The organism is Clostridioides sp. ES-W-0018-02 (genome assembly GCF_020658175.1).
GTDB lineage: Bacteria > Bacillota > Clostridia > Peptostreptococcales > Peptostreptococcaceae > Clostridioides.
Window position 1 is genome coordinate 230,687 of record NZ_JACVVY010000003.1, and the last position, 230,686, is coordinate 461,372.

Below are 230,686 nucleotides of genomic sequence, written 5' to 3' on the forward strand. Positions count from 1 at the left end.
AATGTCAATATGTGTAGCATTATTATGTATATCATCATACATATATATACCATTACCATTTACACCAGCAGGAGTAACAGCACAAACAATAATGATAAATCTAATAGCTTTAATATTAACACCAAGACAAGCATTTAGTACAGTTGGTGTATACATAATGATAGGTTTAATTGGAATACCTGTATTTGGAGGAGGAGCATCTGGAATTGGTAAATTACTAAGTCCAACAGGTGGTTTTTATTTTGGATTTTTATTTGCAGCACTAATTATTAGCTTATTAAAAGGTAAAAATAATGATATTAAGAGATATATACCAATAACAATTTTTGTTGGTATGCCTATTATATATTTTATGGGAACAGTATTTATGTGTTACTTTAATCAAATGACGGTAGAAGCAGCACTTTTTGCAGCTGTTGTACCATTTTTAATTGGAGATACAATAAAAGCAATTATTGCATCTTTTTTAGGTGTTAAATTAAATAACGTACTAAAAAGAAATCTATGATGAAGAGAGGATATAATGTATGGAAGATGTTTTTATATTAGGAGGATTAAGAAGTCATATTGGTCTAAAAAATGGAATTTTTCAATGTGTTCAACCAGAATTACTAGGAGCAAAGGTTTTAAAACACCTAATTGAAAAGTATGAGATTGATAAGATTGATGAGATTATATGTGGAAATGCAGTTGGTACAGGAGGAAATATCACAAGATTAATGACTTTAACAGCGGGAATAGAAAGTGAAGTTCCTGCTTTTACTGTAGATATGCAATGTGCTTCTGCTATGATGAGCTTAGATATAGCATTTTCAAAGATTAAATCTGGGCAATGCGATTTAATTATTGCAGGAGGTTTTGAGAGTAGTTCTCTACAACCAATGCGTACATATCATAAAAACGATAGGAGATATAATATTAATAATCCAAGCTATGCAGTTGCTCAATTTTCTCCAGATAATAATAGTGAGAATAGTATGCTTGAAGGTGCAGAAAGAGTGGCAAAGTTATATAAAATTGAGAAAGCAGAATTAGATTATTGGGTGAAAGAAAGTCATAGAAGAGCAAAAAACACAAGAGAAGAAAAATTTCTTGAAGATATTATATTTCCTATAGATAGCAATACATATGATGAAGGTATACGTGATAAAATGAGCCAAAGATTATTAGATAGGATACCTTCAATTTTAGGAAAGGGAAGTATTACAAATGCAGCAAATGCATGTCTTATTAATGATGGGGCTTCATTTCTTATTCTGTGTTCTAAAAAATATTTAGAGAATACAAAAAAGAATCCAAAGGCTAAAGTTATCAATTCTTGTACAATAGGAACAGAGCCACAATTAAGTCCAACATCTGCTATAAAAGCTATGGAGAGGCTTTTGGATATAGAAAAGCTTAACTATATGGACATATCTGCTATTGAATTTAATGAAGCATTTGCAGTTATAGATGTTTTATTTCAAAGAAAATATCCAGAATTAATTGATAGATATAATATATTTGGAGGGGCTTTAGCATATGGTCATCCATATGGTGCTTCTGGTGCAATTATTGCGTTACATCTTTTAAAAGCACTTGAAAAGACTAATGGGAAGTATGGAATTTGCTCTATAGCAGCTGCTGGAGGATTGGGTTCTGCTTTATTGATTGAAAGGGTGTAGATTATGAATTACTATGAACTTTTAAAAGTAAAAAGAAACAACTATAAAGATAAAGATTTTTTGATTATAGATGGAGAAAAGTATACTTATGACAATATATTAAGAGATAGTGAGGAGATTGGGAGACAGATTTCTATAGGTGAAAATATTCCTGTTTTAATTTATTCTAAAAATATAAAGTTCCAATTAGTAAGTTTTTTAGGTGTTAACTATTCAAATAATGTTCCTATCATTTGTCATTATAATCTTTCTAAAATAGTATTAAGTGATATTTTAATAAAGAATAATATTTCAATTGTTATATCAGATGAGAATATAGATATAAATTATTTATCTAATGGTAGTTGCAATAGAATATTAAAGGTAGCTAATTCTTCTACAGAACATTATAGTATAAATGTATATCAATATAATAATATTTTAAACTATTTAGATAAAGAGATTTGTATGGGAGCTTTATCTTCAGGCTCTACAAATGTACCAAAAGTATTATATAGAACATATGAAAGCTGGGCTGGATTTTTTCCTATACAAAATGAAATTTTCCATATTTCTGAGGACTCTATTTTATTTATCAATGGAACACTTAGTTTTACAGGAAATCTAAATTCTATAATGTCAGTACTATATGAAGGTGGTAGTGTTGTAATAAATTCAGGTTTAAATTGTAAAACATGGATAAATGTAATAAAACAATATAATATAACTAATATATATATTATACCTACAAAGCTTCAGTTACTGGTTAAATATTTAAGTGAGATAATAGTTAAAGTTAGAAGTGTTTTTACAGGTTCTCAATTGTTGTTTGAGGATACAGCAATAAAAATAAAAAAATATATGCCAGATTCTGAAATCATTTTATATTATGGAGCAAGTGAATTAAACTACATTACATATTTGTGTTATGATGAATTGATTGAGAAAGCACTAAGTGTAGGTAAACCATTTCCAAAAATAGATGTATATATTAAGGATGGAATAATTTTTGTAAATACCAAATATGCAGTATATAATGCATCAGAGCCTTATTCTGTCAATGACATTGGATATTTTGATGATGATGGATATTTGATATTTGAAGGAAGAAGTGATGATGTTGTAAACATTGGTGGATTTAAAGTCAGTTCTATCAAACTTGAAAATATAGTAAAAAGAATTCCTCAAGTTGAAGATGCAGTTGCATTACCTTATTTAGATACTATAAGGGGAAGTCAAATTGCATTATTTGTAACAACCATAGGTAAGATTACAAAAAAGGATTTATTGATTAAGATTAGAAATTATTTAATTAGAAATGAAATTCCAAGAAAAATTATTTTTTTAGATTCATTACCATATACATCTTCTGAAAAGATAGATAGATTGGCACTATTAGAAATGTTAGAAGTATAATATTTAATAATTTTAGTGAACCAATATATTGATAAAAACATATTGTATATAGTAAAGGAGGCTTACAATATGTCAAATCAATACGATATAACTGTTATAGGCGGAGACCTGCGACAAGTGTACATGGTAAAAAAACTAATTAATAAAGGATATTCTGTAGTTATATATGGAATAGCAAATGAAATTATAAATGGAATCGCTGGAAAAGCAACTTCACTAGCTGAAGCACTATCCAAAAGTTCCATTATTTTATGTCCAATTCCATTTACAAAAAATCAATTTAGTATTGAAAATACTGATGGTTGTCTCGATGCTACTATTGATAACTTGTTAGTTAACTTATCTCCTAATCAAATACTATTTGGAGGAAACATACCAACTAAAGTTTACAAATTTTGTGAGCAACACTCTATTCAGGTTTATGATTTTATGAAGATGAATGATGTTGCTATTTTAAATGCAGTTGCTACAGCTGAAGGAGCTATAGCAGAAGCGATTAAAAGAAGTCTAATCAATATGCACCAAAGTAACTGTCTAGTACTAGGCTTTGGAAGGTGTGCACAAATAATTGCTAAAAAATTATATGCTTTAGATGCAAATATATGTGTTGGAGCAAGAAATAATGATGCAAGGAGTACGGCTAATGCATTTGGGTATTCTAGTATTTCTTTAAATCAACTTGATGAAAATCTTTCAAAGTTTGATTATATTTTTAATACCATACCAGAATGTATTTTAACAAAAGAAAAATTAGAAAAAGTATCAAGAGAAGTAACTATTATAGATATAGCTTCTTCTCCTGGTGGATTAGATTATTCTGTTACACAAAATTTAGGTATTAATGCAAATCTTTGTCTTGGGCTTCCTGGTAAATACTCACCAAAGACATCTGGTGAAATTCTTGTTAACGCTATAGAAAATATTATAAATGAAAGAAGGGATTAGAGATGAGACTTGAAGGACTTACAATTGGAGTAGGATTTACTGGTTCGTTTTGTACTTATGATAAAATATTTATAGAGTTAGAGAATTTGGTAAAAGCAGGAGCAAATGTACACACTATATTTTCAGATGTATCACAAAATATAGATTGTAGATTTGGAAATTCTGAGGAATTTATGAAAAAAGCATATGAACTGACAGGAAATAAACCTATTGTTACAATTGAAGAAGCAGAACCATTTGGGCCTAAAGGAATTGCTGATATTATAATAATAGCCCCTTGTACTGGAAATACTGCTGCTAAGCTAGCAAATGGCATTACAGACTCTCCAGTATTGATGGCAGCAAAAGGTCATCTTCGCAATGATAAACCACTTGTAGTATCAATATCAACTAATGATGCTCTAAGTTTTAATTTCAAAAACATTGGAACTCTTCTTAACTCTAAAAACATATATTTTGTACCTTTTGGTCAAGATAATTGTAATGCAAAGCCTAATTCTATGATTGCACATACAGAGTTAATAATTCCAACAATAGAGCTTGCTCTTGATAATAAACAGTTACAACCTGTTATAAAAAGTCCACATCAATAGATTAATGATGTAATCTGATATACATGTATATTTAGTAATATTAACAAAGTCCAGCAATCTTATTTGCTGGACTTTAACTTGTAATATATTAAGTATATTTTATTTCACAGTATATAAAAATTATCAGTGTGTATATCTCTAATTATAATACATATTATAACTGTTTGTATATCTCAGAGTATTTAATTTACTCTTTAAGTCTTTATTTTCTTCTTAATGTATTTTTTTTTATAACTTTTATACAATACTATACTTGAAAAAAATCTTTTGATTTTTTCATTAAAAAAATGAAAAGATAAGTGTTAAAATAATAACGTTATCCTTAAGTATTGAGATGAATTTATTCACGATTTATATAAAAAATAAAGTAACATATAATTAATCTAGATATTTGTAAAGTATATTATTATTAATATAAATAATATAATACTAAACAAAAAATAAAATGTTAAAAAAATAACTTGAAAATGTAAAGATAACATGCTATACTGTTAATAAATTAACAGAAAAAGAAGATTATACTATTCTAGGAGGGCATTGAAATGGCTAATAAAGAACAGACTATAATAGAAAATAAAAGGGGAGAAGAAGCTATGGCAGATAATGCATGCGTTGTAAATAATGTTGAAAATTTAGTTAAAAAATTAGCAAAAATTAGAGAAGCTCAAAGAATCTTTGCTACATACACTCAAGAGCAAGTAGATAAGATTTTTTTAGCAGCATCTTTAGCAGCTAATAAGCAAAGAGTTCCTCTAGCTATAATGGCACAAAAAGAAACTGGTATGGGAATTGCTGAGGATAAAGTTATAAAGAATCACTATGCATCAGAATATATATACAATGCATATAAAGAAACTAAAACTTGTGGTGTTATAGAGAGAGATGAAGCCTTTGGTATGACTAAAATAGCTGAGCCAATAGGAGTTGTTGCAGCAGTTATACCTACAACTAATCCAACTTCTACTGCTATATTTAAATCACTTTTAGCTCTAAAAACTAGAAATGGAATAATATTTTCTCCACATCCAAGAGCAAAAAATTCTACTATAGAGGCAGCAAAGGTAGTTCTTGAAGCTGCTGTTCTGGCTGGAGCTCCTGAAGGTATAATCGGATGGATTGATGAGCCATCTTTGGAATTAACTACGACTGTTATGAAGGAAGTTGACTTAACTCTTGCTACAGGAGGTCCTGGAATGGTTAAATCAGCATATTCATCTGGAAAACCAGCTATTGGAGTCGGTGCAGGTAATACACCAGCAATAATTGATGACAGCGCAGATATAAAAACTGCTGTAAATTCAATTCTTGTATCTAAGACATTCGATAATGGTATGATATGTGCTTCTGAACAATCAGTTATAGTATTGGAAAATATATATAATGAAGTTAAAAAAGAATTTAAAGAGCGTGGTGCTTACTTATTAAATAAAGAAGAAACAGAAAAATTAAGAAATGTAATTTTAGTAAATGGGGGATTAAACTCTAAAATCGTTGGTCAAACAGCTTGCACAATAGCAACATTAGCAGGTTTTGAAGTTCCAGTTGATGCTAAAGTTTTAATAGGTGAGGTTGAATCAGTTGAAATAGAAGAAGCTTTTGCTCATGAAAAACTTTCACCAGTACTTGCAATGTATAAAGCAAACAACTTTGATGATGCAGTTAGTAAAGCAGAAAAATTGGTAGAAGATGGAGGGTTTGGTCATACATCTTCATTATATATTGATGATGTAAATCAGAGAGAAAAGCTTGATAAATTTACTAAAGCTATGAAAACTTGTAGAATTTTAATTAATACTCCTTCTTCTCAAGGGGGTATAGGTGATTTATATAATTTTAAACTAGCTCCTTCTCTTACTTTAGGATGTGGTTCTTGGGGAGGAAATTCAGTATCTGAAAATGTAGGAGTTAAGCACTTACTTAATATTAAGACAGTAGCTGAGAGGAGAGAAAATATGCTTTGGTTTAGAGCACCAGAAAAAGTTTATTTTAAAAAAGGTTGTTTAGGAGTGGCGTTAAAAGAACTTAAAGATGTAATGAATAAAAAGAGAGCTTTTATTGTAACAGATACATTCCTTTACAATAATGGATATACTAAGACAGTTACTGACTTATTAGATGAAATGAACATCAAGCATACTACTTTCTTTGAAGTTGAACCAGACCCAACTTTAGAATGTGCTAAGATAGGTGCTAAAGCTATGAGAGAGTTTAATCCAGATGTAATAATATCTATAGGTGGAGGAAGTGCAATGGATGCAGGTAAGATAATGTGGACATTATATGAGCATCCAGAAGTAGATTTCCAAGACCTAGCAATGAGATTTATGGATATAAGAAAAAGAGTGTATACGTTCCCTAAAATGGGTGAAAAAGCTAGTTTTGTAGCTATACCAACATCAGCAGGGACTGGTTCAGAAGTAACTCCATTTGCAGTTATAACTGACCAAGATACAGGTGTTAAATATCCATTAGCTGATTATGAGTTGATGCCAAATATGGCTATAGTTGATGCGGATATGATGATGAATATGCCAAAAGGATTAACTTCTGCTTCTGGTATTGATGCTTTGACTCATGCATTAGAAGCATATGTATCTATGCTTGCAACTGACTATACAAATGGTCTAGCTTTACAAGCTATTAAGAGCATATTTGAATATCTTCCACGTGCATACGATAATGGAGCAAAAGACTCAGAAGCAAGAGAAAAAATGGCAAATGCTTCTACAATGGCAGGAATGGCTTTTGCAAATGCATTTTTAGGTGTTTGTCACTCTATGGCTCACAAGTTAGGTGCTTTCCATCATGTACCACATGGTGTTGCAAATGCTCTTTTAATAACAGATGTTATGAAATTTAATTCTTCTAATGCACCAAAGAAAATGGGAGCTTTCTCTCAATATAAGTATCCAGAGGCATTAAAGAGATACGCTGAAATAGCTTCATTCTTGGGATTAAAAGGAAATTCTGATGAAGAAAAATTCCAAAGTTTATTGATAGCTATTGAAGATTTAAAGAGTAAAGTTGGTATTCCTAAAACTATAAAAGAATTTGGTGTTGAGGAATCTAAATTTATAGATTCACTAGATGAAATGGTGATTCAAGCCTTTGATGACCAATGTACAGGTGCGAATCCAAGATATCCTCTTATGAATGAAATAAAAGAAATGTATTTAAATTCATATTATGGAAAATAAATTTACTATAAAACTTACTATAAAATAAATAAACTAAAATCCTGTATACATTAGATATATAATATCATTGTATATGGGATTTTTCGTTTAAAAAAACATAAATAGTTTTGAAACTTTAATTCAAAATTCAATTAAATAATGTTATTATAATAATTAGAATGAATCTATATGTAATATTTGGGTATATTTGTATGTAAGATAAGTAATAAATTTGTATTAATAAAGATATAAATAGGGATATAAAGTGTTGACTAATTAAGGGAGGGGTAAGATGACTAAAAGAAATAAAAGTGTTACATTAATTATAATTCTTTTAATGGCATCATTATTTCTGATATTAGGATATCTATATATAGAAGATACAAGAAAACTTCTTATATCAGAGGCAGAAGTACATATAAAAGAAGTTGCGATACAAGGTTCTCAGTTAGCACAAAGACAAATTGAAAAAGATTTAGATATTTTAAATATTTTTTCAAGTTATTATACTTCAAATCCTAACATGTCTAATGAAGAAAAAATAAAAAAGCTTTTAGATGAAATGGAAAACCAAAAATTTTATACTATGGCAATTGTTGATATAAATGGGAATGCAGAAAATACTAAGGGTAATAAGTTTTCTGTTAAGGATAGAGAATTCTTCAAAAATTCAATTAATGGTAAAAAGTATGTTTCAAGCCCATATATTGATGAAGTAAATAAGTCTGTAAAAAAGATTACTATCTCAGTACCAATATTAAATAATGATAAAGTAGTTGGAGTTTTGTATTGTACTTATGATGTCAATACTCTAATGAAACTTATAAATGTATCTTTTTATGAAAATAATAGTATATCTTATGTTGTAAAAAATAATGGGACAGTTATACTTCATCCTCAACAAGATAGATTATCAAGAAATATTTATGAATTGTTAAAGCAGGATAATGATATTAAAGATGTAAATCAATTAAAAAAACAATTAGAAGAAAATAAAACAGGTGCTGCAATCTTAAATATGTCAGGAGAAAGACGATACCTAGGATATGCTACTATGGATAATGGAAAGAAAAAAGATAATTATATAAAGGATTGGAACTTGATTTTTTCAATTCCAGAAAATGTTATATTCCGTAATTCTGAGCAAATTATTAAGAGAGCTGTATATGCAGTATTATTGATTATATTTGTGTTTATTGCAATTATTTTCTATATAATGTACATAAAAAAATCTAATGAAAAAGAAATATTAAGTTTAGCATATGAAGATAGAGTTACACATATAGGAAATCAAAATAAATTTTATAGAGAATGTAGTAAGTATCTTTTAAATAAACCATCTTTAAATTATATTATAGTATATTTTGATATTGATAATTTTAAAATGATTAATGATACTTTTGGATATGAATTTGGTGATAATCTATTAATTACTATAGCAAGTGCTTTAAAAGAGGAACTAACAGAAGGTGAAATATATGCACGACTTTCAAGTGACTATTTTGCTATTTTTTGTGAATATAAAAATGGAAGAAATAAAATTATAAAAAAAATTGATAGTATACGAAGTAATATTGAAAATAATCTAAATACAGTATTTGAAATTTCTCTTTGTGTGGGTATTTACTTCGTAGAAGAAGGAGAAGTAGATGCTCAAAAGGCTGTAAATAAAGCTAATATGGCAAGGTCTATTGCCAAAGGTAAAAATATAAACTATGCTATTTATAATGAAGATGTTAGAAATAAGCTTAGTGAGGAATCTATAATTTTAGATGATATAAAGACAGCATTAGTAAAGAATCAATTTGAAGTTTATTATCAACCTAAGTTTTCACTTGTAAATGGTGAGATGATAGGAAGTGAAGCACTGATAAGATGGAATCATCCTGAACATGGGTTTATAAGTCCAGCTATATTTATTCCAATAGCAGAAAAAAGTCAATTGATTTTAAAAATAGGTAGATTTGTATTTGAAAGAGTTTGTAGCGATTTATCTAAATGGGAAAAACAAGGGAAAAAATTAGTACCAGTTTCAGTAAACCTATCTAGAGTTGAGTTATATCAACCAGATATTGTAAAATTTATCAATAGTACTATCCAAACATATAACATACATTCAAATTTAATTGAATTAGAGATAACAGAAACTGTAGTTATTAATGAATTAAATATACTAAAAAGTGTTTTAAATGAATTAAGGAAGCATGGATTTTCAATTTCTATGGATGATTTTGGAACAGGTTATTCTTCTATTAGTTGTCTAAGGGACATGCCAATTGATGTATTAAAATTAGATAAGTCTTTTCTTAATGGTCTTGAAAATGATGAGAAAAGTCGTAATATAGCAAAGTCTATAGTATCTCTAGCAAAATCATTAGATTTAATTGTAATTATAGAAGGCGTTGAGAGTAAGAAACAGGCTGAGTTAATGAAGCAATTTGGATGTGATTTAGTTCAGGGGTTTTATTTTGCAAGACCAATGCCAGTTCAAAATTTTATGAAATTACTTTAAAAATAAAATTTATTTTTTCATATAAAACACTATTATATATGCTTGGATTTAATAAATGCTTGCTAGATAATTAGTGTTTTTATTTTGTAAGATTCAGATATGAGGAAAGTAATTATCTTTTATAAAAATCTGTTAAAAATAAATTATTTTGGACATAAATATGTTATTAACAAAAGAATAGTACTATAATGTATAGATGATAAAAAACTTAAATAAAAATTTAATGATAGGAGTTGTTTGAGTATGATAGATATAAGCATTGATAAAAAACTTAAGGACAAATGGCCTGATGCAAAATTAGGATGTATCCAAGCAAAAGTAGTAGTAAATAAAAGCTCAGAAAAGTTAATAAATGGGATAAATGAGTTTTGTGATATTTTGAATCAAAAGCTAGAAATTGAAGATATTACGAAATTGGATAAGATTAAAGATGCAAGAGATGCATATAAAGAACTTGGTAAAAATCCAAGTAGATATAGAACGTCTTCAGAAGCATTAGTTAGAAGAATTGTTCAAGGTAAGGGTCTATATACAATAAATAATATAGTTGAAATAAATAATCTAATATCTATAAAATCATTATATCCAGTTGGTACATATAATGTAAGTAAACTACATCCACCAATATGTTTTACTGTAGGTGATGAAGGCGAGCAGTATAAAGGTATTGGAAAAGAGTTGATAAATATAGAAAATCTACCTATATTATCTGATTCATTAGGTAAATTTGGAAGCCCAACTAGTGATTCCGAGAGAGCTATGATAACAACAGATGCAATTGAAATACTAATTTGTATATTTTCATTTAGTTCGGAATCAGATATTGAAGAGTACTTTGGATACGCTAAGGATTTACTTAAAGAGTATGCAGATGGAAAGGATATAGAAACTAAAATAATTAAATAATAATTATATAAAATGTATATAACAACGTTATGTTAAGTTGGATACCAATATATAAGAACGAATCAAAAAAGGAAACTAACAAGATATTAGTTTCTTTTTTTGGAAATAGTAGTTTAATGTAACAAAAATAGACAGATAGCCACACTGATGCTTAAAAGTATGGTAATATATTATTATAGCAGAGGTTATATTTAAGGGATTTTGAAAGGGGGAATTGACAATAATCATTTTATCTGAAATATAAATTGATATCATGTAAATAACTCTATCTTTAAAAATATAAATTAATAATATAATAGTTTGGGTATATAGAAGAAATAAGGTTTTTTAAAACTAGTAAAGTACATAGGTAATTATAATGAAGAAAGGATTTAGTTATGATTGAAGGAAAAGAGGCAAAACAAGAAAGTGGGCAAAAAAATCTAAAAGTTAAGATAGCTATAGTAGTAGGTGTTTTGATTGTAGCTTATATAGGGATGGCAATCTTTTTTAGAAATCATTTTTACTTTGGTACAACTATTAATGGTGTGAAAGCTTCAGGAAAGACAGTTGAACAAGTAAATGATTTATTAGCATCAAGTACTAATTCTTATACTTTAAGTCTAGAGGAAAGAAACAATAAAAAAGAACAAATAAAAGCAAAAGATATAGATTTAAAGTTTACACCAGATGATAAGGTTCAAAAAATAAAAGATAGCCAAAGTGCGTTTGGATGGATTGGTGGAATATTTAAATCTAAAGAGTATAATAATATGGTAACTCTTTCATATGATAAAGATTTACTAGAAAAAGGGTTTAATGCTTTATCTTGTTTTGATAGTAAAAATGTTGTAGAGCCTAAGAGTGCATACCCTAAGTATGATAGCAGTAAAAATGCTTATGTTATAGTACCAGAAGTACTTGGAAACAAAGTAAAAAAAGATGATTTTTATAAATTAGTAAAAAAATCAATTAATTCTGGTGTTACTTCTGTTTCTTTAGAGGAGAGTAAATTATATGAAGTTCCAAACAATACAAAGGATTCAGAAAAGTTAAAAGAGGCTATTAAGACATTAGATAAATATGTCAGTGTAGTTGTTACATATGATTTTAGTGACCGTAAGGAAACTTTAGATGGTTCTGAGATTAATAAGTGGTTAAAGGTAGACTCAGAAAAAAATTATGACATAACTTTCGATAATGATGTGATGGTAGAGTATACAAGAGGATTAAGCAAAAAATATAGTACTTTTGGAGATTCAAGACCATTTAAAACTGCAACTGGCAAAGAGATTACTATTTCAGGTGGAATTTATGGATGGTTGATAGATAAAAAGAAAGAAGCAGAAGCTTTAGTTGATGTTGTAAAAGCTGGAAAAAATGTTACAAGAGAACCTATCTACATACAAAAAGCTGTATCTCGTAATAAAGATGATATTGGTAATACATATGTTGAGATTAGTCTTTCTGACCAACACATGTGGTTCTTTAAGAATGGAGAAATGCTTGTATCAACAGATGTTGTAACAGGCGATTTAGGTAGAGGATTTGCTACCCCATCAGGGATATATCCTCTTAACTATAAAGCTAGAAATGTTTCTTTAACTGGTCAAGGCTATAGTTCACCTGTAAGTTATTGGCTTCCATTTAATGGAAATATAGGAATTCATGATGCTACTTGGAGAGGTTCTTTTGGTGGAGGTATATATAGATCTTCAGGTTCACATGGATGTGTAAACACACCTTTTTCTAAGGCAAAGAAAATCTATGAAAATATAGAACCAGGTACACCAATTATTTTATACTAGTAAAAATATTGTTTATAACGATTAAGTGAAGTCATCTTAGTTTTTTTAGATGGCTTCTTTTTTATATAGAAAGGAATGTATATAATGAATGAAAAATTAATTAAAATTTTAGATGAAGCAAAGAACGATTCAGAGTTTAAGAAAGAGATTATGGAAACAAGAAAACAACGTGATGTTATGGATTCATTTTGTAAAGTAGTTACATCTAGAGGATATGATATAACGATAGGTGAACTTTTTTCTATAGGAGAAGAATATACATCCAATCTTTTAAAAAGCGTAAATGGAGGAGCTGCATATCCTATTGAAGATTGGAGTGATTGGTTCGAGGATTTTTTCATCATGTTGGCGAATATATAATATATAAACTAATTAGTGGTATTACTTATTTAAAGTTAAGATAATGATTGAGGGACTAAAGTATTTAAAAATAAGTGTAAATTTTATCAATCTTAAAAAAGGATTAACTTATATCTAATAAATTTAGAAAAAATTAAACTAAAATAAGCTGACAAAAATCGATATGAGCTGATGATTTATAAAAGTTAGATGAAAAAATATAAGATATTTCTAAAAATTCAAAAAAAACAATAAGTTTTATCATTCTATGTGTTGAAAAAAAAGATAAAAATAATTTATATGGAATAAATAAAGTTATATGTAAAAAAAAATTGAAATAAAAATTGAAAATGTCGATAAACCGTTAATTTCAAAACAAAATAACGCTATTGACAAACCATATTGCTTTAAATTATAATTATTGAAAATAATGATATTTAAAAATCATACTCATGTCATAGTCTAAAAGTAAGTCAAAAAAGAATGTAAGTCTAAGCAAGTACTACTCTAAAATATGTTTTATTAAAAAATAAATGTTGAAAAAAATTAATTATTATATAAAAATGCTGTTTATACTTTAACAATGAGGTAGTAATCTAATTAGAATAAAAAACTCTAATTAGTTATATACATAGTAAAAAGGTAAGAGAGGTGATTTGGATGGCTTTTGAAATAATAAAAAGCATTGTTGAGGCAGAGCAGACAGCAGACAGTATTAAAGTAAAAGCTGTTACTGATGCAGAGTCTATCAGAGCTGATGCTGTAAACGAATGTGAAAGCATCTTGACTGATGTAAAAAAGCAAGCAAAGCTTATGGAAGAAACTCTTGTTGAGAAGGCAGTCACCGACAGTAAAGCAGAGGTTGATAAAATCTTGGCAGATGCTAAAAGTGAATGTCTGAAAATTGAAAAAACTGCGACAGAAAGACGAAGTAAGGCAATCGAAGCGGTTATTGGAAAGGTAGTGAGATAATATGGCAATAGTTAATATGAACAAGATATCTATTGTTGGCTTAGAAGCTCAAAAAAGCCAAATTTTAAAGCTACTTATGAACCGTGGATTTGTTCAGATTGATGATAGTGCCTTTCTTACTGAAATGGATGAGTTAAAAAATCATCTTACAAAAGATGGTGAGGAGTCAGAGGTTATAATGCTAGAACAGAAGATGGCACATGTGAATCAAGCGATTGACATTGTTTCTTCACTAGTGAAACAAAAGAAAGCTATGTTTGCACCAAAAAGAGAATTTAACAAAATTGACAGTGAAAAAGAAGATGAAATTTATGCTGAAGTTTTGGAGTTAAATAATCTAAATAAAGAGATAGGTACAATAAGGAGTAACATAAATTTATTAAATAATAATAAAAGTATGTTAGAGCCATGGGTAAACTTTGATGTTCCTTTTGAAAAGATGGAAACTAAGTATACAAAAACTATTCTAGGAACTATACCCACAAATGCAAATATTGATGCTTTAAGAGTTAGACTAGAGGATGAAGTGCCAGAAAGTGTTCTTGGAATTATTGATTCTGACAAGTTAATGAACTATGTTTATTTAATTACTTTAAAAGAAACTTTTGATAATGCTACAGAAGTTCTTAAAGAATTTAATTTTACAATAGTTACATTACCAAGTGAGGAAGGTACACCATCACAAGCTATCAAGAAATACAATGAAATGATAATTAGACAGGAAAACGTTTCTAAAGATAAGACAGAAGAAATCAAAAATCATGGAAATAATATACACATGCTTGAAAATCTATATGACTTTTACACTATAGAAAGAGACCAGAAAAAGATTATAGAGAGACTTGTAAAAACAAAAACAACATTCTGTCTTAATGGTTGGTTACCAAGTAAAAGTGCAAGCGACCTAATTAGTGAAATCACAGAAAAGTTTGATTGTTGTGTTCAAACAGAGGAAGGAAACAAAGAAGAAGGTTTCCCGATTCTACTTGAAAACAATAAACTTGTAACACCTTTTGAAAGTGTAACAAACATGTACAGTTGTCCAAGCACAAAAGATATTGACCCAAATACGATTATGACTTTTTTCTATGTTGTATTCTTTGGAATGATGCTAAGTGATGCTGCATATGGGATAATAATTGCCCTAGCTTGTGGATTTATTGTATACAAATCAAAAATGAAAAAGGGTGAAGGAAATTTAATTAAACTTATTGGTATTTGTGGAGTTTCAACTACTATATGGGGTCTTATATTCGGGGGTATTTTGGGGGATTTAGTTCCTATAAAAGCTTTAATTAATCCTTTAGAGGATGTTATGGTACTTATGGGGATGTCATTACTGTTCGGTATTATCCATATATATGTAGGTTTGGGAATTAAAGCATATACATTAATAAGAGATGGAAAGGTAATAGATGCAATTTTTGATATAGGGTTTTGGTATTTATGTATAACAGGGGTATGTCTACTTATAATACCTTTTGTTGCAGGAGATATTGGCGTATTTTCTGAAGTAGGAAAATATTTAGCAATTATAGGTGCTATAGGTCTTATCCTTACTCAAGGAAGAAGCTTTAAAGGTGTTCCTGTTAAGCTTTTTAAAGGATTTTCAAGTCTTTATGGTATAACAAGTTATTTTGCTGATATATTATCTTATACAAGAATTATGGCTCTTTGTCTAACAACAGGAGTTATAGGGCAGGTTATCAATCTTTTAGGGGCTATAGCTGGTCCAATATTTGCAGTTGTAATTGGTGTTGTAGGACACACAATAAACCTTCTTATAAATGCACTAGGTGCATATGTTCATACAAGTAGGTTACAGTATGTAGAATTTTTCAATAAGTTTTATGAAGGCGGAGGAGTTCCTTTTGTTCCGTTTAAGTATAAAACAAAATATACAAGCATTAATAAAAAGGAGATGTAAATATGGAATTTTTAAACGCGTTAGGAAATGGTCAATTTTTGGCAATATCAGGAGCTGCTATAGCAGCGTTATTTGCAGGTATGGGTTCTGCTAAAGGTACTTCAATAGCAGGTCAAGCCGCAGCAGGTGTTGTAACAGAAGACCCTAGTAAATTCGGTCAACTTCTAGTTTTGCAACTTCTTCCTGGTACACAAGGTCTATATGGATTTATCATAGCTTTCCTTATTTTATCAAAAGCAGGAATTATTGGTGGAGATGCGATACCAACATCAGCTCAAGGTTTACAACTTCTTATGGCAGGACTTCCAATTGGTCTAGTTGGCTTAGTATCAGGTATTGCACAAGGTAAGGCAGCAGCAGCAGGGGTTGGAATAGTTGCTAAAAGACCTGAAGAACTTGGTAAAGCTATAACATTTGCAGCGATAGTTGAAACATATGCTCTTTTAGGACTACTTGTTTCTTTCTTAGCTTACAATGGAATTGCAGTTGGTTAATTATAGAATATAATTCATAAGTAAAAAAAATGAAAAGGAGGAAGCACTCCTATGGGTAATGAACAAAAAATGATTGACAGAATTATAGCTGATGCCAAACAAGAGGCACAAGAAATATTGGATAAAGCTAAAAGTGAAGCAGATTTAAAGATAAGTTCAGCTAATGAAAAAGCTGAAAAGGAAATGGCTTCCTATACAAAGCTTGCAGAGGCAGAAGCAGAGAAAGCAGCTTCTAAGGAAATATCAGGAGCTTATATGGAGGCTAAGAAACAAATATTATCAAAGAAACAACAGATTTTAGAAGCAGTAATTTTAGAAGCTAAAAATAAACTTCTAAATCTTAAAGATAGTGAATATGAACAAATTATATTAAATATGATTGAAAAAGCGAATTGTACAGATGGATCTGAGATAGTATTATCTAAAAAAGATAGAAAAACATTAAAAGATGTATTATCTAAAAAAGGCATTAAAGTATCTGATGAAACTAGAGATATTACTGGAGGTTTCATAGTTAAAAAAGGTGACATTGAGTATAATTATTCGTTTGAAGCTATAATTGCAGTAGAGCATGAAGATATTGAGCAAATTGCAGCAGAAATTTTGTTTAATTAAGGAGGGGGGTTAAAAGATGGCAGAAGAAAAAACTTATCCCTATGCCGTGGCACGAATAAGAGTGCTTGAAAAACAGCTTCTTAACAGACAAATGTTTATTCAAATGGCAGAAGCTAAAAGCCCTGAAGACTCTTTAAGAATTATAGCAGAAGCGGGTTATACGGATTCGTCAAATAATAATGTTCACAATTTTGAGAATGTTTTGACTCAAGAATTATCTAAAACATATGAAATTCTTAAAGGTCTAGCCCCTGAAGAAAAATTTGTTGATGTATTCCTTTATAAAAATGATTATCATAACTTAAAAGTTTTGATTAAAGAAGAAATTTCTGGTGTAGATGGTGAAAAGTACTTAATTGATGGAGGTACAATTTCACTTGCGAAGCTTAAAGAATCTTTAGCAAATCGTAGTTTTAGTGATTTACCTAAGATAATGGCAGGAGCAATAATAGATGCATTTGATATTTATAGTAAAACACAAAATGGTCAGATGGTTGATATTGTTTTAGATAAAGCAACTTTTTCAAGTATGAAAGAGACAGCTACAGAAAGTCAAAATAAATTTGTAATAGATTATGTTATGAAAGTTTGTGATTTAACAAATCTAAAGAGTTTTATAAGAGTTAAAAACATGAAGAAAGATTTTGATATGTTTATGAATGTGTTTGTTTCAGGTGGCTCACTTGATAAAGAAAAATTCTTAGAAGCTTTTTCTTCAGACACTCCAGCATCATGTTTTAAATCCACTTCTTACTCTGATGTCTGTAAAAATGGCATGGATAGTGGATTTACTGTCTTTGAAAAACTTTGTGATGATTATCTTATGGAATATGTTAGAGATGCAAAATTTAAACCTCTTACACTAGAACCGCTAATTGCATATTTATATGCTAAAGAATCAGAAATAAAAACAATTAGGATTATTATGACTAGTAAGCTTAATAATATAGACGCAGATACTATAAAAGAAAGGCTAAGGGATGCTTATGTATAAGGTAGGAGTAGTTGGAGATAAAGATAGCATCATGGGATTTTTAGCTCTTGGAATAGATATCTTCCCAGCCTATGATAGTGACGAAATTAAAAAAAGTATACATAAGTTGGTTGAAGATGAATATGCGATAATTTATATTACAGAACAGGCGTCATTGCTTGCAAAAGAATCAATAGCAAAATACAAAGACTATCAACTTCCTGCTATTATAGTTATTCCAGGTATTGGAGGAAGTATGGGATTAGGTATGAATGAAGTAAGAGAATCTAGTAAACGTGCTATAGGTGCAGATATATTATTTAAAGAATAGATGCAAATTGAATAAGAGACAATCTCAAATTTTGTTAATGCTAAAAAATGTATTGATAAAATATAGGAGGGAATATTTAAATTTTGATAAAGTATATGATTGCAGGTGAGAGAATATGAAAACAGGCACAATTGTAAAGGTGTCAGGACCGCTTGTTGTAGCGGAGGGCATGAGAGATGCGAATATGTTTGACGTCGTAAGAGTTTCTGATAAACATCTTATAGGCGAGATTATTGAAATGCATGGAGATAAGGCTTCTATACAGGTTTATGAGGAAACTTCTGGTCTAGGACCAGGAGAAGAAGTGGTTTCTCTTGGAATGCCTATGAGTGTTGAACTTGGGCCAGGTCTTATTTCAACTATTTATGATGGTATTCAACGTCCACTTGAAAAAATGTATGAAATTTCAGGTACTAATATAACTAAAGGTGTTGAAGTATCTTCACTTGATAGAACCATTAAATGGGAATTCAAACCTAAAAAATCTGCTGGTGATAAAGTCGTAGCAGGAGATATAATTGGGGTAGTTCAAGAAACTGCTGTAGTGGAATGTAAGATTATGGTTCCTTATGGCGTAAAAGGTACTATAAAAGAAATATATTCTGGAGAATTTACTGTTGAGGATACAGTTTGTGTTATCACAGACGAAAAAGGTAATGATATAGCTGTAACTATGATGCAAAAATGGCCAGTTAGAAAAGAAAGACCATATAGGGAAAAGAAAACACCAGATTCACTTCTTGTTACAGGTCAAAGAGTTATAGATACATTTTTCCCAATTACAAAAGGTGGGGTAGCAGCTATTCCAGGACCTTTTGGAAGTGGAAAAACTGTTACACAGCATCAGCTTGCTAAATGGGCAGATGCAGATATAGTTGTATATATAGGATGTGGAGAACGTGGAAATGAAATGACAGATGTTCTTCTTGAATTCCCTGAACTAAAAGACCCGAGAACAGGTGAGTCACTTATGCAAAGAACAGTACTTATAGCTAATACATCAGATATGCCAGTTGCTGCGCGTGAGGCCTCTATATACACTGGTATTACAATAGCTGAATATTTTAGAGATATGGGATACAGTGTTGCACTTATGGCAGATTCTACATCAAGATGGGCAGAGGCTCTTAGAGAGATGAGTGGTCGTTTGGAAGAGATGCCAGGTGAAGAAGGTTACCCAGCGTATTTAGGTTCGCGTCTTGCTCAATTCTATGAGAGAGCAGGAAAAGTAAACTGTCTAGGTATGGATGATAGAGAAGGAACTCTTACAGCAATTGGTGCTGTTTCTCCTCCTGGTGGTGATACATCAGAACCTGTTAGCCAAGCAACACTTCGTATAGTAAAAGTATTCTGGGGACTTGATGCTTCATTAGCATATAAACGTCACTTCCCAGCAATTAACTGGTTAACAAGTTATTCACTTTATCAGGAGAAAGTTGATGTATGGGCAGATAAAAATGTAAATGATAATTTCTCAGCTCAAAGAGCTCAAGCTATGAAACTTTTGCAAGTTGAATCTGAGCTTCAAGAGATAGTTCAATTGGTTGGTGTTGACTCACTTTCAGATGGAGATAGATTGATACTAGAAGTCACTCGTTCTATAAGAGAGGACTTCCTTCATCAAAACTCTTTCCATGAAGTTGATACTTATACATCACTTCACAAACAGTATAGAATGATGGGGCTTATTCTAAAATTCTATAAGTCAGCACAAGATGCTATTAAGCAAAATGTTACTATAAATGATATTATCAAGCTTTCAGTTCTTGAAAAGATTGGTCGTGCTAAGTATGTAGAAGAAGATAAACTAGATGCTGCTTACGATGCAATTGAAGATGAAATAGACAACGAGCTTGCTGACCTTATTAAAAAGAGGGGGGCTGAAGAACTATGATAAAGGAATATAAGTCAATACAAGAGGTAGCTGGTCCTCTTATGTTAATAAACGGCGTAGAAGGTGTAAAATTTGATGAACTTGGAGAAATTGAGCTTTCAAGTGGAGAAATTCGTCGTTGTAAAGTTCTAGAAGTAAATGAAGATACTGCACTTGTTCAACTTTTTGAAAGTTCAACAGGTATAAACCTTGCTGAAAGTAAAGTACGTTTTTTAGGAAAGAGTCTTGATTTTGGAGTTTCACCAGACATATTAGGTCGTGTTTTTAGTGGGATGGGTAAACCTATTGATGGTGGACCAGAAATTATACCAGATAAAAGACTTGATATAAATGGTGCACCTATAAATCCAGCAGCACGTGATTATCCAGCTGAGTTTATACAGACTGGTGTTTCTGCTATAGACGGGCTTAATACCTTGGTTAGAGGGCAAAAACTTCCTATATTCTCAGGTTCTGGTTTGCCACATGCTAATCTTGCAGTTCAAATTGCAAGACAGGCAAAAGTTCGTGGAACTGACTCTAAGTTTGCCGTTGTATTTGCAGCTGTTGGTATAACTTTTGAAGATGCAGATTTCTTCATAAGTGATTTTAAAGCAACAGGAGCAATTGACCGTTCTGTGGTATTTGTAAACCTTGCAAATGACCCAGCAGTAGAGCGTGTATCTACACCTAGAATGGCACTTACAGCAGCAGAATACCTTGCTTTTGAGCAAGATATGCATGTACTTGTTATAATAACAGATATTACAAACTATGCAGAAGCATTACGTGAAGTTTCCGCAGCCAAAAAAGAAGTTCCAGGACGTCGTGGATATCCAGGTTATCTTTATACTGACCTTGCTACAATGTATGAAAGAGCAGGAAAAATGAAAGGACATGAAGGGTCTATAACAATGATTCCAATACTTACAATGCCTGAGGATGATAAAACACATCCAATTCCTGACCTTACAGGATACATTACAGAAGGACAAATTATACTTAACCGTGAACTTTATAAAAAAGATATACAACCTCCTATAGATGTTTTACCATCACTTTCTCGTCTTAAAGATAAGGGGATTGGTAAAGGTAAGACTCGTGAGGACCACGCAGATACAATGAACCAGCTTTTTGCAGCATATTCAAGAGGTAAAGATGCAAAAGAACTTATGGCAATATTGGGTGAATCTGCACTTTCTGAAATTGATTTAATGTATGCAAAATTTGCAGATGAATTTGAGAAAGAATACGTTTCACAAGGATTTAGAACTGACAGAACTATTGAGCAAACATTAGAAATTGGATGGAAGCTTCTTAGTATGTTACCAAAAAGTGAACTTAAACGTATTCGTGATGAATATTTTGAAAAATATATGCCTAAGGAGTGATATCTGTGGCTAGATTAAATATAAATCCAACACGTATGGAAATGACTAGACTTAAGAAACTCCTTAAAACTGCGACAAGAGGTCATAAGCTTCTTAAAGATAAGCTTGATGAACTTATGAAACAATTTCTTGAAATTGTAAGAGAAAATAAGCGATTACGTGAAGAAGCAGAAAATGCTCTCGATGTTGCTTATAAAAATTTTATAATTGCAAGGGCAGTTATGAGTCAGGAGTATCTAGGTTCAGCACTTATGATGCCAAAACAATCTGTTTCTGTAGGTGTTTCTACAAGAAACATAATGAGTGTTGATGTTCCTGTGTTTGACTTTAAAACTGAAAACAATCAAAGTGATATTTATCCTTATGGTCTTGCTTTTACATCAGGTGAATTAGATTCTGCTATGGAAGCATTTTCAGATGCAATGGAACCACTTTTAAGACTTGCAGAAAGTGAAAAAAGTGCACAGCTTCTTGCACAAGAGATAGAAAAGACACGTAGACGTGTTAATGCTCTTGAAAATGTAATGATACCAAATTACATTGAAACTATTAAGTATATTGCTATGAAGCTTGAAGAAAATGAGAGAGCAAGTACTACTAGACTTATGAAGGTTAAGGATATGGTGCTTAAAAAAGCACTTGAAGAAAAAAAGAAAAATGATTTGGTTGGATAATTAAATACTTATAAAAATAAGCCTAACATCCTAGTTTATAGGAGTTAGGCTTTTTAGTGCAAGTAAGCACATATTCGGAATTGGCGGTATCAATTAATTACCTATTAATCTCTCAATATTCATTTCAATACTCCAGATGTAAAAGTTATGTATATTCTACCTTGTATATAAAAAAGCTCAAATAAAATCATACTCATATGGGTAAAAGGGTGTTTTTTATAAGAATTTTTATGAAGATATAATGGTCTATATGCCTAGAACTTTGTAAAAAAATAATAAATTTAACAAAAATTTCTAAAAATTAACGAACTGTTAATTTACACTTAACTTCGTATTAACAAATTAGGTGTATTATATAAACATAAGCAAAAACAATAAAAAACAATTAAAAAAAGACAAAAACACAAAAAGGGGGAAGATATGAAAGAATTTATATTTACTTGTCTGTGTATTGTAGTAATTGCATTTATGACAAGTTGCATATCAACAACACCACAAACTACTCAAGGAAAAGGAAATAATAAACTTACAATATATGCAGCATTAGAAGAAGAGCAAATAGCTTACTATATGGAAGGATTTAGAGAAGAGTATCCTAATATTGATGTAGAAATAGTTATGGATTCTCATGGTGTAATAGCTTCAAAATTATTAGCAGAAAAGGATAATCCACAAGCAGATGTTATATGGGGATTATCAGCAATGAATATGATAGAACTAAAAGAAGATGGGGCACTTGAAGCATATAAGCCTAAAAATTATGACAAGGTAGATAAGAGATTTAAGGATACTGGAAAAGATGTATCATGGGTAGGTATGAGTGTACCAGAGACAGCAATAGTAGTTAATTACAAAGAACTTGAAAAATTAGGCCTAGATGTTCCAAAAGGATATAATGATTTAATAAAACCAGAGTACAAAGGTCTTATAACAATGCCAAATCCAGCATCATCTGGTACAGGTTATCTTACAGTATCAGGACTTATTCAAATGATGGGTGAAAAAGAAGCTTATAATTACATGGATAAACTACATAAGAATATAGCTACATATACACATTCAGGTTCGAAACCTGCAAAACTAGCTGGTTCAGGAGAATACCCAATAGGCATTACACTTGGATATAGAGCTACACAGCAATTGTCTAGTGGAGAACCTATAGAAGTAGTATTTCCAAAAGAAGGTTCAGGTTGGGATTTAGAAGCAAATGCTTTGGTTAAGAAAGATAATATAAAAAAAGAAGCAAAATTGTTTTTAGATTGGGCAATAAGTGATTCAGCTATGGACAGATATGCACATGAAGTAGCAGTGACTTCTATAAAGACAGATAATCCTGTACCAAAAGGTTACTCTAAACGTCCATTAGAACAGCTGATTAAAGAAGTTGATTTAAACTCTGCATCAAAAAATAGAAGTGCAGTGTTAAAAACTTGGGAATCAAAGTATGGTTCAAAATCTGAAAGTAAGTAAAAGTTAAATGGATTTTTTAATAGAAATAGAGAAAAGAAATTTATAAGAAAAATTAAAATATAAAATTAAAAAAACAAATATAATTGTATAAGGGGAGATTAGATATGAGTTACTTAAAAATAAATAATGTGTTCAAGAGTTATGACCAAAAAAGAGTGTTAAACAATATTAGTTTAGATATTGAAGAAGGTGAGTTTCTATGTTTACTTGGACCTAGTGGATGTGGAAAAACTACATTACTTAGAATAATAGCAGGGCTTGAAGATGTAAATAGTGGAGCTATAATTCTTCAAGATAAAGATATAACAGAGTTAGAGCCATCAAAGAGAGGTTTTGGGATAGTATTTCAATCATATGCATTATTTCCAAATATGACAGCATATAATAATATAGCTTTTCCGCTTAAAGAAAGAAAGGTACCAAAAGAAAAGATAGATAAGAAGGTTAGAGAAGTGCTTGAAACAGTTGGATTGAGTAATGAAGCTCATAAGTATCCTAAAGCATTGTCAGGAGGTCAACAGCAGAGAATTGCAATAGCAAGAGCATTAGCACTTGAGCCAAAGTTTTTACTTTTAGATGAGCCAATGTCTGCACTTGATGCAAAAGTTAGACACAAACTTAGAATGGATATTAAAAAACTACAGAAAGAATTAAATATAACAACAATAATGGTAACACATGACCAGGAAGAAGCTATAACTATGGCAGACAAAATTGCAATCTTAAATGGCGGTGACATAATGCAAATAGGGACTCCAGAAGAAATATATCAAAATCCTCAAAACCTATTTACAGCTCAATTTATAGGAGATACAAACTGTTTTGATAGAGGAGATTCTATATTAACTGTAAGACCAGAATATGTTCAAATAGAAAAGTCAACAAAAGAAAATTGTCATGGAACAATATCTAATATAGAATTTAGAGGGAATCTATTGAGAGTAGAAATAAAAGATAAATTAAATGAAAATTTTATAATAAGTGATGTTTCTATAAAAGAATGGGTTAATTTAAATTTAGTAGAGGGTGACTTTGTAAGTGTAAGTATAGATGAAAAATACTATTTAAAGTATCCAAAAGTTAAAGGAGCATAAATATATGAATAATAATGCTATAAGTTCTAAAAGTTTAAATATTAAATCTAAAATGAATTTAGATATAAAAAAATGTATGCTTACAGTATTAGTTATGTCTTTGGTAATATTTTTATTGGCGCCCATAATCTATCTGTTTGTACAAGCATTTTTAGATAAAGATGGAGTTTTTGTTGGATTACAAAATTTTAAAGAGTATTTAGCTTCTGAAGCACTGTTAAATTCTCTGAAAAATACAATATTTGTATCTGTTATATCAACTGTAATATCTTTAACTCTCGCACTAGTGTATGCATATGCACTAACAAGAACAAAGATTAAGTTTAAAGGACTTCTTAAATCTATAGCGATGTTTCCTATGTTTGCCCCTACAATGATGCATGCTATAGGGTTGGTATATTTATTTGGAAATCAAGGGGTAGTGACTAATTTACTTGGAATAAATATTCCGATATATGGTTCAATTGGAATAGTATTAGCACAAATTATATATGTATTTCCTCAATCATTTCAGATACTTTATATATCACTAAATTCAACTGATTATAGATTATATGAAGCTAGCAATGCTATGGGAATAAGCAAGATAAGAGAGTTTTTAAGTATAACGATACCTAGCATTAAGTACTCTTTAATAAGTTCAGCATTTGTATCATTCACATTGTGCTTTACAGACTTTGGAGCTCCAAAAGTTATTGGAGGAGATTTCAATGTATTATCAATAGATGTATACAAGCAAATTATAGGGCAGCAAAATATGCCTATGGGAGCAACTGTATCAATATTACTTTTGATACCTGCAATAATATCTTTTATAGTAACTAAAAAAATCGAAAAAAATCAAAATTCATATATAAATTCAAAATCAATCCCATATAAGGTTAAATTTAATAAGTTAAGAGACAGTATATTTGGAGTCATTGTAGGAATTATTGCATTTGGAATAATAGCTGTAATGTTGACTGTAATCTTATCTTCACTAATATCTGTTTGGCCATATGATTTAAGACTCACACTTGAACACTTTTCTATGAAAAGTAGTATTGATGGAATTAAGCCATTTATAAATTCAATAGAAATGTCATTACTGACAGCTATTCTTGGGACAAGTTTTGTTTTCTTATTTGCATATCTAAACGAAAAAACAGAAAAAGCTCCATATTTAAAATCATTTGGATATTTTTTAAGTACATTGCCTATGGCATTACCAGGGTTAGTGTTAGGTATAGCTTATGTACTATTCTTTAATAAATTAGAGTTTAATCTAATGGATACAATATACATTAAGAACTTGTTTAATGGATTGTACGGAACATTATTTATTATGGTTATATGCAATGTGGTACATTTTTTCTCAGTAGCTTTTATAACTGCAACTACAGCTATTAAGAAAGTGGACAAAGAATTAGACATGGTGGCAAAATCAATGGGAATAAATAGTGCATCAATTCTTAAGAATGTAACAATACCACTTTGTTTACCAGCAGTTTTAGAAAACTTTATGTATTTTTTCTTAAATTCTATGGTAACAATATCAGCACTAGTATTTATATATACAGCAAGTTCAAAGGTAGCAGCTATATCAATTGTACAGTTAGATGATAAGGGAAGTACAGCACAAGCAGCAGCACTAGCTGTATTGATATTAATTACAAATGTACTAGTTAAGGTAATACATGAATTTATAAAAAATCGTTTGGAAAAAAGAGCAAATTTTAACTAAAGAAGTTATTGTATAAAAATACACATATTAAAGAAGTCTATTCTTATAATTTATTGTTTATAGAATAGACTTTTTTATATAAATTTAAAATAAATATTAATCGTTTTTATTAATTTTTCTTTTGTTACAATACATTTCAGAATCTGCACGATGGTATGTATCAAATAAAGAGTTGTCTAAGTTTTCATCGAAAACTGCATATCCAATAGACATGGATAAATTTAATTCATTAGTAGCGTTTTCTTCAATTATTTTTAAATTAATCTTATTGACAATACTATCTATTTCTTCATGATAGGAATCTTTTAAAATAATTATATACTCATCTCCACCAACGCGATAAACTATATGTTTTTTATTTATTACATCTTGTATAATTTTACTTGCATTTTTAATGTATAAATCTCCTGTTTGATGGCCAAATTTATCATTGATTTTTTTAAGGCCATCTAAATCTATTGACATTATAGAAATTGGTTGTTTAAGATTTGAATTGTTTAAGTTATTCATATCTATTTCAAAAGCGTTTCTATTTTTTAATCCTGTTAGATAATCAGTATTGGCAAAATCAGTATATGTAGGATTAGATATACGTTTAAACAGGATTACTGCTACTAATGCTGATATTAAACAGGTTAATAAAGCTATAAAAGGAGTAACTATACTTATAAATCTAAAGGTATTGTATTGATGTTTTGCTTCAAATTCAATTCCCATTACTCCAACGACTTTACCAACATCATTATGGATGGGAAAGTACGATATAAATATATGTCCCCAAGATGTTTTTTTTATTTTTTTAGGTAGCAATATATTATTATCTAGTGCTTTGTTAAGGTCACCCCAAATCTCTTTTTCTATCAAATCACCAGCATTTCTAAAATCGCTTCTAGATGAATCTAAACCATCAACAACATATACTAATGAGCCATCTTTTGTTTTTTTTGCAGTGTATAAGTACATAACTCCAGTAGTATTCTTTACAGATTCCAATAGCACTTTAGCACTTTTATAAGACTCTTTTGAGTGGTCTTTTTCAGAATTAATTTCAATAAAGGTATCTTTATCAAGATTTTTTTCTACATACTTATATATATGTCTTGACCTCTCACTTAAAGTATAAATCATATCATTATAAGTGAGTACATAATTAAAAAAATAAACACATGAAGAAGAAATTATTACAATAATTGCAGTAAGTATTGAAACTTGCATATCAACTCTATTGAATTTTTTATTTATTTCCATATCCCAAATTTTTTGTAAAAAAATATTTCACAAAATCTCCCCATAATTAATGTATATCTATAAATATTACCATAATATACATCTATATTATCAAAATCATCTAAAAATTACAATCTATAATTTAGCTTAAAAGATTCAAATACAAGGCTTTTTAAAATTACACTATACTTTAATAAATAAACATTATAATATCTTAATAGTATTTATATTATAATTATTTTATTTATTAATACCTGCTAATATATCACATACTATGTCAATTCTTTTAAATGGTGTAATAATATAATAACCATCTACATAAGGTTCAATTTCTTTTGCTATTTGAGTTGATATATTGATAGCAAGTTTAGTAGATTGTTCTTTTGAAGCATCTTTGTACATGTCTATAATGTCTTGTGAAACAGTAATTCCTGAAATTTCATTATTCATAAAACAAGCATTTTTGTAACTTACTACAGGTATAATTCCACCTAGTATCTTTGCAGGAAGTATTTCCTTAGCTTTTTTTAAGTTTAATAAAGCTTGCTCTGTTAAAACTGGTTGAGTTAAAAACATAGTAACCCCATTTTCTATTTTAATCTTAGCGTGCTTAAGTTGAGAATCAAAGTTTGTTGCATTTATATTTAAAGCTCCAAATATATTAAATGGAGTATTAAAGGTATCTTTATTTAAAGTTTTTATGTAATTTGCTAGTATAGAAGAGTTAAAACTGAACATGGCCTTTATTTCATCTCTTTCAGCAGAAGGTATAGGGTCTCCAGTTACTACTAACACGTTGTTTATGTTTTCAATATTTAATCCTAAAAGAAGAGCTTTTGTAGCATTAATATTTCTATCTCTACATGTCATATGTGGAATAGGAGTGATGTCTAACTCTCTCTTTATTTTACAAGCTAATAAACTACTATCAACTCTTGCTCTTGCTATAGGGCAGTCAGCAATTGTTATTGCATCAACTCCGTAGTTTTTTAGTTTTTCAGCACTATTCATAAAAAATTCAATATCTGTATCAATAGGAGGGTCTAATTCAACTGCTATAATTTTTTTACCTCCATCAAGCTTTTCTAAGAGTTCGTTTTTTGCCACAGATTTAATTTTTTCTTTTGGAGAAATATCATTTTTTATGGCAACATTGCCTTTGTATAAAGAATTTATTATTTCAACAGTTTTTTTGATAAATTCAGGTGTTGTACCACAGCATCCACCTAGTATATGAACCCCTTGATTTAATATTTCTAGCATCTGTTCTGAAAAATAGTCTGAGTTATCTTCAAAAAATGTACGATTATTGATAATAGTTGGATAGCCTGCATTAGGCATAATAGAAACTATATTGTCATTAATATCAAGTGTCTTTATAAAATGTAATAAATGGTGTGGGCCAGAGATACAATTAAATCCTAATGCATCAATATTTTTGTCCTTGGAAATAGATTTAAAGATGTTAGTTCCACTTTTTCCAAGTCTAGTAAAGCCCTCTGGATTAACTGCAAATTCTGTTAAGATAAATGCATTTGGTTGTTTTTCTTTTATATAACTTGAGATTTCTGGTAAATATTCATCACTACTAAATGTTTCAAATAGAAAATTAGTTGCTCCAATTTCTAAAAATACATCTACTATTTTCTTATAGTCAGGTAACAAATTTCTATCATTTAGAGCAGGTATTGGACCAATATCAGCAAATATAAATACATCTGTATTTCTTGTTGCCTCTAATGCAATTTCATACCCACTTTTTATAATATCTTTGACAGTTTTAAAATCACACTCTAGAAGTGTTTCATTTGCTGCAAAAGTATTTGTCTTAATAGCCATACATCCAGCTTTTATATATTCCTCGTGGATAGACAATATTGTAGATGCATCATTTATATTGGCTATTTCACAATTGAAAGGACTATTTTTTAGTTTGGAATAGTATGTACCCATTGCACCATCAAAAACTAAAACAGAGTCTTTGATATATTCATTTATGTTCATTGCTTCACCTCATACGAATTTAAAATATTTTAAGTATTAGTATATCAACCCCAAAAAAACTTGTCAATCTTTGGAAAATATAGTGGAATATATTGGCCTATATAACAAGTTTGTTGGTGATTTTGATATATTTACTTAATGGTATTAAAATAAGAACCATAGTGGTGAGATAGTGATATAATTATATCTATTGCTGAAAATCAATGATAAACATTACCATATTTTATTATAGTTAACACAATTTGAAACTACATAGACAGGTAATATATATTAAATAATCTAAAAATACTATATTATAAGTAAATTCTTGTAAATGGGGTATATTGTACAGAGTAGAATTTGTATTAATGACTGGGAAGAATAATATAGATATTCAAGGTGTTAAATGTACTGTTATAGAGAAATAATATATGGTAGATTAGAAAAGTAGAAGCTAAAAATCATTTTAAATTAGTAACTTTATTTCAACTTATTGAGTTTAAATATAATAAATTTATTTATGATGGTAAATTTACTTAAATAAACATAGTAGTTGATTTAAGTGTACAATTAAAGGGCTTTTTAATTTTATAATTATAATATAAAAGAGGTGGAAAATGAAAAATAGACTTGATTTAACAGAAGGAAGTATTACTGAAAAGTTACTTAAACTATCACTCCCAATAATGGGGACTTCATTTATACAAATGGGATATAACATGATAGACATGATATGGGTTGGTAAAGCTGGAAGTAAAGCAGTAGCTGCAGTTGGGACAGCGGGATTTTTTCCATGGCTTGCAATGGCATTTATTATGATTTCAAAAGTAGGTGGTGAAGTAAAGGTAGCACAAAGTATAGGAGAAAATAATATAAGCACTACTAAATCATATATAAAATCAGCAGTAGAAATAAACCTTATGTTGGCAATAATATATACTATGGTTTTGATAGTACTCAATAAACAACTAATAGGTTTTTTCAGATTGGGAGATTTAGAAGTTATATCTATGTCCAGACAATATTTAATAATAGTAGCTTTAGGTATGGTATTTTATTTTATCAATCCAGTATTTACTGCAATTTTCAATGGACTTGGGAATAGTAGAACACCTTTTTGCATCAATACAATAGGGCTAATAACTAATATTATACTTGACCCTGTTCTAATTTTTGGATGGGGACCTGCTCCAAAACTTGGAGTTGCAGGGGCTGCTATTGCTACTGTATTTGCACAAATAGTAGTTACTACATGTTTTCTATATATAATACTTAAGAGTAAAGAGGAGTATTTTAAGATAAAAATCTTCAGAAAAATAGAACTTAAATACTATAAAGTGTTATATAAGTTAGGTTTTCCTGTAGCTATACAAAGTGGAATGTTTACAATATTTTCAATGTTGCTTGGTGTAATAGTGGCTTCATGGGGGCCTGTTGCAGTTGCAGTGCAAAAAGTAGGGTCACAAATAGAAGCAATATCATGGATGACTGCTGAAGGATTAGCTGTTGCATTAGGAAGCTTTGTTGGACAAAATTATGGAGCCAAAAAGTATTCTAGAATAAATAAAGGATGTAAAATAGCTATAATTGTATCTTCTATACTTGGAATAATGACAACCTTAGTATTGATATTTGCAGGTGGAAGTATTTTTTCTGTTTTTATAGATGAAAGTGAAGCAATAGAAAAAGGAGCTATGTATCTTAAAATATTAGGATACTCTCAATTTTTTATGTGTCTAGAAATAATAACAACAGGAGCTTTTAAAGGATTAGGTAGAACCTATATACCTTCTATAATAGTTACTGTATTGACTGGTGCAAGAGTACCACTAGCTTACTTTATATCTAGACCAGAAATATTAGGATTAAATGGTGTTTGGTGGAGTATAACACTATCAAGTATATTAAAGGGAATATTAATGATAAGTTTATTTATATATTTGCTTAAACTTGGGAAATTATATAAGGTATCTAAATAAAATTTAATTTATATTAAATGTATAGACATTTTGTTTATTTGTATATAAAATTAACTTATCATATAAAAGTTCGAATTGATGAGGAGTGAATTAAATGAAAGAACCAATTTATAAAGTTATAGAAAATCATGTAAGAGAACTAATAAATTCAGATAGTTTGAAAGAAGGGGATTTAATCCCATCTGAAAAGCAATTAAGTGAAGAATTTAATGTGACTAGAATGACTGTAAGGTCAGCATTAAATAATCTAGTTAAGGAAGGTTATATAACTAGGCAAAGAGGTGTAGGAAGTATAGTACTCGCAAATAAAATATATGATAATATATCTTCTGTAAGTGGATTTACTAAGGAGATGGAAAGTAAAGGCTATAAAGTATCTAATATATTGGTATCTCTTGAAATAGTTCAAGCAGACGAAGAATTATCAAGTAAATTGAATATTAGCTTAGGAGAAAATGTATGGGAGATAAAAAGAGTAAGATTGGCAGATGAAACGAGGGTTTCATATATGATTACATATATGCCAGTTAAGTTATTTCCAAATTTAAATAAAATTCATTGTGAAAATTCACTTTATAATTTTGTGGAAGAAGTATGTGGATATAAAATAGCTATGTCAGAGAGAGAAGTACAAGCTGTAATATCAAATGAGGAATGTATGACTAATTTAGAAATTGAAGAACCAGAAGCACTTTTATATATAAATCAAGTTTGTAAGTTACAAAATAGTGAGGTTTTTGAATACTCACACACATATCATCATGGATATACTTTAACTTTAAGTGCTGTTGTCGAATAAAAATTAAGAAAAAATGAAAAAGTTTTCTTGAAATGTATATACATTTGATATATAATAATATCAAGAAATAAATGTATATACATTTAAAAATAAAATATATACATTAAAATAAAAATTAATAAATAAGGACACTTTAAATGTATAGTTTAAAGATATTATGACTTAAAAAGATACTTAATAAATTCTAATTTGGAGGTAAGAAAATGATAAAAATAATGTTAGCTTGTTCAGCAGGGATGTCAACTAGTTTATTGGTTACAAAAATGGAGAATGCCGCGAAGGAAAACGGTATAGAAGCAAAAATATGGGCTATATCAGAAGTGAACTTAAAAAATGAAATAGAAAATTGTGATGTCTTACTTTTAGGACCTCAAGTTAGATATGTATTAGGAAAAGCAACTGAAATGGCAAAACCATATAATATTCCAGTAGAAGTTATAAATATGATGGATTATGGAAGATGTAATGGGAAAGCTGTCTTAGATAGAGCAGTGGAATTAAATAATTCAAAATAAAGTTGTACTGGAGGATGTAAAATGGAAAAATTCATGTCATTTATGGATAAATATATAGTGCCTGTAGCTGCAAAGGTAGGAGCTCAAAGGCACTTAGTAGCAGTAAGGGATGCATTTATAGCAATGATACCTATAACTATGGTAGGTGCATTGGGAACATTGATAAACAACTTGCCATTAGAAGCATATAAAAATCTGATGGCAAGTATATTTGGAGAAAATTGGACTATGTTTGGAGGAGACCTTTGGTGGGGAGCTATAGGTACGATGGCAGTATTTTTAGTAATAGGTGTTGCCTATTTCCTAGCAAAGTCTTATGAAAGTGATGGATTACAAGCTGGTCTTATAGCACTATCTATCTTTTTTATAATGGCTCCACAAATTGGTAAGATAGTTCCAGAAGGTGGTACTAGCGCAGTTGAAGGATGGGGAATGATACAACAGACTTACTTAGGAACAGCAGCACTATTTTCTTCTATATTAATAGGGTTGTTGTCTGCTGAGATATTTGTAAGATTATCTAAAGTAAAGAAATTAACTATAAAAATGCCAGATGGAGTTCCACCAGCAGTTTCAAGATCATTTGCAAAGTTAATACCAGGAATGTTGACTATAATGATATTTACTGTAATAGGAATATTTATAAAAATGCTTTCAGATGGAAATTTCTTAACAGATATTTTGAATACTTACTTAGGAGCACCACTATCAAATGTAGCTGATAGTTTAGGTTCTACAATGCTTATTGCATTTATAATTCATATACTTTGGACTGTTGGTCTTCATGGCGCAAATATAGCACTTCCTTTTACAGAAACAATACTTATGAAATTAGGTGGAGAAAACGCTGCCTTAGCTCAAGCAGGTGCAACTGAAGGCTATCATGTACTTGCAGGTTCATTCTTTGATGCATTTGTGTATTTAGGTGGTTCAGGAATGGTATTAGGATTAATTGTAGCTTTATTAATAGCAGGAAGAAGACGTAAAGAGATGATATTGTTAGGGGGACCTCCAGCAATATTTAACATAGGAGAACCATTAATATTTGGGCTTCCAATAGTTTTAAATCCTATTTTTATGATTCCATTTGTACTTGCACCAGTAGTATGTAGTGCTGTATCATATTTAGCAATAGATTTTGGATTAGTAGCACCAGTAATTTTACCTAAAATACCTTGGGTAACACCTCCTATATTAGGTGGGGCAATGGCTACAGGTGATTGGACTGGAGGAGCTTTAGCACTATTTAATTTAATATTGTCAATATTAATATATATTCCGTTTGTTATAGCATCTGAAAAAATGGAAGCTAAAAAATTAACAAAAATTGACAACTAGGTAATTTTATTCGACAATAAACAGATAAAGTTCTGTAATATATACTAAATTATAAGTAAGGATGGTATAATGAGATGAAAAATGGGCTAAAAATAGTTACAATTGGGGGAGGTTCAAGTTATACTCCTGAACTTGTAGAAGGTTTTATAAATAGATATAAGGAGTTACCTGTAAAGGAGTTATGGCTTGTAGATATAGAAGATGGAAAAGAAAAACTAGAGATAGTAGGAAATCTAGCTAAAAGAATGGTAAAAAAAGCTGGAATAGATATGAAAATAAATCTTACTTTAGATAGAAGAGAAGCTTTAAAAGACGCAGATTTTGTAACAACACAACTCAGAGTAGGTCTTTTAGATGCAAGAATTAAAGATGAAACTATTCCTTTATCTCATGGAGTTATGGGACAGGAAACTAATGGTGCAGGTGGGTTGTTTAAAGCTCTTCGTACAATACCAGTTATATTTGATATAATAAAAGATGTGGAAGAATTATGTCCAAATGCATGGATGGTGAACTTTACAAATCCAACAGGAATAATAACAGAAGCTGTATTCAAATACACTAACTTTAAAAAATATATAGGTCTATGCAATGTACCAATTCATTTAAAAAATGATGTAGCTAAACTATTCAATGTAGAAAGTGATAGAATAAGTATGGATTTTGCAGGTCTTAATCATATGGTTTATGGTCTTAATGTAGCTTTAGACGGAGAAGATGTTACAAAAGAAGCAATAGATAAATTTGTTAAAGCAGATATAAGTATGCAAAATATAAAGGCAATTGATTTTAATGCTGATTTTATAAAATCTCTAGGTGCTATACCTTGCCCATATCATAGATATTATTATAAAACTAAAGAAATGCTTGAAGATGAGTTAATAGAGTTTAAAGAGGGAAAAGCTAGAGGTCAAGTGGTTAAAGAATTAGAAGAACAATTATTTGAACTATATAAAGATGAAAAGCTAGATATAAAACCACCTCAACTTGAAAAAAGAGGAGGAGCTTATTATAGTGATGCTGCTTGTAATCTAATAAGTTCTATCTACAATGATAAAAAAGACATCCAAGTAGTTAATACATTAAATAATGGCGCTATAAGAGACTTTAAAGATGAGCAGGCGGTAGAAGTAAGTAGTGTAATAACAAAAAATGGACCAAGACCATTAAGTATAGGCTATTTACCAGATTCTGTACATGGGTTAGTAAGTCAAATTAAGTCATTTGAAGTTTTAGCAGCCAAAGCAGCTGTATATGGAGATTATGAATCTGCTTTATTGGCACTTTGTATAAATCCATTGATTCCATCGGATGATTTGGCAAAAACTATATTAGATGAAATGTTAGAAGCTCATAAAGATTATCTTCCTAGATTTAATAGATAGTTTATAGAAAGTAGGTTATGGTATGACTAAAATTATAATAAATGCAGATGACTTTGGATATTGCGAAGCTGTGAATTATGGTATAATATCAGCTCATAATAATGGAATAGTTAAGTCCACATCTATGATGGCAAATATGCCTGGTGTAGAACATGGAGTAAAGCTACTTAAAGAAAATAGAGATTTAAATTGTGGAGTTCATATGACTTTAAGTTGTGGTAGACCATTATTGTCTAACTTAAAAACTATTGTTGATAAAGAAGGTTTTTTTATTAGAAGAATTACAGACGAAATTATTAAAAAAATGGATTATGATGAGATTTATGAAGAACTTTGTGCTCAAATAGAGAGAGTAAAAGAACTTGGAATAGACATATCTCATTTAGATAGTCATCATCATATTCATACTTTAGTAAATTTAAAACCAGTAATAGAGAAAATTGTAAATAAGTATAATCTTCCAATAAGAGGAGGGTTTGAATACGATTTAGAGTATTCAAAAATAGTTCCATTAATAGATAGCTTTTATAAAGAAAATGTGAGTGAAGAGTATTTTACAAAAAATATAGAAGAAATAATGAAGTATGATGTAGTGGATATTATGTCTCACCCAGCTTTTTTAGACGATTATATTTTAAATTCTACATCTTATGCAATTGATAGAACAAAAGAGCATAAAATACTTACATCTAAAAAAGTCAAAGAGTTTTTGAGAGAAAATGGATTAGTCATATCAAGCTATAGAGATATTTAGGAGGTATACAGATGGATGAGAAGATGATAGAAATATCTTTTGGAATAATTGGATTTGCAGGCGATGCAAAAGGTCTAGCTTTTGAAGCTATAAAAGAAGCAAAGAACGGAAATATAGATGAAGCTAGAGAGTGTATTGAAAAGTCAAAAGAGTCAATTCATAAAGCACATAAGTTCCAAACAGAGTTAATACAAAATGAAGCTAGTGGTAATAAAACTGAAATGAGTGTTATATTAGTTCATGCACAAGACCATTTAATGACATCTATGAACTTTCAACAACTAGCAGAAGAATTTGTAGATTTGTATGAAAGATTGGAAAGCAAGTAGTCTAATTTAACTATTATGAAAGAGTGTTTTTAATAATTTCTATAATTATTAAAAACACTCTTTTTTATTAAAATATGTTAAAAAGTTATAACTTAGCAATTTATTATTCTTTTATTAATGTTCTAAAATTTAGATTTCTCGTAATTGTAAGGTATACTAGTACCTACAACTACATCTTCAATTTTTTCAATAATAAGCCAATCATCCATATTTCCTTGATGGTCGAAATCAAGAGGTGTTATTTCTTGAACATTTTCAAATTCAACTAAGCATAAGCATTTTTTATGCCAACGAACTTTTTGCTTATCAGATAAATTTAGTTTTGGTTGATTTTCATCTAGAACTTTACAAATTTCGTCTTCTGTTAATTTAATATAGTTGTCTACTTTTTTAACAGTAGCTTTTGCAGAAATTCTTGAAGTTCCTTTTTCCATAAAATAAAGTAACTCTCCTTGAAATACTCTGCTATGTGGTATTTTTCTACCAGCAGCACCTCTAATTACCATTGTCTTCGTTCCAGCTAAAATTTTATCTAATACCTTTTCTCCTTTTTTACCTGCATTATCACAATATACTAAATGTACCACGCTTTAAATCCTCCTTACTAAATTACTATTCTGTATCTTGCATTTTATCATTGTTTAACTGAAAAGTCATTCTATTTATTATATTTACATAAAGAACAGATATAAAATTTATTGTTCAATGAAAGAAAACCTTATCTATAGTATATTTAATTAAGATTAATTAGGAATTTTTATCCTTTTGCAAAATAATATTGACTAAAACTAGAAAAATGCTATAATAAATATGTGCTTATGATAATCAATATCATGTAAGTATAATAAACAAGTAGGAGAAATAATCATGAAAAAAATAAAATCATTAGCAATATTTATATCTATTATAACTACGTTAGTACTTGTTACGGCATGTTCAGATAGTAACACAGATAATAAAGAAAAATCAGATACAAGAGTTGTACAATCTGTTAAGGGAGAGGTGAAGATACCATCAAATCCTAAAAAAATAGTTGATATATCAGGAAGTAGTGAGGAATTGTTAATAGCTGGTCATAAACCTATTGCAACGGCAAATGTAGACTCATATGAAACTGATAAATTGCCAAGTTACATAAGAGAAGAACTTAAAGATGTAAAGATAGTAGGTCACTCTATGATGGATACTATGGATATGGAAGCTATATTAGAAGCAAATCCAGATTTAATAATAATGAGTCAAAGACAAGAAAAAATCTATGACCAATTAAAAGAAATAGCTCCTGTAGTCATGATGAAAGATTATGCAAATGACTGGAGAAGTAAGTTAACTGATGTTTCAAAAATATTTGATAAAGAAGAGAAAGCTAAGGATTGGTTACAAAAGTATGATGAAAAAGCTACAAAACTAGGTAAAGAAGTTGTAGAAAAAAATGGAGAAAAAACTTATTTACCAGTATTAGCAAGTTCGGGACAATTTATGGTGTTTAGTGATGGAGGAATTGGAACTTTAATTAATGATGATATGAAATTAGCTAGACCTAAAAATATGCCAAAGCAAGATGGAATAACATTGCCAATGGTAAGTATGGAGGGTCTTACAGATATAGATGCAGACCATATAATTGTGATAGCTACAGAATCAGATAAAAAAGATTTAGAAAATAGTGCTATATGGGCTCAAATGAGAGCAGTAAAAGATGGAAATGTAACAATACTTGATGCAGCTCCATTTTTCAGCCAATCATATAATCCAATTGGAAAAGAGTTGTTATTAGAATCAGTTAAAAATGAATTAACAAAGTAATTCTTAACTTATTAGGTGTGAGATAATGATGTTCATTTTTCACACCTATTTTTAATAAGTTTAAAATCATAAAATACTTAATAAATATATTACTGCACTGGAATTAAAAGGGAAAAGGAGGTAGGATAATTGACTACACTTAGTAAAAAAAATCTGACTTATTCGTTGATATTAATAAGTATAGTTGCACTTGTATTTGGAATTGTATTATCCATAACTATTGGGGCTAAAGATATGAATCTATCGACTGTTATAAGTAGTTTAATAAATATGGAAGATGGAATAAATATGAGAATAGTGAAGGATGTTAGACTTCCAAGGGCAATAGCAGCAGCACTTGTTGGAGGATTTTTAGCAGTTTCAGGTGCTATAATGCAAGGAATAACAAGAAATCCTATAGCTGAACCTTCTGTTATAGGAATTACACAGGGAGCTACATTTGCTATTGCAATATCATTAGTACTTCAACAAAAATTTCCTAAACTTATACATGGTAACTTTAGTGTAATGATATTTGCATTTATTGGAGCAAGTATAAGTGGTTTATTTATATATTTTGTAAGTTCAAAATCAAGAGGAAGAGTTAATAATGTAAAATTAGCTCTCGCAGGGGTAGCTCTTGGTACATTGTTAATTTCTTTGGCCTCTGCAATATCTATGTACTTTAATCTATCTCAGCAATTAAGTTTTTGGATATCAGGAGGACTTGTAGGCGTAACGTGGGAAGGTATAAAGCTATTATTTATAGTTGGAGGTATTGGATTTATCCTATCTATGATTATGGCCCCAAGAATAACTATCCTAAGTCTTGGAGAAGAAGTGGCAATAGGGTTAGGGCAAAAAACTGACATTGTTAGATTTATATGTATAGTTTTAGTAATATTAATGACTGGAGCATCTGTTTCAGTATCAGGTAATATTATTTTTATAGGTCTTATAGTTCCTCAGATAGCTAAAGGAATAGTAGGCTCAGATTATAAGTATATAATACCAAGTTCTTTGGTTCTAGGAGCTGTGCTACTTGTATATACGGATATATTAAGTAGAATGATAAATCCTCCATATGAGACTCCAGTGGGCTCTATAACAGCTCTTATAGGAGTTCCAATATTTATATATCTTGTTAGAAAGGGGAATAAATAGGTGCTATGAAAAATATTATAAAAACAAATTCTAAAACTTTACTTGTTATTTCAATTTTAATGGTACTTATTTTTATTGCTTTTCTAGTTAGTTTAAATTTAGGTTCATTTTCTATAGAACCAATGGATGTCATAAAGACTTTTATAGGACAAGGTCAACGTAATCATGAAATTGCAATATTTAAACTGAGATTGCCAAGGATAATAATAGCTTTATTGGTTGGTTCAGCATTATCAACAGCAGGTGTAATACTTCAAGGAGTTACAAAGAATGATTTGGCTGACTCTGGAATTTTGGGTATAAATTCAGGAGCAGCATTATTTGTAGTAGTTTATATATATCTTATGAATGGTAATGTTTATGAAGGTATGAGTAATCTCACTGTATTTACAATGCCAGTTGTTGCACTTGTAGGAGCTTTGTTTGGAGCATTTTTGATATATTCTCTTGCATGGAAAGGTGGAATAAATTCATCAAGGTTACTACTGATTGGTATAGGTGTAAATATAGCTTTTACTTCAATTTTGACGATATTTCAATTGAAATTTACAACACAAGAATTTAATAGAGTTATGGTATGGACATCAGGTAGCATTTGGGGAACTAGTTGGAAATATGTAATAGCTGTACTCCCATTTATAGTGATTTTTATGGGAATAACTATGTATAAGGCTAAGTATATTGATGTCTTGAACTTAGGTGATGAAGTGTCTACAAGTCTTGGTGTAGATGTGGAGAAGCAAAGAAGAAGACTCATAATATATGCAGTAATTTTATCTGGTGTATCAACATCAGTAGCAGGTAGTATTTCGTTTTTAGGTTTAATAGCACCACACATAGGAAGAAAGATAATAGGTCCGAGACATAAAAGACTAATACCAGTATCAGCACTGATAGGTACATTATTACTTTTGGTGGCAGATACTATATCTAGAAATATTCTTGCTCCTATAGAAATACCAGTAGGTATAGTTGTATCCATAATAGGAGTACCATACTTTATTTATTTAATGTTGTCAAATGATTAGGAAAGGGTGTTACTATGAATTGTATAAATACTAAAAATCTAAATGTATCATATGGAAATACAGATATTATAAAAGATTTAAATTTAAATATACCAAAAGGAAAAATAACTACTATAATAGGGGCTAATGGTTGTGGAAAGTCTACAATACTTAAAACAATAGGGAGAATTATTAGTCCTAAAAATGGAAGTATATATATAAATGGAGAAGATATATATAAGAAAAAATCTAAGGAGATAGCGAAAAGTATGGCTGTACTTCCACAAAGCCCTCAAGCTCCTAGCGGGCTTACTGTTTCAGAGCTAATTTCATATGGAAGATTCCCTCATAAAAGTGGATTTGGAAATTCTAGTAGAGAAGACAGAGATATTGTAAATTGGAGCTTAGAAGTTACTGGAATTTCAGAATTTAAGGATAGAAATATGGAAGATTTGTCAGGCGGACAAAGACAAAGAGCATGGATAGCTATGGCTTTGGCACAAGAGACTGATATACTTTTGTTAGATGAGCCTACAACATATTTAGATTTAGCTCATCAATTAGAAATACTAAAATTATTAGAGGAATTAAACAAAAAACAAGGAAGAACTATTGTCATGGTAATACATGAACTTAATAACGCAGCACGATTTGCTGACCACATGATAGGTATTAAGAAAGGTAAGATAGTTTGTCAAGGTAATGCATACGATGTTATGACAAAAGACAATCTGAAGGAGTTGTTTAATATCGATGCAGAGATAGCTACAGACCCAAGGACAAATAAACCAATTTGTATAACTTATGACATGGTATAAATGGTGACAACATGGAAAATCAAGAAGCATTAAGACATGAAAAAATATGGATTTTATTATTTAGATACTCAATACCTGCAATAATAGCTATGATGGTAACATCGCTTTACAATGTAGTAGATAGAGCCTTTATTGGTTCTATGGAAGGAGTTGGGTCTATAGCTATTGCAGGACTTGGTGTAACTATGCCAGTGTTTACACTGATAATAGCTTTTGGAATGTTAGTATCAGTAGGTGCTAGTACAAGCTTGTCTATAAAACTAGGAGAAAGAAATAAAAAAGAAGCAGAAAAAATATTGGGTAATGCCCTTACACTATCTATAATTATTTCTATAATTATAACTGTATTAGGATTAGTTTTTTTAGAAGACATACTTTTTCTTTTGGGAGCAAGCAAAGATTCAATATCTTATGCAAAAGATTATATGAGTGTTATATTGCTTGGAACTCCATTTAATCTAATTGCATTTTCTTTAAATAATGCAATTAGAGCAGAGGGAAATCCTAAGTTAGCAGCTAGAACAATGATAGTAGGTTGTATACTAAATTTGATATTAGACCCAATATTCATATTTGTGTTTAACTTAGGTATAAAAGGAGCAGCTATAGCAACTGTACTCTGTCAAGTAGTGGTGTTTACTTGGGTAGCACATTATTTTATAAGAGGAAAATCTAATTTAAAATTAAAAAAATACAATTTAAAATTAGATACAAATATAATAAAAAAAATATTTGCAATAGGTATGACACCATTTGCAATGGAAGTAGCTATAAGTATAACTCATGTATTTACTAATAACTCTCTAAAGGCTTATGGTGGAGATTTAGCTATTGGAGCTATGACAGCTCTTACATCTATTTTATTGATGTTTATGATGCCAGTATTTGGTCTAAATCAAGGTATGCAAACTATAATATCATATAATTATGGAGCAAAGCAATTTGAACGTGCAAAGAAAACCTTAATATTGTCTATCATAGTATCTATAGTTATATTATCTTTTGGATTTTTAGTAGTGCAGGTATACCCTGAAGTATTTGTTGGCATATTCAATAAAGATTCAAATCTAATGGAAATAGCTGTAAGAGGTATAAATATAAATTTAATCACCTTACCTATAATGGGGATTTCTATTGTTGGGCCTGTGTATTTTCAATGTGTGAGTAAAGTTAAACATTCTATGTTTTTGACTCTTTTGAGACAGTTTATCTTATTTATACCATTAATTATTGTACTTCCAATTCGATTTAATTTAGATGGAGTTTGGTTAGCACAGCCAATTGCAGATTTTATTGCTATGATAATTGTATTATTGTTCTTAAGACGAGAATTTAAGATGAATCAAGCATAAAATGTTGAAAAATAAAAAGTCCTGTCTCAAAATGATTAAAATCATTTTATAGAGACAGGATATTATTTTACAGCATCGTTTGTATTGACTTCATCTAGTGTTTTTCCAAAAGTCATTTTTTCAAATATTTCTTGAGGTATAGGTTTAGAAAAAACATATCCTTGTATCATATCACAATTAATTTTCTTTAGATATTCCATCTGTAAGATTGTTTCAACACCCTCTGATACACTATTCATATTTAATTTTTTTGCTAGCTCAACTACAGATTCTATTACATAATTTTCAGATACATTATCTGCGTTGGGAGAACTAAAAAATGCTCGGTCAAGTTTTAGAGTATCAACTTTTATTTCTTTTAGCATGTTAAGTGAAGAATATCCACTTCCAAAATCATCTAGTGAACATTGAAAACCTTCCTCATGGATTTGGTCTATTACATTGAGTAACATTTGTAAGTTATCAAAGATGAGTGTCTCAGTTAATTCGATTTCCAAAAGTTTAGCAGGGACATCGTATTTATCACGAATTGTTTTGTATTTTTCTAAAAAATCTTTATTATTTAAATGAGCACGTGAAAAATTAACTGAAATAGGTATTGGAGTTTCCCCATTATCTATCCATTTTCGTATCATGGCACACGATTTTTCAAACACATAATGGTCAAGTTTGATGATGAAGCCATTTTTTTCAAAAAAAGGAATAAAATCATTTGGTGGAATAAGACCTCTATCTGGGTCTTGCCATCGCACTAATGCTTCTGCACCTACAATATTATTGTTTTTAAGGTTTACTTTAGGTTGGAGATAGACTACAAATTCATTATTATCTAATGCTTCTTCCATTCTATTTTCCATTTCTTTTTCTTTAAGCATTCTCAAACGTTCTAAATCACTATAAAATACACATGTGTAAAGTGGATGAGTTACAGTATTTCCTTTAATGTTTTTTCGTGCTACATTTGCACGGTCTTGAATTGATACTAGTGGTATATTTGGGTCATCAATTTTATAGACACCTATGGAAAGAGCTATAAAATATTTACATTCTTTATCTTTGTTGAAACTGTTAATATCATTTGTAATATTTTCTATGTACTTAAGAATTTCTTTTTGTGAAATAGTTTTAATAAGAATATTAAACTGGTCATTAGAAACTCTACAAAGTAATTCTTCTCGTTCCAAATAATTAGCAATTACATCATGTATATATTTTAATGTTTTATCTCCAGCATCACTACCAAAAGAATCATTAATAAGTTTGAATTTATTAATATTTATAGATACTAATGAATAGGTCCCTGCTGAAGTTGATTCTATGATTGCTTTAGCTTCCATATCAAAACGTGCCTTACTATAGCCTTTAGTTACAGGGTCTACATAGGCGATTTTTATAAGTTGCTCTCTATTTTTGCGATTTATAAATATAATCAACATGATAAGTAATAAAAATAATATAATAATTAAAATGTTGATAAAGACTGCTTTTTTTAGAAGTAAATCAAACTGTGCATTTGCTACCTTTACTGGAACAATTGAAAGTAGATATAGGTTTTCCTCTTCCAGAGGAACATAGTGCATAGCTTTATAAATACCATCATCCAATGTAAAGTACATAGAACCTTTTTTGTTCTCTTTTAAATTTGTCTTCATTTCTCTAAGAGTATCTTTACCAGTATAGCTTCCATGTTTTTTAATTGTGTCAAAAAAGTTTACAACATTTTTTGGTGCGTTTTTGTTGTCTGAACTTACAATGAAATTCCCATTTTTGTCAATGATTTGAGAAAATCCTTCACCCCCAAAACTCTCCACGCTTAGTAACGTTCTCATAGTATCAAGAGTATTCCAAGCAGTAATAGCTCCAGTTATTTTATCATCTTTATAAAGTGGTACAGAATATAAAATTCCATATATACCAGATTGAGATTTGATTGGAGTAATTGTCTCTTCACCTTGAAGAGCTTTTCTATAAAAATACTGCCCTCTAACATTACCTGTACTTTCATCAGTTCCTATAAAATTCCCACTAGAATCAGCAACACCTAACCAATCAAACTTCAGTAATTTTGATTTTTTAGATAAATATTCAGTGACATTTTTATTGTTATCACTAAACTGAAAGTAAGTATCTCCTATAGAGTATAATATTTTAAATATACTTTTACATTTTTCATTAATTGTAGTGGAGACACTCTCTGAGATTTCTGTAAGATACCGCTCTGTTTCACGATGAGTTACTTTACGCAGTGTCATAACAAAAGAAACACAAACTAAGGACACAATTATAAGGAGTGTTAGTAATAAGGTAATTATTATTTTTTTATTTTGTACGCTTTTAGTATACATTTTTTATGTTCCATCCTCCATCCTTTATTGGCTTACAAAGAAGACTCCTCTCAGACATATTATACCAAATATTTCTATCTGTGAAGGTACTAAATTTTATCTTTACGTCTATTCTTATGTAAATTATTTTAAAAAGTAGAGAAGCTATTCTTATAATTTATACTGGAATTTAATTAAATAATATTGTTATGAATTAGAATATTTTATAAATAAAAAAAGAACTGTTTTCAAAATTATTTTAACTATTTTGATACAGTCCTTTTTGAGGTTGAAAAAACATTTATAAAAGATTTTTAATTTATAGTATATGTATAAATATTGAATTCATAAAACAATACCTTATATTTATTACAAACTAGAAAGTAGATGCAATTCTGTAAATACCAAATTCTCTATGGCCAAGGCTTTCAGCTTTAGTGTGTTTACCATTACATACTTCCACTATTTCATCGAATATTTCCTTACCTATATCTTTAATTTTAGCGCCCTCTGTTATAATTCTACCTGCATTTATATCGATATTATCTATCATTTTATTGTATGTATCACTGTTTCCAGTAATTTTAATAACTGGCGAAATTGGGCTTCCTGTTGGAGTACCTCTACCAGTTGAGAAGATTACAATCTGTGCACCACCTGCCACCATACCAGTGATAGAATCTATATCTTGACCTGGAGTATCCATAAAATATAAACCTTTTTTATCTGAAGGTAAAATTTCAGCATATTCAAGAGCACCCTTGAATGGTTTGTTCCCTGCTTTATACATACAGCCAAGTGATTTTTCTTCAATTGTTGATAATCCACCAGCTTTATTACCTGGAGTAGGTTGACCACTACGTAAATCTTCTCCCATAGTAATTGCTCTTTTTTCTACATCATTTACAAATTTAAGAAATTTTTCTTTCATGTTTTCATCTTCAAAGCGAGTAGCCAATAAATGTTCTGCACCAATTACTTCTGTAGTCTCACTTAATATACTACTGCCACCCTCATCTATAAGAAGATTTGATGCAATTCCTATTGAAGGGTTTGATGCAATTCCACTTGTTGGGTCAGAGCCACCACATTCAAGTGCCAATGTAATTTCGCTCATATCAAATTCAACTCTTACTTCTTTTGATATTTCACGAGCCATCTGACTTGCTATTTCAGCACCTTTAGCTATTGCTTTTAGTGTTCCACCACATTCTTGTATAACAACATAGTCGACTTTTTTTCCTGTTGTAGATATTTCAGATGCTAAATCTTTTGCTTGAATACCATCACATCCAAGTCCAACTACTAAAACAGCAGCTACATTAGGGTTTTTACCAAATCCTATCAATGTTTTTTCTGTAAGCTCTATATCAGAGCCAATTTGACAACATCCATGTTGGTGTGGGATAGCTATTGCTCCAGGAACAAGTGCTGCAACTCTTGTAGCGGTCTCACTTGAACAGACAGATGTTGGAATAACTAAAATATGATTACGAATACCATATTGTCCATTTTCTCTTAAATAACCCATTAATTTCATTTTTATTACCTCCTATTTTTTATCTCCGCGACCACGCGTACTTTCAATATTATGTACATGAACATAGTCACCAGTTTTTATGTCAACTGTTGCAATTCCTATAATCTCTCCATATTTATAAACAACATCACCTTTTTTCACATCTTCTGTAGCCATTTTATGAAAAACAGGAATATTATCATTTACTATATAAGATTTTCCATCAATTGAAACTTTTTCACCTTTAACTAAAGGTCTAACACATGTAACTAGATTGTCTTTTTCATTTGCATGAATAATTGCATTCATATTTTTACCTCCTAAAAATATTAGTTTACTTCTATGTTTTTATTTGTTTTAAAAATAGCTTTTTTTCTTTTTTCTCTTTTATCCAAATAGGAGACGAGCATTGGACAGCATATTGCTGTAACAATGATAGCTGCAGCAACTTGTACTGTTGAAACAGCCGCAATTGTAGCAAGTGTAGGGTCAATAGCGGCTAAAGCTTCAGGAGTACCAGCCGCATTACCTGCTGTCGTACCAGTAGCTGCACCTACTGCTGGATGTTCTGCACGTATAAGTTTCATTACAAAATATCCACCCATACCTGTTATTAGAGTTACAGCAAGACCTAGTATAACTCCAGGGAATCCAGCAGTTATAATTTGGTTAAAGTTTAATGCAGCTCCTAAAGGAAAAGCAAAGAAAGGTATTAACAATGTTGTACCAGGTGCAAGAAATTCTCGTATATCTTCATCGAGATTACCAAGTATAAATCCAAGTAATATTGGTATGAGTGCTGCAAATAAAGCTACTATAGGCACATTTGCAAGTCCAGTTACTCCAAAGGCAAGCATCGTAAAAAATGGACCATCATTTAGAGATAAGATAGATATCGCACCAACATCTGTAGAATCTCCATATTCACCAGCAAGAGCAGCAAAGAGACCTCCATTTGAATTAGTCATAGTAGCAACTATAGCAAGAGGTGTAATACCAATTATGCCTTTAGGCCCAATGAATTTACTAACAATAATACCTAGTACTGCACCAATTACAAATTTTGTTGCCGTGAGTACTATGCCCTTAGTCAAAGGTTTGCCTGCTTGTCTTATGTTGATTTGAGCGCCATTACATAGACAAAATAGAGCAAGTATACTCATTGCACCAGTTTTAAATAAGGAAGTTGTAAATCCTCCAATTTCAAGAGCCTGTGGACATACTGTATTAAATAGTGCTCCCAATAGCAGGGGACAGACCATAAGTCCTCCTGGTATCTTTTTCACCGATTTTAAGATATGCATCTAGTATCACTCCTTTTAATTTTTATATAAGTACTTAAAAGCAATTACTATGCCAATAGAGGTGTTATATAGTTTTTATTTTTATAAGTATTTTTAATATTCGTATAAAATACTGTAGATTGCTTAGATTAAAAAAATTATATAGAAAAATGTAGCGAAAAAAATAATCTATTTATTATGTAGTAGAATTTTAAATAGAAATAAAGAAACGTTTTATGTATTAAAATTAAACATAAAACGTTTCGATATATTATATATGTATTATTTTTAAACATCACTTTCAATTTCTTTTAACTTTCTCCATAGGGTAGAGCGAGTGATTTTTAGTATTTCACAAGTTTTTGTAGTGTTTCTATTATTTTCATTATAGACTTTATAGATATATTTCTTTTCTAGTGTTTTCAAGTCTAAGTTATTACATTTAAAATCAGCCTTATCTGTATCATTTATAGTATTTGCATATTCACTATTGTATTTTTCTGATAAAATTGAATCAAATGATTCTATAATAACAGCTCTCTCGATTATTCCTTCTAATTCTCTTATATTTCCTTCATATTCTTTTTCAAGAAGAGCTTGTCTGATATTTGGAGTGATAATTAAAGGTATCTTATTGTATTTAGCTGAATATTTTTTTATGAAAAATTCTGATAATTTTATGATGTCTTCTTTTCTCTCCTTGAGTGAAGGAAGATACAATGTTAATATATTTATTCTAAAGTAAAGGTCTCGTCTAAATAAACCGTCACGCATCATATCTTTTAAGTCTTTATTTGAAGCACAAATTATTTTTACATCTATGGGAATAACTTTATCACCACCAATTCTCATAACTTGCTTTTCTTGCAAGACTCTTAATAATCTTCCTTGAAGTTCAATTGGAATTTCACTTATTTCATCGAGAAAGATTGTTCCTTCATGTGCCAATTCAAATACACCTGTTTTTCCTTTTTTTCTTGCTCCTGTGAATGAGCCCTCCTCATATCCAAAGAACTCACTTTCTATTAAAGATGGAGGTATTGCAGCACAATTTACAGCAACAAAAGGAGCATTTTTACGTTTGCTATAATTATGAATACTTTGACAAAATAACTCTTTACCAACACCAGATTCCCCTGTAATAATCATTGGAGTATCATAGCAAGCATATTTTTTTGCAACTTCTATACAGTCTTTTGTTTTTTCACTTGCATAGATTATATCATCAAATGTGTATTTAGCAGATAGACCTTTGTTTAATAGACTTCTTCTTATTGTATGTTCAAATGAACTTATTTCCTTACTGTCTTGAAATGTAGAAACTGCTCCTTGAATTTGACCATCAACGATAATTGGAACTCTATTTGTAATGATTTTTGTACTTCCTATATTCTGTATTTCACCAATTTGTGGTTCCATGGTTTCAACTACTTGAGGTAAAACTGTGTTTGGAATAACATCTATAACATTATGATAAAGTGCATTTTCTTTTTTTATACCAAATATTTTTTCAGCACTCTTATTAAATAATGTGATTTTAAAATTTTTATCAACTGTTATTATTCCATCATGTACAAAATCTGTCATAGCTTCTATCTGTAATCTTCTTTTTTGCTCATCTTTAGTTGCGTCAAGTATTTGTTCAGCTTGTTGAATGGCTCTAAGTATGTTTTCTTCTCTAGATTCAATTAATATTCCCTTACAATTAAGTCTTTCAACAATATGTGCAACAGTAGTATCACCTATATATGTATTGATGCCTTTTTTTCTATATTTTTCTATAGCATCATAAATTTCTTCTTCCTTTTCAATTTCAATCATCGTTATTTTCTTATTCAATATTTCTTCTATAATATCAAAGCCATATATAACATTATTAAATCCAATTATCCCAAATGGTTCATTTGAATTTTTAACTTCCTTATAGCTTTCTATAATATCATAAGCATCTACTTTAATCTCAACTATAGGTATGTTATATGTTTCTTTTAACATATTGTAAGTTCCACCTCTACTTATGATAATTCTAGTACCATGGTTAATACTTTTTTCGGCGAGTGGTATTCCTTCTTTTAAATTACCAAATACAACATCAATGTTTGTATACTTATATTTTTTTACTATGTGAATCGATTTTTCATAGGTTCCTTTAGTAGGAGCAATAACAAGTATTTCTTTCATAATAATTCCTCCATATTTCATCAAATAAACTTAAAGATTATTATCATAACTAAATTTTATCAGTGATATTTTAATATTTTACTTTATATTTAATTCTAAATAAAGTATTTTTAAATAAATTATTATAAAAGACTGCCTAAAAATAAGATTTTAGAATTCTAAAGTTTTTTAGTACAGTCTTTTAATATATAATAACATCTATTTGTCAAATCTATTTACCTTAAATAATCTCATATTTTTATCTTCTTCTCCAAGGTATAGCTTACTAAGCATTATACCTCCTAATATTGCAAAAAGTATTCCATTAGCTCCATAGCCTAAACAGTACCATAAGTTATGGTTTTTGTTATCAGGTCCAATAAAACCTAAGTTATCTAAAGTAGAAGCAAAGCAACCACAATACTTGTACTCAATTTGTATATCTTTTATATCCTTAAACATGCCCTTTAGCCTTTGTTCTAAAATATCATATTTTTTATTTGCTAAAGCCTCATCTTCTATATCACTAAAGTCTACATCTTCGCCACCTATAATCAATCTATTATCTTTAGTGGTTCTTAGATAATTATATGGGTCACAATTGTCTCTAATCAGAATATTGTCTTTCCAAGAATCAATATCTTTAAGTGGTTTTGTAGCTATATTAAAGGAATTAGATTTAGTTGCAAAATTTCTATTTGTAAATAAACTTGTATTATATCCTGTAGCCACAATTAGTTTTTTGCCATAAACTTTATAACCATAAGACACTTCAGCTGTTACTTTATCATTTGAAAAGTCTATTTTTTTTACTTCTGTATTTTCATATACTTCAAGACCTTTTTTTAGACTTACATCAATGAGATGCTGACTATATTTATATGGGTCTAGTTCTCGTCCACCATTTTTTGCTATCAATCCTGACTTTAAATCAAAACCAAAAGGATTTGTAGATTCATCAATATACTCAACATCAAATCCATTTTCTTTTCTTAAATCATATTCTTCTTTTATAGCTTTTATTTCAAGTTTATTGGCAGTGTAAAGTAAAGTATCTCTTTTTGCATAATCACACTTATTTCCATGCAATTCTATAAATTTATCTAACTCTTCAAGTGCTGATACACAAAGATTATAAGCTTTTAAGGCATCAGTTAGAGTCATTACTTCTGTCAAATCTATCAAATTGTCATCCAATTCATACTGTAAAAGTGATGTGGTTACACTAGTACTTCCATGCGCAATCCTTCCTTTTTCAAGGATAACTGATTTTATATTATTTTTAGCTAAATAGTATGCACAAATACATCCTGTTACGCCGCCTCCAACGATTATAACATCTGTATCAATATCATCAGTAAGGTATGGAAATTGTCTTGGAATTTTATTTATACTGGTAAAAATAGGTTTACCTTTTACATATTCTTGATTCATATATTTCACTCCTAAAATTTATTATGTATGAGTGTATTATTTTCTATAGTAAATAATATTATACATTTTAATTTCTTATATAAATGGGTATGTATAAATAAAAATGTGATAACATTTTAGTGTAAAACATATGTATAATATATTCATAAGCAATTTGGTATATAATGATGATTAACAAGTAAAAAAGATTGAATAAAAGTTAAATAAAAATTTAAAATAGGAGGTAAATTTATGCTTTCAAAAGATATTGCTTCAAAGGTATTAGAAAAGTGTCTAGTTACTGGAGGAGATTTTGCTGAGATTTTTGAAGAAGACACTATAAATAATTCTATTGGCTTAATAGATAATAAAGTAGAAAATGCAATAGGTGGAAGAACCTATGGTATAGGAATAAGAATATTTAAAGGGTTAAAGAGTATATATGCTTATACAAGTGACAATTCATTAAATAGTTTGTTGGATGTAGCGTATAAAGCTGCTGTTGCATTAGGTAAATTGGAAGATGGAAAAAGTGTAATATTAAATGACAGTATTAAAATAAATAACATACATAATATAAAAATTTATCCAAATTCAATAGGTAATAGAGATAAAGTAAATGTTATGAAGGTTGCATATAAGAGTGCAAAAGAATTTAGTAGTGATATATCTCAAGTAAGTGTTAGCTATTCAGATAAAGACCAAAAAATATTAATTGCAAACACTGAAGGTATATATGTTGAAGATAGAAGAATAAGAACCAGACTGGGAATAAGTTCAATTGCATCTAAAGGTAATGAAAATCAAACTGGATTTGAAGGACCTGGAGGTTGTAAAGGATTTGAAATATTTGAAGATATAGACCCAGAATACTATGCAAAAGAATCAGCTAGAGTAGCACATACTATGTTGCATGCTAAAAATTGTCCAGCAGGTAATATGATGGTAGCAATAGATAATGGCTTTGGTGGAGTAATATTTCATGAAGCTTGTGGACATTCTTTAGAAGCTACATCAGTTGCAAAGGGAAACTCCGTATTTGCAGATAAATTAGGTCAGCAAATTGCATCTACGAAGATTACAGCTATAGATGATGGTACAATACCAAATTACTGGGGCTCTATGAATATAGATGATGAGGGAAATCCAGCTCAAAAAAATATACTGATTGAAAATGGGATTTTGAAGTCTTATATGATAGACAAACTTAATGGTAGACGAATGGGAATGAATCCTACAGGAAGTTCTCGTAGACAGAATTATAAATTTGCTCCTACTTCGAGAATGACTAATACTTATATTGCTGCTGGAGAAGATAAACCAGAAGACATTATAAAGTCAATACCAGATGGACTTTATGCTAAAAAAATGGGTGGTGGGTCTGTAAACCCTGTAACAGGAGAGTTTAATTTTGCAGTTTCAGAAGGTTACTTGATAAAAAATGGAGAAATACAAGAGCCAGTTAGAGGTGCTAGTTTAATTGGAAAAGGTAGTGATGTACTTATGAATATAGATATGGTTGGTGATAACTTAAAACAAGCTCAGGGTATGTGTGGTTCATCATCAGGAAGTATACCAACTAATGTAGGTCAACCTATGATAAGGGTAAAAGAAATTACTGTAGGTGGAAGATAGGAGGGATAATTGTGGAACTTAAAAGTTTTAAGGATATATTATTTAAAAAAGCTCTAAGTGAAGGATTTGAAGAATGTGAAGTGTATTATTCCACAGGGGAAAATTTAAGTATAAATATATATGAAGGAGAAGTTGAGAAATACAATCTTGATAAGTCTTTTGGTTTATCTTTTAGAGGTAAGGTAAATGGAAAGGTAGGTTATTCTTATACAGAAATTTTAGATGATAAAGCTGTTGATATGTTGATAAAAAATGTAAAAGATGGGGTAAGAGCTATCGAAAATGAAGATGTACAATTTATATATGAAGGCGATAAGCACTATAATGATGTAAAGACTTATTCTAAAGAGTTAGAAAATTTAGAAGCAGATAAGTTGATTGATTTAGCTCTAGAAATGGAAAGAGAGACTAAAGCTTATTCAGATAAGGTAGTAAATTTATCTAGATGCACTATATCTTATTCTGTATCAAGTAATGGTATACATAATACTAAAGGTCTTGATTTAAGTAATAAAACTAATATGCTTATAGGGTTTGTAGTTCCTATCATAGAAGACAATGGACAAAAGTATGATGGAGTGGGATATAATATAGCAAATTCTATTGAAGAAATAAAGCCTTGTGAGATAGCAAAGCTTGGAGTTGAAAATGCTTTATCTAAAATAGGTGGAAAGAGTATACCATCAGGCAAATATAAAACTATATTGTTTAATGAAGCAATGGTATCTTTACTTAGTACATTTTCTGGAATATTTAATGCTGATTCAGCCCAAAAAGGATTATCTTTGTTGAAAGATAGAGAGGGAGATATGATAGCATCTCCTATAGTTACAATAGTTGATGACCCACTTTTAGAAAATGGTATGGCATCTACTCCTTTCGATGATGAGGGAGTAGCTACATTTAAAAAAGAAGTTGTTTCAAATGGAAAGCTTATAACTTTACTTCATAACTTAAAGACAGCCAATAAGGCAAATATAAAGACTACAGGAAATGGAATAAAATCTTCATATTCATCACCTATAAGCATATATCCCACTAATTTTTATATAGAGAAAGGAGATAAATCTCTAGATGAAATTATGAAGGATATAGGTGAAGGATTGATGGTTACTAGTTTTGCAGGTCTTCATTCAGGGGCAAATTCAGTAACAGGAGATTTTTCTTTAGCAGCTAAAGGTTTTTATATTAAAGATGGTAAAAAAGCATTTCCAGTAGAGCAAATTACAGTAGCTGGTAATTACTTCGATTTATTAAAAGATATTGAAGTTATAGGAGACGATTTAGAATTTCCAATGAGTAGTATAGGTTCACCTTCAGTTGTTATTAAAGAGTTATCAGTAGCAGGAAAAGATGAATAGATACAGAAAATAATTGCACAAATATAAAGGTAAATATAAATCCATGTTAATTTTTATTAGCATGGATTTTTTATTAATTTAAGTTATTTATTAAACCCTAACTATCCTAATAAAGTTATATGTCAAAGCTTTGATGAATACAATTAATATCATATGCTAATTTTAAAGGAGGATGTATTATGAGTGATGCACATTACGATATGCACAAGAGAAAGGGCTACTCAAGTGATGAGCCGTATCCAGAAATAAAAGTTTTAGGGCCGAATAAGTATTATGCAGAGCTATTAATGGATGATTATTCTGGTGTAGCGAGTGAATTTACAAGTGTAACCCAGTACTTATACCATGACTTTGATTTAGATGAAAATTATAGAGAACTGAGTGAAATGTGGATAAATATATCTATAACAGAAATGTTACATATGGAGATATTAGCAAAGACTATAAGATTATTGGGTGGAAATCCTATATATAGAGGTTCGACAAGTTCTTGTGGTGCATATTGGAATGGTGGTTTTGTATTTTATGGAGATTCTATTTGTAGTAGATTAAAATCGGATTTAAATTTAGAGTATGTGGCTATTGAGAATTATTACAAGGATATAAGTATTATTGAAGACCCTTATATAAAAGCTATATTAAATAGAATAATTTTAGATGAAAAGGTCCATGTAGGTTTGTTTAAAGAAGCAATAGAAAAGTATTGCAAATAAACTCGAAAGTTTAGTTATTCATCATTTTATTCATATATATAAAATGACTATCATACATTTTCTTGAAGGGAGTTGCTATTGATATGTATTATGTATATGTAAATGATATAAATATAGCAGTTTATGATTTAAATCCGAGTGCTAAAAAAACAGTACTTTTTATACATGGCTGGCCATTAGGACATAAGATATTTGAATATCAAACAAATATATTACCAAAACTCGGATATAGAACCGTTTCAATTGATTTAAGAGGGTTTGGTAAGTCTGCTGCAACATCAGGAGGGTATAATTATAGCCAATTAGCAGATGATATTTATAAGGTGGTACATGCCATTGGATTAAGAGATTTTACCCTTGTTGGTTTTTCAATGGGAGGAGCAATTGTACTTAGATATATGAGTCTGTTTCATGGCTATGGAGTATCAAAATTAGCATTACTTGCTGCTGCTGCACCATCGTTTGTACAAAGACCTCCAGAGTTTCCATATGGTATGACACGTGAGGATGTTAATAAACTGATAGCTCAGGCATGTACTGATAGACCAGAAATGGTAAGTAATTTTGGAGAAAAAGTATTTGCATCGAATCCATCAGAAAGCTTTAGAAGGTGGTTTAACGACATTGGTTTTAGTGCATCAGGTATTGGAACTATTGGAACAGCTGTATCTTTAAGAGATGAAAAATTGTTTAATGATTTAAAATGTGTAAGAGTGCCTACTGGTATATTTCATGGGAAATTAGACCAAGTATGCCCATATGAATTTGCAGTTTTTATGAATGAAAAAATAGAGGATTCAACTTTATATACTTTTGAGTATAGCGGTCATGCAATATTCTATGATGAACTTAAACTATTTAATCAAGAATTCTTGCAGTTTTTAGAGGAATAGAAATATCTTATTAATAATTAAAAATATGGTGATATTATATAAAATGGTATAGATTAAATTCTATACCATTTTATTTTTGAGTAGAAAATATTACCAAATAGTATAAAATATGATTTTTAAGATTTAAAATTTTTTTAAAAAGTGCTACAATAGACCAAATTATTAGTTTCTATATTAACTAAACAGGAGGTGATGGTATGAAAAAACATAATATTTTATTTGTATCAACTGATGACAAAATAAATATAGATATCTCAAAACAATTAGAAAATATATTTGGAGAATTTTGTAATATAGATAATTTAGTCTATATAGATAGCATAAATATTGAACTATTAAAGTATGAACTTATAGTGTGTTCAGATAATGAGATAAAAGAGCATATACACAATAATATCGATAAAAATATACCTATTGTAATAGTACATCGTACAATAAATATTGAAAATATAAACCAGATAATAAGTATAGAAAATGATTCTGAAGTTATGGTTATAGATGATTATAAAGAGTCAGCAGATGAAACAGCCAAGATAATTAGAAAATTAGGATTAATTCATATTAATTTAATACCATATTATCCAGGATGTGATAAGTCTAAATGTGAGATTGGAATTATTACAGGAAGTAGAAATAGAGTACCACAGAACTTAAAGCAAATAATAGATATAGGTGCTAAAATAATAGATATAAATACAGTTATAGAAATATTTACAAAACTTAATATATCTATAGATAAATTACATATTATCAAAGAAAAATATAATGAAGACACAGTAAGTGGATATAGATACTATACAACTATGAATAAAACTATGAAGAGTTTTTTGGAGATTATCGATGAAGGGATTGCTTCTATTGATAAATTAGGGAAGTTTATATATTGCAATAAAGTATTTTCTAATCTAGTTGGAGTAGACCAAAATCAGATTATATCTAATAATTTTATGGATTTATTTAGTGATAAAATTATCAAAAAAATATTTTTTCAAGAGGATGAAGTCAGTGATGAAGTAGTAAGCCTAAATAACAAAAAACTCATAATTAATAAAGTAAATGTGTATGAAAATAATGAGCGAATAAAAAGTATTATAAGCATTAAAGATATAAGTGCAATTCAGATGCTTGAGGATAAGATTCAAAATAAATTTCATACAAAGGGATTTGTATCAAAGTACACATTTGAGAATGTTGTAGGTGAGACTAAAATAATAAAAGAAAAAATTAATATCGCAAGAAAGATAGCATCTACAGATTTTTCTGTGTTGATACTTGGAGAAAATGGAACAGGAAAGGAAATATTTGCTCAGGCAATACATAATGAATCTCTAAGAAAAGACAAGCCATTTGTTGCAGTTAATCTATCTTCTTTGTCAGATACACTTATTGAAAGTGAGCTTTTTGGCTATGAAGAAGGAAGTTTCACAGGTGCGATAAAAGGCGGAAAAATAGGGATATTTGAAAGAGCGCATACAGGAACAATTTTTTTAGATGAGATAGGTGATATATCTCTAGAGGTACAGCAAAGATTGTTGAGAGTCTTACAAGAAAAAGAAGTTATGAGAATGGGTGGAAGTAAAATTATACCAGTAGATGTTAGGATTATAGCTGCTACAAATAAGGATTTAAAGAAAAAAATTAAAGAAGGTTCTTTTAGGGAAGATTTGTATTATAGGATTAATGTATTACATATAGAAATACCAAGGCTTAGAGAGCGTAAGGAAGATATACCTCTTATAAGTAAGTATTTTTTGGATGAAATAAATAGTAATAAATGTTTTACAGAAAAATCAATGCAAGTATTAAAATTGTATGAGTGGCCAGGTAATGTAAGGGAGCTTAAGAATTTGATTTATTATATTGACACTATAGTGGAGGAAGATAGAGTAGACTATGAGCATTTGCCGGAACAATTTAAATTTGAAAATAACAATACTTTAGTTAATGAAAACTTTGATTCAATTATATTGGATTTCAAACAATCAAATTTCTTTAATGAAAGTATTTGTATATTGATGAGTATAGAAACTTGGAATAATAAAAATATATCATTAGGAAGAAATAAATTACAAGAAATCTTAAAAGAAAAAAGTATGACATTAAGTGTAGACCAAATTAGAAAAAGAATAGATAAATTAAAAAATCATGGATTGCTGTCATCTGGAGTAAAAAAACAAGGGAGTTTTATAACTGATGAAGGAAAGAATTTTATATCATATATAAAATTTAAGGGGGAAATATAGGGGTATATAAATGTAAAATCCCCTAAAAACTCCCTATAATAATCTTAAATAATTAAAATTATTTTAAATATTGAGATAATTTTAAAAATATTAAATTAAAAATAAAAAATATTATTTCTAATAAACAGTAGTAAATCATCACTTTACTACTGTTTTTATTTTTGAAAGATTTAGTATGCAATTAAAATTTATATTTTGGCATATCAATTGCTACATAGTGAAAATATAAAAAACTGTAGAATTTGGAGGATATTGTTATGAAGTCAGCTTATAAAGGCTATGAAGCTTATAGTTATTTAGAAAAGGGAAAAGATATCTCATCTATTGAGATGTGTAAAGGAGATAAGAGAGTAAAAGAATACCTTATCGAGTTAGATGATATTCAAGAAGCTAAGGTTAAAAATATAGTGGATGACAAAATATTTATATCACTACATGAACATCCAGTTTTATTTCCAGAACACTTAGAAAGAGATATATTTGAATACAATAGAGAGGGTAAACAAAGATGTGCTTATGAAGCATTATCAAGAGGATATTACGATGCTATATTTGATAATTTAATGGATGGTGTATGTACAATAACATCAAGCTCAGGATGGAAGTGGGATGATATATTAATAGATTTAGGTATGAGATTATGTGACTTAGCACACCAAGATTTTGTTATAAAGTGTGAAAAAGTAGAAGATATATACAGAGCAAAAAAAGAAGGAAAAGTGGCCTTGATACCTACTTTAGAAGGAGCTGCACCAATAGAAAATGAACTTGATAGAATAGATATTTTGTATGGATTTGGCATAAGGTTAATGGGTATAACATATAGTGAATCTAATGCATTGGGTTCAGGATTGAAAGAAGAAAAAGATGGTGGACTTACGAATTTTGGTAGAAAAGCTGTTGAAAGAATGAATAAGATTGGAATGGCAATAGATTGCTCTCATGTTGGAGTTCAAACGACACTTGATGTTATAGAACACAGTAAGGACCCAATAATATTGAGTCATGTTGGGGCAAGAAGTCTGTGGAACACAAAGAGATTAACGCCAGATGAAGTACTAATAGCATGTGCGAAAAAGGGTGGGGTTATAGGTGTAGAAGCAGCACCACATACTACAATAACTGAAAAAAACAAAGAACATTCAATAGAGTCATTTATGGAACATTTTGAGTATATTAAAAATCTAGTAGGGATAGACCATGTGGCTTTTGGACCAGATACAGTATACGGTGACCATGTTAAATTACATTCAGTGTTAGCTGCTAAATTTGATATTAAAAAAATAACTGGGACAAAGGAGCATCCTAAAGTAGAGTATGTAAAAGGTCTTGAAAATCCAACTGAAACTTCAAAAAATATTGTCAGATATTTAGTAAAACATGGATATAGTGATGAGGAAATAGAAAAGGTGTTGGGTGGAAACATACTTAGAGTATTGAATAAGGTTTGGAAATAAGGCTTAAATGTTTTAATAAAATTTGAGGATTTATAGGGAGGTTTTTTGCAATGGATTATTTAAAATTAGCCAATCATCCACTTTTGTGGATAGCAAGTACAGTAGCTGTATCAATAGTAGTAGTACAATCTCTTGTATTTGCTATAAAATCTTGTAAAGTTGGGAAGACGATGGGAATAACTGATAAGCAAATAAAATCAGCTATTAAGAGTAGTGCTATTTCAGCTATAGGCCCATCAATGACTATATTTGCTGGGATGGTTTCACTTATAGTAACTATGGGTGGACCTATAGCATGGATGAGATTATCATTTATAGGTTCTGTAATTTTTGAATCTATGTCAGCTGGGTTTGGAACAGATGCTTTAGGGATAACTTTAGGTTCTCCTGAGATGACAAAAGTAGCATTTACAAATGCAGTTTGGACTATGATATTAGGTTCTTTAGGGTGGATAATATTTACATTATTGTTTGGGCATAAGTTAGATAAAATAACGAATGTTATTTCTAGTGGTAAGAAATCATTTATACCAATAATATCTGTAGGAGCAATGTTAGGTTCATTTGCATACCTAAATGCTGATAGAGTGTTGCGTTTTGACAATGGAACAATTGCATGTATAAGTGGAATGATAATAATGGTAATACTTTGTATGATTGAAAAAAAGAAAAATATAAAATGGCTGAGAGAGTGGGGTCTTACAATATCAATGTTTAGTGGGATGATAATAGGTTCAATAATATAAGGGGGGAGTTTTATGAGTAAAGTAAAATCTATATACAATGAAGAGTACTTACCTTTTATGATAAGGTATGGTAGATTGACATTATCTTTAGGTATTATAGCAGCATTAGTTCCTGGAATAATTTTAAGTTTTGGATTTGGTCTTATGCCTCCAATATCAGCATTATTAGCAAGTACAATGGCAATAGTTAGTATGAGCGCACCAAACTACATAATAGAGCCAGTTTCTTATTCACCAATTTTAGGGATACCAGGAACTTATATGAGTTTTCTTTCTGGAAATATATCTAATATGAGACTGCCATGTTCAATAGCAGCTCAAAAAGCAGCAGAAGTTGAATCAGGAACAGAAGAAGGTTCAATAATATCTACTATAGGAATAGCTGTATCTATTCTAGTAAATATAAGTATTTTGACTTTTGGAGTAATTTTAGGAGGAAGTGTGTTGTCTAAAATACCACCTGAAGTAGTAGAAAAATTGAATTTAATCTTACCAGCTCTATTTGGGTCAGTGTTTGGACAAGTTTTTTTACAAGATAAAAAACTAGGATTAGTAGCAATTGTAATAGCTGTATTGACGATTATATTATCAAAGCAAGGTATAATACCACAATCTTTAGTAGTTCTTATATGTGTATTTGGTACTATATTGATTGCAAGAGTTATGCATAAAGATAAACTTAGAGACTAGTAAAAAAGGATAAACTTAGAGGCTAGTAAAATTAAAGAAGTAAAAAGTTTAAAATATAAAGAATTATAGTAAAGGCTACTGCAATAAAATTATATTTTAAGGGGTGAATAATGTGGCATATGATTTAGTTTTAAAAAATGGATTTATAATAGATGGGACTGGAGAAAGTGGTTTTTATGGAGATATAGCTATAAAAAATAATTTAATAGTAAGAATAGATTCTGAGATAAATGATGATACAAATAAAATGATAGATTGTCATAAAAAAGTTGTAACACCTGGATTTATTGACCCTCATGTTCATGAAGAAATAGTAGCAATACTAGATGGTAAATTTGAAAAATTCCTAAAACAAGGTGTTACAACAACTATAAATGGTAATTGTGGTCATTCTATAACACCATATTCTTCTGAAAATATATATGAATATATGTATAAAAATGGTCTATTACTTGAAGAAGAAAAAAAGTATCTTATAGATAAAAATAAGCATTGGGATAGTTTTATAGAATATTGTGACCTTATATCTAAGAGTGGAATAGCTATTAATATGGGATTTTTATTGGGTCATGGGACTATAAGATGGAGTGTTATGGGAGGGTCTAAAGATAGACCTCCTACAAAAAAAGAAAAAAATGAAATTACAGATATAATAAATGATGGCATGAAAAGTGGTGCTTTTGGAATATCTACTGGATTGGCATATATACCAAGTAAGTATGCTGATATTGATGAACTTGTTGATATTGCAAAGTTAATTAAGGAACATGATGGTATATATACATCTCATATTAGAGATTACATAGGAAGATATAATGCAGTAAAAGAGACTATAGAGGTAGGTCAAAAAAGTGGTGCTAGAGTCCAAGTATCACATTTAAGTCCAGTTGAAATAGAAGCCTTTGATGAGATATTAAAAGCTAGATACAATGGTGTTGATATAATGGTTGATACAGTACCAAGAAGTTCTGGTCATTGTATGAAGAAAAAAAGAGTACTTCAATTTATTATGGCAATATCATCTAGTTTGTTTGAATTAGGTATGGATGGAGTTATGGATGCTCTTAGTAATGAAGAAGGAAGAGCTTTGATATTAAAAGAGGCATTTATACTTGGAGATAGAGGAAGTATAATACTTCTAAATACCAATGATATTGATATGGAAAAGAAATCAATACGTGAAATAGCTATGCAAAAAGGTATAGATGAAAATAAGCTATTACTAGATTTACTTTTATATGGAGATGAAGAACTTATATTTTGCCTAGGAGGAATGTACAGGGGAGATTTTCCTGATAAATTACATGATAAAAAGATAATAAATAATCCATTTGTTATGGTTGGTTCAGATTGTTTGTTTAGTGTAGGTGGAGATATGTCATGGTTTGAGCTTCAAAGAAGAGGGGCATTTCCAATTTTCTTTGATATGTATAAAAAATCAGGTGTAAGATTGGAAGAAGTAGTAAGAAGGGTAACTTCATTACCAGCTAACCAGTTTAAAATAAAGGATAGAGGTATACTTAAAGAGGGTAAAATAGCTGATATAGCAGTTATTGATATGGAAAACTACAGCTATCCTAGGTCTGAAGAGATTGACTTCTCAAATCCACAGTTATTAGCCAAAGGTGTTGAATATGTAATTGTAAATGGAAAAATTGCATTAGAAGAAGGTAAAGTTACTAAAAATCCATGTGGTGAAGTATTAAAAAGATAGATTATTAAAAAGATAAAGTATTAAAAAATAATAGAAATTTAGAAATTAAATAAATAGCTAGTAAGAAAAAACGAAGTTTGAATATTATTTAAATAAAAATCACTCTTCGTTTTTTTTCGTAATAGTAATAGATATTAATTTATAGCAATAATAAAAAGCATGAGTAATAAGAAATGTACAAAAAATAATTTACTTTTATAATAAAAAATTAAGATTTTTATTTATTGAAATATGTAGAAAAATTGGGAAAATAAATGGTTATAATTTTGAAAAATAAATTTTTTGTAAGTATGTAAAGATAAACTTTTTATAAAAAAATGTTAAAAAAATATCTAATAGAAGAGAATTTAAATATCAGAGAATGAGAAAATAATAAAAAATAATTATTTTTTTTATATATATTAAAATAATATTGTATTATAAAATATATATACTATGTCTGATTTAATTAAATAAACAATAAAATATTTATATTTATCCAATAATTAAAATTTTTATGATTATTATATATATCTTTATTTATTATATTTACTGAAATAGTGTTATATGGCTAAAATAAGAAGTTGTATATATTTTATAGAAATAAATATTAAACTGAATTTCGATAATAAAATAACAAAAATTTGAAAATTAAAGTATTTTAATACTGATTTTATTCTACAAATTGATTATTATTTTTACTTTAATAATTCTAAATAAAACTAAAATTAAATTGTCAGAATAATCTTGACAGTATAAAATCGTGACTGTATAATACAATTAAAAATCGGATTAATTACCTAGCTTACAAAAAATAAAAATGATGCTAAAAGCAAACGTTTTATTTTTTTAGTAACTAATCCTCCGCCACTCCTTAAATTAGAGCTTTTCTAATTTCAAAATGTATTACTAAAACTTCATAATGTAACTGTGCAATATTTATTAGGCTCTAACTTTTAAGGTTACTAATAATTTATTACATAGCTCCATACATTTGGCGGCAATGGCGGGAGCGATAAGGGGTAAGATATGGAAAATTACAAGTATGGATTTAATGACAAGCCAAAGCTTCTAACAGCAATACCGCTTAGTATGCAACATGTTTTTTCTGCTTTTGCAGGTACTATGTCAGGTGCTATTTTAGTAGCTGTGGGCATGGGTCTCTCACTAAGTGAGACTGCATTTTTGATTCAATGTTCGATGTTGATTGCAGGAGTGAGCACCATACTGCAATCTATGGGAATTGGACCAATAGGGTCACGGTTGCCAATTGTTACTGGTGGAAGTTTCACCTTTGTAGCACCATTAATTGCCTTAAGTACAAATAATGATGTTGGTATTGCTGGAGCTTTTGGAGCAGTACTTGTAGGAAGTCTAGTTTTAACTTTAGTAGGACCTCTTGCAGTAAAATATTTACATAAATATTTTACACCTACTGTTACAGGAAGTGTTGTTTTGGCAGTAGGGTTATCACTTATGAGTTCTTCATTTGACTACGCAGTATCTTTTGATGCTCATGGACCTAATGTAGTTGCTAATTTTTCTTTAGCTATATTCACATTATTATTAACACTCATTTTAAATCAATTTGGAAAAGGTTTTCTAAAAGTAGCATCCATAATAATTTCAATAGTAATAGGGTATGTAGTAGCAATAATATTTGGTATGGTTGACTTTTCTAGTATGGCACAAGCAAATTGGTTTGCAATGCCAAAACCTATATACTGGGGATTGGAGTTCAACTTGGGCGCTATTATAACCATATGTACAATTCATATTGTTACAGTTATGGAAATAATAGGAGATACGACAGGTGTTGTCAGTTCTGTTGAAAACCGTCTACCTACACAAAAAGAATTGATGAGAGCTGTGAGAGCAGATGGAGTTGGAAGTTGTTTTGCAGCCTTGTTTAATGGGCTTCCAGTTATATCAGGTAGTCCAAACATAGGAATAATTTGTATGACAGGAGTTACAAGTAGGTACATAGTAGCACTTGGAGGAGTAATGTTAGGCGTATTAGCATTTTTCCCAAAGTTTGCCCAGATATTAGCTTTAACACCAGACCCAGTTATTGGAGGAACATTAGTTATGATGTTTGGAACAATTGCATCATCAGGTATTAAGGTTATTGGAATGGGAAAGATGACAAATCGTAATATAACAATTTTAGCAGTCTCATTGGGCATTGGTATGGGTGGTTATTTTAATCAAGCTGCATTAGCATTTTTACCAAGCATTGTAGTCACTTTAATGACTGGTATATCTGGAACAGCTTTATTATCTTTAATACTAAATATTGTATTGCCTAAGGAAAAAGAAGATGTAGTGGAAAGTAAAGTAAGTTGTAAAGCTTAGAGAATGTAATTCTAAAGGATATCCAAGAAGGAGCGCCTTGCTTCTATTTTTTTTACCAAAAATAGAATTGAACTTTGAAGGAAACCTAATAGCTTGCATTTGAGCAGAATATAATCTGAAAGGATATCCAAGAAGGAGCGCCTTGCTTCTATTTTTTTTACCCAAAAACCTTAAAAAACTAAATAATCAAAAGATATGATACTCATTTTAATAAAAGCATAATCTGAAAGGATATCCAGGAGGAGCGCCTTGCCCCTCCTTTTTTAACAGTAATTATGGATTTTACTTGTCAAAGGAGAGTAAATAACTTGGATAAATTAATCAAAGATTAAATTTCATAGAAAATATTAAAATTTAAATTATGTGGGGAGAAGGTGGAGATTATAGATGTTATTGAATTTGATATAAATGGCAGATTGAGAAAGGTGAGTATAAAAAAAAGCTGGACTTTACTTTATGTTTTAAGAGAAGTGTTTAATTTAACTGGAAGTAAGTGTGGATGTAGTACTGGTGATTGTGGAGCTTGTAAAATAATTTTAGATGGAGAAGCAGTTAATTCATGTCTGATTCTAGCAAGAAACGCAGTTGGGAAAAAGATATTGACAATTGAAGGGTTGTCAGATGGAATCAATATACATCCAATTCAACAAGCATTTATTGATTGTGGAGCTGTTCAATGTGGATATTGCACTCCAGGGATGATAATGTCGGCAAAAGCCTTACTAGACAAAAATCCAAATCCTTCTGAGGTAGATGTTAGAAAGTCTATAGATGACAATCTTTGCAGATGTACAGGATATGTAAAAATTGTTGAGGCTATACTTTTATCAGCAAAAAGGATGGGGGGTATAACCTGTGAGTAATAAATTTAAAATTATTGGTGAGAGAGTCCCAATAAGAGATGCTGTACTTAAAGCTACTGGCCAACTTAAATATACTGCGGATATGAAAATTCCAAATATGCTTTATGCTAAGGTTTTATTCAGCCCTATAGCGCATGCAAAAATTAAAAAAATAGACACATCAAAAGCTGAAAAATTAGAAGGTGTAAAAGCCATAGCCACTTATAAAAACTCACCTCAAAAAGCCTTTAATAGTGCCATGAGATTTTATGAACATGAGTTGCCAGAGGTTGAATATATCTTTGATGATACTGTTCGTTTTGTTGGTGATAAAGTTGCAGCTGTTGCAGCTGAAGATTTACAAACTGCTGAAAAAGCATTGAAGCTTATTGAGGTTGAATACGAAGAATTACCATCAGTATTTAATCCAGAAGAAGCAATACAAGAGGGTGCATATCCAATCCATAAAGGTGGAAACAAGCTTGCAGTAAGTGTACAACAGTGTGGAAATATTGAAGAAGCTATGAAAAAAGCTGATTATATTTTTGAAGATAAGTATACACTTCCAGCTATACATCATGGTGCAATAGAAACTCATGTGGCTATTGTGCAGATTATGATTACAGTGGAAAACTTACTGTTTATAGTCCTAATCAAAATACTTTTGGCTTTAGGATAATCTTATCTAAGTTATTTGAAGTACCAATGAATAAAATTAGACTAGTAAGTCCAGCTATTGGAGGAGCTTTTGGAGGTAAATTAGAGATTACAATTGAGCCAATTGTAGCATTATTAGCAAAACTATCAGGTAGGCCAGTCAAACTAGAACTTAACAGGAGAGAAACTATTGCTTCAACAAGAACTAGACATGGTGCAGTTGTATATCTAAAAACAGGTGTTATGAAAGATGGTCAAATTGTAGCACAAGATATGAAAGTTCTAACAAATACAGGAGCATATGCATCAAGTGCTTTAAATGTAATTGGAGCAATGAGTCATAAAGTATTTAAAGCATATAAGATTGAAAATATGAGATATACAGGAATACCAGTGTATACAAACACACCAATTGCAGGAGCAATGAGAGGATATGGTTCTCCACAAGCTTTTTTTGCACAACAATCCCAACTAAATAAAATTGCAAAAAAACTAAATATGGATATTTTAAATTTACAGCTTAAGAACTTAGTTGAACCAGATGGAATAGACCAACGATTTAAAAGTCCTCATGGTAATCCAAGACCAATAGACTGTATAAAAAAAGGTGCTGAAATATTTGACTGGAAAAAACAAATAAGACAGCAAAATGAATCAAATGGTAGGTTTTTAATTGGTGTAGGTATGGCAGTTGGTTCACATGGAAATGGATGCTTTGGGGCACATAGAGATATAACAGCCTTAATGTTGAAAATGAATGAAGATGGTTCAGCTGTATTATATACAGGTACTCATGATATGGGAAATGCATCTGTAAGTGTCCAGGTGCAAATTATATCTGAAGTACTTGGAATAAGCCAGGAAAAAATAGAATGTATACAGGCAGATACAGAAGCATCACCATGGAATTTAGGAGATTACGCAAGTAGAGGAGTTTTTGTATCCGGAAATGCAGCTTTAAAAGTAGCAAACTCAGTAAAAAAAGAACTTTTAAAAGAAGCATCCCAACTCTTAAAAGAGGATGAAGAATATATAGAATTTAAGGACGATAGAGTTTATTCTATCAAAAATAACAACAAACAAGCCACTTTATGCGATGTCATGATACATGCTCAAAGGGTAAGTTTAAGAGAGATTATAGGAGCTGAAACTTTTGCATCTCAAACTGGAGCGAGTTCATATGGTGTACATTTTGCTAAAGTTGAGGTTGATACTAAACTGGCAAGTGTAAGAGTTTTAGAATATGTTGCAGTACATGATGTGGGTAAAGCTTTGAACCCAATGTCTGTAGAAGGTCAGATTGAAGGAGCAATTCAAATGGGAATAGGATATGCGTTAACTGAAGCGCTTGAGTTTGATAATAGAGGAAGAATAAAAGCTAATTCATTTCGCTCGTATCATATGATAAAGGCTAGTGAAATGCCACAAATAAAAGTTGGAATGATAGAATGTGGAGAACCTGGAGGTCCATTTGGAGCTAAGAGTATAGGTGAATGTTCTGTTGTACCATCAGCACCAGCAGTAGCAAATGCAGTAGCAAATGCGTTAAACTGTGATTTTTATAGTTTGCCATTAAAGAAAAATATTTTAATGGATAATATAAATATTTAATGTTGTTTTATACAAAAGAAATTAGTTATACAAAGTAAAAAGATATTTATTTAAAATACTTTAGATATTGTAATGTAAGATATTTTTCTAAATATAAGTTTGAATTATAAGAATATAGAGGATGTGATGGATTGTGAATTTAAGATTTAAAGATAAGGTTGTTGTGATAACAGGAGGAGGGCAAGGATTAGGAGCAGGATTTGCTTTAGATTTTGCTATTGAAGGAGCAACAGTAGTCTTAATTGGTAGAACTAAAAGTAAATTGGATAATGTTGCAGAAAGAATCATTAAATCTGGTGGTAAAGCCTTTGTTTCAGTTTGTGATGTAAGCAAACCAGAAGAAGTAGAAGTTTGTTTTAGTGAAGTAATAGATAAATTTGAGCGTGTAGATGTATTGATTAATAATGTAGCTCTCCATAAATCAGCTCCAGTAGTTGATACTACAATTGAAGATTGGGATGTTCAGATAAAGACTAATTTAAGTGGAACTTTTTATTGTACTAAGGCTGTTCTTAGAACAATGATTGATAAAAAGTATGGAAAAATAATAAATATTAGTTCTACAGCAGCAAAACATTTTTTTCCGGGTTTTGGGGCATATGCTGCTTCTAAAGGTGGGATGGTAAGTTTTACTCAAACTTTATCAGAAGAAGTAAAAGAGTATGGAATCAATGTAAATGCAATATATTTAGGTATGACTAATACTGAATATACAAGAAAAAGATTTGACTATGATGATGCAGTTACGATACCACTTGAAGAAATGTTGCAAGTGGAAGAAGTATCAAAAGTTGTAACTTTCTTAGCATCTGATGAAGCAAGTCCAATAATGGGAGCTGCAATTGATGTATGTGGGAAGAAGGCATAAATAAAATATATATTGAGAGGTATAAAGATGATAAGTTTAAACAAGAAAGCTATGGTGGTAGTAAGAGAGATACTGGAAGATGCAGAAGCATTAGGGTGTGAAGTTGTTAAGATGGATTGTGGAGCAACTATAATTGATATGGGATTAAATTGTAGTGGAAGCTGGAAAGCAGGCGTTTTATTTACTAGGGCTTCTATAGGCGACCTAGGAACAGTATCATTAGGAGATTTTAAATTAAATGATGAATATTCTTTCTCAGCAGTTGAAGTATTTATAGATAAACCATTGATTGCATGTATGGGTTCACAGATTGCTGGATGGAAACTTGGAGAAGGTGAATTTGCAACTATTGGGTCAGGACCAGCAAGAGCTTTAGCAAGAGTTAAATCAGACTGGTATTTTGAAATGACTCCATATAAAGACACTTATCATGAGGCAGTCCTATGTATCCAAGATATAAAATATCCTAATGATGAAACGGTCTTAGAGGTTGCAAATGCTTGTAAAGTAAAACCAGAAGACACATATATATTAATTTCACCAAGTACATGTATTGTAGCATCAATGCAAGTGTCAGCAAGAATTATTGAGCAAGTATGCCATAAGATGTTTGAAAAAAACTTTGATGCAGGTCAAATTGTACTTGCTAGAGGAAAAGCACCAATCGCACCTGTATTAAAAGATGAACTTAAGACTATGGGAAGAATAAATGATGCATTGATTTATGGTAGTGAAACTGAGTTTTGGGTGGATTCGACTGATACTGCTATTGCAAAAACTATACACCAGTTGGCAGGGAAAACTTCGTCTCCAAATTATGGAGAGTTGTTTGAAGATGTATTTGAGAAGGCAGGAAGAGACTTTTTCTATGTAGACCATGATGTACACTCAATAGGCAAAATACAGATACATAATATAAATACTGGGAAATCATTTTCGGCAGGAGAAATAAATTACTCAGTACTTGAAAAAAGTTTCTTAAAATAAACAACTTAAAAATTTATTGATTCAGGGGGAGATAAGATGGCATTAGGTAAGTTAAGATTAGAAAAATTATACCGTGACATGGTTATGATTCGCAGATTTGAAGAAGTAATAGAAGTATATGCTGCCAATGGAACAATACCAGGATTTGTTCATTTAAGTATAGGGCAAGAAGCTTGTCAAGCAGGCATAGTTGATGCACTTAGAAAAACAGATTATAAATTTCCAGACCATAGAGGTCATGGAACTATAGCACTTTGTGGTACTGACCCAAAACTTGTAATGGCAGAAATTTTTGCTAGGGCTACAGGAATAAATGGTGGTAGAGGCGGTTCAATGCATATAAATGATATTGAATGTAGAAATATGGGGTTTAATGGAATACAGGGTTCAACTATGGTAACTTGTCTTGGTACAGCTTTTGCATCTGTGTATAAAGAAACAGATGATGTTACAGCAGTATTTCTAGGAGATGGAACTTTAGGAGAAGGAACTTGCCACGAAAGTCTTAATATGGCAGCAACATGGAAACTTCCTATAATATATTGCCTACTTAATAATCAATATGCTATATCTACACACTATACAGATTCACATCCTCAAAAAGAATTAAAAACTTGGGGCGAGGGGTATGAGATTCCAAGTTATAGGGTAGATGGAAATGATGTAGAAGCAGTAATTGAGATAGTGGAAATAGCAGCAGATAGGGCAAGAAAAGGTGAAGGACCAACTTTAATAGAATTTCTCACTTATCGCTGGCAAGGTCATTTTGCAGGAGACCCAGCAGCATATAGACCTGAAGAAGAAGTTAAGTATTGGAAAGATAGAGACCCAATCAAGTTAACTAGAAAGATACTTATTGAAAGAGAAGGTATGTCAGATGAATCACTTAAGCAAATAGAAGAAGAAATAGAGGCTGATGTTCAAGAAATGCTGAGATTCTCATTGGAGAGTCCATCACCAGATATTAAAGATGCAGTTACACACACATATGTTGATAGAGAGGTGGAGATAAGATAATGGGAAGAAAACTTTCATATGGAATGGCAATAAATGAAGCACTTCATCAAGCTATGGAAAATGATGATAGAGTTTTTATACTAGGTGAAGATGTAGCTAAAATGGGTGGAGATTTTGGGATTACTAAAGGAATAATGGCTAAGTGGCCAAATAGAATAAAAGATACAGCTTTATCAGAATCAGCTATATTGGGATTATCAAATGGTGCAGCACTTTGTGGACTAAGACCAGTTCCAGAGATAATGTTTGCAGATTTTTTGGGAGTTTGTTTTGACCAACTTGTAAATAATGCAGCAAAATTAAATTTTATGTTCCAAGGAAAAGCACATTGCCCAATTACTGTTCGTGCTGTACAGGGAGGTGGTATACGCTGTGCATATCATCATTCAGTTTGTGCAGAGTCATGGTTTATGAATACACCTGGGCTTGTAGTAGTTTCACCAACAACACCTTATGAAGCTAAAGGGATGTTGCTTTCAGCTATAAAAAACGATAATCCTGTATTATTTTTAGAACATAAAATGCTATACAATGTCAAAGGAGAGGTGCCAGTTGAGCCATATGAAATTCCTCTATATGAAGCTGAGATTGAAAAAACTGGAAGTGATATTACTATAGTAGCTACTCAAATGATGTTAGGGTTAGCACATAAAGCAGCAAGTCAACTTGAAAAAGAAGGGATTAGTGTAGAGATAATCGACCTTAGAACTGTATTTCCTTATGATAAAAAAACTATAGTAGAGTCAGTTGCGAAAACTAGTCGATTGGTTATTGCTCAAGAAGGTCCAAGAGTTGGAGGATGGGCTGCTGAAATATCTGCAATGATAAATGAAGATGTATTTGAGTATCTAAGTGCACCAATAAAAAGAGTTACATCAATTGATGCTCCAGTAGCATATGCACCAGTTTTAGAGGATTTTGTTCTACCAAAATTAGAAAATCTAATTAAGGCTTGTAAGGAAGTTATGCAATATTAGTCAGGGGAGGATAAACAATGATTACAGAGGTTAAGATGCCGAAGTTTGGTCTTTCTATGGAGGAAGGAACAATTGGCACATGGTTGATTGAAGAAGGAAGTGTAGTAAATAAGGGTGATGAAATTTTAGAAGTTGAAACTGACAAGATTACTAATACTGTTGAAGCACCAGAAAGTGGGGTATTGAGAAAAAAATTTTTTGAAGAGGGCGATATTGCTAATTGTGGAGAACTAATTTGTATAATTGCAGAAGCCAATGAAGATATTAGTGGATTTAACTTGATAGATAAAACTGATAATGAAAAAGAGGTAGATATTTTAAGTTTAGAAAATGCAACTAAGAAAAAAGATTTAAATATAGACAAAAAAATAACTCCGAGAGCTAAAAAAATAGCTGAGGAAAAAGGAATTAACTATTCAAATATAGAGGGTACAGGAATACATGGTTCAATAACAATTGATGATTTGAAAAATTTCATGAACAATAATCCAGTAGAAGAAGTTATGGAAGTCAATCAAAATAAAGTAGTAGAAAAAGAAGTACGGCAAGAAGTTACCAATATTTCTCAAGCTAATAACATTAAGGTAAATATAGGAGAAAATGATTTGGTAACTAAGATGACACCAATGCAAAATGTAATAGCAAAAAAAATGCATGAGAGTTTATTGACAACAGCTCAAACTACAATTGCCACTGAATTAGAAATTACTAACTTATCAAAAGTATATAAAGGATTGAAAGAAAAGTATAAAAAAGTAGGAGTTAAATTAAGTTATACAGCTCTTATAATAAAGGCTGTAGCTGAAGCACTTGAAAATCATCCTAAACTTAGAACACAAATAGTTGATGAAAATCATTTTAAAGTAAGTAGCGAAATTAATATAGGTGTAGCTGTAGATATTCCAAATGGCTTGGTGGTACCTATAATAAAAAATGCAAATTTAAAAGACTTAAAAACAATATGTATTGAACTAAGTGATTTAAGTGATAGAGCTAAAAATAACAAGTTAAATTCTGATGAAATGAGTAATGGAACTATTACTATAACTAACTTAGGGATGTTTGGAATAACATACTTTACCCCAGTATTAAATACACCAGAAAGTGCAATTTTAGGTATTGGAAGTATAATAGAAAAAGTTCTTGTAAAAGATGGTGCATTTTACGCTGGTTCAACAATGAATATGAGTTTAACTCATGACCATAGAGTAGTAGACGGAGCTCCTGGAGCACGTTTTCTTCAAGAAGTCACACAAAATCTTTTAGATTTTAGATGGATGTAATTCAGCCAGATTTAAAGTGATTTTATAGTATACCAGTAATCTGACAGATAGTTTGTTATGCGTTTCTCGAAAGATTTTTTCTCTCCAAACTATCTGTCAAAATTAAGATATAGCAAAAAATTATATGGAGGTTACTACATGAGAAAAGTAGATTTGATAATTAAAAACGCTTATCTAATTTCAATGAATAATGAGAGGGAAATACTAAATGATGCTTGTATAATAATTGAAAAGAACAAGATAATTGATATAGGAAAGAAGAATTTACTAGAAAAATACATCTCTGAAAAAATTATAGATGCTAGAGGTAAATTTGTTTTACCTGGATTTATAAGTACTCATTCTCATCTATTTCAGACTTTGCTAAAGGGATTAGGAAGAGATAAATTATTGTTAGACTGGCTTGATAGCTCTGTTAGAAGAGCTATACATAAAATAGATGAAGAATGTTGCTATTATGCAGCTTTAACAGGATGTATAGAAGCAATTAGAACAGGTACAACTACTATACTTGACTATATGTACTGTCATGGAAAAGAAGGTCTTGATGATAGTATAATTCAAGCATTTGAAGACTTAGGAATAAGAGGAATACTTGGTAGAGGATTTACAGATACAAGTAAATTCCCAAAAGAATTTGGTTGTACCTATCATGATACAGAACAAAAGTTTTTTGATGATGTCAGAAGATTAGAGAAAAAATATAGAGACCACTCGAGAATAAGTTTAGCATTAGCTCCTGGTATTATATGGGATAACACAGAAGAAGGATACAAAGAAATGAGAAATATAGCCAATGAGCTTCATATTCCAATAACTATGCATTTACTTGAGACTAAGGACGATGATAAATACTGTTTAGAAGATAGAGGTATGAAGACTGTGCCATATCTTGAAAAAGTAGGAATTTTAGGGCCTGACTTTATTGCAGTCCACTGCATACAAATGTCAGATGAAGATATAGAGTTATTTAAAAAATATGATGTTAAAATATCTCATAATCCAGTATCTAATATGGTTCTAGCAGCAGGAGTAGCACCAATTCCAAAGCTTATTGAAAATGGATTGACTATAAGTTTAGCTTGTGATGGCTCAGCGAGTAATGATACTCAAAATATGTTAGAAGTAATGAAAATGACTACATTATTACAAAAAGTTACTCATAGAGATGCAAAGCTTTTACCTTCGTCAAGTGTACTGGAAATGGCAACACTTGGAGGAGCAAAATCCATAAATAAATTAGACTGCTTAGGGTCAATAGAGATAGGAAAAAATGCTGATATTATAATTTATAATCCATATAAAAGTGCAATTTCTATACCAGTTCACGACCCAATTAGTTCATTAATATATTCATCTACTCCAAATAATATAGAAACTTCTATTATAGATGGAAAAGTAGTTATGGATAAGAATCAAATAGTTAATATAGATGAAGAAAAAGTAATCTATAAAACTCAAAAAATATCAAGTAAGTTAATAGAGGATGTTGGTCTAGGAAATATGCAATGGGGAAAAAGAATTTATGGATTATAAAAAATAATTGAGAGAAGGTGGTCAAAGTATGAATAAGCTTGAGTTTTTCAATATACCAAAACATAACTTAAAAATAAATGTATTAAATAGAAATGAAAAGATATTAGACAATATAAAAGAAGAATCTAATGAAAATATCTGTATACCAGATGCTTTAGAGTATTATACAGAGTTGTTTTTTCCAAAATCAAAAGATAAAAGACCATATATATTTTCATCTATGGTGCTTTCATCTGATGGAAAAATGGCATATGAAGACAATAAAGCAGGCCCTTTAATTGGAAAAAATAATTTTGTTGATCCAGATGGAGCCTTGGCAGATTTTTGGGTTTTAAATGTTCTAAGAGCATATTCAGATGCTGTAATTATAGGGGCTAGAACGTTGCAAAATGAACCTGGGATAACATGCCATGTATTTGATGAAAGTTTGACACAGCAAAGAAAAGACTATTTAAATAAAAAATATCAGCCATGTGGAGTAGTAGTTTCTTTTGATGCTAGAGATATTCCATTTGACCATTATACATTTAGAGTTGATAAGAGTCAGGAATATAAAATGGTTATAGCCACATCTCCAAATGGTTGGGATTATATAAAAGAAAATTCTCCTTTAAAACACATATGTATAGGGAGTTTTAATTCAATTAAGGATGTTGATGATTATAAATTTGAAGAATTATACAAAGATTTTGATGTTTGTCCTGTAATTGTTACTGGTAAAGATAGTACTCCAGACTCTAAGATATTACTTTATGTACTTAAAAATCTAGGGATAGAAAAAATGTGTATCGAATCTCCTTCATACTGTACTCACCTAATTGAAAATGAATTATTAGACGAATATTTTATGAATTATTCCATGGTATTTGTTGGTGGAAAAATGACTCCAGGCTGTACAACAGCTTATAGCCATTTAGAACATCCACATTCGGAACTATTGATAGTAGGAATGCATAGAAATAATTTTATTTTTACACGTCAGAAACTTTGCTATGGTATTAAAAATCAAGTAGATTTAACAAGCTATAAATATTGATACTAAAATTTTAATTATAGATATTAATATCTATAACTTAAAAGGAGGAAAAATAAATATGAACGCTGATTTAATCGTAATTGGTGGTGGTCCAGGTGGGTATGTTGCAGCGATTCGAGGAGCTCAACTGGGGTTAAAAGTTATAATTGTAGAAAAGAATGAATTTGGAGGTACTTGTCTAAATACAGGTTGTATTCCTACAAAGACACTATTTAAAGATGCACAGGTTTTAAATTATTTTAATCATGCTGAAGAATATGGGATAAAAGTTGATGAATATAAATTAGACTTGGAAAAAGTTCAGAAAAGAAAGAAACATATAGTTAAGACCTTAACTAGTGGTGTAAAAGGATTATTAAAAGCAAATAAAGTGACTGTAGAAAAGGGAGAAGCAAAGTTAATAAGTAAGGATTCTGTAGAGATAAAATTAGAAGATGCCTCAAAGAAGATAATTAAAGGAAAAAATATTTTAATTGCATCTGGTTCAAAATCTTCTAAGCCTCCTATTAAAGGGATTGATTTGGAGGGAGTAATAACAAGTAAAGAAGCTTTAGAAATAACTAAGTTGCCTCAGAAATTAGTAATAATTGGAGGTGGAGTTATAGGAATTGAGTTTGCAGGAATTTTAAATGAATTTGGTTCAGATGTAACTATAGTTGAGTTCTTGAATAATATAATTCCTATGGTTGATAATGAGGTATCTAGTAGGTTAACTAAACTACTTAATAAAAGGGGGATTAAAATACTACTTTCATCAAAAGTAGAAGAAATATCTAAGAGTGATAAAGAACTAGTAGTAGATATAAATCAGAATGGAGAAAAAACAAAGATTGCTTGTAATAATGTACTTGTATCTACAGGAAGAGAGTTAGATGTAGATGGACTAAATCTAGATAATTTAGGCATCAAATATGATAAAAAGGGAATAAAAGTCGATGAAAATTACTGTACATCTGTACCAGGTATTTATGCAATTGGAGATGTAATTGGAGGAATAATGCTTGCACATGTTGCATCTGAAGAAGGCAAAGTAGTTGTTGAACGAATTGTAGGGGAAAAAACAAGTGTAGATTATGACTTAGTACCAAATTCCATTTTTACTTTTCCAGAGGTATCTACAGTTGGATTGTCTGAAGAAGAAGCCAAAAATAAAAACTTAGACTATGTCGTTGGTAAATTTCAGTTTTCTGGTAATGGAAAAGCTCTTACAATGAATGATTCAGATGGTATGGTTAAGGTAATTGCTTCAAAAGATAAGACTACAATATATGGGGTTCATATCATAGGGCCTAATGCTAGTGATTTAATTCATGAAGCTGTAATTGCAATGAAAGCAATGTTGACAGTTGAAGAAGTTGTAAGTACTATGCATGGACATCCAACCTTATCAGAAGCTTTTGCAGAAGCTACTATGGGAATAGTAGGTAAAGCAATACATGTACCTCCTGCTAGAAGGTAGTCTTGCAAGAAGTAAAAATAAAGAGTGGTTATATGCAAGAATATTATGTTGAAAGTACTTAAATGTAAAAAGCATTTAAATAAAAAAGTAGTCAAATATTAAAGAGGGAAGTATATAATATGAAATTAAAATCATTTGAAAGACCTTTATTTATTGAAGAGCTAACTTTTAGGATAGATACTAAATTAATAGAAAAGTACTTACAATTAGATTATGAGATTTGGATTAAAGGTCTAGAATTATTAGAAGGATTTGCTGGTTCTGAGATATGGATTAGTGAAAGTAATCCAGGAGAAATAACATCAATAATATATTGGACAGATTACAAGTACTATAAAAATATTGATAAAGATTGGCTAAGTGATAGAAAGAAAAGAATGTCTGAATTAATGGGAGAAGGAAATTTAGAGTTTGTAAGAGCAGAGCATGATGTCAATAAAAAGTATAAACTTAGAGAATATAAATAATAAGATTAAGTGCACTAAACAACTATACATAAATAATATTTTAGTTAAAATAAATATCATTTAAGTTAAGAATTAACTAGATTAAGATGTGTATAGCTCAAAATTAATTGTTAATAAATTCATGGTCGTAAAGAAAAATAAAATTTATGGGAGGATTTATTTTATGAAAGAGCACGATACATCAAAATTTCATCTAGAGGGGAAACCGCCTTTTAAGGAAGCTTTACCTTTAGGATTACAGCATTTTGTTTCAATGATAGCTGGTAATATGGTTCCAGCTATGCTTATATCGAATATAGTAGGGCTTGATAAACAGATGTCAACTATGCTTATGCAAGGTGCTATGTTGGTAGCTGGAATAGCAACTTTACTACAATTGTACTCAATACCACTATTTAAAGGGCATAGGCTTGGTTCAAAGCTTCCTGTAATAATGGGAACAAATTATGTGTTTTTAGGTGCATGTCTTTCAGTAGCTGGAAAATATGGGCTTAAAGCTCTTTTTGGAGCTCAAATTGGAGGGGCAATAGTAGTGTTTTTTATAGCCTTTGGAATTAAGAAGATAAGACATTTATTTACTCCAATTATAGCAGGTACAATGATTGCCTGTATGGGTATTAGTCTATTTCCAACCGCTGTAAAAAATTTAGCTGGGGGAGAAGGCTCAGCCACATTTGGAGAACCTATAAATTTCGCAATAGGACTTATAGTTGTTGTAGTCATAATTTTGCTTATGAAATTTGGCAAGGGTTTGGTTCAAGATGCTGCAATTTTAATAGGTATAATATTTGGTTATTTAGTATCACTTGCATTTGGATTGGTTGATTTTTCTGCAATTCAAGGGACATCAATACTTTCTTTTCCAAAGCCATTGGTATTTGGTCTAGAATTTAGACTTGATTTAATATTAATGTTTGCCATTTTATTTATGGTAGCTATAGCTGATATGATGGGAGCAGCAACAATTGCTACAATGGGAGCTATGAATAGAGAGGTTACAGATAAAGAATTAGAGTCTGCTACAATGGGAAATGCATTAACATCCATAATTGCATCTGTATTTAGTTCAATACCAACAGGAGTATTTGGTCAAAATGCTGCAATCGTAGCTATAAATAAAGTTACTAGTAGATTTGTATTGTCAATTACAGGAGTAGTATTAATTTTAGTTGGATTTTCGCCATTATTGGGTGCAATAATAACTACTATACCTTCATGCATAATAGGAGGGGTCGCTTTAATCGTATTTTCATCAATTGCTATGGCTGGTTATGATATGATAAGTCAATGTGGATTTACGTCAGATAACAATCTTATAGCAGGAGTTTCAATTACCTTAAGTATAGGTATAACTTCAGTTCCTCAGACTTTAGAAAAGTTTCCAGAGATTATTAGAACCTTAGTTGGAAATTCTTGTATAGTATCAGTATTTATTGTAGCAATGATAATTAAATATATATTATCAATAAAATCGAATAAGTCTAATGATATAAACATAGAGGCTTAAATTAAAATTTGTGGGAGGTATAGTTATGGCTAAGATACTAGGAATATGTGGAAGTCCAAGAAAAGGAGCAACTGAATATGCAATACTACAAGCTTTAGAGGAAGCTAAAGAAATACCAGGAATAGAAACTGACTTTTGGACTGTAAGAGGAAAAAATATAGGTCCATGTATACATTGTGATGCTTGTATGAGAAAAGCAGAAAAATGTACTATACAAGATGATATGGACGAACTAGAGAAAAAATTGTTAGAAGCAGATGGATTTATAATAGGTTCTCCTGTTTATGATATGGGAATAACTGCTCAATTGACTGCTGTGTTAAATAGATTAAGACATATGTATTTAGTACATGGATGTAATTTACAAAATAAAGTAGGAGCTGCTATAACTACTGGTGGAACTAGATATGGTGGACAAGAAATGGCCAGATTACCAATAATAAATTTCTTTTTAATGCATGAGGTATTGGTAACAGGAGGACTTATTGGAGGATACACTGGTGCTAGTATTTGGAGTAAAGATGCAAAAGAACAAGGTGCAAAAGATGATGAAGTAGGCATGAATACGATAAAAAGACTTGGGAGAGGTCTAGCAGAAGCTGTTAAAATATCTAAATATGGTCTTGAAAAATGGAATATTGAAAAAGAAGAATTAGGAATAACAAGTGAAACTGAAAAAAGTCCTGTAAAAGACCACTAAAATTTATATTGCCCATACGTAAAATTTAATTAGCCCCTCTTAATATATGATACAACCCATCATAAATATTAAGAGGGGTAATTTTGTATTTAAAATTATTTGTAATAAAATAAGATATATTAATAAATATGATAGAATATATATTATAAATTAAATTTTATAAATATAAGGGGGGGAACTTTGAGTTCTTATAAATTTCTTATGTTATAAGATTATAAGGGCCAATATTTTATGCGGGAGTTATTAAATGTAACACTTATAATAGTACTTGTTTTAATAAATGCATTTTTTGTAGCTTGTGAATTTGCTATGGTAAAGCTTCGTAGTTCTAGGATAGATACTATGATAGCTGAAGGTAATAATAATGCTAAAAGGTGTAAAATAATAAAAGATAATCTAAATTCATATCTTTCTGCATGTCAACTTGGGATAACACTTTGTTCACTTGCACTAGGATGGATGGGAGAATCTACAGTTAAAGAGTTAATATTGCCAATAATAAGTATATTTAATCTTAGTGAAAGTGTTATATATACAATATCAATTTCTATTTCCTTTTTAATTATAACAATGGTAGAAGTTGTAATAGGGGAGCTTGTTCCTAAAGCCTTAGCACTTTATAATACAGAGAGAATAATGCTAAGTACATCTTTTTTGTTGATTGGATTTTATAAATTGACATATCCAATAATATACTTTTTTAATCTAAGCACTGATTTATTTCTTAAGCCATTTGGATATTCACAAGCAGATGAAGTTGATGAGCCACATACAGGTGATGAAATAAGATTATTAGTTGAAGAAAGCTATAAAAGTGGGCTTATAGATGAATCAGAGCAAAGATTAGTTGACAATATTTTTGAATTTGAAGAAAAGAAAATTAGAGAGATAATGGTACCTAGAACTGATATGATTTGTATATATGAAAGTGACTCGGAGGAAAAGATATTATCTATTTTGAGAGATGAAGGTGTTACTAGGTATCCAGTATGTAAGAAAAATAAAGATGATATATTAGGATTTGTACATATAAGAGATTTGTATAATCAAAAAATAAACAGAAATAAAATTGAACTAGGAGAAATACTTAGAGATATTATATATATATCAGAAAATTGTACTATAGATAAGGCTCTTGAGAAATTAAGAAAAGAAAAACTCCAACTTGCTATAGTGGTAGATGAATATGGTGGTACATCTGGTGTAGTAACAATTGAAGATATACTGGAAGAGATAGTAGGAGAAATTCAAGATGAATTTGATAAAGAAGAAACTCATATTAAGAAAATAGGAACAAGTTCTTACTTAGTTGATGGAACTGAATCAATCAATGATATCAATAAATACTTTGGGCTTGATATAGAACATGATGGATTTGATAGTATAGGTGGTTGGATATCCTATATGCTTGGTTCAAACATTAAAGTAAATCAAAGTGTAACTTTTGAAAATTACAATTTTACTATATTAGAATTGGATAAATTGAGGGTTGTAAAATTAATCATAAAAAGTGTAATATAATTATATCAAAAAATATTGGAGGAATTGTATGCAAAAAGTAGAAGGAATTATTTTTGATATGGATGGAGTTTTGTTTGATTCAGAGAGAATCTCTCTTGAATTTTGGATAGAGACATTTGAAAAGTATGGATACACTATGACTAAAGAAATATATACATCTGTTATGGGAAGGAATCGTAAAGGGATAATAGAAGGTCTTACTAAGATATATGATAGCTCTGTGCCGATATTAGATTTGTATGATGAGAAAACTAAAAATATGATTGAATTTATGGATAGAGAAGGAGCTCCTATCAAATTAGGAGTTAATGAATTAATATCTTTTTTAAAGAAAAATGGGTATAAAATGGCAGTTGCAACTTCTACAAAACGAGAAAGAGCAGTTAAAAGATTAGCCAAAGCAAATTTAAAAGAATACTTTGATGCTATAGTTTGTGGAGATGATGTTGTAAACTCTAAGCCAAATCCAGAAATATTCTTAAAGGCAGCCAAAAAGATAAATGTTAATCCCGAAAATTGCATTGTTATAGAGGATTCCCCTATGGGAGTAGAGGCTGCTTATAATGGGGGTATAAAATGTATAAATGTACCTGACTTAAAAGAACCAGATGAACAAATTAAAGAACAATCACATAAGATACTTGAAAATTTATTGGAAGTTAGAGAATACCTAAAAAGTTTAGAATCTAAAGAATGTTGTAGCCTATAATATGAAATATTAAATCAAAGAATTTAAATTTAATTTCTTTGATTTAGAATAAATCCATGAATATGAGAAAAAATAATTATAAACAATTAGGAGGAATATTCATGGATAGTGTAGGTTCTCTATTATATTTTTTATTTAATTTTTTCTTGTATGGTTTTATAGGTTGGATAATTGAAAATTTATATAGTTATTTTACTCAAGGTCATTTTCAAGAAGATGGATTTTTGAATGGTCCGTTTAAACCAATGTATGCAATTGCAATGTCTATTATAATAGAGGTCTCAAGGTTTATTGACCCAAATAATATATTTGCATTGCTTTTACTATGTTTAGTAGTGCCAACAACAGTAGAGTACATCACAGGCATAATTATGAAGGTATATTTTAATAAGGTATATTGGGATTATTCAGACTATAAGTACAATAATAGAGGAATAATATGTTTAAAATTTTCTATGTACTGGACTATATTGACTTTTATTGGAGTAAGGTATCTTCAAGTGTATGTAGTTGATAATTTATATAGTTTAATAATACCTTATTGGCCAATTATAGCAACTGTATTATTGATAGCATTGTTTGTGGATGAAATTTTTACTATAAAATTCCTGAGAGGAAATAGAGATATAATATAACTTTAGAAGTATAAGGTAAGTTTAGATTGTAGTTAAAAGAAAGCTATGCTAAAATGGTGAAATCATTTAAAGTTAGCTTTCTTTTTTATTTGATGAAGTTAACATTCTAATAAGTTTCAAAAGTTTATATAGAGTATTATTTATTATATGGTATTACTTATTTAAAATAAATTATAAAAAATGAGGAGTGTTTGAATGGTGAGTAAAATAAGATTTTGTATTATTGGTACAAGTAATATATCAAAACTATTTTTAAGAGCTGCATCTAGGATTGAAGAGTTTGAACTAGTTGCTGTATATTCAAGAGATTTAGAAAAAGCTAAGGAATTTGGAAAGATGCATGGGGCAAGTCTGTTTTTTGACGATTTAGAAACCATGGCTAAATCAGATGTTATAGATGCTATATACATAGCTTCTCCAAACGCAATGCATTCAAAACAAGCTGTTACCTGTTTAAAACACAAAAAACATGTGTTGTGTGAAAAATCATTAGCATCTAACTTAGAGGAAGTAAAATTAATGATAAAGGTTGCAAGGGACAATAATGTATTGCTTATGGAAGCTATGAGAATTACATGTGTTCCAAATTTTAAAGCAGTTAAAGAAAATTTACATAAGATAGGTAAAATAAGAAGATTTTTTGGAAGCTATTGTCAGTATTCTTCAAGATATGATAAATATAAAAATGGAATTATAGAAAATGCATTTAAAAAAGAACTGTCAAATGGTTCATTGATGGATATTGGAGTGTACTGCATACACCCTATGATAAATCTATTTGGTGCTCCAAAATGTGTAAAATCATTTTCTCATATGCTTCAAACTGGAGTAGATGGAGAAGGTTTGGCTATATTCCAATATGATGGTATGGATGCAGTAGTTCAGTATTCTAAAATAGCTGATTCTTACATACCATCTGAGATACAAGGAGAAAAGGGAAGTATAATAATCGAAAAACTTAATTTGTTTGAAAGGGTGGTTATTAGATATAAAGATGGAACTGAAGAAGATATATCTATTTTAAAGGAAAAAGAAGAAGAGAAACCTAGAGAAATAGAAGGAATATATCATGAACTTATTGAGTTTATAACTCTTATAAATAATAATAAAATAGAGTCTGGTATAAACTCACATGAAAATTCAAAGATAGTAATGGGAATTATGGATGAGATAAGAAGACAAGGAAAGATTGTCTATCCAGCTGACAGTCTGTAATTTATTTAAAAATATATAGGATATGAGGTGGTAAATATGGAGAATATAAATTGGGCTATATTGGGTCCTGGAACTATTGCATCAGAATTTGCACAAGCTATGAGTGAGGTGAATTGTAAAGTGTATGCTGTTGCTTCAAGAAGTCTTGAAAGAGCAAAAAACTTTGCAAATAAGTTTGATATAGAAAATGTGTATGATGATTATGATAAAATGCTAGAGAATAAGAATATAGATGTAGTGTATATATCTACTCCACATTGCAATCACTATGAATATATAATGAAAAGTCTAAAAAATGGTAAACATGTGTTGTGTGAAAAAGCTATAACAGTAAATGGAAGTCAACTAACTGATATTACAACTTTAGCTATTGAAAAGAACTTAATAGTAGCAGAGGCGATGACTATTTATTATATGCCTTTATATAAAAAATTAAAGGAGATAGTAGAGTCTGGAAGTTTGGGAAAAATTAAAATGATACAAGTATCCTTTGGAAGTTGCAAGGATTATGATGTTAATAATAGATTTTTTAGTCAAGATTTAGCTGGTGGGGCATTGCTTGATATTGGTACATATGCACTTTCATTTGCTAGGTACTTTATGTCATCTCAACCGAATGAAATTTTAACAACTGTTAAGAAATTTGAAACAGGTGTGGATGAACAATCTGGAATAATTTTAAAGAATTCTGAGAATGAGATGGCTGTAATATCATTAACTATGAGAGCTAAGATGCCAAAAAGAGGTATTCTTGCATGTGAATTAGGATTTATAACTGTAGAAAATTTCCCAAGAGCATCAAAAGCTACAATAACTTATACAGATGGTGGAAGAATTGAAACTCTAGAATATGGTGATACAGAAAAAGCTTTAAAGTATGAAATTGAATATGTCAATAATTGTATATTAAATAAAACAAAAGCCAATACTCTAGAATCATCTATAGATGTCATGAATTTAATGGATGAAATAAGAAAGCAATGGGGATTAAGATATACTTTTGAGTAAATTTAATTTTAAAATAAGTTAAATTGTATACACAATTAAGTATTAAAATGTCAAATTATAAAAAGAAGAAAATCACTAAAAAGATTCCTTTTTCAGTGATTTTCTTCTTTTTTTTTACAAATTTGTAACAGAATAAAAAAAAGTTTTGGAGATTTTATTACAATTTTGTAGTTGAATATATACATTAAAACTAATATGATTAATAATAACATAAATTTGAATATTTTTAGAGGAGAGAAAATATGAGAAAATTGATATACTTTATTACACCATTTATAATAGGCGTAGTATTTTTATTTGGGTTAGACAAATTTCTTGATTCTAAAACTGATGAACTTTTGAGGGAGAAAAATCTACTTCCAATTATGGATGATACTTTAAGTGATATAAAGGATAAAGGTGTTACAGCAAATAATCATTTTTTGAGAGAAAAAGATATTATGATTTTGGGGTCATCAGAACTTAGTAATTCAACAAAACAACATCCAAAGTACTATTTTAATACAGATAGGAGCAAAAACAAAGTATTTGCAATTGGTAGAGCTTATACTCAGACATTACAAGATGCTGCAGTGTTAGGAAGTATGAATCCTAATATTGATAATAAGAAGGTTGTCTTGTTAATTTCTATGCAATGGTTTATGGAAAAAGATGGAGTCACAAGTCACCATTACCAGTCTAGGTTTTCACCAATACAATTTTATCGTTTTTTAGATAATCCAAAGATATCTAAACAAAATAAGATTGAATATATAAAAAAATCAAGTAAGCTTTTATGGGGTAGTGACGAATATAAGGCAGAAGCATTGTATGCCAAGCTATATGAACCTAAGACAGTGTATGAGAAAGCTGAGAAGGTGTTATTAGAGCCTTATTTTCAAGGGAGAAAATACTGTATAGAGCTTAAAGAAAAAGGGATACTTTATAAGAAATTAATTAGGCTAGATAAACACAAAAAAGAAGGAAGAAAAAAACCTATAAATTGGTCACATGAGAAAAAGAAAGCTATTGAAGATGCTAAGAAGAGAGTAGGTAACAATCCTCTAAACATTGACAAGTATTATTACAATGAGCATTTTAAAGATGGTCTAGAGCAATATAGAGGAAGAGATAAGGGTATAGACTTAGTAACATCTAAGGAATTTGAAAGTTATAAGCTTTTATTAAATGTATGCAAGGACTTAGATATTAAACCAGTTGTTGTACTAATTCCAAGTATGGGCAAATTCTATGATTTAACTGGTATCTCTGAGAAAGAAAGAAATCAGTTTTATGATAAGGCACAGAATATAGCAGAAAGTAAAGGCTTTGAAGTTATGAATCTTAAAGATAAAGGTAAAGAGAAATATTATTTAAGAGATGTAATGCATCTTGGAACGAAAGGATGGGTAGATGTCTGTGAGAGATTATTTAAAATATTTAAAGAGCAATAAAGAATTAGTAACTAGTATTTGTTTAACTATGATTATAATATTGGCAATAGGTGTTTTAACATTTACACCATTTAAAGAGTTGCCATTTATTTATAATGGATTTTAAAGGAGAATTTTTATATGAAAATTATTGAAGGAATAAAAAAATATTCAAATACAAATAGAATAGCATTGACATGTAATGGAGATAAACTTTCTTATAAAGATTTAAATGAGTATTCAGATGCTATATCAGTTTTTCTAAAAAATGTATACAAAGAAGAAGATACTCCTATAGTAATCTATGGTAATAAAGAAAATATGATAATGGCATGTATGATAGGAGCTTTAAAATCAGGTAGAGCATATGTTCCTCTTGATATTAGTTTTCCACTAGATAGAGTTTTTGAAGTTACTAAGGAAGTAAAGCCAAAAGTATTATTTAACTTTAGTGATGAAAAAGACTTTGGAGATATCAATGTAATTGATAAGAATAAATTAAATGATATAATAAGTGAGTATAAAGGAAAGTCATTACATAAAGAAAACTGGGTAAAAGGTGACGAGAATGCATATATACTATTTACATCAGGTAGTACTGGAAAGCCAAAAGGGGTTCAAATAAGTTCAAATAACTTAGATAGTTTTGTAGATTGGATAAGTCCTTATTTAAATATAGATGGAAGTGAAAAAGTAATAATGAATCAAGCAGCATATTCTTTTGACCTTTCAGTGACAACAATATACCCTGGTCTTGTTCATGGAGCTACATTATTTTCAATATCAAAAGATGTACTAGCAGATTATAAAGAGCTATTCAAACAATTTGGCGAATCTAATATTGCAGTATGGGTATCAACACCTTCTTTTGCAGGTGTATGTGTAACAGAAAAAGAGTTTAATAGTAAGATGCTTCCTAAACTTGAATCCATGATATTTATAGGAGAAGCACTTTCAAAAAATCTTACTAAAGAACTTATGAGTAGATTTCCAAATACAAGAGTTATCAATGGATATGGACCAACTGAAGCTACTGTTGGCGTAAGTGTAAATGATATGACTCAAGAAGCTATAGATGATGAAAAGAGCCTTCCAGTTGGATATCCTATGCAAAATTGTAAAATAAAAATACTTGATGAAAATGGAAATGAACTGAAAGAAAATGAAAAAGGTGAGATTATAATAGTTGGACCATCAGTTTCAAAAGGTTACTTTAATAATAAAGAGAAGACTGAAGAAGTATTTTTCTATGATGAAATAGATAGTGTAAAGTGGCGAGCTTATAAAACTGGTGATATGGGATATCTCTTAGATGGAACTATATACTATTGTGGAAGAAAAGATTTTCAAATTAAGTTAAATGGATTTAGGATTGAAATAGAAGATATAGAAAATAATTTGAGAAAAGTTCATAATGTAAAAAACGCAGTAGTTTTACCAATATATAAGGATGAAAAAATTGCTTATTTAAAAGGTATTGTTGAGTTAAATGAGAAGAATGATTTAGGTAATATCAAAAATGGGATGATGATAAAAAAGGAACTAGGAAAGTATATACCTTCGTATATGATTCCAAGAAATATTGCAATAATTTCTGAGTTTCCAACAAATATCAATGGTAAAATAGACAGAAAGAAACTTATGGAGGAAATTTAATGATTTTTTCACAGTATGGAGATTATTTTTATCTTTACATATTATTATTAACATCAATACCAGCAGTGATTTTAGGTTTAATGGGTAAAAATATAAAGTATTATGGTATGTTGGCAAGTTTATTTATGATATTTTTGATTGTAGGAATAGATGTTCAGTTTAAATACTTGTTGATATTTATCATTTTAGAAGTAATAATAGTCAAAGGATACGAATATGTAAGAAGAAAAACTAAAAATAAATATATCTATTGGGGATTTTTGTCTGCATCAATGCTTCCGATAATAATTAATAAAATATCTCCAGTTACATCTTTTGGATTGATTGGATTTATTGGAATATCATACTTAAATTTCAGGGCTATACAAATGGTTATTGAAATTTATGATGGTGCTATAAAAGAAGTTAAGATTTCAGATATGCTTTATTTTATGTTGTTTTTTCCAACACTGAGTTCTGGTCCTATTGACAGGTCAAGACGATTTGAACAGGATTTAGAGAAGAAAATATCTAGAAAAGAGTATCTAGAAGAATACTTATTGCCTGGAATAAAAAACATTGTTATGGGAGTAGGTTATAAGTTTGTTATAGCATTTTTGATAAATACATATTGGGTGTCAATAATACCTAAAGATATGAGGTTTATAAACATTTTAAGTTATATGTATGCATATAGTTTATACCTGTTCTTTGATTTTGCAGGATACAGTTTATTTGCTATAGGTACAGGATATATATTTGGAATAAAAGTACCTATAAACTTTGATAAACCATTTATAAGTAAGGATATGAAAGAGTTTTGGACAAGATGGCATATAAGTCTTTCAAGATGGTTTGGAGATTATATTTTTTCAAGATTTGTTATGTCTTCAATGAGAAAGAAAAGATTTAAGAAAAGAACTACTGCTGCTCATGTAGCTCAGATGATAACAATGATAACAATGGGATTTTGGCATGGACTAACTTGGTTTTACATTGCTTATGGTGTGTATCAAGGCTTAGCACTTGTCTTAACTGATATATATCAGAGAAAATCTAAATTTTATAAGAAACATAAAAAAGAAAAATGGTTTGAGAGAGTTCAAATTTTCATTACATTCCATATTGTATGTTTTGGATTATTGATATTCTCAGGATATTTAGCTTAATTTTAAGGAGGCAAATTTATGCAGGAAACAGTTATAGAAATATTTGAAGATGTATTAGGAACTGATGAGATAAGAGATGATTTAGACCTTAACTTATTTGAAACAGAGCTTTTAGACTCATTAGCTATAATTGAAGTTTTACTTGAGATTGAAAATAGACTTGGAATAGAACTTCAACCAACTGATTTAGAAAGAAAAGACATGTCTACTGTAAATAATTTAGTAAAATTCTTAGAAACAAGAAAATAAATTAATAACTAAACGTTTAATTATTAATTTACATAATAAAAGATTATAAAGTCCATCTAATATTGATATTTGATGGATTTTTTTATTGTAAAGAGATATAACTTAGTTGTATAAATAATAAAATAGTGAAAAGTTCAAGGTATGAATGAAAGATTGCATGCTATATAAATTAATAGTAATATCTATTGTAAGATATACTATATTAAATTGAGTGAAATATCTTTTGTCATATATTAGAATTACTTTATGAGCTTAGATGTTAATTATAATCTTATAAAAGTAGAATACATATTTAGGAGGAGAACTTAATGTCTTTAAATTCAATAGATAGAAAAAAAGAAATATTAGAACTGTTAGATGCAAAAGGAAAGGTAAATACTAAAGAATTAGTAAAAAAACTAGAAGTATCATCGGAAACAATAAGAAGGTATTTGGAAGAATTAGAAAGTGAAAATAAGTTAAAAAAGGTTTATGGTGGTGCTGTAAAAATAAATTATGGAGTAATTGAGCCAGAACATATAAAAAGAAATAGCACTAATTTAGAAAAGAAACAAAGTATTGCTAAGTATGCAGCTAAATTTGTGAATGATAATGAATCAATTGTAATAGATGAAGGGACTACTAATTTACAAATTGTGGATTACATAGTTTCTATAAAAAATCTAAAGGTTATCACCAGTTCTTATCCTGTGCTATCAAAGTTGATTTCATATGAAAACCAAGGCGTATTTGATGGAGAAGTTATATTCATTGGTGGTAAAGTAAATTTAAAACATCAAAGAACAGCATGTCAGATGTCAATAGATGCTATGAAAAACTTATATGTAGATAAAGCATTTATATCTAGTGAAGGTATAATTGACAGCTTTGGAATTAGTAGCATAGACCAAAGTAAAGCTTTATTGTCAAAAGAGTATATAAGAAATTCAAAGGAAAGTTTTGTATTATGTGATAGTTCTAAGATAGGAATTGTAAGTATGTACAAGATAGCTGATTTGAATGAATTAGATTTTGTTATTTGTGATGCAGAACCTCCAAATGAATGGAGAGATAAATTAAATGAATCAAATATAACATGGATAGAAGCAAAATAGAAATGATAAATTTATAAAATTTAACCAATTCATAGATTTAACCTAGAAAGAAGATTACAAATTTTAATTTTTTGTATAGAGTTTTAATGTGATTTTTATATTGAAAACTAAAAACAAGTAAAAACAACTAAAAACATAGATTTAATATACATTTAACCTAAATATGATGTATAATTAACATGAAAAAGTTATACTTTAAAAGTAAAAACAATTAAAAACACAAAAATTCTAAATGAGAATCTATGGAGGTTATAAATATGAAAAAGTTATATGGAGAAAAAATAAAGGCAGTAGTATTTGACTGGGCTGGAACAACAGTAGATTATGGATGTTTTGCACCTCTTAATGTATTTATAGAGATATTTAAAAGAAGAGGTATAGATGTAACAATGGAAGAAGCAAGAAAACCTATGGGAAAATTAAAAATAGATCATATAAGAGAAATGTGCGAAATGGATAGAATAAAAAATATTTGGGCAGAGAATTTTGGAGGATTTCCAACAGAGGAAGATGTAAACAAACTTTATGCTGAATTTGAACCTATGTTATTTGAAACTCTAGAAGAGTATACAACTCCAATTCCTCATGTTGTTGAAACTATTGAGAGATTAAGACAAAATGGATTAAAAATAGGTTCTACAACAGGTTATACAAGAGAAATGATGAATATAGTTGAACCAAATGCAGCTAAAAAGGGATATTCACCAGATTTTCTTGTAACTCCATCAGAAGTATCTCAAGGAAGACCATATCCTTGGATGTGTTATAAAAACGCTGAAGCTTTGGGAGTATCTCCAATGAGTGCTATGGTAAAAGTTGGAGATACATTAAGTGATGTAAAAGAAGGTGTAAATGCTGGAATGTGGAGTGTTGCTGTAATAAAAGGTTCAAGTGAATTAGGACTTACACAAGAAGAAGTAGAAAATATGGATAAAGAAGAATTAAAAGTTAAGATGGAAGCAGTTTCAAAGAAATTTAAAGAAGCAGGAGCACATTTTGTTATAGAAACTATGGCTGAATTAGAAGATGTTTTAGTAAAAATAGAAAATGAAACAATTAAGTCAGATTTTGTACCAGAAAATGATTACATATTACTTACACCAGGACCATTATCTACTACTAAATCAGTAAGAGCATCTATGTTAAAAGATTGGTGTACATGGGATGTTGAATATAATGATTTGGTACAAGATGTTAGAAGAAGACTAGTATCTTTAGCTACAAAAAATACAGAAAAATACACAAGTGTATTAATGCAAGGTAGTGGTACTTTCTCAGTGGAAGCTACAATAGGAAGCACTATTCCAAAGAATGGTAAACTTCTTGTAATTGCAAATGGAGCATATGGGAAGAGAATGAAGGACATATGCAGTTATTTAAATATAGAATATGTTGACTGTACATTTAGTGATGTAGAAGCAGTTGACTTAAACAGAGTGGAAAATTTATTGAAAGAAAATAAAGATATTACACATATATCAATGGTTCATTGTGAAACTACTACAGGTAGATTAAATCCTATACAAGATATAGGTAAGATTGCAAAAAAATATAATAAAGTTTATATAGTTGATGCAATGAGTAGTTTTGGTGGAATTAAAATTGATGTTGAAGACTTTAATATAGATTTTTTAGTGAGTAGCTCTAATAAATGTATACAAGGAGTACCAGGATTTGGTTTTATAATAGCTAACAGAGAAGAATTAGCTAAATGCAAAGGAATTGCTAAATCTTTATCTCTTGATGTATACGCTCAATGGGAAACTATGGAGAATAATAATGGTAAATGGAGATTTACTTCTCCTACACATGTTGTAAGAGCTTTTTATCAAGCATTACTAGAGCTAGAGGAAGAAGGTTCTGTTGAAAAAAGATATGCTAGATATAAAGAAAATCAATTTACAATATCTTCGAGATTAAAATCTCTAGGGTTTGATACATTGGTGAATGATGATGCTCAATCACCTGTAATAACAACTTTCCTATATCCTAAGAATGCAAAATTTGAATTTATGGAATTCTACACTTATCTAAAAGAAAATGGATTTGTTATTTATCCAGGTAAATTGACTGATGTAGATACATTCAGAATAGGAAGTATAGGAGAAGTTTATCCAAAAGATATGGATAGATTAGCTGAGGTAATCGAGAAATTTATCAACATGTAGATTATAGAAGTTCATTGATAGGTTATAAAGTTTAGAGACAAGTATATGTAAATAGTTAAATAATAGAGTAGTATTTTATTTGAATTGGAAATCTAAGAAAGATTCATAGTTCATATAAAATATTTCCTCTATTATTTTTTTGGCTATCTTTAAAGGAGCATTGTTTTATTCATCGAGATTATTATACTTGACAACGTAACAATGTTTTGTTATATTATATTCAAGAACAAAATAAGTTATTGAAAGGAAATCATTATGGATGGAGAATTACGTTCGCTAAATTTTAATGGAATGGGAAAATGTAAAGGTGGAATTTTTGATGAAGTTAATATAGCAGGTACAGGAAAAATAGATGGAAATATAAAATGTAATAAATTTGATTCTTCAGGTTCAGCAAAAGTGATTGGAACAACGGAATGTAATGAATTTTTTACAGCAGGATTGAGTAAAATTGAAGGAAATATATTGGCATCACAAGTGACAATATTTGGACTTCTTAAGTGTACTGGAGACATAAACTCAAGTAAAGTTAAATCTGGAGGAATTATCAATGTTGGAGGAAACTTAAAGTCAGATATTATTAGCGGAGAAGGATGTCTAAAAATCAATAAGAGCATAGAATGCGAAAGTGTTGACTTAAGTGGAATTTTGGATTGTAATGGATTTTTAAATTGTGAAGAACTTAAGATAAGTTTGCATGGAACTTCTAATCTAAACGAAGTTGGTGCATGTAGTGTAAATATAAAAAAGGGACATGGCGATTATTGTAAAAGCTTTTATAGAGCCGAAAAAAAGAGTGGAGATTTTGAAAAGGCATCTTATAATCTTAGAAATCTAGGTCTACTGTCAGTTAAAAAATATACAGAAAGTAGATTATTAGCAAATGTTATAGAAGCAGATGAAATCAGTTTAGAAAATAGTGAAGTTAAAATTGTAAGAGGTAAAAATATTAACATAGGCAAAGGTTGTTATATAGAGAGTTTGGAGTACAGTGAAAACATAGATATTGATGAAAGTTCAATAGTTGTTGAAATAAAGAATGTAAATGGAAAAGTAAGTCTAAATAATGAAAAAGTAAATCTAAATAAAGATAAGTAATATTTAGGCTTAAAATAAAATTTAAAATGAGGTAATGATATGGAAAATGGAACTATAAAAATACTTGGAGAAGGATTTATCAATAGTGGAGAATATGAAAGTATAAAAATTATGGGAAGTGCTAGGTCAAAAGGAAATGTAAAATGTAATGAAGTAAATGTATTTGGAAATGTAAAGTTTGATGGAGATATTAGTATAAAAAACTTTGTAGTAAATGGAAAAGCTACTATAAAAGGGAGTCTTAAAGCTGAACGTGTAAGGGTTAATGGGCAACTTAGTATAGATGGAGATGCAGAAATAGATGACTTGATTATAACTGCTCAACAGAAAATTAATGGAAATTTAAAGTGTAATAATGTTACAGTAAAAGGTCAATTAATTGTAAGTGAAAGTATTTATGCACAGGATATAAAAGTTTATGGTGAAATGAGAAATAAAGAAAATATAGAATGTGAAGATATAAAGGTTCACGGAGCAATAAAATGTGATGGTCTTTTAAATGGAGAAAACATATATATCTATTCAGGAGGAGGTTCTTATTGTAAGGAGATAGGAGCAACTAATATAGAAATAGGTAGAAGTAAAGATATTTTTACATTTGGGATTAAATTTATTAACATTTTTTCAGGCAAATTTAAATGCAATTTGATAGAGGGAGATTCTATTGAATTAGAAGATGTTTCAATAAAAGATATACGAGGAAAAAGCATATCCTTAGTAAGCAATTGTGATGTTGAAAATATTGAATACAGTGACAAGTTGTTAGTTTCAGATAATTCGAGTGTAAAAAACAGTACAAAGGTGGGCTAGAAAAATTATGGAAGAATTGATATCTAAGAAAGATTTATTAAGCAAAACTAATATATCTTATGGGCAGCTATATAGATGGAAAAGAAAAAATATAATACCAGAAGAATGGTTTATAAAAAAATCAGCTTTTACAGGTCAAGAGACGTTTTTTCCAAGAGATAAAATACTAGAAAGAATAGAGTTAATACTATCTATGAAAGAAGATACATCTCTTGATGATATTGCAAACATGTTTACAAAAAAAGATACCAATAAAGAGTTTGACATTGACTTTATTTTAGAGAAGGAAGCTATATGTAATTACACAAAAGAAATATTTCAAAATTTATATAAAAAAGAACAGAGTATAGGCAAAAAGGAATTGCTTATATTGAGTATAATAGAGAAATTTTTAGTTAAATCCACAATAACATTTGAAGAATTAAAATTAATAGTAAATATAATAGAAGAAAATTTTAAATCAATATACAATGAAAATGGAAGAATTTATTTGTTTAGGAAGTTTGGTGTTCCATTTGTAATAGGATGCTTGGATTATAAACAAGTAAAATTTGAAAAGGATGTAGTTAAAATTGTTGAAATTGACTTAATGAAAGAAATAAATGATATAAGTATTAAGTTATCATAGTAGATTATTGTAGATTACTTATTATGTAGGAGAAGAGTTAGGATTTAAGTATGTGGAAAACGCACACTAATGCAAAAGTGTGCGTTTTTATTTTTCTATAAATTTTCTTAAATACTACATTTTTTTGAGAGTTTAAATATTCTATTGACTATAGTCCTAATTAGTACTATACTAAAATAGTACTGATTAGTACTTTTATATTGGGAGGGATATTATGGAAATTCGTGAACAAATTAAACTTGTAAATGCTGTTTTAAGTGGAACTTTAGATTTATACAGGGTATGGGCTAAAAAGCATGATTTAAATTATAATGCATTAGTTATCTTATATACTTTAGATGAGTATAAGGTATGTACGCAAAAGCAAATTTGTGAGTGGTGGGCTTTACCTAAACAGACGGTACATGGGATTTTGATGGAGTTTGAAAAGAAGGGATATATTACTATTTCGTCTAATTCTGAAAATAAAAGAGAGCGTCTGGTTTCTTTTACAAAGAGTGGAAAACAATTTACTGATTCAATATTAGAACCACTTCATAGCATGGAAGAAAAGGCTATTGAAAAATTAGGAGATGAAAAATGGAATCAACTTATTGCTTGTAATACTGCATACTATGAATTGTTAAAGGAGGAAATTAAAAATGGATAATGTATTAGCTAAAAAATTTACATTTACTTCTTTACTATCTTTTGCAATTCCTAATGTTATTATGATGATTAGTTTATCTATGTACATTATTGTTGATGGTATGTTTATTTCTCGTTTGCTTGGTACAATAGCATTATCATCTACGAATATGGTATATCCAGCTATCAGTTTTGAAATGGCTGTAGCAATCATGGTTGCAACGGGTGGAAGTGCTATAGTTGCTAGAAAGATGGGGGAAGGAAAACAAGAGGAAGCAAGAAAAAATTTGAGTTTCTTAATCATTGTAGAAATATTGATTGGTATTTTTATTGCTATTATTGGAAACTTGTTTATTGATGAAATTATTTTGTTTTTAGGTGCAAGTTCAATACAAGCTCCTTTGTGTATTACTTATGCTAAAATACTTTTTAGCTTTGCACCTGCATTTTTTCTTCAAACAGCATTTCAGACTTTTCTGGTTACTTCTGGTAAACCAACACTTGGTCTGATTGTTACGTTGTTAGCTGGAGTTGTGAATATTGTGCTGGATTATATCTTTATGGTTCCATTGAATATGGGTATTGCTGGTGCAGCGATTGCAACTGGATTAGGTTATTGTATTCCTGCAATTGTAGGTTTAGCCTATTTCTTTTTTGCAAGAAATAATCCTCTGCACTTTGTAAAACCAGAACTAAATTGGAATGTGCTTTTTCGTTCTTGTACAAATGGGTCATCGGAAATGGTAACAAACTTAGCAAATGCTGTAACAACATTTATGTTTAACTATACTTTTTTGCAATATTATGGTGAAAATGGTGTTGCTTCTATAACAATTATCCTGTATTTCCAATACATCTTTACAGCTATTTATTTTGGCTATTCCAATGGAATAGCTCCAATTATCAGTTTTAAATATGGACATGGTGATAAAAAGCAACTACAAGATATATTTAAGAACAGTATATTATTTTTGATTATTAGTTCAATAGTATCGAATATTTTAATTCATTTGACTATAACAAAGTCATTGACTATTTTTACTTCAATTAACAGTGATGTTTACAATATTACACTTTATGGTTTTTCCTTCTATTCTCTAGCTTTTGTGATTATGGGATTTGGTATTTTTTCTTCTGCAATGTTTACAGCATTTTCTGATGGGAAAACATCAGCTATTATATCCTTTTCTAGAACGTTTATTTTTATTTTAGGTGCTATTCTTATTCTTCCAAATATATTTGGAGAAATAGGAGTTTGGATAGCTGTCCCTGTTGCAGAATTTTTAGGGTTATTTATTTCTCTTTTATTTTTGATTAGAAAAAAACATTATGGCTATTGTAAATAAAACCTTAATTAAGGTCAATCCTATTACTCATACTACAACAGATAAGAATGGAAAAAGCAAGTTGTGAAATAAGATAGAAGTATACCCCAACAATACGAAATATATTGTTACAATATGTGGTGTAGGATATAAATTCAATGACAAATTGAAACAACAAAAGGAGAAGTGCCATTTTTAATAATTGCGCTTCTCTTTATTTTTATTGTATAAAAGTCTTTGATAAATATTAAATAAGTGGTAAAATTAGTTCTCAAGTTTTTTTATACTTTTAGAATACTGTATTTAATGGATAATATCATTTTTATAATATAATTTCATATTAGAATAATCTAATATTTATAAAACTAGATAGTATCAATATAATAAATTGCTTAAATACAGTAGATTATTTTTACTTATTCAAATAATGAATTTTTAAAGTCCAAGAAATATCCTTGTGGATGAAGACAAACAGGGCAAGCTTTTGGAGCTTCTTTACCAATATGAATATGTCCACAGTTTGTACATATCCATTGGATATCTTCATTTCTTCTAAATAAAGTACCTTCTTCTAAATCAGTAGCATATCTACCAAATCTATCACCATGAACTTTTTCTATTTCAGCTATATTTTCAAATAATTTAGCTATAGCTTCAAAACCTTCTTCACGTGCTGTTTTTCCAAAGTTTTTATATACATCATCCCACTCTTGAAGCTCATTATGTTGTGCAGCTTTAAGATGTTGAGCTGTTTTATCATATAAATCTACAGGATATGCTCCTGATATACTTATATTTTCTCCAGCAAATTCTTTTAATTTAGTAAAAAATTGTTTTGCATGTGACTTTTCTTGGTCAGCAGTATAATTAAATAAAGATTCTATTATATATAATCCTTCTTTTTTTGCTACAGATGCAGAAATATTATATCTATTTCTAGCCTGGCTTTCACCTGCAAAAGCTCTCAATAAATTTTCTTTAGTTTTACTGTCTTTTAAATTCATATTATACCTCTCTATTAACAATAAATTTTTACAATATTTGATTCTTTTTATTTATTATTCCAAAACTAGATATAATTATGCTCAATTTAGTCAGCATTTTTGAAATTATTATTGATTTTTTTTAAAATTCTAAGAAATTCTTGCTTTTCCTTTTCTGTGATATTACAGTAGGCTGTTTCTTTAACTTGTGATGAAATACTATTGAATGTATCCTCTATTAGCATTGCTTTCTTTGTAAGTTTTATATATGTAATACGTTTGTCATTGTCACTCTTTTGTCTTTCTATATATCCTAGACTTATAAGTTTATTAACTAATACTGTAACAGTAGATTTGTCTTTTCCTATTTTAGTTGCAATTTCTTTCATTGTAAGTATTCCATTATTTTCATAAAGTGCAGTGAGTATATTTCCATGTGTAGGCAACAATTCATTTAAACCGTTTTTATTGAGTTTATTTTCAATGAATTTAAGCATATTAGCTTTTGTCTTACTTATAAAATGTATGATATATTTATCTTCCATAAATTAATCTCCAATCTTTAAATTATTTGAGGTACTTTGAAATAAAAAGTAGTTTGACATAAAACTATTTTTCAACTATAATTAGTTTAACATAAAACTAAATGTATTGGGAGGAAATTTATGAGTAAAAATTTTAAATCACTATATATTACAGAAGAAGAGGGACGTTTTAAGAGAAATATAATCGAAAGAGATATAGATGAACTACCAGAAGGAGATGTTCTGATAAAAGTAAAATATTCTTCACTAAATTATAAGGATGCACTTTCAGCAAATGGAAATAAGGGTGTAACTAGAAAATATCCTCATACTCCAGGAATAGATGCATCTGGTGTAGTAGAATTTAGTAGTTGTGATGATTTTAAAGTTGGAGATGAAGTTTTGGTAACAGGTTATGATTTAGGAATGAACACCTCTGGAGGATTTTCAGAATATATAAGAGTTCCTTCTAATTGGGTTGTCAAACTTCCAACTAATCTTTCTCTAAAAGAAGCAATGGATTATGGTACAGCAGGATTTACAGCAGCTTTATCTGTATATAAATTTGTAAATACTGTAGACAAAGATATGGGAGATGTACTAGTTACTGGTGGTACTGGAGGAGTTGCTGTGATTGCAACTAAAATATTAGTTAAATTGGGATATTCAGTTGCAGTTTCAACAGGAAAATTGGAAGAACAAAAAGACACATTATTAAAACTAGGTGTTAAAGATGTTATACATAGATCAGAAGTAGATGATAATTCAGGGAGACCTCTACTTAGACCAAGATGGGCTGGAGTAATAGATACAGTAGGAGGAAATACTTTATCAACAGCAATAAAGACAACTAATTATTGTGGAGCAGTTACAACATGTGGTAATGCAGGTGGAATTGATTTTACAAGTTCAGTATATCCATTTATATTAAAAGGTGTTACTTTATATGGTATAGATTCTGTAGATTGTCCAATGAATTTGAGATTAAAAATATGGGACTTATTGTCAAATGAATGGAAGCTAGAAGATTTAGATGACATGGTAACTGTAGTATCATTAAATGAATTGAGTAAAAGCATAGATTCAATAATAGAAGGAAAGCATGTAGGAAGAACAGTAGTTGATTTAGGATTGTAGTGAAGGTTAGGTTTATAGTTAAGTTAACTGATTCTGAATATATAATTGGTTCTTAATATATAGTTAAGTAAGTTTTAATGTAAAACTATAACATCAAATCATAAAATAAAAAATGAGATACCTTAAAATTATTTTATTTAAGAGTATCTCATTTTGATTTTTATGTAAAAAGTTTATGTAAAGATTTTGGATAAAAAGACTATTCGTGAACAATTAATTCAAATACATCAGGTCTTGAATAGTGACCCTCTGAATCAAAATCTAGTCTACTAAGAACTATTTGTTCTAAATCTAAATCAGCTATTAATATTTCTTCTTTATTGAAAATAGGGCCTGCTACATATTTTCCAAAAGGGTCAACTATGCAACTTCCACCTGGACACATAATCTCTGGTTCTGCATCAAGTTCTTTATAATAGTTAAGGTCAGTTGGGTACATATTTTTTTCAACATATTGATTGCATCCAATAACAAAGCATCTTCCTTCTAAAGCGATATGCTTCATAGTTGATTGCCACTCTTCTCTTGAATCAGCAGTAGGGGCTATATAAAGTTTTACACCTTTAGCATAAAGAGCTGTTCTAGCTAGTGGCATGTAGTTTTCCCAGCAAATTAATGAACCCATTTTCCCATATGGAGTATCAACAACTGTAAGAGTACTTCCATCACCTTCACCCCAAATGCATCTTTCTGTTCCTGTAGGTTTAAGTTTTCTATGTTTACCAATAAGTTTACCTTCTGGTGAGAAAAATAAGTTTGTACAATAAAGAGTGCAATTTATATCGTTTCCATCTCTTTCTGTTATTCCCATTGATAGATATACTCCTGCTTCTTGGGCTGCTTTTCCTAATAAATCTGTTGTAGCACTAGGTACTGGTACAGAATTATCATAGTATCTTTTCCAATCTTCTCTACCTTTCATTGTTCTACTTCCAACAACAAATCCAAATGAAAGTCCTCTTGGATATGCAGGTATAAATGCTTCTGGGAAAACTACTATATTTGCCCCTTTTCTACCAGCTTCTTTAATTAATTCTAATGCTTTTTCAACAGTTTTATCTAAGTCCATTATAATTGGTGATGCCTGAACAACAGCAATTCTTACATTTTTATTTTCTTTGTTCATAAAAACCTCCTAAAAAATATTTGAATTTGTTGATTTGAACAGATTACATCAGGTTTTATTTGAGAAAAAAGTATCTTATCTTGTAAATAATGATGTAACTGTATATTTAAAATGATACATCATGATTTAGCAAATTACAATTATACAAAAAAATAATTCATGTTAAGTACTTTTTTTATTAACATATAATATTAATTTTTCACATCAATATTATGACTATTAAATTATAATATTTATAATGAATAGTATTTATTTCTTGGCGAACAATAATTAAAAATGAGATTTTCATATATTAATATTAGTTAATATTAAAAAAAATAAGCTTAATGAAATACGAATAATTAATTATAAAATACTAAAATAAATTTATCAAAATAGACAATTTAAGGAGAACTTTATGAAAGAAAAAATTTATTATAATGGAAATATCCTTACAATGGAAGATTCAATATGTGGAGATGCTATTCTTATAAAAGATAAAATAATAAAAAAAATAGGAACAAAAGAAGAAATTCTAGCTTTAAAAAATAATGAAACAGAAGTCATAGATTTGCAGGGTAAAACATTGATGCCTTCCTTTATAGATTCACACAGTCATTTGACAGCTTTTGCTACTACTCTAAGATTAGTTCCTTTAGAAGATGCAACTAGCTTTAAAGATATAGTAAAGAAAATACAAGATTTTAAAGATTCAAATGATATAAAAAAGGGTGAATGGATAATTGGTTTTTCGTATGATAACAATTTTTTAGAAGAAAATATTCATCCAGATAAAGATTTATTAGATAGTGCATCTTTAGAAAATCCAATACTAATTTCACATGCTTCTGGTCACATGGGAGTTGCAAATACTTTAGGATTAAAAAAATTAGGTGTTACTCATGAAACACAAGACCCAGAAGGAGGGCATATAGGCAGAGTCAAAGGGAGTAAAGAGCCAAATGGATACTTGGAGGAAAATGCCTTTTTTAAAGTATCATCTAAAATAAAACAACCATCATTAGATGAAGTTTGTAATCTAATTGAAAAAGTACAAGATATTTATTTAAGTTATGGTATTACAACAGCACAAGAGGGATTAATGGCAGATAATCAATTTAATCTCTTAAAACTAATGTCAAATCAAAATAGACTAAAAATAGATATTGTAGGATATGTAGATTTAAAAAATAGTAAATCTGTAAAAGATGATAATAAAAATTTTGTAAAGAAATATGTAAATAGATTTAAAATAGGAGGATATAAGATATTTTTAGATGGTTCTCCTCAAGGAAAGACAGCATGGTTAACGAAACCATATGAAAATTCAGAAGATGGTTATCGTGGGTATTCTATATATAAAGATGAGGAAGTAGAGAAATTTATAAACATTTCAGTAGAAGAAAAAATGCAACTTTTAACTCATTGTAATGGGGATGCAGCGGCAGACCAGTTGATAAACTTATTTGAAAAAGTTATAACAGGAAAAAATATTAAAGATAATATGAGACCTGTGATGATACATGCTCAAACTGTAAGAGAAGACCAAATTGATGAAATGGAAAAAATAAACATGATACCCTCATACTTTGTAGCTCACACATACTATTGGGGAGATATTCATATTAAAAACCTTGGGGAAGATAGAGCATTTAAGATTAGTCCAATTAAAACAACTATAGAAAAAGGTTTAATTTATACTTTACATCAAGATACCCCTGTAATAGCACCTAATATGCTTGAAACAATATGGTGTGCGGTTAATAGAATTACAAAAAAAGGAGTATTGATAGGTGAAAATGAAAAAATAAGCCCATTAGAAGCTTTAAAAGGTGTTACTATAAATGCAGCATATCAATATTTTGAAGAAGATAAAAAGGGTTCAATCAAAGAAGGTAAACTAGCTAATTTAATAATACTAGATGAAAATCCACTTACTGTTGACTCTCTTAAAATAAAAGATATTAAAGTTTTACAAACAATAGTAGAAGGGGAAGTATTATATTCATTAAAATAGATATGAATTATATTCTTTTAAATATTATGTAAAAGTATTGTATAAAAAATATTATGTAAAAATAAAATCTAATAAAATAGGTAGAGTTAAATAATATTATATGTGACTGAAGGGCTAGCTTATTAGGTCTAAAGGTTCATTGCCATAATTTTATTAATTCTGCCTTGAAAATTTGTGTTTTTAGGACACAACTATGTAGATTACCTTACTTTCAACTTCACTTGGATTTCCCCATTTATGTCTCATACCAAAAGGTATTTTTACACTATCACCTTCATTTAATTCAAATATATCATCTTCCAAACTAAGTTCAACACTTCCTTTAAGTATATAAGCAACTTCGTCTCCAGCATGCCCATTTTTTTCTTTACAGTAAGACTTAGGGGACAAATTCATAATGGCAAATTCGAATTTATTAAATGGATTATTGGATAACATTTCATATAAAATATTTTCTGATTCTGGAAAAATTACTATTTTTCTAAGATTGTTTCTTACAATTAATTCTGAATCATCAATAGAAGGAACGAAAAAAGTAATTAATGGTACATTTAAAGCATTTGAAATTGATTTTAAAAAATTTATGGATGGATTTACGCTTCCTTTTTCTATTTGACTAATTAAAGAAGGTGTAACTTTAATTAATTTAGATAAATCTTTTATACTAATGTTCTGTTTTTTTCTACATAAAGTCAATTTTTTACCTATACTTGAATTACTCATTAAAATCCTCCCATTCTAACATCTGACAAAGAATATATAAAGAATTATATCATAAGGTAAAAAAATTTATATGAAAATTGATAATTATATAAGATTGATAAAAAAAAAGTCAAAATAGATAATTGATTGCTAAAATTAGCATAATTATAATGAAAGTAAAAGTAAGATTAATGATGAAAAATTAAATTATATTAATTTAATTAAATATAATTTGACAATATGTAAAAAAGTGAGTAAAATATAACTAAATAAAAATAATAGGTTCGGATAAGACAGAAAAAGATTTCTTAACCTTAAGCAAATATACTATTATCAAAGTTAACTGAGATTAAGAGATAACATCCAATCTTAAAGTATTGAGGAGGAAAAAATGCTTGATATAAAAAGAATAAGAGAAAACTTAGATTGTATAAAAAAAGCAATGGAAAGAAGAGGTGAAAAAGCCTTTAATCTTGATGAAGTAGTTAAGTTAGATGATGAAAGAAGAAAAATTCTTCAAGAAGTTGAGGTTATGAAAAACGAATTAAATACTGCATCTAAAAATATACCAAATCTTATAAAAGAAGGTAAAGATGTAGAAAATGAAAAAATTAAGCTAAAAGAGTTATCTGACAAGATTAAAGTTATAGACCAAAACCTTAAAGATGTAGAGGAAAAAATGGAATACTTGTTAATGAGAATTCCAAATGTACCACATTCAGAAGTACCACAAGGGGAAACCGATGAAGATAATGTTGAGGTGAGAACTTGGGGTAAGACGTCTAATTTTGATTTTGAATCTAAAGCTCATTGGGAAATAGGGACTGAGTTAGGTATACTTGATTTTGAAACAGCTGGTAAAATAACTGGTTCAAGATTCACTCTTTATAAGGGATTAGGAGCTAGATTAGAAAGGGCATTATTAAATTTTTATCTAGATACAAATACAACAGTAAATGGATACACAGAAATTATTCCACCATTTATGGCAAATAGAAATAGTTTTTTGGGTACAGGACAACTACCTAAGTTTGAAGAGGATATGTTCAAAATAGAAGGATTAGATTACTTTTTAATTCCAACATCAGAAGTTCCTTTAACTAATATACATGCTAATGAAATACTTAAATTTGAGCAACTACCAATAAATTATACAGCATATACTCCTTGTTTTAGGTCAGAAGCTGGTTCTGCTGGAAGGGATACAAGAGGTTTGGTAAGACAACATCAATTTAATAAAGTAGAAATGGTAAAAATAGTAGCTCCAGAAGAATCTTACAATGAATTAGAAAACTTAACTAATAATGCTGAGACTATGCTACAATTATTAAATTTACCATATAGAGTAGTAAAAATATGTACAGGTGACTTAGGATTTACAGCTTCTTTTAAATATGATGTAGAAGTTTGGATGCCAAGTTATAACAGATATGTTGAAATTTCATCTTGTTCAAACTGTGAAGATTTTCAAGCTAGAAGAGCTGGAATAAGATTTAAAAGAGACAAAAATTCTAAAGCTGAATATGCACATACATTAAATGGTTCTGGACTGGCTATTGGAAGAAGTGTAGCAGCTATATTGGAAAATTACCAACAAGCAGATGGCTCTGTAATAGTTCCAGAAGCTTTAAGACCATATATGGGTGTTTCTGTTATTAAATAACAATTAAAATATATATTTTTAAATAATAAAGTAAGCTATAAATAATTAAAAAATAATAATTAATATAATAATGTGTACAAACTAATGAATATTGATATAGTATAGCTATCATATGAAAGAGTATGTGCACATTTTTATTTGATAATTTATTTAAGGGTAAATGAATATAAATAATCTATAAACAGAAAGGGTTTTTTTATGAAGATTCAAAATACTGAGTGGGGATATATTGAATGGAAACATACTTATGATGAGAATAACCCAAAACAAGCTATGAATATATATATTGCAGTTACTATGCCAGGTAAAAAACATTTTAATCATGTTCATTATGGTCAAGAACAGATGATATATATTTTAGAAGGAGAAGGGTTATATATTATAAATGGAGTTTGGAAGCCATTTTCGCAAGGTATGATTTTTTACATAGAATCTGGTAGCACACATGAGTCTATAAATACAGGAGATGGACCAATAAAAGAACTAGTAGTATCAAATATTGTAAGTAGTTTTGAGACAAGCGAGGTAGTTGAAGTTAATCCCAAAAGTAAGATAGAAAATACTTTAGTAAGTTATAGTGAAAGCACCTTAAATTTATATGCAGCAGTTGAATCAATACGAGGTCAGTTTATTGATCCATTTAAAATACCTTTAATTATTTATGATGATTCTTGGAATATAGTTTTAAAAAATCCGTATTTTCCTTTGTTTTGTTTTGAAAAATGTAATCCAATGAGATTTCCGAAAAATTGTGATTGTATGAATCAAAAAAGTAGTAATCAATTTACATGTAAGTATGGCATAACTATATATAATATTTCAATAATATATAAAAATAATAGTATAGGAGTTATAAGAGGAGGATATATTTTGTTGTCTGATTCAAATTTGGATATTGGATATAACAATTTATATGATATACCAGAAGGTGCAGCTAGAACTATGAAGAGATTACTTAATCAAATAGCTAAAAATATAATTAACTTTTGTTCATTTAATGATATAAGAACAGAATTAAAAGAAAAAGAAGAAATTATAGCAAAAACATTTTATTATGGTGAACAGTTAGAAATGAACTTAAAGTTAGCTCAGGATACTGTTACTAATTTGAGAATAAATCATCATTTTTTATTTAATACTTTAAACTCAATGGCAAGTATAGCACTTGGTGATGGCTCTGATGATTTATACAGCGCTATTATAGACTTAGCTAAAATGTTTAGATATACTATGAAATCTGATTTAAGATTTATAGAGTTAGAGTCTGAAATTTCTTATATTAAAAACTATCTTAATTTGCAAAAATTGCGCTATGGTGAGGCATTAAAAGTTAAATATATAATTCCTAAAGAACTATACAGTATTTATGTACCGTTTAATTTTTTGCAACCAATTATAGAGAATGCATTTACACATGGTTTTAGAGATATTGATAAAGAGAAGTATATAAAGGTAAATATAAGTAAAAAAAATAAGAAGCTTGTAATAAAAGTATATAATAATGGAACTATACTAGATGATGTTACATTAAATAAAGTTAAAAGAGGTCTTTCAAGTGGAAGTTCACATGGTCTATCTTTAATATATTCTAAGTTTTTCTCTATTTATGGAAATGATTTTAGTATGGATATTACATCAGCAGCCACTACAGGAACTTGTATTTTAATAATAATACCAACAAAAAATTATAAAGATAAAGTATAAAATCAGCTAAGTTTCTACTATCATGATATATTTTATGTCTAAGATTATGGTAGAGACTTTTTTATTGATTATATGGAAAAAAATGTAAATATAATATATGTTTTTATATTATATAATATAATTAACATGTATTATTATATTATATTCTAGTTTATTTAAAAATAAATAATATATAAGAAAAAACTATAGAGTATAATTTATCAAAAACTTATATTTTGATTGTATTTTTAAAATATAAATGAGGAGGTATTTCTATGAGAAGAGTTCTAATAGTAGATGATGAAGTAGCTGTATTAAAAATAATATCTCATTTTATAGAAAGGTTGAATATACCTTTAGAGATAATTGAGAAAGTTACTTCTGGAGACGAGGCTATAGAAAAAATAATAAAGTTAGAGCCAGATATAGTATTCATGGATATTCAGATTCCTATATATAATGGACTAGAAGTAATAGAAAAAACTAACTCAAGAGTAAAAGAAATAAATTTTATTGTGATAACAGCTTTTAATTATTTTGAATATGCACAAAAAGCTCTAAGATTAGGGGCTAAAGACATACTATTAAAGCCAATAGATTTAAAAGAGTTTACAGATTCGATTGAGAAGGTAGTCGGATATAAATATACTAATAGTGAGTTATTAAATCAGTTATTAGAGTATATAAGTTTAAATTATTACAAAGACTTAAGTTTGAACGAGTGTGCAACTAAATTTTTAACAAATCCATATAATATTTCAAGACTTTTTAAGAAGCATTTAGATACTACTTTTGTATCATATTTAAATTATGTAAGAATAGAAAAATCGATAGAGTTATTAAAAAACACAGGTAAAACAATTCAAGAAGTTTCAGAATCAGTTGGATATAACAGTTTAAATAATTTTTACAAGAATTTTAAAATTTTCAAAGGGCTAACTCCAAAAGTATATCTAAATACTATAAAGCAAAATTGATATATAAAAAGTCAAAATAGATAATTGTATAGTAGCATTTAATTAATTATAATATATTTAACAAAACAACTTAAAGCGCTTTATATATCTTTATCAATATTAGTAACTTATACATAACTTGTAGTTAAATTAGTAATAAACTATATTATTAAAAATAAAAATTTTGGAGAGGTGTTAGTATGCATAAAATTATTTCTATTTCAGAAAAATACAAGGAAGATATTTTAGAGTTTTTTACAGATATTCATATGCACCCTGAACTAAGTTTTAAAGAATTTAGAACTACAAAAGCTATAAAAGATTTATTAGTAAGTTTAGATATAGAGATATTAGAGCTGGGAATGGAAACAGGTGTAGTGGGGTTGTTGAAGGGAAAGTATGATGGTCCTACGGTAGCATTAAGAGGAGATATTGATGCGTTACCAATATATGAAGAGGTTGATATTGAGTACAAATCAAGATATGATGGTATAATGCATGCGTGTGGTCATGATATACACACTTCTTGCCTTGTAGGATGTGCATATGTGTTATCTCATATTAGAGACAGTCTTCATGGAAATGTAAAGTTTATATTCCAGCCAGCAGAGGAAGTTAACAAAGGTGCAAAGATGTTAGTTGAACGAGGAGTAATGGAAAATCCAAAAGTTGATGCTATATTTGGTCTTCATAATCATCCAGATATACCTTGTGGAAAAGTAGGTGTTAAGTTAGGTGGATTGATGGCAGCAGTAGATACTATTAGGATAGAAGTAAATGGATTTGGAGGTCATGGAGGTATACCAAACAGAACAATAGACCCTATAGTAGCATCAAGTGCAATTATAATGGGAATTCAAACAATAGTAAGTAGAAATATAAGTCCATTAGAATCAGCTGTTATATCAATAGGTACTATAAATGGAGGAACTGCAAATAATGTAATTTCAGAAAAAGTGGATATGACAGGTACATGTAGAAGTTTTAGCAATGAAGTACGAAAAAAAATATCTGAAAATTTGGAAAATATAGTTAAAGAGATTGCATGTGGATATCAGGCAACTGCAAAATTAGATTATTTATTTGATTTACCAGCTGTTATAAATAGTAAAGAAATGCACACAATAGCTTGTAAATCTGTATGTGATTTATATTCAGAAGATGCTATAGTTGATCCAATACCTTCCACAGGAGGAGAAGATTTTTCTATATTTATGGAAAAAGCACCAGGATTTTTTTATTGGTTAGGTGTAGGCAACAAAGAACAAGGATGTACATATCAGTGGCATAATCCCAAATTTAAGGCTGATAAAAATTCTATTTTAGTAGGTACAAATGTATTATGCCAGTCTGTTATAAATTATATGGATAAGTTTATAAAGTAAAAATTAAATTATAAGTGTTTTTATAGACAAAGTTTATGGGGGTGATTAGTTTGAGGAAAATTAATTCACAAGTAAAAAATAAAGATAGTGGATTATTGATGAGGGCATTAAATGTTGTAGAGAGAGCAGGAAATAAACTTCCAGACCCAGTAACTATATTTTTATTACTATGCATAGTTGTCTTAATATTATCAGCAGTTATATCCAGTTTAGGGGTAGAAGAAATACACCCTTCTACAAAAGAAGTAGTAAAAGTAGTAAATTTACTAGAGAAAGATCAGATTCAAGCTTATTTAGGAAGTATAGTTACAAACTTCCAATCATTTGCTCCATTAGGATTAGTATTAGTTACAATGCTAGGAGCAGGAGTTGCTGAGAAATCTGGATTTATGGAAGTGTTAATGAAAAAAGGAATTAGTAAAGTTCCACAAAAACTTGTAACTGTAGCAATTGTATTTGCAGGTATGTTATCTCATACAGCAGCAGATGTAGGATTTATAATACTACCACCACTTGCAGCACTTGTATTCTTAGGGATTGGAAGACATCCTCTTGTAGGTATGTTTGCAGCTTTTGCAGGAGTTGCAGGAGGATTTGCGGCAAATATTATGCTTAGTACTACAGATGTATTGCTAGCTGGATTTACAATACCAGCAGCTCAAATGATGGACCCATCTTACCAGGGAAATCCAGCAATGAACCTTTATTTTGCATTTATATCAGCAATTGTTCTAACTTTTGCAGGAGCATTTGTAACAGAAAAGTTTATAGCTCCTCGTTTTTCGAAATATAATGATGCAGTGAATGATAAAGATATGCAGGAATTAAGTGACCTTGAAAATAAAGGTATAAAATATGCTCTATTATCATTGTTAGTTGTTGTAGTAATAATAGTTGCTTTATGTATAGGTGAAAATGCATTTATGAAAGATCCAGAAACTGGTTCTATATTATCTAGTAATGCACCTTTAATGAAAGGTATAGTTCCAATAATCACTATTATATTTTTAACTCCAGGACTAGTGTATGGAAAAGTAAGTAATAAGATAAAGAATGACAAAGAATTAGTGTCTATGATGGGCAGTAGTATGAGTGATATGGGAGGATATATAGTTTTAGCATTTATAGCATCTCAATTTATTAATCTATTTAATCTTAGTAACCTAGGAACAATTTTATCAATAACAGGGGCAAAAGCTTTAGCAGAATCTGGCATACCTAGTTATGGATTGATAATAGGATTTATCTTATTATCTGGATTTATCAACTTATTTGTTGGAAGTGCTTCTGCAAAATGGGCGATTTTAGCACCTATATTTGTTCCTATGTTTATGTTACTAGATTTTAATCCAGCATTAACTCAAATAGCTTATCGTATTGGGGATGCTTCCACAAATCCAATAAGCCCGCTTTTCCCATATTTCCCAGTTATATTGGCATTTGCAAGAAAATATGATAAGGACATAGGTATAGGTACTATTATATCAAATATGATTCCATACTCAGTAGTATTTACATTAATAGAGATAATAATATTGTTACTATTTATGGGTATTGGCATACCATTAGGGCCTGGTGGAGGAATATCTTATTCTTTATAAGCTTTTATAATAAATGATCAATAAAAATTAAACAAATAAAATATATTCATTAATTGATAGGGGGATTATTATGTTAAAAACAACAAGAATTTCAGACCCAGAGTTATACGAAATTGTAGCTGGTGAATTGGTTAGACAAGAGCATAATATCGAGATGATAGCTTCTGAAAGTACAGCACCAACAGAAGTACTTGAATTAAGTGGATGTGTATTTACAAATAAAACAGAAGAGGGTTATCCAGGAGCACGTTTCCAAGCAGGTTCTGAAGAAGCAGATAAACTTGAAAATCTAGCAATAAAACGTGCAAAAGAAATATTTGGAGCAGAACATGTAAATGTACAGCCTTACTCAGGTTCTACAGCTAACTATTGTGTATATTCAGCAATATTAAAGCCAAATTATACTGTTTTAAGTATGCGTCTTGACCAAGGGGGACACTTAACACATGGTAGTACAGTAAACTTCTTACATGATATTTATAAATATGAATTTTATGGTGTAGATTCAAATACTGGTCGTATAGATTATGATGCTCTTGAAACGAAGGCAAAAGAGTGTAAACCAAAACTTATAATTGCAGGGGCGAGTTCATATCCAAGATTGATAGATTATGAAAGAATATCAAATGTTGCAAAAGAAGTAGGAGCTTATTTTATGGTAGATATGGCTCATGTTGCAGGTTTGGTGGCAGCAAAAGTAATACCTAGTCCCGTACCTTATGCAGATTTTGTTTCTTCATCTACAACAAAAACTTTCTGTGGACCAAGAAGTGGTATTGTGCTTTGTAAAGCTGAACATGCAAAGAAACTTGATAAAGGTGTTTTCCCAGGAACATTAGGTTCTATACATCTTAACACAGTTGCAGCAAAAACGTTTTCGCTATTGTATTTAGGGACAGATGAGTTTCGTAAAATAATGGAGCAAGTAGTAGTAAATGCTAAAACTTTGGCAGCTGAACTTATTTCTCACGGATTTAGTATAGTAAGTGGTGGAACTGATAATCATATAGTAATGGTTGATTTAAGAAGTAAAAATTTGACAGGAAAGCAGTTTGAAAAGGCTCTTGAATATGTAGGAATAACGGTTAATAAAAATGTTATACCTGATGACCCACAATCACCATTTGTAACTAGTGGCGTTCGTATCGGTCTTACATCAATATCTCAAAGAGGTCTTAAAGAAAAAGAAGTTGTGCAAATAGCAGGAATAATGAATAAGGTAGCAGAAAATATTGATAATAAAGAAGTATTAGATGAATGTAGGGTAGAAGCTCAGGAACTTATAGCTAAATTCCCATTATATCCAGAAGGATATTTTGAAGATTAAGTATATTGATTTATATAGCTCACAACCTATAAAGCCTATAACATAAAACCCAATAATATATAATTATTATAAGGAGATGCCTCAAAATAAAACTTTGAATCATCTCCTTTTTTTGTAGAAAAATAGAAAATGGAATTTCTAAGAACTCCTAATCTATGTAATAATTTAAATGAAAGTTTATTTAAAATCTTAAAAAACTGTGAACCATTGATATAAGAGGAAAATAGGTATGTTATTGCCAACAATGGACAGCAGTATAGTCTATTTAATACTTATGATACGCAAATGTAGATCTCATTGTGGAAAGCCGCACTTGTGTGTTATAATGTTGTAAAAAATAAATTTGGAGTAATGCCATGATTGAAAACTACGTTTTGTGTGAAATTGAGGAATTAAAGAGAAAAATACATGAAAACATTAATGTGAACGATGATGTTATTTGTGGGATTTGTGATAAACTGATTTCGATTTCAAAAGAAAGTAAAGATTGGCAAAGTGTGGCTTTTGGACATGTATGGCGTGCCGATTATTATTTCTATGTGGAATCAAATATGAAATGCGTATCAAAAGAGTTGGAGTATGCACAAGAGTATATTAATGAAAAGAATCCAAGTGAATTATTAGAAAAATTTTATGCACTGTGTAGTTTACTTTCTTTAAATTCATATGATAAACAGTCTGCATTTAGATACACTTTAAAAGCATTGGATGTTTCTGAAAGATTAGACATCAGACATCGCATTGGTATAAATTATGGGAATATTAGTGCTTATTATTTGGACTATGAATTATATGATGAAGCACTGTTCTATTTAGATAAATCAATGGAAGTATTGCGTTCTTTGCCAGATACGAAGCCACGTTTTCTGCGAATGCTGTTAATTAATTTCATTAATATATATTTAAAATTAGGTAAGCTTGAATTGATGAAATCAACTATTGAAGAATTGAGTTTACTTCCCTTCGAAGAGAAAGATTTAAAAATATATGTTGATTATGCATATTTGCTTTATTATGCAGAGATACAGAATCAAGAAAAAAGTTTATATTATCTACAGGAAATGCAGAATGATGGACTTATGACTTTTCCAAATCGTGTTTATCTCATAGAATTTTTGATGAATGCATTAGAAGCAATGATATCTATCAAAAACAAAGTAAAATCAAGTGAATTATTACAATCCTTACAAGAGCTAATAAAAGAAGATGAACCAGAGCCTTTATTGAAATTATGTAAATTGAATATTAAGTATTCACAGAAATTTGAGACAAAAAAAGAATTATATTACCATTACCACGAGTATTATGATTTATATTTAAAAGCACAGAATCAAGTAAATCTATTAAAAGTAGAAGGTTTACGTGCAAAAATTGAATTGAATGACACTTATACTAAGTATACTCAATCAAAAAAAGTATTAGAAGAATTATATGACCTTGTAAATTATGATGAATTGACTAATGTATACAATCGTTATTATTTTAATATTAAGCAAGATGAAATTCTCAATAGTAATAGATATACTAATATTGGTCTTGCAATATTTGATATTGATTACTTTAAAGAATACAATGATTATTATGGTCATTTGGAAGGTGATGAAATATTAAAACAAGTAGCAAGTAGCTTGAAAGAAAAGGCAAATGAACAAATGGCAGTCTTTCGCTATGGTGGTGATGAATTTGTTTGTCTTAGCTGGGATTTGAATTTTGAACAAATGGCTGAATATGTTAATCAAGTAAAAGAAGCAATAAAAGAAAAAAGTCTTGAACATATACATTCACGATGTGAAAAAATAATAACATTGTCAATTGGATATGGTAATAAGACAGTTTCAACTAAAGTTGATGTACTTAATTTATTTGATGAAGTAGATAAAGCACTATATGATGTAAAGAATAATGGTAGAAATAATGCTAAATCAATAATTGCTATGGAAGAGGTGCATAATGAATAACTATAATGTAGCACTTGAACAAATTCAATTGCTGATTGATCGAATTCAGTGTCGTTTTGAGCATAATTCTAGGTTTAATAAACACGATTGTGATAGGTTACTAATGATATCAGAACAGTTAAACTACTTCTATGGACAAGCATTGGCTCATGTGTATTTGGCACAATATTTTCAAATGAAATGGGATGTAGATGCTTATAATTTTCATTCAGAGAAGGCAAGAGAAATTGCTGAGAATAAAAATTATTTTGATGTTTTAATTGAATATTTTAAAATAGAGGGCTTGCGAAATGTTACTATTTGTGACGAAATAGCAGCTCTTACTATATATTTAGAAGGAATCCAAATTGCTTATAAAATTAAAGATAAAAAATCATGTGCTATTTTCTATAACAATATTGCTGATATATTTTACACAAGTGGTGTATATAAAATTGCAGAGCAATTCTATACAAAAGCATTAGATGTTATAAAAGATATTCCTATAAAAAGTGTGCTTTTTTATTACAAGTCTATACTTGTGAATCTATTACACCTTTCTTGTGTTCAAGGAGAATTAGATAAAGCCCTGAAGTATCATGAAAAATGTTTAAGCGTAAAATGTGAAGTTGGCATTTTACCTTTATTATTTATGGAAGGAGAAATACGTCTTTTATTATTAGAAAATAAGGAAACAGAAGCGTTACATAAAATAGATAGTTTGATAAATAAGTTGATTAAAAATAAGAAAGAAGCGTTTTTACTGAAATCCATTTATTTATATTTAATGGAATTTTTGCTTTTGTTGAAAAGAGAAGAAGATGCAGCATGGTGCTTAAACCAATTAGACACATTGTATAAAAATACGAATCAAAATATAATGATACAAATTCAAAAATTACATGTTCAATATTCAATTCTATTTGGGCATGAAACTGATGAACTTTATGAAACTTTTTATGAAACCATATTAAAAGGAGAAATGGACAGTAAGATATCAATGGGCGAAAGCTTCAAAAGTCTTATTTCTCTCTATGAAAGAGAAAAAGAACAGAATCTTATGTTGGAAAAGCAAGTTAGTCTACAAACAGTAGCAGATATAGATGAACTTACAAAAATTTATAATCGAAGATACTGTAGTAAACTTATAAGTAAATTAATCCAAGATGATGAGGTTTTATCCATTGGATATGTTATGGTTGATATCGATTTTTTCAAAGAATATAATGATTACTATGGTCATTTAAAAGGTGATGAGGCAATAAAAGAAGTTACTACTTTATTAAAGAAGAACTTACCAAACAATGCTTTTGCTGCACGATATGGAGGAGATGAATTCACCTGTATATTTGTTGATAGAAGTGATGATGAAATTATTACATTTGTTGAATCAGTTCAAAAAGAGCTGAGAGACAAAAATATTGTACATTTAAAAAGTAAAAATTCCAAACAGCTCACTTTATCTTTTGGGATATATAATGAGATACATATGCATGGTTGTGATGAATTAACTCTTATTAAAAATGCTGATTTAGCCTTATACCAATCCAAAAATAAGGGAAGAAATGTATATACAATTTATAAACAAAGGAGCCAATCGTAATGGAAACGGAAAATAATAGCACCTTAAAGCGTGATATGTATGATACTTCATATATTTTGGAAAAATATTGTAAGATAAAAGGTAGTGATGAAAGATATGCTTTAATACACTTGAACATTAAAAATTTTCGCTATTTTAATACAAAGTATGGAAGTAAAGCAGGTGATGAAATTCTGACATTGGTTTTTCAAAAAATAACCACATTTTTAGAAGAAAAGGAGTACGCTGCATATTTATATGCGGATAACTTTGCTTTTTTAGTAAGGTGTGATGATTCTAACTATCTTATATATGAACGATTGATACCACTAATTGACATATTATATCGTATAGATGATGAGCGGATTTATAGAAATCTTTTTATGTCTATGGGTATTTATGTGATTATTAACCCAGAAGTCTCATTTTATGATGCACTAAATTATGCGAATTTGTGTAGGAAAGAAAGTGAAGCTTTACTTAATAGAAGTTCTTGTATAGAACTTTATGGTGATTCTTTTTATAATAGTTATATGGACCGTATGAAACTGGAAATAGAGACAGCAGATGCATATAAAGGTTATGAATTTGTCACGTACTTACAGCCCAAAATCAGTCTAATAAATGGAAAGGTTATAGGTGCAGAGGCATTACTTCGTTTGTTTGATAAAGATGGAAACAGCATCCCATTATATAAATTTCTGCCTATTTTAAACCAAAATGGCTACATTAAATTAATTGATATTGATACTTTTGAACAAATGTGTCAGTACTTGGATACAAGAATAAAAAACAATCAGAAAGTTGTGCCAATTAGTTTTAATATTTCAAAGTCACATTTTTATGACCCAGGGATTGTTCAAAATTACATTGATGTGTTTGAAAAATATGATATTCCGAAGCACTATATTGAAATTGAATTTATGGAATCAATTTCTTTAAATGATACTGAACGTTTAAAAAAAGTAGTATCTGATTTCAAAGAATATGGGTTTACATGTTCACTAGATGATTTTGGAGATGGTTATTCTTCTTTTAATGTATTACTTAATGCTCATTTTGATATTATCAAGATGGACCGTCAGTTTTTTTTAAATAACTTAAATGGCAATAGTAGTTTAGTAATAAAGACTATTATAGATTTAATTCATTCTTTAAATATGAAAGTAATTGCTGAAGGCGTAGAATCTAAAGAACATATAGAGTCTTTAAAAGAGTATAGATGTGATATGGTTCAAGGTTATTATTATTATAAACCTATGTCAATTGATTCATTTAATATGATATTGGATGTGCAGGATGATTGTTAGGAATTATATGAATTAATTATTTAGAGGGAGAAAAATATGAGATACAAAAAAATTATAACATTATTAGTAGTAGCTATACTTGCACTAAATTTGGTGGCATGTTCCACACCTACTCAAGGAGATGCAATAAAAGGCTCAGTTTTTCAGGGGACTCAAGGAAAAGAAATGGTAACGTTAAATGTTACATCTGAGCCAACAGAATTGAATCCAATGAGAATGAGTGATACTATTGCACAAAGTATTCTCTATCATTGCATGGCTGGATTCACAAAGTTGAATGAGAAGGATGAGCCAGTGGCTGATTTAGCAGAACGTTGGGATATAAATGATGCGAACACTATTTATACAATGCATCTAAGAAAAGATGCAAAATGGTCAAATGGAGACCCAGTAACCGCGAATGATTTTTACTATTCCTGGGTGACACAGATGACGCCTTCTACTGGAAGTATATTTGCTTCGTATATATACAAGAATATTAAAAATGGAGAAGCATTTTATAAGGGTGAGATTGACGAATCACAGCTTGGGTTAAAAGTATTAGATGATTATACATTAGAAATTCAATGGTCTCATCCAATGACTAATGGCTTGTTTTATTTGTCACAGCCATATTTTTTGCCAATAAATAAAAAGGCTTATAAGGCAATTGGTGATAAACAGTACGCTAAAGAGGCCGATAAAATGGTAACAAATGGTGCATATAAAATAACAGAATGGGTTCATGATGACCATATTACAATGGAGAAGGCTGAAGAATATTATAATGCATCAGAAATTAATATTCCTAAAGTTAAGTTGGTTATGATAGGAGATGCAAATACAAGTTTGAATGCATTTACTGCTGGAGAAATTGACCTTTGTAACCTATATAACGAACAAATTAAACTCGTGAGAGACAAAAGTAAAGATACTATTCAATCCTATATAGATGGAGGATCTTGGTATTTAAGCTTTAATACACAAAATGAGTATCTTTCTAACATAAACCTAAGAAAAGCACTTGCCTATTCTATTGATGTACAAAGTCTACTTAATAATGTAATTAATGATGGTTCTATAGCAGCCAATGGTCTTGTACCAGGTGTTATAAAAGGTGTTGATGGTAAAAGTTATGCAGAAAAACGTGGTAGCTTATTTAAGTATGACAAAGATAAGGCAAGGGAATTCCTTGACAAGGCACTTCAAGAACTTGGGATAGAAAAGAAAGATATTAAACTTGTATTTTGGACATCAGATACAACATATAATCAGAATCAGGCTGCCTACTTGCAACAACAATGGAAAGAAAATCTTGGACTGGATGTAGAACTGAAATCTACAGCAGTCAAAGCTTTGTCTGAAGCAAAAAGAAATGGTGATTATAGTTTTGCAGTGGATGCTTGGGGTCCTTCTGAGAATGATGCAATTACATTTTTGGAGAACTATACAACAGAAAATATGAACAATTATGGAAAGTATTCCAATCCAAAGTATGATAAGTTGATTGAGGATTCAACTCATGAGAGTGATTCTAAAAAGCGTCAAGAGATACTGATACAGGCAGAAAAAATTCTAATGGATGATATGGTTATAGGACCGATGTATTTTACATGTACTACTTATGCAGTTTCTGACAAACTAGTTGGTCTAGTACGTACACCATTTCAATTCTTTAACGTTTTAAATGCACATATTAAGTAAATAAAAAACATGACAGGAGCAGACAATATGTCTTTACAAATGAGGTATATCGCTAAGCGACTTATTTATGCGGTACTTACTGTATGGGTTTTGATTTCCATTACATTTTTACTGATGCAGATGCTTCCAGGAGACCCTTTTTCTGGACTTAAGGTAATTAATCCTGAGATAAAAGCTTCTTTAGCCACAAAATATGGTCTAGATAAACCTGTATTAGAGCAGTACGGAATATATGTGAATAATTTGATACATGGAGATTTTGGTTCTTCAATTGTTTCTGGTCGTCAAGTCACAGATATTATAGCCCAGGCATTCCCAGTTTCTTTAGAACTGGGAATACGGGCTTTGATTTTTGCAATCATTTTGGGATTTTTGTCAGGTATTACAGCTGCTTTGAAGCATAGGACAAAGTGGGACACATTGATGATGATTTTGGTGCTTCTTGGGGTGTCTGTTCCATCATTTATTATTGGTGCTTTGTTGCAGTATTTTTTTGGAATTGTGTTGTTTCAATTTACTGGTATCCATTTTTTTGCAATTATAGGATGGGGGAGTGAAAATAGCAAGATTTTACCTGCATTTGCGCTAGCTTTTGGCTCTATGGCAAGTATTGGAAGATTAATGCGTTCTAGTATGCTTGATGTACTTGGGCAGGATTATATTCGTACAGCAAAAGTGAAAGGAATCAAGAAAAAAGATATTATCCTTCATCATTGTCTACGCAATGCATTAATGCCAGTGATAACAGTTCTTGGTCCTATGACAGCAGTTCTGTTGACTGGGACATTTGCTGTAGAATATGTATTTTCTATTCCAGGTCTTGGAAAATACTTTGTGGACTCAGTACAGGCCAATGACTATCCAGTGATTATAGGAACAACATTATTTTTTGGTATGTTTCTTGTGTTGTGTAATCTAATCGTGGATATTTTGAACAGCTGTATAGACCCTCGCGTGAGATTAGGAGGTGAGGAAAATAGATAGTAGTAAAAGAGTACTTGTTCATGAAGATTTTTCATCTATTGATGACTGTAATTCAGATATGACTAATAACGAACAGGTGTATCCCTCTATGAGTTTTGCAAGGGAGACCATATCCATACTACGCCACAATAAAATTGCAGTAGTATCATTTATAATGATACTTATTCTTATGATAGGTTCAGTATTTTTTCCAATATTTTGTAATTTTGATTTTTCATCTCAGAATGTGGCATATGCAAATAACCCCTTTTTTAGTAAAGATATGAGTAGTGGTTTTACTCATATCTTTGGTACAGATAATCTTGGGCGTGATATTTTTGTACGTATCTGGTATGGGACACGAGTATCACTTCTAGTAGCAGGGGTGGTAGCTATCATAGACTGCATAGTAGGAGTGGTATATGGTAGTATTTCTGGATATATAGGTGGTATGGTTGACAATGTAATGATGCGTACATTGGAAATCATTAGTGGAATTCCATACCTTGTTGTTGTTCTTTTACTTATGGCAGTGCTTCCACAGGGAATTGGAACTTTGATTATTGCCTATACCCTTGTAGGATGGACTAGTATGGCACGATTGGTAAGAGGACAGGTGGTTTCTCTTATGGGGAGAGAATTTATAATTGCTGCAAAAATTATGGGAGCAAGTATGGGACGGATTATTTTCTTCCACTTAATTCCTAATATGTTAGGTATTATAATTGTACACATGACATTGAGCATTCCAGGAATTATATTTACAGAAGCATTCCTATCAATGTTGGGAATGGGAGTTCCACCACCATATCCATCATTGGGAATTATGGCAAATGAAGGTGTTGCTGTTTTTCAGACTTATCCAGCAAGGCTTGTAGTGCCAGGATTATTTATTTGTCTGATAATGCTTTCTTTCAATCTCTTGGGAGACCAACTTCAAGATGCTCTAAATCCTAGATTAAGGAGGTCTGCTTATTATGGACGACATTCTAAGAATTAAGGAATTAAATGTATCTTTTGATATGTACGAAGGAACAGTAAATGCAGTTCGAGGTGTATCGCTTTCCATGAACAGTGGCGAGATTCTTGCGTTAGTGGGTGAAAGTGGTTGTGGTAAAAGTGTAATGGCACAGTCAATTTTGCAACTAAATCCTTCACCACCAGCTAAAATTATGGCTGAGGAATTGAAACTTCTCAATTTTGATATTTTGAATGCATCAGAAAAAGAGATGGAACGAATAAGAGGTACTTTAGCAAGTATGATTTTTCAAGACCCTTTGACCTGTTTGAATCCTACAATGAAAATAGGTAAGCAGATTACAGAGTCACTATATAGAAAAGAGAAAATGTCATCATCTGATTGTAAGAAAGAGGCAGTTAGATTACTTGAAATGGTACAGATACCAAATGCTGAACTACAAGCAGAACAGTACCCTCATCAATTTTCAGGAGGTATGCAACAACGTGTAATGATTGCTATGGCTTTGGCATGCAATCCTAAACTACTTATTGCAGACGAACCAACAACAGCTCTTGATGTTACTACACAACTGCAAATCTTGAAATTGATTGCTAAAATTAGAAAAGAGATGGGAACAGCTGTACTTTTGATTACTCATGATTTTGGTGTTGTAGCAAACTTGGCAGACCGTGTAGCAGTGATGTATGCTGGAAAAATTGTGGAAGAAAGTGGTGTGAAAGAACTTTTTAATAGAGCAACACACCCATATACACAGGCACTGTTAAGAACACTTCCTACATCAGGTGTTATAGGGGAACGCATATCTATATTGGGAAGTCCACCAAACTTATCTGATTTGCCAGTCGGTTGTTCTTTTTCAAAGAGGTGTCCATATTGTATGAAGATTTGTTTGAGAGAAGAGCCACCTTTATTTGAGGTTTCAAATAGTCACAGTGCTTCTTGTTGGCGTCTGCATGAAAGTTTTCCAAAGGAGGAATTGGATGATGGAAAAATTACTTGAATTAAATAATGTATCCAAGAGCTTCCCTCTAGGAAGAAAGCGCAAAAATATTGCTGTCAATCATGTGAACCTAACTATTTATAAAGGTGAAACTCTAGGGCTTGTTGGAGAATCTGGTTGTGGAAAATCAACTCTTGCAAGAGTTATTATGGGTGTATATCCATCAAGCGAAGGTGAAATATTATTTCAAGGCAAAAAGTTAGAACTACATAGACAAAGTAGAAGAAAGGCATTTGCACAACATACACAAATGATATTTCAGGACCCATATATGTCTTTAGACCCACATATGACAGTAGAATCTATTATTGCAGAAAATTTGAAGGTTCATGGGATGTTGGATAAAAATACAAGAACACAAAAAGTATATGAATTGTTAGAAATGACTGGGCTTTTGAGAGAACACGCAGGACGTTTCCCACATGAGTTTTCAGGAGGGCAAAGACAAAGAATTAGTATTGCACGTGCACTCGTGGTTCAGCCAGATTTTATTATATGTGATGAACCAGTGTCAGCACTGGATAATTCTATTCAGAGTCAGATTATAAATCTTTTATATAAGTTAAAGATGGAGTTTGGTCTTACTTATCTATTTATTTCACATGACTTAAGCATGGTACGTTATATTTCTGATAGGATTGCTGTGATGTATGCTGGTAGAATCGTGGAAACTGGAAATGCTGAGGCGGTTTACAATACACCTTTACATCCATATACACAGATGCTTTTGCGTGCAGTTTTGACTCCAAATCCGAATAGCAGAAATATACTACATGAAGAAGTAGATGTACAAGACGAAGTCAAAATTTTTTCGAATTCTGAAAAAGGATGTCCTTTTGTGGAGCGTTGTCCAGTATCAGCAGAATATTGTAGAAAAGAAATGCCTGAATTATTTGAACATAAACAGAATCATCTAGTTGCTTGCTATATGGCAAGTGAAGGATTTAGCTATTATAAAAAGTAATTTTTTAGTGTAATGATAAATTAATTTTATTTAAAATACATATGCTTTACCTCTTGTACTCAAATTTCTTAAATATTAAAATCTAGAATATTAATTAAAAAAGAAGTAGTAAAAAATAGCTTATAAAAATTCAACAGAGGAGTTGAACTTAAAATTTGATTAGAAAAAAATCAATTTTTAGACAACTCCTTATTTTTTTTGAAAAGTAATATACAAGCTATCATAAGCATATAATTCTCTATAGATAATTAACAAGGGGGATAAAGTTATGAGGTATTATAATAAACCTACCAAAGAAGTCTTAAAATACTTAAAGACAAATCCAGAAGTTGGACTTGCTGATAATGAGGTAGAAGAGAGGAAGCTTAGATATGGATTAAATGAATTTACGATAAAAGAAGGACGAACATTTTGGGACGAGTTGGGGGAAAGTCTGACAGAACCTATGATATTAATTCTTATAGGAGCAGCAGTAATAAGCTCATTTGTGGGAGAATTGCATGATGCATTAGGTATTTTAGGAGCTATCTTTATTGGTATTTCCATAGGTATAATAACTGAAGGGAAATCTAAAAAAGCTGCTCATGCTCTATCAAAATTAACAGAGAATATAGAGGTAAAGGTACTTAGAAATGGAAAGATAGTTAAAATATCAAAAAATGATTTAGTACCAGGAGATATTGTATATATAGAAACAGGAGATATGATACCAGCAGATGGAAGGCTTATACAATCTATAAATCTAAAGCTTAGAGAAGATATGTTAACAGGCGAATCTGATGATGTAGCTAAAAATGCTGATGCTATATTAGATATGGAGGTAGTTTATTCTAAAACAGAAATAATTGAACAAGATACAATACCCGCAAAACAAATCAATATGGTATTTGGGGGAACTCTTGTAGCATATGGTAGAGGGATAATGGTTGTTACTCATATTGGTGATAAGACAGAGATGGGTAAGATAGCACAGAACTTATCAAATGATGACCAGCAAACTCCACTTCAAATTAAATTAGGTAAGTTAGGTGCTAAAATAGCAGGTATATCAGGTGTAATAGCTACATTATTATGTATGTTTATGATTATACAAATGCAAAGAAGAGGTATGCTAATTTTGGATACAAGCAGTATTTTATCTTTTTTACAATCATTAGAGCCTGCTAAAAATGCATATATGGTTTGTATTGCTTTAATAGTTGCAACAGTACCAGAAGGTTTACCAACTATGATAAATATTACTTTAGCCATAACAATGCAAAAGATGGCAAAGATAAATGCATTAGTAACAAAGAAAGAAGCCTGTGAAACTATAGGTTCTGTCTCTGTAATATGTTCTGATAAGACAGGTACTTTGACACAAAATAAGATGATGGTAGAAGTAGCATATGTTGATGGTAAGTATATAAGTAGTGGAGAATATCAAAGTAATAGTTATTTTGAACAAAACTGTATAGTGAATTCAACAGCTGATATAGAAAAGGGAGACAATTCATTTAAATATATTGGAAGTGCAACAGAGTGTGCATTACTTTTATATCATAACGATAAAAATTATAATGAAATGAGAAAACAAACTTATTTAATATCACAAATCCCCTTTAGTTCAGAAGAAAAAAAAATGTCAACATTAATTCGTCAAGAGGATTCGGATATACTACTTTCAAAAGGAGCTCCAGAAGTATTATTAAAGAAATGTTCTTATGTACAACAAGGAAAAAGTATTGTCCCAATAACTCCTAAAATAGAAAAAGGTATTCTCGATGAAATTAAAAAACTACAAATTAAATCTATGAGAACATTGGGGTTTGCTTATAAAAAGATGACTAAATCTAGAACAGAAGTTGCAATAACTTCAGAAGGAGAATTGAATTTAATCGGAAATCCAAGAGGGTATGAGAAGGAAGAAAATTTAGTATTTAGTGGCTTTGTAGGAATAGTAGACCCATTGAGAGCAGGTGTTAAAGAGTCTATTGATAAGGCATTTAATGCAGGTGTAGATGTAAAAATGCTTACAGGGGATAATATCAATACAGCAACTGCTATTGGAGATGAATTAGGATTATTAAATGATGGTAAAAAGGCAGTTGAAGCAACCTATATAGATGTACTGACAGATGAAGAGTTAAGAGAAGAAATAAAAGGAATATCTATTGTCGCAAGAAGTAAACCAGATACAAAGATGAGAATAGTTTCTGCACTTCAAAAAAGTGGTGAGGTTGTAGCCGTAACAGGTGATGGTATAAATGATGCTCCAGCTCTTAGTCAAGCAGATGTTGGTATCGCTATGGGAATCTCAGGTACAGAAGTATCTAAAAATGCAGCAGATATAATATTGACTGATGATAGTTTTAGTACAATAGTAGAGGGAATAAAATGGGGAAGAGGTATTTATGAAAACTTCCAAAGATTTATACAGTTCCAGCTTACTGTAAATATAGTAGCATTTATAATTGCTATAATATCTCAACTTACTGGTAAAGATATGCCATTTACTACAATACAATTATTATGGGTAAATATAATAATGGATGGTCCTCCAGCTCTTGCATTAGGATTAGAACCTGTTAGAGATTATGTATTGAAAAGAAAGCCAATAAATAGACATTCTGGAATAATAGCTAGGTCTATGTCTGTTAATATTATTATAAATGCTATACTTATGATTACAATTGTATTTACACAATCAGCTTTTAATATATTGGGAGCAACTCCAGAAGAACAAGGTACAGTTATATTTTCATTATTTGCATTCAGTGCTCTTTTTAATGCATTAAATTGTAGAGAATTTGGATTAAACAGTACAATACCAAATCTATTTAAAAATAAATTAGCATTACAAGTAATAGTTGTGACAGGGGTGATTCAAATAATATTTACCCAAGTATTCCAAAGTTTCTTCAATTCAGTGTCACTAGGGTTTGATATGTGGATAAAGATAATATTATTCGCATCGACTATTCTATTGTCAAATGAATTTGTAAAATTACTTCTTAGAACAGTAAAAAATAGTAAGAAAGTAAATCTTAATAATAAAAATTAGATTATAAAATTTCGCAAAATCGTATTAATACTACGCTTTTGCGGTTTTATTTGTTTTTGTGTAAGTGATTTCAAAATACTATTTATCACTTTTTTGTATGGTACATTATTATACTTAAAAAGATGATTGACCATTAAAATATGGTATTTAGCAAAATATTCGTGAGATTTAAAGATTATTATTGCTACTAATTTACTGCCATTAAATGAGTCCTGATATGATGTAAAGAGTCTTGAAGATATAAACTGATAAACAACATAATTTTAAAAGTATTTGATATGAAATAATGATATATAATCTTTTAATGGTAAAGAGTTTCTTTACCAATGTCGCAATATTTATTTTGTCTGATATAATGGTTAAAGAACATTAACGAAACATATTGAGGAGAACTAAAAGAGTAAAAATACAAATAAAAAGTATATCTGAGTATTTAAGTAAGTTAAAAATATGTATGGGTTTAAAAATAGGAATTTTATAAAGGAGTTGCTAAAATTATGATTGTATATTTTTCTGGGACTGGTAATAGTGAATATGTAGCAAAAAGAATGGGTAAAGAGCTTCAGAATGAAGTATTGAATATATTTGAAAAAATTCGAACTAGGGATTATTCTCATTTAGCATCTGAAAGACCATGGGTTATCGTTGTACCAACTTATGCATGGCGTATTCCACGTATTGTGCATGAATGGTTGATGAAAACAGAACTTAGTGGAAATAAGAATATTTATTTTGTAATGACCTGTGGGGCTGATATTGGCAATTCAGGCACATACTTGAAGAAATTGTGTAAAGCAAAAGGGATGAATTACAGAGGATGTGCTTCTGTAGTCATGCCAGAAAACTATATTGCGCTTTTTAGTACACCAAGTAAAGAAGAAGCTCTAGTAACGATTGAACAAGCTGAGCAGAAAATATCATCTACAATACAATGTATTAGAACTGATATAGCATTCCCAGAATCGAAAGCAACATTTAAGGCTAAATTCAGTAGTGGATTGGTCAATAATATATTTTATCCAGTATTTGTTCATTCTAAAAAATTTTATGTGACAGATGCTTGTGTTTCTTGTAAGAAATGTGAAAATGTATGTCCACTTGGAAATATACACCTTAATGATGGAAAGCCAAACTGGGGAAATCATTGCACTCATTGCATGGCTTGTATATGTCGATGTCCAAAAAAAGCTATTGAATATGGCGAACATAGCAAGGGGATGGCACGTTATATTTGCCCAAAGGAAATCTAAAAATAAATGACTTAAATTAATCCTGATGTATTTTGATGAGGGTGCTTTAAAAGCAATCATTATATAACATAGATTTTATTTAATGGAGTATTAATTTAAAAGACAGTTGATAAATAGTCAGCTGTCTTTTTTTAATCAATTAAATTAATTAGTCATCATAATTAAATTATAATGAAACTTGTATTATAGATATTTTTCAATTTTACTTTGTTCAATTACACGTTTACCTAATAAGGTAATTGCCTGTTTTGGGCAATTATTAACACAGCGATAACACATAGTACATTGATTTCCTGGTATAGCAACACCATTTTTCACAACAATATTTTTCAAGCAACATAGGCTTGCACATTTTCCACAGCCAATACATTTATCAGCACTTATTTTTAATTTGTCTGAATAGTATTTTGTTTTATTAATAAAATATAACCTTTGTCCAAATAAACCTGCTATATGATGAAAAATTCCGATTCCATCTTGTGGTGGAGTTCCATCTTGTATTTTTCTTACAGCATGCTTTATTTTTTGCTCTGCATTTGTTATGAGTTTCTTGTTGCTTTCTAAAGTCTTTTTTAATGCCTTTTCATCAGCAATGCTATCAGGCATTTTTAAATGTAAACCTCCAATAGTGACTGCACCATATTTTTTAAGCAAACGAGCTAAGATACCTGCTCCATCTCCAATGAATAACCCCATTGTTGTAATAATAAAAACTCGCTTGTCTTTCCATAAATTTTGATGATTGATTATAAAGTCCTTTAATATTTTAGGTATGTTGCTGTATTGTGTAGGATAGCTAAATACAATATCTTTATGCTGACTAATTTGATGTAACAATTGCTTATCTTCAATAGAAAATGCTTTTGATGTCATATCATATTCCTGCAAAAACTTTTCTATACAATATTTTGAATTGCCTGTTCCACTGAAATATATTCCTAGCATAATTTTTCTCCAAATCTTAATTTATTGACTTATTTGTTTTATTCTACCATGAGTATATTTAAAAGTCATTTTTTTATGTTTTGAATAGATATTTGAGCAAAAGTTATGTGAATTAATTTTGATATGTAGAAAATAGAGCATTTTTTATTGATTTAAAAATGTTGTTAATAAAGAATTTTTTATTTTACTTAGATATAAATTAATATAAAAAATCTGTTATAAATATGTTGGTTTGATTATAAATAAGATATTTCTATGCTACTTAATAAATAAAAGTTGTCAATTAAGATGCATATAAATAACTAGTATTATGAAAAATATAATAGAGAATTTGTTTGTGATATTATTTTATATTTATATTTATATGAGTAGGAAGTGACTATAGGTTATAATAGTAGAAAGCTTAATAAGTGAATGTTAAGGAATAAATGCAATTGATAAAAATTTAAAAATTTTATCTAAAGGGATATATAGAAAGGAAAATATTTATGAAGTTTAAAAGGTGGGTCAGTATAATTTTATCTATAATAGTTATAAGTGCTCTTCTTGTGGGTTGCACAAATAAATCTAATTCGGATACAGTATCAAATGAAAAAATATCATATGAAATAAATTCAACAAAAAATAGCAATAATAAGGTTGAAACTAATAAATTTAATTTAGGAACATCAGAAATGGTTATAAGAGGTAAATCTATACCATTTAATATGGAAGGAATAATATCAGTACCTGAAAATATAAAAGAAAAAGCACCTGTAGTATTAATCTTTCATGGACAACATGGAGATGGAGAAAATGATTTTGAAGATGGATTTAAATATCTTACTGAGGCTTTGGCAAAAAATGGTATAATAGGAGTATCTATTGATACCTCAGTAAATTATACTTTTAAGTATGGAGAACCAGTGGAAAATGAAAGAATAACTTATTTAGCTCAAACATATATACAAACTTTTAAAGACATAAACGAAGGTAAGAAAAATGGATTTGGGTTATACCTCAAAGATAAAGTTGATTTAAATAGAATTGGTCTTATAGGACATTCTGTAGCAGGTTCAGGGGTAATTAAAATAGCAGAAGACCAAATACAAAAAGGATTCAAAGGGATAAAAGGAATTATATCACTTACACCAGCGTATAATAGTCCGATAGAAAAGTTTACTGATATACCAACAGCAATAATAGTTTCAGAGTATGATGGAGATGTTGTTCATAGTGGAGATGATATTTTTTATGATATATCTTTAGATAAAAATAGAAAAAGCCCATTGGGTCTAACTTATCTAGTGGGAGGAAATCATAATGCATACAACTCAGTTTTAGGAGAAAAAGAGTTTTCTAAGCCACAGACTACTAATGGAACTTATCCTGAGAAATTAGGACAAGAAGAACATAGAGATTTTTTCTCTAATTATGCAGTTGACTATATGAAATCTATTTTTGAGTTTGATAGTAGTGAATCACCTATCTTCAATAAAAAAGGATTGCCTTATAAAATGTATGGATATCAGACTTTAAATAAAGTTAAATATAGTGAATCTGTAGAATTATTCAATAAAAAGACATTTAAAAATATAAGTTCAAGTAATGTTGATATAAAAGAATTGGTTGAATCAGAGAGATTGAATAAAGATACTGCAAAAATATTTATCAATACTGGAGTGAATGAAGATTTAGACTTGTTACAAGTTGATTGGAAATCTGAAAGTGGAAAAATAGAACTACCTTTAAATAATAATAACTTAGGAGCTTATTCTGCACTAAAGTTTAGATGGGCATTAAACTCTCCTAGTAAATTAAATAATAAAGATAATGTAGTTTCTTTCAAACTTAGCTTAGTTGATTCTAAGGGAAAAGAAAGCAGTATCATTGTAGAAAATGATAAAGTATCTGCTATGAAGTATTTTGAAGGAGAAGTTATAAAAGATGAATATGTAGAAGGGAAGTTTATGGAATTCTGGTCAAGATATACTCCAATAAGTGATACAGTAATACCACTTGAAAAATTTAGAAATATAAATTTATCTAATATAAAGAATGTTACAATTGAATTTGAAAGTCCAGAAACTGGTTCAATTATGTTAAATAAAATAGTTGGTATAAAATAATAAAAGTGGTTCTAGATAAAAGTATAAAGTATCTAGAACCAATTTTATTAGACATTATTAATTTTAGTCAGAGATATAAAACTACTTCATATTAACTATAAGAAAAGAAAATTAAGAATATTTTACTGATATAGAACAAGTTTAAAGAATTTTATATCTAAATTGTGTTATCATGAGTAAAGATATCAAGTTTCGAGTTTATTAATAAAATAAAAGACAGGGAGGTAAGTTTCATGTTCTCAAAAATCCTAGTCAAAACATTTATCAAAGATAGTGAGAATGTTCAAGATAAAGTTGTTAGAAATAAGTATGGTTATGTAGCAGGAATAGTAGGCATAATATCTAATTTAGTTTTATTTATAGTAAAGGTTTCTATAGGTGTACTTACATCAAGTATAGCTATAATGGCTGATGCGTTTAATAATCTTTCTGATATGGCATCTTCAGCAATAACTATGATAGGGTTTAAACTAGCAAGTAAACCAGCTGACAAAGAACATCCTTTTGGGCATGGTAGAATAGAATATCTATCAGCATTAATAGTAGCTTTTATGGTTATGTTGGTTGGACTTCAATTTGTGAAATCGTCTATAGAAAGAATAACAAATCCAGTTCCTATAAAGTTTGAATTAGTACCACTGATACTTTTAATTGCATCTATAATGGTTAAAATATGGTTGAGTCGCTTTAATAAATTTATGGGAAATAAAATTAATTCATCAGCATTAAAAGCAGTGTCATTGGATGCTTTGGGAGATGTATTTACATCAAGTTGTGTAGTTATATCTTTTATTTTGGCTAGATTTACTGATTTACCTATAGATGGATATGTAGGTATTGTAGTATCATTAGTAATACTTTATGCAGGATTTTCTCTTGTAAAAGATACTATAAATCCTCTTCTTGGGGAAGCTCCAGATGAAGAAATGGTCAAATCTATTTTAGAATTATTATTATCTTATGAACATATAATAGGTACACATGATTTAATAATCCATAATTATGGAGTTGGAAGATGCATTGCATCTATACATGCAGAAATTCCAGCGAATATAGATATAATGGAAATTCATGAAATTATAGATACTGCTGAGAGAGAAATATCTGAAAAGTTGGATATATATTTGGTAATTCATATGGACCCTATATGCCTTGATGATGAAGAGGTTATATCATCAAAAAGAGAACTTGAAGAAATACTTAAGAAAAACAGCCTTATAAAATCTATGCATGATTTTAGGATAGTTGGAAAAGGAAGTAAGAAGAATTTAGTCTTTGATATAGTAGTTAATCCTTCTGAATTTTCTAAAGGTATGTCAGAAGAAGATCTAAAAGCAGATATAACAAAACTAGTTAAGGAGATGAATCCTGATTATAATTGTGTAATTGTTGTAGACAAGGATTTTATTTAATGATGATAAAAAAATAAAGGAAAAAAATGTAAAAAATATAGACAATAAAACATAGACATAATATAATGGATATATAACTGTATTTAATTTGAATATAATAATTTTTAATTATTTTTATAAAAAAATTATAGAGACGTTGAAGTATATCCTATTACTGGGCACCTTATGGGTATACAGAGTCAATGGTGCAACCGGCTATGAATATAAATTTTATTTATTTCATAGCTTTTTTTGTATAGTTTTTTGATAAAAAAAGTTAAATTATATTGGGTATTTATGGAATTTTACAAGAGTGTAAATAGATTAGAGGGGAGCAATCTATATGAAGAAAGGAAATAAAAAGGCATTATTAATCAGTTTAATTATGATTTTAAGTATGATAGTTACTACAATATATCCATCTGTATCTTATGCATCAGAATTAGAAGGCAGTGGGTCTATACAAAGCAATTCAAATAATTTACCAACTGGAGATGGAAAACAAGAAGAAAATAAGAAACCAGAACAGACTCCAGAGGGAGATAAGCAAGAAGAAAATAAGAAACCAGAACAGACTCCAGAAGGGGATAAACAAGAAGAAAATAAGAAGCCAGAGCAAACGCCAGAAGGAGATAAGCAAGAAGAAAATAAGAAGCCAGAGCAAACGCCAGAAGGGGATAAACAAGAGGAAAATAAGAAGCCAGAACAGACTCCAGAAGGAGATAAGCAAGAAGAAAATAAGAAGCCAGAGCAAACTCCAGAAGGAGAGAAACCAGAAGAAAACAAGAAACCAGAACAAACTTCGATAGAGGATGAAAATTTACTTAAGACTTTAGAAGAAGAACTTAATGAAGATAATGAAGACCACGGATTTATCGTAAAAATTAATAATGATGCAATAGAAACAGAGTCAATGAAAAAAATTACATTTAATTTAACTTATACTCCAACATCAAAAGGGATAAAAGCAGGTGACTCAATAACTTTTAAGGTTCCAGATGTATTTAATAAAGTTAATTTAGATTATACAAGTGAATGTTTTGATAAAACAGAGAGTAATGGAGAGTATACGCTTACATTTAGAGAATTACCTAATGGTCAAAGTGTAATGCAAGGAAAAATTGGATTAGAAGCATATGTGAATAAAGTTAATGAAGAAACAAGTGCCAAAATTCATATTGAAACTACTGGAAAGATAGAAAGTGGAAATGGAGATGTGGATATAGAAATAAAACCTGGCGATAAAGAAGACATTGAAGAAGCTAAAGGAACACTTAAGAAGCTTGTTGAAGGAAGAGAGTCAACTACTGTATTTATGCCAGTTAAAAATAAAGATGTAAATTATACTATACAAGTAAATGAAAAAGAAGAAGAATTAAAAGATATTACTTTATATGACGAACTCCCTGAAGGAATGACATTAATAAAAGATTCTGTAAGTATAGTAGCAAGCAATGGAAAAGAAGTAAGTGATTTTAATATTGAACAAGGTGAAAATTCTATTTCAGTTACTTTTGGAGATATAGATAAAGCGTATACTGTTAAGTATAAGGCTAGAATTAGTGATGAAAATGCAAAACATGGTAACAAATATAAGAATATAGCTAGATTAGAATCTGCAGGTAATAAAGTTCAAGAAGATGATGCTATTGTAAGTATATTTGATAGAGGAAATGATTATCTTTTGACTAAGGGGCATTCAGGAGCAACAAATATTACTCAAGTAGGTCAAGTAATCAACTATCAGATTTCAATAAATGATGATAAATCACCAGTAAGTAATGTGGTTATAACAGATAATATACCAGAAGGTATGAGATTAACTACTGCTGGAGAAGCTGGGCATGATTTTAGAGTTGTAGAAGTTCCAATGAATGGTGGCTGGACTCCTTGGAGTAAAGAAAAAATTGCAAATAATATTTCATATAAAACAGAAGAAAAAAGAAATGAAAGTGGGCAAGTAGAAAAAGTTATAACTGGATTTACAATTAATCTTAGTGAGGAAGAAGTAGAATCAAAGTTCTTTATAGCATATACATTAAAAGTTATTAGTATTGAAGATAGTTATACAAATAGAGCTGTTCTTGATGCGAATAATAGTCAAGTAGATAAAAGAGATGAGATAAGTTTTAAGAAGAACTCTGGATTAATAAGTGCCAAAAAAGAGGTTGATAAAAAGGTATTAGATGGAAATGATAACCAAATAGTTAAGTATAAAATAAACATGTCAACTTATGGTGTTTATGATGCAGGGCAAGTAAATATTTTAGATGAAGTAAATCCAAAATTAAAAATATCTAATATAAAATACTCTGATAATCTTGAACTTAAAAAAGAAGCTGAAGATGGAAAAAATACTATAAGATTAGTAAATAAATATGAATTTAAGCAAATAAAAGAAGGTGAACCTGTACAAGGTTGGGTTACATTTGATGCAGATTTTACAGATGTAAAAGTAGGGGAGACTATACAAAATGTAGCTCAGATTAATGGTTCAAGTCCTCCTGGTGTAGAAACTACTAAACAAGGATATGCTTTTGAAGCTAAGAAGGTAGACAGTTCAGATAAAAGTGCTCTTGAAGGTGCAAAATTTAATTTGGAAAATACCTTTGGAATAGTAGTAGTTAAGGATTTAGTTAGTAATGAAGATGGTATAATTGAATCTAGTGTCAAAAATCCAGGAACATATTATTTAGTGGAGACAATGGCTCCAAGTGGATATGAAAAATTAAAGGGTAAAATAAAGGTGGAAATTGATAGAAAAAATATTGGTAAAATTGTTGATATTGGGAATATAGAAAATGTAAAACAAGAAAATATTCCAGTAAATCCATCAGTACCACCAGGTACAGATGAACCAACAGTGAATCCACCAGTGCCACCAAGTACAGATAAGCCAAGTAAACCATCAAGACCATCTGATACAGAGGAAGCAACAATAAATCCACCAATACCACAATCAGAAAACGTGGTAAATCCTCCTATACCAGAGGTAGTAAATCCACCAATACCACCATCAGAAGATGTAATAGAAAAGCCTGTTAAACAAATTGTTCCAATACCAGAAGTAGTAAACCCACCAGTGCCACAGGAAAAGAATAATACAGTAAAAGATAATACTGTAGTAAATCCACCAGTGCCACCAAAGACAGGTGATAGTACTACAATTACTGTAGAAATACTTTTAGGATTAGGAGCTATTGTAGGACTTATTATATTGAGAAGAAAGAAAAACATCAATTAGACCCTAACATTATAAAAATATAAGTAATATTAAAAAATATCTTCTAAAACAATATTTTCAAGTGAGAATATTGTTAGAAGATATTTTTTTTTGGAGTATTATGTAAAAAAACAATCGTTTTTTAGAAGAAAAATCCAAAAAACTATAGACAAAGAGACAGATATAAGATATAATATAAATATAAAATTAAACGAGGCAAAACTAGGGAAACCTAGTCACGCAAAGCTATAGGGGCTAAAGTTTAAATAAACTACGCCAGCCAGTTGCCGAAAAGAGTAAAAATTTCTTTTTGTATATACAAAGATACTCTTGGGTATCTTTTTTATTTTGAAATTTATTACTCCCGGCCTAACTCAAAGGAGGGAATAATATGAAACCAAGTAAAAAATTATTAATCGCTATAATATCAATATTTTTAATAAGTTCAGTTCCAGTAAGTGCACATGCAGATAGTGCAACTTTAAAAAACAATAAAGAAACACTTAGTGAAATAGTGGTTCTTCCAAATGGAAATTACGATAAAAAAGAAGCTAATGCTATGATAAATAGACTTGCTAATATAGATGGAAAATATTTAAATGTATTAAAACAAGATAACTTAAAAATAAAATTATTAAGTGGAAAATTAACAGATGAAAAAGAATATGCTTATTTAAAAGGTGTAGTTCCTAAGGGATGGGAAAATACTGGTAAAACTTGGGATGATGTTCCTGGTTTAGGTGGAAGTACAGTAGCTCTTAGAATAGGATTTAGTAACAAAGGTAAAGGTCATGATGCAATAAACTTAGAATTACATGAAACAGCACACGCAGTAGACCATCTTGCATTAAATGATATTTCTAAATCAGCACAATTTAAACAAATATTTGCTAAAGAAGGGCGTTCTTTAGGAAATGTAAATTATTTAGGTGTATATCCAGAAGAATTCTTTGCTGAGGCATTTGCATATTACTACTTAAATCAAGACACAAATAGTAAATTAAAAGCAGCTTGTCCACAAACTTATAGCTTTTTACAAAACTTAGCAAAATAGAAAATTTATATAAAAAAATTAAGAGATGCTAGTATGCTAGCATCTCTTTTATATTGCGTGAAAAACTAATTAATTTAATCTTATGTATATATTTATTACTGACTTTTATATAATGACTCAATATGTTTATTATGAGATTGAGTTATTATTGTAGGTATAATAGAAACTATTGAACCAATTACTATCAATAGAATTCCTATAATCATATTAATAGGAATAAATTCTTTAAGAATTAGTAATGCCAGTATTGGAGATATTACTGGCTTAAAGAAAAATACTAAAGATGTAAGGCTAGTAGATGTAGCTTCCATTGCCATAAAATAAAGTGCATAACCAACACCTGTAACAAATACAAATACGTAAATCATAGTAGGTATGTTGTGTAAGGTATAACCACTAAAAATAGGTATATTTGCAAATACATGTAGTCCTTTTTTATTTAATATATTTGATATAAAATTAATCTTAGTAAGTAGAACCAATACAAGCATTTCTAAACTACCAAATATAAAGCTGAAACAAGTCACAACTATTCCACCAAATTTTAACGTTTTTCTTTTACCAAAAACAGTGTACATTGAAAAAATAATGGCAGAAGATAGTGTTAAGAATATACCACTAAAAGTTAATTTTGTGTGCAGTGGATTTATAATAACTATAATTCCAAGGACTTCTAATATAAGTGAAATTATATTGTGCCTATAGATTTTTTCCTTTAGAATCAAATAAGCTAGAAGCATAACAAATACTGGATTACAACTAAATAAGACAGCAACTACAGATGCTTTTGTGTTTAGTACAGCTAACTGGTACAATGACATACTTACTACAACACACATAAAACCTAAAAAAGCAAAGTATTTTAAATCTGATTTTGTAATAGAAAGACTAAGGGATTTTAATCTTTTTATAGCAAAAGGTAATAAGACTAAGCCACCAACAAAAAATCTTGATAAGGTTATTTGTATGGGATTAAAGTCATTAGTAACTGTCTTTAGACTAATTTCCATTGAACTAAAAAATAGGGTAGTTAGTATTATATAAACATAACCTTTTTTCAAATCAAACACCTCCTTGTAATTTATACTAGTACTATAAGCTACAATATTCAAGTACATTGGTATAAAATGGTATATAAATATAAGCTATAAAATTATAAGCTACCTTAATATAGAATATAAAATTCTACACTAAGGTAGCTAATTATTTGTAATTATATTTATTTAATTATTTTAAATTGTACAATTTAGATAATTTTTCAAATGCTGGTAGAGAACTCTTAACTTTATCGTAAGATACACAGTATGATACTCTAAAGTGTCCTGGGCAACCAAAAGAAGAACCTGGAACCAATAGTAAATTAAATTGTTTAGCATCAGCACAGAATTTTTTATCATCTTCAATTGGAGCTTTTGGGAATAAATAGAATGTACCACTAGGTTTAACACAAGAAAATCCCATTTCTATTAAGCTATTATATAAAAGGTCAAAGTTCTTTTTGTAAATATTTACATCAACTTCTGCATCTAAGCTTCTTGCAATAACTCTTTGGAAAAGAGAAGGAGCATTTACAAATCCAAGTATTCTATTTGCAACATTTAATGAAGACATAACATCATCAAAATCATCCATTTCTCCATTAGCCACAATATATCCTATACGTTCACCAGGTAGAGACAATGATTTACTATAAGAGTATCCTATAAATGAATTTTTATAGTATTTTAATATACAAGGAACTTTAGCATCATCATAAATTATTTCTCTATATGGTTCATCAGAAATTAAATATATATTTGTATTAAATTCTTTTTGTTTTGTATCTAGTAATTCTCCAAGGTTTTTTAGCAATTCTTCAGAATAAATAACACCAGTAGGATTGTTTGGAGTGTTTATTATTAGAGCTCTTGTCTTTGGAGTAATAGCATTTTTTAGAGCATATAAATCTGGTTCAAAAGTTTCTATGTTTGTAGGGACTTCGATTAGTTTTCCATCATAGTTTTCTGTATAATTTTTATATTCACCAAAATATGGTGCAAAAGCAATAACTTCATCGTCAGGATTTAAAAGAGTTTTTAAAATGATATTTAGACCACCAGCAGCCCCACAAGTCATAATTAAGTTATCTTTTGTAAGGTTTAATCCATTTTTTTTATTTATGTGGCTGGCAATAGCATCTCTTACATCTTCATATCCTGAGTTGTTCATATATCCATGAACTAGATTTGGAGATTCTTCATTTAAAATATCGCTTATAACTGCTTTAATAGTTTCTGGAGGCTCAACACTTGGATTTCCTATACTAAAATCAAAAACATTTTCTTCTCCGTAGATATCGGAAAGTTTTTTTCCCTCTTCAAACATGGCTCTTATAACAGAGCTGTTTGCAACTAAAGTTTGCATTTTATTAGATATCATATGTAACACTCCCTTTTATAGATTTATATTGCTTATGTATATATTACCATATTTTTACTGAATTTAGACAATTTTCGAAAAATTATTTGCTTGAAAATATAAACTTTTATATAAAATATATTTATGTATGATGTATATAAAAAATTACAAATTCTAACTAAAGAAGAATTATATTTTATGATAATTTTATAAGGTAGTATAAAAATATACAGTTATAAGGCAAAATATTCTTGACTGTATCAAGTATTTAATATAATATAGTTGATATAGTCAAATATATTATATTAGAATTATAGAGGGGAAATTAAAAATGGATTTTAAAAATTTACAGAATGAGAGTTTATCGTATATTATTTGTTATTTACAAAGGAACTTTAAACTTTATTGTGAAAAATGTCTAAAGCCATATAAGCTTACGAATGGTCTATATTTTTATTTAATTTATATCAATAAGAATAGGAATTGTTCTTTGAATGATATTTCGACGGAATTCGAGGTGGATAAAGCTCATACTACAAGAACTATCTCTAGATTAGAACAAGATGGTTACATAGAAAAGATTCAAAACCCTAATGATAGTAGAGCTTTTCAATTGAGAGTAACAGATAAGGGTGAAGAAGTACTGGGAGATATAAAAAACATATTTTCAAAGTGGGATAGTAATATAAAAAAAGAGTTTTTGGATGAAGAATACAAAGAATTAGTAAAGAAATTACATACAGTAAAAGATATAAAGGCAACAGTGGAGGAAGAATAGGATGTATAGCAACTTATTAAAGTCAATTAAAATTGGAAACTTAGAATTAAAAAATAGAGTATCTTTTGCACCTACAAGTATGGGTCTTAATCTGGAAGAACGAATTAACAAGCTTTGTAAAATTGCTGAATCAGGAGTAGCTTTAATTACTATAGGAGATGTATCAGTTAGACCTAGTTTTCATAAAATGGCTTTAAGCTTATCCAATGAAGATGGAATTAGAGAGTATAAAAAAATTGTAGATGCAATACATGATTCAGGGGCGAAAGTTTCAGCACAAATATTTTGTTCAGATTATGACATAAATTTAATCAGAGATACTATAAAATCGGGAATTACTTCACATGACGAAATAAAAAAAATTATGGATGATGGAGTAAAGGATTATGTAACAAATATGACAAAAGAAGAAATAAAAAATATTATAGAGTTGTTTAGAGTAACAGCATTGAATGCAAAAAAAGCAGGATTTGATATGATTCAAATTCATGGAGATAGACTTATAGGAAGCTTTTCATCCAGTATATACAACAGTAGAACTGATGAATATGGTGGAAGTTATGATAATAGAAGTAGATTTGCAAGTGAAATAATTAGTAGTATTCGTAATAATATAAAGGATGTTCCAATAGACTATAAACTTGCAATTAGACAAGAAAATCCTCATTATGGCAATGCAGGAGTTTTATTTTCTGAAGTAGAGCATTTTGTAAAAAAATTTGAATCACTTGGAGTAAATAGTTTTCATGTAACATTAGCAAATCATTCCAAATTAGAAGACACCATACCAGTTAATAATCATCCTTATTTTAAAGATGAAGGATGCTTTTTGTATTTAGCTGATGAAGTTAAAAAACACACAAACCTTCCAGTTTGTGGTGTTGGCAAGCTATCTAGTCCAGATTTCATAGAAAGTATTATATCAAATAACAGAGTAGATATGGTTGCTATGTCGAGACAACTATTGGCAGACAGTGATTGGTTGCAGAAAGTAAGAGAGGAAAGAGTAGATGATATCAAGAAGTGTTGCTACTGCAATAAAAAATGTGCAGATGCATTACAGACACATTCTCAATTTGGTTGTATATTAGATTAATAAAATCTTATAGTAATTGAAAACTTAATGGTATTAAGAAATTTTAGATAAATACTTAACATATAGGAGGATATATCATGAAAAGTTTAATTTTATATTCAAGTTTAACTGGAAATACTAAAAAAATTGCTCAATCTATATATGATGCAATGCAAGGCGAAAAAGAAATTAAAAATATCAGTGAAGTAACTGATAATAATGTTGACTATGAAAAATATGATATAATATTCTTGGGATATTGGGTAGATAAGGGTATTTGTGATAAAAATTCAAAACTAGTCTTTGAAAATATTCACAACAAAAAGCTAGCTTTATTTGGAACAATGGGAGCAAGTACAAAGGGTAACTATGGAATTAACATTATGGACAAAGTGAAAGATGTCTTTTCGAAAGACAATGAAATAGTTGGGTCATTTATATGCCAAGGAAAGATTGCAGAAGGTTTAAAGGTAAAATATGAAGAAATGCTAAAACTTCATCCTGAAAATGAACATATTCGTGAGCAATTAAAAGGTCATGAAGAGTCTCAAAGTCATCCAGATGAGCAAGATGTATCTGAAGCTGTTAGATTTACAAAAGATATAATGGCTAAAGTTAGTGATATGTAATAGTTTAAATTAGATAGAAAGGGAGTTTGCAATATGAAAGAGAGTAACGATATTATAATTTCAGTTGGCTCTAAGCAAAGACTGCAAAATACAATTGCAATAAAACTTTGTTTAGAGCCTAATAGATAAAGATAATATTTAGGCTAAATTGTTTTTGTGCAGTCTTTGCTTTTATTTACAATTAAAAATGTAGATGGGAGCAGAGTATTATGAAGTATGAAAAAGCACAAAATATATTGCCAGAAGAGATACTTGAATTAATTCAAGAATATACAGATGGTAGTTATTTATATATACCACGAAAGTCTGAAAATAAAAAAGCTTGGGGCGAAAATAGTGGTTCAAGAAATATCTTGAAAGAAAGAAATAGGGAAATACTTGATAAGTACAATAAAGGTATTTCTGTTAAAGAACTTACAAAAGACTATTATTTAACGGAGCATAGTATAAGACGAATAATCAGAGAAGAAAAAAGTGATTGAAAATAGAATATTAATGTTCTAAAGATAGATTTATATAACAAAAAATTAAGAAGAGACTTTTTAACAAAGTCTCTTTTTTCGTACAAAATTAGTACAGATTTGTTTATGAACTTGAGGGATAATCTATTTAAATGATATGATTTTATTGAGGAATTTCTAAATTTTAAAAAGAGGAATAGAACAATGAGTATTTTAAATGTAAATAATATAAGTTATGGGTTTGGAGATAGAACATTATTTAAAGACATATCTTTTAGATTGTTAAGAGGAGAGCATGTAGGTCTTGTTGGAAAAAATGGCGAGGGAAAATCTACATTTATGAATATAATAACAGGTCAGCTAATTCCAGATAGTGGTGATATACAATGGAGTAGTAAAGTAAGAGTTGGATATATGGATCAACACACTAAACTAGAAAAAGGTAATACAATAAAAGATATTTTAAGAGAATCTTTTAAGGAACTTTTTTATATGGAAAGTGAAATGAATAGCATATACAGTAAAATGGGAGAAATGAATGAACATGAGATAAATAAGTCTCTTGAAAAAGTTGCAAATATACAAGAATTTTTAAATAACAATGAATTTTACAATATTGATTCAAAGATAGATTCAATTGCCCTAGGTCTTGGGTTTAGACATATTGGACTTGATAGAGATGTTTCAGAATTGAGTGGAGGTCAAAGAACAAAGGTATTATTAGGCAAATTATTATTAGATGAACCAGATATATTGCTTTTAGATGAACCTACAAACTATTTGGATGAAGAACATATAGAATGGTTAAGAAAATATCTTCAAAATTATGAAAATGAATTCATATTGATATCACATGATTTGGAGTTTTTAAATAGTGTTGTGAATGTGGTGTGTCATCTTGAAAATATGACATTGACAAGATATATTGGTAATTATGAAAATTTTCAAAAGATGTATAAAGAAAACAAGAGAAATTTAAGAATAGCTCAAGAAAAACAAATTAGAGAAATATCAAAGATAGAAGAATATATTGCAAAAAATAAAGTTAGAGCATCAACCAGTAAGATGGCAAAATCAAGACAGAAAAAATTAGATAAAATAGAAAGAATAAGTATATCAAAGGAAAAAGTAAGACCTCACTTTGACTTTAAAATATCCAAAAAATCTGGGAAAATGATATTTGAAGCTAAGAACTTAGTTATAGGATATGAAACAGCATTAAGTAAACCTATAAATTTAATTATGGAAAGAGGAGAAAAGATAGCTTTAATAGGTGCAAATGGTATAGGAAAATCAACCTTATTAAAAAGCTTGATTGGAATAAATAAACCAATAAGTGGAAGTATTGAAGTAGGAGAAGAACAAAATGTTGGATATTTTGAACAGGAAGTTAAAGAAACAAGTGATAAAAAACTTATTGATGAGGTGTGGTATGAATTTTCAACATACACAAGATATGAAATAAGAAAAATGCTATCAAGATGTGGTTTAACTAATCAACATATAGAAAGCAAGCTTTCTATATTAAGTGGTGGAGAACAAGCTAAAGTAAGGTTATGTAAACTTATAAATAATCCTAGTAATATATTAATACTAGATGAGCCAACAAACCACTTAGATTCTGAAGCAAAGGAAGAACTAAAAAAAGCTTTAATATCATATGAAGGCAGTATAATTTTAGTCTGCCATGAGCCAGAGTTTTATAATGATATAGTTAATAAAATTTGGGATTGTGAGAAGTGGGCAATTAATTATTTAATATGATAGAAAATCTTATACGACTTGTTATATCTTTTATCAATTTTAATATAAGACAGGCTAATTTGACTTTTGGACTGAGAAAGATATGAAAAGACTAAATTAATAGAAAGGCATGGCATTTATTTGCGATGCCTTTTTTAATAGAATCAAAAAAATGATAAAAATACTTGACTGTAAACCATGTTTATACTGTATCTTATATAATAATCAAGCAGTTTTAGATACACACAAGGAGGAGATTATTACAAAGTGTGGTATTATTGAGAATGGAATATTGGCGAATCAAATAATGAAATAAAACATTAAAGAAGACTTAGAGTAATAAAAAAGAAAGATATTAGGTAATTCAATAAATCGAAAGGTGGTGTTTAAAAATGACAATTAAAGAAGTTGAAGAAAAAACTGGACTAACACGTTCTAATATTCGATTTTATGAGAAAGAAATGCTAATTCAGCCCATTCGCAATGAGAGTAATGGTTATAGAGAGTATTCAGATGAAAATATAGAGGACATCAAAAAAATTGCATATTTACGTACATTAGGGATTTCTATTGATGATATTCGTAATATTATACTTCAGCAAATATCTTTATATGAGGTTGTTGAAAAACAAGAACAAGTTCTCAAAACTCAAATATCTGATTTGGAAAATGCAAAAACTATGTGTGAAGAAATGCTCAAATTTGATGAACTAAGTTATCTAAATTTAAAAGTAGAAGAATATATAACTGAGATACCAGAATATTGGAATGAAAATAAACATACTTTAAAACTGGACTCTGTAAGTTTCTTATATATGTGGGGAGGAAATATTACATGGGGAATTATAACCATTGCTTGTTTACTGATTGCAATCATAGCATTTCCAAAACTGCCAACTCAAATTCCTGTGCAATGGAATAATGGTGTAGCCAATAGTGTAGATAAAAAATTTATTTATGCTTATCCAATTATTTGTGTTGTATTCAGATTTATTTTACGTCCATTTACATGTAGATGGTTACAAATACGAGTTTTCTATAGTGATACTATTGCAGATTATTTGACGAACTTTTTATGTTTTGTAGCTTTATCCGTAGAAGTATTCTCAATATTTTTTGTCTACAATATTGTCAAGAACGTTACAGTTATTCTTTTTGTAGATACCTGTGTATTTATGATTTTATTACTAGTAGGATGGAATAAAATATACCAAAAAACAAGCAACTCTCAAAAAATGAGTAAGGAGTGAACTTACTTTCCATAAAGAATTTAGGGTACGTGCTAAGGTACATTTTCCATGTTGATGAAGTAAGATAAAAGCAAAAGCTTACTTTAGCATCATTTGTTTAAATTTTGATAGCGAAATAAAAAAGAATGCCAGAGTTGATAAAAATATAGTGTTTATGAGGATTCTGGCATTTTGTATATTCATATTTAAAAACTTTGCTTATTGAAAATCAGTGGAAAATTATTATTTTTATTGGAAAAGCTAATAATTCAGACTTCAATCTCTACATGTTATCTCTCTACATGTTATCTCTCTACATATTATCTAAAAAAGCTAAGAAATCAACTTTGTATATTTTTCGTGGTCTACCTCTTTGATTATCCAGTTTTGTGTTTACAATAGTTGCAATACCAGCCTTATATAAGATACTTAGGATTCTATTTGCACTTCTAAGAGTTATATTCATATAGTCTGATAATATTTCTGCTGATACATTATTTGAATTTCTATCATTAATCATACTCATAATTTTAGATACATTTACATTAGATAAAGGAATGAAAGAAGCAACTTTATTAGCTATTGAACTTTCTTCCAGGTCATTAGAATTTTTATTTGAATATAAAGGTCCTATTATATTATTAGTGTCATTTACTATAAACGTACAATTTCCACCTAGAGAAGCTGATTTACTATTTGCCTGACGAGCGTTCTGTTCTGCATGAATATTTGTGTTGCCAATTCCCCAACCAATATTTAAGCTATACTTGATTTCTTTTAAGTCTTCTGAAATAAAAAATTCTGTATAATCCTTAGTCATATTATTTAGCATTTCTTTAGTAGTATGTATTTCTATTTTCATGTCATTTTTTTTGACTTGAACTCCATAGAACCCATTTCTTGATAAAGAATTTAAGATAGTATTGTATATTTGATTTTGTATCTCATCATTTTTAAATATTAGGTCATCATTTATATACTCTGAGCTATTTATTGTGACTATACAAGTTGCAGATTTATTTTTATCTAAATTTTTTAATGTTATTTCGTTTATTACAGATTTAAATGTGTTTAAGATTGATTCAGTAGATGGCACCATATAAATACAATCATATCCAAGTCTATTTAATTCACAATTAATTATATAATTTCTAGTAATAGAAAGGTTAATCTTATTATTTTTTAATAAATCTAAGTGTATCTCCAATAATTTATCATTTAATTTTTTAAAGTCATATACAGGTTGAGGAATATTGAAATCTCTAATTGTATATGGACAGTTTTTAGAATCTATCAATGAATAGATGTCATAATAGTTATTATCTTCTCTTAAAAAATCAATAAATGATTTTGTAAAATCAATCTCTCTTTTACTATTTAATAGTTTAAATAAGTATTTATAAAAATCTCTTTCATCAAGCTTTAAGAAACTTAATGGGACCTTTATATCCTCTATATTTATTATAAGCTCACTATATGGAATTAGACCACTACAAACAAATCCATCAAAATTATCTACTTGTTCATTATATATATTTGGCAAATTACTAAAAGGATTTTCACCTTTTAGTTCAATGTATGTAATTTCGCAAATATCTTTTAATTCTTCGAGAGCTTGTTTAAAGTTATCTGCCATAAAATAAGATGTTGTTAAAAAGCCAATCTTATATTTCATAAAACCTCCTTTAAAATTTCGAAAGTATTGTAACTAATTATCAATTTATAACCTCATTTTATAATAGTAGATAAAAAGCGTCAATTTATTTTACAAAGTAAAAATTAAAAGAAAAATCAGAAAATAAAAAATATACTGAAAAAATGTTGACTGATGAAAATAATTGTGTTATTTTGTAATTAAGGACTAGTCTTTTAAAATTTCCTAAAGTATAAACTCAGCTTTTAGGAAAAAAATTTTATTCAAAAATAAAGGAGATTATTATGATTACATATTTAAAGGAGATTTCTAAATTTGTTGACGAGAATAGAGAAGAAATCATTTCACTGTGGAAAGAGATTGTTAATATTGAAAGCTATACAAACTGTAAAGAGAGTGTAAATAAATTGGCTGATAGATTAAAATGTGAGTTTGAAAAAGAAGGATTAGATTGTGATTTAATAGATGCTGGAAATAATGGCAGTACATTAATAGGTACACTTGGTTCTAACAGAAATAAGAAACCAATAATTTTTTCAGGGCATATGGATACTGTCTTTGAAATAGGTACATTTGGAGAAAATCCATTTAAAATAATGGAAGGAAAAGCATATGGGCCAGGTGTGTTAGATATGAAAGGTGGAATAGTAATTTCTTTATACGTTATCAAGGCTTTAAATAAGATAGGATACAAAGATAGACCAATAAAAATAGTCTTTTCAGGTGATGAAGAGATAGGACATAAGGATTCAAACGGAGGAGACATTATATTAAAAGAAGCAAAAGGTGGTCTATGTGCATTTAATATGGAAACTGGGTTGGTAGATAATAGCTTATGTGTAGGTAGAAAAGGAAGAATCGGGTGTAATATAAATGTAAAAGGTGTAGAAACACATGCAGGAAATGATTTTGAAGGTGGAAGAAATGCAATAGAAGAAATGGCTAATAAGATATTACAAATACAAAAATTGACTAATCTTGAAGTTGGGACTACAGCAAGTGTAAGTATAATTAAAGGAGGAAGAGTATCAAATTCTATTCCTGAAGATTGTAGTATAGAAGTAGACCTTAGATTTGAAAAAGTAGAAGAAATGGAGAATGTTAAAAAAAGAATTCAAGAAATATGTGAAGATACTTACATAGAAGGAACCTCTACACATGTTGATTTTGTAAGTGAAATGATGCCATTTGAAACTACAGAGGATGTTATGAAGTTTCACAAATTTGTAAATACAGTATCAAAAGAAAATGGGTTTGGTGAAATAAATTCTAAGAGACTTGGAGGAAGTTCAGATGCTAGCTATTTAACTATTGCAAACGTTCCTGCGATATGTTCTTTTGGAGTAAAAGGAGAATGGAATCATACCTCAAGAGAATATGCATTAGTAGATTCTATGTTTGAAAGGGTAAAATTGATTTCTACAATTGTTTTAAATTTAGATAAATTTGATATATAAAAGGGGGATTTTATATGGATACAACAGCTGGAGATAATAAGGTAACATGGAAAGGATATATGTCTTTATTTGTATTGATAATACTATTTTCTGGTATTTTTAAGGAGAGTCAAGGATTTCTAAAAGCTTTAGACTTTGCTAACTTAACTGGCTCATTTGGTACTATTTCAGATGGCGTAGACTTTATGGGAAAGGGTGGAACTGGTGCAAAGGATGGTTTTTTATTTGCACTTACTTTAATACCAACTGTGTGTTTTGCTGTAGGACTTATTGATGTAGTTGAATCTATGGGAGGGATGAAAGCTGCATCAAAAATATTTAATCCATTACTTAAACCTTTACTTGGGATACCTGGAATAGCGGGTATAGCATTTGTATCTTCATTTACTAGTTCAGATGTAGCCTCAATAATGACAAAAGAATTATGTGAAAGCGGAGAAATAACGGATGATGAAAGAACTATATTTGTAGCTTATCAGTATGCTGGTTCAGCAGTTATATTAAATACAATAAATACTCAAGCTCCACTTTTGCCAATAGCATTATTGGCATTAGGTCCAATAATACTTATAGAGATATTCTGTAAGATACTTGGTGCCAATCTAGTTAGACTAATTATAAATATAAAAAATAAAAAGAATAAAAATAAGGAGGCTGCGTAATATGAGTCAACAAAATACTGGAAGTACAATTGTAAATAGTAAACCAAAAAAAACTGTTGTTGAAACATTTATGGGAGGCGCAAAAAAAGGTTTTTACATAGGTGTTGAACAAATATTGCCAGCCATGATAATGGGGTATGTAATAGTACAATTTCTACAATTGACTGGTCTAGTTGATATTTTAGGAAATGTTTTTGGTCCAGTAATGGGGATTTTTGGACTACCTGGAGAATCAGTCGTAGTTTTGATAGCGGCTTTCTTTGCTAAGGCAGCAGGAGCAGCTACAGCCGCAAATTTATTTGCACAAGGTATAATTACAGCATCACAAGCAACTATTTTGATTATGCCATGTATGTTAATGGGTACTCTAGTTGGTCATTACGCTAGAATAGTTCTTGTAGCTAATACTAGCACTAAGTATAGAATGTTACTATTAGCAGTTCCTATATTTGATGCAGTGGTAGGTATGTTGATAGTTAGAGTTTTACTTACTTTTATGGGATTAATGTAAAAATTAAATAAAACTAACATAATAATGTCATGATGATGTACTAATTAAAAAATGATATGTTAGTTAAAAAAGAAGTTTACTAGTATAGCAGTAAACTTCTTTTAGATTTTCTATGTTTTTTAGAGTTTTTTCTTTTTAAACTTTCTATGTTTTGTTTTAATATCTTTAAATCAACAATAAATTAAATTCATTTTTAGTTAATATCAATATAAATTTATTATGATTTTATTTTTAAAGTACAATATGTTTTGAATTTTCTCGTATATCTACTTCAATGACTTTTTCTATTGTATCTCCTCTAAAGCCTAGTAAATTACTTGTTAAGTTTGCAGTAGAACAAGAGTGGTTAGGTATGATTCTTATCCTATCACCTATTTTTATATTAGTTTTTCCATTTACTTTAATTTTACCAACTTCTTCTGAAAGTGAATCAATAATAAGTTCTGGATGTCCACAAACTATACCATAGCCAACAATACTACTATTTCCATGAGCACCCTTATCTAGTCCAAGGCATTTACTTCCACAATCAACTAAATAATATCCATCACTATTTTTTGATATTACAGTACATACGACAGTAAGAGCACACATCTTTTCAGTAGCACATCCTAAAGCTATTTGTATAGCATCATAATATACATAGTTTCCAGGTCTTACAGCAGTGATAGTTTTAGAAGTGGCTTCAGTTTCAACTGTTGGAGTGCTTCCAGAAGCTACAATATCTATATTAAATCCATTATCAGTTAATAATTTAGATGCCTTTTCCATAGCAGAATTTTCTTGAACACAAACATCTGGTACACCTTCTGGAGAACTGCAACCGTATACTTGACCTGGATGTGAGCTCATTCCAACAATCTTTATACTTTCTAGTTTTGAAATTTCAATAGCAAGTTCTACTACTTTTTCTGGTTTAACACCAAAACGGTGTAATCCGCAATCTACAATAAGAAGTAGTTTACATTCAATTTTAGCTAGAGAAAAAGCCTTGCTGTAAGCTCTTGCACATTCTATATTATCTGTAGCACATATTAAATTTATTTTTGAAGCCATGGTTACTACCCTATTTATATTTGCATCTCCCATGTAAGGGTAAGCCAACATAATATCTTTAAAGCCAGCATTTATCAAAGCTTCAGCTTCATCAAGAGTTCCAACAAGAAATCCAGTAGCACCTGTATCTTTTTGAAGTTTTGCAATATATGTACTTTTATGAGTTTTAAGCATAGGCCAAAGCTGTTTGTTATTCTTTGTACAAATTTCTTGTATTGTATTTATATTTTCTTCTAACTGGTCTAAATCTAGTAAAAAGCTTGGTGTAGCAATTTCTGAAATTTTCATATTGTTTACCACCTTTCAATAAAAATAAAATCAATCACAGGTCTTAATTTTACGATATTAATAAATATTATGATAAGATTAATTTTATAATATAAATATCTTCTAATTATATTATAGAACCAGTATGAGGTTAGAGCAATATTTATTTAGATTAATTAGAATTTTCAATATATTTATTGGTTATCAAATTATGTAACTATTAAACTGTATATATAATAATGTTTTATTTTTGTGGTTTTACTTAAAACTGTTTGAGTTTTATTTAATAGGGTATTTTAAATAAGTAAAAATTTTATTTTAGCATAAAAAACTTATATTATAAATTTTGGAGGTAGCAAATATGAGAAAAGTGGTACTTTATATTGCAATGAGTTTAGATGGTTATATAGCAGAAGAAGATGGTAGTGTAGTTTTTTTAGATGAAGTAGCTTCAGATTCTCAACAAGAAGACTATAATACTTTTTATGATACAATTGATACAGTTATTATGGGAAATTCAACATATACACAAATAATAAATGAACTAAGCCCAAATGAATGGTTTTATAAAGGGAAAGAATGTTATGTGTATTCAAAGACTACTAGTGGAGTTAATGAAAATGTAAAGTATACCAATTTGGAACCTAAAAAACTAATTGAGCAAATTAGAGCAGAGAAAAATGGGAAAGATATCTGGATAATTGGAGGAAGTGAAATAGTAGAATTATTTACAAAAGATAATCTAATTGATGATTATTTTGTATATGTATTGCCAATAATATTAGGTAGAGGAATTCCATTATTTAAAGCTGGAATACAGAGAACAAACTTAAATCTTAAAAAGGTTAGTAATATAGAACAACTTGTAAAATTAGAATATAGTAAAAAACAAGTATAAAGTATGTGCTGGCTTGTTATCATTTTATAAAATAAAGTATTTAAAAACTTAAATTATATATGGATTGACATTACTTGTCAAATATGGTAACATATAAGCGACTTATCGGAGGGTGTATTAAAAAGAATATGCTGGAGAAGAGAGTGCACTAACTCTTTTCTCCTTTTTTTATAAAAGCAAGTATTCATAAGCTTGGCATTACTACATAATAATTACACTGTCTCAAAAATTAAGAAAGGAGTAGAATATGAAATTAATTTTAAATTATTTAAAAAATTATAAGTTATTAATAGCATTAAATATACTGGCTATATTTAGTTTTGCATTAGTTGAATTAGGTATACCAACAATAATAGCTAAAATAATTGATAATGGTATTGCAAATCAAAACACAACTTACATAAAACAAATGGGAATAGTAATAGTTGTTATTTCTATTATAGGAGTTGTAGGTAGTGTATTATTGGGTTATTGTTCTGCAAAAATATCAACAGGAGTAACTAGAGATATAAGAAATGATATATTTAAAAAATCTCAAGAATTTTCACACACTGAATACAATAAATTTGGGATTTCTTCAATGATTACAAGAACTACAAATGATGCATTTCAAATTCAACAATTTGTAAATATACTTCTTAGAACAGCTTTATTAACTCCAGTCATGTTTATTATAAGTATAATCATGACAATTAGAACAAGTGTAGAGCTTTCTTTGGTATTAGCTATATCAGTTCCTTTTATAATTATTGGAGTAGCAGTAATAGCAAAAATTTCTCAATCAATATCGTCTAAACAACAAAAAGGACTGGATAAACTAAACCTTATATCAAGAGAAAATTTAACGGGAATAAGAGTAATCAGAGCATTTGGGAATGATGACTATGAGACAAAAAGATTTGAAGAAACAAATACATATTATGCTAATGTTTCTAAAAAATTGTTTAAGCTTATGTCAATTACTCAACCCGCATTCTTTTTATTATTAAATATAGCTGTTTTGGCTGTGTTTTGGATTTCAAGTGAAAAAATAAATATTGGAGAAATTCAAGTTGGACAATTGGTTGCGTTTTTGGAATATCTTTTCCATGCTATGTTTTCAATTATGCTTTTTTCAATGGTATTTATCATGTATCCAAGAGCAGAAGTTTCAGCAAATAGAATAAAAGAAATTTTAGAAGAAGAACCACTTATAAAAAATCCTAAAAATGGAGTAAAAGATACTGAAAATAAAGGACTTATAGAATTTGACAATGTAACATTTACGTATCCAGATGGAGAAGCTTCTGTGCTTAAAGATATTTCGTTTACTGCAAAGACTGGTGAAACAGTTGCCTTTATAGGTAGTACTGGTAGTGGAAAAAGTACCTTAATTAACTTGATACCTAGATTTTATGATGTAACAGAAGGTAGTATTAAGATAAATGGAGTAGATATAAGGGAATATGACTTAAAGGCTTTAAGAAAAAAGATAGGGTTTATACCTCAGAAGGCATTGCTTTTTACTGGTAGTATAGCAAATAATATTAGATTTGGTAAAAATAAAGCAGGAACATCAGAATTAGAACATTCAGCCAAAGTTGCACAGGCATATGAGTTTATATCAAAAAAACCTAGAAAATTTGATGAATTAATTAGTGAAGGTGGAGCTAATGTATCTGGAGGTCAAAAGCAAAGACTTTCTATTGCCAGAGCTATTATAAGAAAACCTGAAATATATATATTTGATGATAGCTTCTCTGCATTAGATTTTAAGACTGATGCAATACTTCGTTCTAAGCTAAAAAAAGAAACAAAAGATGCAATTGTATTGATTGTTGCACAGAGAATCAGCTCAATTATTGATGCTGATAAAATTGTAGTACTAAATGAAGGACAAGTTGTTGGAATGGGAACTCATAAGGAATTATTGAAAAATTGTGAAATATACTATGAAATTGCAACATCTCAGTTGAAAAAGGAGGAATTGGAATAATGAAAAAGTCTAAAGGTTTTAAAAAAACAATTGGTAGACTTCTTCCATTTGTAAAGCAATATAAATTTTCATTTATTATAGCTATTATATGTATAATTTTAGCAGCTACTATGAATGCAATTGCTCCTAAAACAGAGGGATTAATAATAACACAATTAACTAAAGATGTAATTCGTATAGCAAAAGGAATACCAGGAGCATCTGTGAATTTTAACTATGTAGTAAAAATTTTGGCACTCTTAGCATGTATATATGTTGCTAATGCAATTTTTACGTATGCTTCAAGTTTTTTACTTACAAATGCTATTCAAAATACGATGAGAGACTTAAGAAATGAAGTAGAAAATAAGATAAGAAAACTGCCTATTAGTTACTTTGACAGCAATAGTTTTGGAGATGTACTAAGCCGTATATCAAATGATGTAGATACAATATCAAATGCCTTACAACAGAGTTTTATGCAAATTATTAACTCAATTTTAGTAATAATTTTGGCAATTTCTATGATGTTTACAATTAATGTATATATGGCATTTATAGCTCTTTTTATAATTCCAATTAGTTATTTTGTATCTAAGTTTATAGTAAAAAAATCACAAAAGCGATTTTCATTACAACAAAATGCTCTTGGAAAATTAAATGGAAAAGTACAAGAGATGTATACTGGATTTAATGAAATAAAATTATATGGTAAAGAAGAAGACTCTATAGAAGAATTTAAAAAAGTAAATCAAGAACTTTGTGAAAATGGATTTAAGGCACAATTTATATCAAGTATGATGAATCCAATGGTTTCATTAGTAACTTATTTTGGAATTGTAGCAGTAGCAGTAGTTGGTTCTATATATGCAGTGAGTGGAGGGATAACAGTTGGAAATTTACAAGCATTTGTACGTTACATATGGCAAATAAATCAGCCTCTTTCACAGATGACACAATTATCAACTGTAATACAATCTTCTTTTGCAGCAATAGAGCGTGTATTTGAAATTTTGGATGAAGAAGAGGAAACTCCTGATGTTGAAAATCCAGTTAAGATAGAAAATGTACAAGGAAATGTTACATTTGAACATGTGAATTTTGGATATGGAGAAAGTGAGACTTTAATAGAAGATTTAAATGTAGAAATAAAAAGTGGTCAAATGGTAGCTATTGTTGGTCCTACTGGAGCAGGTAAAACAACATTAATAAACTTATTGATGAGGTTTTATGATGTAAAGGGAGGAGCTATTAAAGTAGATGGAGTAGATATCAGAAATATGAGACGTGAAGATTTACGTTCAATGTTTGGAATGGTACTTCAAGATACATGGCTATTTAATGGTACTATTTTTGAAAATATAGAATATGGTAGATTTGGAGCTACTAAGGAAGAAATTATACAAGCAGCGAAAGTAGCAAATGTACATCACTTTATAACTACACTTCCAGATGGCTACAATATGTTTTTAAATGAAGAAGCATCTAATATATCGTTGGGAGAAAAACAACTTTTAACTATAGCTAGAGCTTTTATATCAGACCCTTCAATATTGATATTAGATGAGGCTACTAGCTCTGTTGATACTAGATTAGAATTGATGCTTCAAAAGGCAATGAGAAATCTTATGAATGGTAGAACTAGTTTTGTTATAGCACATAGACTTTCTACAATTCGTAATGCTGATTTGATTTTGGTTATGAATAATGGAAGTATTATAGAGCAAGGTAATCATGATGAACTAATGGAAAAAGGCGGATTTTATGAGAAGCTTTATAATAGCCAATTTGCAGATACAGAATCTGAATAGTAAAATATCTGCATGAATAATAGCTAAAATTTAAATTGATAATGTTAGAATTGAAAAGAGTATCAGCAAAGTTATTTTTTAATAAACTTACTGATACTCTTTATATTTAAGCTTAAAAATATTTATATTTGACAATTAATCTTGTTATATCTGATAGCTAGAATTGCAGTATTTTTCTTTTTTACCTTTTTGTTCTCTGACATATAATAACTCACTTAACTTATCAATGTAATAACAATCATCACTTATGCGAATTAAACTAGTTAGATAATATCCGTCTTTACTTCGAGGAATTTTTTTGTTTATAGCTAAGTCAATAGCTGTCTTTGCTGCTTCAAAATGTTTTAAGTGTGTATGACCTTCTTCAAAATTCTTTCTAGTATTATAAACTACATAACCTTTTTTAACTTGAAAAACTATAAATTCTTTTTTTTCATATATTTTATTAAACATTTAATCAGCCTTTCTCAAGATAGTTTTATAGTATAACAATAGAAGCTTCTAAAAAATTTTATAAAGAGTATAAATATTATGTAAATTATAGACCTAAAGGCTATAATTTTATAAAGATAAATTTTTTATTACTTATATGTTAATTCATAGAAGTTAAAAGTAAATTATCTTTAAGTTAAACAAAAGTAAAATAAAAGACTAGTTATAATATTTATATGAAAAAGTACAAAATATAGTATAAAAATATAGAAAAATTAAATTATTTACTTGCAGTTTCTAGTTCCGTAAGTATATTTACCTTGAGATATATTATCATCATGAAAATATATTCTCTCACAAACTTTATCACCCCATAGAATATTTTTTGTTATTTTATGTGATGTATCTCCTGTAAATACCTCAGCAACAGTGGTATCAGTAACATCACAATAAAGGGATGCAAACTGCTTAAACCAAGGATTTTCTTCAAAGCGTGAAAGCCAGGAAGCTCCATAAGGACAGTGTAACTCTTCAAATTCAGGAACCCAACCTAAAAATGGAACATCAGTTATACTAGCAATATTGTCAGCAATCAATTCATCTCCATTTTCATTGGCTCTTTCTCTCATAGAAATAGCTCTTTCTTCTGATCTTTCAAACAAAACTTTTTTTAATATTTCAGCAGTTTTTTCATTTCCAAATTCCTCAACTAATACTTTGGTAAAATAAAAATATAAATCACCAAAATGTTTACAAGCCATACGAACTTCTTCAATAGCATAATCTTTGTCAATAGTTTCATTAGTTACAGTATCTTTGTTCAAAAAAATCACTCCTTAAAATAATAGTAGTTACATTATAATTATAGAGTATTTTTTATAAATAAGAAATTGATTTGAGATAAATAACATTTTAGTAAATGTAAATAGATTATTAAAATAATTTATTATTACAAAAATCTTCTAAATTGATGTATTTAGGAGTCTCCATATGAATAAGTGTTGTTTTGTAAATATCTTCAGTACATCCATTAGATATATTATTAAAAATATCTGTATGCTCTTTTAATGTTGTTTCTAGTCTTCCCTCATGTGATAATGAATCAAGAGCTAATTTTTTTATTCTGTACATATAGCTGTTGAACATCTTATCAAATTCAGTATTTTGAGCATATGAGACGATTGTTGTGTGAAATAAAGTATCATATTCTGCAAATGTGTTTAAATTCTTGTCACTTGATACAATCTCTTTTTGTTTATCTAAAAGATACTTTAATTTATCTATAGTTTGAATTGCTCTAGGCTCTTTGTATTGGCTCGTAATCAAAAAAGTACAAAATCCTTCTATTGCAGAACGTATTTGAAATATCTCTACAATTTCATTGGCTGTGATTTGATGAATTTTGAAACCCTTACTTGGAATGATATCTATAAAACCATCTTGACTGAGTCTTTGAAGAGCATCTCTTATAGGAGTTCTTGAGATTCCTATTTCACTTGCAAGCTTTGTTTCAGAATATATTTCATTTTCTATTATTTCACCAGATAGTATTAATTCTTTTAAATAGTCATATGCTTGTTCTTGTAATCTTTTAAATGTAGCCATATTTTACCCCTCCTAAACAATGTAAAAATACAAAAACTTATATAATGTTAAGAATACAACATAGTAAAATTAAGGTCAATCCTTTGAAATTTAAATTATATATTGGTTGATATGACGATATAAATAAAGGTTTAGTTGAATGATACTTAATTATTGATAAAAATAGTTGATATAAAGAAAAATAATTAATATAAAGTATGATTAAATATAATATAAAAATAGTGTGGTTTATTTAATATAAATAGTATGCGTTAAATATAATGATTATAGATGAAATCTATTATATAAATCTAAAAATCGTGTTTTATTGTTAAAATAAATACTTTTATATTTTATATTGACCGGTATACTGGTGTGTAGTATACTTTAAATCATAAAAAACGTTTTCAAAAATATGAAAATATGGAGGGGTATATAATGAAATTAGGATTTATCGGATTAGGAATAATGGGAAAACCAATGGCCAAAAACTTACTAAAAGATGGATGTAATCTTTTAGTATATGACATTAATAAATGTGCTGTAGATGAGCTTGTATCGTATGGTGCAAAATATGCAAGTCTTTCAGAAATAGGTGAAGAGTGTGAGATTGTATTTACAATACTTCCAAATGGAGCTATTGTTCAAGATATATTATTTGGAGTTAATGGTTTAACAAATACTTTAAAAGAGGGAAGTATAATTGTAGATATGAGTTCAGTTACACCTACAGAATCTATGTTATGTGCAGAAAAATTAAAGCAAATGAACTTAGAATTTATAGATTCGCCAGTAAGTGGGGGTGAACCAAAAGCAATTGATGGAACACTTGCTTTTATGGCTGGTGGTAAAGAAGAGGTATATAAAAAAGTAGAGCCATTCTTTAATATAATGGGAAGCTCAGCTATCTTAATTGGAGATAATGGTAGTGGAAGTGTTACAAAACTTACAAATCAAGTAATAGTTAATCTTACAATAGCAGCAGTATCTGAAGCATTTGTACTTGCAGCCAAAGCAGGAGCAGACCCAGAAAAAGTGTACAAAGCGATAAGGGGAGGTTTAGCTGGCAGTACAATATTGGATGCAAAAATACCAATGATTATGAATCGTGATTTTAAACCAGGTGGGAAAATATCTATCAATCTAAAAGATATAAAAAATGTAATGCAGACAGCACATAATTTGGATGTGCCACTACCTATGACAAGTCAGCTATTAGAAATTATGCAAACATTAAAAGTACATGGACACTTAGAAGATGACCATGGTGGAATAGCTCAATATTTTGAAAAATTAGCAGGTGTTGAAATAAAAAAACACAATAACTAATGGCAAAGATATTGATGATATAGTAGATATGTATTATAAAAATTAGATTTAGATTATATTATACAGAGACAATAGAGTTACAGTATCATAATAAAAGAAAAAATAAGGTCAAGAGATAATAAAGTAAATTATAAAGGGGAAAAGATCATGATTACAGGATATGGACTTTTGATAGCATTTATTATATCTATAGGAATTTTGCTTGTGTCAATTATCAAGTTTAAAGTAAACCCATTTTTGGCATTACTTATAACATCAATAATTACAGGATTTATGGTTAAAATGCCTATAAATGAAATTTCAACTACAATATCAACTGGATTTGGAAATACATTAGGTAGTATTGGTATTGTAATTGGACTTGGAATAATATTTGGAAATATACTTTCAGAATCAAGAGCAACAGAATCTATTGCAAAGGGATTGTTGGCTAGAACTGGAGAAAAAAATAGTGCGTTAGCTATAACTACAGCAGGATTTTTAATTTCAATTCCAGTGTTTATGGATGCTGCATTTGTTATAATGATGCCTATAGTTAAATATGTTTCGAGAGTAACTAAGAAGTCTCTTATGGTTTTTGTATGTGCATTAGGCGTTGGTACAATAGTAGGTCATGCACTTGTAATACCAACACCAGGGCCTTTAGCTGTTGCAGCAAATGTAAATGCAAATGTAGGTAGTTTTATACTTTATTCTATAATTGTTGCATTTCCAGCAGCTCTTGCAGGAGGATGGATTTATGGAAAACGTTTTGAAAAATATCCAGCTTATGCAATTGACGAAAATAATAGAGAAAAAAATTTAGAACAAGAAAAAGAGAGTATTGAACTTGAAGATGATAACTCTAATAAAGTCCCTGGTTTTGGAGTTTCTATGTTTTCTTTATTATTCCCAATACTTCTTATACTTGTATCAAATGTATTTAGTATGTTTTTAGAAAAAGGTTCTAAAATGAGTGGAATACTTGCTTTTATAGGCGATAAGAATATAGCAATATTACTTGGAATATTGGTAGCAATAGTATTTTTAAAGAAGTACATAAGTAAACCTATGGGAGATGTTGTTATTGAAGCTGCCGATTCAGCAGGATTGATACTATTAATAACAGGTTCAGGGGGAGCATTTGGTAGTGTTATAAATGCTAGTGGAATAGGAAACTTCTTAGTTGACACTATGTCTGGTCTTAGTATATCAGTTGTAGTACTTGGATTCTTATTAAGTGCATTACTTAGAATTTCTCAGGGTTCTGCTACTGTAGCACTAGTGACTACATCATCAATTTTAGGACCGACAATTTTAGCAACTGGGATGTCACCAGTTTTAGTAGGGCTTGCTATATGTGCTGGTGGTGTTGGTTTTTCTCTTCCAAACGATTCTGGATTCTGGGTACTTTCAAGATTTAGTGGATTGTCAGTTAAAGATACTTTAAATTCATGGACAATAGGAGGTACAATAGCTGGTATTACAGCATTTGCAATGGTTTTATTACTTAGTGTTATAAATGGTATTATACCACTTCCAGGCTTATAAAAAATATAAATATTAAACATATGCATACTGTAATAAATTGCATAAAGGGGGATTTTTAGTGAGAGAAGTCAATTCAATTAACATAGATATACTTGATACTTTTAAGAACGTAGATGAAGATAAATTAAATAAATTACTTGTAAATGAACTTAAAAATTTAAATAGAAAAATTATTGTATTAGATGATGACCCAACTGGAGTACAAACAGTTCATGATGTTTCTGTATATACTGATTGGGATAAGAATAGCATAGAACAAGGTTTTGATGAAGAAAATAGTATGTTTTTTATACTTACTAACTCAAGGGGATTTACAGTTTCTCAAACAACAGAAGTGCATAAGAAAATTTCAAAAAATATTGTGGATATTTCTCAAAAAGTTAATAAGGATTTTATTATTATAAGCCGAAGTGATTCAACAATGAGGGGGCATTATCCTCTTGAAACTAATCTGTTGAAAAATGAGGTGGAAAAATTATCAGGGAAAATATTTGATGGTGAAATAATAATGCCATTTTTCAAAGAAGGTGGAAGATTTACGATAGATAATGTGCATTATGTAAAAGAAGGAGAAATGCTTGTACCAGCGGGAATGACTGAATTTGCAAAAGATAAATCTTTTGGATATAAATCTTCTGATATAGGAGAATGGTGTGAAGAAAAAACAAATGGAGAATATAAATCTAGTGATATGATATACATTTCATTAGAGGAACTTAGAAGTTTAAATATTGATAGTATGACAGAAAAGCTTAAAATGGCAAAGAATTTCAACAAAATCATTGTAAATGCAATAGATTATGTAGATGTAAAGGTATTTACAATTGCGTTTATACGTGCAGTAAACAGTGGCAAAGAATTTATATTTAGAAGCGCTGCTGCTATAACAAAGATACTTGGAGGTGTAAGTGATAAGGAATTACTTACTAAAGAGGAATTAGTATCAAAAGATAATACTAATGGAGGTATTATACTTGTTGGTTCACATGTAAATAAAACTACTCAACAACTAGAAGAACTTAAAAATTGTAAATATCCTATAGAATTTATAGAGTTTAATCAACATTTAGTTTTGAGAGAAGATGGATTAAAAAATGAAGTAAAAAGAGTTATACAAGTTGTAGAAGAGAGAATAACTAATGGAAAGACTGTTGCTGTGTATACTAGACGTGAGCGTTTTGATTTAGATACGAATGATAAAGATAAACAACTTATGGTTTCTGTAGAAATTTCAGATGCTGTAACTAGTATAGTTGGTATGCTTAATGTAAGACCAAATTTTATTATAGCAAAAGGTGGAATTACATCTAGTGATGTTGGAACTAAGGCGCTAAAAGTAAAAAAGGCTACTGTAATGGGTCAAATAAAACCTGGTATACCAGTATGGATGACAGGAGAAGAAAGTAAATTTCCTAATATGCCATATATAATTTTCCCTGGCAATGTTGGAGAAGTTAGTACACTTAGAGAAGCTGTTGAAGTATTAATGGGCTAGAAGATTTGATTTAAAAATAAGGATAAGTCAATAGTAAGTTTTAGAATATATTAAATAAGGTTTAGAATATTATCAATAATATTCTAAACCTTATTTGTATTTATAAATATTTATATTATAATATGGCATATAATTTAGATTATTTATTTTTTTTGATTGATTTAATATCTTCTTTGATTTTATTTAAAATATCTTTATGTTTATTAGAGCTTATATTAGGGAACGCTTTAATAATACGTCTATGAAGTAATTTGTGGCTAGATAGTAGAGTATTAAGCTTGTTTTTAAGTTCTTCAATTCTATTTTTAGCATAACGATAATTTTCTCTTTCTTTTAATATTTCAAATCTATCCTCTAAAGTCTCAAGTCTATTTTCAACCAAAGTCTCAAGTTTATTCTCAATAGTTTCTTGTGTAATAATTTTGTAGTATTCCTTTTTATCTTTTAATTCCTTAATTATAAGATTGATTTGTTTTAATTTACCATTTAATTGTAAAATTGTGTGTACTGTAATTATTAAATCTAAAACAAAATAAATTTCTATGGATATACCAAGAATAAATAGTATATTTTTAGGAATATAATCTATGAAATCAACTACAATAGGATGTATTATCAGCATTACAATTAATGACAACACACCAAACATAAGTGAATTTTCTAGGCACACTCTTCCATGAATGTTGAACTTGTGATTGGAATAATCCCACCACTTCATATTAAATATTTTTTCTAATACAAAACTTGTAAAATACTCCATTATGCTGGTGATAATTATACTAAACACAAATAATAAGGGAATATTATGAACAAAAGGAGTTAATGTAGCTACTATTGCTAGTGCTCCAAATCCATATATAGGACAAAATGGCCCATTTAAAAAACCTCTATTTACAAATTGTTTTTGCAAAACAGAACAATATGTAGTCTCACAACACCACCCTATAAAACTATAAATTACAAAATAAAGAAATTGGATATAAAATGTACTCATAAGCACCTCATTTCTAGTTAATATAACATTATATAATACTATATATCTGGTATTTTCTCTCACAATTAACTATATTACTTTAAATTTAATTTACATATTGATTATACCAATTTATAGAAATTTATCAAATTTAATTGCAATTATAATATTATATGCAAAGCTACAGTAATGAGATTTTATTTAAAATAAATAAGAGTGTCAAGTATAATCAAATCAATATCTGTAGATACTCTACAGTATATTGTTTTGATTACCTTTGACACCCTTATATTATTTATATTTTGTTTATTTACATTTAAAACTAGAACAACATGTTTCAGTGTAAAGATTTACTCTATCAGTTTCAGGAGCTACTACTATATTATCAAGATTACATAAGCTACCATCTTTATTATACTTACAAGTCTTGACACTACAAACTAATTCTTCACAATTTCTATTGTTAACATTATTAGATAGATTACTATAAATAGATTCATCTAAAAACGAACTACAGCAAGTATGTCTATCATTATGAGCTTGTTCACCATTTATAAAAATTTTATCTGCATAACATATATGGCTGTTATTATGTGAGCAGTTAGTTACATTACAATTGATTCTTTCCAAAGTTATTACCTCCTAAACTATTATTTATTATAAATTATGTCCATATAATTGCAAGAATATAACATTTAAGAGAAAACTTCCTTTTAGAAGATATCTATTTTTAGATTAATTTGAAATACAGATATATTTTCTTCTAAAATTTACCTAAATTGTATAAAAACTTACAGCTTGGAGAAAATAATAGAAAAAGGAGGCGTAATCAATGTTTGAAAAGAAGAAAAAAGAATTATTTCCTTGGAAAATATCTGCATTAGTACTAGTAGGAGTATTTGTATTAAGTAGTGGAGTTTATATAGGAACAAAGTTAAAAAATAATGGAGTTCAAACTGGTAAAGTTGTAAGTGCTAGTGCGAATATGAATGAAGAATCAAAAGAAGCTTTTGGATTAAATAAAAACTGTGAAGTTTGGCTTCAAAGCGAAGGTGAGAATGAAACTAACTATAAGAGAGTACTTACAATGGCTGGAGTAGTTCCAGAGTCATTATTAGATAAGACAAAATCAGAAATAGTATCATATTTTAAGCAAGAATATCCAACTAAAACAATAAAGAGTATGGATAAAAATGAAATCATATTAGTAGAATCTAAAAACAGTGATAATAAAGATGTACAAGCAATGAACACTACTATAAAAGGTAAATATACAATTGAAAATGATAATGGAAATATAGCATTGTATAAATATGATGATAGTGGAAATAAAACATTAGTAGAAAAAACTAAAATAAGAGTAGATTCACTTCCTAAGACTGTTCAAGATGAACTTAAAAAAGGTGTAGTTATGGATACAGAGGAAGAGGCCTATTCAAGATTAGAAGATTTTGCAAGTTAATATTTCAAATTGATATTAAGATTCAAAACATATTTAATGCCTATTAAAATACAATAATTTATTTGTACTAAATATAAAAGTTATATTGGAGTGAGAAGTTCGCTTTGATATAACTTTTTTATTTGATTTTATTAAATCTCTAAGAATACTCGTGACTTTAGTCATGAGATGAATTAGGGAAATAGTAAGCGTATAGAGAAGTTTGTACGTAGAGATAGTAAACAATCTATCCAATATACCACTTGAATTGCTGGAAACCCCTAAAGCTTATGTGAACGACAACCTCTAATACGATTAATGTAGAATTTAGCTACAGGTTAAATTTTCTCTACTGTCATTGTTTTTTACCAAAACATTGGCTTTACAGTAAAGATATGTTATAATCATCTTAGAAAGCGAAGTGATATATATCATGTATTTAACTGTAAAACAGCAGGTAAAACATCTTTCAAAGGAAGATTATAAGAATATTAAAGAGCTTTCTCGTATAGCTAAAAATTTAGCTAATGAAGCAATCTATAATATTAGGCAATATTACTTCCAAGAAGGCGAATATCTAAATTATGAAAAGAATTATGTTCTTCTGAAAGATAGTCCTAATTACAAAAATTTAAATTCCAATATGGCTCAACAAATTTTGAAGGAAGTAGATGGTTCATTTAAGTCTTTTTTTGGACTGCTTAAATTAGTGAAAAAAGGTAAATATTCTTTCAAAGATATAAAATTACCACATTATCTTCCAAAAGATGGATTTACTACACTTGTCATTGGTTTTGTTCGATTAAATAATAATCAATTAATAATTCCATATTCACGTCAATTTGGAAAAGAACATAAAAAAGTTATAATAACGATTCCGCCAATTCTTAAAGATAAGAAAATTAAGGAAATTCGTATTATACCAAAAGCAAAAGCTAGGTTCTTTGAAATTCAATACACTTACGAAGTGAAAGAAGAACAAAGAAAATTAAATAAAAACAAAGTACTAGCAATTGATTTTGGAATTAATAATTTAGCAACTTGTATTACTTCTACTGGTGAAAGTTTTATTGTTGATGGAAAGCGTTTAAAATCAATAAATCAATGGTATAATAAACAAAATGCACGACTTCAAAGTATTAAAGATTTACAGGGGTATGTAAAACGAAATACCAATCGACAAAAATCGAATACTCGCAATCGAAACAATAAAGTAAATGATTATATGGCTAAAACAGCTCGTATTATTATTAATTATTGTTTAAAAAATGATATTGGTATTTTAGTTTGTGGGTATAATGAAACTTTTCAATACAGAAGTACTATCGTGAAAGTTAATAATCAAACATTTGTACATATTCCTTTTGGTAAATTACGTGATAAATTAGAATATCTATGTAAACTATATGGAATTACTTTTTTAAAACAAGAAGAAAGTTATACTTCCAAAGCTAGCTTTTTTGATAAAGATATTATACCAGCTTATAATGACGATAATCCAAAGGAGTATGAGTTCTCTGGAAAAAGAATTAAAAGAGGATTGTATCAAACTAAAAAAGGAATGATTTTAAATGCTGATGTTAATGGTGCATTAAATATTTTGAGAAAAAGTAATGTTGTGTCCTTAGATGGACTATACAGTAGGGGCGAACTGGACACGCCTGTACGTATCAAAGTAGCTTAGGTTATTTTGAACGTAATCGAACTCTGCGATTTTAGTCGTGGGAGGTTCAGGGTATAATAATTTAGAACATAAGTTTTTATGAGAAATACATTTTGGTATTTCTTTTATTTTTAGGAGGAATTTTTTAAAATGATGATATTGGGGATTGACCCAGGTATAGCCATAGTTGGATATGGTATAATTGAATATAAAAATAGTAAATTTAAAGTAATAGATTATGGAGCAGTGACAACACCTGCGCATATGAATATCTCTAAGAGGTTAGAACTTGTATATAAAGGAATTGATACAATAGTAAAGAATTACAATATAGATGAAGTTGGAATGGAGGAACTATTCTTTAACAAGAATGTAAAGACTGCTATAACAGTAGCACAGGCTAGAGGGGTTACTATGCTTGCTTGTGCACATAATGGTAAACCAATATATGAATACACTCCGCTTCAAGTAAAACAAGGTGTAGTTGGATATGGTAGAGCAGACAAAGCACAAGTTCAACAGATGGTAACCTCATTTTTAAGTTTAAAAAAAGTTCCAAAGCCAGATGATGTTGCAGATGCTCTAGCTGTGGCTATTTGCCATGCTCATTCAAATAAACTTGAAAAAACTTTAAAGAATATAGGTGGGAAGTATGTATAGTTATATAAAAGGTACAGTAGAAGAAATTTATATAGACAGTATAGTTGTTGAAAACAATGATATAGGATATAAGATAAATGTGTCATCCAATACAATAATGAATTTGCCAATAGGGAATACTGCAAAAATATATACTAAACTAATAGTAAGAGAAGATGATATGAGTCTTTGCGGTTTTGCAAGCAGGGAAGAATTAAAGATGTTTGAATTGCTTACATCTGTATCAAAAATAGGACCTAAGGTGGGGCTTTCAATACTATCATTTGCATCACCAGCGCAACTAGGAGCTTATATTTTAAGCGAAGATGTTGGGAAACTATCTAAAGCTCCAGGCGTTGGTAAAAAGACAGCAGAGAGAATCGTTTTAGAACTTAAAGATAAAGTAGATAAAAATAATATAGACTTTGAACCAACATTATTATCACAAAAACCTACTTTCATATCTCAAGATGAATCTATAGATGCACTTGTAGCTTTGGGGTATACCTTAGCAGAATCAAAAGAGGCAGTTCAAAAATGTAAAAAAGATGGTATGAATACAGAAGACATTATAAAAAAAGCACTTACATATATAATGAGTAAATCTATGAAGTAGCATTTAATTTGTGAATGTAAAATAATATTTAAAATAAAGTAGATTTGCAAAATTACGGAAGGAGGGGTATAAATGCAAGATTTTGAAGATGAAAATAGGATAATAACTTCTACTATGAAGGTGGAAGATATAGATATAGAAAATAGTTTAAGACCAAAAACACTAGAAGATTATTTGGGTCAAGAAAAATCCAAAGAGCAACTTAGTATATTTATAGAGGCAGCAAAATCAAGAAATGAGCAGTTAGACCATGTACTTTTATATGGACCACCAGGGCTTGGAAAAACTACACTAGCAAGTATAATAGCTAATGAGATGGGAGTAAATTTGAGGATTACATCAGGACCTGCAATAGAGAGAGCTGGAGACTTAGCAGCTATACTTACAAATTTGAATGAAAATGATGTTTTATTTATAGATGAGATACATAGAATCAATAGGAGTGTTGAAGAAGTATTGTATCCAGCAATGGAAGATTTTTGTTTAGATATAATAATAGGAAAAGGACCATCTGCGAGAAGTATAAGGCTTGACCTTCCTAAGTTTACACTTATTGGAGCTACTACAAGAGCTGGTATGCTTACAAATCCACTTAGAGATAGATTTGGTGTTATTTGTAAATTAGATTATTATACAGTTGATGAACTTTCAAAAATAGTGCTTAGGTCATCAAATATTTTAGATGCAGAAATACAATCTCAAGGAGCTTTAGAGCTTGCAAAACGCTCAAGAGGAACTCCAAGAATAGCAAATAGATTGCTAAAAAGAGTTAGAGATTTTGCACAGGTTAGGGCTGATGGAAGGATAACTGATGAAGTTGCAAAGGATGCTCTTGAACTTTTAGGAGTTGATAATTTAGGTCTTGATTTTGTGGATGAAAAGCTTCTTATAACTATAATAGAAAAATTTAGGGGTGGTCCTGTAGGTCTTGATACGTTAGCAGCTTCAATTGGTGAAGATAGGAATACAATAGAAGATGTGTATGAGCCGTATTTACTTCAACTAGGGTTTATAAATAGAGGGCCTAGAGGTAGAGTAGCCATGCCATTAGCCTATGAACATCTAAAAATACCTTATCCTAGTGATAGATAAGAATAGAAGAAAGAGGTATCAATTAAAAAAATAATCATTAAATTAAAATATTTCTAAAATGGGCAAAAATTCAAACATATCCACAAAATGGTAATTATATCTGTAGATACTGTGGATAAATACAAGGAAAAATGTGTGTACTGTATCTATATATTGTGGATAAGACGTGTATAACGTGGAAAAATATCTATATATTGTGGATATGCTGTATGTTAAAAATAGGGATTTATTGATAGATTATGGTAATATTGTAGAAAATAAGTTGTTTTTTTGATATTATTGTAGCTAGAGAAATTTTAAGAGAGGAAGTTTGACATTGAAAACAAGTGATTTTAAATTTGATTTACCACAGGAACTTATAGCTCAAGTTCCTATAGAAGATAGAGCTAGTTCAAGATTGATGGTATTAGATAAAGAAACAGGAGAAATTGAGCATAAAGTATTTAGAGATATAATAGAATATTTAAATCCAGGAGATTGTTTAGTTTTAAATAATACTAGAGTTATACCTGCTAGATTAATAGGGGAAAAACTTGAGACTGGTGGAAAAATTGAATTTTTATTATTAAAAAGAACAGAGGAAGATACTTGGCAAGCTTTAGTAAAGCCAGGTAAAAGAGCAAAAGTGGGAACTAAGTTTTCCTTTGGAAATGGGAAATTAATTGGAGAAGTTGTAGATTTATCAGATGAAGGTTCAAGAATTATAAAGTTTCATTATGATGGAATTTTCGAAGAGATTTTAGATGAGCTTGGAAATATGCCACTTCCTCCATATATAACTGCTAGATTAGAGGAAAAAGAAAGATACCAAACTGTTTACTCAAAACATAATGGCTCAGCAGCGGCACCTACAGCAGGTTTACACTTTACAGAAGAATTATTAAATGAAATAAAAGAAAAAGGTGTAGATATAGCATTTATAACTTTACACGTTGGTTTAGGTACTTTTAGGCCAGTAAAAGTGGATGATGTTTTAAATCATAAGATGCATTCAGAGTATTATATGGTTAGTCAAGAGGCAGCTGACAAAATAAATAAAGCAAAAAAAGATGGGAACAATGTAGTATGTGTTGGAACTACTAGTTGTAGGACTATAGAATCAGCTTGTGATGAAAATGGCAAGATGAAAGAAACTAGTGGATGGACAGATATATTTATATATCCAAGTTATAAATTTAAGGTTTTGGATAGACTTATAACTAATTTCCATTTACCAGAGTCTACCTTAATCATGTTAGTAAGTGCTATCTGTGGAAAAGAAAATGTTTTAAATGCATATAATGAGGCAGTAAAAGAAAGATATAGATTCTTCAGTTTTGGAGATGCTATGATTATAAAGTAGGGAGGGAATAGATGCATAGCTTACAAAAACAAAAAAAGAATAACCCTATATTAAAGATTGCTTTTATATTTGAACGTGTATTAGCAGTAGTAGTTTTAATAGCAGTATTTTTAGGTACAATAGATGTATTAAGACTTATGTGGGGAGCATATATAGTTGATTTTCAAAACCCAGTACAATACAGTCAGCTTAATGATTTCTTAGCACAAATATTACTTTTGGTGATAGGTGTTGAGCTTGTAGTAATGCTATCACTTCATATACCAGGAGCATTTATTGAGGCACTACTATATGCTATAGCTAGAAAAATGTTATTGCTTCCTAAAAATGAAGGAATGATAGATGTTTTAATTGGAGTTATAGCTATTGCAGGACTATTTGCTATAAAAAAGTTTTTAGTAACAAAAGACAAGAGTGCTCTTAATATAACGAGTATTCATGATGAAGAAGCAATCAAAGAACAACAAAGTAAAGAAGATAAAGATAAATCTATTTAGAAAATATATTAGATATTTAGATTAGTGAAAATATATGTTATGAATAACTAGAAATAAAAATTATTAAGGAGATATTTATGTACGCAGTAAGATACGAACTGATAAAAACTTGTAAACAAAGTGGTGCAAGGCTTGGAAGATTACACACGCCACATGGGATTATAGAAACACCAATATTTATGCCTGTTGGGACTCAAGCAACAGTAAAGTCTATGACACCAGAAGAATTAAAAGAGATTGGCTCACAAATAATACTTAGTAACACTTATCATCTATATATGAGACCAGGACATGAACTTATAAAAAAAGCTGGTGGACTTCATGAGTTTATGAACTGGGATAAGCCAATACTTACAGATAGTGGAGGATTTCAAGTATTTAGCTTAGGGCCTTTGAGAAAGATAAAAGAAGAAGGTGTAGAATTTAGGTCACACCTAGACGGTTCAAAACATTTTTTAACTCCAGAAAAAGCTATGGAAATACAAAATGCGTTAGGTTCAGACATAATGATGGCATTTGATGAGTGTGCGCCATACCCAGCAGATAGAGAGTATGTAAAGAATTCATTAGAAAGAACAACAAGATGGTTAAAAAGATGTAAAGATGCCCATAATAATACAGACAAGCAAGCTTTATTTGGTATAATACAAGGTGGAATGTATAAAGATTTAAGAGAGCAATCAGCGAAAGAAATAACAAGCATTGATTTACCTGGATATGCGATTGGTGGACTTAGTGTTGGAGAACCAAAGCCACTTATGTACGATGTACTAGAACACACAACTCCATTTATGCCAAAGGACAAACCAAGATACTTAATGGGAGTTGGTAGTCCAGATGATTTAGTGGAAGGTGTTATAAGAGGAGTAGATATGTTTGACTGTGTTTTACCTACTCGTATAGCTAGAAATGGAACTGCAATGACTAGTCAAGGTAAAGTAGTAGTTAGAAATGCAACTTATGCTGAAGACTTTACTCCACTTGACCCTGAATGTGATTGTTATGCTTGTAAAAATTATTCAAGAGCTTATATAAGACATCTTGTAAAAGCAAATGAAATACTGGGTGCAAGATTGATAACTACTCATAATCTTCACTTTTTACTAAATTTAATGAAACAAATAAGACAAGCAATAATGGAAGATAGATTACTTGATTTTAGAAATGAATTTTTTGCAAAATATGGGTATGAAATATAGGTTTTGCACTATTAATTATAATCATTTTAATATATAATATTCAATAGTACTCAAAGCTAAAGAAAGTAAATTGTTGTATAAACATTTATTACGATTTGCAAAAGAGTATAATTTACAAAGGAGTGAAAAATTAATGCCACAGCAACAAATAATGATGAGTATAGGTCTATGGGTAGTAGTAATTGCAATCTTTTATTTCCTAATGATTAGACCTCAAAAGAAAAAAGACAAACAATTGAAAGAAATGAGAAGTAGCCTAGGTGTAGGAGACAAAGTCATTACAATAGGTGGAATAGTAGCTAATGTAGCTAAAGTTGAAGATGATGTTGTAATATTAGAATTAGGACCAAACAGAACTAAAGTTCCATTTGAAAAATGGGCTATAGGGACAGTTCAATCTAGAAAAGAAGAAATAGAAGAACAGTAAAATAGTAATTTAAAAGCCTTTTCTCGAATATATATTAATTTGAGAGGAGGTTTTTTTATGGGAAAATCTAATTATATTTTTAAAGGTTTGGGATATGCATATATAATAACTTTGGCTGTTTTATTAGTGTATAACTTATTTTTGACATTTACAGATATCGGTGGAGATAATATAACTATGGTTGCATCATTTATAACTACTATTTCTGCAGCTATAGGAGGTTTTTACACTTCAAAACACATGCAAGAAAAGGGACTTATGTATGGGCTTTTAGTTGGACTTTTGTACATAGTGTGTATTTTTTTGACTGTGTTTTTAGCACAAGAGAGCTTCATATTTGAAGTAGGAATGATTTATAAGTTATTGCTTATATCAGCAGCAGGAGGTATTGGAGGCGTATTAGGTGTCAATTTTAAATAGAGTTTATATTAAAGTGGTTTTGTGATATAATCAATAGGAAACAATTAGAAATGGAGGCGTTGAAAATGGAAAATAAACATGTAAAAACTTTATCTCAAGCTACTTTAAAGCAAAGTGCTGCAAAAGGTGGATGTGGAGAGTGTCAAACTTCTTGTCAATCAGCTTGTAAAACTTCTTGTACAGTTGCAAATCAAGAGTGTGAAAGATAGAAAATTATTGATTTAGTTGTTTGTAAGAGGGTATCTCAAAATGGTTCTTTTATCATTAATGAGGTATCCTTTTTTATTTTTTGTCTCCATATAAAATGTTTAATATGTTTATAAAAAATAAGGTTTGACTTGTTAGTGTTTAATTTTTTATATATTCAAAATCTAACCTTTTATTCTTATATTTCTAATATATGCATTAGTAAATTATGTAAACTTATAAAATGTATTGATAAATAATATTATATATAATATTATCTATATGTGGGAAATACGAATATAAAAAATTAAATACAATATTCGGAGGACATAAATATGTTAAGTAACAAAAAGAGAAGTATGGCAATAGTAATGGCAGGAGCTACAGTTATGAGTGCAGCAGCACCAATATTCGCAGACAACACTGTGTCAGAAAATGTTGATAAAAATTACACAGTAAGTGCAAAAGATTCTACTAAACTAATCGAAGAGGTTAGAAAAGCATTAGAGATTAAGTTTGAAGAGACAAAAGCAGGAGCAAATGTAAATGATAGAGTTTATGATATAAAAGTAGATAATGTAAACTTAACTAATGCAACTCAATTACAAAACAAGATAAACTCATTAGTAGAAGGACAAAGTTTAAAAGTTACTATACAAGATAAAGGTCATCAAACTATAGGTGGAAAAGTAGTTGACTATAAAATTGAAAACTACAAAACAGCTCAAGAAATAGTAGATGCAGTTAATGCTTTCAATGCAACTTTAGCAGAAGATTCTGATAGCAAGTTAACAGCAACTATAAAGTCTACTAGCACAGTTGAAGTAAAAAGAGCGAAAGATTCAAAAAATACAATTACAGTAAATGTAGGAGACCAACATTTAGACTTTGCAAAACCAGTAACATCAGAAGAAGGTACTTTTGAAGGCTATGAAAAGCGTTACAGCGATATAGAATCAAAAGAATTACATACAATAACAGTTAAAAATGCAGATTTACAAGACATATCAGCAGAAGATTTATTTGATGGAGTTAGATTAACTACATTAGGTAGAGAAATAGTTAATAAAGTTAAAAATGGATATACTTTAACATTTGAGAATGAAGCAATACTTACTCAAGAACAAGAAAATAGTGATGACAAAGATAAGCCAGAAAAGTCAAGCTTTGATATGGTTTTAAGTAAGACAAATGAAAAGCCAGAAACAATAAGTGTATCAAGTAAAAACCATAAATTAGTTAGAGATTTACACAAAGTACTAACTGATGTAAAAGACGGAAAAGAATTAAAAGTAGAAGTTTTATCTGGAGATTCAAGATTTACAACAGCAGTAGAAGTTAGTAAGGAAAGATTCAAAGATGGAGAAGCAGATTCAATAATTTTAGTTGGAGAAGATGCTATAGTTGATGGATTAGCATCAGCACCACTTGCATCTCAAAAAAATGCACCAATACTATTATCTAAAAAAGATTCATTACCATCAGAAATAGAAGCTGAGATATTAAGAGTACTTGGAAGTAACTTATCTTCTAAGAAAATATATATAGTAGGTGGAGAATCTAAAATATCAAAAGAAACTGAAGAAAAACTTTCTAAATTGGGTGTAAGTAAAGTTGAGAGAGTTTCTGGAGATGATAGATTTGAAACTTCTTTAGAAATAGCAAAACAATTAAAAGATACATTTAAAACTGCATTTGTAGTAGGTGGAAATGGAGAAGCAGATGCTATGAGTATATCTGCCAGAGCTGCTCAATTTGGAGCTCCAATAATAGTTACAGGTAACGAGTTAGATGCAAGTGCTGAAAAATTATTAAAAGGAAAAGAATTAGAAATCGTTGGTGGAGAGAATTCTGTATCAAAAGAAGTTGAAGATAAATTAGTGGAAATAGATTTAAACAACAAAGTTGAAAGACTAGCTGGAGAAAACAGAAAAGATACTAACGCTAAAGTAATCAACAAGTACTATGCAGGAGCAACTAAAGCATATGTTGCAAAAGACGGTTATGTAGGTGGAAATGGACAATTAGTTGATGCACTTACAGCAGCACCACTTGCAGCTAGTTCAAAAGCACCAATAGTATTAACTACAGAAGAACTTTCTAAGTCACAGGAAGAAGTAGTTGAGTTAAGACTTAAAAATGCTACTAAGTTAGTACAAATAGGTGAAGGAATATCTAAAAATGCTATTGAGAAAATAGCAGAAAAAATAAACTTATTTAAATAAGAACTAATAGTATATAAAAATTGATATTATAAGTTTGTTTAGATAATATAGAATGTCTATAATGTACATTTATACAAGATGCTTAGATAAGATATGATGTCTACAATATAAAATATATACAAATAATGAAATAAAAAGAATAACAGTAAAGAATAACAACAAGGTATCTCATTTAGATTTAATTTGAGATACCTTGTTTTTTTATTTTTTGATTATAATACTGTAAAATTCATATTATAAAAAAATTATTATAAATGATATTGTTTATAATGATTAAACATATTATTAACATATATTATTTTGAATTTATTACTTAATTAAATAAAATAAGTTATAATGTTTTGAATTTACGGAGAATAAAGACTTTAATTATAGTATTTGAGTTATATGGATAACTATGGTATTATATATAAAATATGGTAACAAAACTGTAACTTTTTATTGAGAATGGATAAAATTATTGATAAAAAATACGAAAAATATATTGGGGGTAAATAATAATATGAAGAATAGTAAAAAGATATTAGCTATAGGACTTACACTATCTTTAGTAATGGTAAATACTCCTATAGTAAATGCGTTGACATCCGTTGAACAAATAAAAGGTAATGACAGGTATGAAACAGCAGCAAAAATAGCAGATAAACAAAGCTATAATACAGCAATACTAATTAATTCAGATAATAGCTTGGCAGATGGTCTTAGTGCAAGTGGTTTAGCTGGAGCTTTAAATGCGCCTATTTTAATGACAAAACAAAATCAAATTCCAAGTACTACTATGGAAAGACTGAACAAAGCAAACACTGTATATATAATAGGTTCAGAATCGACAATAAGTAAAAATATTGAAAATCAATTACTTTCTAAAAAGAAGGTTGTACAAAGAATATTTGGTGAAAATAGATTTGATACGAGCGTAAAAATAGCTGAGAAAATCAAAGAAATCAAGCCTATTGATAAGGTAATTATAGCTAATGGAATTACAGGAGAAGCAGATGCAATAAGTGCATCACCAGTAGCTGCAAGAGATGGAGTACCTATAATACTTACAGATGGAAATAGTGTAGGATTTGATACTACAGGATTAAAGAGTTATGCACTTGGTACTAGTGAAATAATAAGTGATGAATTGGTCAAAAGTACAAATTCTGTTAGGTTAGGTGGAACAGATAGGTTTGACACCAATAAGAGAGTTATACAAGAGTTTTATAAAAACAGTAAAGAGTTTTACTTAAGCAAGGGTCTACAATTAACGGATGCATTAGTTGCTTCTACAATAGCAAAAAATGCTCCTGTAGTATTAGTAGAAAATGGTAGCAATAAGAGTATTTTAAGTGGAGCAGATAAACTTACAGTACTTGGAGGGATAAATCAGAATGTAATCAAACAGTGTATAAATCAAGCTTCTCCAAATCAACAAGGACTATATTATAATCCAAATGATAGAGCATTTAAGGACAGAATAAAGGGAAAAGTGTATGCTCATATAAGACAATATAGAAAAGAAAGCGGAGTAAAAGAGTTATCTGTAGCAAGTAGATTAGAGGGATTAGCAAATGATTGGTCTAATTTAATGGCAAATAAGAAGACTTTATCGCATACAATAAATGGCAAAAACTCATACTCTACTTTTCTAAAGTACTTAGATTGGAGTGAGATTAAATCTGGATATGTTGCAGTTCAAGGTGAAAATATAATTAAATATAAAATTCCAGATAAACCCGTTTATACAAATAGAGATGCAGATGATATAGGAAATTTTATTTTCAATGAGTGGAAGACAAATCCTGAAGAAGGTACCAATATGCTACATAAAGGATATGAAATAATGGGATTTGGAATAGCCATAACGGGGGATAAGACTATATACGCAACACATGAGTTTTATGGAAGATATAAAGAATAAATATTTGTTATGATTTAGGGATCTTACAAAATGTAACTACACACAAAATGATAGCTGTGAGAAAATAATATATAAATAATAAAATTATAATGGAAAATAACATTTATATTAATACAATAATATAAATGTTATTTTTTTAAAAATTTAGTGAAAAAATTGTATCAAAAAGTTTAAATATGGTATAAAATGGGTAAGAAAGTAGTGAAAATTAAATGGCAAAATTAGGGAAACTTAATGACGCAAAACTATAGGGGTTAAAGCTTTTAAAGCCATATCAGCCAGTTGCTAAAAAGAGTAAAGTCTTTTTATTTTATAATTAAGATTCTCTTTGAGTGTCTTTTTTTATTGTCTGAAACTATAGTATTTAAATTCATGAGAAATTAGAAATTTATTGAGGGAGGATTGTTGTTTCATGAAAAAAGCAATATCTTGTGTACTAGCAGTATCAATGTGTAGTGCACCACTAAACGTTTTTGCAGAACCTATCTTAGAGGGGAAGTTAAGGGCAGTTGAAAAATCAGTTACAGAGAAGTTAAAGGGGAATCTTGAAGTAGATTTAAATTTTTCACTTCCAATAAAAAATAATGAATCAGAAAGTATAACTAATACACAATTGGAATTAAAAGATGATAGTAATAACAGTGGAATAATAAAGCTTGGAGAAAAAGATTCAGGAACATTAAATATTGGGGCAGATAACATAGAGTATACTATAAAAAAACTATCTGCAAGTAGAAGTGAAATAAAAAATAAAGATGAAAATATATCATATTATAATATTGTATTTAATAATTTACCTGTTGGAAAATACAATGTAGAAGTCTCTGGAGGAGGATTCAAGAGTAAGGAAATTAAGGACATTGATATATCAAGTTATTCACAAAGAGTTTTGTTAAGTAATAGAGCAAGTGTTGATGATAAAAATAAACCTCTAAACTATGAACTATTCTTGATGGGCGATGTGAATAATGATGGCAAAGTTGATAAGAAGGATTATGAGGATGTATTGAAAAATATAAACTCAAATAAAAGTGAATATGATTTAAATAGAGATGGAAAGGTAGATATTGCTGACTTAGACTATGTTCAGAAAAATTTAGGGCAAAGTGAAGATGAAAAAAGCCTAGAGAGTATAGTATCTACCAATCCTATAGTAGATACAAGTAAAGTAACATTAGAAAAAAACAGTGATACAAATATTCAAGGTACTGTAGAGGATTTATTCAGTGGAGATAATAGTGGAGTTAAAATATCTCCAGCAAATGCAGATGATAAGATATCAGAAGAAAAACCAGCAGTAATGGATATAGCTTTATTAGAAGCACTTGATATGGAAGTCATAAATATAAAAGCACCTGAAGGGAATGCTCCAGCAAAAGGAATAGTTGAAGTTACAGATAAAGATGGTAATGTTCAACAGGTTCCTTATGAAAATAAAGAATATGTAGAAACTTTAAAAGAAGAGCAGAAGCAAGAGGAAGTAAATAATGAGCAAGAAGAAACAAATAATAAAGATGAAAATATAGAGCAGTCTGACAATAATTTAGACAATAATCAAGAAGAAAAAAATGATAAAGAAGATTCAAATACAACTGATAAAGAAAACAACGATAAAGAAAATTCATCAACAGATAAGTCTGATTCAGACAAAGATACATCAAAACAAGAAGACAATATCAGCAAAGATGATAATTCTACAACATCTACATATGGTAGGTCAGCAGTAGAAACATATGCAGAAGTTCAAAATAGTGATATAGTAATAAATCTTGGTAAACAAGTAGCAGTAAAAAAGATAACAATAAAAATAACAGCTACGACAGCAAATGATAGAAATCTTGCAGAAATATCTAAAGTTGAATTTTTAAATAATGTTTATAAAGAAATACCAAAACCAGATATGAATATACCTAAAATCAATAAAATATCGACTAGTACTGCTGTTGGAAACGAAAAAGTATCTTTTTATTGGAATAATGAAGTAAATGTATCTGCATATGAACTTATATTAGATACAATTGACAGTAAAGGAAAAGTACTATCGACTAAAAAATTACAAACGAGTAAAAACACTATAGATGTAAGAGATATACAAGCATATGGATTATATAGAGTGAGCATACAGTCTTTAAATGGAGATTGGGCTAGTGGATATAAAGAGGCAACAGCAGAAAACTTAGATGGAGTCCCAGAAAATGTAGACTCAAACTATAAGCCTATACAATTTAGTCCAGACAGTATAATAGAATTTCAAGTTGTTCCAGATACAAAACCAGAACCACCAGAAGGTATAAATGTCAAAGGTAGATTTAAGGCTCTTGATGTAAGCTGGAAAAATCATAAGCAAGCTAAAGACTTTGATTTATATTATAGAGAAAAAAGTTCTAATGGCTCTTGGATAAAATATAATGACAAACTTATTCGTGGAACAAGTTTAAAAATAGAGGGGCTTAAGGATAATACAACATATGAAGTTAGAATGACAGCTACGAACCATTTAGGTACGAGTGGAATGTCTAAAACATATATAGGAACAACTGAGAGTGTTGATGCTCCAACAACACCTAACTATAGACTAATTAATACTCCTAAGTTAGATGCAGGTTTTGGGATACCAACAAATCATATAGTAGATGTTACTTATCCAGCTGGATATGATAAAAGTGAATATAGTGACAAAAATCCATTTAATAAATTTAATATAGTAGATGGAGATTTTACAACACATTGGACATTCCCAAAATATAATGCTGCTGAGGGAACGAATAGAGGTCCAATCATAACTTTTGATAAAGCTTATACGATGGATACTTTTATGGCTACCCCTCGTTTTGATGTTTCTGATAAGACAATCAATGACTTTGAAATAAAATACTGGGATGAAAATGGTCAAGTACATAATTTAGGAGATGTACCCTTTGAAACAAAAACAGACCCTGTAAATAATAATATATATGTAATGGTAAGATTAAAGGAACCAATAAATGCTACTAAGATACAAGTAAGTGTTTGTTCTTCTTATTCATATAAGTCTAATATATCAGAACTTAAATTCTATGAATATGACAGTATAGAAAAAGATGTAAGAAATCTATTTGTAGATGACTTACAAGTTGAATTAAAAGAAGATGTAACTCAAGAAAAAATAACCGAATTAAAAGATAGAATTAGCACTCCTGATAAAGTGAGTGATGAATATCATCCATATAAGACAATTATTGATAGAGAATTAAAATTAGCCCAAGACTTATATAATGATAGAGCTACACTTACTGATATAACAACTGTAAATCAAGATATAAATGTTTCAGGAAAATACAAAGATAAGAGTGGAAAATATACTGTTAAGTCTAATAACTTAGGTATGGGAAATGACTGGCAGGCATTGGGAGTAGCTGCTAGAGCTGGAGATGAAATTACGATATATGTTGGAAGTAAAAGTGGTAAGACTCCTAAACTAATATATACACAATACTATGGAGAGTCTGGAGCATATAAGAGTGGAGAAATAAACCTTAGCACTGGTAAAAATGTAATTCAGCTGAGTAAGCTTCACAGCTTAGATGCAGAACGTGGAGGAAGCTTGTATATAAGATACCCTTATGACACTCCAAGTGGTGGAGATATAAAAGTACGTGTAGCAGGAGCTACTAAGATACCACATCTTAACTTAAATGGAATGATAAATGATAAGAGCCCTGAAGGAGTTTCTGCATCTAAGAAAAAGATAAGAACCTATATAGAAGAATTAGCTAAATATAAGAATGATATAAAGGGAGAGCCATATTATCCAGGAACGAATATTGGCAATTCATATGGATATTCAGAAACAACAGGTGTATTAAACACTACAGATATTGAAAGTGATAAAGTTACGTTAAATGTTCCTGCAACAGCTGTATACCAAGGAATATCAAGTGGAAATTCTGATTTAAATACACAAGTAGATAGATTATACAATAGTATGCTTGCATGGGAACAAATAATGGACTTAATATACTCAGAAAGAGGAGTATTTAAGACACAAGATTTAGATGGAAATGGAACTGTAGATGATAATGAATTTGACATAACTAAAAATGATATGGCTCCTAAATCTCGTATGAATATAAAATATCAAAGAATGTTTATTGGAGCATTTATGTATGCTTCTGGTTTACATGTAGGAGTAGAATACGGTTCAGTTCCAGGACTTATGAATGGAGTACCTTTCCAAATAGATGCTACTGGAAAAGCTACAGGAGGAAGTTTGTTTGGATGGGGAATAGGTCATGAGATAGGACATGTTACAGACATTGGGAAGATGACATATAGCGAAACTAGTAACAATGTACTTGCTTTACTTGCTCAAACATTTGATGATAAGACACATTCAAGACTTGAAGGTTCAACAATGGACAAGATATTTGAACATGTAACTTCAAACAGTGTAGGTATACCAAGTAATGTATTTGAGAGACTTGGAATGTTGTGGCAACTACATTTAGCTTATGATAATGATTTTACTGGTTCAATGCTAAAGAATAACTCAGATGCTGATTTAAGCAATGACACATTCTATGCTAAGATTTCAAGAAAATATAGAGCACTTTCAAGTGATGACCCAATAAATAATTTACCAAAAGACCAAATGTTAGTAGCAATGGCATCAAGTGTTGTTGAAAAAGATTTAAGAGATTACTTTAAAGCATGGGGAGTAGAAATTACACCAGAGTTAAACAGTATAATGGATGGTAAAAAGTACGAAAAAGAGTCTAGAAAGATACAATATATAAATGATGAAGCTAGAAGAAAGATTTTAAATGAAAATATATCTAGTATGGCAGAAGATACTAAAGTAAGTGCTGGTTTTGTTGATGGAGTACAAAGTGGTTCTCTAGTTAAATCTAATAAAATATCTATAGACCTAGATGTTGACAAAGACAAAGACAAGATATTGGGATACGAGATAATAAGAAGTGATGGAAACTACTTAGATGGTGAAAATGGAACTCAAGTAAAATATAGAACAGTAGGGTTTGTAGATGCAAAAGGAAATAGTCAAGCTAAATTTACTGATAATATATCTCCTCTTAATAATAGAGCATTTACATATAAAGTAGTTGCATACGATTATCATCTAAATCCAACAGATGAGTTTGAAATTGGTACTGTAAAATTATCAGATGAAGGAAAAATAAACAAATCAGCATGGTCATTTATAACAAACACTGTTTCTGATGGTGATGTTAGAACTGAAAATGACTCACATGGACCACTACAAAATCCAGAGATTGATAACATCAAGGATAATGATGCAAGTACTACATATAAAGGAAAAAGAATAAGTAAAGCTGAGTGGAACAAAGACCCTCAAAAAGACCCAGATATAAATGTAGAAGAAAATCCATATATAATAGTAGATATGAAGGAAACATTACCTATAGTAGGGCTAAAATATACAAAGCCAAAAACTGAAGCTAGAAAGTTCTCATTAAAAGGATTATTCAACCTTAGAAAGGATACTAGTACAACATACAATCCTTTAACTAATTACAAAATACAAGTAAGTAATGATAAAAAGAATTGGGAAGATGTTAGCCAAGGAACTTTTGAATACGGACAAGACTTAGTTGGTGGAGGAAAAGACCAAGATAATGAAGCTAGAGTTACATTTAATAAAGATGGTAAGCTTTGGACATACCAAGCTAGATATGTAAAACTAATATCAAACAATAAGTCTAATATAGAGGTTGCAGAGCTTGATGTAATAGGACCTCCAGGTGACAATATAGAGATTGGAACAGTAAATAGTGTAGACCAAACTCGCACTAACGGAATTGGAAAATTAACAGAAGACTATGTATATCAAAAGGATGATACTAATACGAGTGAAGATGAAACAGCTAAGATTCCAGCAGGTTCAATAGTAATTACAGGTGAATACAGTGGAAATCCAGCATTTAATTTACCATTACTTATAGATAAAAATAATAAAACTATCTCTGGGGAAGCACTTTTATTTGCAGAGGTACCAGAAAAAGGTGAATTAGGTGAAATAAGCAAAGGTACATGGGTTTACTATATGGCAAAAGAAAGCTTTGATTCTTTAAGTGATAAAGTTAAGGCAGAATTATATAGATATAATGACCTTCAAGGAGATACTCCAATAGGTCAAAGATTTGTAAGTGATACAATGTATGTTCCTGTGGAAGCTAAAACTTATGATGAGTTAAAGACGATAAGTCTTACTGATAGTAATAGTAAAGCGAGAAAAGCTACAAAGAATACTATTGATGTTAGCAATAAGAAGGTTATATCTATAAATAATAAAGTAAAAGGTAATATTGTCAGAGATAAATAAGTAATAGAAATCTAAAAAAAACTAAACATGCTAGTGCCAATAGTGGATATTTAGTAGGATTAGGTACTAGAAAAGTTTTAAAAGAGTAAGATGTTAAAAGTAAAGTATATATAATGTAACTATAAGTTTAGGGTAATTTATAAATTAAATATAAAAGCCAGATAGATAAAGGATTTTATCCATCTGGCTGATGGTAGATAAGGACGGGTGTTAATGAGTAAAGGAAAATTTCTTATAAGAACTATTGCAGTGTCAACTATGGCAGTAGCTGTAACTGGTAGTGCTACATGTGCATATGCTGCTCCAGTGTTACAAGGAACAAAGACATATGAAAAAGTAAATACTATAGATATATCTGTGGATTCAGTAGAAAATATAGTATATTCATTTCAAGCTAGTATAAAAGTACAAGGTGAGGTTGAAGTACTAGATAATGAGCCAGGCCAAAAGATTAAGTGGTCTGATAATATAGAAGCTCAGATAAAAAGTGGAAATGCAAATGCCAATTGTGTTTCAACATATGATAAAGCAAGTAATACAACAACATTAGATATATATGTTACATCAAATGAAGATTTGTTAGATGGAAATACATTAAATATAGGAAGAATATCAGTAAAAAAATCTGGAAGTAATTCAAGTGCTAAGTATAAAATATTGGGTAATGGGGAAAATTCCAAACCAGCTTTAAAAATTGTAACTTACAACAATAAAACCGTTGATTATGAAAGTATAGATTCTAGTGAAAGTTTAAACTTTACTCTTATCAATGAGAATGAAGTAAAACCAATAGGAGGAACTGGAACTAGTAAAAACGATCCTGAAAAATATAAGGTTGAGAAAAGTGAATCACTTGAATATTTATTAAATAATATTAGAATAAACTATTCTGTTGTTAGTAAAGAAACCGAAGAAAGTGGTTCAAATATAATATTAAAGCTTGGATTATCACAAAAATCAAGTAAAGGAAGAAAAGCTACAATAAGTAAGTATGTTGAAGTTACACTTCCAAAAAGTTTAGAGTATGTAGTTGATAATGAGTTAGCTAAACCAGATGAATTACCACCAGACAATTCTGATGACAATAATAATGGTGGAAATAATAATTCAGGTGGTTCATCTGGAGGTAGTAGTTCTTCTAGTGGAGGAAGTTCAAGCGACTCTACATCTAATGTTACAGTAAAAAAATTAAAAGGTGCAGATAGATTTGAAACTGCTGTTAAAATATCTCAAAGTGGATGGACAAAGTCAGATACAGTTGTGATAGTAAATGGAGAAGACAGAAGTATGGTGGATGGGCTTACTGCTACACCACTTGCTAGTGTAAAAAATTCACCAATTCTTTTATCTTCAAATGATAAACTTCCTCAAAAAACTATAGAAGAGCTAAAAAGATTAAATCCATCAAAAGTAATTGTAGTAGGTGGAAATAACTCAATGCCAAATTCAGTTGTTGAAGCTATTAAAGGCATAAATTCAAAGATATCAGTACAAAGAATAGGTGGAGAAACAAGATATCAAACTTCTATTAATATAGCAAAAGAAATTGATAAGACAAATAATGTAAGCAAGTTGTATATAGGAGCAGGAAATGGAGAAGCAGATTCATTATCAATAGCATCATTAGCTGGAAAGGAAAAAACTCCAATAGTACTTACACAAAAAGATGGTGTAGATAATGAAGCAGAACAATTTATTAAATCAAACAAAGTGTCAAATGTATACTTTATTGGTGGAGTAGAAAAAATATCTAACAAGGCTATTGAGCAAGTTGGAAAAATAACAAATAAAGATGTATCAAAAAATAGAGTTGCAGGTCAAAATAGACAAGAGACAAATGCTAAAGTAATAGATAAATTCTATTCTCATTCCAAATTGGATGGGGTTGTAGTTGCTAATCAAGATAAACTTATAGATGCTTTGGCAGTTGGTCCATTGGCAGCTAAAAATAATTCACCAGTTGTACTTGCCACAAATACGTTAGATAAATCACAAGAATCATCATTAAAAAATAAAAATTCATCTAAGTTGTTTGAAGTGGGTGGAGGAATAGCTTCATCTGTAGTAGATAAGATTAAGAGTTTAATTGAATCAAAATAAATATCAAAGTAAATATAAGTAAGTAAGCTTAAAATAAGAATGTATTTAGATATAAATCATATGTCTAAGTGCATTCTTATTTTTATTTATATTATCTTAATAATATTATGCTGGAATATATGTGAAAATTTAAGTAGAATTAAATTTAATTTGTAAAGTGATGTAAATTATTTTTAATAATGAAATATATCTTACAAATATTTAAAATATAACTAGAGATAGTTTTTGAATTTTTAATTAAATAAAATATTAATATATAGACGTAATATATTTATATAAGATATACTTTATAATATACAAAAAATAACAAAATAATAAAAAAAAGTAAAAACCATATAAATATAAAACATAAAAATCATCAGGGGGATATGAAAATGAATAAAAAAATATTATCATTAGGTCTAGCAGTATCATTAATCTTGGTAAACTTCAAAAGTGTAAATGCATCATCAGTAGTAGAAAAAATATATGGCAAAGATAGATATGAAACAGCAGCAAAGATAGCTGACAAACAAACTTATGAAACAGTTATTTTAGTAAATACAGAAAAATCTCTTGCAGATGGATTAAGTGCAAGTGGGTTGTCAGGTGCAACAAAAGCACCAATATTATTTACACAAAAAAATAAGATACCAACAGAGACAAATAAATGTCTAAAAAATATCAAAAAAGCATACATAATAGGTACAGAAGATACTATAAGTAAATCAGTAGAAAAAGAACTAGATTCTAAACATATAGAAGTAAAGAGAATTGGTGGAGAAGATAGGCTAAAAACAAGTTATCTAATAGCTAAAGAAATAGCAACTATAAAAAAAGTGGATAAGGTACTATTAACTAATGCATATAGTGGAGAAGCAGATGCTATGAGTGTATCATCAGTAGCTACTAGAGATGGTGTTCCAATTATACTTACAGATGGAAAGAGTGTGCCTTTTGATGTCAAAAATGTTCAGTCCTATTGTATAGGGTCAGAGGAGATAATGAGCAGTTCTTTAGTAAAGAGCACAAATTCAGTTAGAATAGAAGGAACTGACAGATTTGAAACTAACAAAAAGGTAATAGAGTACTTTTATAAAAATGTAGAAGGATTTTATGTATCAGATGGCTATCAGTTGGTAGACGCTATAGCAGCTGCACCACTTACTAAAGATTCACCAATGGTATTAGTAAATGATGGTAGTGATAAGGTTGTATTAGAAGGAGCTAAATATATAACTTCTATAGGTGAAATGAATGAGAAGGTAATACAACAATGTATAAGTGCTTCAAAATCAAATGGACAACCTCCAATAATTACAGTGGGAAGTACAGAGATATATAAAGGCGAAAAATTTGACACTGGCAAGATGAATATAGTAGCTAAAGACAATACAGGAAATGTATTGCCAATAGAAATTAATGGGTTTATAGATACAAATAGAGTAGGTACATACATATTGACATTAAAAACTACAGATGAATGGGGAAAAAGTACAGAAAAAAGAGTAGAAATAAAAGTGTTAGATGATAAATCTCATGATTATAATAGCCCAGAATTTAAAAAAATGGTTTCTACTGAAATGTATAACTTAATCAATTCATATAGAAAAGAAAAAGGTAAAGAACCTTTGGTAGTGTCTAGTAAGTTAGAGGGGATGGCAAATGCATGGTCTAAGTATATGATGGACAATAAAGTTTTTGCACACTATATAGATGGTAAAAATGCTCCACAAGTATTTTCTGAATTTGGAATGAGAAGTGAGGAAAATATAGCTTATATTTATATAGATTCTAAAAATGTTCAAACTACTCAAGATGCAAAAGATTTGGCGAAGGCTATATTTGAAGTGTGGAAGAAGTCTCCTGAGTATAATGCAAATATGCTTAGCGATGAGTTTTATAGTACTGGGTTTGGACTTTATATATTGTCAGATGGACAAGTACATGCTACTCAAGAATTTCTAAACGGTAATGAAGGTAGCTTGTAAAAAATTCCAAAAATCTTATCTTTTCATTAATTTACTGATATTATGAAATGAAAATCACATCTAAAGTATTTTTTGTAATCTGTTTTGTTATTGCTTTATAGATTATGGTATTTTAGGTGTTTTCTATTTTAATAATTTATAAATTTTGAGGGAATCACTACTGAGGATGTAATTTATGATTAGCTGAATTATATAAAAGATTAGTAGGAGGAGTTCGATGAAGGTAGATAAGAGAATATTATCAATAGGATTGGCTGTAACTTTAATAATGGCAGGTACATCAAATATTAATGCACTTTCAAGTATAGAAAAGATACAAGGTAAAGATAGATATGAAACTTCTGCTTTGATAGCAGATAAACAAAAATATGAAACAGTCATATTAGTAAACACTGATAACTCTATAGTAGATGGGTTAAGTGCAAGTGGATTGTCAGGAGTAACAAATGCTCCTATAATGTTGGTACAAAAAAATAAGATACCAACTGATGTAGAAAAAAGATTAAAAGATGTTAAGAATGCTTATATTATAGGGACAGAGGATACTATAGGTAAATCTGTAGAAAATCAACTTAAGAATAAGGGAATTGAAGTCAAAAGAATTGGTGGAGAAGATAGAATAAAGACTAGTTATCTTATAGCGAAGGAGATATCTGCTATTAAACCAGTAAATAATGGAGATAAGGTCTTTCTTGTAAATGGATATAGAGGTGAAGCTGATGCAATGAGTGTGTCTTCTGTAGCTGCTAGAGATGGAGTACCAGTGATACTTACGGATGGAAAGAGTATACCATTTAATGTAGATGATGCTCAGTGTTATTCTCTTGGCTCAGAGGAGATAATGAGTAATGAACTTGTTAATAAGACTAACTCTGTTAGAATTGCTGGGAAGGATAGATTTGAGACCAATAAAAAGGTCATACAACGTTTTTATAAAGGAACAAATAAATTTTATATTTCTCAAGGATATAAATTAGTAGATGCTGTAGCAGGTTCTCCATTAGCTAAAAATAGACCTATAGTACTTGTTGATGAGAGAAGTGACAAGAGTATACTTAAAGGATCTAAGGAAGTTACTTCTTTAGGAGGTATGGATAAAAATGTTATTGAACAATGTATTGATTATGCATCTGATAAGAATACATTGCCTACAATAACTGCTAATAATATTGAAATGTTTGTAGGTGATAGTTTTAATAATAGCATGTTGAATATAGTTGCTACTGATTATCATGGGAATGAATTAATTCCTAATATTCAAGGGAAGGTTGATACAAAGAAAGCAGGTACATATGTTTTAAATATATATGCTATAGATAGTTTAGGTCAGAAGTGTGAAGTTAGTGTAAATGTTAAGGTAATTGTAAATACAAGCACAAAAAATCCTAATAGTTATGAATTTAAGGCTATGGTGTCTAATGAAATGTATAATTTAGTTAACTCATATAGAAAAGAAAAAGGAAAAACTATTTTAAAAGAATCAAAGGCATTATCTGGAATGGCAAATGCATGGTCTAAGTATATGGATGAGAAAAAAGTATTTGCTCATGAGATTGATGGAAGAAATGCAGCAGAAGTGTTTTTTGGGTTTGGAGCAAGAAGTGATGAAAACATTGCATATTTACCTATGAATGTTAAGTCTGTTTATACTTCTAAAGATGCAAAAGAAATAGCTAAATCTATTTTTGATTTATGGAAGAAGTCTTCTAAGTACAATGAGAATATGTTAAAAGATGAATTTTATAGCTTTGGATTTGGCATGCATATTTCTAGTCAAGGAGAAGTTAATGCGACGATGGAGTTTTTGAATAGTTAGATTTTATATTAGTATTTATGGTATAAGGTGGATAAAGTTAATTTGAAATTAAAAATAAAATTAGGAATAAGGTGTGATTTATATAAAATATTTTAAAAGATAAAAAAATGTAAAAAAACAAATTAATTTGTTGGAAAAAACTTCAATTAATTTTGCATAAATTATTGAAATTATATTTTATATAGTCTATCATAAGAGTGTGAGAAATATTTGGATTATATGAACATGGAAATTTAATGTACATAATTAAAGAGATGTAATTAATATAATGTTGGGAGGAATTTAAGAAATGAATAAGAAAAATTTAGCAATGGCTATGGCTGCTGTTACTGTTGTAGGTTCTGCTGCTCCAGTATTTGCTCAAGTAAGTTTAAAAACTGAAGGCTATACAGTAGTTCAGGATAAGTATGAGAAATTACTTAAGGATTTAAAAGCAGGTTTAAAAGATGATAAAATAACACAAATAAGTATATATTTTGATGGTGAATATATAACTACTGTTACTGCTGGTGAAGGTGCTGGTGATAAGTTAGAGACACTTACTAAAAATCAACTTAAAGGTTTAGGTGATGGAAAGTATGTGGAATTTGCAGTTGAGTACAAAACTGGTGAATCTACTGCTCCAGCAGCAAAATTAACAGCACAAGATTTAACAAATATAGAGAAAGATTTAAATGATAATAAAACTACAGAAATAATTGGTGCAGGAAATAGTAATGGTACAGATAAGGGAATGGTATCATTTGATGGAACTGATTCAACTGCATCTACAGCCCTTACTTTAAATGATATTGCATCATGGGAGATAGTAGGAGATACTCTTACAATTAAACCAAAAAATCTTGATGCAAAATTAAGATATGGTATAGTTAAAAGTAGTGCAGTTGATGGTACAGATGTAAAGAATATTACTTTATTTACACAAGAAACATTTAAAGTAGGAGAAGAAAAAACAGCAAAAAAAGTAGCAGATGCTGATACTTTTAAATTTGATGAAAATAATACTACAGTAAGTGGTTTAGGATACACTCCTACAACTCCAGGTTCTCCTAGTGTTGGTAAAGATGATACTACAATTAAAGTAATAAAAGCTGTAGAAAAAACTATAGATGTTAAATCTAACTCAAGTACAAAAGCTCAAGATTTAGCTAAACAATATGTATTCCAAGATGGTAAGCTTGAAGATGATGGTACAGAGTCTAAAAATAACATAAGCTATATAGCTAAGCATGTAAGTGAAGTAGCAGTAGAAGATACTGATGGTGATTTAACAATAACTCTTTACCCAGACGGAAAAAGATTAAGTACTTTATCTGCAACTACAAAAACACCAACTAACTTAGGTGATGAAGATGCACCAGCTAAAATAGTATTAAAAGCTTCAAAACTAAAAGATTTAGAAGATTATTTAGATGATCTAGTAACTTATAATAATAGTTACTCAAATGTACAAGCTGTTGCAGGTAGTGATAGAATAGAAACTGCTATAGAATTAAGCCGTAAATTCTATAACTCTACTGATTCAAAAGCATTATATGAAAATCCTGTAAATAGTATTGTATTAGTTGGTTCTCAAGCTATAGTTGATGGTTTAGTAGCATCACCTTTAGCAGCAGAAAAAGATGCTCCTTTATTATTAAGTTCTAAAGATAAGCTAGATTCATCAGTAAGAGCTGAAATAAAGAGAGTTATGAAATTAGATTCTTCAACTGGAATAAGCAATAAAAAAGAAGTTTTCATAGCAGGTGGAGTAAATTCTGTATCTAAAGCAGTTGAAAATGAATTAAAAGATATGGGTCTTAAGGTAACTAGACTATCAGGTGATGATAGATATGAAACTTCATTAGCTATAGCTGATGAAATAGATATAGATGATAAAGCATATGTAGTAGGTGGAACAGGATTAGCAGATGCTATGAGTATAGCTCCAGTTGCATCTCAATTAAAAAATGGTGAAGCTACTCCAATAGTTGTTGTAGATGGAAAAGCTGACAAGTTATCTAAAGAAGCTGAAGATTTCTTAGATGATGCACAAGTAGATATAATCGGTGGAGAAAATAGTGTTTCTGCTAAAATGGAAGACTATATAGATGATGCTACTGGAAAATCTCCAGAGAGAATCAGTGGTGCTGACAGACAAGCAACTAATGCTGAAGTTATAAAAGAATACTTTAAGAAAGATTCAGTTACAAATTACTTCTTAGCAAAAGATGGTTCTACTAAAGAAGATCAATTAGTAGATGCATTAGCAGCTGCAGCAGTAGCTGGAAACTTTGGCGCTAAATATGATAATGATACTGTAACTGGAACTCCTTCTCCAGCACCAATAGTATTAGCAACTGACAATCTATCAGCTGAGCAACATGTAGCTGTAAGTAAAACAGTTAATGGTGATGGTGGTAAAAACTTAGTTCAAGTAGGACAAGGAATAGCTGATTCAGTTGTTAAAAAATTAAAAGAATTATTAGATATGTAATATAAAATTTATATATTGAATAAAAAAAGGTTTCTCGAAAGAGAGACCTTTTTTTATTCAATATATAAATAAAAAAGAGGCTAAATTAGCCTCTTTTCACTGTGAGAAATACTTAAAAAATAAGATGTAACTATTTATTTAAGTATCATTATTATACTATACCTTAAAATAAATGTCTACTATTCAATCATTTTAATGTATAATAGTAAGTAGAAAATAAATTAGGAGGTAAATTAAATATGTCAGTTTTAGATGTAATACTAGACAAAAAAGATGAATTAGAAATTAAAAAATTAAATAATATAGTAGACAAAATAGACGCTTTAGAAGATAAAATACAAATATTAGATGATGAAGCATTAAAAAATATGACAAATGTATTTAAGGATAGATTAAGTAAAGGAGAAACCTTAGATGATATATTGCCAGAAGCTTTTGCTGTTGTAAGAGAAGTATCAAGAAGGATATTAGGTATGCGCCAATATAGAGTTCAATTAATAGGTGGAATAGTGTTACATCAGGGAAAAATAGCAGAAATGAGAACCGGAGAAGGAAAAACTCTAGTGGGAGTAGCTCCAGTTTATTTAAATGCATTGACAGGTAAAGGTGTGCATGTTATCACTGTTAATGATTACTTAGCTCAACGTGATAAAGAACTTATGCAGCCAGTGTATGAATTTTTAGGGTTAACAGTAGGAGTAATTATTAATGGACAAGAACCAGTAGAACGAAAATTGCAATACCAATGTGATATTACTTATGGTACAAATAATGAGTATGGATTTGACTATCTAAGAGATAATATGGTGACAAGAGAACTAGATAAAGTTCAAAGAGAACTAAACTTCGCTATAGTTGATGAAGTTGATTCAATACTTATAGATGAAGCTAGGACTCCACTTATAATTGCAGGAGAAGGTGATGAAGGCACTAAATTATATGAACTTGCAAATGCTTTTATAAAAACTATAAAAGATGAAGACTTTGAAATGGATAGAAAAGATAAAACTATAGCCCTTACTGCAAGTGGTCTTAGTAAAGCAGAAAAATTTTTTGGAATAGAAAACATAACTCACATAGATAATATCGAGATATTTCATCATGTAAATCAGTCTTTAAGAGCACATAAATTAATGGATATAGACGTTGAATATGTTGTTAGAGATAATGAAATATTAATTGTAGACGAATTTACAGGAAGAATAATGGATGGAAGAAGGTTTACAGATGGTCTTCATCAAGCAATTGAAGCTAAAGAAGGTGTAAAAATAAATGATGAATCAAAGACTATGGCGACTGTAACTTTTCAAAATTTCTTTAGGTTATATTCTAAATTATCAGGTATGACAGGTACAGCGAAGACTGAAGAAAGTGAATTTGAAGATACATATAAGATTAATGTTGTTCAAATACCTACTAATAAGCCTGTTATAAGAGCTGATTTGCATGATAAAGTGTTTAAAACAGAACGTGCAAAATACAATGCTGTTGTGGAGGAAATAATAAAGATAAATAAAACTAAACAACCAGTGCTTGTAGGAACAGTTTCTATTGAAAAGTCTGAAAAATTATCTACGTTGCTTAAAAAGAAAGGTGTAAAACATGAAGTCTTAAATGCTAAACAACATGATAAGGAGGCTGAAATAATATCTAAAGCTGGTAAATTAGGTTCTGTTACAATTGCTACTAATATGGCAGGTAGAGGAACAGATATATCACTTGGAGCAGGAGATAAAGTAGAAGAAGAAAAGGTGAAAGAATTAGGCGGATTGTATGTTATAGGTACTGAAAGACATGAGACAAGAAGGATAGATAATCAGCTTAGAGGACGTTCAGGGAGACAAGGTGATCCTGGAACTTCTAGATTCTTTGTAAGTTTAGAGGATGAAGTAATAAAATTATATGGTGGAAAAAGTATAGAAAAGATATTAAAAAGAATGAATGCAAATGAAGATGAAGCACTAGAGAGTAAGTCTTTAAATAGAGCTATAGAAAGAGCTCAAAAAGGTATTGAAGGTAAAAACTTTGAACAGAGAAAAAATGTTCTTAAATATGATGATACTATTAATGAACAAAGAAAAGTAATATATAATGAAAGAAACAAGGTATTAAGTGGTTCAGATATTGAAGATGAAATACAAAAAATGGTTATGGATATTATTTCAGATGCAGCTGAAAAATATCTAAAAAAAATTAGAGATTATCATGGATATTTTAAATATCTATATAATACTTTTATGCCAGCAGATACACTATTAATCCCAAATTTAAATGAAAAGAGTGTTGAAGAAATAGTAATTCAAACTTATCAAATTTCAAAACGTGTTTATGACCTTAAAAAAATGATGGTTGGAATTGAAGAATTAGCACAGTTAGAAAAAAGAGTATTACTTCAAGTTGTGGATACTTATTGGGTTGATCATATAGATGCCATGGACCAATTAAGACAGTATATAGGTCTTAAATCCTATGCACAGAAAGATCCTTTTAAAGAATATGCTATAGAAGGTTATGATATGTTTGAAACTTTAAATAAGAATATCAGAGTAACTACAGTGCAATATCTATATAAATTTAACTAAAAAAGTGACCTTTTAGGTCACTTTTCATACATTAATATCATAGTATAATTTATTTTATAATTATAGCACTTGTAAATAAAATTTATATTAGTGAAAAAGAGGCTGAACGTCAGCCTCTTTTTCTGTGTGAGAAATACGGAAAAAAGAGATGCTTGAAATTTCTTTCTTCCATTTAATATTATACTATAAAGATAATAAAAAGTCTATGAGTTATATGTATGATTAAAAAAAAAAATTACAATTTTGTTACTTTTTAGTATACAAAAATAAATTCAAATTAATGTTTATTAATTCTCCTTAATAAAATATCCAAATATTACAATATCTACAGTTTATTGAAATAATATGTAAATTATATTATAATTGGTAAATAAGGAAAAAATGATGAAAAATTGAATTTTTTAGGGGGAAATACTATGAATAGAAAAAATCTTTCTATAGTTCTGGCAGCTGCAATGATAAGTACATCAGTAGCTCCAATTTTTGCTGCAGAAACTACACAAGTAAAGAAACAAACAATAACTAAAAAGGAAGCAACAGAATTAGTTTCAAAAGTTAGAGAACTAATGGCTCAGAGATATACAGGAGGTTCTCAAGTTGGACAGCCAATATATGAAATAAAAGTTGGTGAGAATTCATCAAAATTAAAAGTAATAACTAATATAGATGAATTAGAGAAATTAGTAAATGCTTTAGGAGAAAATAAAGAGCTTCTTGTTACTATATCAGATAAAGGGCATGTAACAAATAGTGCAAATGAAGTAGTTGCTGAAGCAATTGAAAAATATGAAAATTCAGCAGACCTTTCAGCTGAAGCTAATTCAATAACAGAGAAAGCTAAAACTGAAGCTAATGGGATTTATGGTGTGGCAACTGTGGAAGCTTCCTATGATAGTACAAGAGATAAATTAGTAATAACTTTAAAAGATAAGACAGATGTAATAACTTCTAAAACACTAGAAATAGGTATTGGTGATGAAAAGATTGATTTAACAGCAAATCCAGTTGATATAGCAGGAACAAACTTAGACCCTTCTGCAGAAGGATTTAGAGTAAATAAAATAAATAAATTAGGTGTAGCAGGAGCTAAAAATATTGAGGATATTCAATTAGCTGAAATAACTATAAAAAATAGTGATTTAAATACAGTTTCACCACAAGATTTATATGATGGATATAGATTAACTATTCAAGGTAATACAATATCAAATAGTGCAGGAAAATCAATTAGTGATATTTCAGCAAAAGATTCAGAAACAGGAAAGTATAAATTCACTGTTAAATACACTGATACATCTGGGAAAGCGATAGAACTTACTGTAGAAAGTACTAACGAGAAAGAGTTAAAAGATATAAAAGATGCATTAGATGGAAATACAAAAGTTAATTTAATAGCTGGAGAAGATAGATATGCAACTGCTGTAGCTATAGCAAAACAAACAAAATACACTGACAATATAGTTATAGTTAATTCAAATAAATTAGTTGATGGATTAGCAGCAACGCCACTAGCTCAATCTAAAAAAGCACCTATATTGTTGGCATCTGATAATGAAATACCAAAAGTAACTTTAGATTATATAAAAGAAATAATTAAGAAAACTCCATCAGCTAAAATATATATAGTAGGTGGGGAATCAGCAGTATCGAATACAGCTAAAAAACAATTAGAATCAGTAACTAAGAATGTTGAAAGATTAGCTGGAGAAGATAGACATACAACTTCAGTAGCAGTAGCAAAAGCTATGGGTTCTTTTAAAGAAGCATTTGTAGTAGGTGCAAAAGGAGAAGCTGATGCTATGAGTATAGCTGCTAAAGCTGCTGAACTTAAGGCTCCTATAATAGTAAATGGTTGGAATGATCTCTCATCAGAAGCTATCAAGTTGATGGATGGAAAAGAGATTGGCATAGTTGGTGGTTCTAATAATGTATCTAGCCAAATTGAAAATCAACTTGTTGATATTGATAAAGATAGAAAGGTTCAAAGAGTTGAAGGAGAAACAAGACATGATACCAACGCTAAAGTTATAGAAACATATTATGACAAATTAGATAAACTATATGTAGCAAAAGATGGATATGGAAATAATGGTATGCTAGTAGATGCATTAGCAGCAGGTCCTTTAGCAGCTGGGAAAGGTCCAATACTTTTAGCTAAAACTGATATAACAGATTCACAAAAGAGTGCTCTTGATAAAAAATTAAATCTTGGTGCAGAAGTAACTCAAATAGGTAATGGGATTGAATTGACTGTAGTTCAAAAAATAGGCAAAATACTGGGATGGTAATAATCAACAATATAGAAAAGGATTCCTTATTATTTATAGGAATCTTTTTCTATCGACATAATAATTAAAGTATAACTTGCTCTTGACAGATAGGAGGATATGATAGTGATAGAAGCAACCTTGTTTTTTTCCCCACACCAAGATGATGAAACATTAAGTATGGGTAGTGCAATAATTGAACATGTAGAAAAAAGCGATACACATGTTATATTATGTACTGATGGTAGTAAGTCAATAATAAGAAAAGTATTAGATGATGGAGGGTCATGTTCTTATCATATTAAAGATATACATAAATATTCTTTATCAGAAAGTGATTTTTCAAAAAATAGAGATGAGGAATTTAAAGCTAGTTGTAAAGCAATGGGAGTCAAAGAAAATAATATACATATAGAAAATAACAGAGCTCATGATGGAGAATTGAGTAAAGAAAAAGCAAGAGAGATAATACTAAAATATTTAGAAAAATATCCTGATGCTAAAGTGAAGACAGTTACACCATATAAAGCTCTTGGAATACATGAAGATCATAGAGCATTAGGTGAAGCTGCATTAGAATTGTATAAAGAAGGAAAAATAAAAGATTTAAGATTTTATGTAGAACCATATGATTATAATGATTTCAAAAAAGTTAATCCAAATGTTAGAGTATGGAAGGTTTTGAGTAGTCAAGAAGAGAAATTATTAAATGCTATGGATGCATACAAGAAATGGAACCCCGAAAATGGGAACTACGCAATTGGATATCATTCTGTTAAATCTCACTTTGATGAATTAAAATCCAATAAAATCCAATATGTACATGCTCCATAAACATTAATATAAAAACTAGGAGGATATAGTTAATGAAAATATCAAAGAGAATAATGTCATTGTTGACAGCCACTTTTTTTATCTTTGCATTATCTATCAATATAGCTGATGCTTCATCAAAAGAGAGTCTAGTAGGTTCTGGTAGATGGGAAACTGCAATAAAAATTAGCCAAAATGGATGGAAAGAAGCTACTAATGCTATACTAGTAAATGATAATTCTATAGCTGATGCATTATCTGCAACTCCATTTGCTAAATTAAAAGATGCACCTATTTTATTAACTCAAAGTGATAAATTGGATAGTAGGACTAAAGCAGAATTAAAAAGACTAGGTGTAAAAAATGTGTATTTAATTGGAGGTATGAATACTCTAAGCACTAATATTGAAAAACAATTAAAATCAGAAAATATGACGTTTGAAAGAATTTCAGGAAATAGTAGATATGAAACATCTTTAAAATTAGCTGAAAGACTAGATAAAGAAAAGAGTATTTCTAATATAGTTGTAGTTAATGGAGAGAAAGGGTTAGCTGATGCAGTAAGTGTGGGTTCTATTGCTGCACAAGAAAATATGCCAATTATACTTTCAGATCCTAATAATGGAATAAAAGTTGCAAATAACTTTATTAGCAGTAAAAATATAAAGAAATCTTATATAATTGGTGGTACATATTCTGTATCTAGCTCTATTGAACAGAGTTTACCTAATGCAAAAAGATTATCTGGAAATAATAGAAATGAAACTAACGCAAAGGTTGTAGAAGAATTTTATAAAGATACAGATTTAAAAAATGCTTATATAACTAAAGATGGTATGAAAAAACAAAGCGATTTGATAGATTCTCTAGCTGTAGGTGTATTAGCAGCTAAAAATAGCTCACCAGTTGTATTAGTAGGAAATGCACTTGATTCTAGCCAATATGATGTGTTAAATACTAAAAGTTTTGATAATATTGTGCAAGTAGGTGGAAATGGAAATGAAGATGCTGTAAAGGATATACTTGATTTACAAGAAGAAACTATATATAGAGTTAAGACAGCAGATGAATTAGCTGTTGCTCTAAGAAAAGCAGATGCGAATGACATTATAACGTTTAAACCTGATGATAATAAAAAAATCACTAGTTCATTTAGTATAGAAACAAAAAAAGCTATAACTGTAGAACTTGAAGGATTATATACACAAACAATAACTGTAAATATGCCAAATGGAGAATTAACTAATAAGGGCACATTAGATGGAACTGTGAAAATAATGGATATAAAAAATGGTACATTTATAAATGAAGGTGAGATAAATGATATTGACCTTTATGATTCAAATGGATCTAAAATAGAGAATAAAAGTGGTGGAGATATATGGGTTTTAACTATATCTAGTAGTGCTAAAGATGTAAATATAGAAAATAAAGGTGATATAAGTAAAGTTACAAATAATTCCACTAGTGTTATAATAAAAAATTCAGGAAATATTGATACTTTAGGTGGGATTAGTACACCATCAATAAGTGGAAATAAACCTAGAGTTGATGATACAGATAAAGATGAAAAAAGGGCAAGTGGAATATATCCTACTTCAGAGCCTTTATCATCTCCAAAACCAGGCTATATAAACGTAAAAATATTCACTAAACCTGAAGATACAAATTACAAAATTTATTATAGAGTAGTAAGCAGTAGACCATCTGCATTATATATTGGAGATAGAATAGATACAGGTGACTGGACTGCTGTGCCATCTTCTGTTTTACCATTCACTATTAAAGCAGAAAATGGATATTATATAGAAGCTGTTGAAATAAATTCTGATACTAAGAAAGTATCTAGATGGGGAAAATCTGACTATATAGATGATGGTTTTTATTTAAAGTCAGAAACTGCAAAAGGGCTAAGTGCAGATATAGATTTTGATGGTGATTATGTTAAGCTAACAGCAACAGGTGCTGATCCTGGATGTACGGTTTATTATAGAATAGTATCAAAGAAGCCAGCATCAATGAACGTTGGAGATAAAATCACTATATCTAACTGGGATGAAATTACAACTAATAGAGTAAAGATAGAAGCAAAGGATGTAAAAGAAAAATATATCGAATTAGTTGAATTAGATGATTCTACTAATAAAGTTACTAGATGGGGAGTAAGTGATAAAGTAGTAGAATAGGATGTTTAACATAAAAAATAAAAACAGACTGTATCTTAATTGATTAGTCTGTTTTTTGTTTCCTAAAAATTATCATTTTACTAAATAAATAATTTAAAACTATAACAACTATATTAGTAAAAATCTTCACCATAACATCATTTACAAAAAGTAAATCAATCATTATATACATAATAACCATTTCTATAATACCAGAAATCAACCTAAAACTAACAAAAGACAAAAACTCCCTAAATAAAAATTTTAACTCAACTCTTCTGCTTTCAAATACGAAAAACTTATTAGTAACATAAGCAAATAAAACAGCAAGAATCCATGCCAAAGCATTTGCAACCATAAAATTAAATGAAATAACTCTAGTAAAAAATAAATAAGAAACTATATTTACAAGGTTAGTAAATGCTCCAAAAAATAAATATAATATTGTCTCCTTATGTTTTTTAAAAATCAAATATAACCCTCCTAAACCAACAAAATATAACTATCTTTAAAGATACTAACACATTTTAGTATAACACATTCATTAACTAATCAATATATTGTAAAATATAATAAAAAATAAACTTATAATATTTTACAGTTAATATTCACCAATAATCCATATTTTATCAAAATAAAATATGACCTCGATTTAGAAATCTGATATAATAAAAATTAAATACATACAAGGGGGTAAATATGAGAAAGTACAAATCAAAAAAATTGTCAAGCCTACTGGCATTGTTGACAGTTTGCTTTTTAATAGTGTCAACAATACCTGTCTCAGCAGAAAACAATAAAACTCTAGATGGAGTAGAAACTGCAGAGTATTCTGAAAGCTATCTTCAATATCTAGAAGATGTCAAAAATGGAGACACAGCAAAATATAATGGAGTAATACCAGTTCCACATGAAATGGAAGGTACAACACTTCAAAATAAGGGAAGAAGCAGTCTTCCATCATCATACAAAGCAAGTGCAGCATACAATCCAATGAACTTAGGATTGACTACACCAGCAAAAAATCAGGGAGACCTTAATACATGCTGGGCATTTTCTGGTATGTCAACTTTAGAATCATATTTAAAGTTAAAAGGATATGGAACTTATGACCTTTCAGAAGAACACTTTAGATGGTGGTCAACTGGTGGAACACATGGATGGAACTTAACAGATATGACAGGTAGTTCAAATGTAACAGCTATAGGATATTTGACAGCATGGGCAGGGCCTAAATTAGAAAAAGATATACCATATAATCTTAAATCTGAAGAGCAAGGAGCAACTAGACCTTCAAATATGGATACTGCACCTACACAATTTAATGTGACAGATGTTGTACGTCTTAATAAAGACAAAGAAACTGTAAAAAATGCTATAATGCAATATGGCTCAGTGACATCAGGGTATGCTCATTATTCAACATATTTTAATAAAGATGAAACAGCATATAACTGTACAAATAAACGAGCAACTTTAAATCACTCTGTGGCAATTGTAGGATGGGATGATAATTATTCAAAAGATAACTTTGCTTCAGACGTTAAGCCAGAATCAAATGGAGCATGGCTAGTAAAAAGTAGCTGGGGAGAGTTCAATTCTATGAAAGGGTTCTTCTGGATTTCTTATGAAGATAAAACTCTACTTACAGACACAGATAACTATGCAATGAAATCAGTATCAAAACCAGACAGTGACAAAAAAATGTATCAACTTGAATATGCTGGTCTTAGCAAGATAATGTCAAATAAAATAACAGCAGCAAATGTATTTGATTTTAGTAGAGACTCTGAAAAACTTGACTCAGTTATGTTTGAAACAGACTCTGTAGGAGCAAAATATGAAGTATATTATGCACCAGTAGTAAATGGAGTTCCTCAAAACAACTCAATGACAAAACTTGCAAATGGAACAGTATCATATTCTGGATACATAAATGTACCTACTAACTCTTATAACCTACCAAAAGGTAAAGGAGCAATAGTAGTAGTTATAGACAACACAGCAAATCCTAATAGAGAAAAATCTACTTTAGCATATGAAACTGATATAGATGCATATTATTTGTATGAAGCTAAAGCAAACTTAGGTGAAAGTTACATACTTCAAAATAATAAATTTGAGGATATAAATACATATAGCGAGTTCTCTCCTTGTAACTTTGTTATAAAAGCTATAACAAAAACATCTTCTGGACAGGCTACTTCAGGAGAATCTTTAACTGGAGCTGACAGATATGAAACAGCAGTTAAAGTTAGTCAAAAAGGATGGACTTCTTCACAAAATGCAGTACTAGTAAATGGAAATGCAATAGTGGATGCTTTAACAGCTACACCATTTACAGCAGCAATTGATTCTCCAATTCTTTTAACAGGAAAAGATAACTTAGATTCAAAAACTAAGGCAGAGTTACAAAGATTAGGAACTAAAAAAGTTTATCTAATAGGTGGAGAAAATTCTCTAAGTAAGAATATACAAACTAAACTTAGCAATATGGGCATATCAATAGAGAGAATTAGTGGTAGTGATAGATACAAGACTAGTATATCATTAGCTCAAAAGCTAAATAGTATAAAATCTGTTTCACAAGTTGCAGTGGCAAATAGTGTCAATGGACTTGCAGATGCAATAAGTGTTGGTGCAGCAGCTGCTGACAACAATATGCCAATAATACTTACTAATGAAAAGAGTGAGTTACAAGGGGCTGATGAGTTTTTAAATTCATCAAAAATAACTAAGTCTTATATAATTGGTGGTACAGCTACTTTATCATCAAGCTTAGAAAGTAAGCTTTCAAATCCAACAAGACTTGCAGGAAATAATAGAAATGAAACTAATGCTAAGATAATAGATAAGTTCTATACTAATTCAGATTTAAAATATGCTTTTGTTGTTAAAGATGGTTCAAAGAGTCAAGGTGACTTAATAGATGGACTAGCAGTAGGAGCATTAGGTGCTAAAACTGATTCACCAGTAGTTCTAGTTGGAAATAAATTAGATGAAAGTCAAAAAACTGTACTTAAATCTAAGAAAATAGAAACTCCAATTAGAGTTGGTGGAAATGGAAATGAAAGTGCTTTTAATGAATTAAATAATCTTTTAGGAAAATAATAATGTTAAATGTTTTATAGTTTAAAAAATATTTAATATTGCTTTAAAAATATATAAAGGAAATAAGCCCTAACCGTTAATATGGTTGGGGCTTATTTCTTGAGAAATTTTTATAGATAAAAATGTAATAATTTTAAACTGTAAAATAGTGTAAAGATATTCTATAATATAATATAGTAAGATTTTAAACGAAATAAGGGGGTAATAAAATGAAAGCACCAAAAACTATTTTAACAATATTGACAATAGCGCTTACTTTAAGTGGGATTTCTATAACTTCATCATATGCACTTACAGAGGAAAAATTAATAGGTGAAGGGAGATATGAAACTGCTGTAAAGATAAGCCAAAAAGCATATAGTTCTAGTAATAATGCTGTATTAGTCAATGATAGCTCTTTGGCTGATGCTCTTTCAGCTACACCATTTGCAAAAGTTAAGGGAGCTCCAATACTTTTAACAGAAAGCAATAAACTGGATGATAGAACCAAAACAGAGCTAAAGCGTTTGGGAGCTAAGGATATTTATTTAATTGGTGGGACTGCTGTGTTAAACAAGGATATAGAGAATCAATTAAAAAGTGATGGATTAAATGTAGAAAGAATTAGTGGTAATGATAGATATGAAACTTCATTACTTTTAGCAAATAAACTAAAAGATATTAAAGATGTTAAGGAGGTAGCTGTTGTAAATGGCGAAAAAGGGCTAAGTGATGCTGTAAGTGTTGGGGCACCTTCTGCTCAAAATAATATGCCTGTAGTATTATCTAGTCCAAAGAATGGAGTAGAAGCATTTGAGAAATTTATAAAAGATGAGAAAGTTATAAAGGCATATGTAATTGGAGGTACAAATTCTGTTTCAAGAGCTGTAGAAAAAAGCCTCCCTAATGCAGAAAGATTGAGTGGAAAGGATAGAAATGAAACTAATGCCAAGGTTATAGAAAAGTTTTATTCTGATGTAGATTTAAACAATCTATATGTAACTAAAGATGGAAGTAAAAATGAAAATCAACTTATTGATTCATTGGCAGTTGGAGTATTGGCAGCAAAGAATGAATCACCTGTTGTTTTGGTCGGTGATAAACTAAATACAAAGCAAAGGGATATACTTAGTACTAAAAAATTAAGTACTGTAACACAAGTTGGTGGAAATGGAAATGAAGAAGCTTTTAATGAAATTAAGACTTTACAAGATAAAACTATCTTTGAAGCTAAAACCGTTGAGGAATTAACTAATATGATAAATATTGCAAGTCCTAATGACATTATTAACTTTAATCCAAAAGAGGATACTGTAAATGAAGCTTTTAGAATGATAACAAATAAGCCAATAACTGTGAATATAAAAGGTGATTGTTCAAAGACTATCACTATTGATATGCCTAATGGTGAGGTAAATAACTATGCTACTTTAGTAAATGTTATAGTGAGAAATATTGGAGAAGGTGGATTTAACAATCATGATACAATAACTATATTGTCAGTTCGTGACAAAAATGGTAGAGTTATAGAAAATACTAGAAATTCAGATATAGAAACAATGATGATATTGGCATCTGCTAATGATACAAAATTGATTAATGATGGTTATATAGGAAAGCTTATAGATAACTCATCTAATAGTGACATCACTAATCATGGTACTATAGACAAAAAAGTAAATCAGGTTGAAGATTTAGAAGCTAAGGTTGATTCAATTGAAAAAGCTATAGATTCTATAAGCCAGAAAATTAATAAGATACAAGATATATTAGATAAACTTGGATTTCTAAAGAAATTTCTTAACTAAAAAGATGTATATTTAAGAAAGCTATATTTTATATTTATATTTGAAAATATATAGTTAGATTGATTCATAGCTAAAGATAAATATACAATTAAATCTTGGGGAGGTAATATGGAGAGTGGATTTGAAGGTAAATTAGATACAAAAATTATGAAAAATAGAGTTAAATCAATTGATATAATAAGAGGGCTATCAATAGCCCTCATGATAGTTTGCAATAATCCTGGGACTTGGATGAGAATGTATCCACAACTTAGACATGCTATATGGCATGGTGTAACACTTGCAGATTTTGCATTTCCTTTCTTTGTTATATCCTTAGGTGTTACAATTCCAATATCAATAAACAGTAAACTAAAGAATAGTAAATCTACAATACGAATAATAATAAGTATATTTAAGAGAAGTATTTTACTAATGTTGTTTGGATTTTTCTTAAATTACCTAGGAAATCATGACTTAAGTACTGTAAGAATACTTGGGGTGCTTCAACGTATGGGATTAGTATACCTTGTAACTAGTCTAGTGTATTTACTACTAAAAAAACTGAATGTAGGAAGCACTGCAACTATAATTACTTTCTTATGTATATCTGCATTTATCATAGTGGGATACTATATAGTGGCAAAACCATATGGATTTGAGTTAGAAGGTTCTCTTGCACAATTAGTGGATTTCCATTTTTTCAAAGGACATTTGTACAAGCCAGAGTTTGAACCAGATGGATTTTTAACAAGTATAGTAGCAATTTCTTCAGGTATGTTGGGTTGTACTATGGGGTGTGTACTTCTAAAAGAAAATATAGGACAGTATAAAAAATTCTTCAAAATATTAATTATGAGTATCATTTTACTTATATGTGCTTTTGCTTTTAATCAATATTTTCCATTTAATAAGAGATTATGGTCAAGTTCATTCGTACTTTTAATGGCTGGAAGTTATGGTATTTTATTGGCAATATTTTACTTTATATGTGACATCAAAAATAAAAGCAAAATATTTACTCCAATAATAGCACTTGGAAGTAGCCCTATTTTTACATACATGTGTCTTGAAATATTGAGCCATGTGTTTTGGAATTTACCAAAACTTACTGATAAAGTAGATTATCCTACTACTTTGGTGGAATGGACTACATATGAATTTATAACACCTTGGGCAGGTACAACATGGGATTCTCTTGTATTTTCTCTCTTGTATGTATTGTTTTGGGTTATAATAATGTCGTTTATGTATAAAAAGAAAATATTTATTAAAATTTAATGTAGTGTTTTGTTTAAAAAAATATTTCTTTAATTTGTTCAAATATGCAGAAATTCTCAGTAATAATCCAGTTTTTCCCTAGCGAAAATTAAAAAAACATGCCATAAAAGATTACAAAAAGATTACAATTTGTAATCTTTTGTGCTATAATGAAAAAAGATTTACATAATATTGAATTTATGTAATATAAAACAAGTTCAAGAAGAATTAAATAAGATTTAAATATCTAAAAATCTAGGGGGGATACGATGAAAAAGAGAACAAAATTATTAGCAACAGGAATGTTGTCTATAGCAATGGTGGCACCAAACGTGGCTTTAGCAGCGGAAAATACTACTGCAAATACAGAATCTAATTCAGATATTAATATAAATTTACAAAGAAAAAGTGTTGTGTTAGGAAGTAAATCGAATGCAAGTGTAAAGTTTAAAGAAAAATTAAATGCTGATTCAATAACATTAAACTTTATGTGTTATGATATGCCACTTGAAGCTACTTTAAATTACAATGAAAAAACAGATACATATGAAGGTGTAATAAACTATAACAAAGACCCAGAATACTTAAATGTATGGGAACTTCAAAGCATAAAAGTAAATGGTAAAGATGAACAGAAGGTTTTAAATAAAGAAGATTTAGAATCTATGGGATTAAATCTTAAAGATTATGATGTTACACAAGAGTTTATAATAAGTGATGCTAACTCAACAAAAGCAGTGAATGAATATATGAGAAAAACTTCTGCACCAGTAAAAAAACTTGCAGGAGCTACTAGATTTGAGACAGCAGTTGAGATAAGTAAACAAGGATGGAAAGATGGAGCTAGTAAGGTTGTAATAGTTAATGGAGAACTAGCAGCAGATGGAATCACAGCTACTCCACTTGCTTCTACATATGATGCACCAATATTACTTGCAAATAAAGATGATATACCAGAAAGTACAAAGGCTGAATTAAAACGTCTAAACCCAAGTGATGTAATAATCATAGGTGATGATGGTTCAGTTTCACAAAAGGCAGTATCTCAAATAAAATCTGCTGTAGATGTAAATGTAACTCGTATTGGTGGAGTTGATAGACATGAAACATCTTTACTTATAGCAAAAGAAATCGATAAGTATCATGATGTTAATAAGATATATATAGCAAATGGATATGCTGGTGAGTACGATGCTCTTAATATTTCATCAAAAGCAGGTGAAGACCAACAACCTATAATATTAGCTAATAAAGATTCTGTACCAGAAAGTACATATAATTGGCTATCTTCACAAGGTTTAGAAGAAGCTTACTACATAGGTGGAGACCAAAGTCTATCATCAAAACTTATAGACCAAATATCTAAGATAGCAAAAAATGCAACTTCAAAAAACAGAGTATCTGGAGCTGATAGACATGAAACTAATGCGAAGGTAATTAAGACTTTCTATCCAGATAAAGAATTGAGCGCAATGTTAGTTGCAAAATCTGATATAATAGTTGACTCAATAACAGCAGGACCTTTAGCAGCTAAGTTGAAATCTCCAATACTTATAACTCCAAAAACTTACGTTTCTGCATACCATAGTACAAACTTATCAGAAAAAACAGCAGGAACAGTATATCAAATTGGTGATGGAATGAAGGATAGTGTTATAAGTTCTATAGCATCTAGTTTATCAAAACACAATGCACCAACAGAACCAGAAAATCCAGGTTCAGCAGCAGGAAAAACTGTAGTGATAGACCCAGGTCATGGGGGTTCTGACTCAGGAGCAACAAGTGGATTAAATGGTGGAGCTCAAGAAAAGAAATATACTCTTAATACAGCACTAGCAACTACTGAATATTTACGTTCAAAAGGTATAAATGTTGTTATGACTAGAGATACAGATAAAACAATGGCTTTAGGAGAAAGAACGACATTATCAAACACTATAAAGCCAGATTTATTTACAAGTATACATTACAATGCATCTAATGGAGCTGGTAATGGTGTGGAAATTTTTTACAAAGTAAAAGATAAAAATGGTGGAACAACTAAGACTGCTGCATCAAATATATTAAAAAGAATATTAGAGAAATTTAATATGCAAAATAGAGGAATCAAGACAAGAACACTTGCTAATGGAAATGATTACCTATATGTATTAAGAAACAATAAATATCCTGCAATACTTGTAGAATGCGCATTTATAGACAATAAGAGCGACATGGACAAGTTAAATACAGCAGAAAAAGTAAAGACAATGGGAACTCAAATTGGAATAGGAATAGAAGATACAGTAAAATAAAATAAAAAATATTAAAGCAAAATATATCATCTCCTGTTATAATGTAAAATATAGCAAGAGATGATATATTTTTGCAAAGAATCAAATTGTTTACAATGACGTTTATTGTATTGATAAACTTCTCATTATTGAGTATAATATAGAAATAAGTCAAAAATAAGATAGAAATACGTTGAAATTAAGAATTTAAAAATTTTTTATTCCAATATGGAGGTAACTATGTCTGGATATACTAATGATGAATGTGAAATACCTAAAGTTACAAGCTATCCAGGGGCAGATAAAGAAATTGCAAGTGAGATTGACTATAGCATAGTAAAAGGCACAGTGTTGTTTGACTTGTACCAAAGAGTTGTGGATTTAGTTTTATCTATATTAGGACTTGTAGTAGGTTTACCTTTAATAGCAATATTTGGAATTCTTATTAAAATAGAGGACAAAGGACCAATAACTTATAAGCAAGAAAGACTAGGAAAATGCGGGAGAAGATTCTATATATATAAATTGAGATCTATGAGAACAGACGCAGAAAAATTTGGCGCACAATGGGCTGAAAAAGATGATCCTAGAATAACTAAGGTTGGAAAGTTTATTAGGAAAACTAGAATTGATGAGATTCCACAGCTGTTTAATATATTAAAGGGGGACATGGGCTTAATAGGTCCTAGACCAGAGAGACCAAACTTTACTGTTCAATTTAATGAGGAAATACCTGGATTTATCAACAGGCTTGCTATAAAACCTGGACTTACAGGTTGGGCACAAGTAAATGGTGGATACGAAATCACTCCTGAAGAAAAACTTAAAGAAGATATTTACTATATAAAAAATAGGAGTATATTACTTGACTTTAAGATACTCTTTAAAACTGTTAAAGTAGTATTGACAGGAGACGGAGCTAGATAATTTTAAAATATTAGATTATTAATCAATGAAAAAGCTCTTTAAAAAAGAGCTTTTTTATTGTCAAAAAATACAAAAAGAAAAGGAATGAGAACTTATGATTAAAAAAATTTCTACTATATTATCGTTAGTTTTGCTAATCTCTATTTCTAGTACAGTGGGGGTATTTGCAGATGTAAGTCCTAAAAAAGAGTTGATAGAAGGTAGTATACCAGAGATTTCAACAGAATTAAATAAAAGAGTATTCAAGAATGCTAAAGAAGTAATTCTTGTAAATGAAGAGTCAATTGTAGATAGTATAAGTGCAACACCTTTGGCATATGTAAAAAATGCTCCGATAGTTGTAACTAAGAGTAAAAATGTTGGTAGAGTAACAAGAAATTATCTAAAAGAGCTAGGTCCAGAGAAGGTTACGATAATAGGTGGTTTAAAGGCAGTATCTAAAGATGCTGAACGTAATATAGAGAAAATGGGAATTAAAGTAGAAAGAATAAGAGGAAAAGACAGATATGATACATCTTTAAAGATAGCTAGAGAAATGTACAGAACAGTAGGATTCGATAAGGCATTTTTACTTAGCTCAACTACAGGATTAGAGAATGCCATATCTGTATATTCTTATGCAGCTAAAAATGGAATGCCAATAATATGGGCTCAAGATGAAGGTTTTGAAGAACAAATTGACTTCTTAAAAAGTAAAAACCTTGAAAAAATATATGCATTAGGTGATTCAAAAGAGTTTATTGCAGACATTGATTCTAGCTTAAAGAATATAGAAGGTATAAAGCAAATAAATAAGTCAAGCACAAATGTCGATTTAATAAAGAAGTTTTATGATGAAAAAGATATAAAGAAAATCTATACTGCTAAATTAGATTTTGGAAGTAGATCTGATGTAAACGAATATATTTCTTTGGGAGTAGTATCGGCCAAAGAAAATATGCCAATACTGATTTGTAGTGATAATTTAAGTCATGCACAAGATAAATTCTTGAAAGATAACAACATAAGTGATGTAATTGAAGTTGGATATACAGTAGGTAATTATAGTCTGTTAAAGAGTATACTTAATTTAACATCCTTATCTTGTATAATATTAATACTATTATTACTATTGATTGTATTTAGAGCGCTTAGATATGAGTCAAGATAGTCTTTAATTTATTAAGGAAGCTTTTCATAGGTTAAATTTACTTAATCAGAATAATGTTTATAAGCAGTTTTAAAAGTTCTACTTTTAGAGTTTAAATTAGAGAAGGAGAAAGAAAATGTCAAAAACAGCTAAAGCAGCATTGTGGATTATGGCGGCCACTATGTTTTCAAAAGTATTAGGTTTCCTTAGAGAACTTGTACTTGCAAATTTCTATGGAACAGGTATGTATGCAGACGTATTTGTATTAACATTAAATATACCTGGTTTAATCATAGCAGTCATAGGTTCTGCAATTGCTACAACTTATATACCTATGTACTTTGAGACAAAGAAAAGACTCGGAGATGAAGGTGCCTTAAAATTTACTAACAATGTTTTAAATATATGCTATATAATGGCTATAATAATAGCTATTTTTGGGCTTTTATTTACAGAGCAATTTGTTACAGTATTTGCAGCAGGATTTAGAAGTGACCCTGCTAAGTTTCAAGCAGCAATACTATTTACTAAAATAATGATTTCAGGAGTTTTGTTCTTAAGTGGAAGTAAAATATTTAGTTCATTTTTACAGGTGAATGACAGTTTTGTAATTCCAGGTCTTATAGGAATTCCATATAATATCATAATAATAGCAGCAATAGCACTAAGTGCAGGTAAAAATGTATGGATACTACCAGCAGGAGCATTGATTGCCATGGCAAGTCAGTTATTGTTTCAACTCCCATTTGCATTTAAGAAGTCCTACAAGTATAAACCATATATAAATTTAAAGGATGAGTCCATAAAAGAATTAGTGAATCTAGTCTTGCCTATGTTAATAGGTGTAGCTGTTGGACAGTTAAATATATTTGTTGACAGGTTATTGGCAACTACTTTGGGGGATGGAAAGTTGTCTGCCCTTAACTATGCAAATAGACTAAATGAGTTTGTTATGGCATTATTTGTTACATCTATAATAACAGTTATATATCCTAAGTTGGCAAAAATGTCGGGTAAAGATAATAAAGAAGGCTTTATAAGTACTATTGTAAAGTCATCAAATTGTATTATATTGGTAGTGCTTCCAATATCCATAGGAGCTATTATACTAGCAGAACCTCTAGTTAGAATACTATTCCAAAGGGGTAAGTTTGATGCATTATCAACAGACCTTACATCTATAGCTCTTAGATTATATTCGTTAGGTTTATTGGCTTGTGGGGTAAGAGATGTTTTATATAGAGCATTCTATTCTCTTTCAGATACAAAGACACCAATGATAAATGGAAGTATAGCCTTAATAATAAATATAGTTCTTAATTTAATATTGATAAGACCACTTGGTCATGCAGGTATTGCTATATCAACTAGTACGTCTAATATAATTACAGTTATATTATTGTTTATATCTCTTAAAAAGAAAACTGGATATTTTGGAGGAGATAAAATCATAAAGACTGGTCTTAAAAGTTTGGTAGCATCAGGTGTGATGGCAGTAGTCACTTTATTGATATATAACAATCTATATGCATTTATAGGTGCAGGAACAATTAAAGAAATTATAGCAGTTGGAACTGGAGTATTAGGTGGGGCTTCTGTATATACGATATTGATAGTTTTATTTAAGGTAGAAGAGATGGACTTAGCTTTTGAATTTTTAAAAAAAGGAAAGCAAAAACTACTTAAAAGATAGACATTTACCTTAAAAAATTAAAATAGAGTCAGAAAGGATGAAAATATGGATTATAAAAATAATTATGAGATGTGGTTAAATTCTCCTTATTTTGATGAACAAACCAAAGAAGAGCTATTAAGTATAAAGGATGATAACAAAGAAATACAAGATAGATTCTATAAAAATTTAGAATTTGGGACAGGTGGTCTAAGGGGTATAATAGGAGCGGGAACTAATAGAATCAATATTTATACTGTTAGACGTGCAACACTTGGAATTTCAAATTATATTATGAAGACGCAAGGTGAAGAAGGAAAGCAAAAAGGAATTGTTATAGCACATGATAGTAGATACATGTCAAGAGAGTTTTGTATAGAAGTAGCTAAAACTTTAAGTGCATATGGTGTAAAGGCTTATATTTTTGAAGAGTTAAAGCCTACACCAGAACTTTCTTTTGCTGTTAGACATTTAAAGTGTGCTATGGGAATAGTAATAACAGCAAGTCATAATCCTAAAGAGTACAATGGATATAAGGTATATGACTCAGATGGAGGTCAAATCTGTATAGATATGGCCAATGATATAATTACAGAAGTTAATAAGATTGATGATTACAGTATCATTAAAAGTGTAGATTTTGAAGAAGCTTTATCTAAAAATTTAATAACTATATTAGATAATGAAATAGATGATGAGTTTATAAAGGCTGTTAAGAAGCAAGTTTTAAGACAAAGCACGATAGATGAATATGGAAAAAAATTAAAAATAATATATACACCTATTCATGGAACCGGAAATAAACCAGTAAGAAGAGTCTTAAATGAATGTGGCTTTGAAAATGTAATGGTGGTTAAGGAGCAAGAATTGCCAGATTCTAATTTTTCAACAGTTAAGTATCCTAATCCTGAAGAAAAGTCAGTATTTAATATAGCTATTGAAATGGCAAAGAGTAATGGTACTGATTTGATAATAGGGACAGACCCTGATTGTGACAGAGTAGGTGTTGTTGTAAAAGATTCTAGTGGTGAGTATGTAGTCTTAAATGGAAACCAAGTTGGCTCACTTTTAGTTAGATATATAGTAGAGAGTTTAGTTGAAGAAAATAAACTTCCTAAAAACAATCCTACAATAATAAAAACTATAGTTACATCAGAACTAGGTGCAAAAATAGCAAAGGCTTATAATGTAGATTGTTTGAATACTTTAACAGGGTTCAAATTTATAGGAGAAAAAATAAAAGCGTTTGAAGAAAGTAATGATAGAAGCTTTATAATGGGATATGAGGAAAGCTATGGTTACTTAATTGGAACTCATGCTAGAGATAAAGATGGTGTTGTATCTTCGCTTATGATATGTGAAATGGCAGCATACTATTTTTCAAAAGGTATGAACTTGTATGAAGCCTTGATAGATACATATAATAAATTTGGGTACTACAAAGAGGAATTAAAGTCAGTGACTTTAAAAGGCATAGAAGGAATAAAAAAAATAAAAGAGATGATGCTTTACTTTAGAAGTGTTAAAATAGATAATGTGGCTGATGTAAAAGTAGATAAGATTTTAGACTATAAAGATGGAGTAGATGATTTACCTAAATCAGATGTACTTAAATTTTTACTTGAAGATGGTTCTTGGATAGCTATAAGACCTTCAGGTACAGAACCTAAAATTAAATTTTACTTTGGAGCAAATTCAGATAACCAAGAAGATGTAGAATCTAAGTTGAATAATTTAATATCTTATATATTAAATGTGGTGGATTCTATATAAAGAGCTAAGGGGAGATAAACAATGAAAGTATATAATGTCATAATGGCTGGAGGAGGCGGAACTCGTTTCTGGCCACTTAGTAGACAAGAAGTACCTAAGCAGCTTATAAATTTAAGTGGAGAAGATGCTTTAATAAATGAAACTATAAACAGAATAGATTCTCTAGCAAACAAAGAGGATTTATTTATAGTAACTAATGAGAAGCAAATGGACGCTTTAAAAGATACAGTAAAAGATAAATGTTTATACAGCAATATCTTACCAGAACCATGTGCCAGAAATACGGCAGCAGCTATAGGTTTTGCAGCCTTTAACATAATGAAAAAATATGGTGATGGTGTTATGTGTGTATATCCAGCTGACCATTATATAAAAGATGAAAAAGAATTTAAAGCTATTTTAGAAAAAGCTATTTATATAGCAGAAAATAATGATAAACTAGTAACTATTGGGATAAATCCTACATTCCCATCAACAGGATATGGATACATAAACTTTAGTAGAGAAAATACAATAGAAAATGTTGCATATGAAGTAGTGGAGTTTGTAGAAAAGCCAAACTATGAAATTGCTAAAGAGTATGTAAATTCTAAGAAATATGTGTGGAATAGTGGTATGTTTGTATGGAAGGTATCCAAGATATTGGAAGATTTTAAGAGATACTTACCAAAAGTATATGAAAAATTAGAGGAAATCAGTAATTACTTAGGAACAGAAGAAGAAATAGAAAAAATAAGAGAAATCTATCCAACAATACAATCAATCTCTATAGATTATGGTATTATGGAAAGAAGTAATGACGTTATAGTAGTTCCTGGTGATTTTGGTTGGAATGATGTTGGTTCTTGGGACTCCCTAGGTGCGATATATCCAACTGATGATGAAGGTAACATCAAAAGAGGTGAAAATATTACTATAGATACTAAAAACTCAATTATATATTCAGATGACAAATTAATATCGACAATAGGTATTAGTGATTTGATAGTAGTATCTACGAATGATGCAGTTATGGTTTGTAGAAAAGATAAAGCTCAAGATGTCAAAAAGATAGTAGAGCAATTAAAAGAAGAAGATAGACAAGAATATATGTAGGAGGTGTTCATTTGATTCCTAAAAAAATACATTATGTATGGTTTGGTGGTCCAAAAGGAAATATAGAAAATATATGTATAAATTCCTGGAAAGAAAAACTTCCAGAATATGAGATAGTAGAGTGGAATGAAAAAAACTTTGATATAGAGAAAGAAATAAAAGGAAATAAGTTTTTGGAAGAATGTTATAAAAGAAAGCTTTGGGCATTCATATCAGATTATACAAGAGTAAGAGTACTATATGAACAAGGTGGAGTTTATCTGGATACAGATATGCAGATATTAAAGGATATAACTCCTCTTTTAGAAAATAATAGGCTTATATGTGGATATGAAGATGATGGAGAATACATGAATGCAGCCATAGTAGGTGTAGAAAAAGGACATCCTTTCTTTAAAGATTTATTAGAGTACTACGAAAAAGAGGTGCTTACTTCTTCATTGTTTACAATACCAAAAGTTATGACTTATCTTATGGAAAAAAATTATAAAAAGATTGACCAAAATAACTATGAAGAAGGCATCCGTGTCTACGATAAAGAATATTTTTATCCTTTTGGATTTAAAGAAGACTTTACACCAGAATGTATTACAGAAAATACTTATGGAATACATTGGTGGGGAAAAAGTTGGGCTAAGAAAAGAAATTATTTCTTAGAAAGTAAGCACTTAACAGGTGTAAATAAGATATGGAAGTGTTGTAAAATATTTGCAAGTAATACTTTAAGAAGCTAAAAGGGAGAAAGTGAAATGAAGACTTTAAACGATGATAGAAATATTATGATTAAAAAATATCTTTATATATTTGTTTTGTTTATCATAGTACTTAGAAAGTATATGATATCATTTATTGACCCAGATATGAGTATAGGGATAATTAAATCAGCGTTATTTTATTCTTCAATAGGAATACTAATGCTACTTTTTTTATTTGATAAGAGAAAAAGTATAACAGAAATGGTGCTAGTTGGAGCTTGTGTATTACTTTATATATTAAATAGAGAAGGAGCTATATTATTAATTGTTTTGTTAGCTGTATCAGCTAAACAAATAGATGATAAATGTATAGTTAAAAGTTATTTAATAATATCTGTATGTTTTTTAATAGGAGCTATATTATTATTTAATTTATTTCCTTCATTAGTATTTAATCAGGAAGTCCACTATAGATATATAGGAAAATTAGATACGCTTGTTACAAGAATGGATTTTGGACTTGGTAATCCAAATGGAGTATTTTATTATATGGTTACTATATATGCAGCATATATATTCTTAAGATATAAAAACTATAATAAATGGGATAGAATAATTTTATTTGGATCTGCATTCTTTGTTTATCAAACTACATATAGTAGAACTGGCTTTTTTACTATATTAGCAGGATTAATATTTGTAGAGATAATAAGAGTGATAGACCTAAAAAAAATAAAAGTACTACCAATGCTTATAAAGACATCACCGATAATACTTACTTTATTTAGTGTAATTATTGGTATGATGTTTTCTAAAAGTAGTGTACTAAATAGATTATTAGCAAGTAGACCTAAGTTCTGGAATGTATACTTAGCTCAAGAGGGAAATTTTATGAAACCTTTTGGAAATTCATATAGTGCTGCTATAAAAGCAACTAATCCATTAGACAGTTCTTATATATATATAATTAGTGTACTAGGAGTAATTGCTTGCATCTTATTTATGTTTTTGATGTATAAAGGTATACAAAGCTTTATAGAAAAAGATAAAAAAGAGTATTTAGTAGCTTTATTCATATTTTTACTATATTCTTTTGCAGAAAATTTATTATTAGAAGCTTCATTTAGTTTCACAATAGTATTACTAATAAAAGAAGTAATATTAAACGATAAAAGAGAGGTAGATTTGTGGAAAATGAAAAGTAGGAGGTAGTAATGTTAATATCATTAATAATGCCAACATTAAATAGATATGATGATATATACTTACTTATGGATAGCTTAGAAAATCAAACTTACAAAAACTTTGAACTTATAGTAATAGATCAAAATGATAATAACAAAGTTAAGGAGATAGTTGATAAATACGTTGATAAGTTAGATATAAAGTATATAAAAAGCGATAAGCTAGGATTAAGTTATAACAGAAATGTAGGCATAGATAATGCTAAAGGGCAAATTATAGGTTTTCCTGATGATGACTGTGTCTACGAAAATGATACATTAGAAAAAGTTACAAACTTCTTTAATAAAAATAAAGCTTATAAAATATACAGTTGTAAAACTATGGATGCAAATAAAATTGATGCATTTAAGAAAATGTATGATGGAACTTGTGATATCACAAGTTCCAACGTTTTAAATACTATAACATCCATAACTTTTTTTGTTGATTTTGGAGAAAAAGAATATACACGATTTGACGAAAAATTAGGTGTTGGTGGAGATTTTGGTGCTGGTGAAGAGATAGATTATGTTTTAAACCTGTTGAGTTTAGGATTTAAAGGAAAATACTTTGGGAATGATATAATTTACCATCCTGCAAAAAAACATTCTAAATCTAAAGAAAAGTATCAAAAAGATTATAACTATGGAAGAGGTTTTGGAGCCATTTGCAAAAAAGAAATAGTCTATAGAAAGAATTATAAGTTTGTAAAGGTTATGGCATCAAAGCTTGTAAGAAATATAGGCGGTCTTATATTGAGTTCCAACAAAGATTATCATAGTGCCACTATAAAAGGAAGAATTAATGGATTTAGACAGTATAAGTTATAATGAGGATGGTGTTTATGGACAAGGTTAAATTTTTAATAAATATGCTTTTGGCTTTTTTTATGTATCCATTTAGTAAGCATAAGTTTAATGGTAGAAATATTTGGCTTATAGGTGGACATTCAGGAGATATATACAATGATAATGCCAAGTTCTTTTATGAGTATATGTTGAAAGAACATAATGATGTAGAAACTTATTGGGTAGTAAATAAAGACAGTAAAGTATTCAATAAAATTCCAGGCAAGAAATTAATAAGAGGAAGTGTAGAAAACTATCTATATTATTACAATTCAAAAGCTATAGTATTTTCACATGCGCCATCAGCAGATATAGCACCTTATAACTTTGCTGTACCTGTTCTTAATTATTTCCATAAAAAGACGATAAAAGTGTTCTTAAATCATGGAACGATAAGTTTTAAAAAGAGAAAGCCAATGAATAAAAAGTTTAAAAATATTATAGATAACCTATATAAAAGTTATAATATAGTTACAGCAAGTTCTGAGTTTGAAAGAGATGTTATGGTAAATGATTGGGGAATGTTAGATGACTCAGTTTATATAATTGGAAATGCAAGATATGACAATTTACCAACAAATGAAGTTGCACAAACACGAGATATATTATATACTCCTACATGGAGAGACTGGATAAAATTTAGTTCAGGAAAATTTACAGATACAGATTATTTTAAAAATATAATGAATTTCTTGAATGATGATAAATTAAATAAAATATTAGATGAGAAAGATATAAATGTAAAAATTTATATGCATCATCTTATGCATGAGTTTATAGATGACATAAAAGAAAACATAACTGGTAAACGAATTGTATTTTTAGATAAAGGGGTAACTCTAGCAAATGAAATAAGAAAATCAGCTGCAAACATAACTGATTATTCAAGTGTTGCCATAGATTTTCTCTATATGAACAGACCTATTTTATTTTATCAATTTGATTTAGATGAATATATGGAAAAAGTTGACTCGTATATAGATTTAAAAAGCGAAATGTTTGGGTCTTTGGCTTATAATAATGATGAAGCTGTGAATAAACTTATTGATATTATTGAAAATAATTTTGAGGTTATGGGTAACCAAAAAAATGAAAGAAATAAGTTTTTCAGATATAATGACAATAAGAACTGCAAGAGGATATATGATTGTGTATTAAGTAAAATTAAATAAATATTTTATAAATGATGAGGAAGGTAATATGAAGAAGAATTTAGTATCTATAATTACTCCCATGTATAATTCTGAAAAATTTATTGAAGCAACCATAAAATCAGTATTAAACCAAACTTATCAAGAATGGGAAATGTTAATTATTGATGATTGCTCAACAGATAATAGTCCTAGTATAGTCAAATCTTATATGCAACAAGATAGTAGAATAAAATGCATAAAGACTGAGACTAATAAGGGTGTCTCTAATGCTAGAAATCTAGCATTAAGTAATGCGACAGGACAATTTATAGCTTTTTTAGATAGTGATGACCAGTGGAATAGTAGTAAGTTAGAAAAACAAGTAAACTTTATGTTAGAAAATGACTATGTAATCTCATTTACTTCATATGAACTGATGGACGAAAATGATAAAAAGTTAAATAAAGTAATAAAAGTGCCACCTAATGTAGATTATAGAAGGTTATTAAAGGGAAATATTTTGGGATGTCTTACTGTTGTAATTGATAAGTCTAAATTGGATTTTGAAATTAAAATGAGTGGTGTAAGACATGAAGATTATGTCTTGTGGTTATCTATATTGAAAAGAGGACATATCGCTCATGGAATAAATGAAGTTTTAGCATTATATAGAAAATCTAGTAACTCCCTTAGTGGTAATAAGATAAAGGCTGCTATGTGGACTTGGAATATATATAGAAATATAGAAAAAATACCTCTATACAAAGCTATATACTACTTTATTAATTATGGAATAAATGGAATTAAAAAAAGTTAGATAGAGAGGAAGATTTAATTAATGTATAAATATAAATTTACTGTATTTACTCCAACATATAATAGAGCACATTTACTTGAAAATTTGTATAATGATTTAAAAGCTCAAACATATGATTTCAACGACTTTGAATGGTTGATTGTTGATGATGGAAGTAGTGACGGTACTAAAGAATTAGTTGAAAAATTTATATCAGAAGATAAATTAAATATAAGATATATATACAAAGAAAATGGAGGAAAGCATACTGCAATAAATCTAGGTGTAAAAAATGCAGATGGAGAACTATTTTTCATTGTAGATAGTGATGATGGTTTAATTAAAGATTCTCTTGAAATTGCTAATGATGAATGGAATTCTGTAGAAAATAAAGAAGGATTTAGTGGGGTTGTTGGACTTTGTGTATACCCAAGTGGAGATTTAATAGGCACAGAAATGCCTGAGGATAAAAAAATATGTCACTTTGCAGACCTATATTTTAAATATGGTGTTAAGGGAGATAAAAGCATAGTATTTGTAACTGATGAGCTTATAAAATTTCCTTTTCCAGAAAGAAAAGAAGTGAGATTTTTACCAGAAAGTGTAGTATGGAATGAAATGTCTAAATACTATAAAGTTAAATGTGTAAACAAACCTATGATAATAAGAGATTATTTGGATGATGGTTTGACTAAGAATATATTAAATAAAAATGCATTAAAAGGTAGAGCATTAGAGTTTTTATATTTAATAAATCAAAATACATATCCTTTAGGTAGATATCCATATATGTGGATAAAGAATTACATAAATTTAGCTAGATACTCATTGTTATCTGACAGTCATTATTTTGGCGAAATCAAAAAAATATCTGATAAATTATTGTATTTAGTGTTGTTCCCATTAGGATATTACAAATATATTGGACAAAAAAAGTTAGTATCTAAGTAAACTTGTTGGTATAGTACTGCTAGTTGCTATATAAGGAGAGTAAAAATATGAATGAGCCTTTAGTATCGATAATTACTCCTGTATATAATTCAGAAGAGTTTTTATCAGAGACAATAAAGTCAATCCAAAATCAAACTTATAAAAATTGGCAGCTTTTATTAGTGGATGATTGTTCTAAGGACAATTCAAGTGAAATTATAAAAAGTTTTCAAAAAGAAGATGCTAGAATAAAATATATAAAGCTTGAAAAAAATTCTGGAGCTGCAGTATCTAGGAATGTTGGTATTGAAAATGCGGAAGGTAGATTTATTGCATTTGTAGATAGTGATGATTTATGGGAGAGTAAAAAGTTAGAAATTCAGATAGGATATATGTTAAAAGAAAATATCGGGTTTTCTTTTACATCTTATAGATATATGAGACAAGATGGAACAAAAACGAGTAAAGTTGCAAGAGCACCTAAAAAGATTGACTATGAAGGATTACTTAGAAATACTATAATAGGGTGTTCTACTGTAGTCATCGATAAGGATGTCATAGGTGAATTTAGTATGCCTTTAGTAAGAAGAGGACAAGATACTGCAACTTGGTTACAATTACTTAAAAAGGAAAAATATGCATATGGAATTCAAGAAGATTTAGTGAATTATAGGTTAGTTGGGAATTCTATATCAAGCAATAAGATAAAAGCATTAAAACGAACTTGGAATACTTATAGAAATGTTGAAAATTTAAGTTTACCAAAAAGTCTATATGTATTTTGTTTCTATGTTTTTAATGCCATTAAAAAAAGAGTATAAGTTTTATATACTTGGAGGTAAAAAAATGAAAATAGCTATAGCTGGGACTGGATATGTAGGGCTAGTAACAGGTGTTTGTCTAGCAGAGGTAGGCAATGAAAATGTAATTTGTGTTGATATAGATGAACACAAAGTTAAATCGATGCAACTTGGGATAGCACCTATATATGAAGAAGGCCTAGAAGAACTTATGGTTAGAAATTATAAAAAAGGAAGAATAAATTATACTACAGATTATAAAAAAGCTTATGAAGATGTAGATATAATACTAATAGCTGTGGGAACTCCTGAAAGAAGTGATGGTTCAGCTAATTTAGATTATATAAAGGCAGTTGCAAAGCAAATAGCTGAAACTGTAACAAAAGATACTTTAGTAGTAATAAAATCTACAGTACCAATTGGAACAAATGAAGAAATAGAAGATTATATAAATAGAAACTTAAAAAATGATGTGAAAGTTGAACTTGCATCTAATCCAGAGTTTTTATCACAAGGTAGCGCAGTAAGAGATACTTTACATGCTTCAAGAATCGTTATAGGAGTGGAAAGTGAGTGGGCAAGAGAAATACTGGAAGAAATCTATAAACCTTTTAATCAACCTATAATAGTAACTAATAGAAATAGTGCTGAAATGATAAAATATGCATCAAATAATTTTTTAGCACTTAAGATATCTTTTATGAATGATATTGCAAATCTTTGTGAGATAGCAGGAGCTAATGTGGAAGATGTTGCCTTAGGAATGAGTTATGATGATAGAATAGGAAGTAAATTCTTAAAAGCAGGTATAGGTTATGGAGGTTCTTGTTTCCCTAAAGATACAAAAGCTCTTCACTGGTTGTCTGAACATAATGGATATGAGTTAAAAACAGTAAAAGCTGCTATAGAAGTGAATGAAAGCCAAAAACTTAAATTAGTTAGAAAGGCATCTAAACTAGTAGAGAGTTTTCAAGATATGAAAGTTGCTGTTTTAGGACTAACATTTAAGCCAGATACTGATGATATAAGAGAAGCTCCATCTATCCCAAATATAAAATATTTGCTTGAAAGAGGAGCAAAAGTTACTGCATTTGACCCAATAGGAGTTGAAAATACTAAGAAAATATTTGGAGATTCTATACTTTATGCTAAATCTATAGATGATACAATAGAAGATGCAGAGATATGTTTTATAATGACAGAGTGGAAAGATGTCTTAAATTATGATATACATAAGTATAAGGAAAAGATGAAAAATCCTTTAGTTCTAGATGGAAGAAATTGCTATAAGCTTGAAGATATGAAAGAACTAGGTATTGAGTATTATTCGATAGGAAGGTAAATATTATGAAGACTGTTTGTTATTTGGCTGATGGGTCAAATCCTCATACTTTGAAATGGTGTAGTTTTTTTAAAAATAAAGGATATGACATTCATGTAATCTCTTTAAATGGAGGTCACATGGAAGGAATTAAAATATATGATTTTGGTTCTAACGTAGAAGAACTGAAAAATGAAAATATTTCTAAAAAAACAGGATACTTAGGTTCAATAAAACAAATAAAGAAACTAGTAAATGAAATAAAGCCAGATATACTTCATGCACAATATGCAAGTAGCTATGGATTTATAGGGAGTTTACTTGGGTATCATCCATATATTATTTCTGTTTGGGGTACTGATATTTACGATTTCCCAAACAATGGTTTTATACAAAAACAAATTATAAAACATAACTTTAGAAAAGCAGATTATATATTTTCAAATAGTAGAGACATGGCTAAAGAAGCTAATAAATATACAACTAAGCATGTAGATGTAACCTTTTTCGGAGTAGATATGGATAGATTTAAACCTATGGAAGTAGAAAAAGAAGATGCTTTTGTAATAGGAATTATAAAGAGTTTGGAAAAAAAATATGGAATTGAATATTTAGTACAAGCATTTAAGATGTTGAAAGATGAATATAAAGAAAAGAAAATAATTTTAAAAATAGGTGGTTCTGGAAGTCAAATGGATAACTTAGTGAATTTGACTAAGGAATTAGGACTAGAAGAAGATGTTCAATTTTTAGGTAGAATATCTCCAGAGGATGTAAGTAAGACTTTTAATTCTTTTGATGTAACTGTATTTCCTTCTTTGAGAGAGGGTTTTGGTGTAGCTGCAATAGAATCAGAGTCTTGTGAAGTTCCTGTCATTGTTACAAATGTAGGTGGACATCCAGAATCTGTATTGAAAAATGAAACTGGGCTAATTGTAGAGCCAAAGCAACCAGAAGAAATAAAAAATGCTATAATAAAGCTAATGGAAAATGATGAACTTAGACTTAATATGGGTAAAAAAGGGCGTCAGTTTGTTAGAGAAAATTATGAAGTTAATTTAAACTTTAATGATATAGCAAAAATATACGACTCTATATTAGATAAATATAAAAAATAAGAATTGAAAAATACAGCAAAAGATAGATGTTGTTGGCTATGCTTAGGTGCGTAGCTTTTGCTGTTTAATGGAGGGCTTCTAGTTATGCGAGAAAGTATAGATTTAGAGAAAGAAAGCTTTTTTAATAAGCTTTTTAAAAAATATAAATTTAGACAACTAACATTATTAATTCTAGATATTTGTAGCGTGCTAGTAGCATTTCGAATGTCTTTGAGTTTGACAGGAAATTTAGATGTATTCAATGTTAATAATGTAATAATTTCAGTTTGTATATATATTGTACTCCATATAGTATCATTTAGATTGTTTAAGTGTTACAACACATTGTGGAGATATGCAGGAGAAGAAGAAATTATTTCGATTTTTATTGCAACTTTAGCTTATCTAATTCCAGCTTATGTGATAAATAGAATATTGGGACTCGATTATCCTATAATGCTTTATGTATTAAATACGATATTCATTATAATGTTTACAAGTGGAGTGAGAATAGGGTACAGAGCTATAAGAATAGTCATGAATAAAACCTATTCTAGAGGGAAGGTTTCTAACATTCTTATAATTGGAGCAGGAGATGCTGGAGAGATGGTTATACAAGAATTAAAGCGAAATCCAGAACTTAAAAAAGTCGCAGTAGCTATAATCGATGATGATAAAAATAAAATCGGAAGAATAATTCATAATGTAAAGATTGTAGGAACAACTTCAAAGATAAATGATATAGTTGAAGAATATAAAGTAGATGAAATAATTTTTTCTATTGCCAACATAGAAAAACGCAGAAAAAAAGAAATTATTGATATGTGTAAAAATACTAATTGTAAAATAAAGACAATACCAGGGATTTATGAAATTATAGATGGAAAAGTTGACATAAAACAGATTAGAGAGGTAGAAATAGAAGACTTATTGGGTAGAGAGCCTATAAGAACAAATTTAAAAGAGATAAGTAACTACATTGAAGGAAAAGTAATCCTTGTAACTGGAGGAGGAGGCTCAATTGGTTCAGAGCTTTGCAGACAGATTGCAGGATTTAATCCTAAAGAACTTATTATAGTTGATAATTATGAGAATAATGCTTATGCAATACAACAAGAATTGCTTAGAAAATATAAAAACAAGCTGGATTTAAAAGCAATAATAGCTTCAATAAGAGAAGAAAAAAGAATGGATGAAATATTTAATAAATATAAGCCAGAAGTAGTGTTCCATGCAGCAGCTCATAAACATGTTCCTCTTATGGAGTCAAGCCCTGGTGAAGCTATAAAGAATAATATATTTGGAACTTTAAATATAGCAGGTTTATCTTCAAAATATAAAGCTAAGAAGTTTGTCCTTATATCTACAGATAAAGCTGTAAATCCTACAAATATAATGGGAGCTACTAAAAGAGCTGCTGAGATGATTATACAGACAATGAATGATGAAAGTCAGACTGAGTTTGTTGCAGTTAGATTTGGAAATGTACTTGGAAGTAATGGAAGTGTAATTCCCCTTTTTAAGAAGCAAATTGAAGATGGAGGACCAGTAACTGTTACACATCCAGATATCATTAGATATTTTATGACGATACCAGAGGCTGTAGGACTTGTTATACAGGCTGGAGCTATGGCTAAAGGTGGAGAAGTATTTGTGCTTGATATGGGAGAGCCTGTAAAAATATTGGATTTAGCAAAAAATTTAATAAAATTTAGTGGGTTTGAACCAGATGTTGATATAAAAATTGAATTTTCTGGTCTTAGACCAGGAGAAAAATTGTATGAAGAACTTCTTATGTCAGAAGAAGGTCTGTTAGATACAGAGCATAAAAAGATTTTTATTGGTAGGCCAATAGATGTTGATAGAGAAGAAATAACAAAATACTTAAAACTTTTAAAAGAAATTACAAACAATGAAGAAACTGAAAAAATAGATAGTGTAATGAGAAAATTAGTACCAACTTACATTAAACCAGAAGATGCTAATATCAAGGAAATTGCAATAACTCGAGATAAGTAGAATATATTTCTAATTTGTAACCAGGGGGAGCAAAAAGAAACAAATAGAGACTAAAAAGAAACAAAAGATTACAAAAAGATTACAAAAAGATTACAAAAAAGGTTGCAATTTATTTTGATGTAAGTTAGAATGTTAATTAGGAATTGGAAACGAAGGAACAAAATGTTAAATTTTCGAAAGGATTAGGTATTTGAGATTATGATGAATATTAAAAATAAAAAACATATATTGAAAAAATTTATAGCGATGGTGTTAATAGCAGGAGTTGTTACAGTGGAGGCGGGAGCAATAACAGCTAGTGCAGCAGAGTTATCTAATTCACCTATGACTGCGACAGTAGATCAATGTGACTTCTTAAACATGAGAAGTGGAGCTAGTGCAAATGATGCAATAGTAGGAAAGATAAACACAGGTGACAAAGTTGAAGTTTTAGAATTACATTCAAATGGATGGATAAAAATAAAAACAGTTGACAATGTTACAGGATGGGTAAATGGAGATTATTTAACTATTGAAGGTGGAAATGTAGACGCAAAGGTACAAAATGTTTTAAACTTAGCATTTAAGCAACAAGGTAAACCATATAGATGGGGAGCAACTGGACCAAACTCTTTTGATTGTTCTGGGTTCACTTCTTATGTTTACAAAAATGGAGCAGGAGTTAATTTGCCAAGAGTATCAAGATCACAAGCAACAGTAGGAAAGAAAGTATCTAGAGCAGAATTAAAAGCAGGAGATTTAGTTTTCTTTGGTTCAGGTGGTTCAATAAATCATGTTGGGTTGTATATAGGAGATTCTAAATTTATACATTCACCACAAACAGGAGATGTAGTAAAAGTTACTAGTATGGCTCCAGGAACTAATTATGCTAGAAGACTTATAACTGCTACACGTGTTTTACAATAATAATAGATTTAATTTACATAGGATTGAATATTAACATTAAATGCAGTTATGTTTAATGTTTTACATAGAGAGTGAAGTATTAATTAATATTAAAATAGTGATGAACGTTATAAAAACAGCAAAGAAGATAAATTTCTTTGCTGTTTTTTTTATAATAAATTATTTCATATTATAATCAAATATTAAATATAAATATTAACTATATTATTCAATATTTGACAGATAATATGAATTTTAGATATACTTAGTAAGGAGTATATTGTAGAAAAAAATAAATTTAAGAAATTAAGGGGGATGAAATGAAAAAGATAAGTATATTACTATTATCGTTGGTAATGACACTTACAATGTGTAGTGTAAGTTCATTTGCTGATTCGTCAAATGATAAGGAAATGAGAGCAGCTTGGATATCTACAGTTTATAACTTAGATTGGCCTAAGACTAAAAATAATGAAGCCAAGCAAAAAAAGGAATACACAGACCTATTAGACAAATTAAAAAGTTCAGGGATAAACACAGCAGTGGTTCAAGTAAGACCAAAATCAGATGCTTTATATAAATCAAATATAAATCCATGGTCTGAATATCTTACAGGTACTCAAGGTAAAGACCCTGGATATGATCCATTACCATTTTTAATAGAAGAAGCACACAAAAGAGGAATGGAATTTCACGCATGGTTTAATCCATACAGAATAACTATGGCAGATGAGAGCATAGATAAGTTGCCAGCAAACCATCCAGCAAAGAAAAACCCAAGCTGGGTAGTTAAACATGGAAATAAGTATTACTATGACCCAGGTCTACCAGAAGTTAGAAAGTACATAGTTGATAGTATAGCAGAGGTAGTTCAAAATTATGATATAGATGGTGTTCATTTCGATGATTATTTCTATCCAGGAGTAAGCTTCAATGATACTGCTACATATCAAAAATATGGACAAGGACAAAACAAAGACAATTGGAGAAGAGAAAATGTAAATACTCTACTTAGAGATGTAAAGGCATCTATAAAGAGTATAAAGCCTGAAGTTGTGTTTGGTGTGAGTCCAGCTGGAATATGGAGAAATAAGAGTAGTGACCCAACAGGTTCAGATACATCAGGTAATGAAAGTTATGTAGGTACATATGCAGATACAAGAGCATGGATAAAACAAGGATTAGTTGATTACGTAGTTCCACAACTTTACTGGCCAATTGGTCTTAAAGCTGCAGATTACTCTAAATTAGTAGCATGGTGGGCAAATGAAGTAAAAGGAACAAATGTAGATTTATACATAGGACAAGGTATATATAAGCAAGGGCAATCAAGTTATAATGGGCAAAACATAGCAAAAGAAATAGTTAAGCAAGTAACATTAAATAGAAAATATAGTGAAATAAAGGGTAGTATGTATTTTTCAGCTAAAGATATAGCAAATAGTACATCTATACAAAATGATTTAAAGAGCTTGTACTCTGACAGCAATGAACAGCCAGTGACTCCACCATCTAATGTCAAGGTGGAAAAATTAAGAGGTGCTGAAAGATATGATACAGCAGTTGCAATAAGTAAAAAAGGATGGGCTACAAATTCAGATACAGTAGTATTAGTAAATGGATATTATATAGTAGATGGTATAACATCAACTCCACTTGCTACTGCAAATGATGCACCTATATTATTAGTAAATAAGGGTGACATACCAACATCTACCAAAAATGAAATAAAAAGACTTAATCCAAGTAAAGTTATCTTAATAGGAGGAAATAATTCTATTGGAGATAAAGTTGAAAGTGAGATAAAAGATACATTATCAAATGTATCAATAAACAGAGTGGGTGGCTCAGATAGATATAGCACATCTCTTTTAATAGCAAAAGAATTAGCTAAGACTAATCCAGTAGACAAACTATATATAACAAGTGGTACAGGTGAAGCAGATTCTCTTTCTATAGCTTCAAAAGCAGGAGAAGAAAAACAGCCAATCGTATTAGTATCAAAAGATAATGTAAGTGATGAAATCTATAACTGGGTATCAGACTTAAATGTAAAAGATGCATACTTTATAGGTGGTAATTTAAGTATATCTGATTCAGTAATAAGTAAATTAGATAAAGTTATTACTAATGATGTATCTAAAAATAGAATAGCTGGAGAAAATAGAGAAGAAACAAATGGAAAAGTAATACAGAAATTCTATCCAAATGTTGAATATTCATCAATATTTGTAAGTAAGAGTAATCAGTTAGTAGATGCATTAACATCAGGACCTTTAGCAGCAAAATTAAAATCACCAGTAGTTATGCTTGGAAATAGTGTAACATCTGCTCAGAAAACTGCTCTAGAGCCTAAAAAGACAAGTCTAGTATATGAAGCTGGAGATGGCATAAATCAAACTGCATTAAACAGTTTATTAAACTTAGTTCAGTAGTAAGAATTTAATAAAGATGCTATATTATAAATTCTATAAAGGCAAATTAAAATAAAAGTATCAAATTGGAAAATGTTAAATTAAAAAGTATTAAATAAAAGTAGAAATTAAAAAAGGAACTATATACATTTTATAATCAAGCATGGATAACAACTTGAAAATAATTATGTAATATAGTTCTTTTTCTATATTTAATCTTATATTTTATAATAATATTTGTATTAAATGTTTTTTAGTGTTATTATTGTTTAAATTCTATATCATTAAATATAAAATCATGTAATATATCTAAAGTATCTGGGTCAAATCTAAGAACCCAACCAGCCTTTCCATATATACCACCTGTACTATGAATTTCATCATCAATAGGGAATTCAAATTGTTTAACATTTAAGTCGCCCATTTTTAAAACTTGAGCTCCTAGAGAAAGTATTGCATTAGGCTTCATATTAGTTTTAACATATGGAAGAACAGCATCTAATAAACCTGGATATTTAGTAACAGGTAAGGTTTCTGTTTTCTTGATTATAGCTTGTATAATCTCTCTTTGTCTTCCATCTCTTGCAAAAGCTGTATCATTATGTCTGATACGTGCAAAAGATAATGCTTGATATCCATTTAAAGTTTGTGCTCCAGATTTTCTAATATATTGTATGCTACCTTTATCATCACTTTTATTCCAACCATAAGTTTCAGGAATAAATTTATTTAATTCACTTATTTCTCCTTTTTCAATTGTAACTTCAACGCCACCAATAGCATCAATTATATACATAAATGATTCGAAATTAACACAAGCATAATTTTGAATATCAACATTAAAGTTCTCTTCAATTGTTTGTATTAATAAATCAGCTTGTCCATAAGCATAGGCATGAGTAAGTTTTTGTTTACCATGACCAGGGATGTCTACATAGCTATCACGAGCTAATGATGTAAGTTTGATATCATTATGTTTGTTATCAATAGTTAATATCATCATAGCATCTGACCTTGAAGAATCTTCATTTGGTCTAGCATCTGTTCCCATAAGTAGTATGTTAGTTATCCCATTTTCATTTTTATGGTCATTATTATCTAATAAATCACTATTTATGCTTGAGTCATGAATAGTAGATAATTTATAATAAAAATATCCATAGACGCTTATAGGGAATATTACTACCAAGAAAGCCAGTAGTATAACAAATTTCTTTAATTTTGACAAAAGTACCCCTTCTTTCTTCTTTTTCCTGTATATTTTTTAATAGCATACACTTAATTATATTAAAGTATTGAGATATATTCAATACTTGTTTCAGTTACAAAAAAAAGACAATGGCATAATTTATAAGAAAATTTGTCAATTTATATATAATTAAAAGTATGTGTAGTATACTCTTTAAAAAATTAATTAAATTTTTAAAGAAAAATAAGATTTATATGTTTTTTTACAATAAAAATAAGTACACACCTATCAATTACAAAATAATTTGCTTCTTGAAAGGCATGCACTTACTGTCAAATTCTGTATATAACTTTTTATTAATATAAATAAATATTTTACTCTTCAACCAGAATATCTTCAAATATGAAGTCGTGCATTGCATCTAATTCATATTCTTCAAAAGGAATTACATAGCCTGCACTACCAATTTTTCTACCATTTTCAGTAGAAAGAGGGAATTCCATTGATTTTAAGTCTAAGTTTCCAATACTTAAAAGTTTTGTTCCTAGAGAAATTATTTCATTAGGACTCATATTAGTTTTAACATATGGAAGTATAGTATTAACTAGATTAGGATATTTGGTAACTGGTAAATCCTTAACACCATTTATTAAACTTTGTATAACACTTCTTTGTCTTCTATCTCTCTCATCTGTACTATCATTTTTTCTTATACGAGAAAATGCAAGTGTTTGATATCCATTTAGTTTTTGCTCACCTGAACTTCTTATATACTCAAGAGAGCCTTTGTCAGAATTTTTATGCCATTTATAAGTTTCAGGTATAAATTTGTTTAATTCTCTTATTTCACTCTTATCAACTGTAACAGTAACCCCTCCTAGAGCATCAACTATATCCATAAAAGAGAAAAAGTCAACTACAGCATAATTCTGTATATCGAGTTGGAAATTTTCTTCTATAGTTTCTATTAATAAATTAGCTTGACCATATACATAAGCATGTGTTAATTTTTGCTCTCCATGTCCTGGTATATTAACGTACGTATCTCTATTTAATGATGTTAATTTAAGACTTTTATTTTTATTATCAATAGTTAATATCATCATGGCATCAGAACGAGAAACTTCTTCTCCTGGTCTTGCATCTGTACCTAATAATAATATATTTGTAATATCTTCTTCATTTTTATAGTCATTACTGCTAAGAGCCTCTGTATTTATACTATCATCTTGGATAGTTTTTAATTTAGTAAAAACATATCCGTATACACTGACAGGAAATGCTATGACTAAAAGGGCTAGAAATATAACAAATTTTTTGAGTCCTGACAATAATATCCCCTACTTTCTAAATTTTTTAATTACACATAGTTAATTATATTAAAAAATTGTTACATAAGCAATAAAAAACACAATAAATTAGCATAAGTTTGTCATAATATAATTATTTTTATAATATTTTATAGAAGGAAGTGTGTAGTTATTATTAATTTTCTTGGAATATAATTATATGAAGATTTAAATTTTTATAAATTACTGTATATATTGGAAAAAATATTTTCCTGATTGTAGTTATATCATCTTACAAAAGGTGTAAATTGTAATTTAGAATTTTTGGTGTATAATAGGAATTGAAAATTTAAACTGATAAAAATTAATAAAAAATAATCATAAATTA

General features: G+C 29.4%; 179 protein-coding genes, 2 pseudogenes and 3 riboswitches (1 of these 184 only partly in view). Of the genes and pseudogenes, 155 read left to right on the forward strand and 26 right to left on the reverse strand.

What is annotated here, in order from left to right; genetic code table 11:
* The 22 genes from IC219_RS09825 to IC219_RS09930 form a co-directional block, all read left to right on the forward strand.
* Positions 1-508 carry the 3' portion of a biotin transporter BioY gene (locus IC219_RS09825; RefSeq protein WP_227433954.1) on the forward strand. Its footprint begins 38 nt before the window's first position, so 508 of the gene's 546 nt are visible here — the last part of the coding sequence; the start codon falls outside the window, past its left edge; the stop codon is at positions 506-508.
* A gap of 19 nt (positions 509-527) precedes the next feature.
* Complete coding sequence (locus IC219_RS09830; protein WP_227482026.1) at positions 528-1,664, forward strand: thiolase family protein; 1,137 nt, start codon at positions 528-530, stop codon at positions 1,662-1,664.
* A gap of 3 nt (positions 1,665-1,667) precedes the next feature.
* Complete coding sequence (locus tag IC219_RS09835; RefSeq protein WP_227830894.1) at positions 1,668-3,059, forward strand: AMP-binding protein; 1,392 nt, start codon at positions 1,668-1,670, stop codon at positions 3,057-3,059.
* Between the two features lie 69 nt (positions 3,060-3,128).
* A complete protein-coding gene (dpsA, locus tag IC219_RS09840) occupies positions 3,129-4,004 on the forward strand; it encodes a dipicolinate synthase subunit DpsA (protein WP_227830893.1) in 876 nt (291 codons plus the stop codon).
* A 2-nt stretch (positions 4,005-4,006) separates the two neighbouring features.
* Complete coding sequence (locus IC219_RS09845; protein WP_227433958.1) at positions 4,007-4,597, forward strand: dipicolinate synthase subunit B; 591 nt, start codon at positions 4,007-4,009, stop codon at positions 4,595-4,597.
* A 593-nt stretch (positions 4,598-5,190) separates the two neighbouring features.
* Positions 5,191-7,794, forward strand: coding sequence for a bifunctional acetaldehyde-CoA/alcohol dehydrogenase (gene adhE / locus IC219_RS09850; RefSeq protein WP_227830988.1), 2,604 nt, complete (start codon positions 5,191-5,193; stop codon positions 7,792-7,794).
* Positions 7,795-8,065: 271 nt separating this feature from the next.
* Entirely contained in the window at positions 8,066-10,285 is a 2,220-nt protein-coding gene (locus IC219_RS09855) for an EAL domain-containing protein (protein WP_227830892.1), read from the forward strand.
* A gap of 243 nt (positions 10,286-10,528) precedes the next feature.
* Positions 10,529-11,191, forward strand: coding sequence for a B3/4 domain-containing protein (locus tag IC219_RS09860; protein WP_227433960.1), 663 nt, complete (start codon positions 10,529-10,531; stop codon positions 11,189-11,191).
* Positions 11,192-11,568: 377 nt separating this feature from the next.
* A complete protein-coding gene (locus IC219_RS09865; protein WP_227830891.1) occupies positions 11,569-12,978 on the forward strand; it encodes a L,D-transpeptidase family protein in 1,410 nt (469 codons plus the stop codon).
* Positions 12,979-13,062: 84 nt separating this feature from the next.
* On the forward strand, positions 13,063-13,338 hold the full coding sequence (locus IC219_RS09870; RefSeq protein ID WP_227482030.1) for a Nif11-like leader peptide family natural product precursor: 276 nt from the start codon (positions 13,063-13,065) through the stop codon (positions 13,336-13,338).
* Between the two features lie 639 nt (positions 13,339-13,977).
* Complete coding sequence (locus tag IC219_RS09875; RefSeq protein ID WP_227433997.1) at positions 13,978-14,289, forward strand: hypothetical protein; 312 nt, start codon at positions 13,978-13,980, stop codon at positions 14,287-14,289.
* 1 nt (position 14,290) lies between these two features.
* Entirely contained in the window at positions 14,291-16,216 is a 1,926-nt protein-coding gene (locus IC219_RS09880) for a V-type ATP synthase subunit I (RefSeq protein WP_227830890.1), read from the forward strand.
* A gap of 2 nt (positions 16,217-16,218) precedes the next feature.
* The gene (locus IC219_RS09885; RefSeq protein WP_021385913.1) at positions 16,219-16,710 is read left to right on the forward strand and encodes a V-type ATP synthase subunit K; all 492 of its coding nucleotides are present in this window, start codon (positions 16,219-16,221) and stop codon (positions 16,708-16,710) included.
* Between the two features lie 51 nt (positions 16,711-16,761).
* Positions 16,762-17,325 carry a V-type ATP synthase subunit E gene (locus IC219_RS09890; protein WP_227433964.1) on the forward strand — a complete coding sequence of 188 codons (564 nt, stop codon included), beginning with the start codon at positions 16,762-16,764 and terminating at the stop codon, positions 17,323-17,325.
* A 16-nt stretch (positions 17,326-17,341) separates the two neighbouring features.
* Positions 17,342-18,319 (forward strand): V-type ATP synthase subunit C, encoded by a 978-nt coding sequence (locus IC219_RS09895; RefSeq protein WP_227433965.1) that lies wholly within the window; start codon positions 17,342-17,344, stop codon positions 18,317-18,319.
* The gene (locus IC219_RS09900; protein WP_009893746.1) at positions 18,312-18,629 is read left to right on the forward strand and encodes a V-type ATP synthase subunit F; all 318 of its coding nucleotides are present in this window, start codon (positions 18,312-18,314) and stop codon (positions 18,627-18,629) included. Before IC219_RS09895 ends, IC219_RS09900 begins: the two co-directional genes overlap by 8 nt.
* Before the next feature lie 115 nt (positions 18,630-18,744).
* Entirely contained in the window at positions 18,745-20,523 is a 1,779-nt protein-coding gene (locus tag IC219_RS09905) for a V-type ATP synthase subunit A (protein ID WP_227433967.1), read from the forward strand.
* Positions 20,520-21,893, forward strand: a complete 1,374-nt coding sequence (locus tag IC219_RS09910; RefSeq protein WP_227433968.1) for a V-type ATP synthase subunit B — start codon at positions 20,520-20,522, stop codon at positions 21,891-21,893. Before IC219_RS09905 ends, IC219_RS09910 begins: the two co-directional genes overlap by 4 nt.
* Positions 21,894-21,898: 5 nt before the next feature.
* Positions 21,899-22,567 carry a V-type ATP synthase subunit D gene (locus IC219_RS09915; protein ID WP_227830889.1) on the forward strand — a complete coding sequence of 223 codons (669 nt, stop codon included), beginning with the start codon at positions 21,899-21,901 and terminating at the stop codon, positions 22,565-22,567.
* 420 nt (positions 22,568-22,987) lie between these two features.
* Entirely contained in the window at positions 22,988-24,037 is a 1,050-nt protein-coding gene (locus IC219_RS09920) for a putative 2-aminoethylphosphonate ABC transporter substrate-binding protein (RefSeq protein ID WP_227433970.1), read from the forward strand.
* A gap of 104 nt (positions 24,038-24,141) precedes the next feature.
* A complete protein-coding gene (locus IC219_RS09925; RefSeq protein ID WP_227433971.1) occupies positions 24,142-25,131 on the forward strand; it encodes an ABC transporter ATP-binding protein in 990 nt (329 codons plus the stop codon).
* Between the two features lie 4 nt (positions 25,132-25,135).
* A complete protein-coding gene (locus tag IC219_RS09930) occupies positions 25,136-26,854 on the forward strand; it encodes a putative 2-aminoethylphosphonate ABC transporter permease subunit (RefSeq protein WP_227482034.1) in 1,719 nt (572 codons plus the stop codon).
* Between the two features lie 96 nt (positions 26,855-26,950).
* On the opposite strand, the gene IC219_RS09935 is transcribed toward IC219_RS09930, so the two are convergent.
* Positions 26,951-28,102 carry a GGDEF domain-containing protein gene (locus IC219_RS09935; protein WP_227830888.1) on the reverse strand — a complete coding sequence of 384 codons (1,152 nt, stop codon included), beginning with the start codon at positions 28,100-28,102 and terminating at the stop codon, positions 26,951-26,953.
* 219 nt (positions 28,103-28,321) lie between these two features.
* On the reverse strand, positions 28,322-30,085 hold the full coding sequence (locus IC219_RS09940) for a bifunctional homocysteine S-methyltransferase/methylenetetrahydrofolate reductase (protein ID WP_227433974.1): 1,764 nt from the start codon (positions 30,083-30,085) through the stop codon (positions 28,322-28,324).
* 596 nt (positions 30,086-30,681) lie between these two features.
* Here IC219_RS09940 and IC219_RS09945 point away from each other — a divergent pair.
* From IC219_RS09945 to IC219_RS09975, 7 genes are all read left to right on the forward strand, one after another.
* Positions 30,682-32,043 carry an MATE family efflux transporter gene (locus IC219_RS09945; protein WP_227482037.1) on the forward strand — a complete coding sequence of 454 codons (1,362 nt, stop codon included), beginning with the start codon at positions 30,682-30,684 and terminating at the stop codon, positions 32,041-32,043.
* Positions 32,044-32,137: 94 nt separating this feature from the next.
* Positions 32,138-32,842, forward strand: a complete 705-nt coding sequence (locus IC219_RS09950; protein ID WP_227433976.1) for a GntR family transcriptional regulator — start codon at positions 32,138-32,140, stop codon at positions 32,840-32,842.
* A gap of 203 nt (positions 32,843-33,045) precedes the next feature.
* Positions 33,046-33,357 (forward strand): PTS sugar transporter subunit IIB, encoded by a 312-nt coding sequence (locus IC219_RS09955; protein WP_227433977.1) that lies wholly within the window; start codon positions 33,046-33,048, stop codon positions 33,355-33,357.
* A 21-nt stretch (positions 33,358-33,378) separates the two neighbouring features.
* Positions 33,379-34,695 carry a PTS transporter subunit EIIC gene (locus IC219_RS09960; protein WP_227433978.1) on the forward strand — a complete coding sequence of 439 codons (1,317 nt, stop codon included), beginning with the start codon at positions 33,379-33,381 and terminating at the stop codon, positions 34,693-34,695.
* A gap of 74 nt (positions 34,696-34,769) precedes the next feature.
* On the forward strand, positions 34,770-36,080 hold the full coding sequence (locus IC219_RS09965; RefSeq protein WP_227433979.1) for a 6-phospho-beta-glucosidase: 1,311 nt from the start codon (positions 34,770-34,772) through the stop codon (positions 36,078-36,080).
* A 22-nt stretch (positions 36,081-36,102) separates the two neighbouring features.
* Positions 36,103-36,834 (forward strand): chitin disaccharide deacetylase, encoded by a 732-nt coding sequence (gene chbG, locus IC219_RS09970; protein ID WP_227830887.1) that lies wholly within the window; start codon positions 36,103-36,105, stop codon positions 36,832-36,834.
* 11 nt (positions 36,835-36,845) lie between these two features.
* Positions 36,846-37,163, forward strand: a complete 318-nt coding sequence (locus IC219_RS09975) for a PTS lactose/cellobiose transporter subunit IIA (protein WP_227433981.1) — start codon at positions 36,846-36,848, stop codon at positions 37,161-37,163.
* 122 nt (positions 37,164-37,285) lie between these two features.
* On the opposite strand, the gene IC219_RS09980 is transcribed toward IC219_RS09975, so the two are convergent.
* Positions 37,286-37,750, reverse strand: coding sequence for a hypothetical protein (locus IC219_RS09980; RefSeq protein ID WP_227482040.1), 465 nt, complete (start codon positions 37,748-37,750; stop codon positions 37,286-37,288).
* Positions 37,751-38,030: 280 nt separating this feature from the next.
* Here IC219_RS09980 and IC219_RS09985 point away from each other — a divergent pair, with 280 nt between their 5' ends.
* The 5 genes from IC219_RS09985 (at position 38,031) to IC219_RS10005 (ending at position 43,289) form a co-directional block, all read left to right on the forward strand.
* Positions 38,031-38,969: an ABC transporter substrate-binding protein gene (locus tag IC219_RS09985; protein ID WP_227824351.1), complete on the forward strand. Its 939-nt coding sequence runs from the start codon at positions 38,031-38,033 to the stop codon at positions 38,967-38,969.
* Positions 38,970-39,098: 129 nt separating this feature from the next.
* Positions 39,099-40,112 (forward strand): FecCD family ABC transporter permease, encoded by a 1,014-nt coding sequence (locus IC219_RS09990; RefSeq protein ID WP_227433984.1) that lies wholly within the window; start codon positions 39,099-39,101, stop codon positions 40,110-40,112.
* Between the two features lie 5 nt (positions 40,113-40,117).
* Positions 40,118-41,140 (forward strand): iron ABC transporter permease, encoded by a 1,023-nt coding sequence (locus IC219_RS09995; RefSeq protein WP_227830886.1) that lies wholly within the window; start codon positions 40,118-40,120, stop codon positions 41,138-41,140.
* Positions 41,141-41,154: 14 nt separating this feature from the next.
* A complete protein-coding gene (locus IC219_RS10000; RefSeq protein ID WP_227433986.1) occupies positions 41,155-41,937 on the forward strand; it encodes an ABC transporter ATP-binding protein in 783 nt (260 codons plus the stop codon).
* 11 nt (positions 41,938-41,948) lie between these two features.
* A complete protein-coding gene (locus IC219_RS10005; RefSeq protein ID WP_227830885.1) occupies positions 41,949-43,289 on the forward strand; it encodes an MATE family efflux transporter in 1,341 nt (446 codons plus the stop codon).
* A gap of 62 nt (positions 43,290-43,351) precedes the next feature.
* Here IC219_RS10005 and IC219_RS10010 read toward each other — a convergent pair whose 3' ends face one another.
* From IC219_RS10010 to IC219_RS10035, 6 genes are all read right to left on the reverse strand, one after another.
* Positions 43,352-45,634 carry an EAL domain-containing protein gene (locus IC219_RS10010; RefSeq protein WP_227830884.1) on the reverse strand — a complete coding sequence of 761 codons (2,283 nt, stop codon included), beginning with the start codon at positions 45,632-45,634 and terminating at the stop codon, positions 43,352-43,354.
* 355 nt (positions 45,635-45,989) lie between these two features.
* On the reverse strand, positions 45,990-47,153 hold the full coding sequence (locus IC219_RS10015) for a UxaA family hydrolase (protein WP_227824348.1): 1,164 nt from the start codon (positions 47,151-47,153) through the stop codon (positions 45,990-45,992).
* Positions 47,154-47,165: 12 nt separating this feature from the next.
* Positions 47,166-47,441, reverse strand: a complete 276-nt coding sequence (locus IC219_RS10020; RefSeq protein WP_009891186.1) for a UxaA family hydrolase — start codon at positions 47,439-47,441, stop codon at positions 47,166-47,168.
* A 20-nt stretch (positions 47,442-47,461) separates the two neighbouring features.
* Positions 47,462-48,436, reverse strand: a complete 975-nt coding sequence (locus IC219_RS10025) for a 2-keto-3-deoxygluconate permease (protein ID WP_227434334.1) — start codon at positions 48,434-48,436, stop codon at positions 47,462-47,464.
* A gap of 267 nt (positions 48,437-48,703) precedes the next feature.
* Positions 48,704-50,596 carry a sigma 54-interacting transcriptional regulator gene (locus IC219_RS10030; RefSeq protein WP_227434335.1) on the reverse strand — a complete coding sequence of 631 codons (1,893 nt, stop codon included), beginning with the start codon at positions 50,594-50,596 and terminating at the stop codon, positions 48,704-48,706.
* A 198-nt stretch (positions 50,597-50,794) separates the two neighbouring features.
* On the reverse strand, positions 50,795-52,009 hold the full coding sequence (locus IC219_RS10035; RefSeq protein WP_227835672.1) for an FAD-dependent oxidoreductase: 1,215 nt from the start codon (positions 52,007-52,009) through the stop codon (positions 50,795-50,797).
* A gap of 231 nt (positions 52,010-52,240) precedes the next feature.
* On the opposite strand from IC219_RS10035, the gene IC219_RS10040 reads away from it, so the two are divergent.
* The 41 genes and pseudogenes from IC219_RS10040 to IC219_RS10235 all read left to right on the forward strand — a co-directional run bounded on the left by IC219_RS10040 (position 52,241) and on the right by IC219_RS10235 (position 98,045).
* The gene (locus tag IC219_RS10040; RefSeq protein WP_227482048.1) at positions 52,241-53,623 is read left to right on the forward strand and encodes a TldD/PmbA family protein; all 1,383 of its coding nucleotides are present in this window, start codon (positions 52,241-52,243) and stop codon (positions 53,621-53,623) included.
* Between the two features lie 11 nt (positions 53,624-53,634).
* Positions 53,635-54,984, forward strand: coding sequence for a TldD/PmbA family protein (locus tag IC219_RS10045; RefSeq protein WP_227830883.1), 1,350 nt, complete (start codon positions 53,635-53,637; stop codon positions 54,982-54,984).
* A gap of 179 nt (positions 54,985-55,163) precedes the next feature.
* Complete coding sequence (locus IC219_RS10050) at positions 55,164-55,697, forward strand: ferritin-like domain-containing protein (RefSeq protein WP_227830882.1); 534 nt, start codon at positions 55,164-55,166, stop codon at positions 55,695-55,697.
* A gap of 83 nt (positions 55,698-55,780) precedes the next feature.
* Positions 55,781-56,590 (forward strand): alpha/beta fold hydrolase, encoded by an 810-nt coding sequence (locus IC219_RS10055; RefSeq protein ID WP_227434340.1) that lies wholly within the window; start codon positions 55,781-55,783, stop codon positions 56,588-56,590.
* Positions 56,591-56,787: 197 nt separating this feature from the next.
* Positions 56,788-58,833 (forward strand): sigma 54-interacting transcriptional regulator, encoded by a 2,046-nt coding sequence (locus tag IC219_RS10060; protein WP_227830881.1) that lies wholly within the window; start codon positions 56,788-56,790, stop codon positions 58,831-58,833.
* Positions 58,834-59,090: 257 nt separating this feature from the next.
* Entirely contained in the window at positions 59,091-60,290 is a 1,200-nt protein-coding gene (locus IC219_RS10065; protein ID WP_227482052.1) for a dipeptidase, read from the forward strand.
* Between the two features lie 50 nt (positions 60,291-60,340).
* A complete protein-coding gene (locus tag IC219_RS10070) occupies positions 60,341-61,036 on the forward strand; it encodes a DUF5058 family protein (RefSeq protein WP_227434343.1) in 696 nt (231 codons plus the stop codon).
* Positions 61,037-61,048: 12 nt separating this feature from the next.
* Positions 61,049-61,726 carry a hypothetical protein gene (locus tag IC219_RS10075; RefSeq protein ID WP_227482053.1) on the forward strand — a complete coding sequence of 226 codons (678 nt, stop codon included), beginning with the start codon at positions 61,049-61,051 and terminating at the stop codon, positions 61,724-61,726.
* Positions 61,727-61,838: 112 nt separating this feature from the next.
* Positions 61,839-63,440 carry an amidohydrolase family protein gene (locus tag IC219_RS10080; RefSeq protein WP_227482054.1) on the forward strand — a complete coding sequence of 534 codons (1,602 nt, stop codon included), beginning with the start codon at positions 61,839-61,841 and terminating at the stop codon, positions 63,438-63,440.
* 1,008 nt (positions 63,441-64,448) lie between these two features.
* Entirely contained in the window at positions 64,449-65,774 is a 1,326-nt protein-coding gene (locus tag IC219_RS10085; protein WP_227830880.1) for a solute carrier family 23 protein, read from the forward strand.
* A gap of 374 nt (positions 65,775-66,148) precedes the next feature.
* Positions 66,149-66,637: a (2Fe-2S)-binding protein gene (locus tag IC219_RS10090; RefSeq protein ID WP_413926932.1), complete on the forward strand. Its 489-nt coding sequence runs from the start codon at positions 66,149-66,151 to the stop codon at positions 66,635-66,637.
* A gap of 97 nt (positions 66,638-66,734) precedes the next feature.
* Positions 66,735-67,295, forward strand: a complete 561-nt coding sequence (locus IC219_RS21725; RefSeq protein ID WP_255612975.1) for a molybdopterin cofactor-binding domain-containing protein — start codon at positions 66,735-66,737, stop codon at positions 67,293-67,295.
* A pseudogene (locus IC219_RS10095) lies at positions 67,277-68,884 on the forward strand (xanthine dehydrogenase family protein molybdopterin-binding subunit); the annotation flags it as partial. The gene IC219_RS21725 and the pseudogene IC219_RS10095, both read left to right, overlap by 19 nt.
* 133 nt (positions 68,885-69,017) lie before the next feature.
* Positions 69,018-69,752 carry an SDR family NAD(P)-dependent oxidoreductase gene (locus IC219_RS10100; protein ID WP_227824341.1) on the forward strand — a complete coding sequence of 245 codons (735 nt, stop codon included), beginning with the start codon at positions 69,018-69,020 and terminating at the stop codon, positions 69,750-69,752.
* Between the two features lie 27 nt (positions 69,753-69,779).
* Entirely contained in the window at positions 69,780-70,739 is a 960-nt protein-coding gene (gene mch, locus IC219_RS10105; protein WP_227434349.1) for a methenyltetrahydromethanopterin cyclohydrolase, read from the forward strand.
* Positions 70,740-70,775: 36 nt separating this feature from the next.
* Positions 70,776-71,756: a thiamine pyrophosphate-dependent dehydrogenase E1 component subunit alpha gene (locus IC219_RS10110; RefSeq protein WP_227830879.1), complete on the forward strand. Its 981-nt coding sequence runs from the start codon at positions 70,776-70,778 to the stop codon at positions 71,754-71,756.
* Positions 71,756-72,733: an alpha-ketoacid dehydrogenase subunit beta gene (locus IC219_RS10115; RefSeq protein ID WP_227434351.1), complete on the forward strand. Its 978-nt coding sequence runs from the start codon at positions 71,756-71,758 to the stop codon at positions 72,731-72,733. Before IC219_RS10110 ends, IC219_RS10115 begins: the two co-directional genes overlap by 1 nt.
* 17 nt (positions 72,734-72,750) lie before the next feature.
* Positions 72,751-74,016 (forward strand): dihydrolipoamide acetyltransferase family protein, encoded by a 1,266-nt coding sequence (locus IC219_RS10120; RefSeq protein WP_227830878.1) that lies wholly within the window; start codon positions 72,751-72,753, stop codon positions 74,014-74,016.
* Between the two features lie 138 nt (positions 74,017-74,154).
* A complete protein-coding gene (locus tag IC219_RS10125) occupies positions 74,155-75,552 on the forward strand; it encodes an amidohydrolase (RefSeq protein ID WP_227482060.1) in 1,398 nt (465 codons plus the stop codon).
* A gap of 28 nt (positions 75,553-75,580) precedes the next feature.
* Positions 75,581-76,588: a dihydrofolate reductase family protein gene (locus IC219_RS10130; protein ID WP_227482061.1), complete on the forward strand. Its 1,008-nt coding sequence runs from the start codon at positions 75,581-75,583 to the stop codon at positions 76,586-76,588.
* A 58-nt stretch (positions 76,589-76,646) separates the two neighbouring features.
* Positions 76,647-78,047, forward strand: coding sequence for a dihydrolipoyl dehydrogenase (gene lpdA / locus IC219_RS10135; RefSeq protein WP_227830877.1), 1,401 nt, complete (start codon positions 76,647-76,649; stop codon positions 78,045-78,047).
* Between the two features lie 119 nt (positions 78,048-78,166).
* Positions 78,167-78,514 carry a TIGR03792 family protein gene (locus tag IC219_RS10140; RefSeq protein ID WP_227824339.1) on the forward strand — a complete coding sequence of 116 codons (348 nt, stop codon included), beginning with the start codon at positions 78,167-78,169 and terminating at the stop codon, positions 78,512-78,514.
* Between the two features lie 163 nt (positions 78,515-78,677).
* On the forward strand, positions 78,678-80,021 hold the full coding sequence (locus tag IC219_RS10145; protein WP_227824338.1) for a uracil-xanthine permease family protein: 1,344 nt from the start codon (positions 78,678-78,680) through the stop codon (positions 80,019-80,021).
* Positions 80,022-80,046: 25 nt separating this feature from the next.
* Positions 80,047-80,721 (forward strand): flavodoxin family protein, encoded by a 675-nt coding sequence (locus IC219_RS10150; protein ID WP_227824337.1) that lies wholly within the window; start codon positions 80,047-80,049, stop codon positions 80,719-80,721.
* A 231-nt stretch (positions 80,722-80,952) separates the two neighbouring features.
* Positions 80,953-82,242: a hemolysin family protein gene (locus IC219_RS10155; RefSeq protein WP_227434359.1), complete on the forward strand. Its 1,290-nt coding sequence runs from the start codon at positions 80,953-80,955 to the stop codon at positions 82,240-82,242.
* A 28-nt stretch (positions 82,243-82,270) separates the two neighbouring features.
* A complete protein-coding gene (locus IC219_RS10160) occupies positions 82,271-82,951 on the forward strand; it encodes an HAD family hydrolase (protein WP_227434360.1) in 681 nt (226 codons plus the stop codon).
* 101 nt (positions 82,952-83,052) lie between these two features.
* Positions 83,053-83,586 carry a putative ABC transporter permease gene (locus IC219_RS10165; protein WP_227434361.1) on the forward strand — a complete coding sequence of 178 codons (534 nt, stop codon included), beginning with the start codon at positions 83,053-83,055 and terminating at the stop codon, positions 83,584-83,586.
* Positions 83,587-83,781: 195 nt separating this feature from the next.
* On the forward strand, positions 83,782-84,801 hold the full coding sequence (locus IC219_RS10170) for a Gfo/Idh/MocA family protein (protein WP_227830876.1): 1,020 nt from the start codon (positions 83,782-83,784) through the stop codon (positions 84,799-84,801).
* A 36-nt stretch (positions 84,802-84,837) separates the two neighbouring features.
* Positions 84,838-85,809, forward strand: a complete 972-nt coding sequence (locus tag IC219_RS10175; RefSeq protein WP_227830875.1) for a Gfo/Idh/MocA family protein — start codon at positions 84,838-84,840, stop codon at positions 85,807-85,809.
* 242 nt (positions 85,810-86,051) lie between these two features.
* Complete coding sequence (gene dltD / locus IC219_RS10180) at positions 86,052-87,242, forward strand: D-alanyl-lipoteichoic acid biosynthesis protein DltD (protein WP_227434364.1); 1,191 nt, start codon at positions 86,052-86,054, stop codon at positions 87,240-87,242.
* Positions 87,208-87,348: a hypothetical protein gene (locus IC219_RS10185; protein ID WP_227434522.1), complete on the forward strand. Its 141-nt coding sequence runs from the start codon at positions 87,208-87,210 to the stop codon at positions 87,346-87,348. The genes dltD and IC219_RS10185 overlap by 35 nt, the downstream gene beginning before the upstream one ends.
* Before the next feature lie 14 nt (positions 87,349-87,362).
* Positions 87,363-88,877: a D-alanine--poly(phosphoribitol) ligase gene (locus IC219_RS10190; RefSeq protein ID WP_227830874.1), complete on the forward strand. Its 1,515-nt coding sequence runs from the start codon at positions 87,363-87,365 to the stop codon at positions 88,875-88,877.
* Complete coding sequence (gene dltB / locus IC219_RS10195) at positions 88,877-90,025, forward strand: D-alanyl-lipoteichoic acid biosynthesis protein DltB (protein ID WP_227434366.1); 1,149 nt, start codon at positions 88,877-88,879, stop codon at positions 90,023-90,025. Before IC219_RS10190 ends, dltB begins: the two co-directional genes overlap by 1 nt.
* 18 nt (positions 90,026-90,043) lie before the next feature.
* Positions 90,044-90,274: a D-alanine--poly(phosphoribitol) ligase subunit DltC gene (gene dltC / locus IC219_RS10200; RefSeq protein ID WP_227434367.1), complete on the forward strand. Its 231-nt coding sequence runs from the start codon at positions 90,044-90,046 to the stop codon at positions 90,272-90,274.
* A gap of 308 nt (positions 90,275-90,582) precedes the next feature.
* A complete protein-coding gene (locus IC219_RS10205) occupies positions 90,583-91,368 on the forward strand; it encodes a DeoR/GlpR family DNA-binding transcription regulator (protein WP_227434368.1) in 786 nt (261 codons plus the stop codon).
* Between the two features lie 257 nt (positions 91,369-91,625).
* Positions 91,626-93,536, forward strand: a complete 1,911-nt coding sequence (gene phnW / locus IC219_RS22025) for a 2-aminoethylphosphonate--pyruvate transaminase (RefSeq protein WP_227830873.1) — start codon at positions 91,626-91,628, stop codon at positions 93,534-93,536.
* A 255-nt stretch (positions 93,537-93,791) separates the two neighbouring features.
* Complete coding sequence (locus IC219_RS10215) at positions 93,792-94,634, forward strand: hypothetical protein (RefSeq protein ID WP_227830872.1); 843 nt, start codon at positions 93,792-93,794, stop codon at positions 94,632-94,634.
* A gap of 39 nt (positions 94,635-94,673) precedes the next feature.
* Positions 94,674-95,444: a polymer-forming cytoskeletal protein gene (locus IC219_RS10220; protein WP_227830871.1), complete on the forward strand. Its 771-nt coding sequence runs from the start codon at positions 94,674-94,676 to the stop codon at positions 95,442-95,444.
* A gap of 7 nt (positions 95,445-95,451) precedes the next feature.
* Positions 95,452-96,072, forward strand: coding sequence for a YhbD family protein (locus IC219_RS10225; protein ID WP_227434372.1), 621 nt, complete (start codon positions 95,452-95,454; stop codon positions 96,070-96,072).
* Positions 96,073-96,286: 214 nt separating this feature from the next.
* A complete protein-coding gene (locus IC219_RS10230; RefSeq protein WP_227434373.1) occupies positions 96,287-96,721 on the forward strand; it encodes a MarR family winged helix-turn-helix transcriptional regulator in 435 nt (144 codons plus the stop codon).
* Complete coding sequence (locus IC219_RS10235; protein WP_227434374.1) at positions 96,714-98,045, forward strand: MATE family efflux transporter; 1,332 nt, start codon at positions 96,714-96,716, stop codon at positions 98,043-98,045. The genes IC219_RS10230 and IC219_RS10235 overlap by 8 nt, the downstream gene beginning before the upstream one ends.
* Positions 98,046-98,440: 395 nt before the next feature.
* Here IC219_RS10235 and rbr read toward each other — a convergent pair whose 3' ends face one another.
* Together rbr and IC219_RS10245 are read right to left on the reverse strand one after the other, a co-directional pair.
* On the reverse strand, positions 98,441-99,028 hold the full coding sequence (gene rbr, locus IC219_RS10240; RefSeq protein ID WP_227434375.1) for a rubrerythrin: 588 nt from the start codon (positions 99,026-99,028) through the stop codon (positions 98,441-98,443).
* 86 nt (positions 99,029-99,114) lie between these two features.
* Positions 99,115-99,552, reverse strand: a complete 438-nt coding sequence (locus IC219_RS10245) for a MarR family winged helix-turn-helix transcriptional regulator (protein WP_227434376.1) — start codon at positions 99,550-99,552, stop codon at positions 99,115-99,117.
* A 120-nt stretch (positions 99,553-99,672) separates the two neighbouring features.
* Between IC219_RS10245 and IC219_RS10250 the strand changes: the two genes are divergently transcribed.
* Positions 99,673-100,668: a YhdH/YhfP family quinone oxidoreductase gene (locus tag IC219_RS10250; RefSeq protein WP_227482070.1), complete on the forward strand. Its 996-nt coding sequence runs from the start codon at positions 99,673-99,675 to the stop codon at positions 100,666-100,668.
* Positions 100,669-100,867: 199 nt separating this feature from the next.
* Here the strand turns inward: IC219_RS10250 and IC219_RS10255 are convergent, their stop codons facing one another.
* Positions 100,868-101,794: a carbon-nitrogen hydrolase family protein gene (locus IC219_RS10255; protein WP_227482071.1), complete on the reverse strand. Its 927-nt coding sequence runs from the start codon at positions 101,792-101,794 to the stop codon at positions 100,868-100,870.
* Positions 101,795-102,191: 397 nt separating this feature from the next.
* Between IC219_RS10255 and IC219_RS10260 the strand changes: the two genes are divergently transcribed.
* Complete coding sequence (locus tag IC219_RS10260) at positions 102,192-103,790, forward strand: amidohydrolase (protein ID WP_227434379.1); 1,599 nt, start codon at positions 102,192-102,194, stop codon at positions 103,788-103,790.
* A gap of 180 nt (positions 103,791-103,970) precedes the next feature.
* Here the strand turns inward: IC219_RS10260 and IC219_RS10265 are convergent, their stop codons facing one another.
* Complete coding sequence (locus IC219_RS10265) at positions 103,971-104,513, reverse strand: helix-turn-helix domain-containing protein (RefSeq protein WP_227434380.1); 543 nt, start codon at positions 104,511-104,513, stop codon at positions 103,971-103,973.
* Between the two features lie 370 nt (positions 104,514-104,883).
* On the opposite strand from IC219_RS10265, the gene serS reads away from it, so the two are divergent.
* The 16 genes from serS (at position 104,884) to IC219_RS10345 (ending at position 127,821) form a co-directional block, all read left to right on the forward strand.
* On the forward strand, positions 104,884-106,155 hold the full coding sequence (serS, locus tag IC219_RS10270; RefSeq protein ID WP_227830870.1) for a serine--tRNA ligase: 1,272 nt from the start codon (positions 104,884-104,886) through the stop codon (positions 106,153-106,155).
* Between the two features lie 198 nt (positions 106,156-106,353).
* On the forward strand, positions 106,354-107,859 hold the full coding sequence (locus IC219_RS10275) for a histidine kinase (protein ID WP_227830869.1): 1,506 nt from the start codon (positions 106,354-106,356) through the stop codon (positions 107,857-107,859).
* A gap of 254 nt (positions 107,860-108,113) precedes the next feature.
* Positions 108,114-108,815: a response regulator gene (locus IC219_RS10280; protein ID WP_227830868.1), complete on the forward strand. Its 702-nt coding sequence runs from the start codon at positions 108,114-108,116 to the stop codon at positions 108,813-108,815.
* A gap of 179 nt (positions 108,816-108,994) precedes the next feature.
* Positions 108,995-110,179 (forward strand): M20 family metallopeptidase, encoded by a 1,185-nt coding sequence (locus IC219_RS10285; protein WP_227830867.1) that lies wholly within the window; start codon positions 108,995-108,997, stop codon positions 110,177-110,179.
* A gap of 98 nt (positions 110,180-110,277) precedes the next feature.
* Positions 110,278-111,780 carry an AbgT family transporter gene (locus tag IC219_RS10290; RefSeq protein WP_227830986.1) on the forward strand — a complete coding sequence of 501 codons (1,503 nt, stop codon included), beginning with the start codon at positions 110,278-110,280 and terminating at the stop codon, positions 111,778-111,780.
* Between the two features lie 70 nt (positions 111,781-111,850).
* The gene (gene glyA / locus IC219_RS10295) at positions 111,851-113,107 is read left to right on the forward strand and encodes a serine hydroxymethyltransferase (RefSeq protein ID WP_227830866.1); all 1,257 of its coding nucleotides are present in this window, start codon (positions 111,851-111,853) and stop codon (positions 113,105-113,107) included.
* A 356-nt stretch (positions 113,108-113,463) separates the two neighbouring features.
* Entirely contained in the window at positions 113,464-115,065 is a 1,602-nt protein-coding gene (locus tag IC219_RS10300) for a GGDEF domain-containing protein (protein ID WP_227434386.1), read from the forward strand.
* Between the two features lie 103 nt (positions 115,066-115,168).
* Complete coding sequence (locus tag IC219_RS10305; RefSeq protein WP_227830865.1) at positions 115,169-116,647, forward strand: GGDEF domain-containing protein; 1,479 nt, start codon at positions 115,169-115,171, stop codon at positions 116,645-116,647.
* Positions 116,647-117,936: a GGDEF domain-containing phosphodiesterase gene (locus IC219_RS10310; RefSeq protein ID WP_227830864.1), complete on the forward strand. Its 1,290-nt coding sequence runs from the start codon at positions 116,647-116,649 to the stop codon at positions 117,934-117,936. Before IC219_RS10305 ends, IC219_RS10310 begins: the two co-directional genes overlap by 1 nt.
* Positions 117,937-117,972: 36 nt before the next feature.
* On the forward strand, positions 117,973-119,619 hold the full coding sequence (locus IC219_RS10315) for a peptide ABC transporter substrate-binding protein (protein ID WP_227830863.1): 1,647 nt from the start codon (positions 117,973-117,975) through the stop codon (positions 119,617-119,619).
* A gap of 27 nt (positions 119,620-119,646) precedes the next feature.
* Entirely contained in the window at positions 119,647-120,603 is a 957-nt protein-coding gene (locus tag IC219_RS10320) for an ABC transporter permease (protein WP_227830862.1), read from the forward strand.
* Complete coding sequence (locus IC219_RS10325; RefSeq protein ID WP_227830861.1) at positions 120,587-121,582, forward strand: ABC transporter permease; 996 nt, start codon at positions 120,587-120,589, stop codon at positions 121,580-121,582. Before IC219_RS10320 ends, IC219_RS10325 begins: the two co-directional genes overlap by 17 nt.
* Positions 121,560-122,564: an ABC transporter ATP-binding protein gene (locus IC219_RS10330; RefSeq protein WP_227482078.1), complete on the forward strand. Its 1,005-nt coding sequence runs from the start codon at positions 121,560-121,562 to the stop codon at positions 122,562-122,564. The genes IC219_RS10325 and IC219_RS10330 overlap by 23 nt, the downstream gene beginning before the upstream one ends.
* A complete protein-coding gene (locus IC219_RS10335) occupies positions 122,545-123,528 on the forward strand; it encodes an ABC transporter ATP-binding protein (protein ID WP_413926930.1) in 984 nt (327 codons plus the stop codon). The genes IC219_RS10330 and IC219_RS10335 overlap by 20 nt, the downstream gene beginning before the upstream one ends.
* 268 nt (positions 123,529-123,796) lie before the next feature.
* Entirely contained in the window at positions 123,797-126,571 is a 2,775-nt protein-coding gene (locus IC219_RS10340; protein ID WP_227434394.1) for a calcium-translocating P-type ATPase, PMCA-type, read from the forward strand.
* A gap of 497 nt (positions 126,572-127,068) precedes the next feature.
* Complete coding sequence (locus IC219_RS10345; RefSeq protein ID WP_227830860.1) at positions 127,069-127,821, forward strand: EFR1 family ferrodoxin; 753 nt, start codon at positions 127,069-127,071, stop codon at positions 127,819-127,821.
* Between the two features lie 183 nt (positions 127,822-128,004).
* Here IC219_RS10345 and IC219_RS10350 read toward each other — a convergent pair whose 3' ends face one another.
* Positions 128,005-128,766, reverse strand: a complete 762-nt coding sequence (locus tag IC219_RS10350; protein WP_227830859.1) for an EFR1 family ferrodoxin — start codon at positions 128,764-128,766, stop codon at positions 128,005-128,007.
* A gap of 488 nt (positions 128,767-129,254) precedes the next feature.
* On the opposite strand from IC219_RS10350, the gene IC219_RS10355 reads away from it, so the two are divergent.
* From IC219_RS10355 to IC219_RS10370, 4 genes are all read left to right on the forward strand, one after another.
* A complete protein-coding gene (locus IC219_RS10355; protein ID WP_227830858.1) occupies positions 129,255-130,874 on the forward strand; it encodes a hypothetical protein in 1,620 nt (539 codons plus the stop codon).
* 233 nt (positions 130,875-131,107) lie between these two features.
* Complete coding sequence (locus tag IC219_RS10360; protein WP_227824321.1) at positions 131,108-132,286, forward strand: cation diffusion facilitator family transporter; 1,179 nt, start codon at positions 131,108-131,110, stop codon at positions 132,284-132,286.
* Positions 132,287-132,406: 120 nt separating this feature from the next.
* Positions 132,407-132,492, forward strand: a riboswitch (cyclic di-GMP riboswitch).
* A 116-nt stretch (positions 132,493-132,608) separates the two neighbouring features.
* Positions 132,609-135,509: an SrtB-anchored collagen-binding adhesin gene (locus IC219_RS10365; RefSeq protein ID WP_227830857.1), complete on the forward strand. Its 2,901-nt coding sequence runs from the start codon at positions 132,609-132,611 to the stop codon at positions 135,507-135,509.
* 184 nt (positions 135,510-135,693) lie between these two features.
* Positions 135,694-135,780: riboswitch (cyclic di-GMP riboswitch) on the forward strand.
* Between the two features lie 99 nt (positions 135,781-135,879).
* Positions 135,880-136,542 carry an anthrax toxin lethal factor-related metalloendopeptidase gene (locus IC219_RS10370; protein WP_227434400.1) on the forward strand — a complete coding sequence of 221 codons (663 nt, stop codon included), beginning with the start codon at positions 135,880-135,882 and terminating at the stop codon, positions 136,540-136,542.
* 95 nt (positions 136,543-136,637) lie between these two features.
* On the opposite strand, the gene IC219_RS10375 is transcribed toward IC219_RS10370, so the two are convergent.
* Positions 136,638-137,603, reverse strand: a complete 966-nt coding sequence (locus IC219_RS10375; protein ID WP_227824319.1) for a DMT family transporter — start codon at positions 137,601-137,603, stop codon at positions 136,638-136,640.
* Positions 137,604-137,769: 166 nt separating this feature from the next.
* A complete protein-coding gene (locus tag IC219_RS10380; protein ID WP_227434402.1) occupies positions 137,770-138,960 on the reverse strand; it encodes a pyridoxal phosphate-dependent aminotransferase in 1,191 nt (396 codons plus the stop codon).
* Between the two features lie 310 nt (positions 138,961-139,270).
* Between IC219_RS10380 and bilQ the strand changes: the two genes are divergently transcribed.
* The 6 genes from bilQ (at position 139,271) to IC219_RS10410 (ending at position 144,875) form a co-directional block, all read left to right on the forward strand.
* Positions 139,271-139,717: a bilirubin utilization transcriptional regulator BilQ gene (gene bilQ / locus IC219_RS10385; RefSeq protein WP_227434403.1), complete on the forward strand. Its 447-nt coding sequence runs from the start codon at positions 139,271-139,273 to the stop codon at positions 139,715-139,717.
* 1 nt (position 139,718) lies between these two features.
* Positions 139,719-140,813 (forward strand): bilirubin reductase, encoded by a 1,095-nt coding sequence (gene bilR, locus IC219_RS10390; RefSeq protein WP_227830856.1) that lies wholly within the window; start codon positions 139,719-139,721, stop codon positions 140,811-140,813.
* 77 nt (positions 140,814-140,890) lie between these two features.
* Positions 140,891-141,421, forward strand: a complete 531-nt coding sequence (gene bilS / locus IC219_RS10395; RefSeq protein WP_227482087.1) for a flavodoxin family protein BilS — start codon at positions 140,891-140,893, stop codon at positions 141,419-141,421.
* A gap of 209 nt (positions 141,422-141,630) precedes the next feature.
* Positions 141,631-141,903 carry a CD3324 family protein gene (locus IC219_RS10400; protein ID WP_227434406.1) on the forward strand — a complete coding sequence of 91 codons (273 nt, stop codon included), beginning with the start codon at positions 141,631-141,633 and terminating at the stop codon, positions 141,901-141,903.
* Between the two features lie 183 nt (positions 141,904-142,086).
* Positions 142,087-143,646, forward strand: a complete 1,560-nt coding sequence (locus IC219_RS10405; RefSeq protein ID WP_227830855.1) for an ABC-F family ATP-binding cassette domain-containing protein — start codon at positions 142,087-142,089, stop codon at positions 143,644-143,646.
* A 371-nt stretch (positions 143,647-144,017) separates the two neighbouring features.
* Positions 144,018-144,875, forward strand: coding sequence for a MerR family transcriptional regulator (locus IC219_RS10410; RefSeq protein ID WP_227830854.1), 858 nt, complete (start codon positions 144,018-144,020; stop codon positions 144,873-144,875).
* Positions 144,876-145,167: 292 nt separating this feature from the next.
* Here the strand turns inward: IC219_RS10410 and IC219_RS10415 are convergent, their stop codons facing one another.
* Positions 145,168-146,529 carry a hypothetical protein gene (locus IC219_RS10415; protein ID WP_227434409.1) on the reverse strand — a complete coding sequence of 454 codons (1,362 nt, stop codon included), beginning with the start codon at positions 146,527-146,529 and terminating at the stop codon, positions 145,168-145,170.
* Between the two features lie 263 nt (positions 146,530-146,792).
* On the opposite strand from IC219_RS10415, the gene IC219_RS10420 reads away from it, so the two are divergent.
* From IC219_RS10420 to IC219_RS10430, 3 genes are read left to right on the forward strand one after another with little or no spacing between them, the layout of a single operon-like run.
* Complete coding sequence (locus IC219_RS10420) at positions 146,793-147,965, forward strand: M20 family metallopeptidase (RefSeq protein ID WP_227824315.1); 1,173 nt, start codon at positions 146,793-146,795, stop codon at positions 147,963-147,965.
* A 14-nt stretch (positions 147,966-147,979) separates the two neighbouring features.
* Complete coding sequence (locus tag IC219_RS10425; RefSeq protein WP_227434411.1) at positions 147,980-148,627, forward strand: nucleoside recognition domain-containing protein; 648 nt, start codon at positions 147,980-147,982, stop codon at positions 148,625-148,627.
* 1 nt (position 148,628) lies between these two features.
* Positions 148,629-149,138, forward strand: a complete 510-nt coding sequence (locus tag IC219_RS10430) for a YjiG family protein (RefSeq protein ID WP_227482092.1) — start codon at positions 148,629-148,631, stop codon at positions 149,136-149,138.
* A 231-nt stretch (positions 149,139-149,369) separates the two neighbouring features.
* Here the strand turns inward: IC219_RS10430 and IC219_RS10435 are convergent, their stop codons facing one another.
* Positions 149,370-150,482 carry an alanine racemase gene (locus IC219_RS10435; RefSeq protein ID WP_227830853.1) on the reverse strand — a complete coding sequence of 371 codons (1,113 nt, stop codon included), beginning with the start codon at positions 150,480-150,482 and terminating at the stop codon, positions 149,370-149,372.
* Between the two features lie 340 nt (positions 150,483-150,822).
* Here IC219_RS10435 and IC219_RS10440 point away from each other — a divergent pair, with 340 nt between their 5' ends.
* From IC219_RS10440 to IC219_RS10450, 3 genes are all read left to right on the forward strand, one after another.
* Entirely contained in the window at positions 150,823-151,359 is a 537-nt protein-coding gene (locus IC219_RS10440) for a dihydrofolate reductase family protein (protein ID WP_227830852.1), read from the forward strand.
* 247 nt (positions 151,360-151,606) lie between these two features.
* Positions 151,607-153,334: an ABC transporter ATP-binding protein gene (locus tag IC219_RS10445; protein WP_227434415.1), complete on the forward strand. Its 1,728-nt coding sequence runs from the start codon at positions 151,607-151,609 to the stop codon at positions 153,332-153,334.
* Entirely contained in the window at positions 153,334-155,124 is a 1,791-nt protein-coding gene (locus IC219_RS10450) for an ABC transporter ATP-binding protein (RefSeq protein ID WP_227853323.1), read from the forward strand. Before IC219_RS10445 ends, IC219_RS10450 begins: the two co-directional genes overlap by 1 nt.
* 144 nt (positions 155,125-155,268) lie before the next feature.
* Here the strand turns inward: IC219_RS10450 and IC219_RS10455 are convergent, their stop codons facing one another.
* The 3 genes from IC219_RS10455 to IC219_RS10465 form a co-directional block, all read right to left on the reverse strand.
* Complete coding sequence (locus IC219_RS10455) at positions 155,269-155,577, reverse strand: hypothetical protein (RefSeq protein ID WP_227434417.1); 309 nt, start codon at positions 155,575-155,577, stop codon at positions 155,269-155,271.
* 263 nt (positions 155,578-155,840) lie between these two features.
* Positions 155,841-156,389 carry an L-2-amino-thiazoline-4-carboxylic acid hydrolase gene (locus IC219_RS10460; protein ID WP_227434418.1) on the reverse strand — a complete coding sequence of 183 codons (549 nt, stop codon included), beginning with the start codon at positions 156,387-156,389 and terminating at the stop codon, positions 155,841-155,843.
* Positions 156,390-156,489: 100 nt separating this feature from the next.
* Complete coding sequence (locus IC219_RS10465) at positions 156,490-157,161, reverse strand: GntR family transcriptional regulator (RefSeq protein WP_227434419.1); 672 nt, start codon at positions 157,159-157,161, stop codon at positions 156,490-156,492.
* Positions 157,162-157,560: 399 nt separating this feature from the next.
* Here IC219_RS10465 and garR point away from each other — a divergent pair.
* The 3 genes and pseudogenes from garR to IC219_RS10480 all read left to right on the forward strand — a co-directional run.
* Positions 157,561-158,469: pseudogene (garR, locus tag IC219_RS10470) on the forward strand (2-hydroxy-3-oxopropionate reductase); the annotation flags it as partial.
* Between the two features lie 147 nt (positions 158,470-158,616).
* Positions 158,617-159,999: a GntP family permease gene (locus IC219_RS10475; RefSeq protein WP_227824312.1), complete on the forward strand. Its 1,383-nt coding sequence runs from the start codon at positions 158,617-158,619 to the stop codon at positions 159,997-159,999.
* Positions 160,000-160,057: 58 nt separating this feature from the next.
* On the forward strand, positions 160,058-161,494 hold the full coding sequence (locus tag IC219_RS10480; protein WP_227830851.1) for a four-carbon acid sugar kinase family protein: 1,437 nt from the start codon (positions 160,058-160,060) through the stop codon (positions 161,492-161,494).
* A 139-nt stretch (positions 161,495-161,633) separates the two neighbouring features.
* Here the strand turns inward: IC219_RS10480 and IC219_RS10485 are convergent, their stop codons facing one another.
* On the reverse strand, positions 161,634-162,488 hold the full coding sequence (locus IC219_RS10485; protein ID WP_227482098.1) for a putative ABC transporter permease: 855 nt from the start codon (positions 162,486-162,488) through the stop codon (positions 161,634-161,636).
* A 285-nt stretch (positions 162,489-162,773) separates the two neighbouring features.
* Positions 162,774-163,097 (reverse strand): DUF1540 domain-containing protein, encoded by a 324-nt coding sequence (locus tag IC219_RS10490; protein WP_227434424.1) that lies wholly within the window; start codon positions 163,095-163,097, stop codon positions 162,774-162,776.
* A gap of 202 nt (positions 163,098-163,299) precedes the next feature.
* On the opposite strand from IC219_RS10490, the gene IC219_RS10495 reads away from it, so the two are divergent.
* The 22 genes from IC219_RS10495 to IC219_RS10600 all read left to right on the forward strand — a co-directional run bounded on the left by IC219_RS10495 (position 163,300) and on the right by IC219_RS10600 (position 198,673).
* Positions 163,300-163,929, forward strand: coding sequence for a BofC C-terminal domain-containing protein (locus IC219_RS10495; RefSeq protein WP_227434425.1), 630 nt, complete (start codon positions 163,300-163,302; stop codon positions 163,927-163,929).
* A 412-nt stretch (positions 163,930-164,341) separates the two neighbouring features.
* The gene (locus IC219_RS10500; RefSeq protein ID WP_227830850.1) at positions 164,342-165,592 is read left to right on the forward strand and encodes a transposase; all 1,251 of its coding nucleotides are present in this window, start codon (positions 164,342-164,344) and stop codon (positions 165,590-165,592) included.
* Positions 165,593-165,721: 129 nt separating this feature from the next.
* Complete coding sequence (gene ruvC, locus IC219_RS10505) at positions 165,722-166,231, forward strand: crossover junction endodeoxyribonuclease RuvC (RefSeq protein ID WP_227434427.1); 510 nt, start codon at positions 165,722-165,724, stop codon at positions 166,229-166,231.
* Positions 166,224-166,826 carry a Holliday junction branch migration protein RuvA gene (gene ruvA / locus IC219_RS10510; protein ID WP_227830849.1) on the forward strand — a complete coding sequence of 201 codons (603 nt, stop codon included), beginning with the start codon at positions 166,224-166,226 and terminating at the stop codon, positions 166,824-166,826. The genes ruvC and ruvA overlap by 8 nt, the downstream gene beginning before the upstream one ends.
* Positions 166,827-166,898: 72 nt before the next feature.
* Positions 166,899-167,918, forward strand: a complete 1,020-nt coding sequence (gene ruvB / locus IC219_RS10515; protein WP_227434429.1) for a Holliday junction branch migration DNA helicase RuvB — start codon at positions 166,899-166,901, stop codon at positions 167,916-167,918.
* A 316-nt stretch (positions 167,919-168,234) separates the two neighbouring features.
* Positions 168,235-169,260 carry a tRNA preQ1(34) S-adenosylmethionine ribosyltransferase-isomerase QueA gene (gene queA / locus IC219_RS10520; RefSeq protein ID WP_227830848.1) on the forward strand — a complete coding sequence of 342 codons (1,026 nt, stop codon included), beginning with the start codon at positions 168,235-168,237 and terminating at the stop codon, positions 169,258-169,260.
* 11 nt (positions 169,261-169,271) lie between these two features.
* Positions 169,272-169,757 carry a phosphate-starvation-inducible PsiE family protein gene (locus tag IC219_RS10525; RefSeq protein ID WP_227482100.1) on the forward strand — a complete coding sequence of 162 codons (486 nt, stop codon included), beginning with the start codon at positions 169,272-169,274 and terminating at the stop codon, positions 169,755-169,757.
* Positions 169,758-169,834: 77 nt separating this feature from the next.
* On the forward strand, positions 169,835-170,956 hold the full coding sequence (gene tgt, locus IC219_RS10530; RefSeq protein WP_227434432.1) for a tRNA guanosine(34) transglycosylase Tgt: 1,122 nt from the start codon (positions 169,835-169,837) through the stop codon (positions 170,954-170,956).
* 133 nt (positions 170,957-171,089) lie between these two features.
* On the forward strand, positions 171,090-171,383 hold the full coding sequence (yajC, locus tag IC219_RS10535; RefSeq protein ID WP_227434433.1) for a preprotein translocase subunit YajC: 294 nt from the start codon (positions 171,090-171,092) through the stop codon (positions 171,381-171,383).
* A 57-nt stretch (positions 171,384-171,440) separates the two neighbouring features.
* On the forward strand, positions 171,441-171,803 hold the full coding sequence (locus tag IC219_RS10540; RefSeq protein ID WP_227434434.1) for a TIGR04086 family membrane protein: 363 nt from the start codon (positions 171,441-171,443) through the stop codon (positions 171,801-171,803).
* 65 nt (positions 171,804-171,868) lie between these two features.
* On the forward strand, positions 171,869-172,012 hold the full coding sequence (scfA, locus tag IC219_RS10545) for a six-cysteine ranthipeptide SCIFF (protein WP_009891067.1): 144 nt from the start codon (positions 171,869-171,871) through the stop codon (positions 172,010-172,012).
* Positions 172,013-172,324: 312 nt separating this feature from the next.
* Positions 172,325-174,214 (forward strand): cell wall-binding protein Cwp8, encoded by a 1,890-nt coding sequence (locus tag IC219_RS10550; protein ID WP_227830847.1) that lies wholly within the window; start codon positions 172,325-172,327, stop codon positions 174,212-174,214.
* Positions 174,215-174,716: 502 nt separating this feature from the next.
* Positions 174,717-176,120, forward strand: coding sequence for a cell wall-binding protein Cwp9 (locus tag IC219_RS10555; protein ID WP_227830846.1), 1,404 nt, complete (start codon positions 174,717-174,719; stop codon positions 176,118-176,120).
* Between the two features lie 204 nt (positions 176,121-176,324).
* Positions 176,325-176,410, forward strand: a riboswitch (cyclic di-GMP riboswitch).
* A gap of 122 nt (positions 176,411-176,532) precedes the next feature.
* On the forward strand, positions 176,533-182,463 hold the full coding sequence (locus tag IC219_RS10560) for a M60 family metallopeptidase (RefSeq protein WP_227830845.1): 5,931 nt from the start codon (positions 176,533-176,535) through the stop codon (positions 182,461-182,463).
* A 213-nt stretch (positions 182,464-182,676) separates the two neighbouring features.
* Complete coding sequence (locus tag IC219_RS10565; protein WP_227830844.1) at positions 182,677-184,563, forward strand: cell wall-binding repeat-containing protein; 1,887 nt, start codon at positions 182,677-182,679, stop codon at positions 184,561-184,563.
* Positions 184,564-184,931: 368 nt separating this feature from the next.
* A complete protein-coding gene (locus IC219_RS10570; protein WP_227482106.1) occupies positions 184,932-186,533 on the forward strand; it encodes a cell wall-binding repeat-containing protein in 1,602 nt (533 codons plus the stop codon).
* Between the two features lie 217 nt (positions 186,534-186,750).
* The gene (locus IC219_RS10575; RefSeq protein WP_227830843.1) at positions 186,751-188,349 is read left to right on the forward strand and encodes a cell wall-binding repeat-containing protein; all 1,599 of its coding nucleotides are present in this window, start codon (positions 186,751-186,753) and stop codon (positions 188,347-188,349) included.
* Between the two features lie 289 nt (positions 188,350-188,638).
* Entirely contained in the window at positions 188,639-190,825 is a 2,187-nt protein-coding gene (slpA, locus tag IC219_RS10580; protein ID WP_227830842.1) for an S-layer protein SlpA, read from the forward strand.
* A gap of 239 nt (positions 190,826-191,064) precedes the next feature.
* On the forward strand, positions 191,065-193,407 hold the full coding sequence (gene secA / locus IC219_RS10585) for a preprotein translocase subunit SecA (RefSeq protein WP_227830841.1): 2,343 nt from the start codon (positions 191,065-191,067) through the stop codon (positions 193,405-193,407).
* Positions 193,408-193,823: 416 nt separating this feature from the next.
* Entirely contained in the window at positions 193,824-195,695 is a 1,872-nt protein-coding gene (locus IC219_RS10590) for a cell wall-binding repeat-containing protein (RefSeq protein ID WP_227830840.1), read from the forward strand.
* A 99-nt stretch (positions 195,696-195,794) separates the two neighbouring features.
* Positions 195,795-196,508, forward strand: a complete 714-nt coding sequence (locus IC219_RS10595; RefSeq protein ID WP_227482111.1) for a PIG-L family deacetylase — start codon at positions 195,795-195,797, stop codon at positions 196,506-196,508.
* Between the two features lie 32 nt (positions 196,509-196,540).
* On the forward strand, positions 196,541-198,673 hold the full coding sequence (locus IC219_RS10600; RefSeq protein WP_285894554.1) for a cell wall-binding repeat-containing protein: 2,133 nt from the start codon (positions 196,541-196,543) through the stop codon (positions 198,671-198,673).
* Between the two features lie 43 nt (positions 198,674-198,716).
* Here IC219_RS10600 and IC219_RS10605 read toward each other — a convergent pair whose 3' ends face one another.
* Positions 198,717-199,124, reverse strand: a complete 408-nt coding sequence (locus IC219_RS10605; protein WP_227830839.1) for a GtrA family protein — start codon at positions 199,122-199,124, stop codon at positions 198,717-198,719.
* A gap of 227 nt (positions 199,125-199,351) precedes the next feature.
* Here IC219_RS10605 and IC219_RS10610 point away from each other — a divergent pair, with 227 nt between their 5' ends.
* The 21 genes from IC219_RS10610 (at position 199,352) to IC219_RS10710 (ending at position 227,841) form a co-directional block, all read left to right on the forward strand.
* Positions 199,352-201,763, forward strand: coding sequence for a cell wall-binding cysteine protease Cwp84 (locus tag IC219_RS10610; RefSeq protein WP_227830838.1), 2,412 nt, complete (start codon positions 199,352-199,354; stop codon positions 201,761-201,763).
* A gap of 209 nt (positions 201,764-201,972) precedes the next feature.
* The gene (locus IC219_RS10615; protein ID WP_227830837.1) at positions 201,973-203,550 is read left to right on the forward strand and encodes a cell wall-binding repeat-containing protein; all 1,578 of its coding nucleotides are present in this window, start codon (positions 201,973-201,975) and stop codon (positions 203,548-203,550) included.
* A gap of 108 nt (positions 203,551-203,658) precedes the next feature.
* Positions 203,659-204,810: a DUF5009 domain-containing protein gene (locus IC219_RS10620; protein ID WP_227830836.1), complete on the forward strand. Its 1,152-nt coding sequence runs from the start codon at positions 203,659-203,661 to the stop codon at positions 204,808-204,810.
* Between the two features lie 248 nt (positions 204,811-205,058).
* On the forward strand, positions 205,059-207,083 hold the full coding sequence (locus IC219_RS10625; RefSeq protein ID WP_227434449.1) for an N-acetylmuramoyl-L-alanine amidase: 2,025 nt from the start codon (positions 205,059-205,061) through the stop codon (positions 207,081-207,083).
* A gap of 219 nt (positions 207,084-207,302) precedes the next feature.
* On the forward strand, positions 207,303-207,989 hold the full coding sequence (locus IC219_RS10630; protein WP_227434450.1) for a sugar transferase: 687 nt from the start codon (positions 207,303-207,305) through the stop codon (positions 207,987-207,989).
* Between the two features lie 94 nt (positions 207,990-208,083).
* Positions 208,084-209,139 (forward strand): cell wall-binding repeat-containing protein, encoded by a 1,056-nt coding sequence (locus IC219_RS10635; RefSeq protein WP_227830835.1) that lies wholly within the window; start codon positions 208,084-208,086, stop codon positions 209,137-209,139.
* A 115-nt stretch (positions 209,140-209,254) separates the two neighbouring features.
* Entirely contained in the window at positions 209,255-210,811 is a 1,557-nt protein-coding gene (gene murJ, locus IC219_RS10640; protein ID WP_227482116.1) for a murein biosynthesis integral membrane protein MurJ, read from the forward strand.
* A 45-nt stretch (positions 210,812-210,856) separates the two neighbouring features.
* Complete coding sequence (locus tag IC219_RS10645; protein ID WP_227830834.1) at positions 210,857-212,563, forward strand: phospho-sugar mutase; 1,707 nt, start codon at positions 210,857-210,859, stop codon at positions 212,561-212,563.
* A 21-nt stretch (positions 212,564-212,584) separates the two neighbouring features.
* Positions 212,585-213,658, forward strand: a complete 1,074-nt coding sequence (locus IC219_RS10650) for a mannose-1-phosphate guanylyltransferase (RefSeq protein ID WP_227830833.1) — start codon at positions 212,585-212,587, stop codon at positions 213,656-213,658.
* 11 nt (positions 213,659-213,669) lie between these two features.
* Positions 213,670-214,392 (forward strand): glycosyltransferase, encoded by a 723-nt coding sequence (locus tag IC219_RS10655; RefSeq protein ID WP_227434455.1) that lies wholly within the window; start codon positions 213,670-213,672, stop codon positions 214,390-214,392.
* A gap of 15 nt (positions 214,393-214,407) precedes the next feature.
* Positions 214,408-215,565 (forward strand): polysaccharide polymerase, encoded by a 1,158-nt coding sequence (locus tag IC219_RS10660; protein WP_227434456.1) that lies wholly within the window; start codon positions 214,408-214,410, stop codon positions 215,563-215,565.
* Positions 215,566-215,567: 2 nt separating this feature from the next.
* Positions 215,568-216,407: a glycosyltransferase family 2 protein gene (locus tag IC219_RS10665; protein ID WP_227830832.1), complete on the forward strand. Its 840-nt coding sequence runs from the start codon at positions 215,568-215,570 to the stop codon at positions 216,405-216,407.
* A gap of 14 nt (positions 216,408-216,421) precedes the next feature.
* The gene (locus IC219_RS10670) at positions 216,422-217,597 is read left to right on the forward strand and encodes a CDP-glycerol glycerophosphotransferase family protein (protein WP_227434458.1); all 1,176 of its coding nucleotides are present in this window, start codon (positions 216,422-216,424) and stop codon (positions 217,595-217,597) included.
* A 28-nt stretch (positions 217,598-217,625) separates the two neighbouring features.
* Positions 217,626-218,375 carry a glycosyltransferase family 2 protein gene (locus IC219_RS10675; RefSeq protein ID WP_227434459.1) on the forward strand — a complete coding sequence of 250 codons (750 nt, stop codon included), beginning with the start codon at positions 217,626-217,628 and terminating at the stop codon, positions 218,373-218,375.
* 21 nt (positions 218,376-218,396) lie between these two features.
* The gene (locus IC219_RS10680) at positions 218,397-219,305 is read left to right on the forward strand and encodes a glycosyltransferase family A protein (protein WP_227830831.1); all 909 of its coding nucleotides are present in this window, start codon (positions 218,397-218,399) and stop codon (positions 219,303-219,305) included.
* A 47-nt stretch (positions 219,306-219,352) separates the two neighbouring features.
* On the forward strand, positions 219,353-220,105 hold the full coding sequence (locus tag IC219_RS10685) for a glycosyltransferase family 2 protein (protein ID WP_227482121.1): 753 nt from the start codon (positions 219,353-219,355) through the stop codon (positions 220,103-220,105).
* Positions 220,059-221,426, forward strand: a complete 1,368-nt coding sequence (locus IC219_RS10690) for a UDP-glucose dehydrogenase family protein (RefSeq protein WP_413926633.1) — start codon at positions 220,059-220,061, stop codon at positions 221,424-221,426. Before IC219_RS10685 ends, IC219_RS10690 begins: the two co-directional genes overlap by 47 nt.
* 5 nt (positions 221,427-221,431) lie before the next feature.
* The gene (locus IC219_RS10695; protein WP_227434463.1) at positions 221,432-222,523 is read left to right on the forward strand and encodes a glycosyltransferase family 4 protein; all 1,092 of its coding nucleotides are present in this window, start codon (positions 221,432-221,434) and stop codon (positions 222,521-222,523) included.
* An 84-nt stretch (positions 222,524-222,607) separates the two neighbouring features.
* Positions 222,608-224,521: a polysaccharide biosynthesis protein gene (locus tag IC219_RS10700; RefSeq protein WP_227434464.1), complete on the forward strand. Its 1,914-nt coding sequence runs from the start codon at positions 222,608-222,610 to the stop codon at positions 224,519-224,521.
* A gap of 201 nt (positions 224,522-224,722) precedes the next feature.
* Entirely contained in the window at positions 224,723-225,427 is a 705-nt protein-coding gene (locus IC219_RS10705) for an SH3 domain-containing C40 family peptidase (RefSeq protein ID WP_227434465.1), read from the forward strand.
* A gap of 299 nt (positions 225,428-225,726) precedes the next feature.
* Positions 225,727-227,841 (forward strand): cell wall-binding glycosyl-hydrolase Cwp19, encoded by a 2,115-nt coding sequence (locus IC219_RS10710; RefSeq protein WP_227830830.1) that lies wholly within the window; start codon positions 225,727-225,729, stop codon positions 227,839-227,841.
* A gap of 241 nt (positions 227,842-228,082) precedes the next feature.
* On the opposite strand, the gene IC219_RS10715 is transcribed toward IC219_RS10710, so the two are convergent.
* Together IC219_RS10715 and IC219_RS10720 are read right to left on the reverse strand one after the other, a co-directional pair.
* Positions 228,083-229,048 carry an LCP family protein gene (locus IC219_RS10715; protein WP_227830829.1) on the reverse strand — a complete coding sequence of 322 codons (966 nt, stop codon included), beginning with the start codon at positions 229,046-229,048 and terminating at the stop codon, positions 228,083-228,085.
* A 335-nt stretch (positions 229,049-229,383) separates the two neighbouring features.
* Positions 229,384-230,340: an LCP family protein gene (locus IC219_RS10720; RefSeq protein ID WP_227830828.1), complete on the reverse strand. Its 957-nt coding sequence runs from the start codon at positions 230,338-230,340 to the stop codon at positions 229,384-229,386.
* Positions 230,341-230,686 lie beyond the last annotated feature (346 nt).

What these genes read in the sequence shown, in the direction of transcription:
- IC219_RS10265 (WP_227434380.1), bottom strand. Translation starts at nt 104,513, where the DNA reads ATGAGTAATTCAAGTATAGGTAAAAAATTGACTTTATGTAGAAAAAAA.
- IC219_RS09905 (WP_227433967.1), top strand. Translation starts at nt 18,745, where the DNA reads ATGAAAACAGGCACAATTGTAAAGGTGTCAGGACCGCTTGTTGTAGCG.
- IC219_RS09860 (WP_227433960.1), top strand. Translation starts at nt 10,529, where the DNA reads ATGATAGATATAAGCATTGATAAAAAACTTAAGGACAAATGGCCTGAT.
- IC219_RS10615 (WP_227830837.1), top strand. Translation starts at nt 201,973, where the DNA reads ATGAAAGCACCAAAAACTATTTTAACAATATTGACAATAGCGCTTACT.
- IC219_RS10415 (WP_227434409.1), bottom strand. Translation starts at nt 146,529, where the DNA reads ATGAAATATAAGATTGGCTTTTTAACAACATCTTATTTTATGGCAGAT.
- IC219_RS10075 (WP_227482053.1), top strand. Translation starts at nt 61,049, where the DNA reads ATGAGTAAAGTAAAATCTATATACAATGAAGAGTACTTACCTTTTATG.
- IC219_RS10360 (WP_227824321.1), top strand. Translation starts at nt 131,108, where the DNA reads ATGTTCTCAAAAATCCTAGTCAAAACATTTATCAAAGATAGTGAGAAT.
- IC219_RS10565 (WP_227830844.1), top strand. Translation starts at nt 182,677, where the DNA reads ATGAGTAAAGGAAAATTTCTTATAAGAACTATTGCAGTGTCAACTATG.
- IC219_RS10695 (WP_227434463.1), top strand. Translation starts at nt 221,432, where the DNA reads ATGAAGACTGTTTGTTATTTGGCTGATGGGTCAAATCCTCATACTTTG.
- IC219_RS10650 (WP_227830833.1), top strand. Translation starts at nt 212,585, where the DNA reads ATGAAAGTATATAATGTCATAATGGCTGGAGGAGGCGGAACTCGTTTC.
- ruvC (WP_227434427.1), top strand. Translation starts at nt 165,722, where the DNA reads ATGATGATATTGGGGATTGACCCAGGTATAGCCATAGTTGGATATGGT.
- lpdA (WP_227830877.1), top strand. Translation starts at nt 76,647, where the DNA reads ATGAACGCTGATTTAATCGTAATTGGTGGTGGTCCAGGTGGGTATGTT.
- IC219_RS10705 (WP_227434465.1), top strand. Translation starts at nt 224,723, where the DNA reads ATGAATATTAAAAATAAAAAACATATATTGAAAAAATTTATAGCGATG.
- IC219_RS10060 (WP_227830881.1), top strand. Translation starts at nt 56,788, where the DNA reads ATGAAAAAACATAATATTTTATTTGTATCAACTGATGACAAAATAAAT.
- IC219_RS10350 (WP_227830859.1), bottom strand. Translation starts at nt 128,766, where the DNA reads ATGCTAGGAATATATTTCAGTGGAACAGGCAATTCAAAATATTGTATA.
- IC219_RS10540 (WP_227434434.1), top strand. Translation starts at nt 171,441, where the DNA reads ATGGGAAAATCTAATTATATTTTTAAAGGTTTGGGATATGCATATATA.
- IC219_RS10235 (WP_227434374.1), top strand. Translation starts at nt 96,714, where the DNA reads ATGGATAATGTATTAGCTAAAAAATTTACATTTACTTCTTTACTATCT.
- IC219_RS10225 (WP_227434372.1), top strand. Translation starts at nt 95,452, where the DNA reads ATGGAAGAATTGATATCTAAGAAAGATTTATTAAGCAAAACTAATATA.
- IC219_RS10600 (WP_285894554.1), top strand. Translation starts at nt 196,541, where the DNA reads ATGAAAATATCAAAGAGAATAATGTCATTGTTGACAGCCACTTTTTTT.
- IC219_RS10155 (WP_227434359.1), top strand. Translation starts at nt 80,953, where the DNA reads ATGCGGGAGTTATTAAATGTAACACTTATAATAGTACTTGTTTTAATA.
- IC219_RS10675 (WP_227434459.1), top strand. Translation starts at nt 217,626, where the DNA reads ATGAAGAAGAATTTAGTATCTATAATTACTCCCATGTATAATTCTGAA.
- IC219_RS10160 (WP_227434360.1), top strand. Translation starts at nt 82,271, where the DNA reads ATGCAAAAAGTAGAAGGAATTATTTTTGATATGGATGGAGTTTTGTTT.
- IC219_RS10015 (WP_227824348.1), bottom strand. Translation starts at nt 47,153, where the DNA reads ATGAAATTAATGGGTTATTTAAGAGAAAATGGACAATATGGTATTCGT.
- IC219_RS10030 (WP_227434335.1), bottom strand. Translation starts at nt 50,596, where the DNA reads ATGAAAGAAATACTTGTTATTGCTCCTACTAAAGGAACCTATGAAAAA.
- IC219_RS10175 (WP_227830875.1), top strand. Translation starts at nt 84,838, where the DNA reads ATGGAGAATATAAATTGGGCTATATTGGGTCCTGGAACTATTGCATCA.
- IC219_RS10020 (WP_009891186.1), bottom strand. Translation starts at nt 47,441, where the DNA reads ATGAATGCAATTATTCATGCAAATGAAAAAGACAATCTAGTTACATGT.
- IC219_RS09920 (WP_227433970.1), top strand. Translation starts at nt 22,988, where the DNA reads ATGAAAGAATTTATATTTACTTGTCTGTGTATTGTAGTAATTGCATTT.
- IC219_RS10315 (WP_227830863.1), top strand. Translation starts at nt 117,973, where the DNA reads ATGAGATACAAAAAAATTATAACATTATTAGTAGTAGCTATACTTGCA.
- IC219_RS10620 (WP_227830836.1), top strand. Translation starts at nt 203,659, where the DNA reads ATGGAGAGTGGATTTGAAGGTAAATTAGATACAAAAATTATGAAAAAT.
- IC219_RS10670 (WP_227434458.1), top strand. Translation starts at nt 216,422, where the DNA reads ATGGACAAGGTTAAATTTTTAATAAATATGCTTTTGGCTTTTTTTATG.
- IC219_RS10425 (WP_227434411.1), top strand. Translation starts at nt 147,980, where the DNA reads ATGGATACAACAGCTGGAGATAATAAGGTAACATGGAAAGGATATATG.
- IC219_RS10405 (WP_227830855.1), top strand. Translation starts at nt 142,087, where the DNA reads ATGAGTATTTTAAATGTAAATAATATAAGTTATGGGTTTGGAGATAGA.
- IC219_RS10380 (WP_227434402.1), bottom strand. Translation starts at nt 138,960, where the DNA reads ATGATATCTAATAAAATGCAAACTTTAGTTGCAAACAGCTCTGTTATA.
- tgt (WP_227434432.1), top strand. Translation starts at nt 169,835, where the DNA reads ATGTACGCAGTAAGATACGAACTGATAAAAACTTGTAAACAAAGTGGT.
- IC219_RS10575 (WP_227830843.1), top strand. Translation starts at nt 186,751, where the DNA reads ATGAAGGTAGATAAGAGAATATTATCAATAGGATTGGCTGTAACTTTA.
- mch (WP_227434349.1), top strand. Translation starts at nt 69,780, where the DNA reads ATGATAAGTTTAAACAAGAAAGCTATGGTGGTAGTAAGAGAGATACTG.
- IC219_RS09870 (WP_227482030.1), top strand. Translation starts at nt 13,063, where the DNA reads ATGAATGAAAAATTAATTAAAATTTTAGATGAAGCAAAGAACGATTCA.
- IC219_RS10305 (WP_227830865.1), top strand. Translation starts at nt 115,169, where the DNA reads ATGATATCAGAACAGTTAAACTACTTCTATGGACAAGCATTGGCTCAT.
- ruvA (WP_227830849.1), top strand. Translation starts at nt 166,224, where the DNA reads ATGTATAGTTATATAAAAGGTACAGTAGAAGAAATTTATATAGACAGT.
- IC219_RS10010 (WP_227830884.1), bottom strand. Translation starts at nt 45,634, where the DNA reads ATGTATACTAAAAGCGTACAAAATAAAAAAATAATAATTACCTTATTA.
- IC219_RS09985 (WP_227824351.1), top strand. Translation starts at nt 38,031, where the DNA reads ATGAAAAAAATAAAATCATTAGCAATATTTATATCTATTATAACTACG.
- yajC (WP_227434433.1), top strand. Translation starts at nt 171,090, where the DNA reads ATGCCACAGCAACAAATAATGATGAGTATAGGTCTATGGGTAGTAGTA.
- IC219_RS10280 (WP_227830868.1), top strand. Translation starts at nt 108,114, where the DNA reads ATGAGAAGAGTTCTAATAGTAGATGATGAAGTAGCTGTATTAAAAATA.
- IC219_RS10550 (WP_227830847.1), top strand. Translation starts at nt 172,325, where the DNA reads ATGTTAAGTAACAAAAAGAGAAGTATGGCAATAGTAATGGCAGGAGCT.
- IC219_RS10475 (WP_227824312.1), top strand. Translation starts at nt 158,617, where the DNA reads ATGATTACAGGATATGGACTTTTGATAGCATTTATTATATCTATAGGA.
- IC219_RS10645 (WP_227830834.1), top strand. Translation starts at nt 210,857, where the DNA reads ATGGATTATAAAAATAATTATGAGATGTGGTTAAATTCTCCTTATTTT.
- IC219_RS10070 (WP_227434343.1), top strand. Translation starts at nt 60,341, where the DNA reads ATGGATTATTTAAAATTAGCCAATCATCCACTTTTGTGGATAGCAAGT.
- IC219_RS09875 (WP_227433997.1), top strand. Translation starts at nt 13,978, where the DNA reads ATGGCTTTTGAAATAATAAAAAGCATTGTTGAGGCAGAGCAGACAGCA.
- IC219_RS10085 (WP_227830880.1), top strand. Translation starts at nt 64,449, where the DNA reads ATGGAAAATTACAAGTATGGATTTAATGACAAGCCAAAGCTTCTAACA.
- IC219_RS10680 (WP_227830831.1), top strand. Translation starts at nt 218,397, where the DNA reads ATGTATAAATATAAATTTACTGTATTTACTCCAACATATAATAGAGCA.
- IC219_RS10500 (WP_227830850.1), top strand. Translation starts at nt 164,342, where the DNA reads ATGTATTTAACTGTAAAACAGCAGGTAAAACATCTTTCAAAGGAAGAT.
- IC219_RS09835 (WP_227830894.1), top strand. Translation starts at nt 1,668, where the DNA reads ATGAATTACTATGAACTTTTAAAAGTAAAAAGAAACAACTATAAAGAT.
- IC219_RS09900 (WP_009893746.1), top strand. Translation starts at nt 18,312, where the DNA reads ATGTATAAGGTAGGAGTAGTTGGAGATAAAGATAGCATCATGGGATTT.
- IC219_RS10260 (WP_227434379.1), top strand. Translation starts at nt 102,192, where the DNA reads ATGAAAGAAAAAATTTATTATAATGGAAATATCCTTACAATGGAAGAT.
- IC219_RS10700 (WP_227434464.1), top strand. Translation starts at nt 222,608, where the DNA reads ATGCGAGAAAGTATAGATTTAGAGAAAGAAAGCTTTTTTAATAAGCTT.
- phnW (WP_227830873.1), top strand. Translation starts at nt 91,626, where the DNA reads ATGAAAAAGTTATATGGAGAAAAAATAAAGGCAGTAGTATTTGACTGG.
- IC219_RS09950 (WP_227433976.1), top strand. Translation starts at nt 32,138, where the DNA reads ATGAAAGAACCAATTTATAAAGTTATAGAAAATCATGTAAGAGAACTA.
- IC219_RS09945 (WP_227482037.1), top strand. Translation starts at nt 30,682, where the DNA reads ATGAAAAATAGACTTGATTTAACAGAAGGAAGTATTACTGAAAAGTTA.
- ruvB (WP_227434429.1), top strand. Translation starts at nt 166,899, where the DNA reads ATGCAAGATTTTGAAGATGAAAATAGGATAATAACTTCTACTATGAAG.
- IC219_RS10150 (WP_227824337.1), top strand. Translation starts at nt 80,047, where the DNA reads ATGGCTAAGATACTAGGAATATGTGGAAGTCCAAGAAAAGGAGCAACT.
- IC219_RS10555 (WP_227830846.1), top strand. Translation starts at nt 174,717, where the DNA reads ATGAAGAATAGTAAAAAGATATTAGCTATAGGACTTACACTATCTTTA.
- IC219_RS10570 (WP_227482106.1), top strand. Translation starts at nt 184,932, where the DNA reads ATGAAAATGAATAAAAAAATATTATCATTAGGTCTAGCAGTATCATTA.
- IC219_RS09940 (WP_227433974.1), bottom strand. Translation starts at nt 30,085, where the DNA reads ATGAACATAAATGAATATATCAAAGACTCTGTTTTAGTTTTTGATGGT.
- IC219_RS09995 (WP_227830886.1), top strand. Translation starts at nt 40,118, where the DNA reads ATGAAAAATATTATAAAAACAAATTCTAAAACTTTACTTGTTATTTCA.
- IC219_RS10290 (WP_227830986.1), top strand. Translation starts at nt 110,278, where the DNA reads ATGAGGGCATTAAATGTTGTAGAGAGAGCAGGAAATAAACTTCCAGAC.
- IC219_RS10005 (WP_227830885.1), top strand. Translation starts at nt 41,949, where the DNA reads ATGGAAAATCAAGAAGCATTAAGACATGAAAAAATATGGATTTTATTA.
- scfA (WP_009891067.1), top strand. Translation starts at nt 171,869, where the DNA reads ATGGAAAATAAACATGTAAAAACTTTATCTCAAGCTACTTTAAAGCAA.
- dpsA (WP_227830893.1), top strand. Translation starts at nt 3,129, where the DNA reads ATGTCAAATCAATACGATATAACTGTTATAGGCGGAGACCTGCGACAA.
- chbG (WP_227830887.1), top strand. Translation starts at nt 36,103, where the DNA reads ATGACTAAAATTATAATAAATGCAGATGACTTTGGATATTGCGAAGCT.
- IC219_RS09935 (WP_227830888.1), bottom strand. Translation starts at nt 28,102, where the DNA reads ATGGAAATAAATAAAAAATTCAATAGAGTTGATATGCAAGTTTCAATA.
- IC219_RS10245 (WP_227434376.1), bottom strand. Translation starts at nt 99,552, where the DNA reads ATGGAAGATAAATATATCATACATTTTATAAGTAAGACAAAAGCTAAT.
- IC219_RS10335 (WP_413926930.1), top strand. Translation starts at nt 122,545, where the DNA reads ATGATGGAAAAATTACTTGAATTAAATAATGTATCCAAGAGCTTCCCT.
- IC219_RS10050 (WP_227830882.1), top strand. Translation starts at nt 55,164, where the DNA reads ATGAGTGATGCACATTACGATATGCACAAGAGAAAGGGCTACTCAAGT.
- IC219_RS10340 (WP_227434394.1), top strand. Translation starts at nt 123,797, where the DNA reads ATGAGGTATTATAATAAACCTACCAAAGAAGTCTTAAAATACTTAAAG.
- IC219_RS10040 (WP_227482048.1), top strand. Translation starts at nt 52,241, where the DNA reads ATGCTTTCAAAAGATATTGCTTCAAAGGTATTAGAAAAGTGTCTAGTT.
- dltC (WP_227434367.1), top strand. Translation starts at nt 90,044, where the DNA reads ATGCAGGAAACAGTTATAGAAATATTTGAAGATGTATTAGGAACTGAT.
- IC219_RS09865 (WP_227830891.1), top strand. Translation starts at nt 11,569, where the DNA reads ATGATTGAAGGAAAAGAGGCAAAACAAGAAAGTGGGCAAAAAAATCTA.
- adhE (WP_227830988.1), top strand. Translation starts at nt 5,191, where the DNA reads ATGGCAGATAATGCATGCGTTGTAAATAATGTTGAAAATTTAGTTAAA.
- IC219_RS10320 (WP_227830862.1), top strand. Translation starts at nt 119,647, where the DNA reads ATGTCTTTACAAATGAGGTATATCGCTAAGCGACTTATTTATGCGGTA.
- IC219_RS10110 (WP_227830879.1), top strand. Translation starts at nt 70,776, where the DNA reads ATGGCATTAGGTAAGTTAAGATTAGAAAAATTATACCGTGACATGGTT.
- murJ (WP_227482116.1), top strand. Translation starts at nt 209,255, where the DNA reads ATGTCAAAAACAGCTAAAGCAGCATTGTGGATTATGGCGGCCACTATG.
- IC219_RS09830 (WP_227482026.1), top strand. Translation starts at nt 528, where the DNA reads ATGGAAGATGTTTTTATATTAGGAGGATTAAGAAGTCATATTGGTCTA.
- IC219_RS10690 (WP_413926633.1), top strand. Translation starts at nt 220,059, where the DNA reads ATGTATTTTGTTTCTATGTTTTTAATGCCATTAAAAAAAGAGTATAAG.
- IC219_RS10275 (WP_227830869.1), top strand. Translation starts at nt 106,354, where the DNA reads ATGAAGATTCAAAATACTGAGTGGGGATATATTGAATGGAAACATACT.
- IC219_RS10420 (WP_227824315.1), top strand. Translation starts at nt 146,793, where the DNA reads ATGATTACATATTTAAAGGAGATTTCTAAATTTGTTGACGAGAATAGA.
- IC219_RS10455 (WP_227434417.1), bottom strand. Translation starts at nt 155,577, where the DNA reads ATGTTTAATAAAATATATGAAAAAAAAGAATTTATAGTTTTTCAAGTT.
- IC219_RS10300 (WP_227434386.1), top strand. Translation starts at nt 113,464, where the DNA reads ATGATTGAAAACTACGTTTTGTGTGAAATTGAGGAATTAAAGAGAAAA.
- IC219_RS10485 (WP_227482098.1), bottom strand. Translation starts at nt 162,488, where the DNA reads ATGAGTACATTTTATATCCAATTTCTTTATTTTGTAATTTATAGTTTT.
- IC219_RS10145 (WP_227824338.1), top strand. Translation starts at nt 78,678, where the DNA reads ATGAAAGAGCACGATACATCAAAATTTCATCTAGAGGGGAAACCGCCT.
- IC219_RS10710 (WP_227830830.1), top strand. Translation starts at nt 225,727, where the DNA reads ATGAAAAAGATAAGTATATTACTATTATCGTTGGTAATGACACTTACA.
- IC219_RS10345 (WP_227830860.1), top strand. Translation starts at nt 127,069, where the DNA reads ATGATTGTATATTTTTCTGGGACTGGTAATAGTGAATATGTAGCAAAA.
- rbr (WP_227434375.1), bottom strand. Translation starts at nt 99,028, where the DNA reads ATGAATTTAAAAGACAGTAAAACTAAAGAAAATTTATTGAGAGCTTTT.
- secA (WP_227830841.1), top strand. Translation starts at nt 191,065, where the DNA reads ATGTCAGTTTTAGATGTAATACTAGACAAAAAAGATGAATTAGAAATT.
- IC219_RS10465 (WP_227434419.1), bottom strand. Translation starts at nt 157,161, where the DNA reads ATGGCTACATTTAAAAGATTACAAGAACAAGCATATGACTATTTAAAA.
- bilR (WP_227830856.1), top strand. Translation starts at nt 139,719, where the DNA reads ATGTATAGCAACTTATTAAAGTCAATTAAAATTGGAAACTTAGAATTA.
- IC219_RS09855 (WP_227830892.1), top strand. Translation starts at nt 8,066, where the DNA reads ATGACTAAAAGAAATAAAAGTGTTACATTAATTATAATTCTTTTAATG.
- dltB (WP_227434366.1), top strand. Translation starts at nt 88,877, where the DNA reads ATGATTTTTTCACAGTATGGAGATTATTTTTATCTTTACATATTATTA.
- IC219_RS10660 (WP_227434456.1), top strand. Translation starts at nt 214,408, where the DNA reads ATGAAGACTTTAAACGATGATAGAAATATTATGATTAAAAAATATCTT.
- IC219_RS10595 (WP_227482111.1), top strand. Translation starts at nt 195,795, where the DNA reads ATGATAGTGATAGAAGCAACCTTGTTTTTTTCCCCACACCAAGATGAT.
- IC219_RS09895 (WP_227433965.1), top strand. Translation starts at nt 17,342, where the DNA reads ATGGCAGAAGAAAAAACTTATCCCTATGCCGTGGCACGAATAAGAGTG.
- IC219_RS09885 (WP_021385913.1), top strand. Translation starts at nt 16,219, where the DNA reads ATGGAATTTTTAAACGCGTTAGGAAATGGTCAATTTTTGGCAATATCA.
- IC219_RS09975 (WP_227433981.1), top strand. Translation starts at nt 36,846, where the DNA reads ATGGATGAGAAGATGATAGAAATATCTTTTGGAATAATTGGATTTGCA.
- IC219_RS10250 (WP_227482070.1), top strand. Translation starts at nt 99,673, where the DNA reads ATGAGTAAAAATTTTAAATCACTATATATTACAGAAGAAGAGGGACGT.
- IC219_RS10400 (WP_227434406.1), top strand. Translation starts at nt 141,631, where the DNA reads ATGAAGTATGAAAAAGCACAAAATATATTGCCAGAAGAGATACTTGAA.
- bilQ (WP_227434403.1), top strand. Translation starts at nt 139,271, where the DNA reads ATGGATTTTAAAAATTTACAGAATGAGAGTTTATCGTATATTATTTGT.
- IC219_RS10310 (WP_227830864.1), top strand. Translation starts at nt 116,647, where the DNA reads ATGGAAACGGAAAATAATAGCACCTTAAAGCGTGATATGTATGATACT.
- IC219_RS21725 (WP_255612975.1), top strand. Translation starts at nt 66,735, where the DNA reads ATGCTTTATGCTAAGGTTTTATTCAGCCCTATAGCGCATGCAAAAATT.
- IC219_RS10285 (WP_227830867.1), top strand. Translation starts at nt 108,995, where the DNA reads ATGCATAAAATTATTTCTATTTCAGAAAAATACAAGGAAGATATTTTA.
- IC219_RS09880 (WP_227830890.1), top strand. Translation starts at nt 14,291, where the DNA reads ATGGCAATAGTTAATATGAACAAGATATCTATTGTTGGCTTAGAAGCT.
- slpA (WP_227830842.1), top strand. Translation starts at nt 188,639, where the DNA reads ATGAATAAGAAAAATTTAGCAATGGCTATGGCTGCTGTTACTGTTGTA.
- IC219_RS10450 (WP_227853323.1), top strand. Translation starts at nt 153,334, where the DNA reads ATGAAAAAGTCTAAAGGTTTTAAAAAAACAATTGGTAGACTTCTTCCA.
- serS (WP_227830870.1), top strand. Translation starts at nt 104,884, where the DNA reads ATGCTTGATATAAAAAGAATAAGAGAAAACTTAGATTGTATAAAAAAA.
- IC219_RS10025 (WP_227434334.1), bottom strand. Translation starts at nt 48,436, where the DNA reads ATGCATATCTTAAAATCGGTGAAAAAGATACCAGGAGGACTTATGGTC.
- IC219_RS10445 (WP_227434415.1), top strand. Translation starts at nt 151,607, where the DNA reads ATGAAATTAATTTTAAATTATTTAAAAAATTATAAGTTATTAATAGCA.
- IC219_RS10000 (WP_227433986.1), top strand. Translation starts at nt 41,155, where the DNA reads ATGAATTGTATAAATACTAAAAATCTAAATGTATCATATGGAAATACA.
- IC219_RS10430 (WP_227482092.1), top strand. Translation starts at nt 148,629, where the DNA reads ATGAGTCAACAAAATACTGGAAGTACAATTGTAAATAGTAAACCAAAA.
- IC219_RS09955 (WP_227433977.1), top strand. Translation starts at nt 33,046, where the DNA reads ATGATAAAAATAATGTTAGCTTGTTCAGCAGGGATGTCAACTAGTTTA.
- IC219_RS09845 (WP_227433958.1), top strand. Translation starts at nt 4,007, where the DNA reads ATGAGACTTGAAGGACTTACAATTGGAGTAGGATTTACTGGTTCGTTT.
- IC219_RS09965 (WP_227433979.1), top strand. Translation starts at nt 34,770, where the DNA reads ATGAAAAATGGGCTAAAAATAGTTACAATTGGGGGAGGTTCAAGTTAT.
- IC219_RS10370 (WP_227434400.1), top strand. Translation starts at nt 135,880, where the DNA reads ATGAAACCAAGTAAAAAATTATTAATCGCTATAATATCAATATTTTTA.
- IC219_RS10140 (WP_227824339.1), top strand. Translation starts at nt 78,167, where the DNA reads ATGAAATTAAAATCATTTGAAAGACCTTTATTTATTGAAGAGCTAACT.
- IC219_RS10440 (WP_227830852.1), top strand. Translation starts at nt 150,823, where the DNA reads ATGAGAAAAGTGGTACTTTATATTGCAATGAGTTTAGATGGTTATATA.
- IC219_RS10590 (WP_227830840.1), top strand. Translation starts at nt 193,824, where the DNA reads ATGAATAGAAAAAATCTTTCTATAGTTCTGGCAGCTGCAATGATAAGT.
- IC219_RS10170 (WP_227830876.1), top strand. Translation starts at nt 83,782, where the DNA reads ATGGTGAGTAAAATAAGATTTTGTATTATTGGTACAAGTAATATATCA.
- IC219_RS10130 (WP_227482061.1), top strand. Translation starts at nt 75,581, where the DNA reads ATGAATAAGCTTGAGTTTTTCAATATACCAAAACATAACTTAAAAATA.
- IC219_RS10625 (WP_227434449.1), top strand. Translation starts at nt 205,059, where the DNA reads ATGAAAAAGAGAACAAAATTATTAGCAACAGGAATGTTGTCTATAGCA.
- IC219_RS10685 (WP_227482121.1), top strand. Translation starts at nt 219,353, where the DNA reads ATGAATGAGCCTTTAGTATCGATAATTACTCCTGTATATAATTCAGAA.
- IC219_RS09910 (WP_227433968.1), top strand. Translation starts at nt 20,520, where the DNA reads ATGATAAAGGAATATAAGTCAATACAAGAGGTAGCTGGTCCTCTTATG.
- IC219_RS10355 (WP_227830858.1), top strand. Translation starts at nt 129,255, where the DNA reads ATGAAGTTTAAAAGGTGGGTCAGTATAATTTTATCTATAATAGTTATA.
- IC219_RS10165 (WP_227434361.1), top strand. Translation starts at nt 83,053, where the DNA reads ATGGATAGTGTAGGTTCTCTATTATATTTTTTATTTAATTTTTTCTTG.
- IC219_RS10365 (WP_227830857.1), top strand. Translation starts at nt 132,609, where the DNA reads ATGAAGAAAGGAAATAAAAAGGCATTATTAATCAGTTTAATTATGATT.
- IC219_RS10495 (WP_227434425.1), top strand. Translation starts at nt 163,300, where the DNA reads ATGTTTGAAAAGAAGAAAAAAGAATTATTTCCTTGGAAAATATCTGCA.
- IC219_RS10220 (WP_227830871.1), top strand. Translation starts at nt 94,674, where the DNA reads ATGGAAAATGGAACTATAAAAATACTTGGAGAAGGATTTATCAATAGT.
- IC219_RS10190 (WP_227830874.1), top strand. Translation starts at nt 87,363, where the DNA reads ATGAAAATTATTGAAGGAATAAAAAAATATTCAAATACAAATAGAATA.
- IC219_RS10255 (WP_227482071.1), bottom strand. Translation starts at nt 101,794, where the DNA reads ATGAACAAAGAAAATAAAAATGTAAGAATTGCTGTTGTTCAGGCATCA.
- IC219_RS10120 (WP_227830878.1), top strand. Translation starts at nt 72,751, where the DNA reads ATGATTACAGAGGTTAAGATGCCGAAGTTTGGTCTTTCTATGGAGGAA.
- IC219_RS09925 (WP_227433971.1), top strand. Translation starts at nt 24,142, where the DNA reads ATGAGTTACTTAAAAATAAATAATGTGTTCAAGAGTTATGACCAAAAA.
- IC219_RS10125 (WP_227482060.1), top strand. Translation starts at nt 74,155, where the DNA reads ATGAGAAAAGTAGATTTGATAATTAAAAACGCTTATCTAATTTCAATG.
- IC219_RS10630 (WP_227434450.1), top strand. Translation starts at nt 207,303, where the DNA reads ATGTCTGGATATACTAATGATGAATGTGAAATACCTAAAGTTACAAGC.
- IC219_RS09930 (WP_227482034.1), top strand. Translation starts at nt 25,136, where the DNA reads ATGAATAATAATGCTATAAGTTCTAAAAGTTTAAATATTAAATCTAAA.
- IC219_RS09960 (WP_227433978.1), top strand. Translation starts at nt 33,379, where the DNA reads ATGGAAAAATTCATGTCATTTATGGATAAATATATAGTGCCTGTAGCT.
- IC219_RS10560 (WP_227830845.1), top strand. Translation starts at nt 176,533, where the DNA reads ATGAAAAAAGCAATATCTTGTGTACTAGCAGTATCAATGTGTAGTGCA.
- dltD (WP_227434364.1), top strand. Translation starts at nt 86,052, where the DNA reads ATGAGAAAATTGATATACTTTATTACACCATTTATAATAGGCGTAGTA.
- IC219_RS10115 (WP_227434351.1), top strand. Translation starts at nt 71,756, where the DNA reads ATGGGAAGAAAACTTTCATATGGAATGGCAATAAATGAAGCACTTCAT.
- IC219_RS10230 (WP_227434373.1), top strand. Translation starts at nt 96,287, where the DNA reads ATGGAAATTCGTGAACAAATTAAACTTGTAAATGCTGTTTTAAGTGGA.
- IC219_RS09890 (WP_227433964.1), top strand. Translation starts at nt 16,762, where the DNA reads ATGGGTAATGAACAAAAAATGATTGACAGAATTATAGCTGATGCCAAA.
- IC219_RS10435 (WP_227830853.1), bottom strand. Translation starts at nt 150,482, where the DNA reads ATGAAAATTTCAGAAATTGCTACACCAAGCTTTTTACTAGATTTAGAC.
- IC219_RS10330 (WP_227482078.1), top strand. Translation starts at nt 121,560, where the DNA reads ATGGACGACATTCTAAGAATTAAGGAATTAAATGTATCTTTTGATATG.
- glyA (WP_227830866.1), top strand. Translation starts at nt 111,851, where the DNA reads ATGTTAAAAACAACAAGAATTTCAGACCCAGAGTTATACGAAATTGTA.
- IC219_RS10410 (WP_227830854.1), top strand. Translation starts at nt 144,018, where the DNA reads ATGACAATTAAAGAAGTTGAAGAAAAAACTGGACTAACACGTTCTAAT.
- IC219_RS10215 (WP_227830872.1), top strand. Translation starts at nt 93,792, where the DNA reads ATGGATGGAGAATTACGTTCGCTAAATTTTAATGGAATGGGAAAATGT.
- IC219_RS10525 (WP_227482100.1), top strand. Translation starts at nt 169,272, where the DNA reads ATGCATAGCTTACAAAAACAAAAAAAGAATAACCCTATATTAAAGATT.
- IC219_RS10065 (WP_227482052.1), top strand. Translation starts at nt 59,091, where the DNA reads ATGAAGTCAGCTTATAAAGGCTATGAAGCTTATAGTTATTTAGAAAAG.
- IC219_RS10035 (WP_227835672.1), bottom strand. Translation starts at nt 52,009, where the DNA reads ATGAATCAAGAATATGTAAAAGGTAAACCTATTTTTACCAGTATAAAT.
- IC219_RS10055 (WP_227434340.1), top strand. Translation starts at nt 55,781, where the DNA reads ATGTATTATGTATATGTAAATGATATAAATATAGCAGTTTATGATTTA.
- bilS (WP_227482087.1), top strand. Translation starts at nt 140,891, where the DNA reads ATGAAAAGTTTAATTTTATATTCAAGTTTAACTGGAAATACTAAAAAA.
- IC219_RS10665 (WP_227830832.1), top strand. Translation starts at nt 215,568, where the DNA reads ATGTTAATATCATTAATAATGCCAACATTAAATAGATATGATGATATA.
- IC219_RS10205 (WP_227434368.1), top strand. Translation starts at nt 90,583, where the DNA reads ATGTCTTTAAATTCAATAGATAGAAAAAAAGAAATATTAGAACTGTTA.
- IC219_RS10635 (WP_227830835.1), top strand. Translation starts at nt 208,084, where the DNA reads ATGATTAAAAAAATTTCTACTATATTATCGTTAGTTTTGCTAATCTCT.
- IC219_RS10610 (WP_227830838.1), top strand. Translation starts at nt 199,352, where the DNA reads ATGAGAAAGTACAAATCAAAAAAATTGTCAAGCCTACTGGCATTGTTG.